Below are 162,832 nucleotides of genomic sequence, written 5' to 3'. Positions count from 1 at the left end.
TGGATCGGCAGCGCATCCATGTCGGCGCGCAGGCCGATGACGCGGCCCGATGTGTCGCTCTTGCCTTTGATCACCGCGACCATACCGGTTTGTGCAACGCCGGTTTCAAGCACATCCACGCCAATCTCGCGCAGGCGCTGCTCAACGAAAGCCGCCGTCTTGGGCAGGTCGAAATTCAGTTCTGGAATGGTGTGCAAATGCCTGCGCCATCCCGTGATCTCGCTATGCAAATCAGCAAATCGGTTGTGAATCGGCATGGTTTTCTCCCCCGGTGCTCGCCGCGAAGCGTGGCGCATCTGCGCGCCCCTCGCAAGAGGGGGAACGCCGCGTCACAGATTGGGGCCAAGCACCAGCTTGCTACCATCGCTAAAACGGCCAAGGCGAAAGCGGCTTAGATCATGCCCGGTATCGCGCCCTTGCATCAGCTTGGCGGTGATGCGCCCGAAGGCAGGGCCAATGCCAAATCCATGACCGCACATGCCCGTGCAAATCGTGAGGCCCGGCAGCGGCGCGCAGCTATCCACCACAGGGACCACATCGGGCATTACATCGATCATTCCGGCCCATGCTTGCTTGATCCGCACCTCGCCAAGGCTTGGGAATGTGGCGGCAAAATCGCGTGCCAGTTTGCGCACTTTGGCCGCGTTTGGCGCAGGATCAAGGATGCGCATACGTTCGAACGGGCTGATTTGATCGCCGGCCCAGCGCCGCTTTGTTCCCCACGCATCGGGGAAATGTTTCGGCGCAGCAGGCAAGTAGCGCGTACCAAGCGGATCTTGCAAAAGCTGCGGCATGAAGCGCGCAAAGGCGCGAAAGGCATCGGGGCCAAGGAACAATTCGTGAAAGCCCGAAGGCGCGAGCGAGTAACCACCATCAGCGCGGCGCCGCCACGCGAGGCGATCATCGACGGCGTTATCATTGGCAACGTCAGGCAATTGTTCAGTTGCGGCAACGCTGGCGCGCACAGATAACTGCGGGATCGACACACCGTGGCGGCGCAAAAGCAGCGAAGACCAGGCCCCACCTGCGAGCGCGACGCGGCTTGATTTGATCCGGCCCTGTTCGGTGATCACCCCCGTGACCTTGCCGCCCTCGATATCAAGCATCCGCACCGCGCAATTCTCGATGATCGCCGCCCCGTCCTTTACAGCCGCGCGCGCCAGCGCGGGCACCGCGATCCAAGGCTCGGCGCGATAATCCGAGGGCGTATAGAGCGCGCCCGCCCAGCGCGCATTGGCGCGCGGGATATGATCGGCCAACTCGTGCGCACTTAGCAGCTTAGAGGCGAGTTGATAGGGCGCAGCATCGTCCAGCCAGTTTTGAAAGCCCGCCATGGCCTGATCGTCGCGTGCCATGAACAGCGTGCCTGTCTGAGTAAGACCGACGCCCCCTGCCCGTTTATCAAGCTCGGGCCACATCGCTTGCGCGTCCAGCATAATGCCAAGCTCGGCAATGTCGCGCCCCTGCGCGCGTATCCAGCCCCAATTGCGCGAGGATTGCTCGCCCGCGATTCGGCCCTTTTCCAGCAAAACCGTTTTGAGGCCCGCCTTGGCCAACTCCCAAGCGGTCATAACGCCGATGATACCACCGCCGATGACCACTGCGTCCGCCTCGCTCGGCAGCGGCGCAAAGTGTTCTATTGGCGAATGTTCGTTGATCACGAAGCCCATCAGGCAAGGCGCTCCAGTAGCTTCTCCATAAAGGCATGTCCTGCGTTGAATTGCGCCACCGTGCAGAACTCATTGGGTTGATGCGCCTGCGCGATGTCGCCGGGGCCGCAAATCACCGCCGAATAGCCGCGCTGCTGAAATTGCCCCGCCTCGGTACCATAGCTGACCTTATGCGATGCGTTATCCCCCGTGATCTGGCGCACCAGCGTTTCCGCCTCGCCGCCGTCCTCGGGCACCAGGGGCGGCACGTTGAATTTCTCAGAAATCTCGATGCGGGTCTCGGGCACGACCGCCTGCATCATCGCCTCGACCTCGCGCACTTTTTCAATGTAGCGATCACGCCACATTAACGGATCTTCCCCGGGAACCACGCGAAAATCCATGCCGAAGATGCAATCTTTGGCAGTGATGTTATGCGCCGTGCCGCCTGTGATCATCCCCACATGCGCCGTCGTACATGGCGGAAAGAACGGCGCGGCGATGTCCGAGGGGGTCGCCGCGAGGTTGGCGGTGTTTACATCATTCGCCCACTCGATCAACTTCGCGCCATACATGATCGCGTTGACACCCGTGTGCAGGATCGAGCTATGGACCTCGAACCCTTTGATATGCGTCAGATATCCGCGTCCCCCCTTATGGCCGGTGACGGCCTGCATCATCGAAGGTTCCCCGACGATCACGGTCGAGGCTTTGGGCAATGTTTGCAAAATACGCTCGATCATCGGGGGTGCACCGGTGCAGCCGACTTCCTCATCAAAGCTGAGGGCGATTTGCAGCGGGCGTTTCACGCCGCGTTTATGCGCCTCCACCAGTGCCCAGATCGCGAGGCCGTCAAAGCCTTTCATATCACAGGTGCCGCGCCCGAAATATTTGCCATCCTTTTCGGTGACCGTCCAAGGGTCCGTATCCCAAGGCTGCCCTTCAACCGGCACAACGTCCGTATGGCCGGACAACACGATTCCGCCCTCCACCTCTGGACCTACATGCGCGAACAGCGCTGCCTTTTCGACAAGGCGGCCGTCCTTGTCGTCATAGAAACGGTGGCAGGTGATGCCATGCCCGTTCAAATACGCCTCGACCCAGTCGATAAGCGGCAGGTTACTATCGCAGCTGACAGTCGGGAAGGAGATGAGTTTACTCATCAACTCTAAGGGGGAAAGGGTTTGGGTCATGTAAAGCCTATTGGTTCATAAGGGCGGTGCCAAACCAGAGGAGTGGCACAGAAATGCGTCGTACTGCTTGGTTGATCTCTGCAAGAGCGTCAATATCCGCTATCCGTTAGCAACACGAAATGCTCTGGCCCGACCTCTTCATATTTTGACGGCTCGGGCACATATCCGGCAGGGTGCATTGGTGACGGAATGGGTTTGAAATTCAAATCCTTCTCGTCCTTGCGCTGGCGCGGATCGGCGATCGGCACAGCCTTCATCAGCGCTTGCGTATAGGGATGGCGCGGGTCCTCGAACACTGCCGCGCGCGGGCCCATTTCGACGATGCGGCCCAGATACATGACGCCGACGTAATGGCTGACGCGTTCGACCACGGCCATATCGTGGCTGATGAACAGATAGCTAAGACCGAGATCCGCCTGCAATTCCATCATCAGGTTCACCACCTGCGCCTGAACGGAAACGTCCAGCGCCGAGACGGCCTCGTCTGCCACAATCAGCTTGGGATTAAGTGCAAGCGCGCGGGCGATTGCGACGCGCTGGCGTTGCCCGCCAGAGAGCTCATGAGGGAAACGGCGCAGGAAACTGCGGGGCAATTCCACGCGATCGAACAGCATCTCGACGCGGTCCGTCAACGCTTGACCGGTTTCAGTGCCAAAGTTGCGCATCGGTTCGGCCACTTGGTCAATCAACTGCATCTGCGGGTTAAGCGAGGCGAAAGGGTCCTGAAAAATCATCTGCATATCGCGGCGCGCCTCGCGCAGCTCGGACTGGTTCATGTCCATGATCTCTTTGCCTGCGAGTGTGATTTGCCCGCTTAGTGGCTCCACAAGCCGCATGAGCGAGCGGCCAACGGTGGACTTGCCGCAACCGGACTCGCCAACCAAGGACAGCGTCTGCCCTTTGTTGATGGTAAAGGAAATATCCTCTGCCGCATGTACGTTCGCGATCACGCGGCGCAGCAGCCCGCCCGTGACGGGAAAGCGCGTGGTGAGGCCACTAACAGCCAGAAGCGGCTCGTTCGTGCCAGGGATCGGCTTGATCTCGTCCTGCTCGTGGCCAAGCAGCTTCATCGGCTCGGGTGCCGATTTGCCTCGCATTTCACCCAGTTTGGGAACCGCCGCCAACAACGCCTTGGTGTAGGGGTGCTGTGGATTTTCGAAGATTTCCTCGACTGTGCCCTCCTCCACCTTGTTGCCGCGAAACATGACGACGACGCGATCCGCCATCTGCGCAACCACCGCCATGTCATGTGTGATGAACATCACCGCCGTGCCTGTTTCACGCTTGAGGCGGTCCATGAGCGCGAGAATTTCGGCCTGAATCGTCACATCAAGCGCCGTCGTCGGCTCGTCCGCGATCAACAAACGCGGCTCGCAGGCCAGCGCGATTGCGATCACGACACGCTGGCGCATACCGCCAGATAGCTCGTGTGGATACTGCGCAAGCCGCTTCTCAGGCTCGGGAATGCGCACCTGGCGCATTAAGTCCAGCGCGCGCGCTTCGGCCTGCCTTTTGCTCATGCCGCGGTGCACACGCAGCCCTTCGGTCAACTGGCGACCAACGGTGAACACAGGATTGAGCGCCGTCATCGGCTCTTGAAAGATCATTCCGATCTCATTGCCGCGAATCGAACGCATCAAATCAGGGCTCGCTTCGCGCAAATCCAGCGGGCCTTGCTCCTTGCGATCAAAAATCAATCGCCCTCCGGCGATTTCACCGCCGCCGTATTCCACAAGTCGCATCAACGAGAGCGAGGAGACCGATTTGCCAGACCCCGACTCGCCCACGACGCAGACCGTTTCGCCGGGATTGATGGTAAAGGACACATCCTCCACCCCCACGACCGGGCCATCCTTGGTCTGGAATTCAACCCTGAGGTTCTCAATTCGTGCGATGGGTTGGTCGAGCATCCAATGTCCCCCGATGCGTGCGTCATCGCAAGCTAGAAGCACTTGGCGCGCGTTGTCAAATCCCAAGCGATTTTGCTATCCGCGCGGTCAAGCGCTCTGATCGGAACTTTTGTTTGACGCGCAAAGCCGTCCAGATCCAACATTTTAAGGAGCTTGCAATTTTTCCAAACTCTGCTTCGATAGGGTCAGTGTTCGGGGGAATAGGGACAGACGCACCGCAAGTGGCGTTGTTATGGCTTCATATCTTCGATCGTAATCAAGAAGCCGGCGCAAACCGGTTCGAAAGAATTGCAAGGTTGCCCCCACCATCGGGTGCGCCCTGCACAACAAGGAGAGACACATGAAGTTTCGCACACTTATGCTGGGTGCAGCCGCGAGTTTTGCAATGGCCCCGATGGCCATGGCCGAGCGCGGCGCAGACGGCAACGTCAATATCATCTATTGGCAAGCGCCCTCGACGCTGAACCCGTACTTGTCCAGCGGCACCAAGGACATCGAGGCGGCATCACTCGTAATCGAACCGCTTGGCCGCTATGACCAGAATGGCGCATTGGTGCCCTATCTGGCCAGCGAAATCCCCACGGTTGAGAACGGCGGCGTTGCGGCTGATCTCAAATCGATCACATGGAAACTGAAGTCCGGCCTGCTCTGGTCTGACGGATCCCCCGTCACCTCTGCCGATCTCAAGTTCACGGCCGATTACTGTATGCACCCCGAGGGCGGCTGCGCGCAGCTTGCTAAATTCGAGGGTGTCGAGGGCGTTGAAGTGGTCGATGATCTGACCGTCACGGTCACATTTTCCGAGCCAAAACCCAATCCATATGGCCCCTTCATGGGCGGGCAATCCCCGATCCTGCAAGCAGCACAGTTCGCTGAGTGCCTTGGTGCTCGTGCGCCCGAGTGCACAGAAGCCAACTTTGGCCCGATCGGCACCGGTCCTTTCACCGTCACGGATTTCCGCCCCAATGACGTGATCCAGATGGAAGCCAACCAGAACTTTCGCGATGCGTCCAAGCCGGCGTTTGCGACACTGACCTTCAAAGGTGGCGGCGATGCTGTCGGCGCAGGCCGCGCGGTTCTTGAAACCGGCGAGTTCGATTATGCGTGGAACCTGCAACTGGCACCCGATGTCATCGCGAAGATGGCAGAAGGCGGCAAGGGCAAGACAATCGCGGCCTTCGGTTCGCTCGTCGAGCGTTTGGAAATGAATATGACCAACCCCTCGCCGGACCTTCCCGAAGGCGAGCGTTCCACTGCCAAGCATCCGCATCCCTTCATGACCGATCTGGCCGTGCGCAAAGCACTGTCCATGGCGATTGACCGCGATCTGCTGGTCGAAGTCGGCTACGGTCAGGCGGGTCGCCCAACCTGTAACCTCGTTCCTGCCCCTGCGCTTTATGCCTCTGACAACACGGACTGCCTGACGCAGGATATCGCAGGCGCGAATGCCATGCTTGACGATGCAGGCTGGGTCGACAGCGATGGCGACGGTGTCCGCGAGAAGGATGGCATCAAGCTTTCCATTCTTTTCCAGACATCGACAAACGCCGTGCGTCAGGACTTCCAAGCCCTGATCAAGGACTCATGGGCACAGATCGGTGTTGAAACCGAGCTGCGCAACATCGACGGTTCCGTCTACTTCGGCGGCGATCCCGGCTCGCCCGATACGTTCCAGAAGTTCTACGCGGACGTTGAAATGTACGCCAACAACTTCGACGGCACCGATCCGGAAAGCTATCTTGCGCAGCGCACCTGCGACAAGCACCCCGGTCCTGACACGCAGTGGCAGGGTGAGAACATCAACCGTTTCTGCGATCCCGCGTATGACGCGCTCGTTGCCGAGCTTGGCAAGACAGGCGAGCTGGAAAAGCGCGGCGAGATTGCCAAGAAGCTGAACGACATGCTGACGAAAGAAAGCTACTCCATTCTGCCTCTGGTCGATCGTGGCCGCGTTTCGGCGCATGCGAACTCCCTTGGCGGCGTTGTCCTGAACACTTGGGATAGCGAGCTTTGGAATGTCGCGGATTGGTACCGCATCAAATAAGCCATAGCGCTTAACCGGTGCCTCGCGGCTATGTCGCGGGGCACCCTTTTTCGCACCCTCCAATCGTTTCGTTCGCTGTATCGCCGCCCCCGTGCTCGCAGAGATATCGCCGACCAAACAGACCCACTTGCCCCATAGGCGAGCAGATGAATCGGATCCGGCCAGACTATGCTGACATTCACCATTAGACGGCTGATACTCTCGGTCCCGACCTTGCTTTTCATCGCATTGGTGATCTTCTTGCTGCTCGAACTTGCCCCCGGCGATCCCATGGCGCAGGTGCCGCTGACCGTCCCCCCCGAGGTCAAAGAGAAAATGCGCGAAGCACTTGGCCTCGGCCAACCCGCGCATATCCGCTTCTTCAAATGGCTCTATCAGTTCTTCGTCGTCGAGCCGATGGTGTTTTGGGACTGGATGTGGGGCACCACATATACCGAGGGCATGCAGCGCGTGATCTCGTGGCAGACCCGCAGCCCGGTGATGGATATCGTGGTGCAGCGCATGCCCCAGACGCTTTGGGTTGTGGGCATGGCCTATATCGTCGGCATCCTGATCGCGCTGCCCATCGGCATCTATTCCGCGTACCGTCAGTATTCGGTGTTCGATCAGGCCGGCACCTTCGTGTCTATGATCGGATTTTCGATTCCGCCGTTCTTTACCGGCCCTCTGCTGATCGTGCTGTTTTCCGTGCAGCTAGGCTGGTTTCCCTCGATCTATGACACCACCCATGTGGTCACAGATTGGGCCAGCTTCAAAGTGCAGTTCATGCAAATGATCATGCCGGTCATGGTGCTTGCCCTGCAAACCACTGCACAGATCAGCCGCTACATGCGCGCTTCCATGCTCGAGAACCTCAATGAAGATTATGTGCGTACCGCCCGCGCCAAGGGCCTCTCCGAAGCGGTCGTGGTCATGGTTCACGTCTTGCGCAACTCGATGATCCCCGTTGTTACGGTGATCGCGCTTGGCATGCCTGCAATCTTTGGTGGCGCGATCATCACCGAGAACGTGTTTAAGGTGAATGGCATCGGGCAGCTTTTGCTTACCGCATTGTTCGCCAATGACATTCCCATGGTTCTGACACTCACTTTCATTTTCGCGATCCTGATCGTGGTCTTCAACCTGATCGCCGATATCCTCTACGGCGTCCTTGATCCGAGGATCCGCTATGACTGATACGCTGCAAATCGACCCGATCGAGGCCCTGAAAGACAAAGAGCCGTCCAAGCCCCCGCGCAGCCAATGGCGCGATGTGTGGGACCAGTTCCGCAAACATAAAGGCGCGCTGTTCGGCGGTGGCTTCTTGCTCTTCATCACCCTCTTCGTGATCATCGGCCCCTATATCTGGACGCTGGACGCGCAGAAACTCGACATCCGCAACAAGGACATGCGCCCGATCTACACATGGCTGTGGGATGGGAGCGCCAAGATCGCGTGGAACCGCCCGCTGGGCACGGACAACCTGGGCCGCGACATGCTCGCCAATATGATCAAGGGCGGGCGCACATCGCTCGCCGTAGGCTGGGCGGCAATGGTATTGGCGCTCTTCCTTGGCACGCTGATCGGCGTGCTTTCAGGCTATTTCAAGCGCCTCGACGGTATCCTGATGCGCTTTACCGATCTGGTGCTGTCCCTGCCGCTGCTGCCTTTGCTACTTGTCGCTGTGACGCTATTCCGCCAACCGCTCCGCGCCGCGTTCGGGCCAGAGGAGGGTATGTTCATCCTCATCGTTGGCGTCATCGGCATCACAAGCTGGATGCAAACCGCCCGTATCGTGCGCGGCGAAGTTCTGGCGTTGAAAGAACGCGAGTTCATCCTCGCCGCCCGCTCGATCGGCACCACGCCCGGCAAGATCATCACGCGGCATTTGCTGCCCAATATCATGTCACCGATCATGGTTTCGGCCACACTGGGCCTCGCCACCGCGATCATCACCGAAAGCGCTCTTAGCTTCCTAGGCGTCGGCTTCCCCTCCGATTTCCCTACATGGGGCAAAATGCTGGCCGATAGCGTACCGCGCATGACCGAATATCCCGAGCGGGTGTTGCTCCCCGGTATCGCAATTTCCCTGACGGTTCTGTCGGTGAATTACCTTGGCGATGGTCTGCGCGATGCACTCGATCCACGAGTTCGCGGGCGGTAAGCCAGCAACGACCGTGCGCGGAATCAAGGGCGTCAGCCCGCCGCGCATATGCCGACCGCCGTCAGCACCTGCACTTTTTAGCGAACTGTACAGGATACATTACCACAATTTAGCTACATCTGATGTGCTTCACATAACAGCGCTTATCAGAATTCGCATGACTTATACGACATAGCCAGCCTGCATCGTGTGTTCCGTAATTATTATTTTCGAAATACGCTACCGAGCATATAGAACACGTACTCGGGAAAAATTTAATATGAAATACGATGACGCCTCATGGCACTATGGCGGGGATTTCCCAGCAGAATTAGAGCAAGTCGCAGGGGCTACCCATATTGGAATGTTTGTAGCTTGGGCATTGCTCTCTGGTCTCGGGGGAAAAATGCACACTCAAGTGTTTCCAGATAGTATTCCAAAATTGAGCCAACGGAGGTCATCACCCGCGCAAATTTTCATCGAAGCGTGCGACGAGAAATTTGTTGATGAAGACCTCAATGACGAGGGTAATGCCTTTGCTAGTCGCTACTATGAAAAGGGCTTTTCTGACGATTATTTTAACATCTTAGTTTTGGACCTTCCCTCAGTTTATCACGTTGAGGATACTTGGGATAATTTCGACTTGTTAAAGCCTATTTTAGACGCGCGCCTTGCAGAGTGGCGAAAGCAAAAATAGCAATAGATGGCTTGAAGATTTTCCCCTCAAACGTGCACAACATAAAACCCGTTACACGATGTTCAGCGTTTGTTACACTGCAGTCAATCATGCAAAGGTTGTGAAACCTAACATAGTTTTTCCTGCACCATTCAGACCGTCAACAAAAGACGCATCTTTTCTTTTCAAAAGCGGGCTGCTTATTAGCCAAAGGAAAAAACTCAAAAAATCGAAAAACTCACCTCATGCACCAATTAACCCTTTATTAATAAACAACAAATGTTTCGCGCGCGAAACATCTTACACCAAACCCGCCTTCACCAGTTCCGCAAAATGATCGCCACGTTTCTCGAAACTATCATATTGATCAAAACTCGCCGCTGCTGGGGCTAGCAAAACCGTCTCGCCCTCGCCCGCATCTTCCATCGCACGGGTCACAGCGACCTCCATAGACGTGCACACCTCTGTCTCGACCCCTGCTAATTGCATTGCAAACGAAGCCGCCTCGCGCCCGATCACATAGGCTTTCAAAACCTCGCCAGCCGCCGCAGACAAAGCCTCAACGCCGCCCTCTTTCTCCAATCCGCCACATATCCAGCGGATTTTCTTGAACGCCTCCAACGCCTTGACCGCACTGTCCACGTTGGTCGCTTTACTATCGTTCACATAGGTCACGCCATTTGCCTCTGCCACGATCTGGCTGCGGTGCGGCAATCCGGGATACGTCGCAAAGCCTGCTTCAATCACGCGAGGAGCCAAACCCAGCGTGCGGCAGACAGCATAGGCGCAACAGGCGTTCTGGTGGTTGTGCGAGCCGGGCAGACCCTTGATCGCGCGCAAATCGATCGAGCCGATCTGACGCCCCTTGCGATACTCCGACAGAAAGCCTTTGCGCGCAAAAACCGTCCAGCCAAAGTCCGTTAGCTTGCGTTCGACAGAGATGCGGATCACCCGATCATCCTGCGGGCCCTCGGCCATTTGTCCGGCCAGATACAGCCCCTCGTCCTCGTCCACGCCAATGATCGCACGCTCCGGTCCACCCTCTGCGAACAAGCGGCGTTTCGCAGCGAAATAGCCGCCCATACCAGCGTGACGATCAAGGTGATCTGGCGAGAGATTGGTGAACACTGCAATATCCGGCGTAAGCGCGCGCGCAAAGTCGGTCTGATAGGACGACAGCTCGAGCACAACGACTTCGCCGTCAATTGCAGGATCAATGTCCAGCACCCCGCGCCCGATATTGCCGGCAAGTTGGCTCGCGCGGCCCGTGTGCTCCAGAACGTGATGGATCAAGGCCGAAGTCGTGGATTTCCCGTTCGATCCCGTCACCGCCACCACCCGCGGGGTCACATCGAGGTTGTCCCACTCGGAAGTCGCGAAAGAGCGGAAAAAGAGTGAAATGTCGTTGTCCACAGGCACGCCTTTTTCCAGCGCCTCCTTGATGACAGGGTTCGGGCTTGGATAAAGATGCGCAATGCCCGGCGAAACAATCAGCAACGCAAGCTCGGCTAAGGTTTGCCCCGTGAGTTTGGCCGTCTCAAACCCCTCGCCCTCAGCGATGGTTCTTGCCGCTTCATTGTCGTCCCAGCAGATCGGCGTTGCGCCGCCCGCGCGCAATGCGCGCGCTGCCGACAGCCCAGAGCGTCCCAGCCCAAGCACGCCGACGCGCGCCCCTGTGTAGCCTTGTACTGGTATCATGGAAGACCCACCTTTTGGAAATTTTGTGACCCTAGCCCGCGATGTATCACGCGAGATAAATTGCTCTGCTACCTAACCTTCAGCGTCGCCAAACCAATCATCGCCAAGATCAACGAGATGATCCAGAAGCGGATAACGATTTGCGGCTCGGCCCAGCCCTTTTTCTCGTAGTGGTGATGGATCGGAGCCATCAGAAACACCCGCTTACCTGTGCGCTTGAAATAGAGCACCTGAATGATGACCGAGAGTGCCTCGACCACGAAGAGACCGCCGACGACAGCCAGCACCAACTCGTGTTTGGTCGACACCGCAATAGCGCCCAAAGCGCCGCCAAGGGCGAGCGAACCGGTGTCCCCCATGAAGACGGCTGCGGGGGGGGCATTGTACCAAAGGAAGCCAAGACCACCGCCGAAGATGCCTGCGGTAAAGACCAGAATTTCGCCGGTGCCGGGGACATAATGAACGTCGAGATATTCGGTGAAATCGACGCGGCCAACGGCGTAAGCGATGACGCCCAGCGTACCAGAGGCGATCATCACGGGCATGATCGCAAGACCATCGAGACCATCAGTAAGGTTAACGGAATTGGCCGCACCAACGATCACGATCACAGCGAAGGGCACGAACAGATAACCTAGGTTGATCAGCGTATCCTTGAAGATCGGCAGCGCAAGCTGGTTTTGTAATTCCGGCGGATGATATTGCGCCGCCCAGTAGCCAGCGATTGCAGCGATCACGAAACCAAGGGCAAGGCGCAGCTTGCCAGACACGCCCGCGGTGGTCTGTTTGGACACTTTCGCGTAGTCATCTGCGAAACCAATCGCGCCGTAAGACATTGTTACAAATAACACAATCCAGATAAACGGGTTGTCCAGCCGCGCCCAAAGCAGGGTTGACGTAAGCAATGCGCCCACAATCAAAAGCCCGCCCATCGTGGGGGTGCCTGCCTTGATAAAATGCCCCTCGGGGCCATCGTCGCGTATCGGTTGACCCTTGCCTTGGCGGCGGCGCAGCACGTTGATCAAGGGTTTGCCGAAGACGAAACCAAAGATCAGTGCCGTCAGGAAAGCCCCGCCTGCACGAAAGGTGATGTAGCGAAAGAGGTTGAAAAAATCGCCCCCGTCAGAGAGAGCGGTTAACCAATATAGCATTTACACATCGTCCTTTGCGGCGTCTTTGCTGGCCGTATGGCTCAATTTGCGCACCGCGTCCACTACGCGCGCAAGCCCCATGGAGAGAGAGCCTTTGGCCAGCACCACATCCCCCGCATCAAGGTCGCGGCCTACGTGGCTGGCCATGGCTGCGCTGCTCGCTTCCCAGTGGCCGCGCTTGGCAACAGGCAGTGCATCATAGCAATGGCGCATGAGCGGGCCGACGCAGTGGATTACGTCGATTTCCTCAATGCAGGGCAAGCGCGCAAGGGCGCTGTGCATTGCGGCTTCATCGCCGCCTAGCTCTTTCATATCGCCAAGATAGGCAATGCGCCGCCCCTTGGAGACGCGGCCGATATCATGGGTGACCTCTGCTGCCGCCAACACATCAAGCGCCGCGCCTAGCGAAGTGGGGTTGGCATTGTAAGCGTCATCAATCAACTCAAGCGTCATGCGGCTATCGGCGCCGTCCAGCGCGATGATTTCGCGCGCGCCGCGCCCTGTGAAGGGTGTCCATCTGGCGATGCTTTGTGCCGCCAGCGCAATATCCGCGCCAAGCGCCTTGGCGCTGGCAAGAGCGCCTAGACCGTTCATCGCAAAATGGCTTCCCGCGCTTTGCACCTTGAACAACAGCGGTGCCCCTTGCGCGCTGGCCTGCACAACGGTGGTGTTGCCGCTCAGCGTGATCTGATCAAGCCTATAATCCTGCGTTGTTTGGCCGAACCAAAGCGCATTCACGCCCCGCTTTTCGGCGACATCTTTCAAAACAGGGGCTGTTTCAATATCGCCGTTCAGAATGGCAATTCCGCCCGCTTCCAGCCCTTCCATGATCGCGGCTTTTTCCGCCGCAATCCCGTCGATATTCTCGAACGCTTCCAAATGCGCCGCTCCAACGGTGGTGATCAACGCCACATGCGGGCGCGCCATCTTGGCCAGAGGCGCGATTTCACCGGGGTGGTTCATGCCGATTTCGATCACAGCGAATTCTGTGTCAACGGGCATCCGCGCCAAGGTCAGCGGCACACCCCAATGGTTGTTGTAGCTGGCGACCGACGCGTGCGTGCGCCCCTGCGCGCCCAGCACATCGCGCAACATTTCTTTGGTAGAGGTCTTGCCGACTGAGCCGGTGATCGCGACGACGCGCGCGTTCGTGCGCGCACGCCCCGCGCGGCCCAAAGCCTCTAGCGCGCTTAGTACATCCTCCACGATCAGCAGCGGTGCATCGCTTGAAACGCCCTCTGGAACATGGCTCACCAAAGCGGCACCTGCCCCTTTGCCAAGGGCCTGCGCCACGAATTCATGGCCATCGCGCGCAGCTTTCAAAGCGACGAATAAATCACCCGCCTCAATCGTGCGCGTGTCGATGGAAATGCCGCTCACCGACCAATCCCCAATCGCCTGCCCGCCTGTCGCGGCAGCGGCATCAAAAGCTGTCCAAAGGCTCATGCGCGGTCTCCTTCAAGGGCGGCAACGGCCACGCTGGCCTGCTCGCAATCATCAAAGGGAAAGACAGTATCGCCAACCACTTGCCCCGTTTCATGACCCTTGCCGGCAATCAGAAGCGCATCCCCGGGGCCAAGCGCATCGACTGCGCGCAGGATCGCCTCTGCGCGATCTGCGACCTCGATTGCTTCGGGCGCACCAGCCATGACCGCTGCGCGAATAAGCGCAGGGTCTTCGGAGCGCGGATTGTCATCGGTGACGAATACAAGATCGGCGTTTTCTGCAGCCGCCTGCCCCATCAATGGGCGTTTGCCCGTGTCACGATCCCCCCCCGCGCCAATCAGCGCCACAAGGCGCCCCATCACATGCGGGCGCATCGCTTTGAGCGCGGTTTCGACCGCATCGGGGGTGTGGGCGTAGTCCACGAAAACCGCAGCGCCATTGGAGCGGGTCGCAGCCAGTTGCATGCGCCCATGCACCGTTTCCAGATCGCCAAGCGTGTCGAATACGCGCACAGGGTCTTCGCCGCAGGCAATCACAAGGCCCGCCGCAAGCAGTACATTTTCCGCTTGAAAGCCTCCAATCAGATTGAGCCGCGCCTGAAACGGGCGGTCATGCCATTTGAACAAAAGGTCCTGCCCTGTGCCGTCAAAGCGTTGACCAAGCAGGCAAAGGTCCGCTTCCTTGTCGCGACCAACGCCAATCAGTTCATGCCCATTGGACTGCGCGATCATCGCGACCTCTGCGCCCTTGGGATCGTCAAGATTGACCACAGCTACGCCATCATCCTGCAAAACGCGCTTGAACAGCCCCATCTTGGCTTCGAAATAGGCATCGAACGTGCCGTGGTAATCAAGGTGATCCTGCGTAAAATTGGTAAAGCCCGCCGCCGCGAGATGCACGCCGTCCAAGCGGCGCTGATCAAGCCCGTGAGAAGAGGCCTCCATCGCCGCGTGCGTTATCCCTTCATCGGCCAAAGTGGCGAGCGTGCGGTGAAGCGTGATCGGCTCGGGCGTGGTATGGGCAAGCGGCAGGTGCATGGAGCCCTCGACACCCGTGGTGCCAAGGTTCACCGCCTCCAGATCAAGCAGGTTCCAGATTTGACGCACAAAGGTGCTGACGGAGGTTTTGCCGTTGGTGCCCGTCACGGCGGTCATGATTTGCGGCTGCGCGCCGAACCAGAGCGCGGCAGCAAAGGCGAGCGCGCTGCGTGGATCATCGGTGACGATCAGCGCGGCGTCCGCGCCTGCAAGCTCTTCCGCGGCAATTTCGGCGCCGATCGCGTCGGTCAGAATCGCCGAAGCGCCCATGCGCAGCGCGTATTGAATAAACTCGCCACCGTGCACCTTCGCGCCCGGCAGTGCGGCAAACAGAAAGCCCCGCAGCACATCGCGGCTGTCCACCGCGAGGCCCATGATTTCAGGGTTTCGCCCATGCGCCGCAGTCAAGCCGAGCTGCTGTAAAGTCGTGAATGCCGCCATGGCCTGCCCCTACATCTTGTGGCGCGCGAACACGCGCCCCCTTTAATTCGATGTGAGCGTTATACCAGCCAACTCGCCCGGTTCAATCTCTGGTCTTAGCCCCAAGAGCGGTGCCACGCGGCCAATCATCTCGGCAGCGACAGGAACCGCCGTCCAGCCTGCGGTACGGCGCGGCTTGTCACCCGAGGTCTCAACCGGCTCATCCAGCGTCACGATCAGCACATATTTGGGATCATGCGTAGGAAAGAGCGACGCGAAAGTCGCAATGACCTTATCCTCGTAATAACCGCCCCCGCGCGGCCTTGGCTTGTCGGCCGTGCCGGTCTTGCCACCCACCGCATAGCCCTGCACCTCACCAAAGCTGGCGGTGCCCTCGGTCACCACTTTACGCAGCATCGTGCGCGCATAATTGGCCGTGTCCTCGCGCATGACGCGGGTGCCTTTAGGTGCCACTCCACGCTTCAGGATCGTGGGTGCTATATAAGTGCCGCCATTGGCGATCGCCGCATAGCCCGCTGCAAGATGTAGCGGCGAGTTGGACAGACCGTGGCCATAAGAAATCGTCACCGCGCTCAGATCGGTCCAGCGTTCGGGGAAAAGCGGCTTGCCGCCCCGCGCCTCGACAATTTCAAGCGGGGTGAAATCCATGAAACCCATGGCTTTCATGAACTCTTTCTGGCGCGCCACACCGATCTGGAGCGCCAGCCGGCCCGTGCCGCGATTGGAGCTTTTGACGATAATGTCCTCAACACTAATAATTCCGTAGTTCTTCTTGCGAAACTCACCGATGTTAAAACCGCCGACACGCAGGGCTTTTCCGGTGTCGATCATGGTTTGATTATTCACCAAGCCCAGATCCATCGCCTGCGCAGCGGTGAAAATTTTATACGCAGAGCCAAGTTCATAGACGCCCTGCACCGCGCGGTTGAACAGCGGGCTGTCAGAGGCATCGCCCTCGATCAGCGGGCTGGGGCGCGCGTTGGGGTCGAAATCCGGTAGGCTGACGATGGAAATAATCTCGCCCGTGTGCACATCCATTAGAACCGAAGCGGCACCTTTGGCGTTCATCAGCTGCATGCCACCATAGAGGACTTCTTCGGCAGCGGCCTGCACCGTCAGATCAATCGAAAGCGCCAGCGGCGCACCTTGGCGTGCAGGGTCGCGCAGCTCTTCGTCAAAGAATTTCTCGACGCCTGCAACGCCGATCACTTCGGCCGCATGCACGCCCTCGCGCCCGAAACTTGCGCCGCCCATGATATGCGCAGCCAGTTTGCCGTTTGGATAGAGCCGCATCTCACGCGGGCCAAACAACAGGCCCGGATCGCCGATGTCATGCACCGCCTGTTTCTGCTCGGGGCTGAGTTTTTTCTTGATCCACAAGAACTTACGTTTTCCCGTGAAATCCCTAAGCAGCTTTTCCGCCTTCAGATCAGGGAAGATTGCGGCCAGTTCGGCAGCCACGCGCGGCTTGTCGATCATTTGCAAAGGCTGCGCATAAAGCGAATGGGTTTCGAAGTTCGTTGCCAGAATACGCCCATGGCGATCGGTGATGTCTGCGCGGCTCGCTTGGATCAAAGCTCCTGCACTTGCGGCGCGCGGCTCGGCGGGATCGGTCGCGGCCAACACACCCATGCGTGCGCCAATGACGCCGAAGGCGCAAAAGAAGATTACCGAAAGGATTAGCAGGCGCCCCTCGGCGCGGTTGCGCGATTGATCGCGCATTTGCTCGTGACGGATGCGCAGGTTCTCGCGTTCGATCGCGTCAGGGTTTTCGCCGCTGGCGCGTGCCTCCAGAATACGCGCAAGGGGGCGTAACGGCGTGCGGATCATGGGAAAACACCGTCCCCGCGCGTAACCACATCTTCGCCCATATTCATGCCTGAAACATCAACGGTGTTGGTGATAATCAACTCCGGCTCCGGCTCGGGCGGGAAGGCGACTTGATCGACCTTGCCGAACTGATCAGCGCGCAGGGGCAACAGGCCGAGGCGCTCGAAATTGATTTCCGTTAGGTCGCGCAAACGATCGGGGCGGTTGAGATAGGCCCATTCGGCACGCAGCACCGTAAGGCGCGCACGCGCATCGCCGATATCACGGTTGATTTTCTCGGTGCGCGCAATTTCGGATTGGGTCTGGTAATTCTCGCGGTAGGCCCAAAAAGCTAGCCCGATGACCGCAAGCGCGGTGATGATATACAAGAGTGAGCGCATGTTAACGGTCCCTTCTAAGCATGGGCATGCCAAGTGATTTCGCCTCGATCCGGCCCGCAGGCGCATCGGTGCGGCGCGCAAGGCGCAATTTGGCAGAGCGCGCACGCGTGTTCAAAGCAAGCTCGTCTTCGCTGGCGGTGATCGCCTTGCGGCTCAGCAGCTCGAACGCGGGTTTTTCGGTAATGAGTTCAGGCGCAAAGCGATTGGCGTTGCCCGTGGTGCCTGCGCGCGATTGCAAGAAGCGTTTCGCCATGCGGTCTTCAACAGAATGGAAGGTGACGATCGCCAAAAGGCCACCGGGTGCAAGCGCTTGCTCGGCCGCCATGAGGCCGCGGTATAACTCGCCATATTCATCGTTAACAGCAATGCGCAGCGCTTGGAAACTGCGCGTCGCCGGATGGCTTTGCCCCGGTTTCTTGCGCGGCAGGCATTTCTCGATCAGATCGGCAAGTTGCAGTGTTGTGGTGATCGGCTGTTCCGCGCGCAGCTCGATGATAGCGCGTGCGATGCGGCGCGAGGCACGCTCTTCACCGAAATTATAGAGGATTTCAGCTATTTCCTCAGACTCGTATTCATTCACGATATCGGCGGCGCTTTGGCCGTCTTGGCCCATGCGCATATCAAGCGGGCCGTCGCGCATGAATGAAAAGCCGCGCTCGGCAATATCAAGCTGCATTGAGGAAACCCCAAGATCAAGGACAACCCCGTCCAGATCGCTGGCGAACTCGGCCATATCGGAAAACACTGCCTGTTGCTGGATCAGGCGGGTGCCGTACTGACCCGCCCAATCGGCGGCCAGTTCAAAGGCGAGCGGATCGCGGTCCACGGCAATAACGCTATCTGCGCCCGCATCCAAAAGCGCGCGCGTATAGCCGCCTGCACCGAATGTGCCATCAAGCCAGGAACCCGAAATCGGCTCGGCTGCTTTAAGGATGGGAGCAAGAAGGACCGGAATGTGAGGAGCAGATGTCGTGGCCTGTTCCATGGATCACTCCGCCGCGGCTGTCGTGGGGACACCGTCGAGGAATTCCAGCGGATCGAAGTCATCGGGCAGCTCTTCGAGCCACTCTTCTGTGCGCGCCAGCTCTTCCGCTTCATAGGTTTCAGTCTTCCAGATCTGGAAGGTGTCGCCTGCAGCAATGAAGAAAGCTTCTTTATCAAGATCGATCTTGGAGCGCAATTTTGCAGGAAGCACGAGGCGACCCGTTTCGTCGATCGTGGTCGGGAAGGACTGGCCATGAAACAGACGCTGCAACATTTTGCGCTGCATAGAGCCACGCGGAAGCGCGTCAATCTTGGCGTCGACCTCTTCAATGGCCTCCATTGTATAACATTCAAGGTAGTTGCGGCGGTGATCACCGTAAACGATGACCAGTTCCGGCGCGAGACCATCGGTCCAATTGGGGTCTGCGCGTTCGATCACACGGCGAAAAGACGCAGGGATCGAAACTCGACCCTTTGCGTCCACCTTGTGATGGCTTTCGCCTCTGAACCTGCGTGACACGCCTCATCGTCCCTTTCGAATTTCAGGTTTCCCTGACCCTGAAAAAATTAAAGGCGGATCAAGCTGCTGCCACTGCTTGATCCGCCGACGTCCCGTTGCCGGGAGTGTCCGATCGCGCGCGCCACCTGGGGGGATGTCTGCTCGCTCGCGCGCCGGATCTCTGAAGAAGGTGAAGGCGGATGCCTGTATGAAACCTGACTTGGGAGTTTTTGATTTCGGGGTCGTTTAGCGCCCCTTTGTCTTTCCCGTCTTCATCTTCTAACATTAGGGATGCCATGGGAGATCATGGGACGCAACAAAAATTTCACCTCAAAACCTACTGAATGTTGCTTTTCAGATGCTTCAAACACAAGATATAGTAAGAACGTCAGGGGAACATTATCCACAATTAGCGTAACGACTTTACTTTAAACACCATATATAGACACAAAATTTCTATGGATCTTTTCCCATATTTTCCCAATTTTTATCCTGCATTCATGGATTACACCCTGTTTGGCGCCGTTATCCCAACCTCAAAGCTCCGAATCACCCGTGGATTCCATGACAAATCCTCTGGTTCCCCCAAAGTCGCGCCATCTTTTCGGCAACTCTTACGCGCGGCACTCTATAAGGAGGGGGAAATCGCACTTTCGGACCATGAATTCCCATAGGGCCGATCAAGTGAGCGACGCTTGCTTGGGACAGGCACGTCTTAGAAAGAAATGGGGCCAGAAGCTTTCAAAGGTTCCGGCCCGTTCATTGTATTTACATGCGTTGGCAGATTTTAGGCCATGCCGCCCTCGATCAAACCTTGGGCGAGCCTGGCATAGGCCTGCGCCATCTCCCCCTCGCCCGCAGCGATGGGCGTGCCATTGTCCCCTGCAAGCCGCGTCTCCAGATCAATGGGAAGCGCACCCAGCAGCGGAATGTTCAAGCGCTCTGCCTCAGCGGCAACGCCGCCATGACCAAAGATAGCATGCTCGGAGCCACAATCGGGGCACTTGAACATCGACATATTTTCTATGAGCCCCAGAACCGGGGTTTTCAGCGTAGCGAACATATCCAGCGCCTTGCGGGCATCAAGAAGCGCCACATCCTGCGGCGTGCTGACCACGATCGCGCCCGTCACTTGCGTACGTTGGCACAGTGTCAGCTGCACATCCCCCGTGCCGGGCGGCAGATCAACGATCAGCACATCAAGCTCGCCCCACTCCACCTGACCCAGCATTTGCTGCAAAGCGCCCATAAGCATCGGACCACGCCACACGATCGCCTTGTCGGGATCCATCATCAGACCGATCGACATGATCGTGACCCCGTGTGCGTGCAGCGGAATGATGGTTTTACCATCGGGGCTGGCGGGGCGTTTGTTCACCCCCATCATGCGCGGCTGGGAGGGACCGTATATATCAGCATCAAGCAGGCCAACGCGGCGGCCCTGCTTTGCCAGCGCCACGGCAAGGTTGGACGAGACGGTGGATTTGCCAACACCGCCCTTGCCCGAACCGACAGCGAGAATCCGGTCCACGCCGGAAACTGCTGCCGGGCCACCTTGCTGCGGCTTGGCATGGCCGCCGATCTTGAGACTGGGGGGCGCAGGTTTGGGGCCATGGGCTGTGAGCGCGGCAGAGACGCTGCGCGACCCCGCAACGCTTGCCACCGCCGCTTCGGCCGCTTTGCGCAGCGGCTCCATCTGGCCCGCAATTTCGGGACTGGGCGCTTCGATCACGAAGCGCACGGAGGCATCATCCACAACAAGCGCGCGGATCATGTCACGGCTGATCAGATCGCCGCCATCAGGCAGCGCCAAACGGGCAAGGGCGGCGCGGATATCTGTCTCTAGCTGGCTCATATTATCTTCTCCAAAAGGCTTACTCCATACGTGGCAGCTTTGAGCGCGGGCGCAAGGCTTGGCGGCAGAGTTTTCCGAGCGCCCAATAAAAAGGCAAGTGATTACTTTATGTTAACCCTACGTCGCCTATGCAATTGCTGCATAGCAGCATTGAATAAATGGACATTGTGCATTCGCAGCATGACCTGCATATTCAGTTCAACAGCAAGGCACGATGCTTTGCGAACGTATTAAAATTAAACCAAGGAGAGTGCAGATGGCATTCCTTACCGACACATTTTCCGTTCAGGGAACAATGGGCGACAAGATCGCTGCAGTTTGGGCCCGGCTCGTAGAAACACGTACAAAGCGCAAGATTTTCAACCAGACAGTACGCGAACTGAGCTCGCTGTCCTCGCGCGAATTGGCCGACCTCGGATTGAACCATTCGATGATCCGCCGCGTAGCATATCAGGCAGCTTACCAAGGTTAATCCCTAAGCTGACCACGAAATACGGCAGACCGCGCTCCTCCCAGCGGGATCTGTCGTGACTGGCGGCGGCGCTCTCCTCCCTTGCGCCCTGCCAACTATTAAGGCCTCCTCCCAGGCCTGTCAAAGCGGCTAGCTCCCTCCTCCTCCCTGGAGTGATCCGCTTACAAAGAACGGCGATGTGTCCTCCCACACATCGCCGTTTCTTTTTTTTACGCCCCTCTCTTCAGATATCCTTCACCAAACGCAGCGCATCATAAATCGCAGCATGGGTGTTGCGTGCAGAGACCGCATCGCCAATTCTGAACAGTTCGAATTTACCATCCCGGTTGCGCACCACGCCTTGCGCACGCCCGTCGATCAAGGCACCGTGATCCACCGCGCCGCCATTCACGCTAGCGTCCTTCAGCTCAAAATAAAGCGCGTCGAGCGGCAGGGTGCCATAGTTCACCACCACTTGATCGTATTGCTTTTCATAGGTGCTCTCACTGTAATCGGTGCCGATTCGCGCGTTCAAGTGATTGCCCGCGCGCGTGACGCCCAAAAGGCGGCGGGCGACGGTGAACAACACATCCTTATCTTGCAGCGCGCGCATGTAAGGCACGAGGTTCATCGCCATGATATCAGGTGCAAAGACGCGATCGGGGGTCATAACTTCGACATGCGCGCCCGCGGCGGCGGCAAGCTCGGCAGCTTGCAAGCCAGGGTGATCGCCGCTTTCATCATAGATCAGAATAGTGTCGGCGGGTTTCACGTCCCCCGAAATCAAATCCCAGGCCGAGATCACATGCGCGGCCTCTGCGCCGCTTTCAAACAGCTCCAGATTGGGCAAGCCGCCTGTGGCTATGATCACCACATCAGGCTCAAGCGCCAGCACATCGCCCGCCTCGGCCCATGTATTGAAATGAAAGCGCACATCGCGCGCGGCGCATTGTGCCATGCGCCAGTCGATAATGCCGATCATTTCGGCGCGCCGTGGGCTTTGCGCGGTAAGGCGCACTTGCCCGCCCGGTTCCGGCTGCGCCTCAAACACGGTGACATCGTGCCCACGCTCTGCCGCGACCCGCGCCGCCTCAAGGCCCGCAGGGCCAGCGCCGATGATCACCACTTTGCGCGGGGTTTCAGCGCGCGCAATCACATGCGGCATGCTCAGTTCGCGCCCCGTGGCCGCATTGTGGATGCAAAGCGCCTCGCCCGCCTGATAGATGCGATCAAGGCAATAAGTAGCGCCGACGCAGGGGCGGATATCCGCCTCGCGCCCCTCAATGATTTTTCGCACGATATGCGGATCGGCCATATGGGCGCGCGTCATGCCGACCATGTCGAGCTTGCCGCTGGCAATGGCATGGCGCGCGGTGGCCACATCGGGAATGCGCGCGGCATGAAACGTGGGCATGCCGGTGGCGCGCTTCACTTCAGCGGCGAAATCAAGATGTGGCGCGCTCTTCATTCCTTGCACGGGAATCACATCGGTCATCGCAGGATCGGTATGGATGCGGCCACGAATGACGTTGAGAAAATCAAGTTGCCCCGTTGCCGCCAGCCGCTTTGATATCTCTAGACCGTCCGCCGCCGTGATACCGCCCTTTTGCGCTTCATCCGCCGTGTAGCGAAAGCCGATGATGAAATCCGCACCGACCCGTTTGCGCACGGCCGCGAGCACATCCATGGGAAAGCGCATGCGGTTTTCCAGCGTGTCCGCGCCGTAAGGCCCGCTAAGATCATTGCTCAGGGGCGACCAGAATTGATCGAGCAGATGGCCGTAGACCTGCAATTCGATTCCATCCATGCCCCCCGCTTTCATCCGCTCGGCGGCATCGGCGAAATCGCAGATAATCCGCTCGATATCCCAATCCTCGATCAGCTTTGGAAAGGCGCGGTGCGCCGGTTCGCGGTGCTTGGACGAGGACACGGAGGGCAACCAGTCACCCTTGTTCCAGCCGGTTCTGCGCCCCAGATGCGTGAGTTGGATCATCACTGCGCAGCCATGTTCGTGGCAGCCATCAGTGAGGCTTTGGATCCATGGCACGACCTCGTCCTTATAGGCGAGCACGTTGTTGAACACGGGCGGGCTGTCTTGCGAGACCGCCGCCGAGCCTGCCGTCATCGCCAGCGCGACACCCGCCTTTGCGCGCTCGGCGTGATAGGCTGCGTAGCGCTGCGTCGGCATCCCGTTCTCGGGATAGGCCGGCTCATGCGCGGTAGTCATGATACGGTTTTTAAGCGTCAGGTGTTTCAGCTGGAAGGGCTGCAAAAGCGGGTCTTTGGACAAGGCGATATCCTTAACAGCATCGAGGTTTACGTTGCCCAACGCTGGATCAGATCGCCCTTTGGGTCAATATGCGCTAGTGCAAAACGCGCCGGCGCGCACCTGCCCCGCCGCGCCGGACCGGGGCGGGCAGAACCTGGCTGGCATCGCGCAAATAACCGACGAAGATTTGCGCGGCACACGCATCGCCGGGCAGCGCTTCGATATGCAACAGCGCGCTGCGCGCCTCGTTCATCGCGCTGCTGGCACAGGGAAGCCCCATCGCCCATTCCAGAAATCCCGCCTTGGCCGCATCGCGGCAGGCACTCGCTGCGCCGTCAAAATCCTGCAAAGCCCGGTAAATTTGCTGCGCCGTCATCTTTGGTCCTCCTTGCCCACGCCCCGTGGGTTTTGATCGTTACAAACGAGGGGCGAAGCAGAGGAGAGGAGAGGCAAACGCACAAGAGCGCAGCGCACGTCTCGCCTGCGCCGCCGCCCGCGGTTTGGGTTCTTATCAAGGCTGGTTTCCGGGCTCGGAGCGAGTGATGCGCATAGACGCACCGCGATACCGGCACCTTCCCAAAGCACGCATCGCTTCAGTGGCCTTGCCGGATCTCTCGCCCACACCGTTGCGGGGGCAGCGCTGGACTTACACCAGCTTCCCAATTCTCCGCGGTGAAAACACCGACGGCACCTTGATGAGGTCAGACTACTGAAAAAGCACCGCTCGGCGCAAGCTGATCTTGCGCCATAAACGCACCCAAAAGCGGCTTTTCGTGGCGTGCGTGGCGCGCGATGAGTTGTTTTTGCAGCACGCGATCGGGAATCGGGACAGCAGGGCGCATCGCCCGCGCCTTGCGCGCCAGATGCGGAAATAGCGTCAATACTTCGCCGCGCGCCTGCGGATTGAGCGCGGCAATCGCTTCGCGGCCAGTGAAAAAGCTCTCTGCGGGGGCGCCTTCGGCCAGAACGATTTGATGGCGATCAAAGACGAGATGGTGATAGTCCAGCGCGCCGATGCGCTGCTCTATATAGATGCCAGGCAATTGGGTCAGGCGGATCGCGGCGACCAGAACGTCTTTGGCGCCAAACATGCGCGCAGCGATGGGCGAGCTGACCTGCATGCGGTGCTGACGCGAGACACGCAAATCGCGTTTCGGCAGGCCTGCGCCCAAGGCGCCAGCGCTGATGCACACGGGGCGCAGTGTTTCGTGCTGCGCCATTTGATCAGCCTGCACCGCGCTCAAAAGGTTGAGACGCAAAGGCGCGAATCCCCCGCCCGCAAGGGCGATGCGCATATCCGGCTCAAGCGCCTCTACCGGCAGTGGCCCCGCCTCGGTTTCGATCAACGTGCCGCTGGCGAAACATACGACAGTGGCATAGCTCCAGCCGTTCGTATGGCTTCGATAGTTGCCAAGTGTCGCCCCCACCGTAAAAGCAGAGCCGGGCGCAGGGATGAAGTACCACCCCGAAGGAGAGGCCGAAGTATTGAAGAAATAGAAGGTTTCGGTGTGGGGATTGCCCAAGGTGTCGGTGAAATTGATATTGATCGCATGGGGCAGTCCGCTGGTCGTCCCCGAAGCTCCGCCGTTGATCGATACGGTTTCTCCGCCATCACTGCTGCCCTGATAGTTCGGATCATTGTCTGTGATCGCCGCAGTGTAGGACGTATTATAAAGGGCGTTATATCCGGTGCCACTCCAGCGGAAGGCTTCGACGGTATAGGTCGGCATGGCGCGCCCCTAGCCTTTGGCAGCGCGCAGCTTGGCTTTGCGCTCCAGATCGAGGGCGCGCAACAGCAAGCGCCTGCCTTGGCCGGACAGCTGGAACGCTGTAGAGCCTGTGCCGAGATCTTGCTCTGCGTCCAGCACATCGCGTGCTTTGGGCGCGTGGCTGTGATCGCGGCTAAGGCGCTGCGAAAATGCCTTGGCCCGCGCGTTCAAATTTGTGGATGCGTTATCCGTCATCAAAATACCCTGCACTGGCGCACGCAAGAACGCGCGGCGCCGATAAAAACATACGTCCAGAATTCGAACGCCTTCTAAAATTTTGGGCTGTGCAAACTGCTCGATCTGCCGCCACCTGCTGCGCGCCGTTGATCGACGCTACAAACTCGGGTGTTTCCACCTATCAGAGTGACCATACGCGACTTTCGCCGGTTTTCAAAATCCTATTCGCAGACCCGTGCGCGCATCTGTTGCAAAATGGCAAAACATGCGCCAGCGCTGTACTCTCCCGAACTTTATGCCAACCACTCATTTGAAAGTGCAGCGATCAGAACGGCACATCATCCGCAGCATCGGCAGATTTGATAAAGCGCGCAACGACCTTCTTGATACTGGATTTCTCGAAATCAATCTCCAGCTTGTCGCCCTCGATCCCGATCACCGCACCGTAACCGAATTTATCGTGGAACACGCGGTCCCCCATGGAAAAACTCGACAAGGCGGTGGCGTCGATTGTGATGTTCTTGCTCTCGCTTGGCTGGCCCATAGGGCGCTGATCCTTGCGCGCTTGCAGGCGTTTCCAGCCAGGGGAGTTGTAAACATCCGCGTCCTGAACGCGTTGTTCAAGGTTGGAGCCGTGCCCACCGCTCCCGCTCATTCCCGCGGCGCCATAGTTGCCTCCATAAAGACCGGGCGGCGTAAGCACGTCCACATGATCCTCTGGAAGTTCGTCAATAAAACGCGAGGGCAGCGCGTTCTGCCATTGCCCGAAAACCATGCGATTGGCGGCGAAAGAAATGGTGCAAAGTTCCTCGGCGCGGGTGATGCCGACGTAGGCAAGCCGGCGTTCTTCCTCGAGGCCCTTGAGGCCGCTTTCATCCATGGAGCGCTGGGAGGGGAACAATCCGTCCTCCCAACCGGGCAGGAAAACTGCAGGAAATTCAAGGCCCTTGGCCCCGTGCAGCGTCATGATCGACACCTTTGCACCATTGTCGTCCTGCGCGTTATCCATAATCAAGCTGACGTGTTCGAGGAAACCTTGCAGGTTCTCGAAATTATCCAGCGCCTTTACAAGTTCCTTGAGGTTTTCAAGCCGTCCCGGCCCTTCTGGGGTCTTGTCGTTCTGCCAATGGGCGGTATAGCCGCTCTCATCCAGAATGATCTGCGCGAGTTCGATGTGGGAGGTTTCGGGCGGAGCATACTCCATCCGCTCCAGTACCGGACCATCGTCCAGCACCGCATCTTCGTCAATCGCCACCGCTATGCGTGGCCCGCGCGTCAAAGCGGCCCAGCGGCCAATCCCATCAACCAATTTACCAAGTTCAACGCCACCTTTGCCGCCAATCGCTTTGGTCTCCACGCAAATACGCGCGCCCTCTAGCAGGCTCACACCGTTTTCACGTGCACAAAGCTGGATTTTCTGCTGCGCTTTATCGCCAAGGCCACGTTTGGGCGTGTTCACGATCCGCTCGAACGCAAGATCGTCATCAGGCGAGGTCACGACGCGAAAATAGGCCATGGCATCGCGGCATTCCATACGCTCGTAAAAACGCGGGCCGCCGATGACGCGATAGGGCAGACCTATGGTGAGAAAGCGGTCCTCAAACGCGCGCATCTGGTGCGAGGCACGGACAAGAATGGCCATATCGTCCAAGGGCATAGGGCGCATACCGCGCGCGCCGCCTTGCATGCTCTCGATCTCTTCGCCGATCCAGCGCGCCTCTTCCTCGCCGTCCCAATGACCGATCAGGCGCACCTTCTCGCCCTCCTCGGACGCGGTCCAGAGGTCTTTTCCAAGGCGATCCGAGTTGCCCGCAATCACACTGGATGCAGCCGCCAGAATATGCGGCGTCGAGCGGTAGTTCTGCTCAAGGCGCACAACGACCGCGCCCGGGAAATCCTTTTCAAAGCGCAGGATATTGCCCACTTCAGCGCCGCGCCAACCGTAGATCGATTGATCGTCATCCCCGACGCAGCAGATGTTCTTGTGACCGCCCGCAAGCAGGCGCAGCCAGAGGTACTGCGCGACGTTCGTATCCTGATACTCGTCCACCAGAATATAGCGGAACCAGCGTTGGTATTGCTCCAATACATCTTGGTGCGTCTGGAAAATCGTAACGACATGCATCAGCAGATCGCCAAAATCGACCGCGTTCAGTTCGATCAGGCGCTTCTGGTACATCGCGTAAAATTCAGTGCCGCGATGATTGAAGTCCCCCGCCTCTGCGCTTGGCACTTTTTCGGGGGTCAGCGCGCGGTTCTTCCAGCCGTCAATCAAACCTGCCAGCATCCGCGCAGGCCAGCGTTTGTCATCGATGTTTTCTGCGCGCAAAAGCTGTTTAAGCAGGCGGATTTGATCATCCGTGTCCAGAATGGTGAAGTTGCTTTTGAGGCCCACGAGCTCTGCGTGACGGCGCAGCAACTTGACGCAGATCGCATGGAATGTGCCAAGCCATGGCATCCCTTCGGCAGGTTGCCCCAGCATGGTGCCCACGCGGTTCTTCATCTCGCGCGCGGCTTTATTGGTAAATGTCACAGCCAGAATTTCATTCGGGCGCGCTTTGGCGGTGTTCATAAGATGCACGATGCGCGTGGTCAGCGCCTTGGTCTTGCCCGTACCAGCCCCCGCGAGCATCAGGACAGGACCGTCCATCGCCTCCACCGCCTCGCGCTGCGCGGGATTCAACCCATCGAGATAAGGTGCCGGACGCGCGGACATCTGCCCCATAGCGCGCTGGCTTAGCGATGCGCCGTCAAAGGCGTCCATTTCGTCGAAATTGCTCATGGCGCGAATACTAGCGCGCAAAATCAATTAGGAAAAGAGAGGTTCGCGCAATGTTCCACATTCTTTTCTGGACAAATGCCGCAACGCAGCGACAAATGCGCCCATGGATTTACACACTGCGTATCCCGCGATTGCCGATCTGCGCGCCGCTGCAAAGCGGCGCATCCCCCATTTCGTTTGGGAATACCTCGATAGCGCGACGGGAAACGAGGCCACGAAAGCACACAATCGGGTAAAATTGGACGAGGTCTTGATGATGCCCTCGATCCTGCATGGCGAGATGGCGGCCGATCTAAGTTGCGATTTTCTGGGGCAAACCCTGCCCCTGCCCTTCGGGATCGCGCCTGTTGGCATGTCAGGTTTGATCTGGCCCGATGCGGAGCGACTTTTGGCGCGCGCTGCAGCAGATTTGGGGATTCCCTACACATTATCAACGGTTGCCACGCGCACGCCCGAGGATGTTGCACCGCATTTGGGCGCGCAGGGCTGGTTCCAGATGTATCCGCCCCGCGATGAGGGGATTCGGCTTGATATGCTGAAACGCGCCAAGGCGTCGGGCTTTCACACATTGGTTCTGACGGTGGACGTTCCTGTCGCCTCGCGGCGCGAGCGGCAGTTGCGCGGAGGGCTGAGGCAGCCGCCCAAGATCACGCCGCGCCTTCTAGCACAGGTTGCGCGTTGTCCTGCTTGGGCAATGGGGACCGCGCGACTTGGCATGCCGCGTATGCGCCTGATGGACAGCTACGCCGATCACGTCAAAGGCCAGACGACAGGGCTAAGCAGCACGGCGCATGTTGGATATCTGCTGCGCACTTCGCCAGATTGGGACTATGTGCACTGGCTGCGCGACAATTGGCAGGGCAAATTCATCGTTAAAGGCGTTCTGAATGTCGAAAATGCGCCCGCACTGGAAGCGGCGGGCGTCGATGCGCTTTGGCTATCGAACCATGCGGGTCGCCAGTTCGATGCGGCCCCTGCCCCGATTGAAGTGCTGCCGCAGGTTCGCAAAGCCACCGCACTCCCGCTAATCTTTGACAGTGGCATCGAGGGTGGGCTGGATATTCTGCGCGCACTCGCGCTCGGCGCGGATTTCGTGATGCTCGGGCGCGCATGGCACTATGCGCTTGGCGCTTTGGGCGCGGCAGGCCCTGCACATCTGGCCGATATGCTGCGCGCCGATATGATCGCCAATATGGGGCAAATTGGCGCAAAGGACCTGCGCCAACTTTCTCGACCACTTTATATTCCCTAAAAACATAGTACAGTGGTATACAAAATTTACCTCTCGCGGGATTCTCGCCGATCCCAAACTGAAAAGCCAGACAGCAAGGATCGCTGCCATGACTGAATTCAACAAAATCCTGATCGCCAATCGCGGTGAAATCGCCATCCGCATCATGCGCGCTGCCAATGAGATGGGCAAAAAGACGGTTGCCGTCTATGCCGAGGAGGACAAGCTGGGCCTGCACCGCTTTAAGGCGGATGAAGCGTATCGCATTGGCGAGGGGATGGGGCCGGTCGCGGCGTATCTGTCTATTGAAGAGATCATTCGCGTGGCCAAGCACTGCGGCGCGGATGCGATCCATCCGGGCTATGGTTTACTCTCGGAGAACCCTGATTTCGTCGATGCTTGCGACGCGGCTGGCATCACTTTTATCGGGCCAAAGGCGGCCACCATGCGCGCGCTTGGCGATAAAGCATCAGCGCGGCGCGTCGCGATTGAAGCGGGCGTTCCGGTCATTCCCGCCACCGAAGTGCTGGGCAGCGATATGGCGGCAGTGAAACGCGAGGCGGCCGATGTGGGTTATCCCTTGATGCTCAAGGCGTCATGGGGCGGCGGTGGCCGCGGGATGCGGCCAATTTTCGGCGAGGACGAGGTCGAGGAAAAGGTGCTGGAGGGGCGGCGCGAAGCGGAAGCGGCCTTTGGCAATGGCGAGGGCTATCTGGAGAAGATGATCATGCGCGCGCGCCACGTCGAGGTGCAAATCCTCGGGGACGCGCATGGCGGCATGTATCATCTGTTCGAGCGTGACTGCTCGGTCCAGCGGCGCAACCAGAAGGTCGTGGAACGCGCGCCTGCGCCCTATTTGAGCGAAGAGCAGCGCACAGAGATTTGCGCACTGGGTCGCAAGATTTGCGCGCATGTGAACTATGAATGCGCAGGCACCGTCGAATTCCTGATGGATATGGACGACGGTAAATTCTATTTCATCGAGGTGAACCCGCGCGTGCAGGTCGAGCATACGGTGACGGAGGAAGTCACAGGCATCGACATCGTGCAGGCGCAAATTCGCATTGCAGAGGGCAAAACGATTGCGGAAGCGACAGGCAAAGCGTCTCAGGACGATGTACGCCTGAACGGTCACGCGCTGCAAACGCGGATCACGACCGAGGACCCGTTGAACAATTTCATCCCCGATTATGGCCGTATCACAGCGTTTCGCGAAGCGCAGGGCATGGGCATCCGCCTTGACGGCGGCACGGCCTATTCGGGCGGCGTGATTACGCGCTACTACGATAGCTTGCTGATGAAAGTGACGGCCCATGCGCAAACGCCCGAAGCGGCGATCGCCCGTATGGACCGCGCGTTGCGCGAGTTCCGTATTCGCGGCGTCAGCACCAACATTGCTTTTGTGGAGAACCTGCTGAAGCACCCCACGTTCCTTAACAATGAATACCACACCAAATTTATTGACGAGACGCCGGGCCTGTTTGATTTCCGCAAACGCCGCGACCGCGCCACGAAAATCCTGATCTATATCGCGGATATCACTGTGAACGGGCATCCAGAGACGGCAGGACGCGCCATGCCTGCGAGCGATTTGAAAACGCCAAAGCCGCCTAAATTGCTGAATTCTGACACGCCCTATGGCACGCGCAATCTGCTCGAAGATAAAGGCCCGCAGGCGGTTGCAGACTGGATGGCGGCGCAGAAACAACTGCTGATCACCGACACGACGATGCGTGATGGACACCAAAGCCTGCTGGCGACGCGCATGCGCTCGATCGACATGATCCGCGTTGCGCCGAGCTATGCGTCTGAGATGTCGCAGCTTTTCTCGGTCGAGTGCTGGGGCGGCGCGACGTTTGATGTGGCCTACCGTTTCTTGCAGGAATGTCCGTGGCAGCGCCTGCGCGACATTCGCGCGGCGATGCCGAATGTCATGACGCAGATGCTGTTGCGCTCTGCGAACGGCGTTGGCTACACCAACTACCCCGACAATGTGGTGCAGGAATTCGTGCGCCAAGCGGCGAAAACCGGCGTTGATGTGTTCCGTGTGTTTGACAGTCTGAACTGGACCGAAAACATGCGCGTGGCGATGGATGCAGTTCTGGAGGCAAACAAGGTTTGCGAAGGCACGATTTGCTACACGGGTGACATTCTGAACGCGGATCGCGCGAAGTATAACCTTGGTTACTATGTGCAAATGGGCAAGGATCTCAAGGCCGCTGGCGCGCATGTGCTGGGCCTCAAGGATATGGCTGGTCTCTTGAAACCTGCCTCTGCGCGCGTGCTGGTGAAAGCGCTGAAAGAAGAGGTCGGCCTGCCGATCCACTTCCACACGCATGACACGGCGGGCATTGCCTGCGCGACTATTCTGGCGGCGGCGGATGCGGGGGTAGATGCGGTAGATTGCGCGATGGATGCGCTCTCGGGCAACACCAGCCAAGCCACGCTTGGAACAATCGTCGAGTCGCTACGCCATACGGACCGCGACACCGGCATCGACATCGAATCCGTGCGCCGCATCTCGGATTATTGGGAGCAAGTGCGCGCGCAATACGCCGCTTTCGAGACGGGGCAACAGGCCCCCTCCTCCGAGGTATATTTGCACGAAATGCCCGGTGGCCAGTTTACCAATCTGAAGGCGCAAGCACGCTCGCTCGGGCTTGAGGAGCGGTGGAGCGAGGTGGCCCACACCTATGCGGATGTGAACCAGATGTTTGGCGATATCGTAAAGGTGACGCCGAGCTCTAAAGTTGTTGGCGATATGGCACTGATGATGGTCTCCCAAGGGCTTTCGCGCGCCGACGTGGAAGACCCTGAAACCGACGTGGCCTTCCCTGACAGTGTGGTCGATATGATGCGCGGCAACCTTGGCCAACCTCCCGGCGGTTTTCCTGCGGGAATTGCGCATAAGGTGCTCAAAGGGGACGTGCCCAATGTGGAGCGGCCCGGTAAACACCTTGCGCCTGTTGATCTGGAGGGCGAGCGTTTGAAGCTCTCCGAGCTGCTGGACGGGCGCGAAATTGATGATGAAGATCTAAACGGTTATCTGATGTATCCCAAGGTCTTCTTGGATTACATGGGACGCCATCGCATGTACGGGCCTGTGCGCACACTGCCGACGCGGACCTTTTTTTACGGGATGGAGTCTGGCGAAGAGATCACGGCAGAGATCGACCCCGGCAAGACGCTTGAAATCCGGTTGCAAGCCGTTGGCGAGACGCTGGATGATGGCGACGTGAAAGTGTTTTTCGAGCTGAACGGTCAGCCGCGCGTGATCCGCGTGCCCAATCGCACAGTGAAGGCGGCGACAGCGGCGCGGCCAAAAGCGGATATCGCAAACGACAACCATGTGGGCGCGCCGATGCCAGGGGTCGTTGCGACAGTGGCTGCGGTCGCAGGCGCCACAGTAAAAGAGGGCGATCTATTGCTCACAATCGAAGCGATGAAGATGGAGACCGGCATTCACGCCGAGCGCGACGCGGTGGTCAAAGCGGTGCATGTCACGGCCGGCGCGCAGATTGACGCAAAGGATTTGCTGGTCGAATTCGAGTGACCATATTGAGCGCGCAAATGCGCGCGCTTGATTTGCGCTAAAGCGCGGGTTGAGGCGCTGCCTCAAACTCCGGAGTTTAGCTGGCAAGATGAAGATCGCCCTGTCATTGATGACGGGGCGTTTTCATTTGGAGTGAGGCTTATGCTGGAAGTAACGTCGATTTATGCGGGCTTGATCGCGTTGGTCTACCTTTGGCTAAGTGCGCGGGTAATCGCGTATCGGCGTGGCCATCGCATTTCGATGGGCGATGCGGGCAGCAACAGCCTGCTCAAGCGGATGCGTGCCCATGGCAATTGCGCTGAATATGCACCCTTCGGAATTGTGTTGCTAGGACTGGTCGAGATGTCGGGCGCGCCGGGCCTCGCAGTTCATGCCCTTGGCGCTTTATTATTGCTGGGGCGCAGCGCGCATGCCTGGGGGTTCTCCGCCTCGCCGCCTATCATGGGAGGGCGGGTTTTAGGGATGATTTGCACGCTAAGCATGTTTCTGATCAGCGCGCTGGGTTTGATCCTTCATGGGCTTGTTTAAGCCCTTTGAAGATCTTGGAAAAAAATCGCAAATTGAATGACTTTTCCTCTTGCAGGCGGCGCGCGTCAGGACTAATTACGCCCTACCAAACGGTGCGGGCGTAGCTCAGGGGTAGAGCATAACCTTGCCAAGGTTAGGGTCGGGCGTTCGAATCGCCTCGCCCGCTCCAATTTGGATCAGCCCACCCAGCTGATATGACAAGGCCTCCTTCGGGAGGCCTTTCGTATTTTATGGCATCGCAAATGCCTGCCGTGACGATCAGCCCAATCCGGAGGTCTTTCTATGAGCATCACCCATCTTGTCACACACTCGGGAGGCTTTCACGCAGATGAATTGCTCTCCTCGGTACTGCTCACGCGGCTGTTCCCAAAAGCACAATTGCTGCGTAGTCGCGAGCCTGCATGGGTCAGCCCCGCGCCCGCAAAAATCATTTACGATGTGGGCGGGGCCTATGACAGCGCAGCACAGATTTTTGATCACCACCAACGCCCCGGTCCGATGCGACCAGACGGTGCACCATTCAGCTCATTCGGGTTGATCTGGGCCCATTACGGGCGCGCATATTTGACGGCGATGGATGTGCCGGAAAACGATCTGGATGAAATTCACGGCAAGTTTGACGAAAAATTCGTGCTGCCAATCGATCTTCTGGACAACGGGGCCATCGAGCCATCGGTTGCCGGGCCGCTCTCGGCGTTGAGTTTGCCCAGCTTGCTGGGCAGCTTGAAACCCGTATTCGATGACATGTCGCCAAGCGCGGACGACGACGCGTTCTTTGCGGCCCTGCCCATTGCGCGCAGTTTCGTCGAAGCGCAAATTCGCGGTCTCGCGGCCAAGGCGCGCGCGCGCAGCATTGTCGCACGCGCCATCGCTGAAACCGCAGAGGCGACGATCCTCGAATTGCCCATGGGCATGCCCTATCGCTCTGAACTGGACAAGGCAGGAGCCGATCACATCCTGTTCGTGATACATCCGCGCGGCGAGGATTGGACGTTGAACGGCATCAAGCTCTCTGGTGACACCTTCGAGCAGCGCGCGGATTTGCCCAAGTCCTGGGCTGGCTTAAGCGATAGTGCCCTGGAGCAGGCGAGCGGCGTTGAAGGAGCAAAATTTTGCCATAACGCGCGTTTTATTGCGGTTGCAAGCACGCGCGAAGCAATCGTCAAAATGGCTGAGATCGCAGTTAACGAGCAGAAATAGCAAACGCTTTGCTAAGGGAACGCAGGCTGAAGCCTATCGCCCTGTTTTCCGCAGATACGCCCGATTTATCAAAGATTTCGGGGGTAATGATCCGATATTAATGGGTCCAGGCACCGCGGCGTGCGGTTGCGAAATTTTCGCCATACCCGCCAGTGCGAATATTTGCCTTGCGCTTGTTCGGCTCACGCACAACCGCGTCGATATCATTGGCCTGCGCATATTCAAGCGCCGCCTCTTTGCTCTCAAAACGCAGTTTCACTTGGGACTGCATGTCGCTGGAGGAGGTCCAACCCATCAAAGGATCGACCGAGCGCGCAGTCTCGGGTGCAAATTCCAATATCCAAACATGCGTCTTGGCTGTGCCCGAAGACATCGCCGTTCTGGAAGGTTGGTAAATCCGTGCGCGCATTTCGGCCCTCATTTTCATGCTTGTCGTGCAAGTGTTATGGGCAATTCACGCCGTTCTCGCAAGCGCACAATTGCCGCAACCGACACCTCGCAAAGCTAAAGTTTCAAGCCCTCGTAAACTTGTGTGAAGGATATAGCAAAAAATTACACAACATTCTGTTAACATGAATTAAAATTGATCGAAGCAACCCGTCATATCCCTTTCCGATCCGCTGGATTGATGAAAGGTAGCGCACATATTCTGTTCAGGGAGATGGTGAGGACGGCCGCATCTGGTAGATCTCATAGGCGCAGCGGGACCTAATGCAGTGAGCGAAGCCTTACACATTCGCCCTGCCCTAATCTGCGCCAGCGTTAATCTGTGCTTTGCGCCCTTGAAACAGAACAAAAAGCGATCAACTCTGACAGACTACCAAACCAAGCGAGTCGCCCATGTCATACGCTCATACGGACACCTCCGAAGTTTTGCTTAACGCGCCAAAACAGGCGCTGAGCGAGCGCAAGAAGCTGGAGGGCGGGATCGCCTTTCGCATGCAAACCGATTTTCAGCCGGCGGGGGATCAACCGACAGCAATAAAAGAACTTTGCGAGGGCATAGACGCGGGCGAGCGTGATCAGGTGCTCTTGGGCGCGACGGGTACGGGTAAGACGTTTACCATGGCGAAAATGATCGAGCAGACCCAGCGGCCTGCGATTATTCTGGCCCCGAACAAGACGTTGGCAGCACAATTGTTCGGCGAATTCAAAGGCTTCTTTCCCGACAATTCCGTTGAGTATTTCGTAAGTTTTTACGACTACTATCAACCCGAAGCCTATGTCGCGCGCTCTGACACATTCATCGAAAAGGAAAGCCAGATCAACGAACAGATCGACCGCATGCGCCACTCGGCCACGCGCGCGCTTTTGGAACGTGACGATGTGATCATCATCGCGTCGGTATCGTGCATTTACGGCATCGGTTCGGTGGAAACCTATGGCGCGATGACGCTCGATCTGGAGGTCGGGAAAAGCTATGATCAACGCTCCGTCATGACCGATCTGGTGGCGCAGCAATATAAACGTAATGATGCTGCTTTTGCGCGCGGCTCGTTCCGGGTGCGCGGTGATAGTCTGGAAATTTTTCCGGCCCACCTCGAGGATCGCGCATGGCGGCTTTCGTTCTTTGGAGAAGAGCTTGAGAGCATTACCGAATTCGACCCCCTGACGGGCGAGAAAAAGGACACGATGGAGCGGATTCGCGTCTATGCGAACTCGCATTACGTGACGCCAAAACCGACAATGCAGCAAGCGGTTGGGCAGATCAAAAAAGAGCTGCGCATGCGGCTAGACCAGCTGGTTGCAGAGGGCAAATTGCTTGAGGCGCAGCGCCTTGAGCAGCGCACGAATTTCGATCTGGAGATGTTGGAAGCCACGGGGGTGTGCAACGGGATCGAGAACTATTCGCGCTACCTTACGGGGCGCGCCCCCGGCGAGCCGCCCCCCACATTGTTCGAATTCATTCCCGACAATGCTATTGTTTTTGCTGATGAATCCCACGTTTCGGTGCCGCAGATCGGTGCGATGTACAAGGGCGATTTTCGCCGCAAGATGACACTGGCCGAGCATGGCTTCCGCCTGCCGTCCTGCATGGACAACCGCCCTTTGAAGTTCGAGGAATGGGATGCGATGCGCCCGCAATCCGTGTTCGTGTCCGCCACCCCATCGAAATGGGAAATGGAGCAAACCGGCGGCGTGTTTACGGAGCAAATCATTCGCCCCACGGGTCTGCTGGATCCCATGGTGGAAATCCGCCCCGTGGATATGCAGGTTGATGATTTGCTGGACGAGGTGCGCAAGGTTACAGCGGCGGGGTTCCGCACGCTGGTGACGACGCTAACCAAACGTATGTCCGAAGATTTGACGGAATATATGCACGAACAAGGCATCAAAGTGCGCTACATGCACAGCGATATCGACACGATCGAGCGGATCGAAATTCTGCGCGATTATCGCCTTGGTGCGTTTGATGTGCTGATCGGCATTAACCTTTTGCGCGAGGGGTTGGACATTCCCGAATGTGGCTTGGTGGCTATTCTGGACGCGGACAAAGAGGGCTTTTTACGCTCAGAAACCTCGCTGATCCAGACCATCGGCCGCGCTGCACGCAACGCAGAGGGGCGCGTGATCATGTATGCAGATCGCATCACCGGCTCGATGGAGCGCGCGCTTGGCGAAACCAATCGCCGCCGGGATAGGCAAATCGCATATAATGAATTGCACGGTATAACGCCTGCGACGGTGAAGAAAAACGTCGAGGATGTTCTGGCGGGTCTCTACAAGGGCGACGTGGATATGAACCGCGTTACTGCCAAGATCGACAAACCGCTGGCAGGTGCAAATTTGCAGACTGTTCTGGACGGGCTGCGCACGGATATGCGCAATGCGGCAGAGAACCTCGAATTCGAGGAAGCGGCGCGTTTGCGCGATGAGGTGAAGCGCTTGGAAGCCGTCGATCTGGCGATCTCGGATGATCCTTTAGCGCGCCAATCCGTGGTCGAGAACGCGGTGAGCGAGGCGCAGAAAATGGCCGGTCGCTCTACAGCCGGACGGCCGGGGCAGCGCGGCGGGGTGAAACCTCGCAAGCGGCGATGAGAGAATTTACGCAGTATTAATTATGTTGATGGCAAAGTGCGGGAATGCCCAACCCTCTCTCCCCGCTTTCGCCAGAAACCTGATTGAACGATCGCGCTCCGGTGCGCTGGCGGCCTAGACGTTCGGTTCACCCTGCAGGCCCAAAACCTTGCGAAAGCCCGTCCAATAGCCCGGCAATTTCGGCGGCGCTTTCATATGGGGGATCGCCTCATCCGCCCAGCGCGGCATAGCACGGTGGGCAAAATCCTGCCCCCATGCCAAGAACGCATCACTATCCGACGGACGCAAACGGCAAGCGCTGCCGACAAGGCCGACAAGCGTTTCGGGGGCTGAATACCACTCGTCCTGAATGCCCGTAACGCGCCTTTGAATGAACGGACCGACCCAGCGCATCAAGCGTTTGTCGGAAAAAGTCAGCAGCATCTTACCCATTTCATCGCGTGAGTAGTGAATCAGCGGCGGGAAGGTATCGAAGAACAACGCCTTGCCATCAAGGTAGGCGAAATTGCGGATCGAGGGGTGAAACCCGACGCGGCCCTGTACCTTATCCGCGTTGTTCCAGAAGGTCGCGATCACCTGCCCAGCGGCCTCCATCATCGCCATGGCATCGTTCAAATCAGCAACAATAATCTGTGGGCGCATCATGCTATCCGAGGGCAATGCCTCCTGCACAATCACCGGAATGCGCGCGCCGTCGATCTTCAGCAAGTGAAATTCGGTGAGGGGCAAGTCCACGCCTGTCAAGGCAAGCGCAGCAACGTAGTCGTCATGGCACCGCGCGAGGCGCTCCAGCTCGGCCACATTGCGCAGGCCGCGATAAACTTTGATAACCTTATTCGACAACGGCCCGGTAGCAGGGCGAAACGGCGCGCAAAAATAGCCCAGTTTGCTTACGGCCTGCCCGCGTTCTGCACCATCGGCGCGGATCAATCGTTCGAGTTCTTGCAAATCGCTCATATTGGGCCCTCTCGCTTGGCTTCACATACCCTGCGCCTCGGGCTATGGCCAGAACCCTCGCCGCCGCGCGTTAACCATTTCTTCAAGTATCTGAAGCAAGGTTAACGCCAGTGGTGAGGAAATATGCGGTTTTTGAAAGCTCTGCTGATCGTCGGGATGATCGTGGCTTGGGTGCAGCCCTTGCACGCGGGTGCCTGGCCACGCGGCAAGGGCAACATCTTCGCCTCTTCCTCCGCCAGCTTTACCTGGCCAAAGGGGCGCGCGTTTGAATATCCTGACATCTATGGCAGCACCTATGTGGAATATGGCCTTGGCAATCGACTGACCATGGGCCTCGATATCGGCAGCCCCGATGCGACGCGCCCCAGCAAGCTGAAAGCGATCGCCTTTATGCGCTACACACTCAGCACGGCGCAATCGCGCCATCAATTCGCGCTCGATTTTGGTGCCGGCAAAAACCTCGGAAACGGCATGCTGCGGCTTGGTGCATCTTATGGCACGGGACTACAGTTGATGGAGCGCTCCGGCTGGCTCTCGATCGAGTCCCATATCCTGTACGACATCAAATTCTGGAAAAGAACGCAAAATCTGGATGCGACTTTGGGGATAAACCTTGACCGCGGTAAACTCATGGCGCTGTTATCGGCGTACCGCGCACCGACGGGGCAAAGCACATTTAGCTTCACCCCGTCCTATGCTCATGAGCTCAGCAGTGCGCGTCATCTCGAAATCGGCGTCACCTTTGATTTAAGCCGCGGCGTAGACCCTGCACTCAAGCTTGGGATCTGGCAAAAATTTTAGGATCAACCGTCCATTCGCGCTGTGATCGTGACGGTTCCATTGACGTCCTTTTCCCAATCCACCTCAACCACATCACCGTTACCCCCCTGCTCTGGCGTGACCCAAGGCGCAGTATATTGCGTAACGTTCGCGGGCGTCTTGATCTTGCTGCGGTGGGTCACAGAGGTCACCCTTTGCGCGCGCCCACCAAAGGGCAAACGCCCCGCGAAAGAGACGTACCATGTCTTTGCATGATTGCTTTGGGAGTGGTCCAAAGTCAGCGGATTTTCCGTGCCGGTCACGACATTCAGAAACATATTACCCGTGACCGCCACATCGCGCACCGCCGACATATTGAGCGATGCGAAGGTCGTGTTGATCCGCTCCACCCTGTCGATCGTCCCTTTGGTCGAGCGGAACATATTGCCCGTCATGGTAAATCCGCGCAGCGTGTGTCCCGCGCCATAGGGTTTGATCACCATGAACGAAAACCACGGGGCTACGTCGCTGCATAGGAACACATTATTGGTGACCGACAGAGCACTGAACGAAAAACCACCTGAGTTCTCAGGCGAGGACGTCGATTCATTGGTCCATTCGACAAAGCAGTTGTCGACATAATTGGCCGTAAACGTGTGATTGACGTTTGTGCGCGTAAACACAAAACCTGCAAGGCGTGCGCCATCAGTTTTGCTGTCCCCCTGAAATACGTGATTGCCCGAGACAATATAGTTTTGCCCGCCCAGAACGGCGAAATGCCGGAACTGGCTCGCACGGTTGTTGCGAATTTTCAGATCATTCGCATTGGCGTTCATCCCGATGCTGGTGCGGACTTGTGCATCGGTACCCCCCTCGTTGGTGATAAACTGGCACCCCTCGATGAACATACCCTGACACCCGCTGCCAACAGAGGTTAAGCCACGGTCGCGGGGGCGATTGATCGTGCAATTGCGCAAACTGTTGGCAACGCCGGACCGCGGCATCATAATGCCGGATGCGTGACCACGGCACAGAATTTCAAGATCGAGAAGAACAAGCTGGCTGAACAATTCGAAACCACCGAAATCGAGGACATATTTGAAGCGCTGGAAGCCATAACTCTGCCGACCCGCTGCGTCATAGAGCGGCCCCGAAAGCCGCACTTCCTGCGCTGCGACATTGACCTCGCGCACATAGACTTCGCGCCCCACGCCTGCACCCTGCACGAGTGAGCCGACCTGAATATTCGCGACGTTGCTCACGTTATAAAGACGGTCGTCATCGGCGGTGTCATAGCTTGCATCAGACGTCGTTACATCCACATCCCATGCCGGTCCGGATGACACATAAAGCTGGCCATTTCGGATCACGCGGCGCTGCGCAAAACTGTTGCGCGTGCCCTCGATCGCCTGCATATCCAGCGGCTCGGTGATGGTGACACGTCGCCCCCCCAGATCAAGCGTTTCGTGGTCGGCATTGTTCAAGAGCGCCTGAAACCCTTTGCGAAATGCCAGTTCCTCGTCGCCGCCGAAGGCTTCGATATACTTTGGAAGATTGAAATCCTTGGTCAGCGACAGAATATCGCCCGCGTCCATATCGAGCTTGCCCTCGAACTCGATCCGCTCGTTCAAAGTCAGCGAAGAGCCGACGCGATAAGTGCCAGAGGGCACAAAAACCTTGCGCCCGTTTGCCGCCTGATCCGCCGCAATGAAGGCCGCATGATCATCGCTAACCCCGTTTCCAACGGCACCAAAATCGCGCACGTCGACGATATTCATCATATCACGATGAAAGGCGCTGGTGATATCTTCGACAATGATATCGTCCACACGCACGACGCCGCCGTTCGGCCCCGTCAGATCAAGGCCGAAATGCCCGTAAAGCGGCGCGCGCCCCCAAACCATGTCAACGCCCGTGCGTTGCCCGGCCCCGACGATCGCACTCACTTCGATGATTTCGCCATACGCGGTCAGGCTGACCGAATTGCCCGTTTCGTTGACGCCGCTCACATGCGTTCCGCCCGATCCACCGGCCCAGCCCGCGATCCGCACGCTTGGCAGTGGCCCGCTCATCGCTTTGATGCGCGCGGTGATGCGAAGATAGCAACCCGGCAACAGCGGGGTCTCTCCCATGTAGCGCAGTTTCTGCGTCGCATCCGTCTTTTGAATCTCGAGGCATCCGCTGAAATCCAGATCCGCAGGCACAAATGCAGCCGTCGCCGTGCCCTGATAAGTGTCCGAGCCCGGCGTTCCGTCGCCGCGTGCCCATACGTTCAAACCTTGCGCAAATGCGGGTGGCATGAGCACCACGCCATCGGTGATCGCCTTGTTCATGAAGTCATCCTCTTCCGCCAAGGGCCGCATCGCGCGAGCCCGTTTCAAAGCGTCAAAATGCGAAAGAAGAGTTAATTACCTTTGAGGGCACCGTAACGGTGCCCCGCATCCTTTTGGTTGCCGCGCTGGATTACGCCGATAAATCGCTGCCTTTCAAAAGCTGCACACCATTGATTTTCCAACCAGTTTCATCTTTGATCATCTGATAATCCAGAACATGAAACTGCCCCTTTCCGTCGCGCACCTGCACCTTTTGATAGAGCGCGCCTGCGATCTCGCGCAGTTCCAAAAAGCGGATATCAGCAGGGCGATGCACCATAGGATAGCCCCGCGCAACCATTGTGCCGAAGTTCTGGGGCGAGCCGAACATCTGCTTGATCATTGGGCTTGCGTAGCTAAAGGCCTGCTCGAAATTGTCCTTTAGCAAGGCATCCATCTGGCTTTGGATCGTGCCAGTGATCGCAGGTTTCGCGGCTTCATCCGCATGCGTAAAACTCGTAAATGAGAGCGAAAACACAAGGGTAAATGCAGTGAATATGCGGCGGAACATGGCGGCTTTCCTCTTGTTACCTGGAGGGAAGCTTAGCCCAGTCTTGCCATCCGTCAAACTCAGGCGAGTTTGCCCGCCAGTGCATCATCAATCAGTGCGATGGTTTCATCGACGCCATAGAGCGCGATAAAGCCACCAAAACGCGGGCCTTGGCTTGCGCCCAAAAGCACTTCGTATAGCGCCGTGAACCAGCCGCGCATCGGATCAAATCGCTCGCGCCCGCAGGCAAACACAAGGCCCTGCAACTCTTCCGCATCGAGGCCTTTGTCCCATGCTTGAAGCCCGTCGCGCAGCGCGATAAGTGCGGCGCGCTCCAACTCGCTCGGCGCACGGAACACACGGGTCGGCTTCACGAAATCATTGTAGTAACGCACGGCAAAGCCCGCGGCCTGATCCATATCCGGATTGGTCTGAGCATTCGCATCAGGCGCATAGCGCTGGATAAAGCCCCAAAGCTGATCCTTGTCCTCCGCCCCCGAAACCGAGGCCAGATTGAGCAGCATCGAGAACGGCACCACCATTTTGCTCTCTGGCGCGTCGCCGCCGTGAATGTGCCAAACGGGATTGTTAAGCCGCGCTTTGGCGTCCTGATCCACGTAGGCCCGCAGTTGCTGGTGGTATTCATCCACCGCTTTCGGGATCACGTCAAAGTGCATCCGTTTCGCCGTTTTCGGCTTTTGATACATGAAGTACGACAAGCTCTCGGACGAGGCATAGGTCAGCCACTGATCGATCGAAACACCATTGCCCGAGGTCTTGGAAATTTTCTGGCCATTCTCGTCGAGGAACAATTCATAGGTGAAATGATCCGGCGCAGGCGCGCCCAGAATGCGGCAAATCTTGTCATAGATCGGCGTGTTGGTCGAATGATCCTTGCCATACATCTCAAAATCAACGCCAAGCGCAGCCCAGCGTGCACCAAAATCAGGCTTCCATTGCAACTTTACATTGCCGCCAGTGACAGGAACTGTCCATTCGCGACCGTTCTCATCATCAAATGTCACCGTGTAATCAGCGCGATTAATCGACTTCATCGGCACATACAAAACACGCCCGGTTTCCGGGTGGAACGGCAGGAAAATCGAATAGGTCTGGCGGCGCTCTTCGCGCAAAGACGCGAGCATGACCTCCATGATATCATCGTATCTATCAACCGCACGCTTCAGCACCTCGTCAAACTGGCCGGAGGCATAGAATTCGGTTGCGCTATAAAACTCATACTCGAACCCGAACGTATCAAGGAAACGGCGCAGCATGGCGTTGTTATGATGGCCAAAACTCTCGAACTCGCCAAATGGATCGGGCACAGAGGTCAGCGGTTTTTGCAAATGCTCCGTCAGGCTCTCCGCATTGGGCACATTGCCCGGCACCTTGCGCATGCCATCCAGATCATCGGAAAAACAGATCATTTTCGTCGGCAAATCGCTGATTTCCTGAAACGCGCGCATGATCATGCTCGTGCGAGACACCTCGCCGAATGTCCCGATGTGGGGCAATCCGGATGGTCCATAGCCGGTTTCAAACAGCACATATCCCTTTTCCGGCGGCGCTTTTTGATAGCGTTTGAGCACACGGCGCGCTTCTTCAAACGGCCAGGCTTTCGAGCTCATCGCAGCATCGCGCAGATCAGACATATCAAGTCTCCAAAAAAGAAACCTGCCCGAACGGGCAGGCATGTGCGCGCTACCTATTGAATGCGCGCGTTATCGTCAATATTCTCAAGGGGACCCCAAGGAAAGCAATCGCTCTCGTGACACAATCCGCACCCCACCCGCTCAGCCCACAAGACTGCCTTGTTGCGCTGATGATCGCTGTATCCGCCTCTGATGAGGACATTCGCACTGTCGAGTTGGTGAAAATCCAGACAGCCGTGAATAATCTGCCTGTGTTCGCAGGTTACGATATCGACCGTATGAACATCATGGCGCAAACCGTGTTTGATTTGTTCGAGCAGGAGGATGGCCTCGATGCGCTCTTCGGCTTGGTGCGCGACAATCTCCCAGAGCGCCTGCACGAAACAGCTTATGCGCTGTCTTGCGATGTCGCCGCTGCGGATGGCACGCTGCAAGAAAGCGAATTGCGAATTCTGGAAGAAATCCGTTACGAACTTGATATCGACCGCCTGCACGCCGCCGCTATCGAGCGCGGTGCGCGCGCGCGTCACATCACATGATACAGACCAGTAAAGGCGTGCCGCAAATCAGCGCCGCGCCTATTTCAAAGCGCGTGTCACAGAACCGTCACTGTCGTGCCGATCGGAACGCGCTGATACAGGTCAGTAACATGACTATTGATCATACGAATACAGCCGTTCGAGACCGATTGACCGATTGACCTCGGCTGGGTCGTACCGTGAATACGGAAATAAGTGTCCTTACCATTCTGGAACAAATAAAGCGCACGCGCGCCCAGCGGATTGCTTGGGCCACCTGGCATCGCATCTAAATTGCCCTTGTATTTGCCATAGGTTTTTGGCTCACGCTCGATCATTTCATCCGTCGGACGCCATGTGGGCCACTCTTTCTTCACGTCGATCGTCGCAGCGCCGGTAAATTCCAGACCCGCCTTGCCAACACCGACACCATAGCGGATCGCCTTGTTCTTTTCTTCGATCCAATACAGGAAATGCGAACGTGGCAGGATCAACAATTGACCCGGCGCAAAGTCGCTCTTGATGCGCACATATTGCGGCTTGAACTGCTCGGGCACCTGATAGTCCTGCGCCTGCGCGAATTGCGGCAGCAGCATCCCTGCGGCGCTTGTTTGAATAAATGCGCGTCGTGAAATCTTCGGTAAAAACATCTGCAATCGTCCCCCATCTTATGTATTGGCAATAAACTGCCAGAATTCACGAAAAAAGCAATGCTGGAGCAATCACAAGCACGTCGGGTCAGGCGCTTCTCCCCTCGACATGAGGCAAAACGCTTCGTATCCAACGCGCAAACTGCTCAAGGCTGCGCATCGATGTACCCAAGTCCAATCCTTTCCAACCGCCGTGCAGATATGCTCGTGCATGGTGTTGCGCTTACTGCAATTCTGATCGCTGGTACGCTTTTGCTCACAAACGCCTACGCGCGGCTTAGCCCAACACTGTTTTGCGCAGTATTTGTGTACGTGCTCTGCGCGCTCGCTTCCAATCAAGCCTCCTGTTTCTATCATTTCGCGCCGTGGCACGCGCGCCGTACCTTGCTGCGCCGCATTGATCACGCCGCGATCTACCTTAGCATCACTGGCACTTTCACGCCCCTGCTCGTTCAAGCAGGTACGCCGCGCACCTACATCATCCTTGCCCTGTGCTGGGCGCTTGCCCTGCTCGCAATCTGGAACAAGATCACGAACCCACAGATAAAATCCCGTTGGTCCACGGCCTCCTACCTCGCGCTTGGCGCAATCGGTCTGCTTGCCCTGCCCGATCTCAAAGGCGTTCCCGCCGCGACCACATGGTGCATCCTTGCCGGCTCCGCCTCCTACGCTATCGGCACGATCTTCTATGCGCGCAAAACATTACCGTTTCGTTACGCAATCTGGCATTCATGGGTAAGCCTCGGCGGCATGTTCATGTATGCTGGCATCTGGCTTGCACTTTTCTGAAGGAAATCAAATGGCTGGTAAAAAGCTAACTTGTCTAAAATGCGCACAAGTAAATCGCGTGCCCTTCGATAAACTGAGCGCTGGCCCCAAATGCGGCTCTTGCTCTGCCCCTTTGATGCCCTCTAAAGCCATCGAGATCACGCCCGCCATCCTCGCCAAAGCCGCTGCCAACGACGACGTTCCTTTGATCGTGGATTTCTGGGCCCCGTGGTGCGGCCCGTGCAAGATGATGGGGCCGGAATTCGACAAGGCCGCAGCGGAGCTATCGGGCAAAGCGCGCCTCGTGAAGATGAACACGCAAGAGCACGCGACGATCTCCAGCAAAATGCGCATCAAAGGCATCCCGACCATGATCGCATGGCAGAACGGCCGCGAATTGAAGCGTCAGTCAGGTGCAATGAAGATGTGGCAGATCGTAAATTGGGTGCCAGAGGGGTGAATTGAAATCGCAGCAATTTAGATCTGCTATTCTTTAGAAAACCTCACAAGCCCAGATCGTTTCGTAAAGCTGATTTTAATTAAAGCATTGCTTTCGCACGTCTCGCAACATCATCGTTGCTTTCAACTAATTCTTCAATTGCAACTTGAACTTCTTTCGATCCGACAAGATCACAACGCATTTGCCAATATGCAAATGCTTTTGCAGCTTGATCGGTCCTCTCAATCGCTGCTCTTTGCAAAGCCTCCAAAAGGCCAACGTATGCTTCTTTTTTTTCCTCGAATGCCCGTTTCGAACGGAAATTTGAATTTTGTATAATCGATTGTATGATGACCGTAAGTAACGAACCTAAGCCAAGACCACCGGGAATGGCCAACACTTCATCCATAACAGCTCCTTCGACGCTACGCTTGCTGTAGTGATAATTAGTAAGCGCGCAATTACCACGGTGTGCGAACGCGCATTGCCTTTCGGCAATACGCTGCCTCGCACCCGCTATGTTTAGCTTATGCTAAACTTAGCGTGCAAATTTCTTATGCTTAATCCGCTTAGGCTCCAACGCATCAGCACCCAGGCGGCGCTTTTTGTCTTCCTCGTAGTCCTCGAAGTTACCCTCGAACCATTCCACATGCGCGTCGCCTTCAAAGGCGAGCATGTGCGTGCAGATGCGGTCCAGGAAGAAACGGTCGTGCGAGATGACCACGGCACAGCCAGCGAAATCGACCAGAGCGTCTTCCAAGGCGCGCAGCGTCTCAACATCCAGATCGTTTGTCGGCTCGTCGAGCAGCAGCACATTGCCGCCCTCTTTGAGCAAACGCGCCATGTGAACGCGGTTCCGTTCACCACCCGAGAGCAGACCAACCTTCTTTTGCTGATCGCCGCCCTTAAAGTTGAAGGACGAGCAATAGGCGCGTGAATTTACTTCCGCATCGCCCAGCGCGATAATCTCGGAGCCGCCGGAAATCGCTTCCCAAACCGTCTGATCCGCGCCCAGATCGTCGCGGGATTGATCGACGTAGGATAGCTGCACCGTGTCGCCATATTCAATCGTGCCCTCGTCCGGCTTTTCCTGACCTGTGAACATCTTGAACAACGTGGATTTACCCGCGCCGTTTGGACCAATCACGCCGACAATGCCGCCGGGTGGTAGGTCGAACGACAGGCCCTCAACCAGCAGCTTGTCGCCCATGGCTTTTTTCAGACCGTTCACTTCGATCACCTTGTTGCCAAGGCGGGGACCGTTGGGAATGACGATCTGCGCACGCCCGACTTTGTCACGCTCGGACTGGCCCGCGAGTTCGTTGTATGAATTGATGCGCGCCTTCGATTTGGCTTGGCGCGCTTTCGCGCCTTGGCGCATCCACTCAAGTTCGCGCTCAAGCGTTTTCTGCTTGGATTTATCTTCGCGCGCTTCTTGGGACAGGCGTTTCGCCTTCTGCTCCAGCCATGCGGAATAATTGCCCTCGTAGGGGACGCCGCGACCACGGTCGAGCTCCAAAATCCAGCTGGTGATGTCATCAAGGAAATAGCGGTCGTGCGTGACGCACAAAATAGTCCCCTTGTAGTCAATCAGGTGCTTTTGCAGCCAAGCAATTGTTTCAGCATCTAGGTGGTTTGTCGGCTCGTCCAGCAGCAACATGTCGGGCTGTTCCAGCAGCAGTTTGCACAGCGCAACACGGCGCGCCTCACCACCCGATAGCGAAGTGACATCCGCATCATCAGGCGGGCAGCGCAGAGCCTCCATGGACACGTCGATTTGCGAATCCAGATCCCAGAGGTTCTCTGCGTCGATCTTGTCCTGCAATTCGGCCATCTCGTCGGCCGTCTCGTCAGAGTAGTTCATCGCAAGTTCGTTATAGCGATCAAGCGTTGCCTTCTTATCGGCCACACCCAACATTACGTTGCCGCGCACATCGAGCGTTTCATCGAGCTTGGGCTCCTGCGGCAGGTAGCCGACATTCGCGCCCTCGGCCTTCCATGCCTCGCCTTGGAACTCCGTATCCAGGCCCGCCATGATCTTAAGCAGCGTGGATTTACCCGAACCGTTGACACCAACCACACCGATTTTCACACCGGGGAGAAAGTTCAGGTGGATGTTTTCAAAGCACTTCTTGCCGCCGGGGTAAGTCTTGGACACGCCTTGCATGTGATAGACATATTGATACGCTGCCATGGGATTGGTCCTTACGCTGAATTCAGTTGGCCCCCACATAGTGCGCCGCGCCTTCGGGTGCAATTGGATTGGCCATATCATTGCGCGCGCACGCCCTGCCCGCTAAACGAAATCGTATGACCCCTACGGCGCATACCACACGCGGCAGACGCATCGGCCTTTTGGGCGGCTCATTCGATCCGGCCCACCTAGGCCATGTGCATATCACGCTCGAGGCACTGAAACGCTTCGATCTGGACGAGGTCTGGTGGCTGGTCTCACCCGGAAACCCTATGAAAAGGCGCGGGCCAGCACCGATGCGACGACGCATGGCGCGGGCCACAGAAATCATGCGCCACCCCCGCGTTCATATCAGCGATATCGAAACGCAGCTAAATACCCGCTACACGGCGCAGACCCTGCGCGCGCTGCGCCAGAAGTTCCCGCTCGCGCGCTTCACATGGCTCATGGGCGCGGACAATCTTGCGCAGTTCCACCTGTGGAAAGACTGGGATGAAATCATCAATACCGTCCCCATCGGCGTGCTTGCCCGCCCCGGCGAGCGGATCGCGGCGCGCACCGCCCCCGCCGCGCAAATCTATCGCCATGCTCTGCTCAAGGGTCGTCAGGCACGCCTGCTCTCGATCGCAGATGCACCGGCTTGGGCCTTCGTCAACGTGCCGATGCGCGATATTTCCTCAAGCGCGCTCCGTGCCAAGGGCGATTGGCCGTCGTGATTGCAACATCGCAACTGCGCTGCCGGCCACCACGATAAGCCCCATGCCCAGCAGCGTCAGCGCGCTTGGAAGATCGCCGAAAATTGCCCAGCCCAGCACCACTGCGCTCAGCAATTGGAAATAGACGAAGGGTGCCAGCTTGGAGGCTTCTTGCATGCGATAGGCAAATAACATCAAAACGTTGCCTGCCATTGAACAGGCTCCACTCACCAAGGTCAGCCCTGCAATCTGCGGCGTGATTTGCGGGAAATTGCCCAACACGAACGGTGTAATCAACAAGGTCGGTCCCACCATCTGCGTCAACATCAAACCGCCAATCGCGACCTGTCCTGCCAGCCAACGAGACGCGGTTAGGAAAGCGCCGTAAAAACAGCCCGCAATCACCGCCCAGCCAAGCCCTTGCCAGGTTTCGAACCCCGGGCGCACAATCAACAGCACGCCGACAAATCCGAGCACCACCAACAGCGCCTGAACCAAGCGCGCGCGCTCTTTCAAAAGCCAGACAGAGAGCACGAAACTTATCATCGGCGCGATGAAGAAGGCGCCGAACACATCCGCCAACGGCGCGAATTTGATCGCTTGTGTGATGCAGCTGATCCCGCCTGCGACAAGGCTCGCGCGAAACCAGACGCGCCAGTCCCAAAGAACGCATAGCCCTGCGCGCCAGGTGAACGGCAGCAAGATCAATGCACCGATGACAAAGCGCGTCCAGACCACGTAGACGGGGGCGACACCCAGCTCGGAGGTCATTACCTTGCTGGCTGCGTCCCCTGCGGGAATGAAGCTCATGGCAATGAGCATGATGAAAAGCGCTTTGATCATGGCGTGCGCCTAGCACATGCGAATGTAACCTGACAGAGACAGGTTTGCGCGTCGAAGCGCCCGCACCGCAGCCCTTACAATCACTTTAGCGTAAAATGCCACAAATTGCCCAAGTGTTGCACCGCACGGGCCTTGTTTCAGACGCAACAATTTGCATTAACTTTTCCATGACAAATTTATTTACACGACGTTTTTTTCTCACCGCCAGCGCCGCTGCTTCTGTTTCGCTCGGTAATGTTGCATTTGCCAACGCCCCTTTGACATCTCTGCGCCCAAGCGCGCGCGGCGGCAATGCGCTCGCCGCACCTGCGGTGAGCACCGCCTCTTCGCCAGATGCGCTGATCACTGCGGCGCAGCTGGGCGGCGCGGTCGGTTTTGCTGTCGCCGATCTGCGCAGCGGCAAGGTGCTTGAAACCGGCAACGCCGCCATGGGCCTGCCCCCTGCCAGCACCGCCAAGGCCGTCACCGCGCTCTACGCGCTCGACACGCTTGGTGCGAACTTTCGCTTTGCCACGCAAATCAGCACCAATGGCTCTATCGCGAACGGCGTGGTCAGCGGCGATCTATTTCTCATCGGGGGGGGCGATCCAACGCTCGACACCAATGCGCTTGCGGGCATGGCATCCAAGCTCAAATCCCTCGGCATTCGCGAAGTGCGCGGCCAGTTCTACTACGTCGATAACGCCCTGCCCAACCTGCGCGACATAGATCCCAGCCAACCAGATCACGTCAGCTACAACACCGCAATCTCGGGGCTCAACCTGAATTTTAACCGTGTCCATTTTGAATGGAGGCGCGCTGGCAACGGCTATTCTGTCACGATGGATGCGCGCTCGAACAAATATCGCCCCGAAGTCTACATTGCAAAGATGAGCATCGCAGCGCGTGATCTGCCGGTCTACACCTACAAGGACGGGGGCCGCTTTGATGAATGGAGCGTCGCGCGCGGCGCGCTTGGCAACAGTGGCGCGCGCTGGCTACCTGTGCGCAAACCCGGGCTTTATGCAGCCGATGTGCTGCAAACCTTCGCGCGTGCGCAAGGCATCGTCCTGAAGTCCCCCAAGCGCAGCGAACGCGCGCCAAAAACGCGCGCACTCGTCACCAACACCAGCGCCCCACTTTCCACAATCCTGCGCGATATGTTGAAGTATTCCACCAATATCACCGCCGAAGTCGTCGGCCTTGCGGCAACCCGCAAACGCGGCGGGCGCATCACTTCGCTCAAGGCATCGGCCAGCGAGATGAGCCGCTGGGCCAACGCCGCGCTCAAGATGGGCAACGCAAGTTTCGCCGATCACTCGGGCCTGAGCGATGCCAGCAAAGTTACTGCGCAAAGCATGGTAAATGCCATGCTTATGGCGCGCAGCAGCGCCGGGTTCGCCGAGCTTTTGAAACCGATCGCCATGCGCGATGCCAATCGAAAAGTGATCAAGAACCACCCGATCAAGGTGCATGCCAAGACAGGCACGCTCAATTTCGTCTCTGCTTTGAGCGGCTATATGACCGCGCCCGATGGCAAGCAACTCGCCTTTGCGATGATCTGCGCCGACACGGGTCGTCGCCGCGGCATCAAGGACGCCGACAAAGAAGCCCCCCGCGGCGGACGTGCCTGGAACCGGCGCGCAAAAGCGTTGCAACAACAACTGATCGAGCGTTGGGGCACCGTCTACGGCTGACGCAGGTTAAAGTGTTAGTTCTGAACAACGATCCGCGTGTCCTTGAAGCCGTGTTTCTTCACCAATGCAAATAATTTCGCGGCGTTTTCCGTGTGCAAACGCACGCATCCAGCAGAGGCAGGGCGCCCGAGGCGCGACACCTGATTGGTCCCATGCACCGCGTAATTACCGCGAAAGAAAATCGAATAGGGCATAGGCGCATTATTATAAAGACTGGATTTGTGATAGCGCGACAGGCTTTGCGGAGAATAGCTGCCACGCGGAGTGATTTTGCCCTTGCGTGCGGTCGACACGGGCCATTGATAAATCACTTCACCGTGACGAATGACCGTCATAGTTTGCTGCGACACATCCACCTTCGCGACAAGCGAAGCAGCGGATGCTATGGCAGGCAAGGATACGGCAAAGGCAACGATAGCAACAATATTTCGCAACATCTAGTCTACTCCTCAAATATGACTTCTAAATGTAGTAATTTGAAATCAGAAAAATCGACTTGTCAAAAGGTTTCGTACTCGCCCGTACGCACCAAGCGCAAATCATCCACACTCAAACCTGCGCCACTCGCAACCCGCGCAATGACCGCTTCACCGATAACGATCAACGCATCAGCCCCGCGATCTCTGATTTCGGGCACGGGAGCATTCTCGCCTGCGTACTCTATCGCGATTATGTCTTCGGACGGCGTATAATCTGCAATCTGAACGGTGTTCTCATTCACCATATCCTCGTTAAGGACGAACATATCCTCGCCTGCACCGCCTTCGGCCATGTCGCCGCCAGACAGAACCAGAAGATCATTCCCGTTACCGCCGCGCAACTCACCGCCTTGGGTTGGCATCGGCGACTGCGCGAGAAATTCTACGTTCACACCGTTAAGCGCGCCGTTGGTTTCCAACGCATCGAAATCAGCTTCGCTCAGCTCCTCTTGCGAAAACAGCCGCACCGCCGCTAGCGCACTCGCACTCACGTCCAATGCACCCTCGCCTTCGATTTCGATATTGCCGCTGATCAGGACATCATCGCCGGGCCCGCCATTCAAGCTATCCGCGCCGCTACCTCCAATAAGAAGATCATTGCCCGAGCGACCGATCAGTACATCATCACCGCCATTGCCAAGCAAGGCGTCATCGCCCGCATCACCGTAGAGCACATCAACCCCGGTTCCACCGCCTATGATGTCATCTCCAGCTCCACCAAAGACCGTATCCGCGTTGCTGCCAGCTTCGATTATATCATCCCCCGAGAGCCCACGAATGAGATCCGTTTGTCCAAGCCCGAAAATAACATCATCACCATTGGTTCCGGTGAGCGTGTCAGGCGTATTGGTGCCGAATTCGACTTCTCTGCCATCATAAATAGAAGGTGCCTCGGGATCGAAGTCTTCGATCCCGTTTTCTTCTGCGATCCGTTCGATTTCGGCTTCGAAAATTCCCGAAAAAGCAAACGCCAAAGCCAGTGGTATAAGTATTAAAGCAATCATATTACGCCCCCACGTAGTGACTTAAGCATGATGCAATTAACTTGGCCGGGTCAATTAAATTAGTGAAACTATCTCCTCTCGCAATACAATGGATTGCAATTACCCTTATTGTTTCCAAATTGCCCCAAAATGAAAAAGGCCGCCCGCATCATGACAATGCGGACGGCCCCAAAGTTAAGCATACCGAAAAATCTAATGCTTTTTCTTTTTCGGCGGCATGAGATCGGTAATCGTGCCCTCGAACATTTCCGCCGCGAAATTCACGGTTTCGGACAGTGTCGGATGCGGGTGGATCGTATGACCAAGGTCCACAGCATCCGCGCCCATTTCGATCGCAAGCGCGACTTCGGCGATCAGATCGCCCGCGTTGGTGCCCACGATACAGCCGCCAATGATGCGCTGGTCTTCGGGGTTGAACAAGAGCTTGGTCAGACCCTCGGAGCGCCCGTTCGAAAGAGCCCTGCCCGACGCAGCCCAAGGAAACACACCCTTTTCGTAGTTGATGCCTTTGGCTTTGGCTTCGGTTTCCGTCACGCCGCACCAGGCGACCTCTGGATCTGTATAGGCCACGGACGGGATCAGCGACGCATCGAAGTGACGCTTGTGACCTGCGCAAACCTCTGCCGCGACTTTGCCCTCGTGAACAGCCTTGTGCGCCAGCATCGGTTGGCCAACAAGATCGCCAATCGCAAAGATATGGTTAACGCCAGTGCGCTGCTGACTGTCCACCGCGATAAAGCCGCGCTCGTCCACTGCAACGCCCGCCGCGGCAGCATTGATCTTTTTGCCATTGGGCGTGCGCCCGACCGCGACCAGAACCTTATCGAACGTATCGGTACTGTTCTCGCCAGCCGCATCCTCGAACGTGACTTTCAGGCCGCCCTTCTGGGCCTCCATCGCCGTCACTTTGGTCTTGAGCAGAATATTCTCGTAACGCCCCTTGATACGGTTGTGCAAAGGCTTGACGATATCCTTATCCGCGCCCGGAATGATCTGGTCCATCAACTCGACAATGGTCACCTGACTGCCAAGCGCATCATAAACGCAGGCCATTTCCAGACCGATGATACCGCCGCCCAGAACCAGCATACGCTTGGGTATGTCCTTTAGCTCCAGCGCGCCCGTGGAGTCGATTACACGCTCGTCGTCGTGAGGCAGGAACGGCAGATGCACAGGTTCGGAACCGGCGGCGATGATGCACTGATCAAAGCTGACAGTGGTGGTTTTTCCCTCGTGCGTCACTTCGATCATGTTCGGACCAGTGAATTGACCCGTGCCCTGAACCGTCGTGACCTTGCGCGCTTTGGCGAGGCCAGTAAGCCCGCCCGTGAGTTGCCCCACGACGCTGTCCTTGAAACTGCGCAGCTCGTCCAGATCGATCTTCGGCTTGGCGAATGTCACGCCGTGCGCGCCCATGTCTTCGGCTTCTGTAATAACCTTGGCCACATGCAAAAGCGCCTTGGACGGGATGCAGCCCACGTTGAGGCAAACGCCGCCCAGCATGGGATCCTTCTCGATGAGAACGACCTTTCTGCCAAGGTCTGCGGCGCGAAACGCAGCCGTGTAACCGCCTGGACCAGAACCCAGCACAACGACTTCGCCGTGCACATCGCCAGCGCCACTGGCCGTGCCAGTCGCCGCAACTTGCGCGGGGGCCGGGGCCGCTGCAGGGGCTTTCTCTGCCCGTTTCGGAGCCTCCTCAGCGCCAGCACCTTCAAAGCGCATGATAACTGTGCCCATGGAAACGTTATCGCCCTCGGAAACAAGGATTTCCTTGATCACACCCGCCGCAGGGGAAGGAACTTCCATCGTGGCTTTGTCGCTCTCCAGCTCGATCAACGGGTCTTCTGCGGCGACAGTATCGCCCACAGAAACCAGAACCGTGACTACAGGAATTTCGGTGAAATCACCAATGTCGGGAACTTGAATATCCATATCGCTACCCCCCTACCACATCAACTTGCGCATATCGCCGAGCAGATTCTTCAACGTCACGGTAAAGCGTGCTGCCAAAGCGCCGTCGACCGCGCGGTGATCATAGGACAAGGACAAAGGTTGCATCAGGCGCGGGATAAACTCCTCACCATTCCAGACAGGTGCCATTTTGGAGCGTGTCAAACCAAGGATAGCAACCTCCGGCGCGTTAACGATAGGCGTGAAGGACGTGCCGCCAATGCCGCCGAGGGACGAAATCGTAAAGGTTGCGCCTTGCATGTCCTTGGACTTGAGATTGCCTTCACGCGCGGCGGCGGAAAGCTCCATCAACTCTTTGGAAATCTGCACAAGACCTTTCTTGTCCGCATCCTTGATCACGGGAACCATCAAGCCCACAGGCGTATCCGCCGCAAAACCGATGTTGTAGAAGTCCTTCTTGATCAGCTTGTCGCCGTCAGGATGCAGGGATGAATTGAATTCCCAATGCTCTTTCAGAGCGGACACCGACGCCTTGATCACGAAAGACAAAAGCGTCACGCGGTAGCCCTCGCCCTTGGCCATCGTGTCCATTTCCTTGCGGTACTTATCAAGGTCCGTGATGTCCGCCTCATCATTATGCGTAACATGCGGAATGTTAAGCCACGAGCGGTGTAGCGCAGGGCCGGACAGCTTCTTGATGCGGGGCATTTCCACGTCCTCGACAGGACCAAACTTGGAGAAATCGATCACAGGGATCGGTGGGATGCCCATTGCGCCCGATGCGCCGCCGCCAGCGGCCACAGGGGCTGCTGTGGATTTGAACGCTTTGGTCACATCCTCGCGCAGGATACGGCCCTTGCGGCCCGTGCCGTTTACCTTGGCCAGATCAACGTCCAGATTGCGTGCGAAGGCACGCACGGACGGGCTGGCATGTGCTTTTCCAAAACCCGCATCCGTAACCGCGGCAGCCGCAAGAGCAGGCGCTGCAACTGGAGCGGTTGCCACAGGAGCCGCCGCTGGCGCTGCCGCCTCGGCAGGTGCAATCGCTGCACCCTCGCCCTCCAAGATCAGGATCAAGCTACCCTTAGAGACGTTGTCGCCCTCGGAAACCTTGATTTCCTTGACCACACCCGCCGCAGATGACGGAACTTCCATAGTGGCCTTGTCGGACTCCAATTCAACGATTGGGTCTTCGACCGCCACTGTATCACCCACGCTCACCAAAACGGTGACGACGGGAATATCGGTGAAATCGCCGATGTCGGGGACTGTTACTTCGATTGTCATATTCTGTCTCCTCTACCCTATCAAACCAGACGCGGGTTCGGCTTTTCGCCGTCAATGTCGTATTTGGAAAGCGCGGACTTCAGGTCTTTCTCTGAAACTGTGCCTTCTTTGAAAAGCTGCACCATCGCGGCGGCTGCAATGTGGTTCGCGTCCACCTCGAAGAAGCGGCGCAGGTTCACACGGCTGTCCGAGCGGCCATAGCCGTCCGTGCCTAGAACCACCAGGTTTTGCGGCACAAAGGCGCGGATTTGCTCGGCGTAGTTCTTCATGTAATCGGTCGCGACAATCACAGGGCCTTTGGCCCCGCTGAGCACTTGCGTCACATAAGGCACCTGCTCGTCCGCAAGCGGGTTCAAACGGTTGTTGCGCACTGCGTCCTGACCATCACGGGCCAGCTCGTTAAAGCTGGTCGCAGACCAGATATCAGACGTCACACCGAAATCTTCCTTCAGCATCTTCGCCGCTTCCATTGCCTGCACGAGGATCGTGCCGGAGCCCATCAGGTTCACATGCTTCTTCGCAGGTTTCGCCGTCTTGCTGAGGCGGTAGAGACCTTTGATGATCCCCTCTTCCGCGCCCATGGGCATTTCAGGATGGCTGTAGTTTTCATTCATCAGCGTCAGGTAGAAATACACATCTTCCTGATCCACATACATGCGCTGCAAGCCATGATGCACCAGAACCGCTACTTCGAACGAAAAGGTGGGATCATATGTAATGCAGTTCGGGATCGTGCTGGCAAGGATATGGGAATGCCCGTCCTCGTGCTGCAAACCCTCGCCGTTCAGCGTGGTGCGCCCCGCCGTGCCACCCAACATGAAGCCGCGCGCACGGGAATCGCCTGCAGCCCAGGCCAGATCACCGATGCGTTGGAAGCCAAACATTGAATAATAGATAAAGAAGGGCACCATCGGCACGCCGTGGTTGGAATAGGACGTTGCCGCCGCAATCCAATCCGCCATCGCACCCGCTTCGTTGATGCCTTCTTGCAGCACCTGACCGTCGGTGGATTCTTTGTAATAGGACATCTGATCGCGGTCTTCCGGCGTGTAGTTTTGTCCCATCGGATTATAGATACCGACCGAGCGGAACAGTCCCTCCATACCGAATGTGCGGCTCTCGTCCGGCACGATCGGCACGACGTTCTTGCCCATGTTCTTGTCACGCAGCAGCGTCGTCAGAATGCGCACAAAGGCCATTGTCGTCGAAATTTCGCGATCGCCCGTGCTTTTCAACTGCGCTTCGAATTTGCTTAGCGGCGGGATTTCCAGCTTGGGAGCGTCGCGCCATTCACGTTTGGGAAATTCCCCACCAAGCTCTTTGCGGCGCTCTAGCAAATAGGCTTTTTGCTGATTATTCAGCGACACGAAAGGTGCTTTTGGCAGGTCCTCATCGCTGATCGGGATCTGGAAGCGATCCCGGAACGCGCGAAGCTGGTCCTCGGCCATTTTCTTTTGCTGATGCGTGGTATTCTGACCCTCGCCCGCCGTGCCCATGCCGTAGCCCTTGACCGTTTTGATCAACAGACACGTCGGCTGACCCTTGGTCTCTGTGGCGCGTTTAAAGGCTGTGTAAACCTTCTTAGGCTCGTGGCCACCGCGGCGCAGCGCCCAGATTTGCTCGTCTGTCCAATCTTCAACAAGCGCCGCCGTCTCGGGGTATTTGCCAAAGAAATTCTTGCGTATATAGCCGCCATCCTTGGATTTGAAGGTCTGGTAATCCCCGTCAACCGTCTCATCCATCAGCTGGCGCAAACGCCCGCTTGTGTCTTTTTCCAGCAGAGCATCCCAGCCCTTGCCCCAAAGCAGCTTGATCACGTTCCAACCCGCACCGCGAAAACCGCCCTCGAGTTCTTGCACGATCTTGGAGTTGCCACGCACCGGACCGTCAAGGCGCTGCAGGTTGCAGTTTACCACGAAGATCAGATTATCCAGACCTTCACGCGCCGCCAGATCGATCGCGCCGCGCGATTCCGGCTCGTCCATTTCGCCGTCGCCAAGGAAAACCCAGACCTTGCGATCGCCCATGTCGATATGGCCGCGATTGTGCATATATTTCATGAAGCGCGCTTGGTAGATCGCCATCAGCGGTCCAAGGCCCATGGAAACTGTCGGGAACTGCCAATAATCCGGCATCAACCATGGGTGCGGATAAGAACTAAGCCCTTTACCGTTCACTTCAGAGCGGAAGTTCTCCATCTGCTCTTCGGTGAGGCGTCCCTCCATGAAGGAACGCGCGTAAATGCCCGGAATCACATGGCCTTGGAAAAACACCAGATCACCGCCGTGGATCGCCGATTTGGAGCGCCAGAAATGATTTAGACCAACATCATACATGACCGCAGCAGAAGCGAAGGACGCAATGTGACCGCCATATTCGCTGGACACTTTGTTGCGGCGCACGACCGTCGCCATGGCGTTCCAGCGGTTGATGGTGCGAATGCGCCATTCCATTTCCTGATCGCCGGGAATTTCAACTTCGTCATCGACAGGGATCGTATTCTGATAAGGCGTCGTCGCCGAAAACGGCAGTTGCGCACCGGCGGCGCGCGCTTGTTGCACGGCCTTGTCCAGCAGGTAATGTGCGCGATTGGCGCCGTCCCGTTCGATTACATCGGAGATGGCATCCTGCCATTCTTGCGATTCAATCGGGTCGATGTCTTGTGTGTGGTCGGTCATACGTCCCTCTTCCCTTGCTCGTTCAGCGCGGCGGTAAACTCGTTTAACATCAAACTACAACTTGGCCGATTGCGCTACATCGTATCAACTTGAGGCATTCTTCTCAAAAAATTGAGAATACCCCGTAATTCTATTTATGCCCACCTGCTAACATGCTCGATTGACCCGAGGTAGCCTTGCAAGGGCCTAGCGCCATGCATTTACTGCATAGCGGATTGGTTCAATATTAAACAATGCTGCTCACGCGTAGTCTTTGCGTTTCGACATCTTGCCGATACCGGGATTGAAACTGTTGCTCGGATCGACGGATTTATAGAAATCCACCAGATCGGGCTTGGCCGGGTAAAGATGGCCCACATTATGCTCCGCAGGATATTCTGCGCCGCGCCGATCCAGAATCGCAAGCATTTCCGCTTTCAGCGCTTTGAGGTCGACACCCTTTTTCACGATGTAATCCTGATGCAGCACATGGCACATAAAATGGCCGTAGTAGAGCTTATGCACCAGCTTGTCGGTGATATGCTCCGGCAGTTGCTCTAGCCAGTCGGTTTCATTGCGCTTCAGCGCGATATCGAGTGCGAGAATATCCTCAACCTCGTTGCTGTGGATATTCTGATAGCGGATTGCCGCCCCTGCCGCTGCAAAGCGGTGCAGGCCTGCAATCTTGCCCTCGCGCGCTGTGCATTCAAAGAAATTGCCCTCGCGCGCTGCAAAATAATCGCTCAGGAAACCACGCGCCTCGTCGATACCGCCGTCGCGCATCTTGAGAACCAAGTGATGCTCGAACCGCCCGCGGTATTCCGTCATCCGCTTGGGCAACACCCGAGGCGTGATACGCGACATAAACTGCATCACCTTATCGCTAAGCCCGCGCGTGAGAGAAAACTTGTTGAGCCGCGCATCAAACGCGCCCTTGATTGCAAAGAACGTCGGCAGCTTGTCGGTGCCAAGCCAGTCGATCATCATGACCGTATCTTTGCCGTAACGCTCTGTAATATCGAACACTTCGCGCTGCATATATTCTGCCGACACCGGCAGGCTCTTGAAGCTCGGCAACATATGGCGGCGCAGCGCGGTCAGATCGGCAGGATCATTGGTGCCAATGTAGAACACCTGTTCAGCGTCGTTCATCGGGTAGGTATCAAGGCGCACTGCAAAAACCGCGAGCTTGCCAGCGCAGCCCGCCGCCTCGTAAAGCCGCCGCTTGTCCGCGTTGAAACGCGCAGGCGATTCCGCCTCCACATCACGCACGCGGGTTGCGTATTCCGTGTCCGACGCTTTCTTGTTGCTTTGCTCCAGATCTGCATCATTGAAACGCCCCTCTTGCAAGCGGGTCAGGATATCTTCGGGAGTGCCACCCAGATCGACGCCAAGGTGGTTCACCAGCTCCAATTCGCCCTGTACTGTGATGCGCGCGAAAATGCTTAGTTCCGTATAGCTTGGCCCCCGCTCGATCAGCGAGCCACCGGAATTGTTGCACACACCGCCGATGATCGATGCACCTATGCAGCTCGATCCAATCACCGAATGAGGTTGGCGTTTCAAAGGTGCCAGCAACTTTTCCAGCGCAAAAAGCGTCGCACCGGGAAGCGAAACCGCTTGCGCGCCGTCCTTGATAAGATGAATGCGATCCATGCGGCGGGTATTGATCAAAACCACACCGCGATCGTAGCTACCATTGGGCGTTGACCCCTCTGTCAGGCCTGTATTCGCCGCTTGCATGATCACGATTTTATCGGCCTTCACACAGGCCTTGAGCACGTTCCATTGCTCCAGAACAGTGGCGGGCTGCACAACACAAAGCGCATCACCCTCGCCCGAGCGGAAACCCTTGCGGAACCGCTCGGTTTTTTTGCTACCTGTCAAAAGATGGCGCGCCCCGACAATGGATCGCAGGTCTTTGAGAAGCTCTTGATCGGTCATCGGGGTACTCCTTTTGTACAGATTACTTAATAGGCGACCGAGGGCAACCATGTGGCCAATTGCGGCCATGCAAAAACCATCGCCAATCCGGTGAGTTGCAACAGAACAAAGGGGACAATACCTTTGTAGATGTGCATCAACGTGATCTCAGGCGGGCAAACGCCTTTCAGATAAAAGAGCGCAAATCCCACAGGCGGTGTCAGGAAACTGGTCTGCAAGGTCACCGCCACAAGGATCACGAACCAAAGCAAGGCAGGCTCGTCAATCGCGCCAAAGCCCGGGATATCAAGGCCAAGACCATTGATGATAGGGCGCATGAGCGGCAGCACGATTAGCGAAATCTCGATCCAGTCCAGCACGAAGCCCAAGAGGAACACGATGAACAGAATGAACAGAACCGTCGCCGTCGGGCCAAAGCCAGTAGAGGCGATCATATGTTCAATCAACTCGTCGCCGCCAAGTTCACGCAGCACGTAGGAAAAGACCGTCGCACCAAGGAAGATCGCAAAGATATAAGCGGTCGTGTTGAAGGTCGACTTCAACACGTTCATCAGCTTTTGCAGCGACAACTTGCGATAGCCAAGCGCAAGCAAGGTCGCGCCAAGTGCGCCGATGCCCGACGCTTCGGTGGGTGTCGCGAGGCCCGCAAAAATCGAGCCGAGAACCGCAAGGATCAGCGCCAATGTCGGTAGAACCGCAACGCCCACATCCTTGACAGCCGCCCAATCGGGGCGCACCGCGCCGACTGGCACAGGCGCTACATCACGTTTCACCAGCGCAATGATGAAGATATACGTCAGGTAGAGGAAGCCGAGGATAACCCCCGGGAACACCGCCGCCATGAACAAATCCCCCACGGACAAAGCCATTTGATCCGCCATGATCACCAACATGATCGAGGGCGGGATCAGAATGCCCAGCGTGCCAGAGGCCGATACGACGCCCGCCGCCAAGGATGGCGAGTATTTCTGCTCCATCATCGAGGGAAGCGACAGAACGCCCAAGAGAACAACAGACGCACCGATGATACCCGTCGAGGCGGCAAGGATGATACCGATCATCGTGACCGTGATCGCAAGGCCACCGCGCACCGTGCCGAAAAGTTTCTGCATCGAGGTCATAAGCCGCTCGGCCACACCGGATTCGTCAAGCATAAGCCCCATGAAGATGAACATCGGCAAGGCCACCAGAACCGCATTGGACATGGTCGCATAAATACGGTTCACCACCGCGCCGAGCGTTAGATAGTCAAGGCCCGTCAGAGTTTCCTCAAGGCCCGTCCAGTTCATCACGCCGCTGTCGAAAAGATAGGCGACACCGCAATAGGCAACGCCCACGCCCGCCAGCGTCCATGCAACGGGAAAGCCCGTGAACAAGAGCGCGATGAACGTCAGGAACATCGCGATGACCAGCTTTTCTTCGGTGGTTTCGACGACGAAGGTTAGCGCGACGGTGACCAGCACGAAAGCGGCCAAAGCCCAAAGGATCAGGCGAATGCCTTTGCCCTCGCGCTCTTCCTCATAATTGACCCAAAGCGCATGCACATCATGGATCAGGCGCGCCGCGGCCGCGATGGCCAGCAAGATAAAGCTCAGCGGAATGACCGCCTTGAACGCCCAGCGCATCGGCAGGCCCGTCGGGCTGGATGAGCGCTCGTTCACACGGAAACTGTCGTAGAAATAATCATAGCCCTGATCGATCATCAGATAAATAAACGGCACCAAAAGCGCTGAAATACCAATGACTTCGATCACCCGCTGCGCGCGGCGCGAGAGCTGCATGTGCAGCAGATCGACCCGCACATGGCTATCCGTGACCAGCGCGTAGGAAATGCCGATCATCGTCACGAGACCGTAGAAATGCCACTGGATTTCATCCAGCATCGGGTAGTTCTGATTGAAAAGATAGCGCAGCAACACCTGGCTGACGATCGCAGCGACCAGCGCGACATTGGCCCACATGACCACATGGCCGATGGTCTTGACCGTCTTGTCGAGACCAAGCGCGAGACCTTGCGTATCACGGTCCGGATGCTCCAGAATTTCCTCATACGCCTGAACGGGATCGTCCAGTTGTTCTTGCCTGTCCATGGTGTGTCTCCTCACAGACGGACGCGCGAAATGGCGCTGTCCGCTCTCCCTGATTTAGCTTTTGAAAAGTGCGAAAATCGGTTTGGGAAAGGGCGGCGAAATATGCCGCCCCTCTTTGGTGTCGCTTGAGCGCTGCGCTTACTTGCGCGGCAGAAACGCATTCTCTTTCCAGATTTTGTAACCGTCGCGGAATTCGTTCATATCCGTGAGGACCTTGTTGAAGAACTCATCGCCAGCCGCTTCCTCTGCTGCAACTTCTTCCCAAGTCGCGCGGAATGTGTCGAGCATCTCGTCCGACCACTGCCGCATCTGGACACCGTTGTTTTCAACGTTGTCGATCAGGGCTGCATGCTGGATCGCTTCGCCTTCAGCGTAGCTGTCCGTGACGGAGGCTTTACACGCGTTATCGATGATCGCCTTGTGTTGCTCGGACGCTTCGTTCCAAACATCCTTGTTGATCATCAGCTCGAATACGGTCGCCTGCTGGTGCCAGCCGGGGAAATAGTTGAACTTGACCAACTTGTGAAAGCCGAGACGCGCGTCGATCGCAGGCATGGAGAATTCAGTCGCGTCGATCGCGCCTTTTTCCAATGCAGGGAAGATTTCACCGCCGGGTAGCAGGGATGTCGCAACGCCGAGTTTCTGCATGACTTTGCCGCCAAGACCGAAGAAACGCATCTTCAGGCCCTTGAGGTCCTCGGGCGTGTTGATCTCTTTGGCGAACCAGCCGGATGTCTCGGGAGCGATGATGGCGCAGGGCATGACATGCACGTTGTAGCCAGCCTGATCATACATTTCCTGATAGAGCGTCATGCCGTTGCCGTAGTAAAGCCATGCCATATATTCGCCCGCTTCGGGACCAAAAGGCACGGCAGAGAACAGCGGCGCAGCCGGGATTTTACCCGCCCAGTAACCAGCCGTCGTATAGCCCGAGTTGATCTTGCCCGAAGACACGGCATCGAGAATTTCGAATGGAGGAACCAGCTTGCCGGGTTCATAGACCTTCATGCGAAGCGTGCCGCCTGACATGAGGTCAAGCTGCTCTGCCACGCGTGGAATGGGCGACCCCAAACCGGGCAGAGCCGTCGAGAATGCAATTGGTGTCTTCAGCAACATTTTATCTGCCGCAAAAGCCGCAGGCGCCGTCAGCATGGTGGCCACAACGGCTAGAGATGTAAGTGTGTTTTTCATGTTTCCTCCACAGAACATTAAGGCCCGAAATGTTTCGACCAATGAGCGTATACCGATGTATGCAAAAGGCTTCGCCTGATGTGGTTCATAAAGTTTACCACTCTCTAACGTCAACTTACTTCAAACCAATCAGCCTGCGACAAACTTGACTTAGCTCTTTCTAAAAGAGGTATTTATATTGCATCTTTGAGCTATTCTTGGCTCAAAACTTTTTCATTTCACTTCAAAAACAAATGGTTAAAAAACTTGCCACCTTGTCCGCCTACGAAAAAACCCGGCTACATCTGGTAATTTTCTTTGGACTATTTATTTTACCACTTAACGCTTTTCCTGTTAGGATTATCCTCATGAACACTGATGCAACACCGCTGTTCGATCCGATCGGGCACGAATCTGTTTCCGCTACCATTGTGAAGCGGGTCGAGGAAATGATCGTAACGGGCGTGCTCAAGGACGGCACGCGTCTGCCCTCCGAGCGTAGCCTCGCCGAAGCGATGCAGGTCTCGCGCCCCAAAGTGCGCGAGGCACTCCAACAATTAGAGGCCAGTGATCTCATTCAGGTGCGCCATGGTGAGGGCTCGTTCGTCGCCCCGCTGATCGGCACCGCCATGTCACCGGCCCTCGTCGAGCTCTACGCACGACATACGACGGCATTTTCGAACTACCTCGAATTTCGCCACGAACAGGAATGCTTCGCCGCCTCCCTCGCCGCCGAGCGCGCGACCGAGGATGATCTGAGCATCTTGCGCGCCATCATGGAAGACATCGAACAGGCCCATGCGAGCGGCGATGCCGAAACCTCGCGCAGCGCCGATGTGCGCTTTCACTCCGCCATCGTGGACGCCAGCCACAACTCATTGCTGATTCATACGATGGCCTCAATCTACGAACTTATGCAGAAAAACGTATTTTATAACCGCAAGTTTTTGCGCGCGATGGACGGCAGCGGAGAAAAGCTGCTCCAGCAACACCGCGATATCGCCGAGGCGATCTTTGCCCATGATCCTTCGCGCGCCGCAGAGGCCGCCAGCGCGCATATCGAATTTGTCGCCGCCTCATTCAAAGTAAGTGTAGGCCAAACCAAACGCGAACTGGTCTCGCGCCGCCGCCGCGCCATGCTTGAAATCAGCAGCTAAAGCGCGCAGCAAAAAGGCGCAGTGCAAACCGCGCCCTTTTCTCTATCTACTAAAGTGGCCCGGCCCAATCACAAAGGTCCTAGGCCCACCTGCCCGTGAAGTCCTCAGGGATCATCAACACGCTTTTGTCCAACTCACTGACATTTCGCTTACCGCACAGCGCCATGGAGGTGTCCAATTCCTTATGGATCACATCAAGCGCAGTTTTAACGCCCTTTTGCCCCATCGCGCCCAGCCCATAAATATAAGCCCGCCCGATATAGGTGCCTGTGGCCCCCATCGCGAGCGCCTTGAGCACGTCCTGACCAGAGCGGATGCCACTATCCAGATGTACTTCGATCTGATCGCCAACCGCTTCCAGGATCGACGGCAGCATCTTGATCGAACTCATCGCCCCATCAAGCTGACGCCCGCCATGGTTGGACACGATGATCGCATCGGCGCCGACCTTCAGCGCCATCTTGGCGTCCTCCGCGTCCAGGATGCCCTTCAAGATCACCTTGCCGCCCCACATCTCTTTAATCTTTGCGATCTTGTTCCAATCCAGTGAATGATCAAACTGCTCTGCAGTCCAAGCCCCCAGATTGGCGGCATCCGACACCCCGTCGGCATGCCCGACCACATTGCCGAACTCGCGGTTCTTTGTCGCCAGCATTTGCAGCCCCCAAGTCCATTTGGTCATCAGGTTCGCGATCGTCTTGGCGGTCAATTTGGGCGGTGCAGACAGTCCATTCTTCAAATCCTTATGGCGTTGCCCCAGAATCTGCAGATCCAGCGTAATCACCAAAGCCGAACATTTTGCTGCCTTCGCACGTTCCAGAAGGCGACGAATATAGTCTTGGTCCTTCATCGTATACATCTGGAACCAGAAGGGCTTGTCAGTCTTTTCCGCGACCTTTTCGATCGAGCAGATCGACATCGTGGACAACGTGAACGGCACTCCGAACTCTTCAGCCGCCTTTGCCGCTTTGATTTCGCCATCCGCGTGCTGCATTCCGGTCAATCCGACAGGAGCCAGCGCAACGGGCATCGCCACATCCTGCCCGATCATCTGGCTGGCCGTCGAGCGCCCGGTCATATCAACGGCGACGCGCTGGCGCAGGCGAAGCTGATCAAAATCGGATGTGTTCTCGCGAAAGGTCTGCTCGGTCCAACTGCCACTTTCCGTGTAATCATAAAACATGCGCGGCACGCGCCGCTCGTAGATGCGTTTCAGATCATTGATCTCGGTAATGATAGCCATCCGACTTGCCCTCTCATGAATTGGTAAAAAATAATTACCACCGCACACCTTTTACGACAATCTGCCAAAAGCGCACATGCAAAAAGCGCGCCCCGGCCGAGACGCGCCTTGCTCTAGAACCGCTTCCTGCGTCACGCGCTATGAGCACCATCCGCGAGTGACTTCACAAAGGCAAGAACCTGCTCGACGCTCTCGCCCGCAGCAATCTTCTCGACGATGGCCGAGCCTACGACAGCCCCGTCGGACATCTGCGCAATCTCACGCGACTTCTCCGGCGTCTTGATGCCGAAGCCCACGATCACGGGCAAATCCGTTTGCGATTTGATCCTTGCGACTTCCGGCCCGACATCCGCGCCCTCGGCAGTAGCCGCCCCGGTGATCCCGGTAATCGACACGTAATAAACAAAGCCCGATGTATTCTGCAAAACCCGCGGCAAGCGCGCATCATCCGTCGTAGGCGTGGCAAGGCGAATGAAATTCAAACCCGCCGCTTGCGCCGGAATACACAGCTCCGCATCCTCTTCAGGTGGCAGATCAACAACAATCAAACCGTCGATACCAGCCGCCTTGGCCTCTTTCAAAAACGTTTCCACACCGCGCGAATAGATCGGATTGTAATAGCCCATCAATACGATCGGAGTTTCATCATCACCCTCACGAAACGCGCGCGCCATATCAAGCGTCTTTTGCAACGTCATGCCCTTATCAAGCGCGCGCTGCCCCGCGAGCTGAATGGTCGGCCCATCCGCCATCGGATCAGTGAACGGCAGCCCCAACTCGATAATATCCACGCCAGCCTGTGGCAGACCCTTCATGATCTGCAACGAAACCTCTGCATCGGGATCCCCCGCCATGATATAAGACACAAAGGCTTTCCTGCCGCTTGCGCGCAGGCTCTCGAACTTGGCATCGATCCGGGTCATCACAACGTCCTTTCCACTGTTGACACGCACTTGCCGCGAAACCTGCGCGCTGTGCAAGAGCGCCGATGCGCTTTGCGCCAAAAAAGCCGACACGCCCCACCTTCTTCGGCCTCAAAATACCTCGGGGGAGGCTCGGCTCGCCGAGACGGGGGCAGCGCCCCCACTCCGCATGGCCACTTGGCCATGCTAAACCCGCGCGCGCGCCAGCGCGCCCAATGTTTTCACCGTCCAAAACACGCAGATACCTTGCGCCAGCGCATAAACCTGCCGTATGGAGGCGCGTCAAAGCTAAGGAGAGCGTCATGGGTTTCAAAATGGGTATCGTCGGACTGCCGAATGTCGGTAAATCCACGCTCTTCAACGCGCTAACGAAAACCGCCGCAGCCCAGGCTGCGAATTTCCCCTTTTGCACGATCGAGCCTAATGTAGGCGATGTCGCCGTGCCCGATGCGCGCCTCGACACGCTGGCCGCCATCGCAAGCTCGAAACAGATCATCCCGACGCGCATGACTTTTGTGGACATCGCCGGCCTCGTCAAAGGGGCCTCCAAGGGCGAAGGCCTCGGCAATCAGTTTCTCGCAAACATCCGGGAAACAGACGCGATCGCCCATGTTCTGCGCTGCTTTGAAGATGGCGACGTCACCCATGTCGATGGCCGCGTAAACCCGGTCGAGGATGCCGACACCATTGAAACCGAACTTATGCTCGCCGATCTGGAAAGCGTCGAGAAACGCCGCCAGGGCCTGACCCGCAAAACCCGCGGCGGCGACAAGGAAGCAATCCAGCAGGACCGCCTGCTTGAGGCGGCTCAAAGAGCGCTCGAAGAGGGCAGGCCAGCACGTACAGTGGACGTGGATGAGGACGACAAAAAGGCATGGAAGCTGCTACAGCTCCTAACGTCCAAGCCTGTCCTTTATGTGTGCAACGTCGGTGAAGCCGAGAGCGCGACAGGCAATGCACACTCGGAAGCCGTCGCAGCGATGGCCGCTGCGCAGGGCAATTCCCACGTCATCATTTCCGCGCAGATCGAAGAAGAAATCAGCCAGCTCGACGCTGAAGAAGCGCAAATGTTCCTTGAAGAAATGGGCCTCGCCGAGGCTGGCCTCGACCGCCTCATCCGCGCAGGCTATGAATTGCTGCACTTGGAAACCTACTTCACAGTCGGTCCAAAAGAGGCCCGCGCCTGGACCATTCGCGAGGGAACAAGCGCGCCCAAAGCCGCAGGCGTCATCCACGGCGATTTTGAAAAAGGCTTCATCCGCGCCGAAACCATCGCTTACACCGACTATGTCACTTTGGGCGGTGAAGGCCCCTCTAAAGAGGCAGGGAAAATGCGCGCCGAAGGCAAGGCCTACATCGTCAAAGACGGTGATGTGCTGCACTTCTTGTTTAATAATTAAACCGCAGCGGCGTGCCCTCTCAGGTCCGCGCCGCCTCAAACTTGGCCCAAACATCTTCCAGCGTGTCGATGTCGAAACCCGGTGCGCGGGCGGGGCCTAAAACTATCGCTTCGCTTTTGACGACAGTTTCAATCGCATCCTGCAAATGCAGGATCACATCGTCAGGTATCACTATCGCGCCGTGACGGTCCGCATGGACCAACTCGCCCTGCGCTACGCGCATCCCCATGATGTTCGCTTCTGTGCCCAGATCAACCACATGGACATAGCCATGGCTCGGCCCGATGGAGCCCGCAAGGATCGGAAACCCTTCGTCAATCACATCCAGATCGCGCATCACGCCATTGGTCACTGCGCCTTTAAGACCAAGCCCTTTGTGCACCGCCACATGCACCTCGCCCCACCAACCTGCGATGCAATTGGGATAATCCACGTCCTCGATCACCGCAACCGAAGGAGCAGCCCCGCGCGCCATCGCACGGAAATACTCCATACGGCGCGCACGAATGACATCCCCGGCCTCGCTCGGCGGCGCAAGGCCCGAAATCCGCGCGGTGCGCGCAAAGCCGACAACCGCAGGATCACCGGGCTTGGAGTGCTGCATCGTGCCGCGTGTGAACCTGTTGAACCCGCGCTTGCCCTGCGCCACCTCAATCGCGTTGCAAACCGTCGGCGTATCGACCGAACGCAGCAGCCCAAGCAAGTCGTCCGTGAGTGTTTCCTCGGTCATGGCCCAGCCTCCTCAAGCACCTCGGTTTGCAGCAATATCTGCTTCCAGATCGCAATTTCATCAAACAGGGTTACCTCGCGCCGCAGACCCCGCGGGCCGAATTCAACGTGACTGACCCCCATCACATGCACCTCTGCCCCGCTCGGTGCACCGAAACGCCCCCAACCTTCATGGCATCCTGTTAGGGACCAGCGAATTGCACTGCGCGGTGCCATTAACGGATCGCTGCGCCCGATCTGGTGCGCGATCGTGAACTTCGCCGAGGGAAAACTGCTGCGCAGGCCGAGCCAGAACGCATCCGCTGCGCTCTGCCCATGCGCCTCCACGCCGCCCGGGAGCGACAGATGGCAAGCACGGTCATAGGCATCTGGGATCACACTGAAATCAGCGTCCATCATGCGGCGCAGAATGCCCGCATGGGCTGCTCCCCACTCGTCCTCGTTCCCATGCCCGGTGTAAGGCCCTGTGACATCACTCTCAGGCGTGAGCGGCATCGCCCTATCGCCAGCGGCGATCATCGCACGCGCAGCCGACTCGCCCGTTTGCCCCAGTTGCACAGCAATCGCCGCATTGTCGCGGATCAACCATTCGTCCCAAACACGGTTATCACGGCAAAACGTGTCGGCAATCGTGCGAAATGTGAGCTTGCGCCCGCTCGCAGCGCCAAAAGCGCCCCCTTGGTGGGTCGCCGTGGAAATGATGCGGTGCGAAGACAGAAATCCATCGTCTTCATTACCGCACCAAATCACGTCTTCACCCAAAAGCTGACGGTCCGGAAATTCGCTCAATGTCGCCATTGTATTGGCTTTTCCCGCGCCATTGCCCCGCGAAATCCCTGCAGGCGTGCGCACCAATAGATCATCACCATAGTGCCAGTTGAGTGCTGCGATATCACGCCCCTCCCAGATCATCGCCGTGCATTTCAGGATGTAGTCGGGCAAATCGGCGAAGCGCGCATCGAACCCCCTCATCGTAAATCGCTCTTTCGAGTGGCGTTTGACCCCATTTTCATGCGCATCACCCAGACCTTTCCATTCAGAGACAGGCTATCAGGTTGCGGCGTTTTGAATAGGTATGCAAGAGGGGCCACCCGCAGAAAATCCAAAAAACAAGAGTTGTGCATCTCGCCAGTTTTAGCCACCCTGCCCTCAAACGATCAAGGACGCCGCATTATGACCAGCCCGCTCAAACTTATCATCGACACGGACCCCGGTATCGACGACGCTATGGCGATCTTTTACGCAGCGGCCGCACCGGACATCGAACTGCTCGGCCTCACCTCCATCTTTGGCAATGTTACGGCCACCCAAGCCACCCGCAATGCGCTGCGACTGCTGGAATGGGCTGGGCTGAACGACGTTCCCGTGGCACAAGGAGCTAGCAAACCCCGCACCCTGCCCGCTTTTCCGCCATCGCATAATGTGCACGGGGACGAAGGCTTTGGCGAAATGCCTGCAGAAACACCCGAAGGCAAAGCGCTGGATGAGCCAGCCGCCGAATTTCTCGTGCGCATGGCGCGCCAGCACAAAGGCGAATTGGTCCTTTGCCCCATTGGCCCATTAACCAACATCGCGGATGCGCTCGACCTCGATCCAGAATTCGCCAGCAACGTCGCGCGCATCGTGCTCATGGGCGGCTCCTTGGAGGAAGGGGGCAACATCACGCCCCACGCCGAGGCGAACATTTACCACGATCCCCATGCCGCTGAGCGCGTCTTTGCATCCGGCGCAAACATCACCATGGTCGGCCTCGATGTCACCCACCGCATCCTGTGCACCGCAGAGGATTTCGACGCTATGGAGGCCGCAAGCCCCCGACTTGGCGGCATGATCAACGAGATGAGCCGCTTTTATCTGCACTTCTACGCAAAAGTCGGCAAACACGATGGTTGCTCGCTTCACGACCCCGCAGCGGTTATCGCCTGCACCCACCCCGAGCTTTTCACCCCGCGTGCAGTGCCCGTGAGCGTCTCTTGCGAGAAAGAAACCTCCGGCAAAACCATCCTTGCGCAGGACGGTCGACCCGAAACCGACGTCCTCATGTCTATCGATGCCCCTGCTGTCAAACGGCAGTTTCTCCACGAGATGTCAAAACTGGCATAAGGCACAACATTTTAGCAAAACTTCGCATTTTCCGGCTTGTATCCCCTGCCCCATCGGGGATATCCCCGTCGGCGGAGACGTGGCCGAGTGGTCGAAGGCGCTCCCCTGCTAAGGGAGTAGGCCCGGAAGGGTCTCGAGGGTTCGAATCCCTTCGTCTCCGCCACACAATTCACTCTGCCAAGACCCGTCGTGTGGCAATTACGGAAAACTTATTACTTGGACTCGCGTGCCCTTGCGCTCCTCCCAGCGCATGCGCTGCGTTTCGAGAAAGTCGTGAAAGCGGCAATTTCTTCTGATAGGTTTCGGCAAAGCCGCCCCCATCAGTGCGCGGGACAGACGGGCTAAATTGGGAGTTGCAATTATGGTTGAGCCGGAGACATTCACGTTCCTTACAGAACTTGCGCAAAATAATCGCAAGGCATGGGTGGACCAGCACCGCGACGAGTTTGGCGATGCGCGGCGCAACTTTACCGGAATTGCCATGACCCTGCACAGCTATGCAGATCGCTTTGACCCCTTCGTCGCCGAGGCCCGCAGCAAGCCCAAGCAAAGCTACACAAAAATGCAGCAAGACCCGCGTCACCGCGACGGCCCCGGCCTTTATCGCACAGGCGTGGATATATTTGCCAATGCTGGCCACCCCGAAGAAGACTTCGGGTACTACCTGCATCTCGAGCCCGGTCAATGCTACGCAGGCAGTGGCTTGCTACAGCCCTCCAAAACGGGCCTCAACCGAATGCAAAAACGCCTGCACGATGATCCGGCAGGCCTTGAGGACGCCTTGCGCGACGACGCATTCAGCGAGATGTTCCCCAATGGCCTGTTCACCCGAAAAAAACTGAACTCGGTGCCACAAGGATATGAGCGCGATGATCCGGCAGCGCCCTATTTGCAAATGGCCGGGCTGGGATGTCGCAAGAATTTGCCAGACGCGTTTTTATATGACGATGACGCGATCGACACACTGATCGAGATTTTCCGCGCCGCCAGTCCACTGGTCCGTTACTTCGATTAACCCCGAAGCAGACCGCTCACGCGCAGGCCAGAACCCATAAGAGAGGCGCGCGATAAATCGTTCTGATCGACCAGAACGACATGGCCAGCACTCACGCCTGCAGATGGATCGAAAAAACCTGCAGTATCAGCGCTGTAGACATCAATCTTCAAATATTACCATCATATTTTATTGAAACACTTGGTGCTATGGTGATCCCCCCTAAAATCAGTGGTGATGGATTCAGCTGGTCACTGCAACACAGTGTAGAGCTTTGAATTTAAAAGACTGTGTTGATGACCAAGCCACGACCGATGGACGAGCAAAGGAAATCCGAAACTTGACATGAATGGGAGCGCGGGACCGCTATGGCTAATATAGCGCGGGCTATCGACAAACCGCCGGCGACTGCTTTCTCGAATTCGCAATATCATGGTGGCATCCGACCGCGGCAAAGGTTTCGGCGTGCTGCGGCTTTGAGTCTGGAGGAACGCGAGGAATTTTCCCGAGGTAATTCTCATGGGTGTAGCGCAGGTTTCATAGCCAAGACGTTGTGCCGCAGCCCTTCGACAATAAGTCGAGAATATATTAAAAACGGCGGGCGCGTGCGGTACCGTGCTATCATTGCAAACAAATCTACGTGGCGTCGCGGCCAGCGCCCCAAGAGTTCCTGCCTTTCAAGCTACTCATAAAAAGACTTGGACAAGGTCGCAGCACATCTGAACAACCGGCCAAGAAAAACCTTGGGCTTCCTGTCGCCTGCCCGTAGATTAGAGCTGCTGTTGCCGTGACCCGCTGAATCAATCACCACCAATTTAAGGGGGATTACCCTATAAGCAGCCGATCGAAAAGCAGCCGATCGAACAGGTTTGCTGGGGTCGCTGACGATCGTATTGCTGCCGACAACACCACCGAACTTATCACACACACGATATGAGGTGCCGGATTTAGGGAGCCAATGCCGTTTCAATCTATTCCGCTTCAATGCACAAGCTTCAGGCGCTGACTCGCAAAACCGAAAATGCACCCAAAACCGCATAAAAAAAGCCACGTCTTTAAGCGTGGCCTCAACGACTTATCGCCGGGTCCTAGGATGACCTATCTGTTGACCTACTGGTGCGGTCGGGGGGACTCGAACCCCCACGAGTGTTACCTCACAGCGACCTCAACGCTGCGCGTCTACCAATTCCGCCACGACCGCGAAACACCAGTAAGTGAGCGGCGTATAGACGAGCCGATTTGCGATGCCAAGCGCAAATCGCCCATTAATCCCGAAATCTCTCAGACGGGTGATCCGCCCTTAGGCAGGCGTGCTCCCGCCGCCTGCACGGCCCATCCACCGCCACAGAATCAAGGCCACGACACTCAGGCCCAGCGATACTGCAAAACCGGGGACTTCGACCCCTTTGAACATCACATCCGACATCAACCGCCCTGGCAAAAGCGTAAACAGCCCTGCCCCGACAAGGCCGACCATCGCACCTTGCATGTGTTTTTTATGCGCGGTGATCCGGCCCCGGCGCACCTGATAGATGGCTCCAGAAAGTTAATATAACGTCAACAGCGATAGAAAATGGATCGGGCTGAATGGACCAAACAGGCGAATTTCATGCACCGCGAAGGAACTCAGCGCGGTCAACGCCATAGCAAGCGTCCAGACGCGCCCTGTTAACATGTGCAGCCGATCGCCCTTGCGGCGTACCAAGATAACCGGAATCAAGGCCAGCGCAGCAAGCGCTGCGCCCACGTGAAGTTGAATTGCCACAGAAGCGGCGAACAGGGGAGCGATATCCATGAGAAAGGTCCTTTTCCAAATGCGTCAAGTTGCGCTAAACCCTTGCATGGCCGCCCCATTTGGCGGTGTCTTTACGCTCTGTGGCGAAACGCGGGGATTTTACGTGACCGACAGCCCACCGCAACGCGCGCTTCGTGAAGTGCGGCGCATTTTTTCGTCGCATATGACGCAGATGGTTCTACTGGCTGTGGTGATCTTGCTCGGCATATCCGGCCCGTTCGGCACGCTGCAAAGCATGACGCTTGGCCCACGCCTTGCATACTGGGCCATCACCGCACCTTTGACCTTCGCGCTCGGTATTTTCGTTTCAACCATCACAGGTGAGGCCCTGCGCGGCAAGGTCGCGATTTGGGCCGCGCGCGCCTTGACCGCCGGCGCAGCGGCCTTTGCAATCGGCATCTGCGTCACCCTGCTCAACTGGATCGCCTTCGGCATCGCGCCGTTCGAAATCAGCTATGTGGGCCCCCTGCTCGTCTCGGTCATCGCGGCAGCGGCGGTCATAGCACTCGCTGCGCAATACCTCTGGGATAATGCCAGCCCCACTGGCGCGCAGATCGATGCGCCGCCTGCCCTGCTCGAGCGAATCGAGCTTGGTAAACGCGGCGCTTTGATTTCGCTCTCAGTGCAGGATCACTATGTAGAAGTCGTCACCACAAAAGGCACGTCGCTATTGCTCATGCGGCTTTCCGATGCAATTCGCGAGACGGGTCAGATCGAGGGCCTGCAAATCCACCGCTCCCACTGGGTCGCGCTTCGCCAGGTTACCGAAGCGCGCCGCAAGGGGGACAGGGCCGTGCTCACACTTGCGGACGGGCGCGAGTTGCCAGCCAGCCGTAGCAACGTCAAAGCCTTGAAAGACGCAGACATCCTGCCAAAGTAGGCGGGATACGGGAACGAAATAATTGCCTCTATTCGGGGCGCATAGTAAGGCGCTGTCATGGTAGAGTGGAAAATTTCAAACGGCTTGATCGAGTACGAAGACGCGGTCATTTTCATGGAAGCGCGCGCCGCGGCAATCGCTGCTGGCGAGGCAGACGAGATGATATGGCTGCTCGAACATCCGGCCCTTTATACCGCCGGCACTTCGTCCAATCTTGCCGATCTGACCGATCCGGAGCGCTTTCCCGTGCACCTCTCAAAACGCGGTGGACAATATACCTATCATGGCCCAGGCCAACGCGTTGCCTATGTCATGCTCGATGTAGGCAAGCGCGGACGCGATGTGCGCGCCTTCGTCAAACAACTCGAGGCTTGGGTGATCACGACCCTGTCCGAATTCAACGTCACGGGCGAAATTCGCGAGGGCCGCGTTGGCGTCTGGGTGGCGCGGCGCGACAGACCCGTGCACGCCAGCGGTGCCTTTCAAGAAGACAAGATCGCCGCAATTGGCATTCGACTTCGCAAATGGGTCAGTTTTCATGGTATTTCCATCAACGTGGAGCCTGATCTGGAGCATTTTAGCGGCATCGTTCCTTGTGGAATCACCCAGCACGGAGTCACCAGCCTTGTCGATCTGGGCTTGCCCATTTCAATGGATGACCTCGATGTCGCGCTAAAACGCAGCTTTGACACGGTATTTGATACAAATTAGCGGTTTTTCCGTTGGTATTTGATCAAAGCGCTCGCTCCGCTTAACTCCGGATTCAGTTCTATGCTGGATGAATGGCATCAAAGCAGGCAGCAGCCTGCGACAATTTTTGTTGATCTGCGTCAAACTCAGACATTGAAGCCAAGGGGGAAGCATTCTAAAACCAGATGCAATACCAGGCGCATGCGGAGACTCCTCATGCGCCTTTTAAACACATCAGCAGGAGGCACGCATGGCAGACGCAGCCATTCACGGCCATGAACACGAAGATCAGCGCGGCTTTTTCACCCGCTGGTTCATGTCCACGAACCACAAAGATATCGGTATCCTATATCTGTTTACCTCAGCAATCGTCGGTTTCATCTCTATAACCTTCACCGTTTACATGCGTATGGAGCTGATGGAGCCCGGCGTGCAGTACATGTGCCTTGAAGGTGCACGTATGACAGCGGCGGCAGTAGGCGAATGTACGCCAAACGGCCACCTCTGGAACGTTCTGATCACCGGTCACGGCATCATGATGATGTTCTTCGTGGTGATTCCCGCGCTCTTCGGCGGTTTCGGCAACTACTTCATGCCTTTGCAAATTGGCGCGCCGGACATGGCGTTCCCGCGGATGAACAACCTAAGCTACTGGATGTATGTCGCCGGTACGACGCTTGCGATCTGCTCGTTCTTTGTTCCCGGTGAAGCAAGCGGAGCATTGGGCGTAGGCGCAGGCTGGGTGCTATATCCACCGCTTTCGACCGCTGGTAGCCCGGGCATGGCAATGGACATCGCAATCTTCGCGATCCACGTATCCGGTGCAAGCTCGATCCTTGGTGCGATCAACATGATCACCACCTTCTTGAACATGCGCGCACCCGGTATGACGCTATTCAAAGTACCATTGTTCGCTTGGTCAATCTTCGTGACAAGCTGGCTGATCCTCTTGTCTTTGCCAGTTCTGGCAGGCGCGATCACGATGCTGCTAACAGATCGTAACTTCGGCACGACATTCTTTGATCCGGCAGGCGGTGGGGATCCGGTCCTCTACCAACATATCCTGTGGTTCTTTGGACACCCCGAGGTTTACATCATCATTCTGCCCGGCTTTGGTATCATCAGCCATGTCATCGCAACGTTCTCTCGCAAACCTGTTTTCGGTTACTTGCCGATGGTTTGGGCGATTATCGCGATTGGCGCACTCGGCTTCGTCGTATGGGCACACCACATGTATACCGTGGGTATGTCGTTGACGCAGCAAAGCTACTTCATGCTGGCGACCATGGTCATTGCGGTGCCGACGGGTGTCAAAGTGTTCAGTTGGATCGCTACGATGTGGGGCGGCTCGATCGAGTTCAAGACGCCGATGCTCTGGGCCTTCGGCTTCTTGTTCCTCTTCACAGTTGGTGGCGTGACAGGCATCGTTCTTTCGCAGGCGGCAGTGGACCGTGCCTATCACGATACCTACTATGTCGTTGCACACTTCCACTACGTGATGAGCCTTGGAGCGGTCTTCGCCATTTTCGCAGGGATCTATTTCTACCTGCCTAAAATGTCGGGTCGCATGTATCCTGAATGGGCTGGCAAGCTGCACTTCTGGGCGATGTTCATCGGCTCGAACATCACCTTCTTCCCACAGCACTTCTTGGGTCGTCAGGGCATGCCGCGTCGTTACATCGACTACCCGGAGGCCTATGCCTACTGGAACTACGTTTCAAGCTGGGGCGCATTCCTGTCCTTCGCATCCTTCCTCTTCTTTATCGGCGTGATCCTCTACACACTGCGCGCAGGCGCTCGTGTGACAGAGAACAACCCGTGGAATGAGTACGCAGATACACTAGAGTGGACCCTGCCCTCACCGCCGCCCGAGCACACGTTCGAGCAGCTTCCAAAGCAGGAAGACTGGGACAAAAGCCCGGCCCACTAAGCGTCTTGGCTTAACGTAAACGATCTACAAAGCCCCGACGTTCCGCGTCGGGGCTTTCCTTTTTCTGCACTGCCACTACCTCTGTGATATCCAGCAGGCCAACGGAAAACAGCCCATGCCATATCAATGGTCACAAAACAGTTCTGATAGAACCAGCAACAGGCTTGTCCTTTGGCCCCATCAATCCTTGCCAGCGCGCGGCATGGCCGCCTTTGTACTGGCCACCTTCACGATGATCTCACTGCCGCTTTTTGCATTGATCGGCACAGCAGTGCTGTGGGGCTTGCTCCCGTTTCTGCTGCTAGCCGTCGGTGGCATCTGGTATGCTTTGAACCGTTCGTACCATGATCGCAGCATTTCAGAGGTTCTGTTGATTACGCCGGACATTACGCAGCTTGATCGCAGCAATCCGCGCGCACAGGATCAGCATTGGGAATGCAACACCTATTGGGTGCGTGCGGCCCTACATCCCAGCGAAGGACCGGTGCCGAATTACGTCACTCTTCAAGGCGGCGGACGTGAAGTTGAAATCGGTGCGTTTTTAAGCGAAGAGGAACGCATCGCACTTTATAGCGAACTTTGCGCCCGACTTGGACGCTGAACGTTTCACACAGGCCACCAAATTTATGCACGAACAAACCCAGCTCGCCAAATTGCGCCGCGCCGTGATCGCACGCCTCGCCCACTTCGGCGCAGCGCCGCTGTTGCCGCGCAATTCGCTCAACAAGGCCGAGCATGCGGCCCTTGCCCTAAAAACCCACTTAACATCTGCAAAAGGCAACCCAATCACCACCTTTGCGATTCCCTTGGTCGGCGCAAATCAGGTCAGCGATTGGGCGGTAATCGAAGAAACGCTGGAACGCTCTTTGCGCGCACTGATTGCACAGAGTGATCCGAATTGGCGCGCGGTTATCTGCTCACAAACGCGCCCCGATGCAATAACGCTCGACCCACGCATCACGCATTTACCTTTTGATCAAAACATAGATGGCCATGACAAGGTTGCGAAACTCCAATCGCTTGCGCAGCATTGCTTGACCGACACTGCAAAACCCGGATTTTTCATGCCGCTGGACGGCGATGACCTGCTGCACCGCGATTTCACTACTGATCTGCACGCTCAGCCGGACAAGGGCCTGCTGGTCTGCGCAGGATATATGGTAAACGCTGGCACGGGCCACGTCGCTGAAACACAAAATCGCAGTCTACGCGCACTTGGACAAAAACCGTTCTGGAAATTCTGTGGCAGCTGCATGGCCCTGCCTGTCGGCGGAGCGCCCGCCGCCGAAACCGCGTTTTTCCAAGCGCTAGCAGAGCACGAACACAGGCTCTACCCCTACCTCGCCGAATTGGCGGGTTTCACGCTTGAACGCAGCACTGCCGCGCGCGCGCTTTACGTCATCAATCATGGCGAAAATTTTGAGAGTCGCCGTGGGCGCGGTGGCTTCAAACAGCGTTTCATCGAGCGTTTCAAGGTAACCGACCAAGAGCAACTTTCGCAGCTCACCATCGATTTTCCCGGCTCCAGCGCCCTTGTTAGCCCGCGCAAAGCCGATCTTTGACCACCGGACCGACGCTGCCAAAATCCATTTGGCCAGTGTAGCGCCCTTTAAGAATCCCCATCACCTTGCCCATATCACGAATTGACTCCGCACCGGTCTCGGCAATCGCGGTGTTCACCGCCTCTGCGACCTCGGCTTCACTCAACTGGCGTGGCAGGAATTCTTCGATCACGGTGATCTCCGAACGTTCGCGCTCTGCCAGATCTATCCGCCCACCTTCTTCATAGGCGCGTGCGCTTTCCAGGCGCTGCTTGGACATTTTTCCAAGGATCGCAAGGACTTCGTCCTCGCCCACGCCCTCGTCGCGCCCCTCGGAGCGTGCATCAATATCGCGGTCCTTGATCGCAGCGTTAATCAGACGCAACGTCGAGAGCCGATCGACCGCCTTGTCGCGCATCGCCTGTTTCAGTGCTGCTGTAATCTTCTCACGCATGTTATGCTCCAAACCCATCCCCTGGTCTTTCAGAGCCTTGGACCTTAGCCAAAGCAGCGCCGCGGTGCAAGGGTCGTGATTTTATTTAAGGTACTGATTTATAAGGGTTTCGTTTTTGGGCTTTCCCTTGACGTTGCGCTGCGTGGGACATAGTTTCGCGCCAATTTAGCTGCTGCAGCATGCAAATCTGAACATCGGGGAACTGCCACATGCCGACCTCTGCGCAAACACTCAGCCTCTCGCAAAGCACTCAAAAACCCACCGCCTGCATTGCGCTTGCCGATGGCTCGCTGTTTTATGGCCATGGTTTCGGTGCAACCGGCACCGCAATCGCAGAGCTGTGCTTCAACACAGCCATGACCGGTTATCAGGAAATCATGACCGATCCGTCCTACGCCGGGCAGATCGTCACCTTTACCTTCCCGCATATCGGCAACACTGGCACCAATATCGAGGACGAAGAGACCGGCCAGCCTGTCGGCGCAGCGGGCATGGTCGTCAAATGGAACCCGACAGAGGCATCCAGTTGGCGCAGCACACAAGAGCTTGGCGATTGGCTTGCCGCGCGCGGCTGCATCGCGATCGGCGGCGTCGACACGCGCCGCTTGACCCGCGCAATCCGCCATCAAGGCGCACCGCATGCTGCGCTCGCTCATGATCCAGATGGAAATTTCGACACCAAGGCGCTGATCGCTCAGGCCAAGGCCTTTGCTGGCCTCGAAGGGCTCGATCTCGCCAAAGATGTCAGCTGCACCCAAAGCTATCGCTGGGATGAAATGCGGTGGGCCTGGCCGGACGGCTACCCTGTGCAAACCGCCCCCAAGCACAAGGTCGTCGCGATCGATTTCGGCGCCAAGCGCAACATTCTGCGCTGCCTTGCCTCTGCGGGCTGCGACGTCACCGTGCTCCCTGCGAGCGCCACAGCCGAAGATGTCCTTGCCCATAATCCGGACGGTGTTTTCCTGTCCAACGGACCGGGCGATCCCGCCGCAACAGGCGTCTATGCGGTGCCAATGATCAAAGGGATTTTGGCGCGCAAGGACTTGCCTGTGTTTGGAATTTGCCTTGGACATCAGATGCTTGCACTCGCGCTTGGGGCCAAGACGATCAAAATGAACCACGGTCATCACGGGGCCAATCATCCCGTGAAGGATCACGACACCGGCAAGGTGGAAATCACCTCGATGAACCATGGTTTTGCAGTTGATAGCCAAAGCCTGCCAACGGGTGTGATCGAAAGCCACGTGTCGTTGTTTGATGGCTCGAACTGTGGCATCCGCCTTGAAGATCGCCCCGTGTTTTCCGTTCAGCACCATCCGGAAGCAAGCCCGGGACCACAAGACAGCTACTACCTGTTCGAACGGTTCGCCGCATATATGGCGGTCAAAAAAGCCTGAAATTGCCAAGCCGTGCAGGGCCGTTAATCTGCCCTTAACATCTTTCGGCACACAAAGGGTCTGAGCGATAGAATCCGGACCCTTTGATGAGCAACGCGCGTATGCGCCTGGTAAAGCCGGGCGCGCCTTTAAATAGATATGTCGCAAAACGTCCACTTGGACGGCTGCTTGTCGATCGTGGATTGGTGTCCTCCTCTGATCTGTTCGCGACATTGGGGCATCAACGATCTAGCGATGCGCCGCTTGGCCAACTTCTACTCGCACGAGGAGCGCTCAGTGAAACGGCTCTTTATCAAACCTTGGCAGAACAATTTGGCGTGCTTTATGTTGATCCCGCGCACATGCCCCATGATGCCGATCTGCAAGCGGGAATACAGCCACACCTGGCCTTGCAACGCCAAACCATCCCGTGGGCGCGGCGCGGCAATGTCACCTTGCTCGCCACCAGCGCGCCAGAACATTTTGAAGCCGCGGCGGCGGCCCTTCCTGCCCGTTTGCATCCAGCCTCCATGGTCATTGCCAACAAATCCGACATCGAAGCGGCAATATGCGCGCAAGGCAACGCGGCGCTGGCGGAACGCGCCGAACATCTTTTGCCCGAAAACCTAAGCTGTCGCAGTTTACCTTCGCAAATCAAAACATTGATTGCATTGCTGTTGCCAACGCTCTCTATATCTATTGTTTTTCAATGGCTTAGCTTAGCAGACCTCTACCGCACCCTGTTCACCTTTGCATTCGGCATGGTCTGCGTCGGCATCGCTATCAAGACCAGCGGTGCGCTGATCCAGATTTTTGCCCGCAAACCCATACTTTCCGCCCGCGCGCCGCCCCCTGAAAAACTGCCGCGCGTGAGTATCTTGATCCCGTTGCACGACGAAAGCGATGTGCTTGACGCGCTTTTGCGCCGTATCGGGCTGCTCTCATATCCCAAGGCACTTCTGGATGTAATTCTGGTGATTGAAGCCACCGACCTCCCCACGCGCACGCATCTTGAAACGGCACGCCTGCCGACCTGGATGCGCGTGTTGATTGTGCCCCCTGGCCGCATCACCACAAAGCCGCGAGCCCTAAATTATGCGCTGCCGTTCTGTCAGGGCGATATCGTTGGGATCTATGACGCCGAGGATGCCCCAGACCCAGAGCAAGTGTCAGACGTTGTCGCAGCCTTTCACGCTGCACCAGAAAAAATGGCATGTGTTCAATGCGTTCTGGATTTCTACAACGCCAAAGCCAACGCACTTTCTCGGTTCTTCGCCATCGAATACGCGACGTGGTTTCGTCTGGTTCTACCCGGGGTCGCGCGCATGGGCTTTGCCATTCCACTTGGCGGCACCAGCGTGTTCTTCCGCCGTAGCGTACTGGAAAGACTTCACGGCTGGGACGCCCACAATGTCACAGAGGACGCCGATTTGGGCATTCGCTTGGCGCGTTCGGGCTATCACACCATGCTAATAAACTCGGTCACAATGGAGGAGGCGAACAATTCCCCGTGGCCTTGGATCAAACAGCGCTCGCGTTGGCTCAAGGGCTATCTGATCACCTATTTCACCCATATGCACAGTCCGCTTCGTCTATTTTTCGAATTGGGGACTTGGAAATTTCTTGGTTTTCAGGCGTTTTTCCTCTCCGCCATCAGCCAATATATGCTTGCCCCGCTGATTTGGTCTAGCCTTCTGCTCTATTTCGGCGCGCCGAACTGGATGCAAAGTGCATTGCCTGTCGAATTACTCGGTGCGCTTTGGATCACATTCATCGCGATGTGGTGCATTAGTATCGCGGTCTACATCGTCGCTGTTTCAGGCAAGGCACATCGCCACCTGATCCCTTGGACCATTTGCATGGGGCCATATCTCGCACTTGGCACTCTTGCGATTTACAAAGGCGCTTGGGAGTTGATCACACGCCCATTTTATTGGGACAAAACCTCACACGGCCATAGCGGTGATGTGTCTGATCAACCCGCATCGAGCGACGCCGCATCCAGCTTGAGCCGCGTGACGAAAGCTACCGAAATATGATTGCGCAAAGCCGCCTGCGCCGCATCTTCATCGCGCCGCGCGATCGCTTCGACTATTGCATTGTGCTCGGTCATTGCAACTTCGCCGCGCCCCTCCGCCGCCAACGACGTCGTCGCCATAAGCGCCATGGATCGGTGCACCAGATCAAGTTGCTGCACCAGATAGCGATTGTGCGAGGCAAGGTGGATTTGCTTGTGAAACCGCCGGTTCGCGCGCGAAAGTGCCGCAGGATCGGTCATCAATTTGCGATCCTGCTCGATCATGTCGCGCAGCACCTGGATTTCCTCATCCGCCGCATGACGCGCAGCAAGGCGCGCGGCAAGGCCTTCAAGCTCTGCTCGCACAACATAGAGCTCAGACATCTGGTTATGGCTCAGCGATGCAACGATCAAACTGCGCCCGTCCCGCGTCAAAAGGCTTTGCGTTTCAAGGCGCTGCAAAGCTTCTCGAATGGGCGTGCGTGACACGCCGAAACGCTCGGCCAAATCACTTTCAACAAGGCGATCGCCGGGTTTGTACACGCCCACATCGATCGCTTCCAAAATCAGCGAATATGCGTCCGTCTGCCCTGTGCGTCCTTGGTTCATGCTTTTGCCCTTACTATGTTTTGCCAAAGCCTATGCGCTCGGGCGCAGCGCAGCAACCTGTTGAACGCCCCGCGCATTAACGATACCCTTCGCCCCATGCCAAAATCTCATTTCTCGCACGTCACCACATGGGTGTTCGATCTCGACAACACGCTTTACCCGCCGCATATGCGTCTATTCGATCAGATTGAAGTGCGCATGACTGCCTATGTCATGCAGGCGCTCAAAGTGGATCGCGCGCGCGCGGATTATCTGCGCGGCCATTATTGGCGCACGCACGGTACGACCCTTGCAGGGTTGATGCGCGAACACAGCGTCGACCCTGCCCCTTATCTCATGGAGGTGCATGACATTGATTTCACAGTTCTTTCCCCCGATCCGGATCTGCGCAGCGCGATCACGGCGCTGCCGGGGCGCAAGATCGTCTACACCAATGGCTGCGCGCCCTACGCTGAAAACGTACTTGCAGCGCGCGGATTGAACGGCCTGTTTGATGCGGTTTACGGCGTCGAGCATGCAGATTTTCATCCCAAACCAGATGCCGCCGCCTTCGATACGGTCTTCACTAAGGACGGCGTTCTGCCCACCAGCGCCGCGATGTTCGAAGATGACCCACGCAACCTTGCCGTGCCCCACGCCCTTGGCATGCGCACCGTGCATGTGGCCGAAGCGCCGCTTGCGCAGACACATATCCATCACCACACCGCAGATCTGACCAGTTTTCTGCGCGCGATCACCTAGGCTTGCGGCGATTTGCCTATGGCAGCGCAGGCCCAAGCGCCTATTTCAAGTGCAAGCACGGAGAGAGCCATGGATCACGACATCATCATTTCAGGCGGCGGCATCGCAGGTCTGAGCGCGACCGCCGCCTTTGCCAGCGCTGGATTTGACGTGCTCTGCGTTGATCCGAGCGCGCCAATCACGACGCGCGCAGCGGTTGGAGCAGACCTGCGCAGCACCGCGTTTTTGCAGCCCGCGCGCCAATTGTTTGACGACATTGGCCTGTGGCCTCGCCTTGCGCCGTATGCCGCACCCTTGCAAATCATGCGCATCATAGATGCGGGCGGGCCCGAGCCGGAGGCGCGCACCTCCAAAGAATTCAACGCCGCTGACATCTCGGATCTGCCGTTTGGCTGGAACCTGCCCAATTGGCTTTTGCGCCGTGAAATGGCGGCGCATCTGGAAAGTCTGCCGAATGTGACCTTTCGCACGGGCGTCGGCGCCGAGCGGCTGTTTACGCGCACCAATGAGGCCCGCGTTGGTCTCAGCGATGGCACCCGCGTCAAAGCGCGCCTTGTCATCGGTGCAGACGGGCGCGGCTCGCCAATGCGCGAAGCGGCAGGAATAGGCGTGAAAACAACGCGCTACGGGCAAAAGGCGCTGGCGTTTTCCGTCACGCACGAAATGCCCCATGACAATGTCTCGACTGAAATCCACCGCACGGGCGGCCCTTTCACACTGGTGCCTCTACCAGATTTCGAGGGCAAGCACAGCTCTGCAATCGTGTGGATGGAGGAAGGGCCGGTCGTCAAAGCGCTCGCTGAAATGGATACGAGCGGCTTTGAAGAGGCGATGAACATCCGCTCCTGCGGCGTGCTTGGCCGCCTTACCCTCAACTCTGCACGCACGATCTGGCCAATCATCAGCCAGCACGCCGAGCACCTGAGCGGCGAGCGCCTCGCCCTCATCGCAGAGGCTGCGCATGTGCTTCCACCCATTGGTGCGCAGGGCCTCAACATGTCGCTCGCAGATATTCGCGCGCTGCGCGATCTGGCCATTGCGCGCCCCGAGGGGCTTGGCGATACGGCGATGTTGCAGGCCTATCACAGCGCGCGGATCAACGATATCCGGATGCGGGTCGCGGGAATTACCCTGCTCAATCGCACCTCGATGCTAAGTGCGCCCCCGCTCAGGGACGCGCGCGCCGCAGGCCTGAACGCGCTTTATTCCTTCGCCCCGCTGCGCAAATCCATTATGCAGATGGGCCTTGGTGCAAAAGCTCAGAGCACCTGATCAAGCACTTTGCGCAAACGCGCCAAAGTGCCGTCTACATCATAGAGCTTGTCGAGGCCGAACAGCCCCAGACGGAACGTGCGAAAATCATCCGGCTCGTCGCATTGCAGCGGTACGCCCGCAGCGATCTGCATGCCAAGGGCTGCAAATTTGCTTCCATTCTGGATTGCAGGATCATCGGTATAGCTCACTACAACGCCCGGCGCACCGAACCCATCAGCGGCAACAGATGTGATGCCTTTGCCCTTCAGATAGCTACGAACCTCATTGCCAAGGCGCCATTGTGCGTCCTTCAATTTATCGAAACCATACTCTTTCGTCTCGATCATCGTATCGCGAAAGGCGCGCAGCGCATCCGTCGGCATCGTCGCGTGATACGCATGACCACCGTTCTCATAGGCTTGCATGATCTGATACCATTTCTTCAGATCAATCGCAAAGCTGTCCGACGTTGTCTCTTCCAACCGTACCAAAGCACGCTCCGACATCATCACAAGGCCCGCCGAGGGCGACGCAGACCAGCCCTTTTGCGGCGCGGATATTAGCACATCAACGCCGCTCGCTTTCATGTCGATCCATGCACAGCCCGATGCGATGCAATCCAGAACCATCAACGCGCCGACGTCATGGGCGGCTGCCGCCATTTCCGTGACGTAGTCATCCGGCAGGATTACCCCTGCCGATGTTTCCACATGCGGCGCAAAGACGATTGCAGGTTTTTCAGCGCGAATGGCCGAGACAACCTCAGCAATCGGTGCAGGCGCAAAGGGCGCGCGCGTGTCATTGCCGGTCTGGCGCGCTTTCAGAACAGTGCAGGACTCTGTGAAACCACCCGTCTCGAATATTTGCGACCATCGGTATGAAAACCAGCCATTGCGCACGACCAAAGCGTTTGCGCCGCGCGCGAATTGCCGTGCAACCGATTCCATCCCATAGGAACCGCCGCCGGGGATAAGCGCGACACCCTCCGCATTGTAGACCTCTTTGAGCATGGAAGAGATGTCGTTCATCACGCCCTGAAACGCACCGCTCATGTGGTTCAGCGAGCGGTCAGTGAACACAACTGAAAACTCTTCGAGGCCGTTGGGATCAATATTGTCGAGCAATGCGGGCATGGGGGTCTCCTAATATACGTTGATCTCTTGCTATCGCGCGGCGCCGTGCAAGGCAAAGTCTACTTTCGCATACCGTGCTATCCAAGCGGCCCGGGCCTGCGTTCTTCGGATAGCAATACATTCGCCTCGACAGCGCCTGCCCCCGGTAGCGTCATGATACGGCGGCGCAACACACGCTCAAAATCGGGGATATCACGCGCCACGACGCGCAGGCGGTAGTCATACATGCCCAGCACATGCTCGATCGTTTGCACTTCGGGGATAGCGCTGACTGCGCGCTCGAAATCCTCAAGGCTGACACGGCCTTTGGTTGCCAGCTTCACACCCAAAAAGACCGTCACACCAAAGCCCAGCTTTTCAAGGTCCAGCACCAAGCGCCGTCCACGGATTGCCCCCGCCTCATGCAGCCGCTTGATCCGCCGCCACATAGCGGGTTGCGACAGATCAAAACGTCGCCCCAGCGCCCCGGCCCCAAGAGTGGCATCCTCTGCCAGCGCGCGCAAAACTTTGCGATCAATCGCATCAAGCTCGATCATAGCGGAAGCGCCTCGCCCTGTTTGATCCGCGCCACGTGCATCAGCGCTTCGATGTCCGCGATATGCGGCAATGTGAGAATACGCTCGCGGTAAATCTGCTGATAATGCGGCATGTCCCGCGCGATCACGGACAGGCGCACATCAACGCGGCCAAGGAAAGTCTGGATTTCGATCACATGACGCACCTTGCGCGCGGCCTCGATAAACTCGTCGAACGCGCGGGTCTGCGTCTTGTCCAGCGTGATGCGCAGGCTCACCTCGACCGCGTATCCCAAGGCCTGCCAGTCGATCACCGCTTGCTGACCATTCAAAACGCCGCTGGCCTGCATCTTTTCAATGCGCCGCCAACAAGTCGCAGGGGTTAGATCACAGCGCGCAGCAAGATCGGCATTCGGCAACTCTGGCGCAGCCTGCATTTGGCGAAGTATGCGTCGGTCAACATCATCAAGCATTACTTTTCTCAATAATTAATTTTTGACGAATGAAAACTTCCATAAGTCGGGAATATCTGCACTTTCAGGAAAGTTCAACGCGCAACATAGCGTAATTTGCCCTCAATACCTGATTCCCAACTCAAAGGACTAAACCCATGCGCGTTTATTATGATCGTGATTGCGACGTTAACCTCATCAAAGAAGCCAAAGTCGCCATTCTTGGCTACGGCTCGCAAGGTCACGCACACGCGTTGAACCTGCGCGATAGCGGCGCGAAAAACGTTGTTGTTGCGCTTCGCGACGGCTCGCCCTCCAAGGCAAAAGCCGAAGGCGAAGGCCTGAAAGTCATGGAAATCGCTGAAGCCGCGGCTTGGGCAGACGTGATCATGTTCACCATGCCCGACGAGCTTCAGGCAGAAACATACAAGAAATACGTCCACGACAACATCCGCGCCGGCGCTGCAATCGCATTCGCACACGGCCTCAACGTCCACTTCGGTCTGATCGAGCCTAAAGAAGGCATCGACGTGATCATGATGGCCCCAAAAGGCCCCGGCCACACCGTGCGCGGCGAATACACCAAAGGCGGCGGCGTGCCTTGCCTTGTTGCGGTTGATCGCAACGCATCTGGCAAAGCGCTTGAAATCGGTTTGTCCTATTGCTCCGCAATCGGTGGTGGCCGCTCGGGCATCATCGAGACGGACTTCCGCGAAGAGTGCGAAACAGATCTCTTCGGTGAGCAAGCGGTTCTGTGCGGCGGTATCGTCGAGCTGATCCGCATGGGTTTCGAGACACTTGTCGAAGCGGGTTACGAGCCTGAAATGGCGTATTTCGAGTGCTTGCACGAAACAAAGCTGATCGTGGATCTGATCTATGAGGGCGGCATCGCAAACATGGACTACTCCATCTCCAACACAGCCGAGTACGGCCAGTACGTTTCCGGCCCGCGCATCCTGCCCTACGATGAAACAAAGGCCCGCATGAAAGCGGTTCTGAGCGACATCCAGTCCGGTAAATTCGTGCGTGACTTCATGCTTGAGAACGCAGTTGGCCAGCCAACGATCAAATCCTCACGCCGTGCAAACGACGAGCATCAGATCGAAGTCGTCGGCGGCAAGCTGCGCGATATGATGCCTTGGATTTCTGCAGGCAAGATGGTCGACAAAGCAAAGAACTAAGCGCTTTGTCTCGATACAAAACTAAGATTGACCCCGGCATCGTCCGGGGTCATTTCGTTTCAGCATGAACAATGCCCCCTCCCCCGAAAATCCCGGCCTGACCAACTGGCTTTTGATCCTGCTCCTTGGCATCATCTGGGGCGCAGCCTTCATGGCGATGAGCGTCGCTCTCGAAGGGTTTGGGCCGCGCATGGTGGCGGCGGGGCGCCTTGGCTTTGCGGCGCTCGCGCTGATCGTGCTCGGCGCGATGATTGGCCAGCCAATCACGGCGATCTCGAAAACCGCTGGCGCGCGCGGATGGCTGTTTTGCACAGCAATTGGCGCAATCGCCCTCGCGATGCCGATGCTTATGCTCACATGGGGACAACAACACGTCCCCAGTGCCTTTGCAGGCGTCGCCATGGGGACCGTGCCGCTTTTGGTATTACCTCTGGTTTACATCTTTTCCCCCGAAGAAGGCATCGGGCCGCGCCGCATCATCGGCATGGCAGTCGGCTTTGTCGGCCTTGCGATCCTCGTCGGACCAGGTGCGTTTGGCGATACAGGCAGCGAGTTGACGCTCTGGGGGCGCCTCGCGTGTATCTGTGCAGCTTCGGGCTATGCCATCGGCTCGGTGCTGACACGCCGTTCGCCCAAAATGCCGCCCATCGCTTTGGCGACAGGCACTATGACCATTGCGGCGCTCATTGTGGTGCCGCTCGCCTTGCTGACCGAACCACTGCCGGAAACCTTCGCACTGCGCCCCAGCCTTGCTATGCTCTACGCGGCGATATTCCCCACGGCGCTCGGCGCAATCATCCGTGTGCGGGTGATCACCACCGCAGGCTCGCTGTTCATGAACATAACCAGCTACATGGTGCCTGTTTGGTCGGTGATCTTCGGCATAGCGTTACTTGGTGAAAGCCTGCCACCCCAGTTATTTTACGCGCTGGCGCTGATCCTCGTGGGGATCTTCATCAGCCAAAGCCGCCAAATCATCGCCGCACTTAGCCGTTAGGCGGTCGCGCGCGCCACTTCATCGACGATGCGGTCAACGACATCGAGCAACAGATCAGGGTCTTCGCACTCCGCCATGACGCGGATCAACGGCTCCGTGCCGGATTTACGAATGAGCAGACGGCCCTTGCCCACCAGTTCTGTTTCGGCACCGGCGATCACCGCCTTTACGCCGTCATCTTCCAGCGGCGTTTGCCCCGCCGTGTAGCGCACGTTCTTGAGCATTTGCGGAACCGGCTCGAACACCGCCGTCAATTCAGAGGCTTTGCGCCCCGTGCGCGCCATTTCGCCCAGAAACTGCAACCCCGCCATCAGACCATCTCCCGTCGTGGCATAATCCGTCATAACGATATGGCCCGACTGCTCGCCGCCAAGGTTGAACCCGTTTCTGCGCATCTCTTCGACAACATAACGATCGCCAACATCAGTGCGTGCAAGGGTCAACCCCTTGCCCTGCAAGTGCCGCTCGAGCCCCAGATTGGACATGACCGTCGCAACCAAAGTACCGCCGTTCAAACGTCCGTCCTCTGCCCAGCGACCCGCGATAAGACCCATGAACTGATCGCCGTCCGCCACCTTCCCGTGCTCGTCCAGAATAATGCAGCGATCTGCGTCACCATCAAGGCAAATCCCAACGTCCGCGCCATGGGCAATCACCGTCTCGGAGGCGGTCCTTGGCTTGGTTGAGCCACAATTCTCGTTAATATTATAACCGTTTGGCGACACTCCGACCGGAATGACCTCGGCCCCGAGTTCCCACAGGACTTCGGGGGCAGCGCGGTAGGCTGCGCCATTGGCACAATCAATCACAACCTTCATACCGTCCAGCGACAGCGCGCTCGGGAAACCCGCCTTCACCCGCTCGTTATAGCGCGAGCGGCCATCATAAACATGCCGCGTGCGGCCGATCTTTGTCGGCTCGACCAAATCAACGCCAGAATCGACCAAGGCCTCGATTTCCATCTCAGCCTCGTCGGAAAGTTTAAAACCGTCGGGGCCGAAGAATTTTATTCCGTTATCGAAATGCGGGTTATGGCTCGCGGAGATCATAATGCCCACATCTGCGCGCATCGACGGTGTCAGCATGCCAATTGCCGGTGTCGGAATCGGCCCCATCAAAAACACGCTCATGCCCGTAGAGGTCAGGCCCGCCGTCAACGCGCTTTCAAGCATATAGCCCGAGCGCCGCGTATCCTTGCCGATCACAACGCGGTGGACATTTGCCTGCGTGCGGCGAAAATAGATGCCCGCAGCAGCCCCTATGCGCAGCGCCATTTCCGCAGTCATGGGATAGGTGTTGGCCGTGCCACGCACGCCGTCAGTTCCAAATAGCTTTCTGGTCATAATTCTTCTCCTGTCGTCGCTGCCTGAAATAAGGCAAGCGCTTGTCGTGTCTGTGAAACATCGTGCACTCGTAAAATTTGAACCCCCTGCTGCACCGCGGCAAGGGCAACGGCGATAGAGCCGGGCGCACGATCCGCCGGGCGCGATGCCTGACCGATATCACGGATGAAGCCCTTGCGTGATGCCCCGAGCAAAACGGGGCAGCCCAAACCGTGAAACAGTGAAAGGCCCCGAATAAGCGTCAGATTGTGCGCTTGGGTCTTGCCGAAGCCAAGCCCGGGATCGATAATGATCTGCGCTCGCTTGAGCCCGAAACCTATCGCCAGTTCGATCTGTTTTGCCAAAAAGTCGTAAACATCAAGCAAAACGTCATCATAACGCGGAGCAAGGTGCATCGTTTCGGGCAATCCCTGCGCGTGCATCAGGCAGACCGGCGCATTGGTCATTGCGCAAAACGGCCCCAGATCGGGATCAAATTGAAAGCCGGAAACATCGTTTACGATGTTCGCACCGGCCTCCAGCGCGGCGTGCGCAACGCGCGCCTTTCGCGTATCGATCGAAAGCGGAATGTTCAAATTACGCCTGATCGCTTCGATAACCGGTACGGTTCGGGCGATTTCCGCCTCATACGGTACTTCTAACGCACCGGGACGCGTGCTTTCTCCACCCACGTCCAAAAGATGCGCGCCCGCTTCGGCCATGTCTTGTGCGGCACGAAGCGCAAGGGTCGCAGAGCTGTACTTGCCTCCGTCGGAAAAACTATCAGGCGTCAGGTTCAGAATCCCCATGATCACTGGACGGGTGAAATCCAATCCCTCCAGCGCAGGTCGGGCAGCGCTTACCTGCGCACGCCATGAGCTCGGCGTGTCGATCGCAGCCAAAACCACAGGCGGCGCATCTCGGCGCAAATGCTCCACATGCGTGAACCAGCTTTGCGTGCCGGCCAATGCAATAGCCCCTTCAGGGCGCACCATGCCAATCTGCGCAAGGGGTCGGTAATAATCTGTCATTTCAATCCCTAGCCTCAAGGCACATGTGCAATCAAGGCGTCAAATACGCGCTTGAGCGATCTGGATGCCGCGCGCAGGAACACTGCCACCTTGTGGCAAATCTTCGCCAATCACCAAGACCTCGCAAGCTGCGAGCTGTGCCGCGAACCACTGTGCAAGGCGCACCGGATCGCCGATCAGATCAGTCGGGCCCTCTGGAACGTCGAGCACAAATTTTGTTGGCGCCCACACGCTGACTTGACCGTTTTTGATGGCCCAATCCAATTCCGTGCGTGAGCCGACGACAAAACAGCGCGCATCGCGGCCTGCAAGGGTCCAGGCAGTTTGCTCCATCCCAAGCAATGCGATGCGGTGCTGCGAGGGCAATCCTAGCGCTTGATCCGGCAGAAGCGAAGTGGCTGGAACAACAATCAGCAAGGGCGCGTGCAGTGCGCTCAACTGATCAATCCAACCCGTGAGATTTTCCGATGCGAGCGCTTCTTCGCTGAGATAAAGCACACGCGGCGCAAGCGCTTTGTGTGACACCGGGCCATCGCCTTGAATGTCCTCGATCGAGCGCACGATTTCGACGCCCAAAGCGCCGCCGCCCCGGTCCAACTTTTCGATCCGCACAAACACCCGCTCCGCCTGCGGCTCTGCCAGAATGCGCACCGCAATCCGCTCGGCCAGAGTTTCCAGCAGATTCAAACGCTCTGCAGCCAATTCCAGATCAATCGCTTCCGTGACGCGGTCATAGGACAGGATCAGATCAACATCATCGCCCAGATCGTCGCTGATATGGCGCACCTCGACGACGATGTTGAAACTCAAACGTTGGGTAATGCCACGCTCGACCTGAAACGCGCCAATTTCGACTGTAACAATATGATCGCGCAGAGAAATCCTATCCAGCGGGCGATCCGGCGCGCTAGCAAGGGCACGCGCTTCCGGATGCGCAAAGGCATGCTCGGTTTCGGTACCTGTCTTGGTATCTATCTTCATGCTCATCAAAAGCTCTCCCGCACCCCGGCTCGACTGCAACGCGCGCGCAGGTTCGCCCGCTTTTGGCCCAAAGCTGCGGCGCGATCAAGCCATCACTCAGTTAGAGCTGACCCGCGTCGTTTCACGGTAAAAATGATGCACGCCAATCGTGGTAGTGCGTGGGAACACGCGACTCCAATTGGGGCTGACAGCGGTCGTGTGATAATGCGTTGCGCCTTTGGTCAAGTCCTTCGGCATATCCGAGAGCATGAGTTTTGCAATCTTTCGCAGGCGCACATAGGTCGCCTCTTCGGTGATCACTTCTTTGCGCCCATCGCAGGTATAGGTGAACTGACAGGCATATTTGCGCCCCGTACCCTGATTGATCACACCGCAGACGCTATCGGGATAGCGCGCACTTTCGACACGGTTCATAATCACCTCTGCCACCGCGAATTGCCCTTTAACCGTCTCACCGCGCGCCTCGAAGTATAGCGCCTCGGACAGGCAGTTCAGCGGCTTGCCACCCTTGGCCGCAGGCAGGCTATCAAGAAAATTGCGCGTGTATTGCACCGAACCGGCCTGCCCCGCACTGACACGGCGAAAAAGCGCATCGACCCGTGCGCGGGACAGCGTGGCCAGCACCGCTTCCTCTTTGCGGATCATACCCGATAACTCACCCGTCACTGCTTCAGCGGCAAGCGGCTGTGCCATCATCGTGGCAAGAAAAGCAAAAATATAGCGTCGCATCTAGCTCACAAGCGCTGTTTCAATTGCGCGCTAGATATCACCAATTGGTAAAAAATCCACCCCATGCCCAAAGCCGCGACGCTTCGTCCTTTTCACGGGAGCAAGGCACAATGTAATTTTCAACATCTTGTGGCGAAATGTGCGAAACCTACCCCAGCTTGTCAAAAATCGCCAATTGCGCGGCTGCCAATCTTGCAACAGGCACACGAAAGGGCGAGCAGGAGACATAGTCGAATCCCGCCGCGCGGCAAAAGGCGATCGATTCGGGGTTACCACCGTGCTCACCGCACATGGAGAGCACCAGATCCGGGCGCGCAGCGCGCCCGCGCCGCGCCCCAAGAATAAGCAACTCACCAACCCCGTCCACATCAAGCGTGTGAAACGGATCCTCCGCAAAGACGCCCTGCTTGACATATTCGCTCATGAACCGCCCCGCGTCGTCGCGCGACAAACCGTAGGTCATCTGGGTCAGATCATTGGTGCCGAAACTCAGGAACACAGCAGTCTCTGCAATATCCTGCGCCCGCAGCGCCGCGCGCGGTGTTTCCACCATGACGCCCAGTTTATAGTCGAAATCCGCACCCGTTTCGGCACGCACCGCAGCGGCGACAACATCGATACGCATCTTGACCAATTCTACCTCGCGCTTGGCCGATACCAGCGGAATCATGATTTCCGGCACGATCGGCGCACCACTTTTGGCCGCATTGATACTCGCTTCGAAAATCGCACGCACCTGCATGTCGTAAATTTCAGGCACGGCAATGCCAAGGCGCACGCCGCGCATGCCAAGCATCGGATTATACTCACCCATCGCCTCAACCCGCCGCGTCACCTCCGAGAGCGGCAAGTCCAGCGCTTCGGCCAAGCCCCGATGCCCCGCATGATCAGAGGGCAGAAATTCATGCAAAGGCGGATCAAGCAGGCGAATGCACACAGGCAGGCCCGCCATAGTCATGAAAAGCTCTGTGAAATCGGCGCGTTGAACCGGCAACAGCCGCTCTAGCGCGGCGCGCCTGTCTTCGCTATTTTCAGCAAAGATCATCTCGCGCATCACGGTCAGGCGATCATCCTCGAAGAACATATGCTCCGTTCGACACAGCCCGATCCCCTGCGCGAGGAAATTCTTGGCCGTGCGCGCATCCGCAGGCGTGTCCGCATTGGCACGAATGCCGATATCACGCTCCAGATCGGCCCAGGACAGCAGCGTCTTGAAAGCATCATCCAGCGTTGCCTCCAGCAAGGAGACCTCGCCCACCAGAATTTCGCCATGCGTACCGTCGAGCGTGATCACATCGCCTTCCTTAAAAACACGCCCGTCGCGCCCCGTCAGCAGCTTCTTGCGAATCTGAAACCGCATTTCGCTCGCGCCCACGACACAAGGCAGACCAATGCCGCGCCCGATCACCGCCGCGTGGGACGTCATGCCCCCGCGCTCCGTCAGCACCGCCTTGGCAGCGTGCATGCCGCGGATATCCTCGGGCGACGTCTCGCGGCGCACCAGAATGCAGGCTTCGTCGCGCGCCGCGCAGGCCTGTGCTTCGGCCGCTGAAAAGACGATCCGCCCCGTCGCCGCGCCCGGGCTTGCAGCCACGCCGCGCCCCGCCACATCGCGCGCGCGGGTGCGATCCACTTGCTTGTGCAGCAATTCGTTCAAGGCGGAGGGCGGGATGCGCATCAAGGCCTCCTGGCGCGTGATAATCCCGTCTTCGGCCAAACGCACCGCGATGCGCACCGCCGCGCGGCTGTTGCGTGCCACGCGTACACCATCCAGCAAATGCACACGCCCGTCCTCGATGACGAATTCCACCTGCATCTCTTCACGCAATTTCGTGCGCATCAGCGTCGCATATGCGATCAAATCCTCAAAAGCCTGCGGTGCAAGGTCCTCCAGTGACGGCCCGCGCGGATCACGCTCAAGAAACAACGCCTCGCTGCCGCCATCAAGCGCGTCGCGCCCCTGCGATTGGCTCAAATAGCGCCCGGTCAACTGCTCGAGCCCGGTCTGCCCGTCGACCAGTTGAATCACGCCAGAGCCACATTCCCCTGCACCAAAGCCCAAGGCCATAGATTGAACCACCAGCCCCAGCCCTGCGTCCGCTGGCGCACCTTTGGCCTGGCGCAGCAGCCGCGCCGATGTTCCCTCCCAAGCGCGCGCCATCGAGCGCAAAACCTCCGCCAATTGTACCGCAGGGTCTTGGGGAAACGGCTCGTCGGTCTCTTCCTCATAGGCGCGCAGTGCCTCGGACAGCGACGCCTGCCCCTCCATCCCGATCACGTCGAACACATCCGGATCAAGTCGTGCAACCAATACCGCGTAGGAATGAACAAACCGTGCATAAAGCGAGGCAGCCGCCTCTTTTCCCAGCCGCTCCGCCAAATCCACGAACCGCGCGTCGTTCATTCCGATGTTCAAAATCGCACTTGGGCCGCCCCAATCGGGATCTTCCGAGGACGGGCGCACGCAAAGCAACTCACCCGCTTCAAAGGGCGAAAGCAAAAACGCCATGTCCGGCATCTCGCCGCGTGCAATCTTGTGAACCGCAACAAACGACAGCCCAACAGTGCGCGGCACGGGCAACTCCAGCCGTACCAAGCGCTGCAAACATTTGGTGCGCCCCCCGTGCGTTTCCGCGGCGACGGGGGCATCTGCGGTAATCAAAGTTGTATGCGGATCATTCTGCACTGCGGCATCCCTCTAGGTTGCCCGCAGCATAGGCCGCAAATCAAAGGGCGCAAGCGCGTCCCTTCATCTTGCCCTTTAAACTCAAATTGCCTGCCCCCAAGGGCAGGCTGATCAGGCGCGCGCGCTCAGCGCGCACAGTCTTTTAACCCTCGACGCGGGTCAAATCGGCGACCGAACCGACCAACTTTCGAATGTCGCTCAAAAGATTCAAACGATTGCGCCGCACGGTGCCATTGTCCGAATTCACCTGAACCGCCTCAAAAAACGCATCAATCGGTGCACGCAGGGCCGCCATACCGCTCATTGCTGCTGCGAAATCCTCGGATTTGAGCGCCGCCTCAATCACCGGTGTCTCCGCCTCAAGCGTCGCAAACAACGCGCGTTCCTCGTCGATCTGTGCAAACTTCACATCACCGCCGTAGGAATACTCGACCCCGTCTTTTTCTTCTTCTTTCGACAAGATATTGTTGGCGCGTTTGAACCCTTGCAACAGGTTCGTGCCGTCCTCGGTCTTCATAAACGCCTCAAGCGCCACCGCGCGCTTGACCAGAAGCGCCAGATCATCATTTCCATCCATCGCAATACACGCGTCGATCACGTCATGCCGCACACCTTGGTCGCGCAAATAGACTTTGAGGCGGTCGTGAAAGAAGGAGAGTAAATTCGTAGCATCCGCACGGTCATCAGCCTGAGAGAAAACGCGTAAAAGACCAAACGAAAGCCCATTCTCCAAAACCAACCGAATAACCCCAAGCGCCGCTCGTCTCAAAGCAAACGGGTCCTTCGACCCTGTTGGCTTCTCGTCAATCGCCCAGAACCCTGTCAGCGTATCAATCTTATCCGCCAAAGACACGGCCACAGACACAGGTGCGCTTGGCACAGCATCCGAAGGCCCCAAAGGCGAGTAATGCTCTTCAGCCGCAGCCGCCACAGCCGCCGTTTCACCAGCAGCTTCAGCGTAATAACGGCCCATCAAACCCTGCAATTCAGGGAACTCATAGACCATCTCGGACGACAAATCAGCCTTCGCCAACCTCGCCGCGCGCTCTGCTTCATCCGCATCCGCGCCAACAACCGGAGCCAATTCGCGCGCGAGCGCTGCAATCCGTTCAATCCGCTCCGCTTGCGTGCCAAGCTTGTTGTGAAAGGTCACATTCGAGAGCGCCTCGGTCCAAGTCGCCATGTCGGCCTTGGCGACGCGCAAATCGTTCTCCCAGAAGAACTTCGCATCCGACAAACGCGCGAACAGCACTTTTTGGTTGCCCGCCAGAATAGTCGCGCCGTTGTCCGCAGTTTCACGGTTCGCAACCGTGATGAACCGCTCGATACGGCCCGTCTTCGGGTTCTTCACGGAGAAAAACTTCTGATGCTCGCGCATGCTGGTCTGCAAAACCTCAGGCGGCAGGCCAAGGAAATCCGTCGCAATCTCGCCCATGAGCACCACAGGCCATTCCACCAGACCCGCAACCTCGCGCAAAAGGCCCGCATCCTCGACCACCTCAAGCCCATTGGCAAAGGCTTGGTTCTTCGCGTCTTCCCAGATCGCATCCGCGCGCTCGCCTGCGTTCAGCACGACGAACGCACGTTTGAGCTGCGCTTCATAATCCTCGAACCCGTTCACAGTAAGCTGCGCGGGTGCCATGAAACGATGCCCGTGCGTGGTCTTGCCCGACACAATCCCGTCCACGTCCAGCGGCACAACTTCGCTGCCCGCCTCATCAGTGAGAATGCACAGGATCGAATGCAACGGGCGCACCCAGCGCAACGAGCCGCTGCCCCAGCGCATCGATTTGGGCCACGGGAAGTTACGGATCGTAGTTTCCAGAACCTCTGCGATAATCTCGCTCGCAGGGCGACCGGGCTTCTCAATACTCGCAAAATAGATCGCCCCTTTGGGGGTGTCCCGCTCCTCAAGCGCCTCGCGGCTCACGCCTGCGCCTCGCAAGAACCCCTCGATCGCCTTATCAGGCGCGCCCACTTTGGGCCCTTTGCGCTCTTCGCGCACGGTCGGGCTCTCGACCAACAGCCCCTCTACCGTCAGCGTCAATCGGCGCGGCGTCGAAAAAGCGGCGCTCGATGCGTAGGTCAGCCCCGCCTCGACCATGCCGTCCGTCATCAGTTTTTTCAGATCATCCGCGGCTTTGCCTTGCATGCGCGCAGGGATTTCCTCGGAGAACAGTTCAATCAGCAGATCAGGCATCAGTTTTGTCCTTCAAAGTCTGCGCGCGGCGGGCAGGCTTCGCCAATGGGCGAGCCATCATAGGCCTTTTTGCCGCATTCATTCAACTCGTGCCAGATATAGCCGCGCCCGTCCTCGGTGATGGCAACCACACGGTCCACGCCGTATGCGAAGTTTTTCGCACCCAGAAACGTCAATGCTGTACCGGCGTCGAGCTCTGCCCCCAAGGCTTCGGCGTCAAAGCAATCGAACCAGGGTGGAGCATTACGCGGCGAGGCATTTTCCACCGCCTCATAGGTTTCGCTCAGCAAGGAATGGCTCATGTCTGTGGTAAAGCAGGCGCGAAAGCGGATGGGTGAGCTATCCGCGTCGATCGCCGTGAAGTTGTCAAACAGGATCGCTTCGGGATCGCCCGATACCAGCGAAACCAGTTGCACATCGTCCCCTGTCGGCATGACCTCCTCATAGAAGGCGTAAACCTGCAAATAATACATGGCGCCGCCCGCCAGAAGCGCTGAAAACACGGTGAACCCCGCTAAAAACTGCCCCATTCTCACTGGACATACCCCCCCGCTTCGGTTTGCACAAAGGCATCGGCGCAGGCCTTGGCCAGCGTGCGCACGCGCCCGATATAGGCCTGCCGCTCTGTGACCGAAATCACGCCGCGCGCGTCCAGCAGGTTGAAGATATGGCTGGCCTTGATGCACTGATCATAGGCCGGATGCGCCATGACGATGCGCTTGCCGGTCTTGGAGTCCACATGTTCCTGCGCCAAAATGCTCGCGCATTCTGCCTCGGCTTCCTCGAAGTGGCGTAGCAAAACATCGGTATTGGCCACGTCGAAATTATAGCGGCTGTGCTCTTGCTCGGTCTGTTTGAACACATCACCATAGGACAGTGCGATGGGTGCTTGCGGATCATTATAGGGCATATCCATCACGTGATCTACGCCCAGCACATACATCGCAAGGCGCTCGAGGCCGTAGGTAAGCTCGCCTGCGACGGGGGCGCAGTCATGGCCGCCAACTTGTTGAAAATAGGTGAACTGGCTGACTTCCATACCATCGCACCAAACCTCCCAACCAAGGCCCCAGGCACCGAGGGTCGGGCTTTCCCAGTCATCCTCGACAAAGCGGATATCATGCAGGTCCATGTTGATGCCAATCGCCTCGAGCGAGCCGAGATATAACGCCTGCAAATCCGGTGGGCTGGGTTTGATCAAGACCTGATACTGGTAGTAGTGCTGCAATCGGTTCGGGTTTTCACCGTAGCGCCCGTCCGTGGGGCGGCGCGAGGGCTGCACATAGGCCGCTGCCCAAGGTCGCGATCCAAGCGAGCGCAGTGTTGTTGCAGGATGAAACGTACCCGCCCCGACTTCCATATCATAGGGCTGCATAATAGCGCAGCCGCGCGCCGCCCAATAGGACTGCAAACGCAGGATAATCTCTTGAAATGACTTAGGTTTTTCGGAATTCATCGCACCCGCCGCCTGATTGCCCGCACGCCGAGTGCGTCTTTGCGCCTGATTAGCCGCTGCGCCGCTCAGGGTCAATCAATCAAGATATGGCGCTATTCACGTTAATGTTGCGCAAATACTGTGGACTATTGCCCAAAAATTGCCGAAAATCTTCATCAATCTGCGCATGATCGCGGGCTAGGTTAATATCCAGTTAACACACGCCGCCAGCAGTCCAGTTTTTTTGAGGTTTTTTTGCATGAAACGCATTTTCCTACCCTTGTTGTTTATCTTTTTCGCCGCGATGCGCCCCGTATTCGCGCAAGACGCAGCCTGGGTTCAAATAGAAGCGCAGCCAAGTCTGATTTCCGCCGAAGATCGCGCGCGCGCATACGCCGCTGAACTGCCTGACGTAAACGGGTTTTCCCTTGGCGGTGGCTGGTACGCTCTCGCTCTTGGCCCCTACAGCCCCGAGGACGCAGAAACCGTTTTGCGCGGTTATCGCAATGAGGGCCGCATCCCGCGCGACAGTTTCATCGCCTATTCTGCCGCCTTTCGCCAGCAATTCTGGCCCGTGGGCGCAAATCTGTTGGATACCGCGCCTTTGACGCCTGCCCTGCCTGCTGAAACGATTGCCGAAGCAGTGCCGGAATCGGCCCCCGCGCCTGAACCAGCTCTATCAGACGAGTCACCGAGAGAGGCGCGCGAAAGCGAAAACGCCCTTAGCCGCGACGAAAAGAAGGACCTGCAATTAAAACTGCAATGGGCGGGCTTTTATAACGCTGCCATCGATGGCTCTTTCGGGCGTGGCACGCGCAGTTCCATGTCCCAGTGGCAAGAGGCCAATGGCTTCGAGGTTACCGGCATTCTGACCACGCAGCAGCGCGCGGCCCTGTTGCAGCAATTTAACGCCGTGCTCGAGGGCTTGGACCTGCGCCTCGCGCAGGATGCGCAAGCGGGGATCGAGATTAAAATGCCGCTTGGCGCGGTCAAGTTCGACCGCTATGAATCTCCCTTCGCCCATTTTGAGGCCAGCGGCTTCGTGCCAGGCGCGAAGATCATTCTGATCAGTCAGGCTGGCGATCAGAACACGCTGTTCGGTCTCTATGATATCCTGCAAACGCTTGAAACCGTGCCACTAGATGGCGCGCGCACGCGCAGCAGCGATGAATTCACCCTGATCGGCGAGAGTGACACGTTCATTTCGCACACCGAAGCCAGCCTCGCGCAGGGTCACGTCAAAGGTTTCATGCTGATCTGGCCAACGGGCGATGAGGAACGCCGCACCCGGCTTTTGTCCGAAATGCAGACCAGTTTTGCGCGCCTCGACGGTGTGCTTGATCCGACGGCGGGCATGGATGAAACGCAACAGATTGATCTGGTCTCGGGCTTGCAAATCCGCACCCCCAAGCTGTCACGCAGCGGCTTTTACGTAGCGTCCAACGGCACGGCCCTAACCACGCTTGAGGCTGTGCAATCGTGCTCGCGCATCACTATCGACGGCGATTACGACGCGCGCGTCACCGCTACGGACGCAGATAACGGCCTTGCGCTGCTGCGCCCTGAAGAAACCCTCGCCCCCGCTGGTTTTGCGAGCTTCCGCGATGGTGCGCCGCGCCTCAAAAGCGATATCGCTGTCGCAGGCTATCCGTTCGAGGGCGCGCTTAATGCTCCGACTCTGACCTTCGGCACCCTCGCCGATCTGCGCGGCCTTGGTGGTGAAAGCACGCTCAACCGTTTGGAGCTCAGCGCAATGTCCGGAGATGTGGGCGGGCCAGTACTCGACACTGCAGGGGCAATCATCGGCATGTTGGCTCCGAAAGACATGAAAGGGCGCACTCTGCCAGAAGGCGTTGGCTTCTCCGTCACCAATGACGTGATCGCAGCAATGCTTAGCGGCGCAGGTGTCACCGCGCGCAAAGCCGGCGCAGGCGCCGCGCTCGCCGCGGAAGATCTGGTCACCGTCGCCACTGACATGACCGTGCTGATCAGCTGCTGGGAATAAAGCTAGAAGCCCAATATATCCGGCGTGATATGAATGAGCGTTGGCCCCTTGCGGGTCAGCGCTTTTTTCATCTCTGCGGCCATGTCATCCAACGAGGCAGGGCGCGCGCTTGCAGCCCCGTAGGCTTCAGCCAGCTTGCAAAAATCAGGATTGCGCGCGATCACCGCGTTGGGTGCTATCTGGCTGCGCACCATGGAATCCTCGATCTCTTTCAGCTTGCCATTGTCCCATAGGATGATCGGCAGACAGAGCTCCAATTCAACCGCAACGCCCAGTTCTTGCAACGTGTATTGAAACCCGTAATCCCCCGCGATGGCCACCACAGACTGATGACCAAGGCCAATCTTGCCGCCAATGGCTGCAGGCAGCGCATATCCCAGCGTGCCAAAACCGAACGGATGATGCCAATGGGCGGGGCGGGGCATGTCCCAGACCTCTTTCGCAACATAGGCAAATTGAGTCATATCGGAGAAAAACATCGTATCTTCAGGCAAAGCCGCGCGCAAAGCTGCGCAAATCGGCACGATGCCGGGACGCTCCGCATCCGTCTCGGCGCGCCAACGCGCTTTGCTCGCTGCGACCATCTCGGCATCCCAGCAGGGCGCGCGATCATCCGTGCGCGCGGGGATCGCAATGGCCATGGCACGCAAAAACGCTTCTGCGTCACCGTGAATGAGCAGATCGCCGGACTTGCCCTGCGCCAGAACGCTCGGGTCCAGATCAACACGGATCATCGGGCAGCTATGACCAAGATCACTGCGCCAAAGATCCACCTCGGCCAATTCCGTACCAACCGCGACCACCAGATCAGCCTGCGCAAAGATCGCCGCCGTATCGCCGCGCGCAAGGGTTGCACCAAAATTCAGCGGCGTTTCCGCTGGAACGATGCCGCGCCCTGCGTAGGTGGTGAAGCTCGCCGCGCCGCTCATTCGCATCAAATCGCCGACCACATCGGCCCCTGCAACTGCACCGCCACCAAAGACAAAGACCGGCTTTTGCGCCGCCAAGACCATCGCAACCGCTTGGTATAGCTGTGCGTGGGGCGCTTGGGGTTTCGCATGGCTTGGCAGCGGCTGTGGTGCGCCCTCTGCCATGCTTCCCGCCAAAGCGATCGGCACTTGCACATGTTTGGAGCGGGGCCGCGCCCTGGCAAATTCAGTAAAGGCGCGGTCGATCAACTGATAGGCCGCGCTCGCGCTGCGCGCCTCTTCGGACCAATCGCATACCGTGCGCGCCGCGCCAGCCTGATCAAGCATCTGATGTAATTGCCCGCGTTTGGCCGAAATTTCATCGAGGCAAGACGAAATCGCCAGCACTGGCACGCTATCCGAATAGGCCTGCCCCAACGGCGTCATCGTGTTGCACAGGCCCGGCCCCGTAATCACATAGGCCACGCCTGGTTTACTTGTCGCGCGCGCATAGCCATCGGCCATAAACCCTGCACCTTGTTCGTGACGCGCAAGCACATGGGTGATCCCCGCCTCCTCGATGCCGCGATACATCTCGACATTATGAACGCCCGGAATACCGAAAATCACATCAACGCCGCGCGCCCTCAGCATGTGAGAAATCTGTGCACCAAGAGGCCTTTGCGTCATATTACGCTCTCCAAAATCCGATTGTGAGGATGGCATAGACGGCCATTAGCTCTAGCCTGCCGATCAGCATGCCAGCGGCCAAAAGCCACTTGGCCGTATCGTTCAAACCTGAGAAATTGCCCGCTGGTCCGATCTCGGGGCCAAGGCCGGGGCCGATGTTCGCCAACGCCGATGCCGCGCCGGACAGCGCCGTAACCATGTCCAGCCCCGTCATACTAAGCGCGACCGCAAGCAGGCCCATTGTAACCACAAAGAAAACAAAAAAGGACATGACCGAGCTCAGTACATCCTCACTGACGGGGCGGCCCTGATAGCGCGGTGTGAAGATGCCATTGGGCGAGTGAATGCGCCGCATCTGCGTGCGAATGGAGGCAAATAAAAGCTGGTAGCGGAATATCTTGATCGAGCAGGCCGTAGATCCGGCGCAGCCACCGATGAGGCCTGCAAAAAAGAACAGCGCAACAAGGAACGAGCCCCAAAGCATGTAATCCGCGCTGGCATAGCCCGTGCCGGACACGATGGAGATGATGTTGAACAGCGCTTGCCGGAACGCAGGTTCAAACGCTCGGTCCTGCGCCAGCGCCAACACACCTGCGCAGATCACTACAAGCACCGCGATGGTCATCAAAAAACCGCGCACCTGCGCGTCGCGGAACACCGCCCAATTGTTACCGTTGAGCAATTGGACATAGCGCACAAAAGGCAGCGCCGCGAGCACCATGAAAAGCGATGCCACATATTCCGTGCCGCTGGAAAACGCCCCGAAGGAGGCGTCGTAATTAGAAAACCCCCCCGTCGCCACGGTGGTCATCGAGTGGACGCTCGCATCAAAGGCATTCATCCCGAAAAGCATATAGCTCATGGCGCAGGCCAGCGTGATACCCACATAGATATAAGACACCTGCGCAGCGATCGTCGTCGCACGCGGCAGGATTTTGCCCATGGTATCAAAGCCCTCGGCGCGGAAAATCTGCATGCCGCCGACACGCAATTCAGGCAGGAACACCATAGCGACAACGATGATGCCGACGCCGCCGATCCACTGCATAAGGCCACGCCACAAAAGCAGGCCCTTGGGCAATGTATCAAGCCCCGCAATCACCGTAGAGCCGGTGGTGGTCAGGCCCGACATTGCCTCGAAGAACGCATCGACAAAACGCAGCTCTGTCGCGCCAAGCATGAAGGGAAGTGCGCCAAAAACCGGCAAAGCCAGCCAGACACCCGTGGTCAGCAGAAAGGTTTGCTGGATCGTCAGCCCCTCCTGCACACCGTTGGCGCAGGCCAGCGCGATCAAACCGCCCGTAAGGGCCGTGATCAAAGCACTTTGCAAAAAGACGGGCCAGTGCCCACGCGCTTCGGCCAGATCGACAAGCAAAGGCAGCAGCATTGCCACCCCGAGCATCATCACCAAAAGGCCGATTACATATCCAACAGGGCGCAGGTCCAACATGATGTGCAGGCTTGGCCGAGGGTCCCTGCCCTGTCAAGCATCCGCGCGCAGCGCTGCGCGCAAATTATCCTAATTTCAGGCGTCTAACCTAAAAGCTGATCTGATCGCGAAACACATGGCGCACGATATCGTCACGGCGCAAACCGCGCGCTTGCAGCTCTTCATCGCTCATCGCTTGATAATACTCAACTTCCGCCGAGCGCGAACGCGCTTGCGCGAAACTCATTGTCGCCTGAATGATTGCATTGCCGATGCGCGGCAGAAAACCGGGAGTGTTTGTAACGATGTGATCGAGAACAGCCATGACAGTGCCTTTCAGCTCAAATGAGGTGTATTTCCTTTGAGACTGATATGCGGGCGGGGGTCACGAATGAAAACCGATACTTCTGCATTGCAGCAATGCACGCGCAGCAATGCTGACGTAGCGGCGGGCAACCCTAGCCAACGTGAAACAGCGTGCTGAACAGCTTGGGATCAAGGCTGGTGTTGGCAAAGCTCGCACCCTCCGTCAAAACGCTCACCGCGTCATGGCTGTGCAGACTTTCCTGATGCGAGGCGACAACGCGAAAATCGCCGATCCGCTCGTCGCTCAGCAATTGCTCGCAGAACAGGCGCGCAGCGTCCTCGACAAAAATCGGATTGGCGGCGTTGAGTTCGGCAAAGGCTTGTTCGTCCTCGCGCTTGACCATGACTTGGGTCTCTGTCGGCACGGCGGTGCGGCAATGATCAATCACATCTTCGAACCACAGGATCGATTTGCCAATCAGCTCGATCGATATCCGCGCAACAGAGCGCTGGGAGTGCGGCGTAGCAAGCTGGCCACGTGTGCGCCGCGCGTGCTCGCTAAGTTCCAAAGAGCACGGACAGGTCGAGGAATAGACGTAATCAACGTGCATGAATTTCTGGCGCACGCCGTTCTGTTCGACCAACTCGAGCGCGATATCGTAATACTGATAGCCCGTCAGCCCCGAGCGCAGGCTTTCGATTTTCACAGGAAACGAAAAGCGCATTTGCAGGCGCGCATCGAAACTCTCAAGATCGGATTTGTAATCGTCCAGCGCCGCTTCGATCACATCAAAGCTGAAGGTTTCCTCGGCGCGCCTGTAGAAGGTGCGCATGATGCGCGACATGTTGATGCCCTTCTTGTCCGCCTCGAGGCTGACCGTGCCGGTCACCGAAGTTTCCAACGTCAGATCGCCGCCATGTTTGGTGTGAAAGCGGATCGGCAGGCGGAAATTGGAAATGCCCACATGCTGAATAAGCTGCTTCGAGCCACGAATGAGCGAGCTAGGACCGTTCTGCAAGTCTGGCAGGCCAGCCGTATAGCTCGAATCGGCTTGGAAATTTTCGGAGTATTCAGCGCACAGATCAGGATAAGGCGCATCTCCCAAAAGCGCGCGCAAGTTAGGATCAAGCGCATCGCGCTCTTCATCGCTTGCACCAGCGGCCCAGCTTTTCAGGAGTTCCAAAGCCTTTTGCGCATTTTCGCGTTCGGCCGTCTCGCCCGTGATCGCCGTGGAGATATTCATAACCGGCCCCCAAATTCACCCTGGTGCTCCTTATATATGAAGCCGCGCCAAGTTTCCCATGCTTTAAAACCGCACTAGACGGGGAAAGGCGAAGCGATAACCGCCAAATGCGACATGCACTGTCGCCATTCTGGCGCGCAAACAACTCAGCAGTGCAAGACGTTAACCGCAACACAACAAGGAGCGCGCAATGCACGATATTCTGGATCTGGAAACCTACCCCCTCGATCAACCCGATTCTGTGGCATTCAAAGCGCTTCTAGCGCGCTGCAAGGTGGATCTTGCGGCGCATGGCATGTTCAATCTGGTAGGTTTCATGAAGCCCGCCCCGATCGCCGAAACCTTGGCCTACGCACTGCCAAAGTTCGAAACGGAGGCTTTTCGCCACGAACGGATGCACAACGTCTACTTCAAGAAAATCATCCCAGATGTACCGGACGATTCGCCGCTTTATACGCAGTTCCAAACCTCGAACCTGACGCTGTGCGGCGATCAAGTTGCGCCGACGGCGGTGACACAGCTCTACGAATGGCAGCCCTTCGTAGATTTTCTCGCAGCCGTGATGGATCGCGCAGCGCTCTATCCGATGGACGATGCTTTGGCGCGGCTCAACGTGATGGCTTACGGCGACGGGCAAGGTCTGAACTGGCATTTTGATCGCTCTGAATTCACCACGACGCTGCTTTTGCAAGCGCCCGAGGCGGGTAGCACATTTCTCTATCGCACAGATCTGCGCACGGCGGATGATCCCAATCATGAAGGCGTTGCAAAGCTGGTGCGCGGCGAGGACACGCAGGTTCAGGCACTCGACGTCACGCCCGGCACGCTCAACGTGTTTCGCGGGGTAAACACGCCCCATTGCGTGACACCGGCCAAAGGCCCGCGCCCGCGTGTGGTGACGGTTTTGACCTATTATGAAACCCCCGGCGCGCAGTTCAGTGACGAGGAGCGTCTCGGGTTTTACGGACGCACGTCATGACCTCCATCTTCAAAGATGATCGAAAGGGAACCTTTCTCAATGCGCTGGGGGCGGACAAGCCGCTCAAAAGCCCTGTGCCGGATAGCGTTCTCGACGGTGCGCGCCGCTACAGATTGCAACGCCTGCGCGATCAGATGCGCATTGCCGATGTTGCAGCACTATTGCTCTATGATCCGGTGAACATTCGCTACGCATTTGATAGCTGCAACATGGGCGTTTGGACGGGGCATAACCCCATCCGCTATGCGCTGATCCTCGCGGATGGGCCTGCGATCATGTTTGAATTCAAAGGTTGCGAGCATTTGAACGATGGCCTGCCCGGCATCGACGAGCTGCGCATTTCTATCGGCTGGATGTTCATGTGCGCCGGGGATCGCGCGGGCGAGCGGCTAAACGCTTGGGCTGATGAGATCGCGGATTTGGTGACGGCCCATGCGGGCAAAGGCGCAAAGCTGGCAGTCGACCGGATCGAGCCTGACGGGGCCTTTGCCTTGCGGGACCGCGGCCTTGAAATTATTGATGGTGGCCAAGTCACCGAACTGGCGCGCGCAATCAAAAGCGCGGATGCGCTAGACCATACGCGTTTGCGAGGCGGGCATGGCCCGCATATATGAACATTCCGTGCCGGGGGTGAAAGAGCGAGAGCTATAGGCGCATCTGCATTTCGAGAACGCGCGCTCGGGCGGGGAATAGCTGGAAACCAAGCTGCTGACGTGCGGGCCAAAAACGAACCCTTGGTACCGCGAATGTAGTGACCGCGAATGCCAGCTTGGCAAGATGATCGCCTTTGATACGGATATGATCGGACCCTACGGCTATTACGCCGATCTTTCGCGCAGTTGGACCTGTGGGTATACGAACATGACTGATCAGCAGGCTTCGATCTACTCTGCCGCGCGCGATCAGATCGAACATAACATGGCGCTGATCCGCGATGGATTGAGCTTTGCCGAGTTCAACGAGAAAAGTTGGCAAATCCCCGAGCGGTTCGTGCCCTACCGCTATTCATTGGCGGCGCATGGCGTTGGCATGGCCGATGAATGGCCAATCGTGGCGTTACACCTTGATTTCGAGGGAAGCATGGGCCGGCATTTCAAGGCAGGCCAAGTGATCTGTGTGGAGCGCCTGATTGCCTCGAAAAGCACTGCAAGCTTGAAGCTGGAAACGCAGGTCTTGGCAACCGAGACCTGCGTTGAACGCCTCGATACCTTCCCTTGGGAGATGTGATCAGCGCGGCCGATTTTTCTGGAAAAATCGAATTGCGCGCTGAATTTACGCCTGCTCCAACGCTTGCAAGACATCCGCAATCAAATCATCGCAGTCCTCGATCCCGAGGCTGAGCCGGATCAGACCATGGCTAATCCCGAGCATCTGCTTTTGATCCTCCGGTAAACGCTGATGCGTGGTCGCGGCGGGCGGCGTCGCGATGGTTTTCGCGTCTCCGAGATTATTGGAAATAATCGCGATCTTGAGCGCATTGAGCGTGCGAAACGCCGCCTCTTTACCGCCCTTTACATCGAAGGCCAGCATCGTGCCGCCATTGCCCATTTGCGCCATCACAAGCGCATGTTGCGGATGGCTGGCATGGCCGGGGTAGATCAGGCGCGCGATTTTGGGGTGACCATTTAGCGCCTCGGCCAGCTTTGCCGCCGTGGCCGCTTGCGCGCGCACGCGCAAATCCATCGTTTCGAGACCCTTGAGCATGATCCACGCGGTAAAGGGACTCATCGAGCCACCGGTGTGTTTCATATAGGGCTCGATCGTGCCGCGGATCATCTCCTTGGTGCCAAGGATGATCCCGCCAAGCGCGCGGCCTTGCCCGTCGATATGTTTGGTTGCTGAATACACCACAACATCGACGCCCTGCGCGAGAGCGTTCGAGAACACGGGCGTTGCAAAAACATTGTCTGCAACCACCACCGCGCCGACGGCGTGGGCCATGGCGGCAACCGATGTGATATCCACCACTTCCAGCGTCGGGTTCGAAATCGTCTCGAAAAATACCACCTTGGTGTCGCTGCGGATCGCGCTTTTCCACGCGTCCAGATCACGCCCATCAATCAGCGTAACCTCCACCCCCATGCGCGGCAGAATGTCGTCCAGAATGTATAGACACGAGCCGAAGAGCGCGCGTGAAGCGACCACGTGATCCCCAGCGCTCACCAGAGACATCAACGCGCCATTGACTGCCGCCATGCCTGAGGCTGTGGCAAAGCCATCCTCGCAGCCCTCGATCGCGGCCATACGCTCTTCGAACATCGCGACTGTCGGATTGCCATAACGCGCGTAGATAAACTCATCCTCACCCGCTTTGATAAAGCGCGCTTCAGCCTGCTCGGCAGTGTCGTAGACAAAGCCTTGTGTGAGGAAAATCGCTTCGCTCACCTCGCCCCACTGGCTGCGCTTGCTGCCGCTGTGCACCAGTTTGGTGCGCGTATTCCAGTCTTTGCTCATCCGTTCTCTCCTAGCGCGGGGGGCTAGCCCCACGAAAAAACCCCGATGCGGTCAAGCAAACGGGGTTCCCGAGCATTGACCTTTTAGCGGCATATTTAACGTGGCCCACAATCCGGTATCAAATCGCCACACCATTTATCTAGGCGCGCTGACGCGAATGGTCAACGCTCGAGTGCGCTCAATCCTCGAGGTCCATATGTTTTTGCAGCATCGCGAACTGGCTCCACAGGAACGCGAAAAGCAGGATGGGAAAACCGAAGGTTTCGATCTTGACCCAAGCATCCGTGGACATGGTACGCCAGACGATTTCATTGCCCACCGCCAGCGCCGCAAACATCATCGTCAAGCGGCGCGTCAGGATCATCCAGCCTTCCTGCGCCATGGGCAGCGCGTCAGACAGAACGAAGGCGAGATAGCTTTTTCCCTGCACAAGGCCGATACTGAGGATCACCGCGAAAAAGCCGTAGACCAGCGTGGTTTTCATCTTGAAGAACCGCTCGTCATTGAAATACGCCGTCAGCCCGCCAAAGAAAATCACCATGAACGCAGTGAAAATCTGCATGCGGCTGAGTTTTCCGGTCAAATACCAAAGCGCGCACATAGCGATGAGCAAGATCGGCACGAACAGGATGGTCGCAACGATAAAGCCGGAGTAGTCCGTGCCGCCCATATTGTAGGTGTTGTCGCGCATGCGCAGGTAGAGCAGGAAAAACACCAAGGTCGGACCCAACTCCAGTACCTGTTTCATGATCGGATTGATGTCTTTTTCTTGTGCCATATCACAGGCCCCCTTTCGGCGTTCAGCCTGCAAACTCTACAATCACCGCGCCGAGCGCGATGAGGGCCATTAGCGCAATGCGCCTTGGGCCAACGGTTTCTTTAAGCACGAGCCAGCCGATCAGAGCGGCAAAGACCGTGGATGTTTCGCGCAAGATGGCGGCTTCGCCCACCTTGTCAAGGCGCGTGGCCAACATGATCGAGCCAAAGGAGGCGAAGGCAATGAGACCGCCAATAAAGCCACGCAGCGCGAGGGGCGGCAATGCCGGCGGCGATGTCATCGCGCGGTAGCGCAGATACGCCAGAATGGGAAAGGCAAAACCGTCGATGAAAAAGAACCAAGCAAGGAAGGTAAACGGATCGGCTGTGGCGCGAATGCCGTAAGCGTCATAGGTCGTGTAGAGCGCGACAAACAGCCCCGTGGCGAGCGCAAGCCAAAGCGCAGGAACGAGCGTGGCACGATCCGTGATCAAATAGAGGTAGTTATAAACCGCCAGCCCGAAAATTCCGCAAAGCAGGACCAGAACGCCAAACCATTGCATCAGATTGAACGTCTCGCCAAAGATCAAGTAAGCGCCGAAAACGGTAAACAAAGGCCCCGTGCCGCGCACGACAGGATAAACGACAGTATATGCGCCCTTGGTGTAGGCAAAAGCCTGAAGCACTTTGTAGGCGGTGTGAATTATGAAGACGCCGGCGAAAATGATCCACATATGCGGCTCGGGCCAAGGCACCACGAACAGCGCCACAGGCGCGGCCATAAGGAAATAGCTAGCATCGATCGCACCCCGACTGAGCCATGGATCGTGACGCCCTTTTTGCATCGCGCCGAAAACCGCGTGCAGGAAGGCGGCGGAGATGGCGAGAATGAGGGCGAGTTGATGACCCGCTTCTGTGCCCTCAAGCGAGATGAGCCATTGGGAGAGTGTCATTTCAAGCAGGTTGGGGGCCAGCCCCCGCCGCGCAGAGCGCGGCCCCCCCGAAGTTTACTTGGGAAGATGAAGATCAAAGAGTGCGCCCCGTGAGTGCGTTGGCAAAGTCCTCGGGATCGAACGCATCGAGGTCGTCAATCTGCTCACCCACGCCGATGGCATGGATCGGCAGGCCGAATTTATCAGCAAGTGCGACAAGCACGCCGCCTTTGGCCGTGCCATCAAGTTTGGTCATCACGAGGCCGGACACATCGGCGAGCTTTTGGAAGGTTTCCACTTGGTTCAGCGCGTTCTGGCCCGTCGTGGCGTCCAGAACCAGCAGCGTGTTATGCGGCGCGCTGGGGTCTTTTTTCTGGATCACGCGCACGATTTTGGACAGCTCTTCCATAAGGTCGGCGCGGTTTTGCAAACGCCCTGCGGTGTCGATCATCAAAAGATCGGCGCCGTCCGCTTCGGCTTTGGTCATCGCATCGAACGCGAGGCTCGCAGGATCGGAGCCTTCGGGCGCAGTTAGAACGGGCACGCCTGCGCGCTCGCCCCAGACCTGAAGTTGCTCGACCGCGGCAGCGCGGAACGTGTCACCCGCAGCGATCACCACGTTTTTGCCAGCTGCGCGAAACTGGCTGGCGAGTTTGCCGATGGTCGTCGTCTTGCCCGAACCGTTGACGCCGACAACCAAAACCACCTGGGGTTTCTTGGGATAGATCGGCAAAGGCTTGGCCACGGGCAGCATGATGCGGGTGATTTCAGCGGCGAGCAGGTCCTTGATCTCAGCGCTGGAGAGTTTGCGCCCCATGCGCCCCTCGGCCATGTTCGCGGTGACGCGCAAGGCCGTGTCCACGCCCATGTCAGAAGCGATTAGCAATTCTTCGAGTTGCTCGAGCATATCATCGTCAAGCACACGGCGCACGGCAGGTTTCGACGTGGTTTTGCCCATGATACGGCCCATGAGGCCCGATTTTTCAGAAGCAGATTTTTCAGCCGCAGGAAGCTCAATGGCAATTTTTTCGACAATGTCTTCAGGGACGAGCGTTGCCGCAGACTTTGGTTTTTTCACAAACGTCGCAAGCTCGGGCTCTGGCTCGGGCACTGCCGCGAGCGGAATTTGCTCTACGGGCTCCGCAAGAACAGCCGTTTCAGGTGCTTGGCCTTCATCGCTGCCACCCTCCTCGATGATCGCATCGAGGCCTTCCTCCAGCTTGGAAGAAGATTTGAACAGCTTGTCTTTGAGCTTTTTGAAAAACGCCATGGGCAGAACTCCGCTAATTCACATCACCTAAAGGCGATCCGCGCGATTTGAAAGGCCTGAGCGATTGAATTTACCAACGCCCTGCCTCACCATGAAAGTGCGAACATCCGGAGGCCTATCATGCGAATTGCTTTTCTGTGCACCGCGCTCTTGTGCACCGCCCCTGCCACAGCCGCTCCAATGGATGCAGCTGAATTCGAACGCTATACGCAGGGCAAAACGCTGCACTTTAGCGAAAGCGGCGTACTCTACGGCGCGGAGCGGTATTTTGAGGGACGCAAAGTCGAGTGGTCGTTTCTGGATGGGCGCTGCAAGAGCGGAGAATGGTACCCGCAAGACGGATATATTTGCTTCACCTATGAAGACCGAGGCACGCCGCAATGCTGGGAATTTGAGCGAGAGGGTCGCGGCTTGATCGCAACGTTCAAAGGCCAAGGCCAAGCGTTGGAGTTATACTCGGCAGAACCTTCGCCAGAGCACTTGTATTGCATGGGTCCAGATACGGGAGTATAGTAAACCATTATTTTTTTAATTAGAATTAGGTTCAAGCCGCAGAATTTATGCTGGCAGTTAAGATATTAATTTTGTGAGTTTCAAACGTTTAAACGTAGCCAAGATTTAGGGCGATTTACCCGTTATGAGATTATTTACCTGTGGAGATTGCGGCCACAAGTTGCGTTTTGGCGCAAAAAAATGTGGCCGTTGCTATGACGCCACACCAATTTACAACCGGCGCATCGCGATCTTACTCCTAGCCCTGCTGGTTTTTGCTTTGGTCTTTGTCCTCATCTGATTCGAGGCAGCCCTTGCCGCACGGGCCTTGCTGCATCAAAAAAGCGAGCCTTGCGTGCCTTTTTTTGAAACGCTCGCGCTTGGCCTTGCAGTTTTCTTCGCGCCGATACTAAGCGTTCCGTCCGCAAACTCGATATCGAGCACGGCATGTGCTTTGGCCAATTTCGTGCTGGTCAGAACCTCGCCCTTGGCGCTGCGCACGACCGCGAACCCGCGCTCCAGCGTCGCTTTGTAGCCAAGCGTCAAACGCAGCCGATCGAGCGCATCGAGCTTGCGCGCGCGCTGGCTATGCGCGACTTCTGTGGCCTGTTTGAAACGGCGCATAAGCTGTGCCAAGGCGTCGTTGCGCCTGTCGATTTGCGGGGCCAAAGACAGCGTATCAAAGCGTTTCGTTATCCTTGCAAGATCGCCCTGCGCAGCGGCGCTCGAACGCTCGAGCGCTGGGGCAAGGCGTTTGCCGCGATCCTCGCTACGCTCGCGCGCGCTATTTATCGTGCGTGCCAGCAGCGAAGGGCGCAGCGCGCCGGAGGCTTCGCTAAGCGCGGCGCGGCCACGATCAACCCGCGCCGTTAACGCGCCCGGCAAACGCGCAGCGGCCAGATCAAGCCGCTGCTGCGCGCCCGCCGTCAACGCATCAACACGCGGCAAGGCGCGGCTGAGATCGCGCAGTTTTTCACCGCGATAGTTGAGCGCGGTACGCATCGCGCTGATTCGGCGGCTTTCAATCTCCTCAAGGCGCGCAAGCAGTTCTGCGCGCACAGGCACGGCCAGCTCGGCGGCCGCCGTCGGCGTTGGCGCGCGCAAATCAGAGGCAAAATCAATGAGCGTCGTATCTGTCTCGTGACCAACCGCAGAGATAAGGGGAATACCCGAGGCAGCAGCGGCGCGCGCCACAGATTCCTCGTTGAACCCCCAAAGATCCTCGATCGAGCCGCCTCCGCGCGCGACGATGATCAGATCGGGTCGCGGCAAAGCGCCGCCAGCGGTGAACGCATTGAAGCCGTCAATGGCGCGGGTGACTTCGGGTGCACAACGCTCGCCCTGCACGGCGACAGGCCAGATCAGCACTTTACGCGGAAAACGATCACGCAAACGGTGCAAGATATCGCGGATGACTGCGCCGGTGGGGGAGGTGATTACGCCAATAACTTCGGGCAGGAACGGGATTTGCTGCTTGCGCGCGGGATCGAACAGACCCTCCGCCGCCAGCTTTTTCTTGCGTTTTTCCAGCATCGCCATAAGCGCGCCTTCACCCGCAACGGCGACATCCTGCACGTTCATCTGATACTTGGACTGGTTCGGAAATGTGGTCAATCGCCCCGTCGCGATGATTTCCATCCCCTCCTCGGGCATCACCGACAGGCGTGCCACCTGTCCTTTCCACGCGGTGCAACCCAGCACCGAGCGGTCATCTTTAATATCGAAATAGAGATGCCCCGAGCGCGCATGCACGACCCGTCCCACTTCGCCGCGAATCCGGACGTGATCGAACGTGCCCTCGATCGTGCGCTTTACCGCAGTGGAAATCTCGGAAACGGTAAATTCGGGTTCATTCGCCCCCTCGCGGGGATCGTCGATCAGATCGGACATCGGGCCTGCCTTGTGCATCTTTTGGGGGCAGACTAGAACGCAAGCGGCAGAAGTCCAAGTGATCGCATAGGGGTAAATTGCATGAATATTCTCATCCTTGGGGGCGGCGGACGCGAACACGCACTAGCCTGGGCCGTAATGCAGAACCCCAAATGCGACAAGCTGATCGTCGCGCCGGGAAATGCCGGGATCGCAAAGATCGCCGATTGTGCGGCTTTGGACATCGAGGACGGCGCTGCCGTGATCGGCTTTGCCGAGGCCGAGGCGATTGATTTCATCATAATAGGTCCTGAAGCGCCCCTTGCGGCGGGCGTATCCGACGATCTGCGCGGCGCTGGTTTTTTGGTATTTGGCCCCTCGCAGGCAGCGGCGCAACTGGAAGCGTCCAAGGCCTTTACCAAGGAAATTTGCGATGCGGCTGGCGCACCTACGGCGGGCTATGGCCATTTCACCGATGCGGAAACTGCTAAAGCTTATATTCGCGAGAATGGAGCGCCAATCGTGGTTAAGGCCGATGGTCTAGCGGCGGGCAAAGGCGTCGTCGTCGCCATGAACGAGGCCGAAGCGCTGGAAGCCGTGGACGATATGTTCGGCGGTGCTTTTGGCGGGGCTGGCGCGGAAGTGGTGATCGAGGAATTCATGGAGGGCGAAGAGGCCTCTTTCTTCATTTTGTGCGACGGAACCGACGTACTGGCAATCGGCACGGCACAAGATCACAAGCGCGTCGGCAACGGCGACACAGGCCCGAACACGGGCGGCATGGGGGCCTATTCCCCTGCCCCCGTCTTGAGTGATGCAATTGCCGAGCGCGCCATGCGCGAGATCGTCAAGCCCTGCATGGCCGAAATGGCGCGGCGCGGCACGCCCTATCAAGGGGTGCTTTATGCTGGCCTCATGATCAAGGACGGCGCACCACGCTTGGTGGAATACAACGCACGTTTCGGCGATCCCGAATGTCAGGTTTTGATGATGCGCCTAGGCGGGCAGGCTTTGGATTTGATGCAGGCAGCCGCGCAAGAACGGCTTGCAGAGACGCAGGTAAACTGGGCCGACGATCACGCAATCACGGTGGTGATGGCGGCGAACGGCTATCCTGGCGCATATGAAAAAGGCTCTGTTATTGAGGGCTTGGAGGGACTGCTCGAGGATAGTTTCAACATGACCTTTCATGCAGGCACAGCACTTTCAGATGGCGCGATTGTTGCTACAGGCGGGCGGGTTTTGAACGTCACCGCTCGCGGAGCGAGCTTGGCCGAAGCACACAAACGCGCCTATGAAATGGTCGATGCGATCGACTGGCCAGGTGGGTTTTTCCGCAGTGATATCGGCTGGCGCGCGCTTTAAAAGATCGGTTTCCGTTGAACAAGCTCATCGGACCGAAACGGGGGCCAGCCCCCGTACCCCCGAGGTATTTGAAGACCGAAGAAGATTAAGGGCAGGATGTCGCGACCTTGAGCGATGCGGGCCCTTTGAACGGTCCAAGATCACGGGACGTGAACGAGCCATCCGCGTAGCGCGTCGCGATGATACGTGACCAGTTTGCGTTTGCGGTAATAATTTCAGGGGCACCTGAGCAGGTTCTGATGCCGCCCGAGATGAAATCCTCGCCAATCTTGTGATTTGTCAGACCCGGCAAGTCGGCGAGGTGGCGCAGCGCTCCGTTCTCGAAACGCCAGATGCGCAGGATCTTGGCAAGATGCGGACGGTCGATGTAGGCCAGTTCGATAGAGCCGTCCTCGTCCAGATCGCCAGCCCCTAGAGGTGCGAGCCAGCGGTTAGCCCGCCCGATATAGGGCGTCGCAGAGATCAGCCCCGTTTCGTCATAAATCGCAAGGCGCGCGCCCTCTGAAATGCTGGCTTCAATGACGACGACTTCCTGATCACCGTCCAGATCAACATCGATCAAACGCGGCACCAGATCTTCGAATACGCGCGTTTCGGGCAAGCGCAGGGTAATCTGCTTGCCAGAATCCATCGTCAAGACCAGCGCACCATATTCGATCGCATCGCCCAGAACACCATGTGCATAGCGCGTCGTCGGCTCGCTATATTGCGCGTGCTTTACGCCCGCACAGAGCATGTTTCCCGTGCAAAGCGCAGTGATCAGAGCCGCTGCGCGCAACATTAGATTTGCTTTTCAGGCATCTGTACCACAAGACCGTCCAGCGCATCCGTGACCTTGATTTGGCAGGTCAAACGCGAGCGTGCCTCATCAGGTTCATAGGCAAAATCAAGCATGTCGACTTCCATATCGTCCTTCGCAGGCAATTTTTCCGCCCAATCGGGATGCACGTAAACGTGGCATGTAGAGCACGCGCAAGCACCGCCGCAATCGGCTTCGATGCCGGGAATATTGTTGTCACGCGCGCCCTCCATGACGGTCATGCCGTTTGCAACGTCCACGACATGCTCTTTGCCGCCATGCTCGATATATGTGATCTTCGCCATTCTCTCGTCCCTTCGATACATTTGGCGAATATCTAGCGTCACAGCCTCCGACGTGCCAGTCCAATTAACGGCAAGGTGATCGTCAATTCCGCCACTTTCGCTGCGATTAACTTCACACTGTCCCTTTTTGCTGAAACACATTAGCATGAGCGATAGATTGCCAATAAGGCAACAAGCAGTGAGACAGGCGCAATGCAGCATATCTCCTCCGATTTCCCGCGTTTTGCGGCGATCCGGCGCGCGAGCGGGCTTGCTGCGCTATGCTTTTTGGCGGCCTGTTCTGACCCTTTTGAAGTGGTGAGCAAAGCCGCTTTCGAGCAAACCGATCTGGTTTACACTCAATCGACGCCGCCGCCCGGGGCGGCTGAGGGCAGTTGTTGGGGCAAACATGTCACACCTGCGAAAGTTGAAACCGTGACCCATCAGATCCAGCTACAACCGGCAGAAGTGCGCACAGACGGTACAGTCAGCGCGCCGGGGGTCTACAAGACCGAAACATCGCAGATGATCGTGAAGGAGCGGCGCGAGCTTTGGTTCGAAACGCCCTGCGCGCCAATGCTCACGCCCGAATTCGTGTCAACCTTGCAGCGCGCCTTGAAAGCGCGCGGGCATTATCGCGGGGCGGTGTCTGGCTATATCGATGCGCGCACGCGGGCGTCGATCCGCAAGTATCAAGCGCCCCAAGGGCTTGATAGTGCGATCCTTTCCTTGGCGGCAGCGCGCAAACTTGGGCTTGTCGCCTACGATCTGGATCGCAGCGGTTAAATTCTGAAATTACGATAAACGAAAAAGGCCCGGCGCGCAGTGCACCGGGCCTTTTTAGGTATTGCTTTACTCAGCGCATTGAGCTGTCTTCAAGCGACAGCGCGACAAAGCGAGGATCACCCGAGCGGCGCACCAGTAGCAGCAAGGACTTGCGCCCAGCTTCGCGTGCCGCGTCGATTTGCGTGCTCAGATCATCGACGCTGGCCAGCTTTTGCTGCCCCGCTTCGGTGATCACATCCCCCGCGCGCAGCCCTTTTTCATATGCTTTGCTCAGATCATCGACGTCCTGCACCACAAGGCCGGTGGCCCCTTGCGCCAGATCAAGCTGCTCGCGTAGATCATCGGTGATTTCGGAAACCGTCATGCCAAGAATATCTGTCTTGGCAGGCGCTTCGGGTTCAGCGGGCTGAGCGGCAGGAACTGCGCCCTCGGCCTCTTCGCGCCGCCCAAGCGTTACCTTGAGCGTTTGCGTCTTGCCATCGCGGAACACGACGACGCGGACCGCTTTGCCCACAGCCGTGTTGCCAACCGTGCGCACCAGCGAGCGCGTATCGACGACTTCCTTGCCATCAAAACTCATGATGACGTCTCCCGATTGGATACCTGCCTCGGCAGATGGGCCTTCGGGCACGTCCGTCACCAGCGCGCCGGCAACCTTTTCGAGGCCAATGGCTTCTGCCACGTCCTCGGTCACATCCTGAATGCGCACACCGAGCCAGCCACGGCGCGTTTCACCGAACTCCTTGAGTTGATCGACCACTTTGATCACGACGTTGGACGCCATGGAAAAACCGATGCCGATGGAGCCGCCATTGGGTGACAGAATGGCGGTATTCACGCCAACGACCTGACCGTCCATATTGAACAGCGGACCGCCGGAGTTGCCCCGGTTAATCGCCGCATCGGTCTGGATATAGTCATCATACGAGCCACTTAGCGCACGGTTGCGCGCCGACACGATGCCTGCTGAAACAGAGAAGCCCTGCCCCAGCGGATTACCCATGGCCATAACCCAATCGCCGACGCGCGCAACGTCGCTATCGCCGAAAGTAACGAAGGACAGCGGCGTTTCCGCTTCGACCTTCAAAAGCGCGATGTCGGTGTTCGGATCGGTTCCGATGACTTTGGCGGGAAGTTCCTGTCCCTCGAAAAACTCGATCAGGATTTCATCCGCACCTTCGATCACGTGATTGTTCGTGACCACGAAGCCATCTTCGGAAATCACAAAACCGGAGCCAAGCGCGGAAGAGCGGCGCGGACGATCGCCGTTGCCGCCGCCGTTGTTGTTACGATCCTGGAATTCCCGGAAAAAATCTTCGAAGGGCGAGCCTTCTGGCACCACGCCGCGCGGCGTGGTCGAACGCGCGACAGTGGTGGTCGTGGTAATGTTCACCACGGCAGGGCTAATTTTTTCAGCCAGGTCAGCAAAACTTTCAGGTGCGCCGCGCGCAGCCGCGCTTAGGGTTTGAAGCAAGAGCAGTGCAACGCTAAGCCCCATCGCCAGCGCCCATTTGAGCTGCGTGCGGGTATCGCGTTGCGATGAATGTGAGAGGGCGAGTGCCTTTGACATTGTGAGAAGACCTCCTTCTTGGTCTGAGCCTCTGCCAGATCATGAAGTGATGCTGGCCTTTATACTCATCTTCTATCTAGGCTCTTAGCCACGCAACGCAAATCTCGTTTCAATGTCTCAAGCGGATGTGAAGAAAGAGTGAATATCAGTGATGGAACCGGATTTTTTTCATCCCGCCCCCAAGGCGCGAGCTGCAAACAGAAAACACACGCCCAAAACGATGACCAGAAAGCCAAAAGTGCGGCGCTTGTCGATGGGCAATTTGCGCAGCGCTTCAAGCAGGTCTTCGACAAGCGAAGGGGCCAGTGCATACACCAGCCCCTCGATGATAAAAACCAATCCGATTGCCAATAAAATGTTGGCAAACATCAGGTTACTCCGATTTTGTATCCGACTTCAGATAGTTGAAGAAGTCGCTATCGGGTGACAATACCATGGTCGAGTTGTTGCCCTGAAGCGCAACGCGGTAGGCTTCAAGCGAGCGGTAGAATTCAAAGAACTCTTGATCCGCGCCATAGGCCGTCGCAAAGATTGCGTTACGCTCAGCGTCAGCTTCACCGCGGGTGATTTCACTATCACGGCGCGCATCGGAGACGATTTCAACCTGCGTTCTGTCCGCCAAAGCGCGCACACGTTGCGCCGCCTCGTTACCACGAGCAATCTCGTCCGCCGCCTCACGTTCACGCTCTGCGCGCATCCGTGCGAAAGTGGATTCGAGGTTGGCTTGCGGCAAATCGGTGCCCTTCAAGCGCACGTCGATGACTTCAAGACCAAGTGCGCGTGCTTCCGTGATCGCTGCGTTACGAATGCGCAGCATCAGCGCTGCACGGTCCGAACTCAGGATATCGTTGGAAGACACGGAACCCAGAACTTCACGCGTTTCAGCGCGCAAAATACTGTCGAGACGGTTTTCGGCAGCAGGGATGCCACCCGCACCAACCGCTTGACGGAACTGGTTCACATCCGAAATCCGGTAGCGCGCGAAGGCGTCTACGACGAGACGGCGATCATCTAGAGGCGTGACTTCGAGAGGTTCGATATCACGGCTGAGGATACGGTCGTCATAGCGCACAACCTCTTGAATAAGCGGGAGTTTGAACGCCAGGCCCGGCTCCTCTTTCACGTCGACGACGCGTCCGAATTGCAGAACCAGCGCCTTTTCACGCTCGTCCACGATGAAGACAGAAGACAAAAGGCCCACGACGATGATCACTGCGATCGGCAGGAGATACGTTGTCTTACGCATTAGTTGGTTCCTCCGGAATTCTTACGCAGTTCATTGAGCGGCAGATAAGGCACGACGCCTTGGCCGCCCCCTGTGCTGTCGTCAAGAATGATCTTGTCAACGCGGCCCAGAACTTCTTCCATGGTCTCCAGATAGAGGCGCTTGCGCGTCACTTCGGGAGCTTTCTGGTACTCAGCCAAAACGGCTGTGAAACGCGAGGCTTCACCAGTTGCTTCGTTGATCACGCGGGCACGGTAGCCTTCAGCCTCTTCGAGGACCTGAGCCGCTTCACCGCGTGCTTCGGCCACGACGCGGTTTGCATAGGCATCCGCGAGCTTTTCGAGGCGGTCACGTTCCTGCTCTGCGGCCTGAACCGAGCGGAAAGCATCGATTACTTCCAAAGGCGGGTCGGCCTTGTCGAAGTTCACACGCACCACATTGACGCCGCTGTCGTAATTATCGAGCGTGAACTGGATCAAATCCTGCAAACGCTGCGCAATCGAACCACGATCCCTGTTCAGGATCGGTGCCAGTTCGGACTGCGCGATAATCTCGCGCATCGCCGATTCAGACACCGCTTTGATCGTCATTTGCGGATCACGCAGGTTAAAGAGGAATTTTGCGGGATCCGTGATGTTCCAGACGACCTGAAAATCGATGTCGACGATGTTCTCGTCGCCCGTCAGCATCAGACCCGCTTCGGAGCCACGACCGCCCACACCGATATCTTCGGTGCGCTCGGAGGTCACGACGACCACTTCGGCCCGAACCACGGGCCAAGGCGCGAAGTTCAGACCGGAATTCCCGATGGAAGAGAATTCACCAAGGAACAACTCGACCGACTGCTCTTCGGGTTTGACCGTGTAAAAGCTGGCCATGCCCCAAAGCACGACTGCCGCGACCGCCGCAAGGCCGACCGTGCCGCGTGTGAACGCGGGGCCGCTTGGACCCCCTGAACCGTTCGCGCCATTGCCACCACCGCGACCGCCCATGAGGACGCGCAGCTGTTCCTGGCCTTTTTTCATCAGCTCGTCGATTTCGGGAATCTGTGGTCCGTCCCCCTCAGGGCGACGACCGCCGCCCCCGCCATTGTTGCCAGAGCCGCGATTATCATCGCCTGACCCATTGTTGCCACCGCCGCCCCATGGGCCGCCGTTATTTCCAGCCATTTAAGCTACTTCCCCTCAGTTATCGTCATTGGGCTACCTATACAGAGTAAACTGGTCAGGTTTGCCAGAATTTCAACCCGTGCGAACAGGTGTTTTCATAGTTACCAGTTCTTCGGACATTGTTGGGTGCACCGCAACTGTGCGATCAAAGTCTTCTTTGGTTGCGCCCATCTTCACGGCAATGCCGGCAAGCTGGATCATTTCGCCTGCGCCAGGCGCGACGATGTGACAGCCAAGCACCTTGCGTGTGGTTTGGCTGACAATCAACTTCATCAACACACGCTCTGCGCGCCCTGCGAAACTTTGCTGCATTGGCTTGAACGAGGTCGCGTAAACTTCGATCGGCTCCTGCTCGCGCGCGTCTTCTTCCGACAGACCTACAGTGCCCATCTCGGGCTGCGTGAAGATCGCGGTCGGGATCAGATCGTGATCCGGCTTCGTTGGATTGCCTTTGAACACTGTCTCGACAAAGGCCATGCCCTCGCGGATCGCAACCGGCGTAAGATTGGCGCGGTCGGTCACATCGCCCACAGCATAGATCGAGGGAACGGCAGTCTGGCTATAGTCATCGACAATCACTTCGCCCTTGCGGCCAAGTTCCACACCGGCTTCTTCAAGACCCATGTTGTCCGAATTGGGCGCACGGCCCGTGGCGAACATCACTTGATCGAACACACGCTCGTCGCCATTGGTGGCTTTGACCCAAATGCCTTTGCCCTCGCGGCGCATTTCCAGAATGTTGGTGCCAAGATGCAGATCAACGCCGCGCTTGCACATTTCCTCGGACACCAGCCCGCGTGCTTCATCGTCAAAGCCGCGTAAAATTTGCGCACCGCGATAAAACTGCGTCGTCGCCACGCCCATCCCGTTCAGAATGCCTGCGAATTCAGAGGCAATATAGCCGCCACCGATGATCAACATCGACTTGGGCAACTCCTCCAGATGAAAGATATCGTTAGAGGTGATGGCCAGTTCCGCACCCTGCATCTCAGGCTTTACCGGACGCCCCCCGACCGCGATCAGAATGTGCTTGGCCGTCTTGCGCGTACCGTCTGCCAGCTCCACCGTATGCGGATCAGCGATGCGCGCGCGTTGATCAAACGTTTCTACGCCCGCATTCCTCAGTAAATTGCGGTAGACGCCCTCCAACCGGTCAAGCTCTGTGTGCATACGCGCCTGAAAATCCGGCCAGTGAAAGCCACCCGCCATCATCTTCCAGCCATAGGCCTGCGCATCTTCTGCCATTGCCCCATAGCCCGACGCGAAAACCATCAGCTTTTTGGGCACACAGCCACGAATGACGCAGGTGCCACCATAGCGATCCTCTTCGGCAAGCGCGACCTTCGCGCCCGTGTCCTGCGCCGCTACGCGCGCCGCACGCACCCCGCCAGAGCCGCCGCCAATAACGAAAAGATCGTAGTCAAAAGTCATCATTTATTCCAAATCTGTTCAGTCGGCCAGATCGGTGAAAAGATTGTCACTTTCCACGAAATCAAGCCGGTCATGTTCCACCGTGCCTGTATTTATGTCCCGCACCTCGACCTTGCCATCCCCGTGGCCGATCACGACTGCGTCACAAATATCAATGAACAGTCCGTTTTCCACAACACCAGGCATCTGGTTGATCACCATCGCAAGCTGGCGCGCGTTGCCGATCCGCTTGAGATTGAGGTCAAGAATATGATTGCCCTCGTCCGTGATAAACGGCGCGTCGCCGTTCATGCGCAGGCTGATCTGACGGCCAAGAACGTCCATCGAAACCAGCGTTTCCTCGACCAGCGCGCGGGTGGTTTGCCAGCCGAACGGAATAACCTCGATCGGCAGCGGGAAGGCACCAAGATTTTCGACCTCTTTGCCAGCGTCGGCAATGACGATCATCTGATCAGAGGCCGTCGCGACGATCTTTTCTTGCAGCAAAGCGCCGCCGCCCCCTTTGATAAGGTTGAGATCACCGTCAAATTCGTCCGCGCCGTCAATGGTGATATCAAGCCAGCGCGCCTCATCCAATGAGATAACTTCGATACCCACTTCACGCGCGAGCTGCGCGGTGCGTGTGGAGGTGGGAACGCCGCGAATACGCAGACCATCGTCGCGCACCATTTCGCCAAGGCAGCGCACCAGCCAAGCAGCGGTCGATCCCGTGCCAAGGCCAACGCGCATGCCATCTTCTACAAAGGCGGCTGCGCGTTTGGCAGCAACAAATTTCGCTTTGTCGATGGGCGACAATTCTCCGGTCATGACATGAATCTCCTTGGCAGTTGCAAACCTTATAAGCGCAGCTTGGACGGGGCGCGAGAGCGGAATGTCGCTTTTCGGCCCTTGCTGCGTGCATATCCAGCGTAAAGAGCGCAGATGAGCCAGATTTACACCCTTCACTACGCCCCCGACAATGCGTCCTTGATCGTGCGCATCGCGCTAGAGCTGATCGGCGCACCCTACCGCGCGCAGCTTGTCGATCGCTCGGTGCAGGCACAACAAAGCGCGCAGTATCTCGCACTTAACCCGCTGGGCATGATCCCCGCACTCGAAACCGAAGACGGCGTGATTTTCGAGACCGGCGCGATATTGCTCTCGCTTGCCGACAAGCATGGCGCATTGTTTCCAGCGTGCGGCGAGCCGTCTCGCAGCGATGCGCTTAAATGGCTCTTCTTTATGTCAAATTCGGTGCATGCGGGTCTGCGCCAGATGTTCTATCCCGCCAAATTCATCGCACCCGAGCATGCAAGCGCGCTGCGCAGGGGCCTCGCCCAGCGCATCCGCAGCGACTTCGCGCAGATAGATACTTTGATCGCCAACGCCGAAACGCCCTGCCTTGGCGGCCCTGGTGCGAGCCTGCTTGATCTTTATGCCTGCACCTGTTTTCGCTGGGCACAGCTTTATCCACGCGACTTCACCAAGGACTGGGTCGCAGCGCAAGAATACCCGAACCTTATCGCCCTTGCGCAAAGACTAGAGACGCTGCCCGCCGTTCAAATCGTGCAAAGCGCAGAAGGCCTTGGCGCGACGCTTTTTTCAAATCCCAACCTGCCCAATCCCCCAATAGGAAGTGCCACCTGATGTTTCTCTCTGTTTTCGATATGTTCAAAGTCGGCATCGGGCCTTCGTCCTCGCACACGATGGGGCCGATGGTGGCCGCGGCACGCTTTCTTGATGCCATGCGCGCCTCGCCCTTCGAATTTGGCGGGGTGCGTGCATCCCTGCACGGCTCGCTCGCCTTTACCGGCGTGGGCCATGCGACGGATCGCGCCACAGTACTCGGCCTCGCAGGGTTCCTCCCCGACACCTATGATCATGCCAGGGCAGAAGCGGCGATGGCGCAAATCATCAAAAACAAAACCGTGTCGCCAGACGGGCTTGGTACATTGGCTTTCGATCCCAAGAACGATCTGAAATTCGATTTCGGCCCCAACCTGCCCGGCCATGCCAACGGGATGATCCTGATGGGCACAGACGCGCAGGGCGATGTGATCTTGCAAGAGACATATTACTCCATCGGTGGCGGTTTCGTCATGACCGAAGCGGAACTCAGCGCAGGCAAGGACACGGACGAGGGCGCGCCGGTCCCCTACCCGTTCAAATCCGCCGCTGAAATGCTGGAGATGGCGAATATCGCGGGCAAAAGCATTGCCGAGATGAAGCGCGCCAATGAAATCTCGCGTGGCTGCACCGAGAGCTTGAAATCAGGCACCGCGCGTCTGTGGCAGGTGATGAACGATTGCATCGACAAGGGGCTCACCCATGATGGTATCTTGCCGGGCGGCCTTAACGTGCGCCGCCGCGCCAAGGGCATCCATGATGCGCTGCTGGCCGAGCGCGGTATGAACCTGAACGCGCCGCACACCATCAACGACTGGATGAGCGTTTACGCCATGGCCGTGAACGAGGAGAACGCGGCGGGCGGTCAAGTCGTGACAGCCCCCACCAACGGCGCAGCAGGCGTGGTGCCTGCGACCATCCGCTACTATCTAGATCACGTTCCGGGCGCGTCGGAGACCAAGGTCGAAGAATTCCTGCTCACCGCTGCCGCAATTGGCGGCCTCGTCAAATTCAACGCATCAATTTCGGGCGCGGAAGCAGGCTGCCAAGCTGAAGTCGGCAGCGCCGCCGCCATGGCCGCCGCCGGGCTCTGCGCTGTTCTGGGTGGCACGCCGGAGCAGGTCGAGAACGCCGCCGAAATCGCGCTGGAACATCACTTGGGCATGACCTGCGATCCGGTCAAAGGGCTGGTTCAAGTCCCTTGTATCGAGCGCAACGGGCTGGGCGCGATCAAAGCCGTTAGCGCGGCATCGCTTGCGCTACGCGGCGATGGCACGCACCTCGTACCGCTGGATGCCTGCATCGAAACCATGCGCCAAACAGGCGTGGATATGAGCGAGAAATACAAAGAAACCTCGCTCGGGGGGTTGGCAGTAAATATCCCGAATTGCTAGCGCGCTCATATTTTGTTTACCGTTTTGCGTTAGCCCAAAGACGTCAGATCACCTAGAGGGCGTTTTTTTAGCCGTCGCCACACTCAAGGATTGCAATCCACAAAACCGCTGTTAACGTTTCAACATGACGCCCGATCGCCCCCTTCTCGGCATTCTTCTGATGCTCGGCTTTTGCATTCTCGCCCCCTTGGGGGACGCGCTGGCAAAAGTTATCGGGCAGACGGTGCCGATGGGGATATTGCTGCTTGTGCGATTTGGCATGCAAGCCCTTCTGCTGTGGCCCGTAATCTTGCTCGGGCGGCGATCTTGGCAAATGTCCAAGCGCGTAATGCGCCTCGCATGGCTGCGCACCGCGCTGCATATGATCGGGATCGGCGCGATGTTCACAGCGCTGCAATACCTTCCCTTGGCCGATGCGGTCGCAATCGCTTTTGTAATGCCGTTCTTGATGCTGATACTTGGGCACTACGTGCTGGATGAAGAGATCGGAGCGCGCAGGATCATCGCCTGCGGTGTCGGATTTATCGGCACACTGCTGGTCATCCAACCTGCGTTCGAAACCGTTGGGTGGCCCGCACTGCTTCCCCTCGTGGTCGCGATCGTCTTTTCCCTGTTCATGCTCGTCACGCGGCAAATCGCCAAGGAAATTGATCCGATCAGCCTGCAAGCCGTCAACGGCGTGATGGCCGTTGTGATCGTATTGCCTGCTTTGCTGCTGCTTGGTGGCAGCAACATCGCCGCCTTCGAAATCATAATGCCGGACCTTCGCGAAACGGTAATGTTGGTTGGCATCGGTGCGCTCGGTACTTTTGCCCATCTGTTGATGACCTGGTCCCTGCGCTTTGCCCCCTCCGCGACCGTCGCCCCGATGCAATACCTGGAAATACCCTTTGCCACGATCGTCGGCTATCTGATCTTCTCGGAATTGCCCGACACATTGGCCTCCGTAGGGATCGCCATCACGATTGGCGCAGGCCTTTATATCGTTATGCGCGAGCGGGCCATGAGCCGGGTTGCTCCCGCAGTGCCTTGAAAGCAATTTCGAAACAATGCGCAGGCAAGATACACAGCATCGCAGGCGCGTTCATCGTTAGCGAAACTGGCCCGGAAGCCTCGTTAGACGTGCCGATCCTGTGACCAGGGGCAAAATCCAGCGCATCAAAGGACCATTTCAGCCCCCGCATCGCGCCGCGCACCGGTGCCAGCGGAAACAGCGAAACCGGTGTCCCAGCGTCCAGCGGCAACTCAAGACGCGCGGGACATAAAAAGACCGTTTCGTTTTCCCCCAGCAATAGACAGCGCTGTCCGGCAAAGCGCATCAATCCGTGAAACACTGCAAGTTGGTGATCAAGGCGACCACCCAGAAACCCGAGCCCTGCAATCAGCGGAGCTTCGATGCGCATTAAGCATTTCTCAAAGTCTGTACTGTCTTGTTCAGCAACCTCGTAAATCACCGACGCGGGCAAGGTTGCCTTTAATTTGCCAGAAAGTGAATCCATATCTCCGATTACCGCCTGCGGCATCAGCCCTTGGCGCAGGATCGGAGCTGCACCGCCATCTGCCGCAACGATGTCCGGAGCATGAACAATAGCGCGCGCCAAAGCTCCCTCGGGCAGCGGAGCGCCCCCAACCAGAGTAATAGGTTCAAATTTGCGAACAATTTTATCCATAGCCCAGAATTGTTCCTCTTTTGGGAAACAGATCACATTTAGAACACGAAATGATACGCTCCCAGTCATAGATTCGGGCCGCTTTGGTCAGCACTGGTCGGTTATTGTCAGACTTGTAACAAAGTAAAGCGAGTAGATCATGGTAAATACGAGCAAAGTTCTCACCGTATCCTACGGCACATTCTCCTGCACTTTGGAGGGGTTTGACGATTCGTTCGATACGATGAAAGCCATTGCGGAGTATTTTCGCGACTTGGCCGCCGACGACCGGTATTTTGGCGCAGAGCCCCCGACACCTGACGCGGAAATGCTGGCGCGCATCGCAGAGCGTGAAGTTTCCCGCCGCGTCGAGGCCCACAGCGATGGCGGCAACATCGTATTGCGCACGCAATTGCCCGTCAGCGGCGCAATCGCCAAGCCAAAGGGGCCGCTAGAAAATAACCCCGGCCCACTAGAGGCTGATTTGGACACATCCGAAGCAGAGCAAGCCCGCCTCGAAGAAGAGCGCATCGCACATGAAGCCGCAGCGCGCGCGCAGGCCAAAGCAGAGCGCCACGCCCGTATCGCACAACAAAAGGCGCAAGCAGAGGCAGAAGCCGCACAAGAAGCCGAGGCGAAAGCCGCGCGCGCGCAGGCTGAAAAGGACGCCGCCAAACAGGCGGAGCTTAACCAAGCCGCAGCTTTGGAGGCCCAAGCCGACGCGAAGGCTCGCGCCGATGAAGAGGCCGCACGCCTTGCCCAAGAAGAACTTGAGCAGGCACAGGAGGATGCGCGCCGCACACAGCAGGCGGCGCAAGCTGCCGCACGCGAGAATGCCGCAAAAGCAGAGCTGGAGGACAACAACGATTCTGTCGCGGCAAAGCTTGCACGCATTCGCGCAGTTGTGGGTCAGCCCGGCAAAACCCCAACGGCACCAGCTTATTCCGAGGACGAACATGCAGACGAAATCATGCAAGGGCGCGATGATGATACCGATCTCGAAGACCTGATCGAGCCTGATTTCGAGCCTGTCTCCGAGGCGCAAAATACCGCCAAATCTCTAACGCAGACCGAGGACGCGATTTCTGGCGTTATATCCCGCCTTGCCAAGCAGACAGAACCTCAGATCGAGCCAGCACCAACCGAAGCTGTCGCTGAGGTCGTACCAACAACCGCAACAGCCCCAACAGCCCCCATTCGCGCCCGCGTGATCAAAATGAAGCGCGAAGAGTTTGAAGCAGCCATCGCAAGCGGCGACATCGAGGAAGACGATGACGTAGACGACAGCGCACAGGCCGAAGCCCCGTCGGTCACGGCCGCACCAATCGCGTCAAAGCCCGCGATCGACAGCTCGCTCTCGGACAGCGAAGAGGACGAACTCGCACGTGAATTGGCCGCAGTGGAGGCAGAACTTGCAGGCCTTTCAGCTTCGGAACCGGTGCCCGCGCCTGCGCAAGACTTGGAGCCAGTACTGGAGCAAAACGTGCCAGAGACGCCCGCAGCAACGCGCGGCTCTGACGATCTTGCGCTCACCCCCGACGTCGAGGTCGATCGTTTGATGGATCAAGCCACGTCCGAGCTGGAAGAGCCGGACGGCAAGAAACGACGCAACGCGCTGGGACATCTGCGCGCCGCCGTCGCAGCCGCGCGCGCCGACAAGGGGTCAGGCGGCAATGCCGAGCAAGTCGATGAAACCGAAAGCTACCGGAACGATCTGGAAAGCGCTGTGCAGCCGCGCCGACCTGTTCGCAGGTTAACCCCGAACGAAAGCGCGCCCGTGCTTGCGCGTCCACCTTTGAAATTGGTTGCAGAGCAACGCGTGGACACCCCCGCTCCGGCACCGCTGCAATCAGAGGCACCTCAACCTGTGCGCCCGCGCCGCATCAAAGCCGGGCAAACGCCGTCCCCCGCGGCTGTGCAACCGCTTGATAGCAACATCGCACCCGAGGGTGGAAGTTTTCAGGAGTTCGCTGAAGAAATGAGCGCAACCGAGCTTCCGGATCTGCTCGAAGCAGCGGCTGCTTACTTGGCGTATGTTGAAGGTAAAGAACAATTTTCCCGCCCGCAGCTCATGACAAAAGTGCGCATGGTCCAGGAAGAGAACTTTTCGCGAGAGGATGGTCTGCGCTCGTTCGGCCAGCTCTTGCGGCAGGGCAAGATTGAAAAGATCAGCGGTGGACGTTTCACCGTTTCCGATCGGATCAGTTTCAAGCCCGACACGCGTGCGGCCGGTTAACACCCCGGTTTCGTAACGAGTGAACGCGGCGGCTCCCTGCCAGGAGCCGCCGCTTTTTTCAATTTAGAACCATGAGCTCAGGGATCATTGCCTTTTGGCGCATCCGGGTCGGCTTGGCCGATCCCCATGAATACCGACTTAAACGGCACGATCCAGATGATGCCAAGAACCACGTAGGTCGCGAACTCCGCCCAAATCGGCGGACGCCCCGTGTAGGCAAACAACGTCGCCACCCCCGCAATCGCGAAGATGATATAAAGCGGCATGCCGATCAATAAAATGATCAACGCCCAGCGCCGGCGGGCTTTATAAGATAGGGCCATCAGTCCTCAAACGGGTCAGTGACAAGGATCGTGTCCTCGCGTTCCGGTGAAGTTGATAGTAGTGCGACAGGGCACTCAATCAACTCTTCCACGCGGCGCACATACTTGATCGCATTCGCAGGAAGCTCTGCCCAGGAACGCGCGCCCTCCGTGCTCTCTGACCAGCCCGGCATTTCCTCGTAGATCGGCGTGCAGCGCGTCTGGTGATCCGCCGCAGTGGGCAAATAATCAATGCGTGTCCCGTCAAGCATATAGCCAACGCAGATTTTTAGCGTCTCGAAACCGTCAAGCACGTCCAGCTTGGTTAGGGAAATCCCCGTGACGCCCGATGTGGCGCAGGTCTGGCGCACCAGCGCGGCGTCAAACCAGCCACAGCGGCGCTTGCGCCCCGTAACTGTGCCGAACTCGCGGCCCCGCTCGCCAAGGCGCTGACCGTCGGCGTCATCAAGCTCCGTTGGAAACGGACCCTCGCCGACGCGCGTCGTGTAGGCTTTGACAATGCCAAGAACGTAATCAATCGAGCCGGGACCGACGCCAACGCCTGTTGCCGCCTGCCCTGCAATCACGTTCGAGGAAGTCACAAAAGGATAAGTGCCAAAGTCGATATCGAGCAGCGCGCCCTGCGCGCCTTCGAACAAAATCCGCTCGCCGCGCTTCTTGCGCTCGTTGAGCACTTTCCAGACTGGCGCTGCATATTGCAGAATTTGCGGTGCAATCTCGACCAGTTGCGCCACCAGCGCATCACGATCAATCGGCTCGATGCCAAGGCCTTTGCGCAAGGGATCATGATGCTGCAATGCGCGATCGACCCGCGCTTCCAGCGTCGCCAGATCACCAAGGTCGGCCACGCGCACAGAGCGGCGACCAACTTTATCCTCATAGGCCGGCCCGATACCGCGCCCTGTCGTGCCAATCTTCGTGCCCTTGGAGGCCGCTTCTTCGCGTGCGCGATCAAGCTCGCCGTGGATTGGTAAAATAAGCGGCGTGTTCTCGGCAATCATCAAAGTCTCAGGCGTGATTTCAACGCCTTGCTTTTGAATGGACGCGATCTCGTTGACCAAATGCCAAGGATCCAGCACCACACCATTGCCGATCACCGACAGCTTGCCACCGCGCACGACGCCCGAGGGCAGCGCATTGAGCTTGAACACCTCGCCATCGATCACCAGCGTGTGACCCGCATTATGCCCGCCCTGAAAACGCGCGATAACGTCGGCCCGCTCGGACAGCCAGTCGACAATCTTGCCTTTACCTTCGTCGCCCCATTGTGCGCCAACGACTACTACATTTGCCATACGAGTGACCTTTCCCATTGCGTCAAACCCGCGCCCGTATAGGCCGCAGACCCGCCAAGCGAAACACCTATTTCGCCGCACCATTGCCAAAAGTCGCGCGCCCCGGCTTCACCTTGCCCTTAAACTCTCCCCGAAGGGCCGCTGCGAATGAACTCCCGCGCTCTGGACAGTGCGCGCGGCTTGGGCAAAACATACTCTCAAAGGAGTGCCATTATGATCCGTATTGCCCTTCGCTGGCTCATCGCCTTTGCGCTGCTCGCCGCAACATATAATCCGACGCAATACAATTGGCTGCACTGGTCGGTGCAGAATTATAGTGATCAACTGCCGCTAATCGTGCTCAGCGGGCTGATCCTGTTGATCGGCTACATCATCTTCATGCGCGCGACGCTGCGCTCGATCGGACCGTTCGGCATGGCGCTGGTGCTCGCGCTCATCGCCGCCTTGCTCTGGGTGCTCTATGATTTCGGCTGGCTTTCGCTGGAAAATCAGGCGGTCAATCTGTGGCTCGGGCTGATCGCTCTCAGCCTCGTTCTTGGCGTTGGTCTGAGCTGGTCGCACATTCGCCGCGCCATCTCGGGACAAGCGGATATGGACGATGTCGATGAGTAGCGAGCACGATTTCGAGCCGCGCATCCGTTGGAGCGGGAATCTCGGCAGCGGTACCTCGCACTATAAGGCCTACAGGCGCGACTGGAGCCTCGAGAGCCCGGGAAAACCCGCCATCTCCTGCTCAAACGATCCACTGCTCGGGGGCGATTCCGCGCTCTATAATCCAGAGGACATGCTGATTGCAGCGCTCAGTTCGTGCCATATGCTCTGGTTCCTGCACCTCGCGTCAAATGCAGGGTTGATCGTGCACTCCTATGTGGACACACCGCTTGGCACGGGCGAAAGCCTACCCGATGGCACCGGGCGTTTCATCCGGGCGCAGTTGCGCCCTGAAATCGGCCTCGCCCCCGGAACGGACGTGAGCTGCGCCGATGAAATCCACGGGCGCATTCATGCGCACTGCTTCATTGCGCGCTCGGTCAACTTCCCCGTCACGATCAAAGCGCGCTATTTTGAAAGCACCGTCGCGGATTGACGGGTTGCACGGAGCGCCGTGATTGCCTAGATAGCTCGCTGAACCAATAGCGCGCAGGCACCCATGGAAAACGTCGTTCTGATCATTCACCTTATTCTGGCTTTGTCCTTGGTCGGCGTCGTTTTGATGCAACGTTCCGAAGGGGGCGGGCTTGGCATGGGCGGCGGCGGTGGCGGCGGCGCAATGTCGGGGCGTGCGGCGGCGACAGCCTTGGGCAAGGTGACTTGGATCCTGGCGATCTGCTTTATCATCACTTCGATCACACTGACGATCATCGCAGCGCAGAAATCTGCCGGCACTTCGGTTCTGGATCGTCTCGGCGATGCACCCGCAGCCGTAGAGGAAAGCGCGCCATCCGGTCTGGGCACGGGCAGTGATCTGCTCCCCCCAAGTGCAGATGATAACGCACCACTGGTGCCGCGCGCGGATTAAGGCCAAAGCCACTACGCTTTGACGCCCCAGAGGCTTGCGCAACATCATGTTGCGCTTGCCTTGCTAAACACACACGAATCCTGTATCGCTCAAATCCCGTGAGTATCGGCGTTCGAGCGATGCTGACCACTTGGAAATTGACCGGTTTTGCCACGCTGATTGGGTGCAAACGGTCCTCACGGGAGCGCTATGAGCATGGCCAGATTTATCTTTATTACAGGCGGTGTTGTCTCCTCCCTCGGCAAGGGTCTCGCCTCTGCGGCGCTGGGATCGCTGTTGCAGGCGCGCGGCTTTTCTGTGCGTCTTCGCAAACTTGACCCCTATCTCAACGTCGATCCCGGCACGATGAGCCCGTTCGAACATGGCGAGGTATTCATCACCGATGATGGTGCCGAGACCGATCTCGACCTTGGCCACTATGAGCGGTTTACTGGCGTTGCCGCGCGCAAGACCGATTCCATTTCGTCGGGGCGCATATACACCACCGTGCTCGAAAAAGAGCGTCGCGGTGATTACCTTGGCAAGACCATTCAAGTCATTCCCCATGTCACCAACGAAATCAAAGACTTTATCGCCATCGGCGAGGACGAAGTGGATTTCATGCTCTGCGAAATCGGCGGCACGGTTGGCGATATCGAAGGGCTACCTTTTTTCGAGGCGATCCGCCAGTTCAGCCATGACCGCCCGCGCGGCCAGTGTATTTACATGCACCTGACGTTGCTGCCCTATCTTGCGGCCTCGGGCGAGCTCAAGACGAAACCGACACAACACTCGGTCAAGGAAATGCAAAGCATCGGCCTTGCCCCCGATATTCTGGTCTGCCGCTCCGAACATCCGATCCCCGAAAAAGAACGCGAGAAAATCGCGCTCTTTTGCAACGTGCGCAAGGAATCGGTCGTCGCCGCCTATGATCTGAAATCCATCTACGAGGCACCGCTGGCCTATCACGAACAAGGCCTCGATCAAGCGGTTCTGGACGCCTTCGAGATCAATCCGGCACCCCGCCCCGATCTGCGCGTGTGGCGCGACGTGGTCGATCGCATCCACAACACCGACGGCGAAGTGAACGTCGCGATCGTGGGCAAATACACCCAGCTTGAGGATGCGTATAAATCCATCAAGGAAGCCTTGATGCACGGCGGCATGGCCAACCGCGTCAAGGTCAACGTCTCTTGGGTCGATGCGGAGGTCTTCGATAGCGAGGACGCCGCGCCCTACCTTGCAGGTTATCACGCGATCCTCGTGCCCGGCGGCTTTGGCGAGCGCGGCACGGAGGGCAAGATCAAAGCGGCGCAATACGCGCGCGAAAACAATATTCCCTACCTCGGCATCTGCCTTGGCATGCAGATGGCGGTTATCGAAGCCGCGCGCAACGTCGCGGGCCTCTCGAGCGCCGGATCAGAAGAGTTCGATCACGAGGCGGGCAAAAAACGTTTCGAACCAGTGGTCTACCACTTGAAGGAATGGGTGCAGGGCAACGCCAAGGTCAGCCGCTCGGCCGATGATAACAAAGGCGGCACTATGCGCCTTGGCGCCTATGACGCGACATTGCAGCCCGGCTCGAAAGTGGCGCAAATCTACGGATCAAACGCGATCGAGGAACGCCACCGCCACCGCTACGAGGTGGATATCGCCTATAAGGACAAACTCGAAGCGGCAGGTATGCGCTTTTCGGGCATGTCCCCCGACGGGCGTTTGCCCGAGATCGTGGAATGGACCGATCACCCCTGGTTCATCGGCGTTCAGTTCCACCCCGAATTGAAATCCAAGCCGTTCAATCCCCATCCTTTGTTCAAGGATTTCGTGCGCGCGGCCAAGGAACACTCGCGCCTCGTATAATTTGCTCTGGCCTTTGTGCAATCTGTGCTAGGATACGCCTATGCGTGTTCTGGCACTTACTCTCGCCCTGCTCTGCACCGCCCCGCTTGGCGCGCAAACAAGCTGCACGCGCACGATCTGTGAAGTACCCCAGAGCAGCCTGAGTTTCACCAGGCTGATCGATTTTAACGATGTAACCTCCTCCCTCGGGATCGGCAGCCGCATCGACGAAGTTCTGGTGCGCGATGGTGTCGTTTTTGGCGAACGTTTCGCGGGCCAGGTTCGCGAAGCAAGTGGCGATTTCGACGTGATCACCGGCACGCCGCTGCTCCCCCTCACCGTCCTTGATGGTGGCCCGGGCCAGACCCTCGGTGCGATGCACCTGCTTGGCACGATCGTGCTGCATGGCCACGGCAATCGCAGTTATCCACGGGTCGAGGCGGTTGGCGAGGGCGCTGTCGCAGTCTTGTTCGAGCGCGATCAACCCACGCTCGGCTTTGACATTCGCGGCGGCGAGCAAGGCTATGCCTCGGTCCAGTTCCTGCGCCGCGACGGCAGCGAGATCGACACCCTCACCCTTGGTCCATTGGCCGAGGACAGCTATGGATTTATGCGACAGGGAATGCAGCCCGATATCGCAGGCTTCATTTTACTCAACACCGACCCACAAGGCATCGCGCTTGATAATTTGCGCTTTGAAGGCTTCGATCTTATGGGCTAGCCTGCCGCTCAAATCATAGGGAGAGGCACAATGCCAAAGGGCTATTGGATCGGCCACGTCACGATCGATGACGCGGAAACTTACAAACTCTACCAAGCCGCCAATGCCGCGCCGTTCAAGGACTATGGTGCAAAATTTCTGGTGCGCGGCGGTCCCCAAGAGGTACGCGAGGGCGAAATGCGCCCACGCAGCGTGGTGCTGGAATTCCCCACCATCGAGGCGGCCTACGCCTGTTATGACAGCGACGCCTATCAATCTGCCAAGGCCATACGCGCAGCGGTCAGCGCGGGCGATTTGGCGATCGTGCTGGGGTATGATGCGCCATGAATGTCTTTGATCGCCTTTCCAAATTGTTCAAAGCGCCCCCCGCGCCGCGCGAAATCAAGCCTTTGCCCGAAGCAGACGTGCCCCACGCGCTTGGCGCACTTCTGGTGCGCGTCGCGCTTTCGGACAAGCAATATGCGGTGCAGGAAATCAGCCAGATCGACCGTGTGCTCGCCGCCTATCAGGGCATCGGCCCGATCGCGGCGGCCAAGCTGCGCGCAGAGTGCGAGCGCCTCGAGGCCTTCGCGCCCGACACGCCGGACTTTGCCTTTTTGCTGTGCAAAAGCGTCAGTTACGCCGAACGGCTCAGCATGATCGAAGCGCTCTGGCAGGTGGTCTTTGCCGACGGCGCGCTGAAGGACGTCGAGAGCGACGTGATGGAGCTCACCCAAAGCCAGCTTGGCATCGCGCCCGAGGATTGCGCCGCCGCCAAAGCCAAAGCGCAAACCGCTGCCCACCTTTCAACTTCCAAATGAACGGCCTATATCACCCACATGTTTGCTGACTTTCTCAAACGGCTGACCCAGCCCGAGCCCGATCCGCTGGACGATGGCGATGCCCGCCTCGCCCTCACTGCCCTTTTGATACGCATCGCCCGTGCGGACGGTGATTTCGCCCCCGAAGAGCGTCGCCAGATCGAGAGCGTGATTACCACACGCTACGTACTGGACGCCGAGGGCGCAGCAAAACTGATGGGCAATGCGGCCAAGCTGGAAATCGAGGCCCCTGACACCGTGCGTTTCACCCGCGCGATCAAGGATGCCGTGCCCTATGAGGATCGCCTTGGCGTGATTGAATCGCTATGGTCCGTGGTGCTGGCAGATGGCGTGCGCGAAAACGAGGAAGATGCGCTTTTGCGCCTCGTGGCCAATCTATTGGGCGTGAACGACAAGGACAGCGCCCTTGCGCGCCAACGTGTCGCAAGCGCACTTTGACGCCTTACGCACCGTAAACTTGCCTAAAACCGTAGTGAATTTGTGCTTTGGCGATTGCCAAAGCAGGTGTTTTCCTCACAAATAAGCGTCGGGGAACAATCCAGAGACAATCGCGTGAGCCAAGACGACACCGTTATAGAACTGCGCGGCCTGCACAAAGCCTATGGCGAGCTGGAGGTCATCAAAGGCGTGTCCATCGCGGCGCGGCGCGGTGACGTCGTTTCGCTAATCGGCTCTTCGGGCTCGGGTAAGTCCACGCTTTTGCGCTGCGCCAACCTTCTGGAGGACAGCCAGCAAGGTGATGTCCTGTTCAAGGGCGAACCTGTCCTTTGGGCGGGCAAGGGTCACAACCGCCATCCCGGCGATGGCGCACAAGTCATTCGCATCCGAACGAACCTGTCGATGGTGTTCCAGCAGTTCAATCTTTGGGCGCATATGACCATTTTGCAAAACGTCATGGAAGCGCCCGTAACCGTGCTGGGACGCGATAAAGCAGAGGTCGAAAAATCCGCGCGCGCTTACCTCGAAAAGGTCGGCATCGGCGATAAATGCGATGTCTATCCTGCGCAGCTTTCGGGCGGGCAACAGCAACGCGCCGCCATCGCGCGCGCGCTGTGCATGGAGCCCGAAGCGCTTTTGTTCGACGAGCCGACGTCAGCGCTTGATCCAGAGCTCGAGCAAGAGGTGATCAAGGTTATCAAAGACCTTGCGAGCGAGGGGCGCACGATGCTTATCGTGACCCATGACATGAAATTGGCCGCGGATGTTTCGGATCACGTCGTGTTCCTGCACCAAGGCCTCATCGAAGAAGAAGGCGCACCGAAGGACTTGTTCGGCGCGCCTAAATCTACCCGCTTGCAGCAGTTCCTATCCAGCACTGCGTAAGCGACTTCCACCACGAAACCACTCTAGGGAGACGACCCAAATGAAAAACCTTATTTTGACGACAGCCGCTTTGGCACTGAGCGCCGGCCTTGCCATGGCTGATACCGTGCGCATGGGCACGGAGGGTGCATACCCTCCCTACAACTTTCTCAATGACGCCGGCGAAGTTGACGGCTTCGAGCGCGAGCTTGGCGACGAGCTGTGCAAACGCGCCGAACTCACCTGCGAGTGGGTCACGAACGAGTGGGACAGCATTATTCCCAACCTCGTCTCCGGCAACTACGACACGATCATTGCGGGCATGTCCATCACCGCAGAGCGCGATGAAGTCATTGATTTCACACAGAACTACACACAGCCAGACCCATCCGCTTTTGTCGCCATGAGCATGGATGTCGATCTGGAAGGTGGCGTGATTGCGGCGCAGGCCGGCACAATTCAGGCCTCTCACATCGCTTCCACAGGCGCGACGCTAGTTGAATTCGCCACGCCAGAAGAGACAATCGCAGCCGTGCGCAACGGTGAAGCCGATGCGGTTTTGGCCGACAAGAGCTTCCTCACGCCCATCGCCAACGAAGATGCCAGCCTGATGATGCTCGACCAAGACGTCGCGCTCGGTGGTGGCATCGGCCTTGGTCTGCGTGAAAGCGACGGCGAGTTGAAAGCCAAGTTCGACGCGGCGATCACCTCCATGAAAGCAGACGGCTCCCTGAACGCGTTGATCGCGAAATGGGAAATCGGCGCAGGCTTCTAAAGCACACCGCACTATCGAAGAGGGCGCTCACCCGCCCTCTTCATCTTGCCTTTAAACTCAAATCCTAACGACCCTCGAGGCCCCGCCATTTTTAGTTTTTGCTCAGACCCCAGCGCTCTAGATGGCGCAAAGTGGTTGTCGTGTTATCTCACGACGGGCAAGCACATGGGCTTTTATGCGTCCTTCGGTACTGTTCTCCTTCTGCTTGCAATTACTGCCCCGACTGCGCTGGCTTTCGGCTTTTTCGGAGCCTCCGCCGCACGATCCCATTTCGCGCCGCTGCGCTGGCTCGGCAAAGGCTATGTCGCCATCGTGCGCGGCGTTCCGGATATTGCATTCTTTCTGTTTTTCATCATCGCACTGGATCAGGGCATCGAATACCTGCGCCACAAGGCACTGTGCCGTGATTGGGATCAACCCATCCGTCAGGGCAATGATTTTCTGGTCTGTGACGCCGCAAAGATGCCCCTCGGCTCTGCGCCGCAATGGGTGCATGAAAGCTATGGTTTCTCCCTTGCTGTCCTGACCTTCGCAATCGTGTTTGGTGCCTTCGCCGCAAATGTACTTTTCGGAGCCATGCGCGCCGTGCCGCGTGCCCAGATCGAAACCGCCGAAGCCTACGGCATGACCCGCCGCCAGAGTTTCTGGCGCATTCTCGTGCCGCAAATGTGGGTATACGCCCTGCCCGGCCTCAGCAATTTGTGGATGGTTCTTATCAAAGCCACGCCGCTTTTGTTCCTGCTCGGGGTCGAGGATATCGTCTATTGGGCGCGCGAACTTGGCGGCACCAAGACCTCGCGCTTTACTGATTACCCGCACGGCGATTGGCGCATGTATTACTTCTTGTTCCTGCTGATCTTCTATCTCGCCTTTACCAAAGTGTCCGAAGTTGTGCTTGAGCGGCTGATGCAGCGCCTCACCCATGGCCAAGCCACCACAGGCGGCGAAGCGCAAAGGAAACTGGTGTGAGCTGCGCGCAAACCATTAGTGATTATGGCCTGCGCGCTATTGGCATTGGCGAACGTTTGCTGCCGCGTCAGGATTTCACCCTGTGTGAGCAGTTTACACTGATCGGCTCGGGCATGATCTGGAACGTCTACTTCGGTGTTCTCGCGCTGTCCTTCGGCTTTTTCTTCGCCACCGCGCTTGCGGTTGCCAAGGCCGCAAAAAGCCCGTGGCTGCGCAAACCCGCAGAATGGTTCATCTTCCTGTTTCGCGGCTCGCCGCTATTCATCCAGTTCTTCTTTGCCTATTTTCTGTTCCTCTCGCTCAAGGGCGTCAGCCCGATCTTCGATCCGTTCACCGCCGCATGGCTCGGCGCGTTGATCGTGTTGTTCTGCAACACCGCCGCCTACTCGGGCGAGATTTTCTACGGCGCGCTCCGCTCCATTCCCAAGGGCGATGTTGAGGCGGCGGACGCCTATGGCCTCACGGGCTGGAGCCGTTTCAAGCGGGTGATCTGGCCCACGATGCTGCGCCTGGCCTGGCCCGCCTACACGAATGAGGCGATCTTTCTGTTCCACGCGACGACGCTGGTATTCTTCTCGGGCTTTCCCGCATGGCAGCAACGCGGCGATGCGCTCTATTACGCCAACTATTTCGCTGATAAGACCTTCAATCCCTTCGTGCCCTACCCCATATTAGCTGGGTATTTCATCATTTTGACACTGATCGTCATTTCCCTTTTCGGGCTGGTCAATCGCCACCTGAACAAGCATCTTCCCCAAGAACAGCGCCGCAAAATTCGTGTGCGTCCCAATATCATCCGATAGGATATTTCAGCCATGAACACTTGGCTCGCCGACAATCCCGAGATCCGCTCCATTCGCGTCGCTGCGTGCGATCTGAACGGGCAAGCGCGCGGCAAGCGCATCCCAACGCGTTTTGCAGGCAAAATTTATGACGAGGGCAGCCGCTTTCCCTTTTCTGTGTTGAACCTCGATATCTGGGGCGAGGACATTGAAAACAGCCCGCTGGTATTTGACAGCGGCGATGCGGACGGGATGCTTTTGCCGACCGAGCGCGGCTATCTACCGATGCCTTGGCTTGGCACGCCCACCGCGCTGCTGCCCGTTTGGATGTTCCACGAGGACGGTCGCCCCTTCGACGGCGATCCGCGCCAAGCGCTTGCGCGCATCAAGGAGCGCTATAGCGACATGGGCCTCACGGCGGTCGTCGCGACGGAGATGGAATTCTACCTCATCGACGACACCGGCCGCATGCCGCGCACCGTGCCCTCGCCCCATAATGGCAAGCGGCGCACAGGCTCGGAAACGCTTGGGCTGCGCGCGCTGGATGCGTTCGATGAGTTTTTCACCGATCTCTATGACGCATGCGAAGCGATGGACATTCCTGCCGACGCGGCCATTTCAGAGGCCGGTCTGGGCCAGTTCGAAATTAATCTGATGCACGTCGATGATATGCTGAAGGCGGCTGATGATGCGTGGCTGTTCAAGCTGCTGGTGCGCGGCCTTGCGCGCCGTCACGGCTTCGCCGCGAGTTTCATGGCCAAGCCCTATCCCGAGTTTTCGGGCAACGGCATGCACATGCACTTTTCCGTTCTGGACAAAGACGGCAACAACATCTTTGATGATGGTGGCTCCAAAGGCTCTGATCTTTTGCAAAATGCGATCGCAGGCTGCCTCAATGCGATGCCCGCCTCCATGCTGATCCTAGCGCCGCACGCCAACAGCTATGATCGCCTTGTTCCCGGTGCACACGCACCCACGAAACTTTGCTGGGGCTATGAAAACCGCACTGTCGCGATCCGTGTTCCCGGCGGCAATCACAAGGCCCGCCGCATCGAGCACCGCGTGGCCGGCGGAGATGTGAACCCATATCTGCTGCTCACGGCGGTTCTTGGCGCAGCGCTCGACGGGATCAAGCACCAGATGACGCCGCCTGCGCCTGTAGCAGGCAACGCCTATGCGCTGGATACACCCGAACTGCCTGCCACTTGGCAAGAGGCGCTTGATATTTTCGAGAGCGATGCAGCAACCGCACGCATCTTCCCCAAGGCACTTATTCAGAACATGACAATGACCAAGCGACAGGAACTCGCAGAGGTCGCGACCCTGTCCGAAGAAGAGCGCATCGCGCTTTATCTTGAGTTCCTTTAGGCGCTGCACTAGCGTCAACCCAACATCCAACAGGTGATGAATGAAAATCGGTATTCTGCAAGCCGGCCACGCCGCCCCTGCCGTAAAAGATGCGTCAGGTGACTATGAATTCATGTACTCTAAAATGCTCGATGCCGATGATTTCACCTATCAAACGTGGAGCGTCGTGGACATGGAGTTCCCCGAGGGTCCAAGCGACGCCGATGGCTGGCTCATCTCCGGCTCCAAACACGGGGCCTATGAAGATCACGCCTTCATCCCCCCGCTTGAAAAGCTGATCCGTGCAATCACCGCCGCTGGTCGCCCTTTGGTTGGTGTGTGCTTTGGCCATCAGATCATCGCGCAAGCGCTTGGCGGAACGGTCGAAAAATTTGGTGCGGGCTGGGCGGTTGGACGCAATGAATACGATATTGCAGGCGAAAAATTTCATTTGAACGCATGGCATCAGGACCAAGTCACCGCCTTGCCCGAAGGCGCCGAACGCGTTGGCAGCAATCAGTTTTGCCAGAACGCGATGATTTCCTATGCTGGAAAGGCCCTCACCATTCAGCCCCATCCCGAGTTTGATGCGGGCGCAGTGACCGGCCTACTGGACACACGCGCAGGGACTGTACCGGCCGATCTGCAAGCAATGGCACGCGCGAACCTGCCGCTGCCGGACGACAACAAAGCGATGGGCAAACGCCTGGCGCATTTTCTTAGAACAAAGAGCTTCACATGAGCGACTGGACAGACAACCTCCCCGAATCTGCGGCGGCCTACCTTGAGGGACGCAAGCTGGACGAGGTCGAGTGTATCATCTCCGATCTACCGGGCATCGCGCGCGGCAAGGCGGTTCCGGCGAGCAAATTCGCCAAACAAAGTCAGTTCTTCCTGCCAGATTCCATATTTTACCAGACCATCACTGGCGATTGGGGCGAAGCGGCAGGGGATGAGGGTTTCATCGAGAAGGATATGATCCTCAAACCTGACATGAGCACTGCCACGGCTGCGCCATGGACCGGGGATTGGACGCTGCAGGTCATACACGACGCCTATGATCGCAAGGGAAAAGCGGTGCCCTTTAGCCCGCGCAACGTGCTCAAGCATGTGGTGCAGCAGTATCATGATCGCGGCCTCAAACCTGTGATCGCTCCAGAGATGGAGTTCTTTCTGGTCGCGCGCAACATTGATCCTGCCAAGGCGATCGAGCCGATGATGGGCCGCTCGGGGCGCCCTGCCGCGGCGCGCCAAGCCTATTCGATGACTGCCGTGGACGAATTCGGGCCTGTGATTGACGACATTTATGATTTCGCCGAAGCGCAGGGTTTCGAGATCGACGGTATCACGCAAGAAGGTGGCGCAGGGCAGTTGGAAATCAACCTGCAACACGGCGATCCTGTCAGACTTGCGGATGAAGTGTTTTACTTCAAACGCCTGATCCGCGAAGCCGCGCTGCGCCATGATTGCTTTGCCACTTTCATGGCCAAGCCGATCGAGGACGAACCGGGCAGCGCCATGCACATCCACCACTCGATCCTTGATATCGAAACAGGCAAAAACATCTTTTCCGGCCCGCAGGGCGGCGAAACAGATGCGTTTTTCCATTTTATTGCGGGCCTGCAAACCCACCTGCCCTCGGCCATCGCCGTGCTTGCACCCTACGTGAACAGCTATCGGCGCTACGTCAAAGATCACGCCGCGCCGATCAATTTGGAATGGGGCCGCGACAACCGCACGACAGGTATCAGGATACCGCTTTCGGACCCCGAAGCCCGCCGCGTCGAGAACCGCCTCGCGGGGATGGATTGCAATCCCTACCTCGGAATTGCCGCCTCGCTCGCATGCGGTCTGCTCGGATTGATCGAGGAAGAACGCCCCGACAAGCAATTCAAAGGCGACGCTTATGATGGTGAAGAGGATATTCCGCGCACCCTTGGCGAGGCGCTCAATATCTTTGAGGAAGCCACTGCGCTACATGGCATTCTCGGCCCGGATTTCGCCCGCGTCTACGCCATTGTGAAACGCGCAGAGTATGAGGAGTTCTTGCAAGTTATCTCCCCATGGGAGCGCGAGCATCTTCTGCTGAATGTATGAACCTTCTGTTCTCAAACGATAAACGCGGTGAATATCCACAAAGTTGGTATGCGGCCACGACCCCCCCGCTAAAGCCGTTCGCCCCCCTTCGCCGCGAGACTCGCGCAGATGTCTGCATCATCGGCGGCGGCTACACGGGGCTTTCGGCTGCGCTACATCTGGCCGAACTTGGGCTTGACGTCGCATTGCTCGAAGCCCACCGCGTCGGCTTTGGCGCATCGGGTCGCAACGGCGGACAACTCGGTTCGGGTCAGCGCATGGATCAGCATGGGCTGGAAAAAATGCTCGGTCGGGACCACGCGCATCAGCTTTGGGATATGGCCGAGGACGCCAAGGCGCTGGTCAAAGACCTGATCGTTAAACATGACATCCAGTGCCACTTGAAACCAGGCGTTGCGGAAATGGGTTTTGGCAAGCGCGACGTGGCCGAGTTGCAGGATTATGCGCACAAGCTGCAAGACGAATATAACTACGGCGAGATCAAAGCACTTGATCATGACGCAGCGCAGGCGCTCTGCCCCTCCCCCGCCTATAAGGGCGGGATGATGGATTGGGGCGCGGCGCATTTGCACCCTCTCAGCTTTGCGCTTGGGCTGGCCAAAGCCGCCCACGGCGCGGGTGCGCGCATCTACGAGATGAGCCATGTGCACCACATCAAAGAGGGCGCAGAGGCAATCGTGCAGACCGACAAGGGCCGCATCAAGGCCGCACATGTGATCCTTGCGGGCAACGGATACCTTGGCAATCTGAACCGCAAAACCGCCGCGCGCGTCATGCCGATCAACAATTTCATCGCGGCGACGCAGCCGCTTGGAGACGACGCGGCAAAGGTGCTGGCACAGGATATCGCCGTCGCAGATACGAAATTCGTGGTAAATTATTTCCGACTTAGCCATGACAACCGCCTGCTCTTTGGTGGCGGCGAAAGCTATGGCTATCGCTTCCCTGGCGATATCGCCGCCAAAGTGCGCAAGCCCATGAGCGAGATTTTCCCGCATTTGCGCGATGTGCGTATCGATTACGCTTGGGGCGGCACCCTTGGCATCACCATGAAACGCATGCCCTATCTTGCCCGCGTCGCGCCCAATATTCTGAGTGCTTCGGGCTATTCCGGCCACGGCATCGGCAATGCGGTGCAGGCAGGCAAGCTGATGGCCGATGCGGTGCACGGCGCGGCACATGGCTTTGATACAATGGCCGCCGTGCCCGCCCCAAGTTTTCCCGGCGCAGGCGCTTTTCGCACACCGCTTCTGACGCTCGCGATGAGCTGGTACGCCCTGCGCGACCGCCTCGGCGTTTAGTCGCACGTTCACCGCACTGCGGCAAAACGCGGTTTCGATCCACCGTGATTTTAGGATACACGATCTGCAAATCCCCCCCGAACGCGCGAGGACCTCAACGATGAACACGCCCAATGTCTATGATGCAGAGCCGATCCCGCAAAGCGCGCGCGCCGAAATTGAACGCTTGCTCCAATCGGGCGATCTGTTCCGCTATACAGCCGCAAGCGATGCGCCTGTGGCTCTGCTCGAACGCGAATTCGCCGACGCCCTAGGTGCCAAATACGCGCTTGCGGTGTCGAGTTGCTCTGCCGCGCTATTCCTGTCTCTCAAGGCGCTTGGCCTGCCGCGTGATGCGCGCGTGTTGATCCCTGCCTTCACCTTTGCTGCCGTGCCCTCGTCGATCGTGCATGCGGACTGCGTGCCTGTGCTCTGTGAAGTTGGCGACAATTACCGCATTGATCTGCACGATTTCGAGGCCAAGCTGGACGACACGATCAGCGCTGTGATCATCAGTCATATGCGCGGTCACACCTCTGATATGGATGCGATTTTAGCGCTATGCGACGCCCGCGACATTCCGGTGATCGAGGATGCAGCGCATTCGCTCGGCACCACGTGGCATGGCAAGAACATCGGCACGCTGGGGCGCGTCGGTTGCTTTTCGTTTCAATCCTACAAGCTGCTCAATGGCGGCGAAGGCGGTATCCTTGTTACGGACGACGCCGATCTGGTCGCACGCGCAATCATCATGTCCGGCGCTTACGAGCATAACTGGAGCAAACATCCCGTGCTGCACGCCGCTTTTGCGCGTTGGCAGAACAAATTGCCGCTCTACAACTTGCGCATGAACAACCTCTCTGCCGCCGTGGTGCGCCCACAACTGGGTGAAATCACCCGCCGCGTCGCGGATGGGCGGCGCAATCATGACTATGTCGCCGCGCGCTTGAACGCAGAGCCCTGTTTCGATGTGCCGCGTAAACTCGACCCCGAAGAGCGCGCTCCGGATTCGCTGCAATTCAATCTTGTTGGAATGAGCACTGATCAGGCAGAGGCCTTCTCAGCCCTGAGCGCGGCGCAAGGCGTGAAAGTGCAGATTTTCGGTCTGTCGCAGGATAATGCCCGCGCGTTCTGGAATTGGAAATTTCTAGGTGATTTGCCCGAATTGCCGCAAACGCGCGCGATGCTGATGAAGGCCTGCGACATCCGCCTGCCTGCACGCCTCGGTTTTGCAGATCTCGATCAAATCACCGACGTCTTGACTGGCTCGGCGCGCGAAGTACTGGCAAGCACGCCGCGCGCTGCCGAATAGCGCCGCGCGCGCGTTACTTACTTACCGAGTTTCGAGAGCTTTTCCTGAAGATCGGCCAATTGCGCCTTGATCGCGTCCAGATCTTCCTTTGGCTCGCTCGCCGCTTTTGCTACGGGCGCAGCGGCTTCGTCCTTGGGCGCAGGGCCGCTGGCACCGCTCCATTGACCGCCAGTCATCGCCTTGAAAAACGCTTCTTGCTGGGCACGAAACGCATCCATTCCCGGCACTTGGCCCATCGGACTGGCCTTGGTCACCGTATCTAGCACTTTGGACTGGCTGTCGCGCAGCATATCAAAGGACATGGCAAGGAATTGGGGCACAACACTGCTGGCTTGGCTGGTGTAGCTGCGCACGAGATCAGTCAGAACCGCGACGGGCAAAACGCTCTCGCCCTTGCTTTCGCGCTCGGCCACGATCTGCAACAAATACTGTCGCGTCAGATCATCGCCGGATTTCAGATCAATAATCTGAACGTCGCGCCCTTCACTGATAAATCCCGAGATATCCTCCAGAGTCACATAGTCACTGGTTTCGGTATTGTAGAGCCGCCGGCTCGCGTAGCGTTTAATCAACAACGGGGTTGTGGCGTCGGTCACTCTAGGCTCCCTCCCAAATTGCAGCAGTGCAGAAAAACCCTATGCGAGCGCAGAAGAAATGGGAACCACAAAAGAAAGGGGCCGATCTTGCGATCAGCCCCGGCATTTAGCACCAGTTCGGGAGGAGACGGTGCAAATGTTCCTGTTGCGAAAAAATCGCTTACTTTGCAGCAGCTTTTTTCACGGAAGCAGTTGCTTCTGTTGTCGCTTTTTTAACAACGGCTTGTGCTTCCTCGGAAGCATCTTTGCCAGCAGCCATCATCAACTCAGCTGTGTCCATCTGAACTTTTTTCGCGATTTCAGCGAAAGAAGCAACATGCTCGGCAGCCGCTTCAGCGGAAGCTGTCGCCATGTCGGTCATCGCTTTTGCGTAATCAGCAGGCTCTGCTTTTACTTTTGCGAAATCCGCGAATTTCGCCAGCGTGTCCTTTGTCCAAGCTGCGGACAGCTCGGCGGACTTTTCAGCAGCGGAAACGGAAACTGCGGACAGTTTCTCGTTCAGGGTCGCTGTTGTTTTGAACGCGTTGTCCATCGCGGATGTGTCTACTGGAAATGCGCCCATCATGTCTTTCATGATTGCAGTGAAATCTTGTGTCTTAGCCATGCTAAAAAAATCCTTTTTAGATGACGCTACGGGCCCACCCCGTTTCTGCGTCTGCTAACTATATACGTGCTGCATCGCGGCATATCAAGTAATAATTTGCCGCACTGCAGCATAAATGATTTTTACTTTTAATTCAGACCTTTGAATTGATCATCACGTAGGTGCCCGGGGCATCACACAACTCTGGATGGGTAGAATCGCCCGGCAAACGTGCTGGAACCTGCTTGCCAGAACGCTTTTTCAGCCATGATTCCCAGCGTGGCCACCAAGATCCTTGGGTAAATTCGGCCTGCTCCAGCCACGCATCCGCGTCGAGCTTCAGATCATCGTTGGTATAATGGCCATATTTGTTCTTGCTCGGCGGATTGACGATACCGGCGATATGGCCCGATTGCGTGACTATGAAAGTCTTTGACGTGCTGCCCATTTGCTGCACGCCGCGATAGCAGGTCTTCCACGCGGCAATGTGATCCGTCTCGCACGCGATCGAGCAAAGCGGGACGTCAACATCCTTAAGATTGAGCGTTTCGCCCATCAACGTGAACCCGCCGTCGGCAAATTCGTTCGACTGGCACAGACCGCGCAGATATTGCACGGCCATCTTCCCCGGAAGGTTCGCGCCATCCCCGTTCCAATAGAGCAAATCAAAGGCTGGAGGAGCCTCCCCCATCATGTAGCTTTTGATCGCAGGCGTGTAGACCAGATCGTTGGAGCGCAGAAAACTGAACGTGCGCGCCATGATGAACGAACGCAGCATGCCCTTTTCGTTCACTTCCGCCTCGATCCCGTCGATGAAATCGTTCTGCAGGAACGGCGTAAACTCGCCCTGATTTGAAAAATCGGTCAGCGCGGTAAAGAAGGTTGCCGATTTGATACTCTTGTCGCCGCGCTTTTTCAGCAATGACAGGGTCAGGCTCAAAGTGGTGCCCGCAATGCAATAGCCGATGCAATTGACCTGCTTCACGCCGGTGATCTCTTTTACTTCGCGAATCGCAGCCAGATAGCCCTCTTCGATATAACCCTCGAGACCCACATCAGCATAGCTTTCGTCGGGATTGATCCAGGAGACCACGAACAAGGTGTAGCCCTGCTCTGTGATCCATTTGATCATGCTATTCTGTTTTTTCAGATCGAGGATGTAGAACTTGTTGATCCAGGGCGGAAACATGATGAGAGGAGTCTCATGCACCGTTTCCGTTGTGGGGCTGTATTGAATAAGCTCCATCATCTTGTTTCGATAGATCACCTTGCCCGGCGTGGTCGCAATGTTTTCACCGAGCTGGAACGCCTTTTCATCGGCCAGTTTCACGATCAACTCGCCATTGTTCGCCTCCAGATCAGCAACAAGGTTTTCTAGCCCGTCCAACAGACTTTGACCTTCCGTTTGCACGGCTTTTTCCAGCGCATCGGGGTTGGTGCCCAGAAAATTCGTAGGTGCCATCATATCGATGATCTGCTGGGAGAAATATTTCAGGCGCTGCTTTTCCGTGCTATCCAGATCCTCCACATCGTCCACCGCCTGCGCGATGGCTTCGGCATTGATCAGATATTGCTGCTTAACGAAGTTGAAATAGGGGTGTGTGTTCCAAAGCGGGTTGGAGAAACGCTTATCTGTGGTGAACGCGTCGCTTGGCGCTTCCAATTTGCCCTTGGACAAGACCTGCTGCGCCTCGACGTAGTGTTTCACCGACTTGCCCCAATAGGCCGCTTGGTGCTCGAACATTTTGGCGGGATTTTGCATCATTTCATGCCAATAGGAGTTTAGCGCATTGCTGAATAACTCCCGATCCGGCCCGCTGAGCGCCGGATTCGTCGAACTTTTCCCCGAAACAGCTTTGATAAGACGCTCTGACAACGCCTCGATCTTCTCCAAATTCGCAGTCATCTGCGGAGAATTTTCACTTGCGACATCGTCATTTGTTGTCATCTTAACATTTTCCACTTATGTTCGCTGCAGCGCAGCATATTATTGAACCACCATACAGTCGCCTTTACCTAGGGGCAAAGCGACGAATTGAACCGCCCCCCAAGAACGGCCGATGAGGCAAGGACAAATTATGAAATATATGGCAACCTACGATTTGATGGAGACGATGCGCAACACGAACCAGTGGCTCGGTGCGACGGCGAAATCCATGGCGAGTTACCCGATGTTTTCCCTCGTGCCCAACCCCGCGCTGCAATGGCTGGGCGCTTGGGGCGAAGTCACCGAACGCACGTTCGAGCGTATCGTCGCCAAGCCCGATTGGGGCCTGCACAGCTTCACCTGCGCGGATGGGCGTGACCACCTGATCAACGTCGAAACCGTGCTCAAACGCCCCTTCGGCGATCTGATCCATTTCAACGTGGCGGGCCGTGAACCGCTCAAGCGCAAGATCCTTCTGGTCGCGCCAATGTCGGGCCATTACGCAACGCTTTTGCGCTCCACCGTGCGCTCGCTGATGCGCGACGCCGAGGTCTATATCACGGACTGGCACAACGCCCGCGATATTCCCGTCTCCGAGGGCAAATTCGACATCGAGGACTATACCCTCTATCTTGTTGATTTCATGCGTGAACTTGGCTCTGATCTGCATGTCATCGCAGTCTGCCAACCAGCGCCTTTGACCCTTGCAGCAACCGCCTATCTAGCCGAGCAGGACCCCGATGCGCAGCCCCGCTCCCTGACCCTGATCGGCGGTCCGATCGACCCCAATGCAAACGCCACTGACGTCACAGATTTCGGGCACCGCGTCACCATGGGCCAGCTACAGGAAACCGCCATCCAGCGCGTCGGCTTCAAGCACAAGGGCGTCGGCCGCAAGGTTTATCCGGGCCTGTTGCAGCTGACCTCATTCATGTCGATGAACAGCGATCGCCACTCCAAAGCGTTCAGCGATCAGATCATGCGCGTCGCCCAAGGCGAAGCCGGTGATCATGATGCACACAATCGTTTCTACGACGAATATCTCGCCGTCATGGACATGCCAGCGGAGTTCTATCTTTCCACGGTCGAGCGTATTTTCAAGAACGGTGAAATCGCCCGTAACGAGTTCGTTGTGGACGGTCACAAGATCGATATCGGTGCAATCACAACTGTTGCGGTCAAGACGGTCGAGGGCGCGAAAGACGACATTTCCGCCCCCGGTCAGTGCATTGCCGCGCTCGACCTTTGCACGGGTTTGCCTGATTCGAAAAAGGCCAGCCACGTTGAACCCGATGCCGGTCACTACGGTATTTTTGCCGGCCGCAGCTGGCGCGACAACATCCGCCCCTTGGTTCTCGAGTTCATCGACGCCAATTGCGACGCGCCAAACGCCAAGCAAGCAGTCAGACCTGTTGCGAAAAAGCCTGCAAACAAGAACACCGCAGCAAAGTAGCAACGCCAAGCCTACAGGATGATTTCAGGGCAGGCTCTCTCGCGAGGGCCTGCCCCTTTTCTTTGACCGAGAACCGCGTCGATCATGACTTGCGTGCCGCGCGAAAATTCCAGCGGACAGGCATAGCTTTCGCCCTGCATCGCGCGCTGGAACGCCTCGATCTGCAACACATACTGGTTGTCCTGCGGCCAGCGGAAACACTCAAAACGGCCATCCGCGTGATGCAATTCCAGGCGCGCTTCGCCAAACACGCCGGGATTGAACGGCGCGCTCAGCCGCGCAAGCGCCCTTGAGCCATGAAATTCCATGCCTTGCCACCGCATCATCCGCATCGACGTGCTCGCGGTAAAGGTAAACCCGTCGAACGCCGCGCAGATGCGCGCACTCAGATCGACGCCGCCTTGTCGTTCGATGTGTTTGGACAGGAATTCAACAGGTTCCTGCCCCGTGACGTAACGCACCGCGCCGTATGGGTAGACCCCGATATCGGGCACGCTGCCCCCGCCGCGGGCGGCGTGGTGGCGGATATTTTCAGGGTCGCCACTGTTGTCATAGGTAAACACACCGTCCACCCTGCGCATGTCGCCAAGCACACCGCTTTGAAATATCTCGCGCATTTTGCGCCACTGCGGGTGATGCACAATCATATAGGCCTCTGCTGCGAAACGCCCGCTCGCATCGCGCGCGGCGATCAAGCAATCCAATTCCGCCGTGCTCAGGCTCGCGGGTTTTTCCACAAGAACCGCCTTGCCTGCCTCCAGCGCCTTGATCGCCCAAGGGGTGTGCATGTCGTTCGGCAGCGGAATGTAGACCGCGTCGATTTGCGGATCATCAAGCAAAGCATCATAATCGCCGTGCACGCGCAGATCAGCATTAAACGCCCGAAAATCTTCGGCTTTTTGCGCACTGCGCGTCGCTATCGCCGCCAGTTGTGCATTCTCGGCCAGCGCGATCGCAGGTGCCATATGCTCGCGCGCAAATTTGGCCGCGCCCAGAATCCCCCAACGTGTCATCGACATGAAAAACCTCCCCTCAAATCAATGATGGGAGGCTATCACGCAGGGCTTCACCCTCAAGCCCTATGCCTCGACAAGCATACCTTTTTCGCTCGCAAGCGCGCGCATGCGCTCTTGCAGTTTTTCAAAGGCGCGCACCTCGATCTGGCGAATGCGCTCGCGGCTGACAGAATATTGCCCACTCAAATCCTCAAGCGTCACAGGTTTATCCGACAGGCGGCGCTGCACCAGAATATCCTTCTCGCGCTCATTGAGCACATCCATCGCAGCGGCCAGCATTTCGCGGCGCGCTTCCAATTCATCGCGCGCTTCGTAATCGCCCGCCTGATCGGCGTCCTCATCCTCGAGCCAATCCTGCCATTGCATCGTGCCCTCGCCCTCGGATCCGACTGTGGCATTGAGCGACGCATCGCCCCCCGACATACGCCGGTTCATGGAGATGACTTCGGTCTCCGTCACGCCAAGATCATGGGCAATGCGAGCAACGTTTTCGGGGCGCATGTCGCCCTCTTCCAGCGCGCCGATACGCGATTTCGCTTTGCGCAGGTTGAAAAACAGCTTTTTCTGCGCCGAAGTCGTGCCCAGTTTCACCAACGACCAGCTGCGCAGGATATATTCCTGAATAGCCGCGCGAATCCACCACATCGCGTAGGTCGAAAGGCGAAAACCTTTTTCAGGATCAAAGCGCTTTACCGCCTGCATCAAGCCGACATTCGCCTCTGAAACGACCTCGGCCTGCGGCAGGCCATAGCCGCGATAGCCCATCGCAATCTTCGCCGCGAGGCGCAGGTGCGACGTCACCATCTTATGTGCTGCCGCCGTGTCCTGCTTTTCGACCCAGCTTTTCGCCAGCATGTATTCTTCTTCCGGCTCGAGCAGCGGAAATTTGCGGATTTCCTGCATATAGCGGTTTAAACCGCCTTCAGGCGTCGGTGCGGGTAGATTTGCGTAATTGGCCATGTCCCTGCCCTCTTATGTTTACTTTGTTAACATTCAGTTAAGCAGCCATGTATGAGGTTTCAAGACCTGCCCTCGCGGGCCCAATTCGACTGCGCTTGAAATAAATGTGGGGTTCTGGCGCGCAATTGACCAGTTTTATGACTGCGCAATCACGCGCATGTGCTGTGCAGGCCCTTAACTGCGCAGGTTTTGTAACAATTGCTCCATATCTTCGGGCAATTGCGCTTCAAATCGCAACATTTCGCCGGAAACCGGGTGCTCAAACCCCAGCAAAGCTGCATGCAACGCCTGACGCCTAAAACTCTTCGCAGCCTCTAAGCCCAAGTCGCTAAGCGCTTTGGCCGGTAATTTACGCCGCCCACCGTAGGTTGGATCGCCCAGCAAACCATGCCCCACATGCGCCATATGCACGCGAATTTGATGGGTACGGCCGGTTTCAAGGCGACATTCCACCAAAGCAAGGCAGGCAGGATCACCAAAGCGTTCAAGCAGACGCGCGCGCGTCACCGCGTGGCGGCCGTTCTCGAACAGCACCGCCTGACGCTGGCGGTCATGTTTGTGACGCGCCAGTTGCGTGGTGATTTTAAGCACCGAACCCGTCTCGAAACTGACCCCGCGAATACCGCGCAGACGTGGATCAGAAGCTTCGGGCACCCCCTGCGTCACCGCCAAATAGGCGCGTTCTGCAGTGTGGGCAGCAAATTGCGCAGCAAGGCCATGGTGCGCCTTGTCAGACTTGGCCACGACCAGCAAGCCGCTGGTTTCCTTATCAATTCTATGCACGATGCCGGGGCGTTTCGATCCACCTACGCCCGACAACTTGCCGGCAAAATGATGCAGTAGCGCGTTCACCAGCGTGCCCGAAGGCGTGCCGGGCGCGGGGTGCACGACCATGCCCGTAGGCTTGTTCACCACGATCAGATCATCGTCCTCGAAGATCACATCAAGCGGAATATCCTCCGGCTCAATGTGGCTCTCGCGCGCCTCTTCAACTGTGATCTCGACCACGGCCCCCTCTGCCACTTTGGCCTTTGGGTCATGCTGCACCGCGCCGTCGATCGTGACCGATCCCGCTTCGAGCAATTTGGCGATACGCGTGCGAGAGAGCGACGCACTCTCTGGCACATCACGCGAAAGCGCCTTATCAAGGCGCTGCGGCGGATTTTCCTGCACCGCAAAGGATATAATGGACTCGCCCATGCTGCCCCCTGAACAAGAGATTGAAGAACCCGCCCAATTGCGATTCCTGCGCCGTCTCGTGACTGTGCTGACGGCGGTGATGATTGGCGGCGTTCTACTGATAATCACGCTGCTTGTCATCCGCTTGAATGACAAACCTGCGCTTCTACCCGAATTGGTGGTCCTCCCTGAGGGGATCGAAGCAAAAGCGGTGACAATGGGCGAAAGCTGGTATGCGATCGTCACACAAAGCGATGAAATTCTGATCTACGATCGATTGACGGGAAAATTGCGCCAGCGCGTTGAAATTCTTGGCGACAATTAAACCCGCCTTAACCACTTCATGACTTGTTCATTGATTTGACCACAAAGATACCTCACCCATTAACACATCCTTAAAGGCTTGCGGCAGAAGTCGCACCCGCCCTCTCACAGCTTTCCATCGCCTGTAGATGCGGCCATCGGAGTGTCCCTGTGAGACCTGAGTTCATTATTGCCACGATCTTATCCGCGCTTGCCTTGACGGGCTGCGCGAATGACAAGACCATGCACTTCGTTGCTGGCGTCGCCGCTTCGAAATATGTGGCCAAGCAAACCGGCAGCCCCTTGCAAGGCTGTACGGCGGCCCTTGCCGGCGGCCTTGCCAAGGAAGTCTACGACAGCCAGTTCGGCGGCGTTGTGGATCGCTATGATGCCATAGCGACAGGAGCAGGCTGTTTGTACACGATCAGATTTTGACGCGCTAAATACCGAAGAGGGATTTTTGATGGTACCGCCTCCCCGGCTTGAACGGGGGACCCCTGGTTCCACAAACCAGTGCTCTAACCAACTGAGCTAAGGCGGCACACGTGGGCTGATTAGCTTTTGAGCAAAATGATTGCAAGACCTTTTCCCGGCCTCAAAGCGTGATTTCCCATTGTTGCTCGAGCAGTTCGACACCGAATGATGTGACCACTTTGCAAGCTGTCCAATTCCAGCCGATCCGCGCGTAAAGCACGCAGGCGGCTTTGTAGCGCCCATGGGCCCAAAGGTTCATCCGTGCTTGGCAACAACAGGAACAGACGCAACTTCGCGATCGCCTCGTCACCTGCGGTCTTCTGCACGGTAGGGCTTGATTGCAAAGTCTTTCATAAGAGCAGTAACACGGGCGAAGGCTTGCACAGCAAGGGAATTTTCAGTAGCCCGAACAGGCAGATTTGAAAGGACGCAAGAATGGGCATTAATACAGAACGTGATGTCGAAGCCAACATGCAGATCGGTCCGACCGACGCGGGCATGGTGCGTATTTTCATCGAAGGCGACGGCATCGAAATCCCGATGGACTTCGATCCTGAGGAAGCCGAAGAAATCGCGGAAGAAATTCGCGCTGCCGCATCGCGCGCGCGCAACATGGGGCGCAAGTAGGGGCCCAGTGAAGCGCAGCCTGCTCTATTTGTGTCGCTCGCCCGGGCCAATCAGTTCAAACTCGGAAATTTCGATTTCGTAGTATCCGCTGCGATCGCCTTTTTCAGTGCGCGCGATCAACTTGCCGTCCGGATCGTGAAAGACCGCATGCACCGTCTGGATCGCGCGATAACACCAATCACCGTTCGGGTAATAAAATTTAACCATCATTGTCTGCGTTCCTTGTTCAGGTAGCCCTTTACCCCCAAACCCGTCCCATAGGGTCGCGCAAGGCTTGCAAGCGGCGTGCGGCGTTCATTGCGAATTTCTGGATGATAACCTTGCGCCGCGCCGCTGCGAGTTTCACCTCCGGCGCCATGCGGACCACTTCGGCGTCATAGGCGTCGCCTACAATCAGCCCCGTACCCTCCGGCAAAAGATCGGTCGGAAAATCTGCATCCACAGCCCAGAAATACCGATCACACCATTCCAGATAGCCCTCCCATTTCTTGTCAGACTGAAAATCGGCCTTGCCCGATTTACATTCAATCACCCACAGCTCTCCCTTGGGACCAAGCGCAAGCACATCAACCCTAAGCCCGCGCGCAGGCACGAACTCCTCAATGCACACAAAGCCCTGACTGGCCATGTAGCGGCACACGCCGCGCGCCAGTAATTGACCCGGCATCATTTCAACATTGGCGCGCACTGCGAAATCATCCATAGCCGCAAAATATGAACAAAGTGAGAACAAAAGCAAGGGCAGAAAACACGCGTCATTCACGCGTGCCCCTTGCGCCGAAGCGGATAGCACCCTAGGTTAATCAATGGCGGTTTCTGCCCTTCTCGTTTGTCGGTTGAATTCCAGTGGCCTTAAGCAATCCCTAGGGAGCTGGCTCTGTTTGGACCCTGGTCCACTTACCTGGCGCCCACCTGTACATACAGGTCCTCGGGAATTAGATAACCAGAACGGCTGCGTGCGGTTCCGCCACTTTTCCACCCCACGCCGACCCCCCATAGCGATGTCAGGTTTTGAGTAACCTTCAGCCATGGGAAAATCTGACTTTTCCGTGCGGGAAAATGCCGGAAAACATATTGGAAACAAGGCGTTCAACCGGTCTGAGCTGATCAATTTAGTCAAGCATTTTGCGGCTGCTGTTCGGCCCGCCTTGCAAATCTCTTTAGTTTTCCGAAAAATAACGGTATTATACCATATTTTGAAACAGTGAGTTTATGAGTTTTATGTGTCAAAATTATGTCAACTAATCGTATCGTAAAGTTTGACGTGCGGGGGCGGGGGGCAATCTTTCCCGGCACGGTCTGACGTCATGGTGGCCTGCGTGCTGCTTTGCTGCATGTGCTGCAAAATACCTTGCCAAACGCGTGTGGTGCGGGCGGCAAACAAGCGGCGTCACCCCATTTCATTGCCATCTGTTGCGCGAATTGTCCTCGCTCCGGATAAAATTTATTGAACGTAGCCCGCTTCAAAGCGCCGCTACAAAACCGAACCGGGAGTTCTAACAAGTGCCAAATTTCATCCTTCAAGGCCCTGATGCCTTTCTGTTCGACGTCGATCCTATCGATGGTTCGGTTTCTCCCAAAACTTGGTTCATTCCAGATTTCAATGATGCCTGGGACGTGAATGAGGACAACACCTACGAGCTGACTTTGATCGACACAGAGGCGGTTGATCCTGCCGATGGCGGCACCGATCTGGAATTCCGCGTAACCCCAAACGATGCGGTCTTTGTCGAAGCCGGCGCAGCCCCGATTTTGACTGAGTTCAGCATCTCTGGCTCCGATACCGTGATGTTTGACATCAACGCCTATACCGGCGAAGTGACGTTGAAAGACTGGTTCACTCCAGACGCAGGCGACAATTGGGACGTGGACGAAAACGGCGTTTACGAATTCACCGTCACCGCAATCGCCCCCGATGGCAGCGTCACGAACACCCCAAGCAGCTTGACCGTCAATCCGGACGGTACGCAAGTCTGGGACACGCCGGACGTCGTCGTTCTGCCTGACCCCCCTGCCCCCGACCCTGATCCCGTGCCCTTTGGCAGCGTGTTCAGTGTAACGGGTCCCGATGCGGTGATTTTTGCGGTGGACGAAACCAGCGGAGCAATCAGTTTGAACGACTGGTTCACCCCTGATCTTGGTGACAACTGGGACGACGATGACAATGGAATATACGAATTTTCACTGATCGCGACAGCGCCCGATGGCAGCATCACCACTGTGCCCGGCACACTAAGCACGAATACCGATGGCTCGTTTGATCTGAATATCGCAAGCGTCACGGTTCTTCCGGGCGACGGCGGGCCAGTTGATCCCGTAGACCCAGTTGATCCGGTGGACCCGATCGATCCGGTGGACCCCGTTGATCCGGTGGACCCGATCGATCCGGTGGACCCCGTTGATCCAGTCACCCCACCCCTTATGGGCACACAGCTTTTGAACAACGGGATGCTCGATGGCGGCGTCGCAGCCGAAGCCAATAGCTACAATGGCACGGTCGAGGGCTGGAACACCGCAGGCGGCAGCGCGGATGTCTGGGGCGACGGCTTTTTCGGGGTCAACACCCCCGATGCCGGTAATTTCGTTCAGATTGATCGCGGCGCGGACGGCCCGCAGGACACGCTCTATCAGGACGTTCTCACGCTCGAAGATGATGCCATGGAGCTAAGCTTTTCGGGCGCGCAGCGTTTTGGCGAATCCGAGAGCATCGAAGTCTACTATCGCGGCGAATTGATCGACACGGTCACTCCAGCAAGCAGCGAGGAATGGTCGAGCTACACCTATACCGTCACCGGCAGCGGTGGGCTGGACCGTCTGGAATTTCGTGAAATTTCAAGCGAAAGCGACGGCTCCGGCCCCTTCGTGGACAACGTAAGCCTGATCAGCGCCTCGCCCGATGCGGCCTCTCTCGAGCTGCGCCCAGATCTGACCACGGACATTCTGGACTCCCCCGATCTTCCTACGCGCCCCACACCCATCCCCGAGCCCGAGGGCGTTCCCGGCATTCTGATCGCGGGAACCGAGGTTGACGAGACGATCACAGGTACAAGCGATGACGACACGCTTGGCGGTGCGGGCGGCGATGATCTTGTGATCGGCGATGCCGGCAACGATATCATGGTGGCAAGCGCGGGCTCCGACACGCTCGATGGCGGCGCGGGTACGGACACGTTCGATGTGGACAATTCGGCAGTGAACGCCGCCGCCTTCAACGTCGATCTGGGTGCAGGCACGGCGGGCGCAACCACACTGATCGATATCGAGAACGTGCTTGGCGGCGCGGGCGATGATACGATCACCGGCACGGCCGGTGACAACCTGCTCAGCGGCGGCGCAGGCAATGACCTGCTGCTCGGCCTTGCAGGCGAGGACGTGCTGCTCGGAGGCACCGGCAACGATACCCATATCGGTGCCGAGGGTGATGATATTCTGATCGCAAGCGCGGGCGTCAACGTCTTCGACGGCGGCGCGGGTGATGATGCGGTCATCATCAACAGCTCCACCGTGCAGGACCTTGCCTTCAACATCGACCTTGCCGCTGGCTCGGATCAATACGGCAACACCTACGCGGGCATCGAGAATATTGATGGCGGCGCGGGCGATGATGCGCTGAGCGGCGACGACGGCGCGAATGTTCTGCTCGGGCGCGGCGGCGATGACACGCTCAGCGGCGGCCTTGGGGGCGATGTGCTGAACGGCGGCGCAGGCGATGATGTGCACAATGGCGGCGCGGGTGATGATCTCTTCATCGCGGGTGCAGGCAATGACACATTCAACGGCGGCGATGGCGTGGACACCTACGATATCGATGCCTCGGACGACTATCAGACGTCCTATAACGTCGATCTGAGCACGGGCACCGACAATCAGGGCAACACCTACAGCGGTATCGAACACGTCAACGGTGGCTGGGGCGATGACACGCTCACGGGCACTTCGGGGTCCAATATTCTGGACGGCGGCGTTGGCAATGATGTCGTAAACGGCGGCGCGGGCGACGATTCACTTGCGGGCGGGCTTGGCAACGACATGCTGAGCGGCGGCGCCGGCGATGATGTGCTCTTTGGCAGCTTCGGCGTCGACACCTATGATGGCGGGGAGGGCGTGGACACGGTGGATATCGGCGGCTCTGCTGCCGGCGATGCGGATTACAACATCGACCTGGCCGTCGGGCAGGATCAATATGGCAACAGCTACACCAATATCGAGAACGTCAACACGGGCGCAGGGGACGACAACATCTTCGGCAACAGTGCCAACAACCAGCTGCAAGGCAATGATGGCAACGACACGCTCAACGGCGCGGGCGGCGATGATTTCCACAATGGCGGCAACGGTGATGACGTCTTTATCGCCAACGCCGGCATGAATAGCTATTTCGGCGGCAACGGCATCGACACCTATCAGATCGCCGGCACCACCGAAGACGCCACATCCTTTGCGATCAACCTTGCAGAGGGCACCGATGATCAGGGCAACACCAGCTTCGGGGTGGAGAACATCAATGCAGGCTCGGGCAATGATATGCTCACCGGTAGCCTGGATGACAACGCGCTGAATGGCGGCGCGGGGGATGACACGCTGATCGGCGGCGGCGGCGACGACACGCTGACCGGCGGCGAGGGCAATGATACTTTCGCCCTCGGCGGCGCACAGGCAGGCACGATCGATGTCACCGATTTCACCAAGGGCGCGGATCTGATCGATCTAAGCGCAATCACCGAAGTCGAGGAGTTCAGCGATCTGGTGGATTTCCTGCTTGCGGGCGACGGCACATCGACGCTGAGCTTTGACATAGACGGCGAGGACGATCAGCTCCGCATGATCATCCAAAGCGAAGAAGCGCTGGACGAGGCCGACTTCACATTCTAGGCGGCCCTCCTCTGCCCGAATCTATTGGGGTTCGGGCAGGATTCGCACGCGCGCAGAAACACTCCAACGATGTCTAACGTTTTGAATGGCGGTTTTGGCAGCTGAAAAAAGCGCGTTTTTCAATCGCGCTGCAAACGAAGGTTTTGATTTACTGCGTCATGATCCTAATCAGCCGTTCGCGTATTGTGCAGTTAAAGGGTCACACGAGCCCAGAACCTGAATTTGGTTTTCTCGCGGCATGCACTCGCAGCGTGGAAAATGCTGCATCAGCGTGAAATTCTGTGCTGCCATGTCGCCACCAAATCCATTCGGGATACGCCCAGCCCGTTTGAAGCGCTTAAAAAGCTGAACATCGAGAACCTACATCAGCGACCGGGATAAGCCCCGGCCAGTTGGCTAGAGCAAAGCTGGAGATTGCCGATCTACTCCACAAGCACGGCCCTGCGTGGCGGCAGGCCAATAAGGGATATGTCAGCCTGTCCCAGCTCAAAGTGGTGTCGGCAATTGAAGCCTGCCGAACAGAGGCGCTCGGCGGGCATGTGGCCGCGTGCAGCAAGCGCGACCATTAGCGCACCGCGTACAACAGCTGCAAGAACCGGTATTACCGCAGATCCCAAACGTCTTGGCGCGCGCGTCGGTATGTGCGGGTTTCACTAATTCC

Annotated in this window: 147 protein-coding genes, 4 tRNA genes, 3 pseudogenes and 2 riboswitches; of the genes and pseudogenes, 68 read left to right on the top strand and 86 right to left on the bottom strand. The window is 57.6% G+C overall.

Translation table 11 applies throughout. The features are described from left to right. The 4 genes and pseudogenes from B9P63_RS03665 to B9P63_RS03650 form a co-directional block, all read right to left on the bottom strand. Positions 1 to 257 (bottom strand): annotated as a pseudogene (locus B9P63_RS03665) (amidohydrolase); the annotation flags it as partial. Between the two features lie 72 nt (positions 258 to 329). Next, a complete protein-coding gene (locus B9P63_RS03660) occupies positions 330 to 1,670 on the bottom strand; it encodes an NAD(P)/FAD-dependent oxidoreductase (protein ID WP_085307199.1) in 1,341 nt (446 codons plus the stop codon). After that, the gene (gene argE / locus B9P63_RS03655) at positions 1,670 to 2,842 is read right to left on the bottom strand and encodes an acetylornithine deacetylase (protein WP_085307198.1); all 1,173 of its coding nucleotides are present in this window, start codon (positions 2,840 to 2,842) and stop codon (positions 1,670 to 1,672) included. Before argE ends, B9P63_RS03660 begins: the two co-directional genes overlap by 1 nt. A gap of 89 nt (positions 2,843 to 2,931) precedes the next feature. Beyond that, positions 2,932 to 4,752 (bottom strand): ABC transporter ATP-binding protein, encoded by a 1,821-nt coding sequence (locus B9P63_RS03650; RefSeq protein WP_085307221.1) that lies wholly within the window; start codon positions 4,750 to 4,752, stop codon positions 2,932 to 2,934. A 340-nt stretch (positions 4,753 to 5,092) separates the two neighbouring features. Between B9P63_RS03650 and B9P63_RS03645 the strand changes: the two genes are divergently transcribed. The 4 genes from B9P63_RS03645 to B9P63_RS03630 all read left to right on the top strand — a co-directional run bounded on the left by B9P63_RS03645 (position 5,093) and on the right by B9P63_RS03630 (position 9,615). Next, on the top strand, positions 5,093 to 6,796 hold the full coding sequence (locus tag B9P63_RS03645; protein WP_085307197.1) for a peptide ABC transporter substrate-binding protein: 1,704 nt from the start codon (positions 5,093 to 5,095) through the stop codon (positions 6,794 to 6,796). A 168-nt stretch (positions 6,797 to 6,964) separates the two neighbouring features. After that, positions 6,965 to 7,972, top strand: a complete 1,008-nt coding sequence (locus B9P63_RS03640; RefSeq protein ID WP_085307196.1) for an ABC transporter permease — start codon at positions 6,965 to 6,967, stop codon at positions 7,970 to 7,972. Then, positions 7,965 to 8,939, top strand: a complete 975-nt coding sequence (locus tag B9P63_RS03635; RefSeq protein ID WP_085307195.1) for an ABC transporter permease — start codon at positions 7,965 to 7,967, stop codon at positions 8,937 to 8,939. Before B9P63_RS03640 ends, B9P63_RS03635 begins: the two co-directional genes overlap by 8 nt. Positions 8,940 to 9,198: 259 nt before the next feature. Continuing rightward, positions 9,199 to 9,615: a DUF7832 domain-containing protein gene (locus B9P63_RS03630; RefSeq protein WP_085307194.1), complete on the top strand. Its 417-nt coding sequence runs from the start codon at positions 9,199 to 9,201 to the stop codon at positions 9,613 to 9,615. Positions 9,616 to 9,894: 279 nt separating this feature from the next. Here the strand turns inward: B9P63_RS03630 and murD are convergent, their stop codons facing one another. The 9 genes from murD to B9P63_RS03580 form a co-directional block, all read right to left on the bottom strand. Further along, positions 9,895 to 11,292, bottom strand: coding sequence for a UDP-N-acetylmuramoyl-L-alanine--D-glutamate ligase (gene murD / locus B9P63_RS03625; RefSeq protein WP_085307193.1), 1,398 nt, complete (start codon positions 11,290 to 11,292; stop codon positions 9,895 to 9,897). 68 nt (positions 11,293 to 11,360) lie between these two features. Continuing rightward, a complete protein-coding gene (gene mraY, locus B9P63_RS03620) occupies positions 11,361 to 12,443 on the bottom strand; it encodes a phospho-N-acetylmuramoyl-pentapeptide-transferase (protein WP_085307192.1) in 1,083 nt (360 codons plus the stop codon). Then, entirely contained in the window at positions 12,444 to 13,889 is a 1,446-nt protein-coding gene (locus tag B9P63_RS03615; protein ID WP_085307191.1) for a UDP-N-acetylmuramoyl-tripeptide--D-alanyl-D-alanine ligase, read from the bottom strand. Continuing rightward, positions 13,886 to 15,367, bottom strand: a complete 1,482-nt coding sequence (locus B9P63_RS03610; protein WP_085307190.1) for a UDP-N-acetylmuramoyl-L-alanyl-D-glutamate--2,6-diaminopimelate ligase — start codon at positions 15,365 to 15,367, stop codon at positions 13,886 to 13,888. Before B9P63_RS03610 ends, B9P63_RS03615 begins: the two co-directional genes overlap by 4 nt. A gap of 42 nt (positions 15,368 to 15,409) precedes the next feature. Beyond that, entirely contained in the window at positions 15,410 to 17,197 is a 1,788-nt protein-coding gene (locus tag B9P63_RS03605) for a peptidoglycan D,D-transpeptidase FtsI family protein (RefSeq protein WP_085307189.1), read from the bottom strand. Continuing rightward, positions 17,194 to 17,577 (bottom strand): cell division protein FtsL, encoded by a 384-nt coding sequence (ftsL, locus tag B9P63_RS03600; RefSeq protein WP_085307188.1) that lies wholly within the window; start codon positions 17,575 to 17,577, stop codon positions 17,194 to 17,196. Before ftsL ends, B9P63_RS03605 begins: the two co-directional genes overlap by 4 nt. Before the next feature lies 1 nt (position 17,578). Further along, positions 17,579 to 18,562 carry a 16S rRNA (cytosine(1402)-N(4))-methyltransferase RsmH gene (gene rsmH, locus B9P63_RS03595; protein ID WP_085307187.1) on the bottom strand — a complete coding sequence of 328 codons (984 nt, stop codon included), beginning with the start codon at positions 18,560 to 18,562 and terminating at the stop codon, positions 17,579 to 17,581. A gap of 3 nt (positions 18,563 to 18,565) precedes the next feature. Beyond that, positions 18,566 to 19,081: a division/cell wall cluster transcriptional repressor MraZ gene (mraZ, locus tag B9P63_RS03590; protein WP_095532988.1), complete on the bottom strand. Its 516-nt coding sequence runs from the start codon at positions 19,079 to 19,081 to the stop codon at positions 18,566 to 18,568. Positions 19,082 to 19,847: 766 nt separating this feature from the next. Continuing rightward, the gene (locus tag B9P63_RS03580; protein WP_085307185.1) at positions 19,848 to 20,915 is read right to left on the bottom strand and encodes an Mrp/NBP35 family ATP-binding protein; all 1,068 of its coding nucleotides are present in this window, start codon (positions 20,913 to 20,915) and stop codon (positions 19,848 to 19,850) included. A 256-nt stretch (positions 20,916 to 21,171) separates the two neighbouring features. Here B9P63_RS03580 and B9P63_RS03575 point away from each other — a divergent pair, with 256 nt between their 5' ends. Further along, positions 21,172 to 21,387: a DUF1127 domain-containing protein gene (locus B9P63_RS03575; protein ID WP_085307184.1), complete on the top strand. Its 216-nt coding sequence runs from the start codon at positions 21,172 to 21,174 to the stop codon at positions 21,385 to 21,387. A 223-nt stretch (positions 21,388 to 21,610) separates the two neighbouring features. Here the strand turns inward: B9P63_RS03575 and B9P63_RS03570 are convergent, their stop codons facing one another. The 5 genes from B9P63_RS03570 to B9P63_RS03550 all read right to left on the bottom strand — a co-directional run bounded on the left by B9P63_RS03570 (position 21,611) and on the right by B9P63_RS03550 (position 28,363). After that, the gene (locus B9P63_RS03570) at positions 21,611 to 23,656 is read right to left on the bottom strand and encodes an NADH:flavin oxidoreductase (protein WP_085307219.1); all 2,046 of its coding nucleotides are present in this window, start codon (positions 23,654 to 23,656) and stop codon (positions 21,611 to 21,613) included. Positions 23,657 to 23,729: 73 nt separating this feature from the next. Further along, entirely contained in the window at positions 23,730 to 24,011 is a 282-nt protein-coding gene (locus tag B9P63_RS03565) for a hypothetical protein (RefSeq protein WP_085307183.1), read from the bottom strand. A 122-nt stretch (positions 24,012 to 24,133) separates the two neighbouring features. Next, positions 24,134 to 24,345: riboswitch (cobalamin riboswitch) on the bottom strand. Next, positions 24,337 to 25,365 (bottom strand): Hint domain-containing protein, encoded by a 1,029-nt coding sequence (locus B9P63_RS03560; protein ID WP_085307182.1) that lies wholly within the window; start codon positions 25,363 to 25,365, stop codon positions 24,337 to 24,339. Its footprint overlaps the riboswitch before it by 9 nt. A gap of 9 nt (positions 25,366 to 25,374) precedes the next feature. Beyond that, positions 25,375 to 25,599, bottom strand: a complete 225-nt coding sequence (locus B9P63_RS03555; protein ID WP_139816193.1) for a hypothetical protein — start codon at positions 25,597 to 25,599, stop codon at positions 25,375 to 25,377. A gap of 307 nt (positions 25,600 to 25,906) precedes the next feature. After that, positions 25,907 to 28,363, bottom strand: a complete 2,457-nt coding sequence (locus tag B9P63_RS03550) for an ATP-dependent helicase (RefSeq protein WP_085307180.1) — start codon at positions 28,361 to 28,363, stop codon at positions 25,907 to 25,909. Between the two features lie 103 nt (positions 28,364 to 28,466). On the opposite strand from B9P63_RS03550, the gene B9P63_RS03545 reads away from it, so the two are divergent. The 5 genes from B9P63_RS03545 to B9P63_RS03525 all read left to right on the top strand — a co-directional run bounded on the left by B9P63_RS03545 (position 28,467) and on the right by B9P63_RS03525 (position 34,875). After that, a complete protein-coding gene (locus B9P63_RS03545) occupies positions 28,467 to 29,615 on the top strand; it encodes an alpha-hydroxy acid oxidase (RefSeq protein WP_085307179.1) in 1,149 nt (382 codons plus the stop codon). 88 nt (positions 29,616 to 29,703) lie between these two features. After that, positions 29,704 to 33,147, top strand: coding sequence for a pyruvate carboxylase (locus B9P63_RS03540; RefSeq protein ID WP_085307178.1), 3,444 nt, complete (start codon positions 29,704 to 29,706; stop codon positions 33,145 to 33,147). 141 nt (positions 33,148 to 33,288) lie between these two features. Then, positions 33,289 to 33,675, top strand: coding sequence for an MAPEG family protein (locus B9P63_RS03535; RefSeq protein WP_085307177.1), 387 nt, complete (start codon positions 33,289 to 33,291; stop codon positions 33,673 to 33,675). Positions 33,676 to 33,769: 94 nt separating this feature from the next. After that, a tRNA-Gly gene (locus B9P63_RS03530) sits at positions 33,770 to 33,844 on the top strand. Between the two features lie 113 nt (positions 33,845 to 33,957). Next, the gene (locus B9P63_RS03525; RefSeq protein ID WP_085307176.1) at positions 33,958 to 34,875 is read left to right on the top strand and encodes an MYG1 family protein; all 918 of its coding nucleotides are present in this window, start codon (positions 33,958 to 33,960) and stop codon (positions 34,873 to 34,875) included. 97 nt (positions 34,876 to 34,972) lie between these two features. On the opposite strand, the gene B9P63_RS03520 is transcribed toward B9P63_RS03525, so the two are convergent. After that, the gene (locus B9P63_RS03520; RefSeq protein WP_085307218.1) at positions 34,973 to 35,284 is read right to left on the bottom strand and encodes an ETC complex I subunit; all 312 of its coding nucleotides are present in this window, start codon (positions 35,282 to 35,284) and stop codon (positions 34,973 to 34,975) included. A 431-nt stretch (positions 35,285 to 35,715) separates the two neighbouring features. Between B9P63_RS03520 and uvrB the strand changes: the two genes are divergently transcribed. Then, positions 35,716 to 37,914, top strand: coding sequence for an excinuclease ABC subunit UvrB (uvrB, locus tag B9P63_RS03515; protein WP_085307175.1), 2,199 nt, complete (start codon positions 35,716 to 35,718; stop codon positions 37,912 to 37,914). A gap of 114 nt (positions 37,915 to 38,028) precedes the next feature. Here uvrB and B9P63_RS03510 read toward each other — a convergent pair whose 3' ends face one another. Further along, on the bottom strand, positions 38,029 to 38,871 hold the full coding sequence (locus B9P63_RS03510; RefSeq protein WP_085307174.1) for a DUF6206 family protein: 843 nt from the start codon (positions 38,869 to 38,871) through the stop codon (positions 38,029 to 38,031). A 123-nt stretch (positions 38,872 to 38,994) separates the two neighbouring features. Between B9P63_RS03510 and B9P63_RS03505 the strand changes: the two genes are divergently transcribed. Continuing rightward, on the top strand, positions 38,995 to 39,672 hold the full coding sequence (locus B9P63_RS03505; RefSeq protein ID WP_085307173.1) for a hypothetical protein: 678 nt from the start codon (positions 38,995 to 38,997) through the stop codon (positions 39,670 to 39,672). Positions 39,673 to 39,674: 2 nt separating this feature from the next. Here B9P63_RS03505 and B9P63_RS03500 read toward each other — a convergent pair whose 3' ends face one another. From B9P63_RS03500 to B9P63_RS03490, 3 genes are all read right to left on the bottom strand, one after another. Beyond that, positions 39,675 to 41,993, bottom strand: a complete 2,319-nt coding sequence (locus tag B9P63_RS03500; protein WP_342743547.1) for a glycosyl hydrolase family 28-related protein — start codon at positions 41,991 to 41,993, stop codon at positions 39,675 to 39,677. 100 nt (positions 41,994 to 42,093) lie between these two features. Further along, the gene (locus B9P63_RS03495) at positions 42,094 to 42,513 is read right to left on the bottom strand and encodes a DUF4864 domain-containing protein (RefSeq protein ID WP_085307172.1); all 420 of its coding nucleotides are present in this window, start codon (positions 42,511 to 42,513) and stop codon (positions 42,094 to 42,096) included. A gap of 59 nt (positions 42,514 to 42,572) precedes the next feature. Further along, a complete protein-coding gene (locus tag B9P63_RS03490) occupies positions 42,573 to 44,147 on the bottom strand; it encodes a lysine--tRNA ligase (RefSeq protein ID WP_085307171.1) in 1,575 nt (524 codons plus the stop codon). 116 nt (positions 44,148 to 44,263) lie between these two features. Between B9P63_RS03490 and B9P63_RS03485 the strand changes: the two genes are divergently transcribed. Further along, positions 44,264 to 44,686, top strand: coding sequence for a tellurite resistance TerB family protein (locus tag B9P63_RS03485; RefSeq protein WP_139816192.1), 423 nt, complete (start codon positions 44,264 to 44,266; stop codon positions 44,684 to 44,686). Positions 44,687 to 44,742: 56 nt separating this feature from the next. On the opposite strand, the gene B9P63_RS03480 is transcribed toward B9P63_RS03485, so the two are convergent. Beyond that, on the bottom strand, positions 44,743 to 45,261 hold the full coding sequence (locus B9P63_RS03480) for a L,D-transpeptidase (RefSeq protein WP_095532987.1): 519 nt from the start codon (positions 45,259 to 45,261) through the stop codon (positions 44,743 to 44,745). Between the two features lie 216 nt (positions 45,262 to 45,477). Here B9P63_RS03480 and trhA point away from each other — a divergent pair, with 216 nt between their 5' ends. Together trhA and trxC are read left to right on the top strand one after the other, a co-directional pair. Beyond that, on the top strand, positions 45,478 to 46,104 hold the full coding sequence (gene trhA / locus B9P63_RS03475; protein WP_085307170.1) for a PAQR family membrane homeostasis protein TrhA: 627 nt from the start codon (positions 45,478 to 45,480) through the stop codon (positions 46,102 to 46,104). A gap of 10 nt (positions 46,105 to 46,114) precedes the next feature. Continuing rightward, positions 46,115 to 46,543 (top strand): thioredoxin TrxC, encoded by a 429-nt coding sequence (gene trxC, locus B9P63_RS03470; RefSeq protein ID WP_085307214.1) that lies wholly within the window; start codon positions 46,115 to 46,117, stop codon positions 46,541 to 46,543. Positions 46,544 to 46,622: 79 nt separating this feature from the next. Here trxC and B9P63_RS03465 read toward each other — a convergent pair whose 3' ends face one another. Both B9P63_RS03465 and ettA read right to left on the bottom strand, forming a co-directional pair. Continuing rightward, a complete protein-coding gene (locus tag B9P63_RS03465) occupies positions 46,623 to 46,931 on the bottom strand; it encodes a hypothetical protein (RefSeq protein ID WP_085307169.1) in 309 nt (102 codons plus the stop codon). A 129-nt stretch (positions 46,932 to 47,060) separates the two neighbouring features. Further along, the gene (gene ettA, locus B9P63_RS03460) at positions 47,061 to 48,716 is read right to left on the bottom strand and encodes an energy-dependent translational throttle protein EttA (RefSeq protein ID WP_085307168.1); all 1,656 of its coding nucleotides are present in this window, start codon (positions 48,714 to 48,716) and stop codon (positions 47,061 to 47,063) included. Positions 48,717 to 48,832: 116 nt separating this feature from the next. On the opposite strand from ettA, the gene B9P63_RS03455 reads away from it, so the two are divergent. Beyond that, positions 48,833 to 49,432: a nicotinate-nucleotide adenylyltransferase gene (locus B9P63_RS03455; protein WP_085307167.1), complete on the top strand. Its 600-nt coding sequence runs from the start codon at positions 48,833 to 48,835 to the stop codon at positions 49,430 to 49,432. Here B9P63_RS03455 and B9P63_RS03450 read toward each other — a convergent pair. After that, positions 49,394 to 50,254: a DMT family transporter gene (locus tag B9P63_RS03450; protein ID WP_085307166.1), complete on the bottom strand. Its 861-nt coding sequence runs from the start codon at positions 50,252 to 50,254 to the stop codon at positions 49,394 to 49,396. The two genes, B9P63_RS03455 and B9P63_RS03450, sit on opposite strands and share 39 nt — an antisense overlap. A gap of 167 nt (positions 50,255 to 50,421) precedes the next feature. Here B9P63_RS03450 and dacB point away from each other — a divergent pair, with 167 nt between their 5' ends. Further along, positions 50,422 to 51,930, top strand: a complete 1,509-nt coding sequence (gene dacB, locus B9P63_RS03445) for a D-alanyl-D-alanine carboxypeptidase/D-alanyl-D-alanine endopeptidase (RefSeq protein ID WP_085307213.1) — start codon at positions 50,422 to 50,424, stop codon at positions 51,928 to 51,930. Positions 51,931 to 51,944: 14 nt separating this feature from the next. Here dacB and B9P63_RS03440 read toward each other — a convergent pair whose 3' ends face one another. From B9P63_RS03440 to B9P63_RS03405, 8 genes are all read right to left on the bottom strand, one after another. Continuing rightward, a complete protein-coding gene (locus tag B9P63_RS03440) occupies positions 51,945 to 52,367 on the bottom strand; it encodes a L,D-transpeptidase (protein ID WP_176219093.1) in 423 nt (140 codons plus the stop codon). Positions 52,368 to 52,429: 62 nt separating this feature from the next. Then, the gene (locus B9P63_RS03435) at positions 52,430 to 53,413 is read right to left on the bottom strand and encodes a calcium-binding protein (RefSeq protein WP_085307165.1); all 984 of its coding nucleotides are present in this window, start codon (positions 53,411 to 53,413) and stop codon (positions 52,430 to 52,432) included. 192 nt (positions 53,414 to 53,605) lie between these two features. Continuing rightward, on the bottom strand, positions 53,606 to 55,348 hold the full coding sequence (gene lpdA / locus B9P63_RS03430; RefSeq protein ID WP_085307164.1) for a dihydrolipoyl dehydrogenase: 1,743 nt from the start codon (positions 55,346 to 55,348) through the stop codon (positions 53,606 to 53,608). Between the two features lie 12 nt (positions 55,349 to 55,360). Further along, entirely contained in the window at positions 55,361 to 56,614 is a 1,254-nt protein-coding gene (locus B9P63_RS03425) for a 2-oxo acid dehydrogenase subunit E2 (protein ID WP_085307163.1), read from the bottom strand. A gap of 20 nt (positions 56,615 to 56,634) precedes the next feature. Continuing rightward, the gene (aceE, locus tag B9P63_RS03420; protein ID WP_085307162.1) at positions 56,635 to 59,292 is read right to left on the bottom strand and encodes a pyruvate dehydrogenase (acetyl-transferring), homodimeric type; all 2,658 of its coding nucleotides are present in this window, start codon (positions 59,290 to 59,292) and stop codon (positions 56,635 to 56,637) included. 240 nt (positions 59,293 to 59,532) lie between these two features. After that, positions 59,533 to 61,215 carry a D-lactate dehydrogenase gene (dld, locus tag B9P63_RS03415; RefSeq protein ID WP_085307161.1) on the bottom strand — a complete coding sequence of 561 codons (1,683 nt, stop codon included), beginning with the start codon at positions 61,213 to 61,215 and terminating at the stop codon, positions 59,533 to 59,535. A 26-nt stretch (positions 61,216 to 61,241) separates the two neighbouring features. After that, positions 61,242 to 63,305 (bottom strand): TRAP transporter large permease subunit, encoded by a 2,064-nt coding sequence (locus B9P63_RS03410; protein ID WP_085307160.1) that lies wholly within the window; start codon positions 63,303 to 63,305, stop codon positions 61,242 to 61,244. Between the two features lie 138 nt (positions 63,306 to 63,443). Continuing rightward, the gene (locus tag B9P63_RS03405) at positions 63,444 to 64,496 is read right to left on the bottom strand and encodes a TRAP transporter substrate-binding protein (RefSeq protein WP_085307159.1); all 1,053 of its coding nucleotides are present in this window, start codon (positions 64,494 to 64,496) and stop codon (positions 63,444 to 63,446) included. A gap of 347 nt (positions 64,497 to 64,843) precedes the next feature. On the opposite strand from B9P63_RS03405, the gene B9P63_RS03400 reads away from it, so the two are divergent. After that, positions 64,844 to 65,632 (top strand): FadR/GntR family transcriptional regulator, encoded by a 789-nt coding sequence (locus tag B9P63_RS03400; RefSeq protein WP_085307158.1) that lies wholly within the window; start codon positions 64,844 to 64,846, stop codon positions 65,630 to 65,632. A gap of 79 nt (positions 65,633 to 65,711) precedes the next feature. Here the strand turns inward: B9P63_RS03400 and B9P63_RS03395 are convergent, their stop codons facing one another. Beyond that, a complete protein-coding gene (locus B9P63_RS03395) occupies positions 65,712 to 66,875 on the bottom strand; it encodes an alpha-hydroxy acid oxidase (protein ID WP_085307157.1) in 1,164 nt (387 codons plus the stop codon). A gap of 131 nt (positions 66,876 to 67,006) precedes the next feature. Then, complete coding sequence (trpA, locus tag B9P63_RS03390) at positions 67,007 to 67,798, bottom strand: tryptophan synthase subunit alpha (RefSeq protein ID WP_085307211.1); 792 nt, start codon at positions 67,796 to 67,798, stop codon at positions 67,007 to 67,009. A 302-nt stretch (positions 67,799 to 68,100) separates the two neighbouring features. Between trpA and ychF the strand changes: the two genes are divergently transcribed. Further along, complete coding sequence (gene ychF, locus B9P63_RS03385) at positions 68,101 to 69,198, top strand: redox-regulated ATPase YchF (RefSeq protein WP_085307156.1); 1,098 nt, start codon at positions 68,101 to 68,103, stop codon at positions 69,196 to 69,198. A 19-nt stretch (positions 69,199 to 69,217) separates the two neighbouring features. Here the strand turns inward: ychF and B9P63_RS03380 are convergent, their stop codons facing one another. Continuing rightward, complete coding sequence (locus B9P63_RS03380) at positions 69,218 to 69,928, bottom strand: RraA family protein (RefSeq protein WP_085307155.1); 711 nt, start codon at positions 69,926 to 69,928, stop codon at positions 69,218 to 69,220. Further along, positions 69,925 to 70,899 (bottom strand): nuclear transport factor 2 family protein, encoded by a 975-nt coding sequence (locus B9P63_RS03375; RefSeq protein WP_085307154.1) that lies wholly within the window; start codon positions 70,897 to 70,899, stop codon positions 69,925 to 69,927. Before B9P63_RS03375 ends, B9P63_RS03380 begins: the two co-directional genes overlap by 4 nt. Before the next feature lie 201 nt (positions 70,900 to 71,100). Here B9P63_RS03375 and B9P63_RS03370 point away from each other — a divergent pair, with 201 nt between their 5' ends. From B9P63_RS03370 to B9P63_RS03360, 3 genes are all read left to right on the top strand, one after another. Continuing rightward, complete coding sequence (locus B9P63_RS03370) at positions 71,101 to 72,030, top strand: nucleoside hydrolase (protein WP_085307153.1); 930 nt, start codon at positions 71,101 to 71,103, stop codon at positions 72,028 to 72,030. 73 nt (positions 72,031 to 72,103) lie between these two features. Beyond that, positions 72,104 to 72,193 (top strand) — tRNA-Ser (locus tag B9P63_RS03365). A gap of 198 nt (positions 72,194 to 72,391) precedes the next feature. Next, positions 72,392 to 73,045, top strand: a complete 654-nt coding sequence (locus tag B9P63_RS03360) for a DUF2461 domain-containing protein (RefSeq protein ID WP_085307152.1) — start codon at positions 72,392 to 72,394, stop codon at positions 73,043 to 73,045. Here B9P63_RS03360 and B9P63_RS19125 read toward each other — a convergent pair. Continuing rightward, positions 73,042 to 73,197, bottom strand: coding sequence for a hypothetical protein (locus tag B9P63_RS19125; RefSeq protein ID WP_176219092.1), 156 nt, complete (start codon positions 73,195 to 73,197; stop codon positions 73,042 to 73,044). The two genes, B9P63_RS03360 and B9P63_RS19125, sit on opposite strands and share 4 nt — an antisense overlap. 123 nt (positions 73,198 to 73,320) lie before the next feature. Here B9P63_RS19125 and B9P63_RS19615 point away from each other — a divergent pair. Then, positions 73,321 to 73,704, top strand: a pseudogene (locus B9P63_RS19615) (helix-turn-helix domain-containing protein); the annotation flags it as partial. A gap of 434 nt (positions 73,705 to 74,138) precedes the next feature. Here B9P63_RS19615 and B9P63_RS03350 read toward each other — a convergent pair. The 3 genes from B9P63_RS03350 to B9P63_RS03340 all read right to left on the bottom strand — a co-directional run bounded on the left by B9P63_RS03350 (position 74,139) and on the right by B9P63_RS03340 (position 74,819). Next, positions 74,139 to 74,225 (bottom strand) — tRNA-Leu (locus tag B9P63_RS03350). A gap of 99 nt (positions 74,226 to 74,324) precedes the next feature. After that, positions 74,325 to 74,549 (bottom strand): DUF2306 domain-containing protein, encoded by a 225-nt coding sequence (locus B9P63_RS03345; RefSeq protein WP_085307150.1) that lies wholly within the window; start codon positions 74,547 to 74,549, stop codon positions 74,325 to 74,327. 21 nt (positions 74,550 to 74,570) lie between these two features. Then, a complete protein-coding gene (locus B9P63_RS03340) occupies positions 74,571 to 74,819 on the bottom strand; it encodes a DUF2306 domain-containing protein (RefSeq protein WP_085307149.1) in 249 nt (82 codons plus the stop codon). Between B9P63_RS03340 and B9P63_RS03335 the strand changes: the two genes are divergently transcribed. The 5 genes from B9P63_RS03335 to B9P63_RS03315 all read left to right on the top strand — a co-directional run bounded on the left by B9P63_RS03335 (position 74,818) and on the right by B9P63_RS03315 (position 79,881). After that, positions 74,818 to 75,699, top strand: coding sequence for a LytTR family DNA-binding domain-containing protein (locus tag B9P63_RS03335; RefSeq protein ID WP_085307148.1), 882 nt, complete (start codon positions 74,818 to 74,820; stop codon positions 75,697 to 75,699). The two genes, B9P63_RS03340 and B9P63_RS03335, sit on opposite strands and share 2 nt — an antisense overlap. A gap of 57 nt (positions 75,700 to 75,756) precedes the next feature. Further along, positions 75,757 to 76,410 carry a lipoyl(octanoyl) transferase LipB gene (gene lipB / locus B9P63_RS03330; RefSeq protein ID WP_085307147.1) on the top strand — a complete coding sequence of 218 codons (654 nt, stop codon included), beginning with the start codon at positions 75,757 to 75,759 and terminating at the stop codon, positions 76,408 to 76,410. Between the two features lie 229 nt (positions 76,411 to 76,639). Next, positions 76,640 to 78,319 (top strand): cytochrome c oxidase subunit I, encoded by a 1,680-nt coding sequence (gene ctaD, locus B9P63_RS03325; protein ID WP_085307146.1) that lies wholly within the window; start codon positions 76,640 to 76,642, stop codon positions 78,317 to 78,319. Between the two features lie 115 nt (positions 78,320 to 78,434). Next, positions 78,435 to 78,920 carry a DUF2244 domain-containing protein gene (locus B9P63_RS03320; RefSeq protein WP_085307145.1) on the top strand — a complete coding sequence of 162 codons (486 nt, stop codon included), beginning with the start codon at positions 78,435 to 78,437 and terminating at the stop codon, positions 78,918 to 78,920. 25 nt (positions 78,921 to 78,945) lie between these two features. Beyond that, entirely contained in the window at positions 78,946 to 79,881 is a 936-nt protein-coding gene (locus B9P63_RS03315) for a glycosyltransferase family A protein (protein ID WP_139816191.1), read from the top strand. Here the strand turns inward: B9P63_RS03315 and B9P63_RS03310 are convergent. Continuing rightward, positions 79,856 to 80,314, bottom strand: a complete 459-nt coding sequence (locus B9P63_RS03310; protein ID WP_176219091.1) for a GatB/YqeY domain-containing protein — start codon at positions 80,312 to 80,314, stop codon at positions 79,856 to 79,858. The two genes, B9P63_RS03315 and B9P63_RS03310, sit on opposite strands and share 26 nt — an antisense overlap. 209 nt (positions 80,315 to 80,523) lie before the next feature. Between B9P63_RS03310 and carA the strand changes: the two genes are divergently transcribed. Together carA and B9P63_RS03300 are read left to right on the top strand one after the other, a co-directional pair. After that, positions 80,524 to 81,711, top strand: a complete 1,188-nt coding sequence (carA, locus tag B9P63_RS03305; protein WP_085307142.1) for a glutamine-hydrolyzing carbamoyl-phosphate synthase small subunit — start codon at positions 80,524 to 80,526, stop codon at positions 81,709 to 81,711. 86 nt (positions 81,712 to 81,797) lie between these two features. After that, entirely contained in the window at positions 81,798 to 83,729 is a 1,932-nt protein-coding gene (locus tag B9P63_RS03300) for a glycosyltransferase (RefSeq protein WP_085307141.1), read from the top strand. Here B9P63_RS03300 and B9P63_RS03295 read toward each other — a convergent pair. Continuing rightward, positions 83,666 to 84,316 (bottom strand): GntR family transcriptional regulator, encoded by a 651-nt coding sequence (locus B9P63_RS03295; protein ID WP_085307140.1) that lies wholly within the window; start codon positions 84,314 to 84,316, stop codon positions 83,666 to 83,668. The two genes, B9P63_RS03300 and B9P63_RS03295, sit on opposite strands and share 64 nt — an antisense overlap. 96 nt (positions 84,317 to 84,412) lie before the next feature. Here B9P63_RS03295 and B9P63_RS03290 point away from each other — a divergent pair, with 96 nt between their 5' ends. Then, entirely contained in the window at positions 84,413 to 85,057 is a 645-nt protein-coding gene (locus tag B9P63_RS03290) for a pyrimidine 5'-nucleotidase (RefSeq protein WP_085307210.1), read from the top strand. Between the two features lie 69 nt (positions 85,058 to 85,126). Beyond that, complete coding sequence (locus tag B9P63_RS03285; protein ID WP_085307139.1) at positions 85,127 to 86,329, top strand: UbiH/UbiF family hydroxylase; 1,203 nt, start codon at positions 85,127 to 85,129, stop codon at positions 86,327 to 86,329. On the opposite strand, the gene B9P63_RS03280 is transcribed toward B9P63_RS03285, so the two are convergent. The 3 genes from B9P63_RS03280 to B9P63_RS03270 all read right to left on the bottom strand — a co-directional run bounded on the left by B9P63_RS03280 (position 86,317) and on the right by B9P63_RS03270 (position 88,432). Beyond that, positions 86,317 to 87,444: an aminotransferase class V-fold PLP-dependent enzyme gene (locus B9P63_RS03280; RefSeq protein ID WP_085307138.1), complete on the bottom strand. Its 1,128-nt coding sequence runs from the start codon at positions 87,442 to 87,444 to the stop codon at positions 86,317 to 86,319. The genes B9P63_RS03285 and B9P63_RS03280 overlap by 13 nt on opposite strands. A gap of 77 nt (positions 87,445 to 87,521) precedes the next feature. Next, positions 87,522 to 87,980, bottom strand: a complete 459-nt coding sequence (locus tag B9P63_RS03275) for an Lrp/AsnC family transcriptional regulator (protein WP_085307137.1) — start codon at positions 87,978 to 87,980, stop codon at positions 87,522 to 87,524. Further along, positions 87,977 to 88,432: an Lrp/AsnC family transcriptional regulator gene (locus B9P63_RS03270; RefSeq protein WP_085307136.1), complete on the bottom strand. Its 456-nt coding sequence runs from the start codon at positions 88,430 to 88,432 to the stop codon at positions 87,977 to 87,979. Before B9P63_RS03270 ends, B9P63_RS03275 begins: the two co-directional genes overlap by 4 nt. Positions 88,433 to 88,569: 137 nt before the next feature. On the opposite strand from B9P63_RS03270, the gene ilvC reads away from it, so the two are divergent. Together ilvC and B9P63_RS03260 are read left to right on the top strand one after the other, a co-directional pair. Beyond that, the gene (ilvC, locus tag B9P63_RS03265) at positions 88,570 to 89,592 is read left to right on the top strand and encodes a ketol-acid reductoisomerase (protein WP_085307135.1); all 1,023 of its coding nucleotides are present in this window, start codon (positions 88,570 to 88,572) and stop codon (positions 89,590 to 89,592) included. A gap of 64 nt (positions 89,593 to 89,656) precedes the next feature. Further along, complete coding sequence (locus B9P63_RS03260) at positions 89,657 to 90,589, top strand: DMT family transporter (RefSeq protein ID WP_085307134.1); 933 nt, start codon at positions 89,657 to 89,659, stop codon at positions 90,587 to 90,589. Here B9P63_RS03260 and glmM read toward each other — a convergent pair. From glmM to B9P63_RS03220, 8 genes are all read right to left on the bottom strand, one after another. Next, on the bottom strand, positions 90,586 to 91,932 hold the full coding sequence (gene glmM / locus B9P63_RS03255; RefSeq protein ID WP_085307133.1) for a phosphoglucosamine mutase: 1,347 nt from the start codon (positions 91,930 to 91,932) through the stop codon (positions 90,586 to 90,588). The two genes, B9P63_RS03260 and glmM, sit on opposite strands and share 4 nt — an antisense overlap. Continuing rightward, positions 91,929 to 92,942, bottom strand: coding sequence for a dihydropteroate synthase (gene folP, locus B9P63_RS03250; RefSeq protein ID WP_085307132.1), 1,014 nt, complete (start codon positions 92,940 to 92,942; stop codon positions 91,929 to 91,931). Before folP ends, glmM begins: the two co-directional genes overlap by 4 nt. A 39-nt stretch (positions 92,943 to 92,981) precedes the next feature. Then, positions 92,982 to 93,929: a dihydroneopterin aldolase gene (locus B9P63_RS03245; RefSeq protein WP_245830538.1), complete on the bottom strand. Its 948-nt coding sequence runs from the start codon at positions 93,927 to 93,929 to the stop codon at positions 92,982 to 92,984. A 90-nt stretch (positions 93,930 to 94,019) separates the two neighbouring features. Next, positions 94,020 to 94,652, bottom strand: a complete 633-nt coding sequence (locus tag B9P63_RS03240) for a cell wall hydrolase (RefSeq protein ID WP_085307131.1) — start codon at positions 94,650 to 94,652, stop codon at positions 94,020 to 94,022. Between the two features lie 148 nt (positions 94,653 to 94,800). Continuing rightward, positions 94,801 to 97,338 (bottom strand): putative PEP-binding protein, encoded by a 2,538-nt coding sequence (locus B9P63_RS03235; RefSeq protein WP_085307130.1) that lies wholly within the window; start codon positions 97,336 to 97,338, stop codon positions 94,801 to 94,803. Between the two features lie 142 nt (positions 97,339 to 97,480). Next, positions 97,481 to 99,538, bottom strand: coding sequence for a glycine--tRNA ligase subunit beta (glyS, locus tag B9P63_RS03230; protein ID WP_085307129.1), 2,058 nt, complete (start codon positions 99,536 to 99,538; stop codon positions 97,481 to 97,483). Further along, on the bottom strand, positions 99,538 to 100,068 hold the full coding sequence (locus tag B9P63_RS03225) for a DUF6446 family protein (protein WP_085307128.1): 531 nt from the start codon (positions 100,066 to 100,068) through the stop codon (positions 99,538 to 99,540). Before B9P63_RS03225 ends, glyS begins: the two co-directional genes overlap by 1 nt. A gap of 2 nt (positions 100,069 to 100,070) precedes the next feature. Beyond that, a complete protein-coding gene (locus B9P63_RS03220; protein ID WP_085307208.1) occupies positions 100,071 to 100,994 on the bottom strand; it encodes a glycine--tRNA ligase subunit alpha in 924 nt (307 codons plus the stop codon). Positions 100,995 to 101,232: 238 nt separating this feature from the next. On the opposite strand from B9P63_RS03220, the gene B9P63_RS03215 reads away from it, so the two are divergent. Then, positions 101,233 to 102,978: a serine protease gene (locus B9P63_RS03215; RefSeq protein ID WP_085307127.1), complete on the top strand. Its 1,746-nt coding sequence runs from the start codon at positions 101,233 to 101,235 to the stop codon at positions 102,976 to 102,978. 2 nt (positions 102,979 to 102,980) lie between these two features. Here the strand turns inward: B9P63_RS03215 and B9P63_RS03210 are convergent, their stop codons facing one another. The 4 genes from B9P63_RS03210 to folE2 form a co-directional block, all read right to left on the bottom strand. Continuing rightward, positions 102,981 to 104,576, bottom strand: a complete 1,596-nt coding sequence (locus tag B9P63_RS03210) for a thiamine pyrophosphate-binding protein (protein ID WP_085307126.1) — start codon at positions 104,574 to 104,576, stop codon at positions 102,981 to 102,983. Position 104,577: 1 nt separating this feature from the next. After that, positions 104,578 to 106,026: a TrkH family potassium uptake protein gene (locus tag B9P63_RS03205; RefSeq protein WP_085307125.1), complete on the bottom strand. Its 1,449-nt coding sequence runs from the start codon at positions 106,024 to 106,026 to the stop codon at positions 104,578 to 104,580. Between the two features lie 88 nt (positions 106,027 to 106,114). Next, positions 106,115 to 106,330 (bottom strand): hypothetical protein, encoded by a 216-nt coding sequence (locus B9P63_RS03200; protein WP_085307124.1) that lies wholly within the window; start codon positions 106,328 to 106,330, stop codon positions 106,115 to 106,117. Between the two features lie 133 nt (positions 106,331 to 106,463). Further along, on the bottom strand, positions 106,464 to 107,555 hold the full coding sequence (gene folE2 / locus B9P63_RS03195; RefSeq protein ID WP_085307123.1) for a GTP cyclohydrolase FolE2: 1,092 nt from the start codon (positions 107,553 to 107,555) through the stop codon (positions 106,464 to 106,466). A 190-nt stretch (positions 107,556 to 107,745) separates the two neighbouring features. Between folE2 and B9P63_RS03190 the strand changes: the two genes are divergently transcribed. The 3 genes from B9P63_RS03190 to B9P63_RS19335 all read left to right on the top strand — a co-directional run bounded on the left by B9P63_RS03190 (position 107,746) and on the right by B9P63_RS19335 (position 109,761). Then, positions 107,746 to 108,534: a HalD/BesD family halogenase gene (locus B9P63_RS03190; RefSeq protein ID WP_085307122.1), complete on the top strand. Its 789-nt coding sequence runs from the start codon at positions 107,746 to 107,748 to the stop codon at positions 108,532 to 108,534. After that, positions 108,531 to 109,148 carry a hypothetical protein gene (locus B9P63_RS19340; RefSeq protein ID WP_217806492.1) on the top strand — a complete coding sequence of 206 codons (618 nt, stop codon included), beginning with the start codon at positions 108,531 to 108,533 and terminating at the stop codon, positions 109,146 to 109,148. Before B9P63_RS03190 ends, B9P63_RS19340 begins: the two co-directional genes overlap by 4 nt. 79 nt (positions 109,149 to 109,227) lie before the next feature. Further along, complete coding sequence (locus B9P63_RS19335; RefSeq protein ID WP_217806493.1) at positions 109,228 to 109,761, top strand: M24 family metallopeptidase; 534 nt, start codon at positions 109,228 to 109,230, stop codon at positions 109,759 to 109,761. Positions 109,762 to 109,806: 45 nt separating this feature from the next. On the opposite strand, the gene metZ is transcribed toward B9P63_RS19335, so the two are convergent. From metZ to ftsY, 4 genes are all read right to left on the bottom strand, one after another. Beyond that, positions 109,807 to 110,988, bottom strand: a complete 1,182-nt coding sequence (gene metZ / locus B9P63_RS03180; RefSeq protein ID WP_085307121.1) for an O-succinylhomoserine sulfhydrylase — start codon at positions 110,986 to 110,988, stop codon at positions 109,807 to 109,809. 63 nt (positions 110,989 to 111,051) lie between these two features. Then, positions 111,052 to 111,128, bottom strand: a riboswitch (SAM riboswitch). Between the two features lie 38 nt (positions 111,129 to 111,166). After that, positions 111,167 to 111,766, bottom strand: a complete 600-nt coding sequence (locus B9P63_RS03175) for an inner membrane-spanning protein YciB (protein WP_085307120.1) — start codon at positions 111,764 to 111,766, stop codon at positions 111,167 to 111,169. Between the two features lie 22 nt (positions 111,767 to 111,788). Then, the gene (locus B9P63_RS03170) at positions 111,789 to 112,697 is read right to left on the bottom strand and encodes a DMT family transporter (RefSeq protein ID WP_085307119.1); all 909 of its coding nucleotides are present in this window, start codon (positions 112,695 to 112,697) and stop codon (positions 111,789 to 111,791) included. Between the two features lie 73 nt (positions 112,698 to 112,770). After that, a complete protein-coding gene (gene ftsY, locus B9P63_RS03165; protein WP_085307118.1) occupies positions 112,771 to 113,946 on the bottom strand; it encodes a signal recognition particle-docking protein FtsY in 1,176 nt (391 codons plus the stop codon). A gap of 120 nt (positions 113,947 to 114,066) precedes the next feature. On the opposite strand from ftsY, the gene B9P63_RS03160 reads away from it, so the two are divergent. Further along, positions 114,067 to 114,459, top strand: coding sequence for a hypothetical protein (locus tag B9P63_RS03160; RefSeq protein ID WP_085307117.1), 393 nt, complete (start codon positions 114,067 to 114,069; stop codon positions 114,457 to 114,459). A gap of 315 nt (positions 114,460 to 114,774) precedes the next feature. Here B9P63_RS03160 and xseA read toward each other — a convergent pair whose 3' ends face one another. Further along, positions 114,775 to 116,328 carry an exodeoxyribonuclease VII large subunit gene (xseA, locus tag B9P63_RS03155; protein ID WP_085307207.1) on the bottom strand — a complete coding sequence of 518 codons (1,554 nt, stop codon included), beginning with the start codon at positions 116,326 to 116,328 and terminating at the stop codon, positions 114,775 to 114,777. Positions 116,329 to 116,409: 81 nt separating this feature from the next. On the opposite strand from xseA, the gene purD reads away from it, so the two are divergent. Next, positions 116,410 to 117,672: a phosphoribosylamine--glycine ligase gene (gene purD, locus B9P63_RS03150; protein ID WP_085307116.1), complete on the top strand. Its 1,263-nt coding sequence runs from the start codon at positions 116,410 to 116,412 to the stop codon at positions 117,670 to 117,672. An 85-nt stretch (positions 117,673 to 117,757) separates the two neighbouring features. Here purD and B9P63_RS03145 read toward each other — a convergent pair whose 3' ends face one another. Both B9P63_RS03145 and B9P63_RS03140 read right to left on the bottom strand, forming a co-directional pair. Continuing rightward, positions 117,758 to 118,453, bottom strand: coding sequence for an FG-GAP repeat domain-containing protein (locus B9P63_RS03145; RefSeq protein ID WP_085307115.1), 696 nt, complete (start codon positions 118,451 to 118,453; stop codon positions 117,758 to 117,760). Continuing rightward, positions 118,453 to 118,776 (bottom strand): 2Fe-2S iron-sulfur cluster-binding protein, encoded by a 324-nt coding sequence (locus B9P63_RS03140; protein WP_085307114.1) that lies wholly within the window; start codon positions 118,774 to 118,776, stop codon positions 118,453 to 118,455. Before B9P63_RS03140 ends, B9P63_RS03145 begins: the two co-directional genes overlap by 1 nt. 192 nt (positions 118,777 to 118,968) lie before the next feature. On the opposite strand from B9P63_RS03140, the gene B9P63_RS03135 reads away from it, so the two are divergent. Further along, positions 118,969 to 119,541: a peptidoglycan-binding domain-containing protein gene (locus B9P63_RS03135; protein WP_085307113.1), complete on the top strand. Its 573-nt coding sequence runs from the start codon at positions 118,969 to 118,971 to the stop codon at positions 119,539 to 119,541. Between the two features lie 70 nt (positions 119,542 to 119,611). On the opposite strand, the gene B9P63_RS03130 is transcribed toward B9P63_RS03135, so the two are convergent. The 6 genes from B9P63_RS03130 to rpiA all read right to left on the bottom strand — a co-directional run bounded on the left by B9P63_RS03130 (position 119,612) and on the right by rpiA (position 125,743). Continuing rightward, a complete protein-coding gene (locus B9P63_RS03130) occupies positions 119,612 to 121,111 on the bottom strand; it encodes a Do family serine endopeptidase (protein ID WP_085307112.1) in 1,500 nt (499 codons plus the stop codon). A gap of 168 nt (positions 121,112 to 121,279) precedes the next feature. Further along, positions 121,280 to 121,480, bottom strand: a complete 201-nt coding sequence (locus tag B9P63_RS03125; protein ID WP_085307111.1) for a DUF2065 domain-containing protein — start codon at positions 121,478 to 121,480, stop codon at positions 121,280 to 121,282. A gap of 4 nt (positions 121,481 to 121,484) precedes the next feature. Further along, the gene (gene hflC / locus B9P63_RS03120; RefSeq protein ID WP_085307110.1) at positions 121,485 to 122,357 is read right to left on the bottom strand and encodes a protease modulator HflC; all 873 of its coding nucleotides are present in this window, start codon (positions 122,355 to 122,357) and stop codon (positions 121,485 to 121,487) included. After that, positions 122,357 to 123,505: an FtsH protease activity modulator HflK gene (hflK, locus tag B9P63_RS03115; protein ID WP_085307109.1), complete on the bottom strand. Its 1,149-nt coding sequence runs from the start codon at positions 123,503 to 123,505 to the stop codon at positions 122,357 to 122,359. The genes hflC and hflK overlap by 1 nt, the downstream gene beginning before the upstream one ends. A 72-nt stretch (positions 123,506 to 123,577) precedes the next feature. Continuing rightward, on the bottom strand, positions 123,578 to 124,936 hold the full coding sequence (gor, locus tag B9P63_RS03110; RefSeq protein WP_085307206.1) for a glutathione-disulfide reductase: 1,359 nt from the start codon (positions 124,934 to 124,936) through the stop codon (positions 123,578 to 123,580). 18 nt (positions 124,937 to 124,954) lie between these two features. Then, complete coding sequence (rpiA, locus tag B9P63_RS03105) at positions 124,955 to 125,743, bottom strand: ribose-5-phosphate isomerase RpiA (protein ID WP_085307108.1); 789 nt, start codon at positions 125,741 to 125,743, stop codon at positions 124,955 to 124,957. Positions 125,744 to 125,857: 114 nt separating this feature from the next. On the opposite strand from rpiA, the gene B9P63_RS03100 reads away from it, so the two are divergent. From B9P63_RS03100 to B9P63_RS03090, 3 genes are all read left to right on the top strand, one after another. Continuing rightward, complete coding sequence (locus B9P63_RS03100) at positions 125,858 to 126,562, top strand: glutathione S-transferase family protein (protein WP_085307107.1); 705 nt, start codon at positions 125,858 to 125,860, stop codon at positions 126,560 to 126,562. Continuing rightward, entirely contained in the window at positions 126,562 to 127,935 is a 1,374-nt protein-coding gene (locus B9P63_RS03095) for an L-serine ammonia-lyase (protein ID WP_085307106.1), read from the top strand. Before B9P63_RS03100 ends, B9P63_RS03095 begins: the two co-directional genes overlap by 1 nt. A 124-nt stretch (positions 127,936 to 128,059) precedes the next feature. After that, positions 128,060 to 128,968 carry a DMT family transporter gene (locus B9P63_RS03090; RefSeq protein ID WP_085307105.1) on the top strand — a complete coding sequence of 303 codons (909 nt, stop codon included), beginning with the start codon at positions 128,060 to 128,062 and terminating at the stop codon, positions 128,966 to 128,968. Here the strand turns inward: B9P63_RS03090 and B9P63_RS03085 are convergent. Then, positions 128,922 to 129,605 (bottom strand): thiamine diphosphokinase, encoded by a 684-nt coding sequence (locus B9P63_RS03085; protein ID WP_085307104.1) that lies wholly within the window; start codon positions 129,603 to 129,605, stop codon positions 128,922 to 128,924. The two genes, B9P63_RS03090 and B9P63_RS03085, sit on opposite strands and share 47 nt — an antisense overlap. Before the next feature lie 139 nt (positions 129,606 to 129,744). Here B9P63_RS03085 and B9P63_RS03080 point away from each other — a divergent pair, with 139 nt between their 5' ends. Then, entirely contained in the window at positions 129,745 to 131,820 is a 2,076-nt protein-coding gene (locus tag B9P63_RS03080) for a hypothetical protein (RefSeq protein ID WP_085307103.1), read from the top strand. A 77-nt stretch (positions 131,821 to 131,897) separates the two neighbouring features. Here the strand turns inward: B9P63_RS03080 and B9P63_RS03075 are convergent, their stop codons facing one another. Continuing rightward, positions 131,898 to 132,143: a DUF2842 domain-containing protein gene (locus B9P63_RS03075; RefSeq protein ID WP_085307102.1), complete on the bottom strand. Its 246-nt coding sequence runs from the start codon at positions 132,141 to 132,143 to the stop codon at positions 131,898 to 131,900. Next, a complete protein-coding gene (locus tag B9P63_RS03070) occupies positions 132,143 to 133,438 on the bottom strand; it encodes an adenylosuccinate synthase (protein ID WP_085307101.1) in 1,296 nt (431 codons plus the stop codon). The genes B9P63_RS03075 and B9P63_RS03070 overlap by 1 nt, the downstream gene beginning before the upstream one ends. A gap of 216 nt (positions 133,439 to 133,654) precedes the next feature. Between B9P63_RS03070 and B9P63_RS03065 the strand changes: the two genes are divergently transcribed. The 17 genes from B9P63_RS03065 (at position 133,655) to B9P63_RS02985 (ending at position 148,181) form a co-directional block, all read left to right on the top strand. Continuing rightward, entirely contained in the window at positions 133,655 to 134,050 is a 396-nt protein-coding gene (locus B9P63_RS03065) for a DUF6524 family protein (RefSeq protein ID WP_425439730.1), read from the top strand. Continuing rightward, positions 134,043 to 134,525, top strand: a complete 483-nt coding sequence (locus tag B9P63_RS03060; protein WP_085307204.1) for an OsmC family protein — start codon at positions 134,043 to 134,045, stop codon at positions 134,523 to 134,525. The genes B9P63_RS03065 and B9P63_RS03060 overlap by 8 nt, the downstream gene beginning before the upstream one ends. A gap of 63 nt (positions 134,526 to 134,588) precedes the next feature. Then, entirely contained in the window at positions 134,589 to 134,957 is a 369-nt protein-coding gene (gene secG, locus B9P63_RS03055) for a preprotein translocase subunit SecG (RefSeq protein ID WP_085307100.1), read from the top strand. Positions 134,958 to 135,152: 195 nt separating this feature from the next. Continuing rightward, complete coding sequence (locus B9P63_RS03050; protein ID WP_085307099.1) at positions 135,153 to 136,796, top strand: CTP synthase; 1,644 nt, start codon at positions 135,153 to 135,155, stop codon at positions 136,794 to 136,796. Between the two features lie 40 nt (positions 136,797 to 136,836). After that, positions 136,837 to 137,496, top strand: coding sequence for a hypothetical protein (locus B9P63_RS03045; RefSeq protein WP_085307098.1), 660 nt, complete (start codon positions 136,837 to 136,839; stop codon positions 137,494 to 137,496). Positions 137,497 to 137,526: 30 nt separating this feature from the next. Beyond that, positions 137,527 to 137,823, top strand: a complete 297-nt coding sequence (locus B9P63_RS03040; RefSeq protein ID WP_085307097.1) for a DUF1330 domain-containing protein — start codon at positions 137,527 to 137,529, stop codon at positions 137,821 to 137,823. Further along, positions 137,820 to 138,296, top strand: coding sequence for a tellurite resistance TerB family protein (locus B9P63_RS03035; protein ID WP_085307096.1), 477 nt, complete (start codon positions 137,820 to 137,822; stop codon positions 138,294 to 138,296). Before B9P63_RS03040 ends, B9P63_RS03035 begins: the two co-directional genes overlap by 4 nt. Before the next feature lie 18 nt (positions 138,297 to 138,314). Further along, entirely contained in the window at positions 138,315 to 138,755 is a 441-nt protein-coding gene (locus B9P63_RS03030) for a tellurite resistance TerB family protein (protein WP_085307095.1), read from the top strand. Positions 138,756 to 138,869: 114 nt separating this feature from the next. Beyond that, positions 138,870 to 139,640: an ABC transporter ATP-binding protein gene (locus B9P63_RS03025; RefSeq protein WP_085307094.1), complete on the top strand. Its 771-nt coding sequence runs from the start codon at positions 138,870 to 138,872 to the stop codon at positions 139,638 to 139,640. 40 nt (positions 139,641 to 139,680) lie between these two features. After that, positions 139,681 to 140,394 (top strand): transporter substrate-binding domain-containing protein, encoded by a 714-nt coding sequence (locus B9P63_RS03020; RefSeq protein ID WP_085307093.1) that lies wholly within the window; start codon positions 139,681 to 139,683, stop codon positions 140,392 to 140,394. An 87-nt stretch (positions 140,395 to 140,481) separates the two neighbouring features. Beyond that, complete coding sequence (locus B9P63_RS03015; protein WP_176219094.1) at positions 140,482 to 141,363, top strand: ABC transporter permease; 882 nt, start codon at positions 140,482 to 140,484, stop codon at positions 141,361 to 141,363. Next, on the top strand, positions 141,360 to 142,166 hold the full coding sequence (locus B9P63_RS03010) for an ABC transporter permease (protein WP_085307091.1): 807 nt from the start codon (positions 141,360 to 141,362) through the stop codon (positions 142,164 to 142,166). The genes B9P63_RS03015 and B9P63_RS03010 overlap by 4 nt, the downstream gene beginning before the upstream one ends. 12 nt (positions 142,167 to 142,178) lie before the next feature. After that, a complete protein-coding gene (locus tag B9P63_RS03005) occupies positions 142,179 to 143,513 on the top strand; it encodes a glutamine synthetase family protein (RefSeq protein WP_085307090.1) in 1,335 nt (444 codons plus the stop codon). 40 nt (positions 143,514 to 143,553) lie between these two features. Continuing rightward, entirely contained in the window at positions 143,554 to 144,234 is a 681-nt protein-coding gene (locus tag B9P63_RS03000; protein WP_085307089.1) for a type 1 glutamine amidotransferase, read from the top strand. Next, the gene (locus B9P63_RS02995; protein ID WP_085307088.1) at positions 144,231 to 145,589 is read left to right on the top strand and encodes a glutamine synthetase family protein; all 1,359 of its coding nucleotides are present in this window, start codon (positions 144,231 to 144,233) and stop codon (positions 145,587 to 145,589) included. The genes B9P63_RS03000 and B9P63_RS02995 overlap by 4 nt, the downstream gene beginning before the upstream one ends. Then, positions 145,586 to 146,890, top strand: a complete 1,305-nt coding sequence (locus B9P63_RS02990) for an NAD(P)/FAD-dependent oxidoreductase (protein ID WP_085307087.1) — start codon at positions 145,586 to 145,588, stop codon at positions 146,888 to 146,890. Before B9P63_RS02995 ends, B9P63_RS02990 begins: the two co-directional genes overlap by 4 nt. Positions 146,891 to 146,990: 100 nt before the next feature. Continuing rightward, entirely contained in the window at positions 146,991 to 148,181 is a 1,191-nt protein-coding gene (locus B9P63_RS02985; protein WP_085307086.1) for a DegT/DnrJ/EryC1/StrS family aminotransferase, read from the top strand. A 17-nt stretch (positions 148,182 to 148,198) separates the two neighbouring features. Here the strand turns inward: B9P63_RS02985 and phaR are convergent, their stop codons facing one another. The 3 genes from phaR to phaC form a co-directional block, all read right to left on the bottom strand. Further along, entirely contained in the window at positions 148,199 to 148,777 is a 579-nt protein-coding gene (gene phaR / locus B9P63_RS02980) for a polyhydroxyalkanoate synthesis repressor PhaR (protein ID WP_085307085.1), read from the bottom strand. A gap of 160 nt (positions 148,778 to 148,937) precedes the next feature. Beyond that, entirely contained in the window at positions 148,938 to 149,381 is a 444-nt protein-coding gene (locus tag B9P63_RS02975; RefSeq protein WP_085307084.1) for a phasin, PhaP, read from the bottom strand. A 133-nt stretch (positions 149,382 to 149,514) separates the two neighbouring features. Beyond that, a complete protein-coding gene (phaC, locus tag B9P63_RS02970; RefSeq protein WP_085307083.1) occupies positions 149,515 to 151,308 on the bottom strand; it encodes a class I poly(R)-hydroxyalkanoic acid synthase in 1,794 nt (597 codons plus the stop codon). A gap of 130 nt (positions 151,309 to 151,438) precedes the next feature. On the opposite strand from phaC, the gene phaZ reads away from it, so the two are divergent. Beyond that, positions 151,439 to 152,740 (top strand): polyhydroxyalkanoate depolymerase, encoded by a 1,302-nt coding sequence (phaZ, locus tag B9P63_RS02965; protein ID WP_085307203.1) that lies wholly within the window; start codon positions 151,439 to 151,441, stop codon positions 152,738 to 152,740. A gap of 11 nt (positions 152,741 to 152,751) precedes the next feature. Here phaZ and B9P63_RS02960 read toward each other — a convergent pair whose 3' ends face one another. The 3 genes from B9P63_RS02960 to B9P63_RS02950 all read right to left on the bottom strand — a co-directional run bounded on the left by B9P63_RS02960 (position 152,752) and on the right by B9P63_RS02950 (position 155,916). Next, positions 152,752 to 153,759, bottom strand: coding sequence for a Gfo/Idh/MocA family protein (locus tag B9P63_RS02960; RefSeq protein WP_085307082.1), 1,008 nt, complete (start codon positions 153,757 to 153,759; stop codon positions 152,752 to 152,754). A 60-nt stretch (positions 153,760 to 153,819) separates the two neighbouring features. Beyond that, complete coding sequence (rpoH, locus tag B9P63_RS02955) at positions 153,820 to 154,716, bottom strand: RNA polymerase sigma factor RpoH (protein ID WP_085307081.1); 897 nt, start codon at positions 154,714 to 154,716, stop codon at positions 153,820 to 153,822. A 174-nt stretch (positions 154,717 to 154,890) separates the two neighbouring features. Then, positions 154,891 to 155,916 (bottom strand): RluA family pseudouridine synthase, encoded by a 1,026-nt coding sequence (locus tag B9P63_RS02950; RefSeq protein ID WP_085307202.1) that lies wholly within the window; start codon positions 155,914 to 155,916, stop codon positions 154,891 to 154,893. Between B9P63_RS02950 and B9P63_RS02945 the strand changes: the two genes are divergently transcribed. Next, entirely contained in the window at positions 155,915 to 156,220 is a 306-nt protein-coding gene (locus tag B9P63_RS02945) for a DUF6476 family protein (protein WP_095532986.1), read from the top strand. The two genes, B9P63_RS02950 and B9P63_RS02945, sit on opposite strands and share 2 nt — an antisense overlap. 149 nt (positions 156,221 to 156,369) lie before the next feature. Further along, positions 156,370 to 156,633, top strand: a complete 264-nt coding sequence (locus B9P63_RS02940) for a hypothetical protein (protein WP_085307079.1) — start codon at positions 156,370 to 156,372, stop codon at positions 156,631 to 156,633. Positions 156,634 to 156,662: 29 nt separating this feature from the next. Here the strand turns inward: B9P63_RS02940 and B9P63_RS02935 are convergent. Continuing rightward, positions 156,663 to 156,739: transfer RNA gene (locus B9P63_RS02935), tRNA-His, on the bottom strand. A 54-nt stretch (positions 156,740 to 156,793) separates the two neighbouring features. Next, on the bottom strand, positions 156,794 to 156,931 hold the full coding sequence (locus B9P63_RS19120) for a hypothetical protein (RefSeq protein WP_176219090.1): 138 nt from the start codon (positions 156,929 to 156,931) through the stop codon (positions 156,794 to 156,796). Between the two features lie 176 nt (positions 156,932 to 157,107). On the opposite strand from B9P63_RS19120, the gene B9P63_RS02930 reads away from it, so the two are divergent. Then, positions 157,108 to 157,299, top strand: coding sequence for a DUF6324 family protein (locus B9P63_RS02930; RefSeq protein ID WP_085307078.1), 192 nt, complete (start codon positions 157,108 to 157,110; stop codon positions 157,297 to 157,299). A gap of 24 nt (positions 157,300 to 157,323) precedes the next feature. Here the strand turns inward: B9P63_RS02930 and B9P63_RS02925 are convergent, their stop codons facing one another. Both B9P63_RS02925 and B9P63_RS02920 read right to left on the bottom strand, forming a co-directional pair. After that, positions 157,324 to 157,509, bottom strand: coding sequence for a hypothetical protein (locus B9P63_RS02925; RefSeq protein ID WP_085307077.1), 186 nt, complete (start codon positions 157,507 to 157,509; stop codon positions 157,324 to 157,326). 28 nt (positions 157,510 to 157,537) lie between these two features. Further along, complete coding sequence (locus B9P63_RS02920; RefSeq protein ID WP_342743548.1) at positions 157,538 to 157,969, bottom strand: MmcB family DNA repair protein; 432 nt, start codon at positions 157,967 to 157,969, stop codon at positions 157,538 to 157,540. A gap of 833 nt (positions 157,970 to 158,802) precedes the next feature. Here B9P63_RS02920 and B9P63_RS18975 point away from each other — a divergent pair. Both B9P63_RS18975 and B9P63_RS02900 read left to right on the top strand, forming a co-directional pair. Continuing rightward, the gene (locus B9P63_RS18975) at positions 158,803 to 162,171 is read left to right on the top strand and encodes a calcium-binding protein (RefSeq protein WP_139816190.1); all 3,369 of its coding nucleotides are present in this window, start codon (positions 158,803 to 158,805) and stop codon (positions 162,169 to 162,171) included. A gap of 392 nt (positions 162,172 to 162,563) precedes the next feature. Further along, positions 162,564 to 162,737: pseudogene (locus tag B9P63_RS02900) on the top strand (transposase zinc-binding domain-containing protein); the annotation flags it as partial. Positions 162,738 to 162,832: the final 95 nt, after the last annotated feature.

The organism is Planktotalea arctica, assembly GCF_002105285.1.
In the GTDB taxonomy this organism is placed as follows: domain Bacteria; phylum Pseudomonadota; class Alphaproteobacteria; order Rhodobacterales; family Rhodobacteraceae; genus Planktotalea; species Planktotalea arctica.
This window is presented reverse-complemented; position numbering and strand designations above follow the sequence as displayed.

Coding starts and splice junctions, on each gene's coding strand:
- B9P63_RS03660 (WP_085307199.1), bottom strand. CDS start 1,670: ATGGGCTTCGTGATCAACGAACATTCGCCAATAGAACACTTTGCGCCG.
- argE (WP_085307198.1), bottom strand. CDS start 2,842: ATGACCCAAACCCTTTCCCCCTTAGAGTTGATGAGTAAACTCATCTCC.
- B9P63_RS03650 (WP_085307221.1), bottom strand. CDS start 4,752: ATGCTCGACCAACCCATCGCACGAATTGAGAACCTCAGGGTTGAATTC.
- B9P63_RS03645 (WP_085307197.1), top strand. CDS start 5,093: ATGAAGTTTCGCACACTTATGCTGGGTGCAGCCGCGAGTTTTGCAATG.
- B9P63_RS03640 (WP_085307196.1), top strand. CDS start 6,965: ATGCTGACATTCACCATTAGACGGCTGATACTCTCGGTCCCGACCTTG.
- B9P63_RS03635 (WP_085307195.1), top strand. CDS start 7,965: ATGACTGATACGCTGCAAATCGACCCGATCGAGGCCCTGAAAGACAAA.
- B9P63_RS03630 (WP_085307194.1), top strand. CDS start 9,199: ATGAAATACGATGACGCCTCATGGCACTATGGCGGGGATTTCCCAGCA.
- murD (WP_085307193.1), bottom strand. CDS start 11,292: ATGATACCAGTACAAGGCTACACAGGGGCGCGCGTCGGCGTGCTTGGG.
- mraY (WP_085307192.1), bottom strand. CDS start 12,443: ATGCTATATTGGTTAACCGCTCTCTCTGACGGGGGCGATTTTTTCAAC.
- B9P63_RS03615 (WP_085307191.1), bottom strand. CDS start 13,889: ATGAGCCTTTGGACAGCTTTTGATGCCGCTGCCGCGACAGGCGGGCAG.
- B9P63_RS03610 (WP_085307190.1), bottom strand. CDS start 15,367: ATGGCGGCATTCACGACTTTACAGCAGCTCGGCTTGACTGCGGCGCAT.
- B9P63_RS03605 (WP_085307189.1), bottom strand. CDS start 17,197: ATGATCCGCACGCCGTTACGCCCCCTTGCGCGTATTCTGGAGGCACGC.
- ftsL (WP_085307188.1), bottom strand. CDS start 17,577: ATGCGCTCACTCTTGTATATCATCACCGCGCTTGCGGTCATCGGGCTA.
- rsmH (WP_085307187.1), bottom strand. CDS start 18,562: ATGGAACAGGCCACGACATCTGCTCCTCACATTCCGGTCCTTCTTGCT.
- B9P63_RS03580 (WP_085307185.1), bottom strand. CDS start 20,915: ATGAGCCAGCTAGAGACAGATATCCGCGCCGCCCTTGCCCGTTTGGCG.
- B9P63_RS03575 (WP_085307184.1), top strand. CDS start 21,172: ATGGCATTCCTTACCGACACATTTTCCGTTCAGGGAACAATGGGCGAC.
- B9P63_RS03565 (WP_085307183.1), bottom strand. CDS start 24,011: ATGACGGCGCAGCAAATTTACCGGGCTTTGCAGGATTTTGACGGCGCA.
- B9P63_RS03560 (WP_085307182.1), bottom strand. CDS start 25,365: ATGCCGACCTATACCGTCGAAGCCTTCCGCTGGAGTGGCACCGGATAT.
- B9P63_RS03555 (WP_139816193.1), bottom strand. CDS start 25,599: ATGACGGATAACGCATCCACAAATTTGAACGCGCGGGCCAAGGCATTT.
- B9P63_RS03550 (WP_085307180.1), bottom strand. CDS start 28,363: ATGAGCAATTTCGACGAAATGGACGCCTTTGACGGCGCATCGCTAAGC.
- B9P63_RS03545 (WP_085307179.1), top strand. CDS start 28,467: ATGGATTTACACACTGCGTATCCCGCGATTGCCGATCTGCGCGCCGCT.
- B9P63_RS03540 (WP_085307178.1), top strand. CDS start 29,704: ATGACTGAATTCAACAAAATCCTGATCGCCAATCGCGGTGAAATCGCC.
- B9P63_RS03535 (WP_085307177.1), top strand. CDS start 33,289: ATGCTGGAAGTAACGTCGATTTATGCGGGCTTGATCGCGTTGGTCTAC.
- B9P63_RS03525 (WP_085307176.1), top strand. CDS start 33,958: ATGAGCATCACCCATCTTGTCACACACTCGGGAGGCTTTCACGCAGAT.
- B9P63_RS03520 (WP_085307218.1), bottom strand. CDS start 35,284: ATGCGCGCACGGATTTACCAACCTTCCAGAACGGCGATGTCTTCGGGC.
- uvrB (WP_085307175.1), top strand. CDS start 35,716: ATGTCATACGCTCATACGGACACCTCCGAAGTTTTGCTTAACGCGCCA.
- B9P63_RS03510 (WP_085307174.1), bottom strand. CDS start 38,871: ATGAGCGATTTGCAAGAACTCGAACGATTGATCCGCGCCGATGGTGCA.
- B9P63_RS03505 (WP_085307173.1), top strand. CDS start 38,995: ATGCGGTTTTTGAAAGCTCTGCTGATCGTCGGGATGATCGTGGCTTGG.
- B9P63_RS03500 (WP_342743547.1), bottom strand. CDS start 41,993: ATGCGGCCCTTGGCGGAAGAGGATGACTTCATGAACAAGGCGATCACC.
- B9P63_RS03495 (WP_085307172.1), bottom strand. CDS start 42,513: ATGTTCCGCCGCATATTCACTGCATTTACCCTTGTGTTTTCGCTCTCA.
- B9P63_RS03490 (WP_085307171.1), bottom strand. CDS start 44,147: ATGTCTGATCTGCGCGATGCTGCGATGAGCTCGAAAGCCTGGCCGTTT.
- B9P63_RS03480 (WP_095532987.1), bottom strand. CDS start 45,261: ATGCTGCTGCCGCAATTCGCGCAGGCGCAGGACTATCAGGTGCCCGAG.
- trhA (WP_085307170.1), top strand. CDS start 45,478: ATGTACCCAAGTCCAATCCTTTCCAACCGCCGTGCAGATATGCTCGTG.
- trxC (WP_085307214.1), top strand. CDS start 46,115: ATGGCTGGTAAAAAGCTAACTTGTCTAAAATGCGCACAAGTAAATCGC.
- B9P63_RS03465 (WP_085307169.1), bottom strand. CDS start 46,931: ATGGATGAAGTGTTGGCCATTCCCGGTGGTCTTGGCTTAGGTTCGTTA.
- ettA (WP_085307168.1), bottom strand. CDS start 48,716: ATGGCAGCGTATCAATATGTCTATCACATGCAAGGCGTGTCCAAGACT.
- B9P63_RS03455 (WP_085307167.1), top strand. CDS start 48,833: ATGACCCCTACGGCGCATACCACACGCGGCAGACGCATCGGCCTTTTG.
- B9P63_RS03450 (WP_085307166.1), bottom strand. CDS start 50,254: ATGATCAAAGCGCTTTTCATCATGCTCATTGCCATGAGCTTCATTCCC.
- dacB (WP_085307213.1), top strand. CDS start 50,422: ATGACAAATTTATTTACACGACGTTTTTTTCTCACCGCCAGCGCCGCT.
- B9P63_RS03440 (WP_176219093.1), bottom strand. CDS start 52,367: ATGTTGCGAAATATTGTTGCTATCGTTGCCTTTGCCGTATCCTTGCCT.
- B9P63_RS03435 (WP_085307165.1), bottom strand. CDS start 53,413: ATGATTGCTTTAATACTTATACCACTGGCTTTGGCGTTTGCTTTTTCG.
- lpdA (WP_085307164.1), bottom strand. CDS start 55,348: ATGGATATTCAAGTTCCCGACATTGGTGATTTCACCGAAATTCCTGTA.
- B9P63_RS03425 (WP_085307163.1), bottom strand. CDS start 56,614: ATGACAATCGAAGTAACAGTCCCCGACATCGGCGATTTCACCGATATT.
- aceE (WP_085307162.1), bottom strand. CDS start 59,292: ATGACCGACCACACACAAGACATCGACCCGATTGAATCGCAAGAATGG.
- dld (WP_085307161.1), bottom strand. CDS start 61,215: ATGACCGATCAAGAGCTTCTCAAAGACCTGCGATCCATTGTCGGGGCG.
- B9P63_RS03410 (WP_085307160.1), bottom strand. CDS start 63,305: ATGGACAGGCAAGAACAACTGGACGATCCCGTTCAGGCGTATGAGGAA.
- B9P63_RS03405 (WP_085307159.1), bottom strand. CDS start 64,496: ATGAAAAACACACTTACATCTCTAGCCGTTGTGGCCACCATGCTGACG.
- B9P63_RS03400 (WP_085307158.1), top strand. CDS start 64,844: ATGAACACTGATGCAACACCGCTGTTCGATCCGATCGGGCACGAATCT.
- B9P63_RS03395 (WP_085307157.1), bottom strand. CDS start 66,875: ATGGCTATCATTACCGAGATCAATGATCTGAAACGCATCTACGAGCGG.
- trpA (WP_085307211.1), bottom strand. CDS start 67,798: ATGACCCGGATCGATGCCAAGTTCGAGAGCCTGCGCGCAAGCGGCAGG.
- ychF (WP_085307156.1), top strand. CDS start 68,101: ATGGGTTTCAAAATGGGTATCGTCGGACTGCCGAATGTCGGTAAATCC.
- B9P63_RS03380 (WP_085307155.1), bottom strand. CDS start 69,928: ATGACCGAGGAAACACTCACGGACGACTTGCTTGGGCTGCTGCGTTCG.
- B9P63_RS03375 (WP_085307154.1), bottom strand. CDS start 70,899: ATGAGGGGGTTCGATGCGCGCTTCGCCGATTTGCCCGACTACATCCTG.
- B9P63_RS03370 (WP_085307153.1), top strand. CDS start 71,101: ATGACCAGCCCGCTCAAACTTATCATCGACACGGACCCCGGTATCGAC.
- B9P63_RS03360 (WP_085307152.1), top strand. CDS start 72,392: ATGGTTGAGCCGGAGACATTCACGTTCCTTACAGAACTTGCGCAAAAT.
- B9P63_RS03335 (WP_085307148.1), top strand. CDS start 74,818: ATGAGAAAGGTCCTTTTCCAAATGCGTCAAGTTGCGCTAAACCCTTGC.
- B9P63_RS03340 (WP_085307149.1), bottom strand. CDS start 74,819: ATGGATATCGCTCCCCTGTTCGCCGCTTCTGTGGCAATTCAACTTCAC.
- lipB (WP_085307147.1), top strand. CDS start 75,757: ATGGTAGAGTGGAAAATTTCAAACGGCTTGATCGAGTACGAAGACGCG.
- ctaD (WP_085307146.1), top strand. CDS start 76,640: ATGGCAGACGCAGCCATTCACGGCCATGAACACGAAGATCAGCGCGGC.
- B9P63_RS03320 (WP_085307145.1), top strand. CDS start 78,435: ATGCCATATCAATGGTCACAAAACAGTTCTGATAGAACCAGCAACAGG.
- B9P63_RS03315 (WP_139816191.1), top strand. CDS start 78,946: ATGCACGAACAAACCCAGCTCGCCAAATTGCGCCGCGCCGTGATCGCA.
- B9P63_RS03310 (WP_176219091.1), bottom strand. CDS start 80,314: ATGCGTGAGAAGATTACAGCAGCACTGAAACAGGCGATGCGCGACAAG.
- carA (WP_085307142.1), top strand. CDS start 80,524: ATGCCGACCTCTGCGCAAACACTCAGCCTCTCGCAAAGCACTCAAAAA.
- B9P63_RS03300 (WP_085307141.1), top strand. CDS start 81,798: ATGAGCAACGCGCGTATGCGCCTGGTAAAGCCGGGCGCGCCTTTAAAT.
- B9P63_RS03295 (WP_085307140.1), bottom strand. CDS start 84,316: ATGAACCAAGGACGCACAGGGCAGACGGACGCATATTCGCTGATTTTG.
- B9P63_RS03290 (WP_085307210.1), top strand. CDS start 84,413: ATGCCAAAATCTCATTTCTCGCACGTCACCACATGGGTGTTCGATCTC.
- B9P63_RS03285 (WP_085307139.1), top strand. CDS start 85,127: ATGGATCACGACATCATCATTTCAGGCGGCGGCATCGCAGGTCTGAGC.
- B9P63_RS03280 (WP_085307138.1), bottom strand. CDS start 87,444: ATGCCCGCATTGCTCGACAATATTGATCCCAACGGCCTCGAAGAGTTT.
- B9P63_RS03275 (WP_085307137.1), bottom strand. CDS start 87,980: ATGATCGAGCTTGATGCGATTGATCGCAAAGTTTTGCGCGCGCTGGCA.
- B9P63_RS03270 (WP_085307136.1), bottom strand. CDS start 88,432: ATGCTTGATGATGTTGACCGACGCATACTTCGCCAAATGCAGGCTGCG.
- ilvC (WP_085307135.1), top strand. CDS start 88,570: ATGCGCGTTTATTATGATCGTGATTGCGACGTTAACCTCATCAAAGAA.
- B9P63_RS03260 (WP_085307134.1), top strand. CDS start 89,657: ATGAACAATGCCCCCTCCCCCGAAAATCCCGGCCTGACCAACTGGCTT.
- glmM (WP_085307133.1), bottom strand. CDS start 91,932: ATGACCAGAAAGCTATTTGGAACTGACGGCGTGCGTGGCACGGCCAAC.
- folP (WP_085307132.1), bottom strand. CDS start 92,942: ATGACAGATTATTACCGACCCCTTGCGCAGATTGGCATGGTGCGCCCT.
- B9P63_RS03245 (WP_245830538.1), bottom strand. CDS start 93,929: ATGAGCATGAAGATAGATACCAAGACAGGTACCGAAACCGAGCATGCC.
- B9P63_RS03240 (WP_085307131.1), bottom strand. CDS start 94,652: ATGCGACGCTATATTTTTGCTTTTCTTGCCACGATGATGGCACAGCCG.
- glyS (WP_085307129.1), bottom strand. CDS start 99,538: ATGCCTGATCTGCTGATTGAACTGTTCTCCGAGGAAATCCCTGCGCGC.
- B9P63_RS03225 (WP_085307128.1), bottom strand. CDS start 100,068: ATGGGGCAGTTTTTAGCGGGGTTCACCGTGTTTTCAGCGCTTCTGGCG.
- B9P63_RS03220 (WP_085307208.1), bottom strand. CDS start 100,994: ATGAATTCCGAAAAACCTAAGTCATTTCAAGAGATTATCCTGCGTTTG.
- B9P63_RS03215 (WP_085307127.1), top strand. CDS start 101,233: ATGAAACGCATTTTCCTACCCTTGTTGTTTATCTTTTTCGCCGCGATG.
- B9P63_RS03210 (WP_085307126.1), bottom strand. CDS start 104,576: ATGACGCAAAGGCCTCTTGGTGCACAGATTTCTCACATGCTGAGGGCG.
- B9P63_RS03205 (WP_085307125.1), bottom strand. CDS start 106,026: ATGTTGGACCTGCGCCCTGTTGGATATGTAATCGGCCTTTTGGTGATG.
- B9P63_RS03200 (WP_085307124.1), bottom strand. CDS start 106,330: ATGGCTGTTCTCGATCACATCGTTACAAACACTCCCGGTTTTCTGCCG.
- folE2 (WP_085307123.1), bottom strand. CDS start 107,555: ATGAATATCTCCACGGCGATCACGGGCGAGACGGCCGAACGCGAAAAT.
- B9P63_RS03190 (WP_085307122.1), top strand. CDS start 107,746: ATGCACGATATTCTGGATCTGGAAACCTACCCCCTCGATCAACCCGAT.
- B9P63_RS19340 (WP_217806492.1), top strand. CDS start 108,531: ATGACCTCCATCTTCAAAGATGATCGAAAGGGAACCTTTCTCAATGCG.
- metZ (WP_085307121.1), bottom strand. CDS start 110,988: ATGAGCAAAGACTGGAATACGCGCACCAAACTGGTGCACAGCGGCAGC.
- B9P63_RS03175 (WP_085307120.1), bottom strand. CDS start 111,766: ATGGCACAAGAAAAAGACATCAATCCGATCATGAAACAGGTACTGGAG.
- B9P63_RS03170 (WP_085307119.1), bottom strand. CDS start 112,697: ATGACACTCTCCCAATGGCTCATCTCGCTTGAGGGCACAGAAGCGGGT.
- ftsY (WP_085307118.1), bottom strand. CDS start 113,946: ATGGCGTTTTTCAAAAAGCTCAAAGACAAGCTGTTCAAATCTTCTTCC.
- B9P63_RS03160 (WP_085307117.1), top strand. CDS start 114,067: ATGCGAATTGCTTTTCTGTGCACCGCGCTCTTGTGCACCGCCCCTGCC.
- xseA (WP_085307207.1), bottom strand. CDS start 116,328: ATGTCCGATCTGATCGACGATCCCCGCGAGGGGGCGAATGAACCCGAA.
- purD (WP_085307116.1), top strand. CDS start 116,410: ATGAATATTCTCATCCTTGGGGGCGGCGGACGCGAACACGCACTAGCC.
- B9P63_RS03145 (WP_085307115.1), bottom strand. CDS start 118,453: ATGTTGCGCGCAGCGGCTCTGATCACTGCGCTTTGCACGGGAAACATG.
- B9P63_RS03140 (WP_085307114.1), bottom strand. CDS start 118,776: ATGGCGAAGATCACATATATCGAGCATGGCGGCAAAGAGCATGTCGTG.
- B9P63_RS03135 (WP_085307113.1), top strand. CDS start 118,969: ATGCAGCATATCTCCTCCGATTTCCCGCGTTTTGCGGCGATCCGGCGC.
- B9P63_RS03130 (WP_085307112.1), bottom strand. CDS start 121,111: ATGTCAAAGGCACTCGCCCTCTCACATTCATCGCAACGCGATACCCGC.
- B9P63_RS03125 (WP_085307111.1), bottom strand. CDS start 121,480: ATGTTTGCCAACATTTTATTGGCAATCGGATTGGTTTTTATCATCGAG.
- hflC (WP_085307110.1), bottom strand. CDS start 122,357: ATGCGTAAGACAACGTATCTCCTGCCGATCGCAGTGATCATCGTCGTG.
- hflK (WP_085307109.1), bottom strand. CDS start 123,505: ATGGCTGGAAATAACGGCGGCCCATGGGGCGGCGGTGGCAACAATGGG.
- gor (WP_085307206.1), bottom strand. CDS start 124,936: ATGACTTTTGACTACGATCTTTTCGTTATTGGCGGCGGCTCTGGCGGG.
- rpiA (WP_085307108.1), bottom strand. CDS start 125,743: ATGACCGGAGAATTGTCGCCCATCGACAAAGCGAAATTTGTTGCTGCC.
- B9P63_RS03100 (WP_085307107.1), top strand. CDS start 125,858: ATGAGCCAGATTTACACCCTTCACTACGCCCCCGACAATGCGTCCTTG.
- B9P63_RS03095 (WP_085307106.1), top strand. CDS start 126,562: ATGTTTCTCTCTGTTTTCGATATGTTCAAAGTCGGCATCGGGCCTTCG.
- B9P63_RS03090 (WP_085307105.1), top strand. CDS start 128,060: ATGACGCCCGATCGCCCCCTTCTCGGCATTCTTCTGATGCTCGGCTTT.
- B9P63_RS03085 (WP_085307104.1), bottom strand. CDS start 129,605: ATGGATAAAATTGTTCGCAAATTTGAACCTATTACTCTGGTTGGGGGC.
- B9P63_RS03080 (WP_085307103.1), top strand. CDS start 129,745: ATGGTAAATACGAGCAAAGTTCTCACCGTATCCTACGGCACATTCTCC.
- B9P63_RS03075 (WP_085307102.1), bottom strand. CDS start 132,143: ATGGCCCTATCTTATAAAGCCCGCCGGCGCTGGGCGTTGATCATTTTA.
- B9P63_RS03070 (WP_085307101.1), bottom strand. CDS start 133,438: ATGGCAAATGTAGTAGTCGTTGGCGCACAATGGGGCGACGAAGGTAAA.
- B9P63_RS03060 (WP_085307204.1), top strand. CDS start 134,043: ATGAGTAGCGAGCACGATTTCGAGCCGCGCATCCGTTGGAGCGGGAAT.
- secG (WP_085307100.1), top strand. CDS start 134,589: ATGGAAAACGTCGTTCTGATCATTCACCTTATTCTGGCTTTGTCCTTG.
- B9P63_RS03050 (WP_085307099.1), top strand. CDS start 135,153: ATGGCCAGATTTATCTTTATTACAGGCGGTGTTGTCTCCTCCCTCGGC.
- B9P63_RS03045 (WP_085307098.1), top strand. CDS start 136,837: ATGCGTGTTCTGGCACTTACTCTCGCCCTGCTCTGCACCGCCCCGCTT.
- B9P63_RS03040 (WP_085307097.1), top strand. CDS start 137,527: ATGCCAAAGGGCTATTGGATCGGCCACGTCACGATCGATGACGCGGAA.
- B9P63_RS03035 (WP_085307096.1), top strand. CDS start 137,820: ATGAATGTCTTTGATCGCCTTTCCAAATTGTTCAAAGCGCCCCCCGCG.
- B9P63_RS03030 (WP_085307095.1), top strand. CDS start 138,315: ATGTTTGCTGACTTTCTCAAACGGCTGACCCAGCCCGAGCCCGATCCG.
- B9P63_RS03020 (WP_085307093.1), top strand. CDS start 139,681: ATGAAAAACCTTATTTTGACGACAGCCGCTTTGGCACTGAGCGCCGGC.
- B9P63_RS03005 (WP_085307090.1), top strand. CDS start 142,179: ATGAACACTTGGCTCGCCGACAATCCCGAGATCCGCTCCATTCGCGTC.
- B9P63_RS03000 (WP_085307089.1), top strand. CDS start 143,554: ATGAAAATCGGTATTCTGCAAGCCGGCCACGCCGCCCCTGCCGTAAAA.
- B9P63_RS02995 (WP_085307088.1), top strand. CDS start 144,231: ATGAGCGACTGGACAGACAACCTCCCCGAATCTGCGGCGGCCTACCTT.
- B9P63_RS02990 (WP_085307087.1), top strand. CDS start 145,586: ATGAACCTTCTGTTCTCAAACGATAAACGCGGTGAATATCCACAAAGT.
- B9P63_RS02985 (WP_085307086.1), top strand. CDS start 146,991: ATGAACACGCCCAATGTCTATGATGCAGAGCCGATCCCGCAAAGCGCG.
- B9P63_RS02975 (WP_085307084.1), bottom strand. CDS start 149,381: ATGGCTAAGACACAAGATTTCACTGCAATCATGAAAGACATGATGGGC.
- phaC (WP_085307083.1), bottom strand. CDS start 151,308: ATGACAACAAATGACGATGTCGCAAGTGAAAATTCTCCGCAGATGACT.
- phaZ (WP_085307203.1), top strand. CDS start 151,439: ATGAAATATATGGCAACCTACGATTTGATGGAGACGATGCGCAACACG.
- B9P63_RS02960 (WP_085307082.1), bottom strand. CDS start 153,759: ATGTCGATGACACGTTGGGGGATTCTGGGCGCGGCCAAATTTGCGCGC.
- rpoH (WP_085307081.1), bottom strand. CDS start 154,716: ATGGCCAATTACGCAAATCTACCCGCACCGACGCCTGAAGGCGGTTTA.
- B9P63_RS02945 (WP_095532986.1), top strand. CDS start 155,915: ATGCTGCCCCCTGAACAAGAGATTGAAGAACCCGCCCAATTGCGATTC.
- B9P63_RS02950 (WP_085307202.1), bottom strand. CDS start 155,916: ATGGGCGAGTCCATTATATCCTTTGCGGTGCAGGAAAATCCGCCGCAG.
- B9P63_RS19120 (WP_176219090.1), bottom strand. CDS start 156,931: ATGAACCTTTGGGCCCATGGGCGCTACAAAGCCGCCTGCGTGCTTTAC.
- B9P63_RS02930 (WP_085307078.1), top strand. CDS start 157,108: ATGGGCATTAATACAGAACGTGATGTCGAAGCCAACATGCAGATCGGT.
- B9P63_RS02925 (WP_085307077.1), bottom strand. CDS start 157,509: ATGATGGTTAAATTTTATTACCCGAACGGTGATTGGTGTTATCGCGCG.
- B9P63_RS02920 (WP_342743548.1), bottom strand. CDS start 157,969: ATGATGCCGGGTCAATTACTGGCGCGCGGCGTGTGCCGCTACATGGCC.